Consider the following 230,686-nt stretch of genomic DNA (forward strand, 5'->3'; position numbering starts at 1 on the left):
TCTAAAAACGCAACCTTGCGGGGATTATACATTTTGTTGGCATTGCAGACAATTGTAATTTTTGCTTTGTTGTTTGATCAAAAGTATTGCATGCATTTGAAGTTTTTGAAGCTATCGATTGGATTATCTTGTGTTTCGAATTCTGTCCTGGCTTGAATATTTGGAGGTGTGTTGTTCTTTCTTCCGGGCTGGAGTCGAGGGTTGTTTGCGTCTTTGAATAATTAAGTTTATTGTTAATTGGTAATAGTAAGCTGTTGAGGTCGCTTTGCTTTTTAGTTGTGTGTCAATAAACCAATCCAGATGTTTTAGCTTCCATGTCCAAGGGTTGTTTTTATGCCAGCGTTTGGATATTGCGATTTGAATTATTTTTGCTTGGTTTATTTGCCGTTTGCGTGTGGCTTGTGACCCCTTTAGAACCCCGGCGAGGAATATTTCTATACTATATGGGGCGTTCATGCTACGCCTCCAATATATGACGAAACTACATCCGTACGTCTGTGGCCAAGTTCGTAACTGATTATTTTTCGAGCTTCACGATCTTGGTTTTTTTCCAGGTGAAAGTTATTTTCGGAATTAATTGGGGCTGGACGAAGCGTGATTTGCTTGTAGCGTTCGCATGCATAAGCCGCGCGTAATTCGTGGAAGCCTTTCAAACCATGATATTTAAGAAATTTTCGGGCGGGGCGAACGCAACCCTGCAGAAAGTCTCGGTAGTTTTCATCGGGAGATAAAAGGTTCTTGCTGCCTTGAGGCGAAACACTTTGGGCAAAGGTGAGTGCGTTGAGGATGGAATCATCTACCGCGACCCAGCGAGGGGCCGATGCACCTGAGCGCCCACCTTTTGTTCCGTCCTGGATGTTGATTCTACCAATATGTCTAGCTTCACGTGTCAGGCGTGGTATGTCCGCCAAAATCGCCTCACGCAACCGCATACCGGTAGCTCTAGCCAGCTTGGTTATCGCTGCCGCGCGTAGCTGTCCTGCTTTGCAAAGAACGCTCACGATTTGCTTCACCTGATCGCGGTCTTGGCCTTGAGGTATTTTGGTGCGAACACTGGTGCGCCGTTCGCCTAGCGCTTTGCTTGGACTCGGAACCCTCACACCCTGATCACCGCGAAGCGCTTCTAGTGTTCGGTTGACGCTAGACAATCGGTTTTGCGCGGTCGCGATGGCGAGCGCGCCAAGCTCAACTTGGTTTCGGAGATGGCTGGCGTAGTTCATTAGCGTCTGCCGATCTATCTGTCGAGCATCGTTGAATCCAGGTCCATCGTCTGATCGGCACCATCGCACAAACGCCTGCCAGCGATCACTGTGTGCTTTGACCGTGCCGTAATGCCCGTCGCCAAATAGATCTCGCAATGCCTGCGGCCCGGCATAACTTAGCTGCCGTCCATAGCCAAAATTCCGCCCATCCCGTCTACCGACCAACGCCATGATCAAACTCCTCTCGAAGCCAAACGTTTGAAGTCTTTCCCCACGTCATCCCGCCAAGAATGTTGAGTGTTATCAGGGATCGAGGCCCCTGCGACCTGTGAGGGTTGTCCACTAACGCAGGACTGGCGGCTCCTTACGGCCGGGAGCTTGGGCATCTCATGATCTGGCCTCCTGAACACTTCCGAAGAAGTGGGCGGGTAGAGGCTGCATTGGCTGACGAGACTAATGCCGCGAGATCCTGATTCGGGTGAAGGCAGTGAAGCGATGACCGGGGCATGCCTGACTGTCAGTCAGGTGCAGTCCATTCCCTGGGCTGCGGCACCATCATCGGCATCGCTGTTGCTGGTGACTTCGGTGTTTGTCACGCCGATTGTCACGAGGGGAAATGCCGCAATGCCTTGTACGAGTTGGGCTGCAGCAGCGGTAGGAGCGCCCGTCTCTTTCCGGGAGAAAGAGACGGGCGCAGGTTGGCGCAGTGAAATGGCCAAGCGGAAAGGTTGCTGCAGGGCAGCTGGGTAGGGGGATGTATTTGCCGCAATGGCAACGATCTGAAGTAGGCATCCATCACTCGGTGAGTGACCGTGCGAGCCGCCGGACGCTAATCGCACTTTGGGAGAACCACCACGGTGTGGCGTAGCCTTAAAGGTTCTGGCTACCTGGGTTGCTGTCAACGACAGCGCTTTGCCCGATCCTTTCTACGCCTGTGGATAATTTGGGTCAAGGCTCGAATTTTCAGGAGTTCTGCGGCGGTGGATGAAATGATCCACCGGTGGAAATCTGTGGTTTTCCACAGACAGTTGCGTGGGTTTTAGATTTTTTAAGTGAGGTCCATCCAAACAGGGCGGCTTTGCAGCCCTGTTTGGATGGACCCGCGTGGACAAGCGGATCACTGAGATATAAAGACCGAGCGCTTACTCGGTTGCGCCACGTTTTGCTTTTAGGCGAGTGACGTTCGCGCCGGTCTGGTTCGCGAATTCGTGTGGAGTGACGCGTTTCTGTTGGTTGGCCGAGCTCCACCAGTTCTGTGTACGTTTGCGCTCGTTGTGGATTTGCCGTTCAATCACCTATTCTGATCGCGCGTCTATGCGTCGCAACGAGTTGTTAATGATGGTTTCAGGGGCGGGCTTCAGGAAGTGGAATCGCTTATGAAGAGAAATTGAGTTTACGCCGACCCCGTCGTTCTAGCAGCTTCTGATCTTGGGCTATCATCGCTTCTGTTGGGACCACTGACAGCATCCGGACTTGAGAAATAATATGGATTTAGAACAAGCATTTCACGAGGCAGCTCATGCGGCCGAAGCAGCGGTTACTGCAGCAATGGGGAAATACAAGTCTGGAAATGTTACCGATGAAGATGATCTTACCGGAGTCTTGATCGGCAGGTTAGATTCTGCGTTTGACCAAAGCTATGGCGGTATTAATTGGTCATCATCTATCCTGCGTCATCGCAAAGGAATTGCAGCACAGGAGCGCAGGGTTGGAGCTGATATGCTTATTCATGTCTCTCTGAACACACCCGGCCTTACATACTCAAAAGGAGTTTTGATCCAAGCTAAGCGTGTTGAGCCCAATTCCTTAATGAGTGTAGCTGAGCATAACGAGTTGACGGCTCAATGCGGAAAAATGCTTGCAGTCTCTCCTGCGTCTTTTGTTTTTGACTACGCGAAAACCGGAATGCGGTGCGCTTCAGCAAATAGGATCTTTGGGTCTAATACGCGCGAGTTGCACTCCGCTTGCAATCTGACCCCATATCGGTTCTTTCTAGAACTCTTTAGATGTACGATTGGTGACCAAAAAATAGATTCAGCAATAGTTGATAAATTGAATGTACCTGAGGGAATACATCTAACTGGTACGGTCGAATCACCTCGTCAGCGGAGAAGGATGCAATAGCATTCTGAGTAGCTGGAAGCGACGCAGTCAGTACCCTTGCGCGCAGGATGTGGTGTATAGCGGAAGGGTCTGTGCTTACTCAGTTGCGCCACGTTTTGCTTTGTAGGCGAGTGACGTTCGCTCCGCTCTGGTTCGCGAATTCGTGTGGAGTGACATGCTCTGTCGGTTGGCCTCCAGGTACCGGCTCCACCAGTTCATGATCAGCCTGCGCTCCTCTATGAACTCGGCCTTGTGGATGTAAGCGGCACGGACGTTGTTGCGTTCCTTGTGGCTCATCTGCCTTTCAATGGCGGTCTCGGACCACAGTCCTGACTCGATCAGTGCGCTGCAGGCCATCGAACGAAACCCATGCCCGCAGATATCGGTTTTGGTGTCGTATCCCATCGTCCGAAGCGCGTTGTTCACGGTATTTTCGGACATGGGCTTCCAGGGTTTGGCATCGCCTGCAAACACCAGGTCGAATTTGCCGGTGAGGGCGTGGATCTGTTCAAGCAGGGTCACGGCTTGCGGCGATAAGGGTACAAGATGGATATCCCCTGCCATCTTCGTACCCCTTGTGGAAAAGGGTACTCCCTCCAGCGCTGGCCGAGTGTCTGGGATTTCCCAGGTGCCGCGCTTGAGGTCGAACTCGCTCCAGCGTGCGAAACGCAGCTCGCTGGATCGTACAAACACATGCAGCGACAGCATGACCGTCAGCCGTGTAAGTGTCCGGCCTTTGTAAGTGTCGATCCGTTCCTGTAGTTCAGGCAGTCGCGATAAGGGTAGAGCGGGACGATGTACCACCCGCGGGGCTTTGATCAAGCCTTCGAGGTCGTAAGCAGGGTTTGCAGTGATAAGCCGGAGGCGCTTTGCCTCGCGCATAATGCTCTGTAGGTAGTTTTGTACCCTTAAAGCAACGTCTATCGTTCCGCGCTTCTTGATTGCTTCCAAGGGCTGCATCAGGTCATGGGTGTCTAAGTCGACAATGGCGCTTGCGCCGATCAGCGGGAATACGTGGGTTTTGAGGCGGCTCATCACTGTCTTGGAATGGCCTGGTGCCCACTTGGCCGACATTTCCGTATGCCAGTCGAGCGCAACGCTTTCAAAGGTTCTGCCTTTGATTACGGCTACCGCCTTGGCTTGGTGCTTGGTCTCTATAGGATCAACGCCATCCGCCAGCATTCGCTTGACTTCCAAGCGCTTGCGGCGCGCATCGGCGAGGCCAATGACGGGGTAGTTGCCGAACGAGGTCAGTCCTTCCCGTCCGTCAGGTTTGACGTAACGGAGTCGCCAGCCTTTGCGGCCATTGGGTTGGACTAGGAGGTAGAGGCCATCGCCGTCGAAAAGCTTGTAGGCGCGGTCTGTAGGTTTTGCCAAGCGGCAAGCTGCGTCGGAGAGCGGAGCTGTGGTGCGCGACATAAGGGTACTCCCTTTTATCGAAGTGACCTGTATCCCAAACTCTACCCTTAAAACGGTTGGAATCCACCAGTTTCTGACGGAAACCGATGGAACGCTAAAACGAAAAAACCCGCCAGAAGGCGGGTTTTTCGGGGGTTCTAGAGATTTTGAAAGCCTTCTCTGGAATCTTATATGGTGCCGGCACCAGGAGTCGAACCCGGGACCTACTGATTACAAGTCAGTTGCTCTACCAACTGAGCTATACCGGCGTGTGGGCGACGATTATAGCGATTGGGCCAGTTCTGTAAACCCCTGAATTCTGACTATTTTTGCACGGGGTTTGGCTTGGGCACGGTGCGGCGGAGAAGTCGTTTGTTCAGGGCTCGTCAGGTGCGGTTGTTTTTGCAAGGCGTGGCGTTGGACTTTGGCCTGTCGGCGCGTTCACGAACGGTGGTGTTATCCAGGAACAACAGCGGGTGAAGTTTGTGTCGCGCTGTACACAATTGCTCGCCCATCACCGCCTTGAATTCGTTGGTTATGTCGTTTCGCTCAGGCGCTTATGCACAATGGGAAGGACGAGGCGGTCGGCATCTTGCGATTTTGTGACAGCTTTCTCGTTTGCTCGCAAATGCCTGTTTTCATGGTTTTTTATGCATGTGAACAAAAAATGACCACCCTTCGTTCGGTCAGGAAATCGCGGGTTGCTTGGCGCCGCGTAGATTCCATCAACAGAGTTATCCACAGGCTGTTTCGCTTCAATAACGCTCTGCAAGCACCATCAGGTTTCGTGGGGTCAGGAGCGATTCGCAGAAAGTGCCAAGACGAACGTTGTAGCCTTTTTGCATGAGGAAAAGTGCTCGATCCAGGACCAGCCACAGCTCCAATGGCCGTCGGAAAAGGCCTCGCACCAATTCCAGGTTGCGCACTTCGGCCAGGCGTTGATGGCCGGCCTGTTCTAATGCAGTCCAATCAGGCGAACCGACTGTGGATAAGTCCTTCAAGGCTGCCAGATCGATGCAGTATTGGGCGAAGGATTTTTCCAGCCAGGCGCTTGGTAGCGAAGGGGTAGGCAGGTACTCATCGCATCCTCTGATTTGCCGCTGCAGCAGGTCGAAGCCCAGGCGCCAGGCCATGGAGTGGTCTCGTTGCCGTCGGATGCGAGCACCCGCAGTGACGGTTTCTGTCAGGGGTAGAGCGAGGTCGTCGAGCGATAGCTGTAGGGCGGAGTCTTTGGCGGCGTCGGACAGTGGTTGATAACACTCAGTGCTGATGCGGTTGTAGCAGCACGGTGCGACAGCCAGTTGTGCGCAGCCGGTGGCGCTCGCCAATTGCATCAGCCGCACATGCAGGTCGCCGCAGGCGTGCAAGGCCACCGGTGTGTGTTCGGGGGAGATCGCCAGGGCCGCGCTCGCGGCCAGTACATCCTGTTGCAGATGTGTGGCGGGTAGGTGGTGGCGCTGGCTCAGTTGCTGGCCGCTGGCGACCAGGGCTGGGTCGTATTCCAGGCTCGTCAGTTTTTGCGCATCCTGCAGCAAGCGTCGACCGAGGTGGCCTTTGCCAGCGCACCAGTCCAGCCAGTGGCTGGGTTCGGTGGCGAAGCGCAGGCGGCTGGCGAAGGCTTCGATCTGTTGCCATTTGCGGCCGGGCACGTCGACGTTGAGACGATGACCGGGTGCTCTCAGCTCGGCGGCTGGCAACTCTGCGATTGCACTCAGTTCGCGGGAAATGGTCGCCAGTTCCGGGAAGGGCGCTGGCGCGTCTTCTATGAGCCACGGCTGATGATGGTCGTTTTCCGCCTCCTCCAGTGAACGCTGGCGTAGCCAGTGGGCCAATGCTGGGTAGGCGGTTTCCCAGGGCAGGTGCAGGTGGGTGAAGGGGCGCGGTTTCCACAGCGCCTGGTGCGCCGTGAGGAAAGTATCCAGCGCCGTGAAACGGGCGAGCAACGCTTCGCCCGTCAGCACGTCGCCGTCAGCGTCCTTGGCAGGCATCGACGCGCAACCAGCGCTCCAGCTGTTTGAAGCCTTGCACCAGCAGGAACGCCATCAACAGGTAGAACATGCCGGCCGCGAAGAAGATCTCCACCGGCAGGTAGGTCCGGGCAATGATGGTGCGGGCCATGCCGGTGAGTTCCAGCAGGGTCACGGTACTCGCCAGGGCACTGGCCTTGAGCATCAGGATCACTTCGTTGCTGTAGGCCGGCAGGCCGATGCGCGCGGCGCGGGGCAGCATGATGTAGAACAATGCCTTGGGCCGCGACATGCCCAGGGCCCGTGCGGCTTCGATCTCGCCCTTTGGGATGGCCTGGATCGCGCCGCGCAGGATCTCGGCGATGTAGGCGGCGGTGTGCAGGGTCATGGTGACCGTGGCGCACCAGAACGGATCGCGCAAATACGGCCACAACGCGCTGCTGCGCACGGCATCGAATTGCGCCAGGCCGTAATAGACCAGGAACAGCTGAACCAATAACGGCGTGCCACGGAAAAAGAAGATGTAGGCGTAGGGCAAAGCCCGCACGTACCACAGTCGCGAAGAGCGGGCGATGCCCAGTGGAATCGCCAGCAGCAGGCCAGCAATCACCGCGATGGCCACCAGCTCCAGGGTCAGCGTGGCGCCTTGGGCCAGCTTCGGCAGCCACTTGATGATGACGTCCCAGTTCATTGGGTGCTCCTGGTAAAGCCTCGGGCGGCGCGCTGTTCCAGCAGGTGCATGCCGATCATGGCTAGCACCGTGAGGCCCAGGTACATGAACGCTGCCACCATGTAGAAGAGGAACGGTTGCTTGGACACGGTCACGCCGATTTCCGCGTGGCGCATGATCTCTTCCAGGCCGAGCACCGAGACCAGCGCGGTGTCCTTCATCAGAATCATGAACAGGTTGCCCAGGCCGGGCAGGGCGATGCGCCACATCTGCGGCATGATCAATCGGGTGAAGATCCGCCACTTTGATAGGCCAAGGGCGACGCCCGCCTCACGGTGGCCCTTGGGAATCGCCAGGATCGCGCCGCGAAACACTTCCGTGGCGTAGGCGCCAAAGCACAGGCCCAGGGCAATGACGCCCGCGGCGAAGGCGTCGAGGGTAAGATCGGGGTTGCCGAAATACTCGCCCAGGGCACGCAGCAAGTTGACCGTACCGAAGTAGATCAAAAGCACCCAGAGCAATTCCGGGATGCCGCGAACCAACGTCGAATAGGTGCCGCCCAGCCATTGCAGCGGTTTGTACGGCGAGGTCTTGGCCAAGGCGCCGAGCAGGCCGAGCACCAGCCCCAGGCAGAGGGCCGTCAGCGCCAGTTTGACGGTCATCAGCGCGCCGGCGGCGAGCGCCGGGCCGAATCCGTAGAGATCGATCATCATGGGTAAGAATTCATATCGCGGCAGGCTTTGCTAGGGGCCGGCGCTGCCAGGGTGCATCGCCGGCCAGGCACGTCAGCATCAATAGATGCTGAACGGGAAGTACTTGTCGTTGATCTTTTTATAGGTGCCGTCAGCAATGATTTCCTTGAGGGCGGTGTTCAGCTTGGTGCGCAGTTCATCGTTACCCTTGAGCACCGCGATGCCGATCTTGTCGCCTTCTACCACCGGGTCCCCCTTGAATTCATAACCACGGCCGGCCTCGGTTTTCAGCCAGTCGTAGTTCGCGTATTTGTCCGCCAGGATCGCGTCGACGCGGCCGGAGGTCAGGTCCAGATAGGCATTTTCCTGGGTGTCGTAGAGCTTGGCGGTGATATCGCTGCCCAGTTCGTCTTCCAGCCAGGTACCTGCGAGGGTAGAACGCTGTGCCCCGATGACCTTGCCCTTGAGAGACTCTTTATCGGTTTTGAACTCGACGTTTTTCGGCGCGATGAATTGCAGTTTGTTGGAGTAGTACGGGTCGGTGAAGTCCACCGCTTGCTTGCGTTCTTCGTTGATCGACAGCGAAGAAATCAGGAAGTCGAACTTCTTGGCCATCAGGGCGGGGATGATGCCGTCCCAGTTGGAGGTCACCACTTCGCACTCGACTTTCATCTTGGCGCACAGGGCGTCGCCGATGTCTTTGTCAAAGCCCACGACCTGGCCGCTGGCGTCCTTGTTGTTGAACGGCGGGTAGGCCGCTTCGATGCCCATCTTCAGTTTATCGGCCGCCATGGCGTTGGCCGAGAACACCAGGCTGACGGCTGCGGCCAGCAGGAATTTTTTGTAGATATGCATGTGTACTGCTCCGTTAGCGGTTGCTGGACATGAATTGTTTGCAGCGCGCCGAAAGCGGGTTTTCGAAGACCTGCTGTGGCGATCCTTGCTCCTCGACCAGGCCTTGATGGAGAAACACCACTTCGCTGGAAACCTGACGGGCGAACCCCATTTCGTGGGTCACCAGCAGCATGGTACGACCTTCTTCGGCCAGGGCGCGGATCACACTAAGTACTTCCTGGACCATTTCCGGGTCAAGGGCGGAAGTGGGCTCGTCGAACAGAATCACCTTGGGCTGCATCGCCAGGGTACGGGCGATGGCCGCGCGCTGTTGCTGGCCACCGGACAGCTCGGCCGGGTAGGCGTGGCGCTTGTCGGCGATGCCGACCTTGGCCAGCAGGGCCTCGGCCACCTCGACGGCTTCGGCCTTGCTTTGGCCGAGCACCCGGCGTGGCGCTTCGATGATGTTGTCGAGCACGCTCATGTGTGGCCAGAGATTAAAGTTTTGAAACACAAAACCGATCTCGCTGCGCAGGCGGTTGATCTGTTTGCCGTCGGCGGCCACCAGTTCACCGTTTTTCGCCGCCTTGAGCTTGAGTTCCTCGCCGGCCACCAGAATCTGCCCCTGGTTGGGGTTTTCCAGCAGGTTGATGCAGCGCAGGAACGTGGATTTGCCGGAACCGGAGGAGCCCAGGATCGAGATCACATCGCCGTCGCGGGCGGTCAGCGAGACGCCTTTGAGCACCTCCAGCTGGCCGTAGCGTTTGTGCAGGTTGCGGATTTCAAGCGCGGGCGTGGCCTGGGCCATATGCGGTCCTCATGGTGTGTGCTCCCTTGCTGTTGGCGGCCTTCCTTGGCGAGGCGGCCAAGCTAGCATGCGTCCGAATGGCCGCCAACAGTGCTGCGGGTGGTAAACCGGGGATGTGCGGCAGGTTGTCGCATGGGCGCAGCAGTCTGTCGCGCCTTCAACAACCCAACGGCCGTCTGAATCCTGCTTACCGGTGAAAACCCGGGGAGTCGCGTAAAAAAAGGCGCGATGGTGCCAGCTTTGGACGGGGGTTGGAAGGGTTAATCGGATGAGCGTGTTGCTGTGCTTTGAGGGGGTTCTCGGTTTCCGTTCATCGCCAATAGATCTAAACCTTGGCGTGTAACCACAATCAAAAGAGAACTCATGAGCTGTTTCCAGTACCTGGAGTCCTCGCCATGAAGCATAACCATTACTTTTTGCTGCCCTTCCTTCTGCTCGGCGCGCTGTTGTTACCTATCATGCTCAACGCCACGAGCCTGGCCCCGGTAGACAGCGCCGGCGTGCAGGTCCAGCCGCAACAACAGAACGGCATCAGCTACTTGTCCGGCGGCATTGGCGAGGATGAAGCCCGGGCCATCGGGCAGGCCCAGGGCTACAACCTGCACATGACGTTCGCGATTGGCCCGGAAAACAAATACATCCCGGATGTGCATGTCGTCGTCCAGAACGCAGCGGGGCAAGCGCTGCTGACGCTGGACGAGGCGGGACCGCTGGTTTACGTGCAGTTGCCGCCGGGCAAGTACACCGTAGTGGCGACCCGCAACGGCGAGGCGCGGCGCGACACCGCCGACGTTGGTAGCGGCGCCGCACGCAAGCTGGTGTTCCATTGGAACGGTGACGAATAGCCGGTCGGCTTATTCGCTGATCGGTTCTTCCATCGACTGGCGATAACGGTCCAGCGCCTCGCTGAAGTCCTTGATGAACTCCGGAGTGCTGAGCCAGCGCTGCGCCGTCTCGCGGTCCATCTCGTCGACCCACATGCGGTAATCCACCAGCATGTCGGCCGCCAGGTTGGTGGCTGCCATGCTTTCGTTTTCAGCGTTCTTCAGATCCAGCAAGCCTGGGCGTTCGCTGATCATCACGCTCAGGGACGCGAGCAGCGTGTCGAGCATTTCGCTACGGCTGATGGCCTCGGCTTCGCGCAGTTTGGCAAACAACTCCAACACATAGACCGGTGGTTGTGCGGTGGCGTGGGCCGGGTCGCCGTACATCGGGATGGATTTACGTCCACTCATGCGGATCTGCTTGGCTTTATCTTTGGCGCGCTTGGCACGTTTTTGCTGCTTGTTCGGTGAGGCCATTGGGCTTCGGTTTCCAATTCGTTAGGGGAGGAGCGTGCCCGGCTCAGTCGATTCTCGGCACGGTAAAGCAGAATTCGCTGCCCTGGCCTGGCTGGCTTTCGGCGTACAGTTTACCGCCATGGGCCTGGACAATCCCCTTGGAAATATACAATCCAAGACCGGTGCCATTCGGGTTGCCCTCCTTGGTCGTCCAGTAGCGCTCGAAAACATGAGGCAGCTGCTCTGGCGCAATCCCTTCACCGGTGTCGCGGACGCTGAATACGATCTCGTTACCAACGGACATCGCACTGATGCCCACGGAGCCTTCCTGAGGTGTGAACTTGATGGCATTGCCAATCAAGTTGGACAACACCTGGAACAACCGCTCGGGATCGGCATTGATCTTCAGGTTGGGTTCGGCATGGAAGGACATGTCGATGGCCTTGGCGCTGGCCAGCGGCGTCAGCAGCGAGCATGCGTCTTCGAATATCTGGCTGACGTCCATCGGCTGGGGGGTGATGGTGTAGCGCCCAGCGTCGATGCGCGACGTATCGAGCAGGTCTTCCAACAGTGCGTTCATGCGGCTGGCGGCCTGTTGCATGGTATCGATGGCTGAGGCAATGCGTTTTGAGCTGTGGGAACCGTCAGAGCTGAAAGCCTTTTGCATCATGCCGCAGAGCATGGAAATGACCGTCATGGGGTTGCGCAGGTCATGGGAGACCACGGCCACCAATTCATCGCGAGCCTGCACGGCCTGGCGCTCCTTGAGCACCTGCCGGGCCAGGTCGTTTTCCAGGGCTGAGCGCCGCAGGTCATTGGCCGCGAACAGGTCGCCGTGGGTCCATTTCGTGCTGATGCCGGCCATCTCGACTTTCCAGATCTCGAAGGACGTCCGGGGGCGCAGGCGCAGGCCGGTCTCGCTGTTTTCCAGGTCCAGCGGTTTTTGCGGATCGCCGCTCCATTGGATGGTTTGCTTGACCTCGGGGCGAAACCACAGCACGCCGTTTTCCACAGGCTTGGGCAGGTGGATCGCCAGCACGCCGCTCGCCACGTCTTGATAAGCCTGGGCCGCAGGGAAAACGCTGCTTAGATTGTGATGAGAGAACACCGGCTCGCCGGTCTCCAGAATCCATTTGTGCAGCTCGCGGATCTGCTCCGGTTCCGGGCATTGGCCGTGGCGGTGCAGTTTGTTGTCCTCGAAGATCGCGACGCCGGTGGCGCCGGTCAGGTCCATCAGCCGTTGTGGATCATGGGATAAACCATCAAAGACATTGTCGCTGGACGCTGCCATGACGGTGGCGAGGACCTTGAGGTCTTCAAGCTTGGCGTCACGTTGGCGAGTCAGTTCCAGGGCTTCCATGGCGCTGATCTGCAGCGACAGCACCTGGCCGATGGTCTGGCAGGCCATGCGCATTTCATGGGGGACAAGCAGCGGCTGGCGGTTGCCACAACTGATCAGTCCCCACAAGCGCTCGCCTTCCATCAGTGAGATGCTCATGGACGAGAGCACGCCCATGTTTTTCATGTATTGGCGGTGGATCGGCGAGACGCTGCGCAGGGTGGAAAAACTCAGGTCCAGTGGTGCCTGGGTGTCAGGCCGCAACGGCGGCACCAGGGGCACGGGGGTGTAGTCGGCATTGGGGATGATGCGCAGCCAGTTGGTGCGGTACAGCTCGCGGGCCTGTTCCGGAATGTCCGACGCCGGGAAAAACAGACCTTTATAGAGCTCCATCGAGGGCGCACTGGCCTCGGCGATCACTTGCCCGTGGCCTTCCTCTTCGAAGCGATAGATCAGCACGCGGTCGTAGCCAGTCATGGCTTGGATTTCCCGAACGCTGATTTCGTACAGGGCCTGGAGCGTTTTTGCACTTTGCAGGCGTTGCAGCATGCGGCCCATGTTGGCCTCGCCACTGACGCCTTCGGGGCGGTAGTCGCTCAGGTGCTGCTCCAGTTCGACGATCAGGGCGCCCTGGTAACGATGAATCAACGCGTCAAAGCGCTGCTGGTTCGCGACGATCGCGACGGGCAGGTTGTCGCTTCCCACATCGGCGCGACAGGCGACCAGAATCGCTTCGGCCTGTTCCGGGCCGAACAGTGCATCAAGCGTCTGGCCCAGTAGCCGGTGGGGGTCGTGCCCCATCAACTGCAACACGTTAGCGCTGACCTGGCGGACCACGAAGTCGGGCTCGGACAACATCAACAGCACGCCGTGAGGCTGGATGGCCCCGGGGAAGCGGATCGGTTCGTCTGCGCAGTTGGCCAGCAGTTCTTCGAAGGCTTCCTGGTTTTCCGGGTTCATAACAGTACCTTTTGGCTGTCCAGCCAGCGTTCAAAATGAGTAAACGTCGCTTTGGCGGCGCGTGTGACTTCGAGCGTCTGGGCGTCGCCAAGGTTCCTGTCGTCCAGGTACTGGAGGAAATCTTTCCAGCGTCGGCCGGTGAGCTCGCCATACACATTGAGGAAGGCTGCTCCGCTAGAGGCGTCAAGCCCCAGCTTCTCGGCCACCCTACGCCGCAGGATCTGCCCCCCGAGCGTTGCGCCTTCCAGCACATAGGACACGCCGAGTGCGGCGGCACGGGAGTCGATCAGCGGCAACGCCTGACAGGTGGGCAGCGCTTCGATAGCGGCTTCTTCCAGACCCAGTGCCGTGAGATCCGCCCGCAGCACCGGAAGTTTGATCCGTAGGGATTGGTCCAGCCCGGTCGGCGTCAGTGCAAGTACATGAAGACGTTGTTCCAACGGTTGATAGAAACCGTAGTAGGCCGCCATCAGGCGCCGATACAGATCGAGGTCCAGTTGTTCGGAGAAAAACGGCAGGCGTTTTTCCAAGGCGATGTGCAGTTCAGCGGTTTCGGTCCGCAATGCCTGGATCAGAGAGGGATGTGGTGCGGCTGATGACATGCAGGACAGGGTTCTTTGACTGGAGCGTTGCTGAAAAAAACGCATAAATCTTACATGGGTTTTTGGGTATGCAGTCATCGGGTGTCGGGCCTCATTTCCTCAAGTCGCGCCCGTTCGCGTTCCAGCTCATTACACAGCTCTTCTTCCGAGGGGAGTACCAACTTGTATTGACTGGCGAACAATTGCTCATTGCCCTGCAATACGGAGTAACGCACCACCGATTCATCTTTCTGGGCACACAGAATGATGCCGACGGTGGGTTTGTCATCGGGGCCGCGCTTGAGGTCGTCGTAGAGGCGCACATACATGTCCATCTGCCCGATGTCCTGATGGCTCAGTTCGCCACGCTTGAGGTCGACGATCACAAAACACTTGAGCAGATAGTTGTAAAAGACCAGATCGAGGTAGAAGTCTTTGCTTTCGGTACTGATACGTTGCTGGCGGGCGATGAAGGCGAAGCCCTTGCCCAACTCAAGCAAGAAACCCTGTAGCTGGTCAATCAGGGCTTGCTCCAGCTCCGTTTCCAGAACGGTGCCGGCATTGGGCAGGCCGAGGAACTCCAGCACCACCGGATCCCTGACGATATCCCTGGGACCGAGGTTCAGTTCCTTGAGATTGACGAGGGCCTCCTGCTCCACCGCGGGCCTGTCGCGGCTGGCCAGCAGGCGTTCGTAATAGAAGGTGCCGATCTGGCGTTCGAGGGCGCGGGTGGACCAGTTTTGCGCTGCAGCCTCGTTCATATACCAACGGCGTGCATTTTCATTTTCGACACGGAGTAGCAGGCGATAGTGGGTCCAACTTAATTCGTGACGCAGTGCGTCACACATTGGAAATGCCTGATAAAAAAGTCGCATATAGCGCAGATTAGAAGCATCAAACCCCTTCCCAAACCGCGCCGTCAGCACCTTCGCCAGCGACGGCAGCAGACGTTTTCCATAAGCCGCCCGTTCGGCGCCTCCTTGTTCGAACTCAATGATATGTCGCCCGATCTGCCAGCATGTTTGCACCTGGAGCGTATCGACGGCGCGCAAGACCTTCTGGCGTGCCTGCTGGATCAGTTGGCCGAGTTCACTGATCAGTGGCGCGAGGTGCGGGTCGTCTTGAGGTGAAATTGAAGTCATCGATGTGTCCAGCCATTGAGAGGGGGCGGACCCAAAGCATGCTCCAGGGGAAGTTTTGATGATGCAGGACGGGGCTGATTGGCCTGGAGGAAAAAAAGCTGATTCATGCAGGACGGATTTGACGCCGCCCTATGTCGATTGACCCTGGCTTGTAGGAGCTATCCCAGGAGGTTGTCGTCCAGCGCAAGCGCCTTCACCACAAAAGCGCTTGACGGGATGACGGTCAGATCGAGCCTTGGGCCAGTGCCTGGGACGCGGCCACATAATCCGCCTGGAATTGCTTGCTCTCGACCCAGTCCAGCGCGGTCTGCTCATCGACGCCGGTGGTCATGCGCCGATATTCGATCAGGGCGGTAATGATGAAGTCAGTGGCTTCCTCCTCACCTTCCTGTTCCAACACCAGCGACAGCAGTGGATGTGCCAGGAAGGTTACGCACATGGCTTGCTGGCTGATCTTTTCAGCAGCCTGCATGGCTTGAAACAATTCCGACAAATCTACTGTCTCCAAATCGATGCGCTCATCGTTCGGATCGAGGAAATCGTTCGGCGCAGCGGCGCGTTGAATCCGGTTCTTCTTGGCTTTCGCCTTGGCGCGCTGGTTGCGCTTCTGCTGTTTTTCTGCCGATGACATGGTCAGATTCCTGACATGAAAAATAAGGCCACCTATCCTACAGCTTCATGGCGAGCGCTTCGAATCTCAATCCACCACGAACAAGGTTGCGCCCAGCGAAGTTGATGAGCGATGAGGCTCGGCCTGGTCGGCCACCTGATAGCTCATGCCAGGCTTGAGCACGAACTGTCGCCCGTCCTCCAGCTCAGTGTTCAACTCACCCTTCAGGCAAAACAGAATGTGCCCCTTGATGCACCAGTGATCGGCCAGATACCCCGCCGTGTATTCAACCATCCGTACCCGAATGTTCCCGAACTGCCGGGTGCGCCAATAGGCGGTTCCGGTGACGCCTTTGTGTTCGGTGGGTTCGATGGTTGACCAATCGGTGGTGCCAAAGGGGATGCCGGTGATGTCCATGTCGACTCGTCTGTTGGGGGAGTGGCGATGGACGAATGTAGCCGAGTCGGTGGGGCGGGGGGAAGAAATCGCCGAAAACAGGTGTTTTGACGGTTGTCTTTCTGGTCCTGTATGACGTTCTAAATCCTGTCCTGGAAGTTGGCCTGATGAGCTATCCAGTCATGGATATAGCTCAACACTAGCTGGGCCCCTTCTCGGTTTCTACCAACTCAATAGGACGTTGGCCATCCAAGTAGATGTTCGGTTGTTCCATCCACTTGAATGCCTTGCCGCGATCTCCGCGGATTGGGATAACCAGTTCGAGGACCTGCTGTAGTAAGTCGGGGCGTGCATACCAGGACTCTGGTTTCACCGTTGCTTTTCGTCCGGGGATCACTCGAGGTAGCTGACAGGTGGCAAGTTCTGCGTGGGTGATGTGAGTTCGTACCCAATGAGCCAGTTCGGCTAGCTCGGTATTGGGAATTCGCTCGTGGCTTGTCGTGGGAATAACTAAGCCCACCCGGACGGATGTGTATTGACGAATCATCTGGAGGGCCGGGGCGATATCGGTGTCGTTTGTGACGAAGACAGCGTGATCAATCGCCCCGGCGATCGCGTCGTGATAGGCCTGTAGCGACAGATTCACGTCGCTCTGTTTTTCCTCGACCTTCCAGGCCTGGATTTCTTCGCATTCACGAGGGGCACGATTCGGATGGCTGGCATCGACAACCCTTACCTTCATCCTGTTGACCGCGTAATAGCCCTCCACCAAGTCAATGCGGTCGCCGTATAGCTTGCGTAGGGCAGTATGATAGCGGGCTTGAGATGAAACGGAGTCCGGTGCTCGCGCCACGGTTTCAATGATTTTGGCGGTAAAGAATTTTATCGAGGGGCGATCAAGCAGGGTTGATTGCCTGATGACGTTGTTACTGTCCTTGACCAGCACTGACGGTAAGAGATGCTTTTCAAAAAGTGATAGCAGGTCGAGCCATTTGTAGGCGGTTCCTTTCAGGCAACCGTAGTAGAAGTTGTAGCCGTCGATGTAGATACGGGTGCGCAGAGGTTTGAGCTCGGGCGGTCCCTGCATATCTCATGCTCCAGAAACGAAAAAACCGGCTTGCGCCGGCTTTTTCCCCCTCCAACCAGATGGTCAGGCCACACCGGTCACGAGGGTTAGTTGTTGGGCGCAGTATTACGCAGATTTTGCGTTAAACGCAAATTTGATCACGGTATGGGGGGCCGTTCGGACCAGCGTTGAGGCAGAGCTTAATCGCTCGTCACGCCGCGATCAAAGCAGGAAACGAGCCGCAACACTTATTCCGGGTTGGGCTTTGGGTGGGCTGTCATAGGCGCCAAACAGGGCAAGCAGATAGAGCAACAAATCCCACGCAATAAAAAACCCCGATCAATTTCTTGATCGGGGTTTTCGGTATTTTGGTGCCCAGAGACGGAATCGAACCGCCGACACGGGGATTTTCAATCCCCTGCTCTACCGACTGAGCTATCTGGGCAACGGGGCGCATTAAACGGGTTTTTCAGGGGGTCGTCAAGCACGTTATCAAAAAATATTTAATTATTACCGTCGCTTACGATCCGCCCCGGTGCTGAGCGGCTTATTCGGAGGGCGGCACGTAACCTTCGGCCTTGGCGTATTCTTCGCCGGAAAAGAACTTGTCCATCTCGCCTTGAAGGTATTTGCGGTCTTCGGCGTTCATCATGTTCAGGCGTTTTTCGTTGATCAGCAGGGTCTGGTGTTTTTGCCAGTCGGCCCAGGCCTTGGCCGAGACGTTGTCGTAGATATCCTGGCCTTTGGCGCCCGGGAATGGTGCGCGCTCCAGGCCTTCGAGTGGTTCTTTGTACTTGCGGCACATGATGGTGCGGGTCATGACGACTCTCCTGCGTTCAATACGGCGGCCGCGCGTTCGAGCAAGGTTTTGACCGGGGCGGCAAGGCCCAGGCGCGGCGGGGTGGCGAGGTTATACCAGAGCCAGTCGGCCTCGGCCACGTGATGGCCGGTTTCCCGGACCCGGACCAGCCAGGGTTCGATCGCCAACTGGAAGTGGCTGAAGGTGTGCACCAGGCTTGGCATTTCCTGTTGCTTGCCCAATTCCAGCGAGTGCTGCAACGCCAGATGCTGCAAGTCGTCGAGGTCGTCGAGTTCCGGCAGGCTCCACAGGCCGCCCCACAGGCCGGTGGAGGGGCGACGGTAAAGCAGGATCGCGCCTTCGCGGTTGGCCAGTATCGGCATCAGGGTGCGTTTTTTCGGCACTTCCTTGCGTGGCTTGGGAATCGGGTAACGTGTTTCCAGGCCCAGCATGTGGGCTTCGCAGCCCTTTTTCAGCGGGCAAAGCAGGCAGCTGGGTTTGCTGCGGGTGCAGAGCGTGGCACCCAGGTCCATCATCGCCTGGGTGTAAGCGTTGACCCGGTCCTGGGGTGTGAAGCGCTCGGCAGTGGCCCATAACTGTTTCGCCACCTTGGGCTCACCTGGATAGCCTTCCTGGGCGGTGAAGCGCGCCAGTACGCGCTTGACGTTGCCATCGAGGATCGGCGCCCGCAGGCCCATGCTGATGCTGGCGATGGCGCCAGCGGTGGACAGGCCGATTCCCGGCAGTTCGGTGAGCTTTTCCACGTCGCGGGGGAACTGGCCGTCGTGCTGCTCGACGACGATTTTCGCGGTTTTCTGCAGATTGCGGGCGCGGGTGTAGTAACCCAGCCCGGTCCATAGGTGCAGTACTTCGTCCTCTGGCGCAGCGGCCAAGGCTTCGACCGTAGGCAGCGAGGCCATGAACCGGTCGAAGTAATTGAGCACGGTGCTGACCTGGGTCTGCTGCAACATGATTTCCGAGACCCACACCCGATACGGGGTGATGTCATGTTGCCAGGGCAAGTCGTGGCGCCCGTGGCGGTCGAACCAGTCCAGTACGGCGGTGGAAAACTGCTCGGCTGTCATCGCTTGAACAGTCCCTTGAGCGCGTTTTTCAGTTCGGGACTGACCTTGTCGCCCAGCTTCTCATCGATCTTGTCACCGAGGCGGTCGCCAGCCAGCTTCGCCGCGACCTTGCCCAGCCCCTCGTTGTCCAGTCGGCAGGCCTTGGCGCCCAGCTCCAGGGGGCCGCGGCAGCGCAACGGCCATTCGACGTCGACGTAGCGTTCGTTGACCTGACAGGCCGGGTCAGGCATGTCGCTCTTGTCGCCTTCAACGATGATGCCGACGCGGTAATCCATGCCCAGCACCCGCAGGTCGATATCGCCGTTGCCGTTGACGATCATGCCGGGGATGCGGACTTTCAGGTCCGGGTTGCTGGCCACGCCGTTATGGAAGGTGAGGTTGCCGTTGAGTTGCTGGAACGGTGTGTCCTTACCCCGCGGTTCGCCACTGAGGGTTTCGCGATTCAGGGTGGCGATGGCTTTGCACAGTTGCTGTTCGAGGTTGGCATTGAGCAGCATGCCATCGTTGATGACGAACCCGGCGTTGCCGTTGAGGCTATCGATCAGGGCCTTCTGGCTGTTGCCGCTGGCGGTCACGGCGCTGTTGAGGGTCACCAGGCCTTTGACCGGCGGATTCTTGCCTTGGCTTTCGATGATTTTCTCGGCCGGCACCCGGTTGATGCGGGTTTGCAGGCTCAACTGCGGCGTGGGCTGGCGCACGTCCAGCGTGCCTTTGGCTTCGAAGTTGCCGTTGTAGAGGTCGCCCCGCAGGTTTTCCAGGGTCAGCAGGCCGCCCTGGCCGGTTGCCTTGAGGGCGGCATTCTGGATGGGCAGTTTATCGAGGGTCAGTTGGCCAAAGGTCAAGTCAGCATCGAGGTCCAGCTTGCTCAGGCGCTCCACCGGAAACAGCCGGTCGTTGCTCCAGGCACCCTGGGTCGGGGAACTTGGCAGCGGTGTGCTGCCAGCACCGGCCATGGCGCTGGCTTCGGTGTTGCTGACCTCGGCCTCACGAGCCGCCTTGCTACTGTCGGCTTCGGCGGATTTGGGCGGCAGGTAGCGGTCAACGTTGAACGTGTCGGCTTTGAGCTGCACCCGCAGGGATTGCTTGGCGAAGTCTTCCACGGCGATACGACCGTTAAAGTTGCTGTCGTCGACCTTCAGGTTGATGTCATTGAATTCGGCATTGGTCGGCGTGGCTGCAATGCGGCTGACCAGTTCAACCTTGCTCAGGCTGCCTTCGGCCATGGCCGGCAGTTTCTGGCCGACGCTGTCGACAAAGTTGGCCAGGTCGAACTGGGCGATCGATAGGCCGCCACTCAATTGCGGTGTTTTGTCGAGATCGTTGACCTTCAGTTCACCCAAGGCACGCAGCTGGTTGAGGGACAGTTTGATACCGGTCCATTCGGCGACGTTTGCTGCCTTATCCAGGAACAACTGCCCTTGTGCCGCGAAGTTAAGGCTCTTGCCCTGCAACGGATCACCCGTGGCTTCGCCGGACAGCTTCAGGTCTTCGAACTTGTAGCGCTGCAAGGCGCGTTCGAAGCGTAGCTCGCCAGTGACTTCGGTGCGCACGCGCACGGCCGGCTGGTTGCTGGATAGGAAGGCGGTGAGGGTGACCGGGATGTTGGTGGAGTCGTGGACCGGGCCGGTGCTCAATTGGATGCTTTCAGCGGTGAACTGCTTGCCGGTCTGCTCGTCGGTGTATTCGACCCGGGCGTTGTTCACGGTCAGGCTGTCGATGTCCAGGCGGGTCGGCTGGGCCGGCTTCTCTGCCGGGGTGCTGGCGGGCGGTGCAGGTTGTTCGCCAGGGGCCGGGGCATTCGCCGTCGTCGCAGAGGCGGGCGTCTTGCCGATGTCTTCCCAATTGCCGTGGCCGTTCTTGTCACGATTGAGCCGCAGGTTCAGGCCTTCGACCCGGACGTCGCTCATCTGCACTTCCCGGCGCAGCAACGGTATTACCCGCACCGACAGGCCAAGCATCTGCAGGTCGGCGAAAGGTTGTTTCGGATTGGCCAGCGTGGCGACGCTGGCGTCATGTAATTCCAGACCCAACCATGGAAACAGGCTCCAGCCTATGTCGCCATTGAGGGTCAGCTCAATGTGGGCTTTGTCGCGGGCTATCTGGCGGATCTCTTCCTTGTAGTCGTTGGGATCGAAGAGGTGGGTCAGGGCAAAGCCCAGGGCCACAATGATCAGCAACAGCCCGAGAAGTACCAGACCCAGGATTTTGCCGAACGCTTTCATGGGCGAGTCCTTGTAGGTTGAGTTCAAAATTTAGCCTGGGAGTATAACGCCCTGAATTGGTGGCGCGTTGGGTGATCGTTGTTCGCTCCTTCACTGTTCAGCCAGACAGGCGCTGCCCCTGTGGCGAGGGAGCTTGCTCCCGCTGGGCTGCGAAGCAGCCCCAAACCAGGCGAATCAGTGCGCCTGAACACACCGTGGCGTCGGTTTTTTGGGGGGCTGCGCCCCCAACGGGAGCAAGCTCCCTCGCCACAGGGATTTGTGTTCGGCTTTAACTAGCATTCATCCAGTGGCAATTTCAGTTTGGCCGCCAGCGCTTGGGCTTCCAGATGCCCGGCCGGTGCCAACAGCCGCAGCTCGGCGCCGTTTTCCTCGGCGATTCTGCGCGCCTCACTCACCAGCCGTTCAGCCACACCACGACGGCGGGTAATATTTCGTACGCACAGTTGGGACAAGTGCCAGCCGTTCTGGTGCCGTTGCAGGCGTGCGGCACCGAGTAAACGATCATTGAAGCGGGCTGCGATCAATGAGTCGTCCGCCAGGCAGCCTTGTATCAGTTGTGCTGCATCGCCAAAGGACCCGAACAACCAGGCCGGGGCGTCTCGGTAGATTTTGTGCAGGTCCTGCTGGTCCTGGCCGGTGGCTGCGTTCAGGCGCTCGACAACAATGGGCATACAAATTCCTGAAAAATAAACGGTTCACACCCTACAGAAAGTCTGTAATGGAGCGATAAGACAGATGACACGAAAAAGGTGATATCACTTTGATTCTTCTGTCACGATCAAATGGTAACCTTTGCCTGTTCGTCCGTCCTTTTGCGGCATAAATGTCGCACCAAATGGAGCTTCACCAAAGAATACAGTCATGCCTGCGTGCAATGAAGGCTGACGGTGATGCGTGACTGGCGAACCATTCTAATAACTGGGGGATACACCAATGAGCACGAGCATCACGGCCGGCGGCATCGCCGACCAGCCTGCGTTCCTCTCCAAGGAACGCATCATCGCCAAGCCTGGTTTCAACCGGTGGCTGGTTCCACCGGCCGCACTGGCCATTCACCTGTGCATCGGCATGGCCTACGGCTTCTCGGTGTTCTGGCTGCCACTGTCCAAGGCCTTGGGCGTCACCAAGGCTGTGGCCTGCGCACCGGACATGAGCTTCATTTCTCAAGTCTTTTCGTCCCAATGTGACTGGCCGATCTCGATGCTCGGCTGGATCTACACCCTGTTCTTCATCTTCCTGGGTTGCTCGGCAGCCATCTGGGGCGGCTGGCTGGAACACGCCGGGCCGCGCAAGGCCGGTGTCGTATCCGCCCTGTGCTGGTGTGGCGGCCTGCTGATTTCCGCACTGGGTATCTATACCCACCAGATCTGGCTCATGTGGGTCGGTTCCGGCGTCATCGGCGGTATCGGCCTGGGCTTGGGCTATATCTCCCCGGTGTCGACCCTGATCAAGTGGTTCCCGGACAAGCGTGGCATGGCCACCGGCATGGCGATCATGGGCTTCGGCGGCGGCGCGATGGTAGGTGCTCCGTTGGCGGCAGCGCTGATGAGCCACTTCGCTTCGCCGACGGGCGTGGGCGTATGGCAGAGCTTCCTGGTCATGGCCGCGATCTACTTCGTGTTCATGATCGGTGGCGCCTTGTCGTACCGCGTCCCGCCGACCGGCTGGAAGCCTGAAGGCTGGACCCCGGCACCGAAGAAAGCCGCGAACGCAATGATCACCCATCGCCACGTTCACGTGAGCGTTGCCTGGAAAACCCCGCAATTCCGTCTGGTATGGCTGGTGCTGTGCCTGAACGTATCCGCCGGTATCGGCATCCTGGGCATGGCTTCGCCACTGTTGCAGGAAGTGTTTGGCGGCAAGTTGCTCGGCAACGACCTGCCCTTCGGTCAACTGGACGCTGCGCAACTGGGCCAGATCGCTGCCATCGCAGCCGGCTTCACCGGTCTGTTGAGCCTGTTCAACATCGGCGGACGGTTCTTCTGGGCATCCTTCTCGGATTACCTCGGTCGCAAGAACACCTATTTCGTGTTCTTCGCCCTGGGCGTGGCCTTGTACGCGTTGATTCCGAGCCTCGGTCACCTGGGCAGCGTCGCGCTGTTCGTGGCGGCGTTCTGCATCATCCTGTCGATGTACGGCGGCGGTTTCGCTACTGTGCCGGCCTACCTGGCGGACCTGTTCGGTACGCAGATGGTCGGCGCGATCCACGGTCGTCTGTTGACCGCTTGGGCGGCGGCGGGCGTGTTGGGTCCGGTCCTGGTGAACTACCTGCGTGAGTATCAACTGAGCATCGGCGTTGAACGTGCCGCGGCCTATGACATCACCTTGTACATCCTGGCGGGCCTGCTGGTACTGGGCTTCCTGTGCAACCTGATGGTTCGCCCGGTCGCCGACAAGTACTTCATGACCGACGCCGAACTGGCTGCCGAACAGGCGCTGGGCCATGACAAAGGCGCCGACAGCACCACTTCACTGGAGTGGAAAGCTGCGCCGGGCACCAAGCCGTTGGCGATCGCTGCCTGGCTGGTGGTGGGCATTCCGTTGGCGTGGGGTGTGTGGGTCACCCTGCAGAAGACGGCGGTGTTGTTCCACTAAGACTGTTGTCCTGACCCAGTGGGTCAGGCAACCCTTGTGGGAGCGGGCTTGCTCGCGAAGACGGTTGTCAGCTGACGATGATGTCGACTGATACACCGCTTTCGCGGGCAAGCCCGCTCCCACATTTGTTTTTGGGTGATGGCAAAAATTTGCGCCCATGACTTGTATGGACATGTCTATCGCCGACAGCGTGGGAAACAACCCGTCAGGGATATCACCTCCCGTGTTTCTGTTTGCCGCTCGCGCCCCTATAATGGCTGCCTTTTTCGCCCAATGATTTTGCGGAGCTGGTGATGGCCGAACGTAAGGCGTCTGTCGAGCGCGACACTCTGGAAACCCAGATCAAAGCCTCGATCAACCTGGATGGCACCGGAAAGGCCCGGTTTGATATCGGCGTGCCTTTTCTTGAGCACATGCTGGACCAGATCGCCCGTCACGGGCTGATCGACCTGGACATCGTCAGCAAGGGCGATTTGCATATCGACGACCACCACACGGTGGAAGACGTCGGTATCACCTTGGGACAGGCCTTTACCAAAGCCATCGGCGACAAAAAAGGCATCCGTCGCTACGGCCATGCCTACGTGCCGCTCGATGAGGCGCTGTCGCGCGTGGTCATCGACTTCTCCGGCCGCCCGGGCCTGCAGATGCATGTGCCGTACACCCGCGCCACGGTCGGCGGCTTCGACGTTGATCTGTTCCAGGAATTCTTCCAGGGCTTCGTCAACCACGCCAACGTGACCCTGCACATCGACAACCTGCGCGGGCACAACACCCACCACCAGATCGAAACCGTGTTCAAGGCTTTCGGCCGCGCGCTGCGCATGGCCGTGGAGCTCGATGACCGCATGGCCGGGCAAATGCCTTCCACCAAGGGCGTCCTGTAATGCAGACGGTTGCGGTGATCGATTACGGCATGGGTAACCTGCACTCGGTGGCCAAGGCCCTCGAGCACGTGGGTGCCGGCAAGGTGCTGATTACCAGCGATGCCGATGTGATTCGCGAAGCCGACCGGGTGGTATTCCCCGGCGTCGGCGCGATTCGCGATTGCATGGCCGAGATTCGTCGCCTGGGCTTCGACTCGCTGGTGCATGAAGTCAGTCAGGACCGTCCATTCCTCGGCATTTGCGTGGGCATGCAAGCCTTGCTCGAGCGCAGCGAAGAGAACGACGGCGTCGATTGCATCTCCCTGTTCCCGGGCCAGGTGAAGTTCTTCGGCAAGGGCCTGCACGAAGATGGCGAACACCTGAAAGTCCCGCACATGGGCTGGAATGAAGTGAAGCAGACGGTGGATCACCCGTTGTGGCACAACATCCCGGACCTGGCGCGCTTCTACTTCGTGCACAGCTACTACATCGCGGCCGGCAATGCGCGGCAGGTGGTGGGCAGCGGTCACTATGGCGTCGATTTCGCCGCGGCCCTGGCCGACGGTTCGCGGTTCGCCGTGCAATTCCACCCCGAGAAGAGCCACACCCATGGCCTGCAGTTGCTGCAGAACTTCGCGGCGTGGGACGGTCGCTGGTAATGGCGCGCAAGAAACCGCCGATCCTCACCCTCACGCCTGAGCAGGAGAGTGAAGCGAACCGCAAGATCCAGCGGTTCATGGAGGAGCGTTTCGAGCTGGACCTGGGTTCGTTCGAAGCGGCGGAAATTCTTGACCTGTTTACCCGCGAAATTGCTCCGCACTATTACAACAGGGCGATTTTCGATGTGCAGACGCACCTTAAAGAAAGGTTCGAAAGCATTGAAAGCGACTTGTGGGCTTTAGAAAAGAGCAGCTGAAAGCTTCAAGCGGCAAGCTGCAAGAATGAAACGTGTGCCTGCTTGCAGCTTTTAGCTTGCAGCTTGCAGCTCTTTGACGAAGGAAAAGCATGCTCATTATCCCCGCTATCGATCTCAAGGACGGCGCTTGCGTACGTCTGCGTCAAGGCCGGATGGAAGATTCCACGGTGTTCTCCGATGACCCGGTGAGCATGGCCGCCAAGTGGGTGGAAGGCGGCTGCCGTCGCCTGCATCTGGTTGACCTCAATGGCGCCTTCGAAGGGCAACCGGTCAACGGTGAAGTGGTCACGGCCATCGCCAAGCGCTATCCGAACCTGCCGATCCAGATCGGCGGTGGCATTCGTTCGCTGGAAACCATCGAGCACTACGTCAAGGCTGGCGTTAGCTACGTGATCATTGGCACCAAGGCCGTCAAGGACCCTGGGTTCGTCGCCGAAGCCTGCCGCGCCTTCCCGGGCAAGGTCATCGTTGGCCTGGACGCCAAGGACGGTTTCGTCGCCACCGACGGTTGGGCTGAAGTCAGCACCGTGCAGGTGATCGACCTGGCCAAGCGTTTCGAAGCCGATGGCGTGTCTGCCATCGTCTACACCGACATCGCCAAGGACGGCATGATGCAAGGCTGCAACGTCCCGTTCACCGCCGCCCTGGCCGCCGCCACGAAGATCCCGGTCATCGCCTCCGGCGGTATCCACAACCTGGGCGACATCAAGGCGCTGCTCGACGCGAAGGCGCCAGGCATTATCGGGGCGATCACCGGTCGCGCGATCTACGAAGGCACCCTGGATGTCGCCGAGGCCCAGGCCTTCTGCGACTCCTACAAAGGCTGAGGACTCACCATGGCGCTGGCCAAACGCATCATCCCTTGCCTGGACGTGGACAACGGCCGGGTGGTCAAGGGCGTGAAGTTCGAGAACATCCGTGACGCCGGCGACCCGGTGGAAATCGCCCGTCGCTACGACGAGCAGGGCGCGGACGAGATCACCTTCCTCGACATCACGGCCAGCGTCGACGGCCGCGATACCACGTTGCATACCGTCGAGCGCATGGCCAGCCAGGTGTTCATCCCGCTGACCGTGGGCGGTGGCGTACGCACCGTGCAGGACATCCGCAACCTGCTCAATGCCGGTGCGGACAAGGTGTCCATCAACACCGCGGCGGTGTTCAACCCGGAATTCGTCGGCGAAGCGGCCCAGCATTTCGGCTCGCAGTGCATTGTCGTCGCCATCGATGCGAAGAAAGTTTCCGCCCCGGGGGAAACCCCGCGCTGGGAAATCTTCACCCACGGCGGGCGCAAACCCACGGGCCTCGACGCCGTTGAATGGGCGAAGAAAATGGAAGGCCTGGGGGCCGGTGAAATCCTGCTGACCAGCATGGACCAGGACGGCATGAAAAACGGTTTCGACCTGGGCGTCACCCGCGCCATCAGCGATGCCCTGGGCATCCCGGTCATCGCTTCCGGCGGTGTCGGTAATCTGCAGCATCTGGCCGACGGTATTATCGAAGGCCACGCCAGCGCGGTACTGGCGGCGAGCATTTTCCACTTCGGTGAGTACACCGTTCCGGAAGCCAAGGCCTACATGGCGCATCGCGGTATCTGCATTCGCTGATCGCTGGACACCATGGCGGGCCCAAGGCACTCTTGGGCACACCATGGATTGCGGTAGCCCGACATGCTCAAACGTCTCGTTCTTGCCTTTGCCGGTGCCACGTTACTACTTGCAGGCGCCGCCCGCGCTGCCGATACCTCTCTGGTGTTGCTGACGGAAAATTTCCCGCCGTACAACATGGCGAAGAATGGTAAGAATTTCGCTCAGGACGAAAACATCAATGGCATCGCCGTGGACATCGTTCGTGAGATATTCAAGCGTGCCGATATCTCCTACAGCCTGACGCTGCGTTTCCCTTGGGAGCGAATCTATAAGCTCGCCCTGGAAAATCCTGGTTACGGTGTGTTCGTCATGGCGCGCCTGCCGGAGCGCGAAAAACTCTTCAAATGGGTCGGCCCTATCGGCCCGGACGACTGGATCATGCTCGCCAAGACGGACAGCAAGATCACCCTCGACTCGCTGGAGCAGGCGCGTAAATACCGGATTGGTGCCTACAAGGGCGACGCGATCGCCGAGACGCTGGCTAAGCAGGGGCTGAACCCGATTGTGGTATTGCGCGATCAGGATAACGCCAAGAAGCTGGTCAACGGCCAGATCGACCTGTGGGCCACCGGCGACCCCGCCGGGCGTTACCTGGCGCGTCAGGAAGGGGTGAACGATCTCAAGACCGTATTGCGTTTCAACAGTGCCGAGTTGTACCTGGCGTTGAACAAGGACGTGCCCGACGACGTGGTCGCCCGGCTTCAAGCGGCCCTGGATGAGCTGCGCAAGGAAGGCGCGGTTGACGCGATCATGGCGCGGTATCTCTGACTGCTGGAGCAAACCGGTGGGAGCGAGCTTGTACGCGAAAGCGGTGGGTCAGCTTGCAGAGAGGTTGAATGTGCCGTCGTCATCGCGAGCAAGCTCGCTCCCACAGTGGTTCTGCATCGGGCACAAGATTTTTGTTCACAGCAGATCCCCTGTGGGAGCGAGCTTGCTCGCGATGGCGGCGACGCGGTTACCGCTACCGATAAACCCCATTCTTCCCATGCCCGACCATCGCCTGATTACTGCGCAGGCTGATCATCGACTTGATGTCGATCCATTCGATGCCCTGGGCCTTGAGCCGGGGTAGCTCGCGTTCGAGCACTGCCAGGGTCTGTGGATAGGGATGGCCGATCATCACGGCCGAACCCTGCCGGCGGGCCAGGTCGATGGCGGTCTGGAGTTGATGGGCAATGGCGGCTTCGCTGCGTTCGTCGTCCAGGAACACATCCCGCGACACGCTGGCGAGACCGATTTTCTGCGCTTCGGCGGCGGCGACGGTCTGGGCGCTGGTGCGGCTGTCGACGAAAAACTTGTGGCGCTGCTGCAAGTTCGCCATCAACCACGCCATGGCCTCGGGTTGGGCGGTCATGCGGCTGCCCATGTGGTTGTTGATCCCGCTGGTGTAAGGCACGGCGGCGAAGGCGGCGTCGAGGCGTTTCCCCAGTTCTTCGATAGGCAGGTCCGGATGCCAGGCGAATGGCCCGGTGGCCGGGTCCATGGGCATGTGCAGCATGACCAGCTTGCCGGCGCGATGGGCTTCGCGGGCGAATTCGGCGGCGTGGGGCGTGTCGGGCATGATCGCGGCGGTGACCGGCCCGGGGAGGGCCAGTACCCGGCGATCCCGGGGCAGGTTTTGCCCCAGGTCGTCGATGATCAGGCTCAGGTAAGCCTTGTGCGGTGAAGGAGGCGGTGTGGCGGGCTCAGCAAAGGCGGCGCCCGCCAGGCAACACAACAGACCGAGGATGAAGCGCCGGCCCATCTCAGCGACCGGAGGTGATGTTCAGTCCTTTGAGCAGGCTCAGGGCCTGGGCCAACTGGTAATCGTCATCCTGCGGCATCGGCTTGGCCTTGGCGCCGGAGCCGGTCGGTTTGTCGGCACCGCCGTTGCCATTGCCCAGGTGACCTTGCAGGTCGGCTTCCTTGAAGTACTCGCTGTCCTGCTCGTTGGTGATCTTGGCCTTGCGCACCTCGATGTCCGGGACGATGCCCTGGGCCTGGATGGAGCGACCGTTGGGCGTGTAGTACAGCGCGGTGGTGATCTTCAGGGCGCGGTCGTTGTTCAGCGGCAATACGGTCTGCACCGAGCCCTTGCCGAAACTGGTGGTGCCCATGACCACGCCGCGCTTCTGATCCTGCAGGGCGCCGGCGACGATTTCCGAGGCCGAAGCGCTGCCGCCGTTGATCAGCACCACCAGGGGCACGGCTTCGCTCAGGTCGTTGCCGGTGGCCGAGAAGCGCAGTTCGGAGTTGGCGATACGACCCTTGGTGTAGACAATCAGACCCTTGGTGATGAAGTGGTCCACCACTTCCACCGCCGATTGCAGTACGCCGCCGGGGTTGTTACGCAAGTCCAGGACCAGGCCGTTGAGCTTCTTGCCGTTGTCCTTGCGCATCTTGGCCAGGGCCTTGGCGACTTCTTCGCCGGTCTTGACCTGGAACTGGGTGATGCGGATGTAACCGTAGCCCGATTCCAGCAGTTGGCTCTTCACGCTTTTGACCTGGATGACCGCACGGGTCAGGGTCACGTCGAACGGCGTGCCACCGTCGCGCACCAGGGTCAGGGTGATCTTCTGGCCGATCTTGCCGCGCATCTTGTCGACCGCTTCGGTCATGCTCTGGCCGCGCGTCGGCTGGCCATTGATCTTGACGATGAAGTCGCCGGCCTGGATGCCGGCCTTGGAGGCGGGCGTATCGTCGATGGGCGAGACCACTTTGACGAAACCGTCTTCGCTGCCGACCTCGATGCCCAGGCCGCCGAACTCGCCGCTGGTGCTTTCCTGCAGCTCGGCAAAGTCGTCCGGGCCCAGGTAGGCCGAATGCGGGTCAAGGTTGCTGAGCATGCCCTTGATGGCGTTCTCCAGCAGCATCTTGTCATCCACCGGTTCCACGTAGGCGGCCTTGATCCGGTCCATGACTTCGGCAAAGGTGCGCAGCTCGTCCAACGGCAGCGGGGCCTTGGTGGTAGCGGCCGTGGTGGCTGGCGCCGACGGGGCCGGGTCAGCGGCGAAAACCAGGGGCGCGCCGATCACAAGGGCGATCGTCAGGGCCAGCGAGGTGAGGCGGGACAAATGCAGCATGTCGAACGAACTCCTTAATTGGATGGGCGCGCTTATCCTTGCGCACGACACCATTGGGCCGGGTCACTGGGGCGACCCTGCTGACGAATAGCGAAATACAGTGCTGGCGTATCCTGCCCGCCACTGTTACCGACCGTGGAGATGGACTCGCCGGCCTTGACCACATCCCCCGCCGACTTGAGCAGCGTCTGGTTGTGGCCGTACAGGCTCAAATAACCATTGCCGTGATCCAGGATCACCAGCAGGCCGGCGCCGCGCAGCCAGTCGGCGAATACCACGCGCCCACCATGAACGGCATGCACCTGGCTGCCGGCGGAGGCACTGATCATCACGCCGTCCCACTTGGTGCGGGTGTCGTCGCCACGGGTTTCACCGAAGCGCGCAAGTAATCGACCATTAACCGGCCATGGAAGTTTGCCCCGGGCCGAACCAAAAGCGCCGCCGAAGGTTTCGCCATCACTGGAAACCAGTGCGCCGGGGCTGGATTTCACCGGCTTGCGCGGCGCATCGCCGGAGTCTGCTTCGGCCTGGGCTTCACGCAAACGCTTTTTTTCGGCTTCCTGCTGGGCGATCAGCGCTTTCTGGCGCGCTTCTTCTGCCTCTCGAGCCTGGCGGGCCAGGGTTTCCTCAATGGTTTTCAACACGTTTGCCAGCTCAGCCTGATCCTGCTCGCGGGCCTTGAGCTTGCTGTCGCGGGCTTTCACATCGTCGTTCAGCTTGGCCAGGGCCACCTGGCGCTCCTTGCGAACCTTATCGAGTTCATCGCGCTGGGTGTCGAGGCTGCTTTTCTGCACCAGCAACTGGGCTTGCTGCAATTCGATGTCTTTTTCGACATTGGCCAGTTGGCGCAGGGTTTCGTTGAAGCTCTTGAGTTGTTCCAGGCGGGCCTGGCTCAGGTAATCGTAATAGGTGAGGGTACGAGCGAATTTTTCGGGGTTCTGCTGGTTGAGCAGCAGCTTGAGATATTCCTGGCGGCCGTTCTGATAAGCGGCCCGGGCCTGGATGGCGATCAGCTTTTGCTGTTCAGCGCGCGCGCTCTGGAGTTTTTTTTTCTCTCCATCGAGTCGCTGCAGCTCGGATTCGCTTTTCTTCAGCTCTTTTTGCAGGGCGTCGACCTGTTTCTCCAGCTTGCCCATCTCGGTCTCGGTGCCGCGCAGGTCTTTCTGTACGCTGGATTTCTCTTCCTGCAACTTGCCCAGCAGTTTTTTCAGCTCGGCAATGTCCTGACGCGTGGCGTCCAACTGCTGTTGGGTTTGTGCGCGCTCGTCAGCAAAGGCTGGTTGGAGCAGGCAGGTCAGAGCAAGGGCTATCAGGACGCGAAGCATAGAGGCGGGCGACACCAGGGAAAGGGACGGCCTAGTATGCCCGCCCCACGCTGCAAAAAAAACGCCCATTTGGGGCTGTGTGATAACTGGCCTGAAAAACACCAAGAACCAATGTGGGAGCGGGCTTGCTCGCGAATGCGGCGTGCCAGTCGACAGTTATGTGTCTGATGCACCGCATTCGCGAGCAAGCCCGCTCCCACAGGGGACGTGTTTCGTCAGACCAGGATCGAAGTACCGGTCATTTCCGCCGGCTTCTCCATCCCCAGCAACATCAGCATGGTCGGCGCCACGTCAGCCAGTACACCGCCGTCGCGGACCTTGAAGTCGCGCTTACCGACATAAATGAACGGCACCGGCTCGGTGGTGTGGGCGGTGTGGGCCTGGCCGGTGGATTCGTCTGACATTTGCTCGACGTTGCCATGGTCGGCCGTGATCAACGCTTCGCCGCCGACTTTCTCCAAGGCCTCGACGATGCGGCCCACACAGGTGTCCAGGCATTCCACGGCCTTGACCGCCGCGTCGAACACGCCGCTGTGGCCCACCATGTCGCCGTTGGCGTAGTTGACCACGATCACGTCGTAACGCTGGTTCTCAATGGCCTCGACGATGCGGTCGGTCACTTCCGGCGCGCTCATCTCTGGTTGCAGGTCGTAGGTGGCGACTTTCGGCGAGGGGATCAGGATGCGTTCTTCGCCCGGGAAGGGCTCTTCGCGGCCACCGGAGAAAAAGAACGTCACGTGGGCGTACTTTTCGGTTTCAGCGATGCGCAGTTGGGTCTTGCCGTTTTTCGCCAGGTAGTCGCCCAGCACGTTTTCCAGGCTGCCGGCGGCGAAGGCCGATGGCGCGGGGATGCTGGCCGCGTATTGGGTCAGCATGACGAAGCCGGCCAGTTTTGGCTGGCGGGCACGCTCGAATTCCTTGAAATCGTCTTCGACGAAAACGCGGGTCAGCTCGCGGGCGCGGTCGGCACGGAAGTTCATGAACACCACGGCGTCGCCGTCTTCCACTTTTACCGGCTCGCCGATGGTGGTGGCCTTGACGAACTCGTCGCTTTCGCCGCGTTCATAGGCGGCTTGCAGGCCTTCCTGGGCGGTGGCGGCGTTGAACTCGGCGCTGCCGTCGACGATCAGGTTGTAGGCCTGGGCCACGCGGTCCCAACGGTTGTCGCGGTCCATGGCGTAGTAACGGCCGACAATACTGGCGATACGGCCTTTGCCGAGGGCCTGGAAGGTGGCGTCCAGCAGCTCGATCGACGAGGTGGCGCTTTTGGGCGGCGTGTCGCGGCCATCAAGGAAAGCGTGCAGGTAGATCTTCTCGGCGCCGCGCTTGAAGGCCAGCTCGGCCATGGCAATCAGGTGATCCTGGTGGCTGTGAACGCCACCGTCGGACAGCAGACCCATGAAATGCACGGCCTTGCCGGCGGCCACGGCTTTATCCACGGCGGCGCAGATGGTCGGGTTTTCGAAGAATTCGCCGTCGCGGATCGATTTGGTCACGCGGGTGAAGTCCTGGTACACCACGCGGCCTGCGCCGAGGTTCATGTGGCCGACTTCGGAGTTGCCCATCTGCCCGTCCGGCAGGCCGACGTCCATGCCGCTGCCGGAGATCAGGCCGTTCGGCACGGAGGCCCACAGGCGGTCCAGCACAGGCTTCTTGGCCGCATACACGGCGTTGGATTCGTGGCTGTCACTGTGACCGAAGCCGTCGAGAATCATCAGGACCAAAGGTTTAGGCGTGGTAGTCATGGAATCCACTCGTGGCTGGTTAAAAGAAGACGATGGAAAAGGGACGGGCAGTTTAAAGGTAAGTTCCGACGGCGTCACCGCCGGGCGGGGTTTGGCCGGCCTTGCGTGCTGTGTATACTGGCCGACATTTTAACGCCCTGGAACCTCCTTCGATGGTTGCTCACCTGATTGAATTTGCCACTAACCACTACATTCTCGTCGGTATCTTCGTCGTACTGCTGGCGTTGCTGGTCGCCCATACGATGCAGGGCGGCGGCCGTAGCCTGAGCACTGGCGAGCTGACCGCGCTGGTCAACAAGGATGCCGGCGTGGTGGTGGATATCCGCCCGAGCAAGGATTACGCCGCTGGTCACATTGTCGGGGCGGTGAACATTCCCCAGGACAAACTGATCGCGCGTATCGGCGAACTGGAAAAACACAAGGCCAAGACGCTGATCCTGGTGGACGCCCAAGGCCAGCACGCCGGTACCCTTGCCCGCGAGTTGATGAAGTCCGGTTTCACCGCCGCCAAGCTGTCCGGTGGCGTTTCCAGTTGGAAAGCCGACAATCTGCCGCTGGTGAAGTGAGATGGCCCACGTCGTTGTCTATTCCAGCGATTACTGCCCCTATTGCTCCAGAGCCAAGTTCCTGCTCCAGAACAAAGGTGTGGCTTTCGAAGAGATCAAGGTCGACGGCAAGCCGCAACTGCGCGCCGAAATGACCCAAAAGGCCGGACGTACCTCCGTGCCGCAGATCTGGATCGGCAGCACCCACGTAGGCGGCTGCGATGATCTGTTCGCCCTGGAGCGCGCCGGCAAGCTCGACGCGCTGCTCAAGGCCTGAATTTCCCACTAAAGAACCTGAAAGTAAGAAGGATCTGCGATGACTGACCAACAGAACACAGCTGCCAGCGAAGAAGAAGCCGCACCGCAATTCTCCTTGCAGCGCATTTATGTACGTGACCTGTCCTTCGAAGCCCCGAAAAGCCCGGCGATCTTTCGCCAGCAGTGGGAACCGAGCGTAGGCCTGGACCTGAACACCCGCCAGAAGGCCCTGGAAGACGACTTCCATGAAGTGGTGCTGACCCTGTCGGTGACCGTGAAGAACGGTGACGAAGTGGCATTCATCGCCGAAGTGCAGCAGGCCGGGATCTTCCTGATCAAGAACCTGGATGCCGCTTCGATGAGCCACACCCTGGGCGCGTTTTGCCCAAACATCCTGTTCCCCTACGCCCGCGAAACCCTGGACAGCCTGGTGACCCGCGGTTCGTTCCCGGCCCTGATGCTGGCTCCGGTGAACTTCGATGCGCTGTACGCGCAAGAACTGCAGCGCATGCAGCAAGAAGGCGGCGCGACCGTTCAGTAAGTCGACGCAAACCCTGTGGGAGCGGGCTTGCCCGCGAAAGCGGTGTGTCAGGCGACATTGATGTCAACTGACACTCCCTATTCGCGAGCAAGCCCGCTCCCACATTTGTTATGGGGTGTTATTGGAACCCGTTCTGCCGCCACGCCTCATAAACCGCCACCGCCACGGTGTTGGACAGGTTCAGGCTGCGACAACCTTCGCGCATTGGTAGACGCAGGCGTTGCTCGGCGGGCAGGGCGTCCAGCACCTCGGCTGGCAGGCCTCGGCTTTCCGGACCGAACACAAACGCATCGCCGGCGACGAAACGGGCGTCATGGAACGGCCGCGAACCCTTGGTGGTGAAGGCAAACAAGCGCGGATGCCCGAGGCTTTCCAGACAACTGGCGAGGTCGGCGTGACGCTGCAAGGTGGCATACTCGTGATAGTCGAGGCCGGCACGGCGCAGGCGCTTGTCGTCCATCTCGAAGCCCAGCGGTTCGATCAAATGCAGGTGGCAGCCGCTGTTGGCGCACAGCCTGATGACGTTGCCGGTATTCGGCGGGATTTCCGGTTGAAAAAGGATGACGTGAAACATGCACGGCTCCGCAGATAAAGATGAGCGGCATTCTACGCCGCAAACCGATCAGCGTTCGAAGCTAATGCCTCGGGTGATGGGCTCTTTGGCGATCGTCGGCGTGATGGTCGGGCTGATGATCGGGCGCCTGACCACGCCCGAACCGAGCGAGTTGCAGCAGATCGAGGTGGCCGATGGGGCGTTGGTGGCCTGGTTCAACAACGAACCCAAGTTGCATGGGGAAGTCATCGATGGCTCAGTGGCGCTGTTGTTCGAAGCCGAAGGCCGGGCGCAGAAAGGCCAGCTCAAGCTCAACGGCAAGGATGTGAACTGGCGGGTGCGTTTGAGTGATAAGGGCTTGTTGCTGACGCTGGTGGCGGCGCGTCCGTTGCGGGGGGAGTGGACCGGCAGCGAGGTCGATGACCGCTGGCGGCTGGAGGTCCGTCTCCAGGAGCAATAAAAGAGGGAATCCCCGGCCTGCCTGTACCAAGGTCCCCAAAACGGGAGGGCTTGCGCTGAGCGCACGGCCCTGGTGTAAAGAAGGGAAACCTTGACCTGCCTGTATCAAGGCCCCCAAAACAGTGGGCTCGATGAGCCCGGTATAAAATGGGGAATCCCCGGCCTGCCTGTACCAAGGTCCCCGAAACTGGGTAGTGATCTAGCTATTGCAGGGGGCGTGCCAGTTTTAAATTATTTGTCACAAAAACGCTTTCTGTGACGCAAAAGCCCCGTATTCCGGGGTTTTTGCTTTTTTGTGCGATTTTTTTCGAGTTGGATCGATGGGTTTTGGCGGGTGGGGCATGTGCAATTGCGGTTCGTAGTGCATTGATGCGGTGCATGAAGCCTTTAAAAGCATCGCGAGCAAGCTCGCTCCCACAGTAATTGCGTTTCCCTTGTGGGAGCGAGCTTGCTCGCGATTGGCCCTACAGCTCAGCGAAGAACCAAGGCCTTTCAGCCCTCTTCGCCGTCATCATCATCCCCACCATCGACCTTCATCCCCAACTCCTTGATCTTGCGGGTCAAGGTGTTGCGGCCCCAGCCCAGCAGCACGGCGGCATCGCGGCGGCGGCCGGCGGTGTGTTTGAGGGCGGTTTCGATCATGATCCGCTCGAAACTCGGCACGGCGCTGTCCAGCAGGCTCGACTGGCCACGGGCCAGGGCCTGGTCGGCCCATTGGCGCAGTGCCTGTTCCCAGTTGGTCACGGGCGCCGAATCCTGCGGCAGGCTCAACAGTTCCGGCGGCAGGTCGCTGATGTGCACTTCACGACCCGAAGCCATCACCGTGATCCAGCGACAGGTGTTCTCCAGCTGGCGCACGTTGCCGGGCCACGGCAGGTTCTTGAGGTATTCCTCGGTTTCGCTCTTGAGCAGCTTGGGCTCCACCGCCAGTTCCTGGGCTGCGCGGCTGAGGAAGTGCCGGGCCAGGGTCGGGATGTCTTCGCGACGGTCGGCCATGCGCGGGATATGGATGCGGATCACGTTCAGGCGGTGGAACAAGTCTTCGCGGAATTTGCCCGCGTGAACCAGGGTTTCCAGGTTCTGGTGGGTCGCGGCAATGATGCGCACATCGACCTTGACCGGCGTATGCCCGCCCACGCGATAAAACTCGCCGTCGGCCAGCACGCGCAGCAGGCGGGTCTGGGTGTCGGCCGGCATGTCGCCGATCTCATCGAGGAACAACGTGCCGCCGTCCGCTTGTTCGAAGCGCCCGCGTCGCAGGTTGGCCGCGCCGGTGAACGCACCTTTTTCGTGACCGAACAACTCGGATTCCATCAAGTCCTTGGGAATCGCCGCCATGTTCAGCGCGATGAACGGCGATGCCGCTCGTGGACTGTGGCGATGCAGGGCATGGGCAACCAGTTCTTTACCGGTGCCCGACTCGCCGTTGATCAGCACGGTGATGTTGGAGTGGCTCAAGCGCCCGATGGCGCGAAACACTTCCTGCATCGCCGGCGCTTCGCCGATGATTTCCGGGGTACGGGCCAAGGCCGGCACCTCTTCCATGCCCTGCTGTTCCTGGGCGTGCTGGTTGGCGCGCTTGACCAGCGACACCGCTTCATCGACGTCGAACGGCTTGGGCAGGTATTCGAAGGCGCCGCCCTGGTAGGACGCCACGGCGCTGTCCAGGTCTGAATGGGCGGTCATGATGATCACCGGCAGCCGTGGATGCTGCTCGCGAATCCGCGCCAGCAGGTCCAGGCCGCTGGCGCCGGGCATGCGGATGTCGGAGATGATGACGTCCGGTTGCTGACGCGCCAGGCGACTCATCACCCCGTCGGCGCTGTCGAAGCTCTGGGTGGTCATGCCTTCTTGTTGCAAGGCTTTCTCCAGGACCCAACGGATAGAACGGTCGTCATCGACGATCCACACGGTTTCACTACGGCTCATGTCGATGTGGCTCCTTGTTCCAGTGGCAGGAAGATCGAGAAAGTGGTGTGGCCGGGGTGGCTTTCACACTCGATCAAGCCCTGATGCTGACTGATGATGTTCTGGGTAATGGACAGGCCCAGCCCGGTACCGTCCGGACGACCGCTGACCATGGGAAAGAAGATGGTTTCCTGCAGCTCGGTGGGGATGCCCGGGCCGTTGTCGATGATTTCGATCTTGGTCACCAGGCGATGACGCACGTGGCCGATGGTGAACTGGCGCATGGCGCGGGTGCGCAGGCTGATGCGGCCCAGGCGCAGCTCGTTCTGGCTGCTGATGGCTTGCATCGCGTTGCGCACGATGTTCAGCACGGCCTGGATCATTTGTTCGCGGTCGATCAATACGTCGGGAATGCTTGGGTCGTAGTCGCGCACCAAGGTGATGCAGCCCTGGCTTTCGGCTTCCACGAGGCTGCTGACGCGCTCCAGCACCTCATGGACGTTGCACATCGCCAGGGACGGCAGCTTGTTCGAGCCGAGCATGCGGTCCACCAGGTTTCGCAGGCGGTCAGCTTCCTCGATGATGACGTTGGTGTAGTCCTTGAGGCTTTCTTCCGGCAGCTCGCGGGCGAGTAACTGCGCGGCGCCGCGAATCCCGCCGAGGGGGTTCTTGATCTCGTGGGCCAGGCCGCGCACCAACATCTTGCTGGTTTCCTGCTTGGACAGCTGGGCCTCTTCCTTGGTGATGCGCAGCAGGCGATCACGAGGGTGGACTTCCAGCAGCAGCAAGGTGGCGCCGTTGTTCAGGATCGGGGTGACGGCGTAGTCCACGGTCAGGGTCTGGCCGGTCAGGGCGGTGAGCATCGCTTCGCGCTTGGTGAAGGGATGAGCCTGTTCCACCGCTTGGCGCAAGGAGTTGAGGGCCTCGGCGGATTCAGTAAACAACTCGCTGATGAACTGCCCATGGCTGCGCTGGCCGCTGACGGCCAGGAGCATCTCCGCCGCCGGGTTCATGTACTCGAGGCGCAATTGGGCGTCGAGCAGGATGGTCGCGGTGGTGAGGTTATCGAGTAGCAAGCGGTGTAGTGCGTCGCTAATGGTCATCAGGACCTCTTTTGGAGCGTAGCAAGCACGCGTATGACGCGCCGGTACAAGGAAAATGCAAAAAACAAACCAAGGCTCCGAAAAGAAGCGTTTAGAGCCCTAAAAAGGCTTTATCCGCCCATTTGCGTGGCGTTTTGCCAGTTTTTACGGGTACTTTCGAACCAGAATGGGATGAGGCCTGGGTATCCGTGCAAGCATGCGCACCAATATAGTGCGTCTGCCTGGGCGGTGTTAGAAGAACGGCAGGATGCTGCTTTCTTCTTCTTTGGGTTTGTCGGCGAGGGGGCATTCGGGGCGCTGGCCGTAATCAGCGCTGACACAAGGTTTGACACGGCGTTTCTGCGCCAGGGACATGCGCTGCATATGGAAGGGCTGGTTGGCGGTGCGTTCGACGATGCGGTCTTGCTCATCGAGGATTTCCACCGCCAGATGATGGGTGCCTCGATCAATGTTGCTCAGGGCAAACACCGGGCTTGGCCCCGGTGCGCCCGTGGGTTGGCCGTCGAGCAGCAGGCGGTAGCGGTGGCCTTTTTGCAGCTGGGGTTCGCTGGTGGCGCTGACGATCAGCTCCCCGGCAGTGCTGCGTATCGTGGCGTCTGGTTCGGGGATCAATAGGCGCAGCATTTCGTAATGGAACAGCGGCTCGGACGGCGCTTTGGGCGTTGGCGTCGGGGCAGTACCTGGGGGTGACGGCATCCGGTTGCCGGGTGGCAGCTGCACTTTCTTCGCATTGCCGGGGCGCGGCTGATCGGTGAAGACGCGATTGCCTTGGGCATCGATGTAGGTATAGACCTGCGCCACGCCCGGCAGCGCGACCAGCGAGAGGCTCAGGGCGAGCAGCCAGCGGATCACGGCTGGTGCACCCGTTGCACGGTGAAAGTCACGGTTTCGCTCTGTTGCACGAGATGTTCCCCGTCGATGACTTGCACCGCCAGGCTGTGCTCGCCCCGATCGATGTTCACCAATTGCAGGCGCGGCACGTTGGTCGACTGGCCATAGGGTTGCCCATCCAGCAGCAGCCGGAACAGATGGGGACTTTGCAGGCGCGGTTGAGCCCGAACGCCAACGGTGAACGTGCCGTTATTGGCGCGCAGGGCCTCCTCGGTAGGAATGTCCGTCAATTCCAGCACCTCATAGGCGTTGCGTGGTTCGTCCTTGGCTGCGGGCGCGGGTGCTGTGGGCGCGTTCGGGCTGGCAGGGGGCTGGCGTTCGATGCTGTTGAGCGGCGGCAATTCTACCGTCTGGGCCGGTACGCCTTGGGGCGGCTGGTTGCTGTAGGCGGTATTGCCTTCGGCGTCGGTGTACTTGTAGATCTGGGCAGCGGCAGGCAGCGCCAATAGCAGCAACAACATTGGAAAACTACGACCCATAAAATCGACCGAAAACTAAAAGTGTTGGGTTGCAGCATAGGTCAGGGAGGGTCATTGGCCCAAGTTGTTGCACGCAACGCCTGTGGGAGCGGGCTTGCTCGCGAAAGCGGTGTGTCAGTCACCTGGATGTTGGCTGTACTGGCCCCTTCGCGAGCAAGCCCGCTCCCACATTGGCTCGGTGTCGTTTGTCTCAGACTTTTGGAGCGATACACAGCTCTGCGGTCGCCCGGATCAGGGCAAGCCGGTGCACCGGGTGTTGCTTGTTGCTGTGGGTGGCCTGGGCCAGCCATTGCGGGCACTGCGGGTCGGTGCGGTAGGGGGCGAAGTCGGCCAGTTGCTGCAGCAGGCGCTTTTGCAATCGGTCAAGCTGCGGACGAATCTGTCCCACCAGGTCCGGGCGTGGCAGGTCCGGGGCCTTGCCTTCCAAAGTCCAGTCGGACAAGTTGATGTATTGCACCAGTTTGTTGGCTTCTATCTGGGCGGCGAAAAAAGCTTCCACGGTTTCGCTCGTCAGCTTGTAGGCCGGCGCCTGGGCGACGGCGGCAGCAATGACTTCACGCTCGCGCTGACGGTCTTCTACCGGTTTATGACTGTCCCATTTGCTCAAGGCTACCTGGTCGGCGATGGCCAGGCGTTCGCCAATGGCGTTCAGCAGCGGGGTCAGGGCTTCGGGGGCGGGAGCGGCTTGCGCGGCGGTGGACAGCAGCGCGGCACAGAGGGCAAGGCCAAGTTTGAAGCGCAAAGTCATGGGCAGTCTCGTCTTCTAGGGAGGAACAACGAGCCATCATGCACGCAACCTGTGCCCATAAAAAAGGCCTCCCGAAGGAGGCCTCTCTTTATTCACGCCGCGTGTTGCGACGCTACCGGATCAGCAGCTGTAGTACAGCTCGTATTCCAGTGGGTGTACGAAGGTGCGAACCTTGATTTCTTCTTCGCTTTTCAGTGCGATGTAAGCATCGATGAAGTCATCGCTGAATACGCCGCCCTTGGTCAGGAACGCACGGCCCTTGTCCAACTCTTCCAGGGCTTCTTTCAGGCTGCCGCAAACCTGTGGGATTTCCTTGGCCTCTTCAGGCGGCAGGTCATACAGGTTTTTGTCAGCGGCATCGCCAGGGTGGATCTTGTTCTGGATACCGTCCAGGCCGGCCATCATCAGAGCAGCGAAGGCCAGGTATGGGTTGGCAGCCGGATCCGGGAAGCGAGCTTCGATACGGCGAGCTTTAGGGCTGTTCACGTAAGGAATACGGATCGAGGCGGAACGGTTACGAGCCGAGTAGGCCAGCATGACCGGTGCTTCGAAGCCTGGTACCAGACGCTTGTAGGAGTTGGTCGACGGGTTGGTGAAGCCGTTCAGGGCCTTACCGTGCTTGATGATACCGCCGATGAAGTACAGGGCGGTGTCCGACAGGCCGGCATAGCCTTCGCCTGCGAAGGTGTTCTTGCCGTCTTTGGAGATCGACATGTGAACGTGCATGCCCGAACCGTTATCGCCGTACAGAGGCTTAGGCATGAAGGTCGCGGTACGACCGTATGCATCGGCAACGTTGTGTACGCAGTACTTCAGGGTCTGGACTTCGTCAGCCTTCTTGACCAGCGTGTTGAATTTCACGCCGATTTCGTTCTGGCCGGCAGTCGCCACTTCGTGGTGGTGAACTTCGACGGTCTGGCCCATCTCTTCCAGTGCGTTGCACATGGAGGTACGGATTTCGTGGTCGAAATCGAACGGAGGAACCGGGAAGTACCCGCCTTTGATGCCTGGGCGGTGGCCTTTGTTGCCGCCTTCCACGTCCTGGTCGGACATCCACGAACCTTGTTCGGAGAAGATCTTGAACATGGAGCCGGAGATGTCGGACTTGAATTTGACCGAGTCGAAGATGAAGAACTCAGGCTCCGGACCGAAGAAAGCGGTGTCGCCGATACCGGTGGACTTCAGGTATTCCTCGGCGCGGTGGGCGATGGCGCGTGGGTCGCGGTCATAGCCTTGCATGGTGGACGGTTCGATGATGTCGCAGACCAGGATCAGGGTCGGCTCTTCGGTGAACGGGTCCAGGACGGCGGTTTCGTCGTCCGGCATCAGGATCATGTCGGAGGCTTCGATGCCTTTCCAGCCAGAGATGGAGGAGCCGTCGAACATTTTCCCGATTTCAAAGAATTCGTCGTCCAGCGCATCACGGGCCGGCATGGTCACGTGATGTTGAGTACCTTTGGTGTCAGTGAAGCGCAGATCAATCCACTTGACGTCATGATCTTTGATGAGTTGAACCGACTTCGACATATGTCCTCCGGGTGGCTTCGGGCGGGTAGTGGAGTGCCCTTAGATATGGGTGATGCCGGCGCGAATACTCTGCCATGGCAACCTGCCTCACAAGGGAGCAATTTGCATGCCAGTGCCCCAGCATGGGTTTTTTGCACCAAATCCACGCTTTTAAAGGCCTGAATCGAAGATTGTCAGACAATCATGCACTGCAATGTGGCATTAGATATGAGTAACGACCTGTTTTGGTGCGCACAAAACCATCTGCACATTAACTGGTTAAACCTTGAGCAATTTCCGCTATAATCCGCGCCCCCCTTTTTCGGCTGGCCGTTCGCGCGCTGTTTTCATGAAACTAATCGTAAAAGTCTTCCCCGAGATCACCATCAAGAGCCGCCCGGTACGGATGCGTTTCATCCGCCAGTTGGCCAAGAACATCCGTACCGTGCTCCGAGATCTGGATCCGGTCGTGGTGGTGAACGGCGTGTGGGACAACCTCGAGCTGGAAACCCGCGTCAGCGAACCCAAGGTCCTGAAGGAAATGACCGAGCGCCTGAGCTGCATGCCGGGCATCGCGCATTTCCTGCAGGTCGATGAATATCCGCTGGGGGATTTCGACGACATCCTGGCCAAGTGCAAGCTTCATTATGGCGACGCCCTGGCCGGCAAGATTTTTTCGGTGCGCTGCAAGCGTGCCGGCAAGCACCCGTTCAGTTCGATGGACGTGGAGAAATACGTCGGTAGCCAGTTGCGCCAACAGTGCGGTGCCGCCGGTATTTCGTTGAAAGACCCGCAGGTCGAAGTGCGCATCGAAATTCGCGACCAGCGGCTGTTCGTGATCCACAGCCAGCACAACAGCATCGGTGGTTATCCGCTGGGTTCGCTGGAGCAGACCCTGGTGCTGATGTCCGGTGGCTTCGACTCCACGGTGGCGGCCTACCAGATCATGCGTCGCGGATTGATGAGCCATTTCTGCTTCTTCAACCTCGGCGGGCGCGCCCATGAACTGGGCGTGATGGAAGTGGCGCACTTCATCTGGAAGAAGTACGGCAGCTCCCAACGCGTGTTATTTGTGAGTGTGCCGTTCGAAGAAGTGCTGGGCGAGATTCTCGGCAAAGTCGATAACAGTCATATGGGCGTCATTTTGAAGCGTATGATGTTGCGCGCTGCTTCACGAATTGCCGACCGCCTGCAAATCGACGCGCTGGTGACCGGCGAGGCGATCTCCCAGGTATCGAGCCAGACGTTGCCGAACCTGTCGGTAATCGACTGCGTGACCGAGAAGCTGGTCTTGCGTCCACTGATCGCCAGCCACAAGCAGGACATCATCGACCAGGCCAACGACATCGGCACCGCCGATTTCGCCAAGCACATGCCCGAGTATTGCGGGGTCATCTCGGTGAACCCCAAGACCCATGCCAAGCGCGGGCGCGTGGAGCATGAAGAGAAAGAATTCGACATGGCGATCCTCGAGCGTGCGCTCGAAAACGCCAGGCTGGTGCCGATCGATCGCGTCATCGATGAATTGGGCCAGGACATCCAAATTGAAGAAGTCGGCGAAGCGCTTGCCGGTCAGATCATCATCGACATCCGTCACCCGGACGATGCTGAAGACGACCCGCTGAGCATCGCCGGCATCGAGGTAAAAACGATGCCGTTCTATGCAGTGAACGCGCGTTTCAAGGAACTGGACCCTACTCGCCAGTACCTGCTGTATTGCGACAAAGGCGTGATGAGTCGCCTGCATGCCCACCATTTGCTCAGTGAGGGGCATGCCAATGTGCGCGTTTATCGACCGAGCTAAGTGCCCGGGGCTGTTTGCCTGTGGCCTGCGTCACCGGCCCCCCGACGCCGCCGACAGGCTGTAACGGCTTTGTCGGACTCAACGTAAATCGCTGCCACGACCTGTCAGCACACCGAATCCTCTGATCGAGATACACAAGTGATCGAAAATCTACGCAACATCGCCATCATTGCTCACGTTGACCATGGTAAGACCACCCTGGTAGACAAACTCTTGCGTCAATCCGGCACCCTGGAGCGCAACGAGCTCAACGACGAGCGCGTGATGGACTCCAACGACCAGGAGAAAGAGCGCGGTATTACCATCCTGGCGAAAAACACCGCCATCAACTGGAACGGCTACCACATCAACATCGTGGACACCCCGGGCCACGCCGACTTCGGTGGTGAAGTAGAGCGCGTGATGTCGATGGTCGACTCCGTGCTGCTGCTGGTCGATGCCCAGGACGGCCCTATGCCGCAAACCCGCTTCGTGACCAAGAAGGCTTTCGAAGCCGGCCTGCGTCCGATCGTGGTCATCAACAAGGTTGACCGTCCAGGCGCGCGTCCGGACTGGGTCCTGGACCAGATCTTCGACCTGTTCGACAACCTGGGTGCCACCGAAGAACAGCTGGACTTCAAAGTCGTCTACGCCTCGGCCCTGAACGGTATTGCCGGTCTGGACCACACCGACATGGCCGAAGACATGACCCCGCTGTACCAGTCGATCGTCGACGACGTACCCGCGCCGAAAGTCGACCGTGACGGTCCGTTCCAGATGCAAATCTCGGCCCTGGACTACAACAGCTTCCTGGGTGTGATCGGCGTTGGCCGTATCGCCCGTGGTCGCATCAAGCCGAACACCCCGGTTGTGGCGATCGACGCCGACGGCAAGAAGCGCAACGGTCGTATCCTCAAGCTGATGGGTCACCACGGTCTGCACCGTATCGACGTTGAAGAAGCGGCAGCCGGCGACATCGTCTGCATCAGCGGCTTCGACCAGCTGTTCATCTCCGACACCCTGTGCGACCCGATGAACGTCGAAGCGATGAAGCCGTTGACCGTCGACGAGCCAACCGTTTCCATGACCTTCCAGGTCAACGACTCGCCATTCTGCGGTAAAGAAGGCAAGTTCGTGACCAGCCGTAACATCAAGGAACGCCTGGACAAAGAGCTGCTCTACAACGTGGCCCTGCGCGTTGAAGAAGGCGATTCGGCCGACAAGTTCAAGGTTTCCGGCCGTGGTGAGCTGCACCTTTCGGTTCTGATCGAAACCATGCGTCGCGAAGGCTTCGAAATGGGCGTGGGTCGTCCTGAAGTGATCATCCGTATGGTTGACGGCGTCAAGCACGAACCGTACGAAAACGTGACCATCGACCTGCCGGAAGAATCCCAGGGCGCGATCATGGAGCAAATGGGCCTGCGTAAGGGCGACCTGACCAACATGGTTCCGGATGGCAAGGGCCGTGTGCGCCTTGAGTACAACATCCCGGCCCGTGGCCTGATCGGTTTCCGTAACGAGTTCCTGACCCTGACCTCCGGTGGCGGCATCCTGACTTCGATCTTCGATCGTTACGACGTGATGAAGTCCGGCGACATGTCCGGCCGTCAGAACGGCGTGCTGGTATCGGTTGCGACCGGCAAGGCACTGACCTACTCGCTGGAAACCCTGCAAGCCCGTGGCAAGCTGTTCGTTGAACACGGCCAGGATATCTACGAAGGTCAAATCGTCGGCCTGAACAGCCGCGACAACGACCTGGGTGTGAACCCGACCAAAGGCAAGAAGCTCGACAACATGCGTGCTTCGGGCAAAGACGAAACCATCGCCCTGGTTCCGCCGGTCAAGTTCACCCTGGAGCAGGCGCTGGAGTTCGTGCAAGAAGACGAACTGTGCGAAGTGACGCCGAAGTCCATCCGTCTTCGTAAGAAGATCCTGGGCGAAAGCGAGCGTACCCGCGCTGCCAAGAAAAGCGGTAACTGAGTTTCGACTTAGTTAGTGGCTGAAAAAAACGCCCCTGATTGTGAGATCAGGGGCGTTTTTTTGTGCCTGGGATTTGTGTGTCGCTTGTCAGGGCCTCATCGCGAGCAAGCTCGCTCCCACAGTTGATTTTCGGTGGGTACAGATTTTGTGTCCGGCATGGGGCCACTGTGGGAGCGAGCTTGCTCGCGATGGCGCCGGATCAGGCACCGCTGAACCGGCAGCCGATCAGAATTTGTCCAACGTCCGCGGATTCCGCTCGCGCTCCACTTCCTTGGGCTTGTAGGCACAATACCCCGGCCGTGGCCCAATCCGCGGATGGTTGCGGCAGGTGTCCGGGCGCTTCTCATAAATGGTGCACAGCCGGCTCTTGCGGTCCAGATAAAGGCAATCGTTGTTGCTCATGCGCTGGAGCGTGAAGATTTCCGACTTCTGGTTATAGCGCTCGACGATCCCTTCCTTTTGCAGGCGCTTGGCGATGTTTTTTGGCGGGTCGCCCAGTTCGAACTCATCGACGATGCCGATCCGGATCAGGTCCTTGATCTTGGCCTCCACCGGCAGCGTGCAGCAGCTCGATACGCAGGAACCGCACATCGGGGCGGAGTACTTGGCCCAGGTATCGAGTCGGTCGATCTCCGCGGCGGCGATCAGGTTGGGCTTCATCATCAAGGTTTACCAGCATGCATCAGGGCGCGCGATCATACCGGGACTGGTGAAATTTTGAACGACCATCTGCCGGTTTTTTTTCATCTGCGCTAAAACGCCCGAGGACCGGCACGGCCCCTGCATTCATTCGCTCATCCGGCAATTCTCTGACGACGATTCTCCGTCGCAGGGAAAAACCACCGAACCAGAGCCTGTGCCGTCTGTCAGACCGACTAGGCTCAGACAATTCCATGCTCGTTCGAGGTCTCATCAATGACTCAAGAACCACTTGTTCGCGAAGCCGAAGTCGCTGCTTTTCGCGATGCCGTGTTGACCAAACTCACTTATGCCGTTGGCAAGGACCCGGATCATGCGTTTGATCACGATTGGTTCGAAGCCATTGCCCTTGCCGCCCGCGACCACATGGTCGAACACTGGATGGACCATACGCGGCAGATCTACCGCAAGGGCCAGAAGCGCGTCTATTACCTCTCCCTGGAATTCCTTATCGGTCGCTTGCTCTATGACAGCCTGAGCAACCTGGGCCTGCTGGACACTGCCCGTGAAGCCTTGACCGAACTGGGCGTGGACCTGGAGCGCATCCGTCTGCTCGAGCCCGACGCGGCGCTGGGTAACGGCGGCCTCGGCCGGTTGGCGGCGTGTTTCATGGAAAGCATGTCCACCCTCGGTATCGCCGGCCATGGCTATGGCATTCGTTATGAGCATGGCTTGTTTCGCCAGGCCATCGTTGACGGTTGGCAGCAGGAGCAGACCGAGCACTGGCTGGATTTCGGCAACCCGTGGGAGTTCGAACGGCCAGAGGTGGTTTACCCGATTGGCTTTGGCGGCGGCGTCGAGACCGTGACTGATGATACTGGCAACACCCGGCAAGTCTGGACGCCGGGCGAAACCGTGCGCGCCATCGCCTATGACACGCCGGTGGTGGGTTGGCGCGGTGCCAGCGTCAACACCCTGCGCCTGTGGCGCGCCCGAGCGGTGGAAGACCTGCACCTGGAACGCTTCAATGCCGGCGATCACCTGGGCGCGGTAGCGGAAGTGGCCCGGGCCGAAAGTATTTCCCGCGTGCTCTACCCGGCCGACAGCACCGAAGCCGGCCAGGAACTGCGCCTGCGCCAGGAATATTTCTTCGTCGCCGCCTCGTTGCAGGATTTGCTGCGTCGCCATCGCAACATGCACACCTCGGTGCTGACCTTGGGCGACCATGCGGCGATCCAGCTCAACGACACCCACCCGTCGATCGCCGTGGCGGAGCTAATGCGTCAGCTGGTGGACGTCTACGACGTGGCCTGGGACGCCGCCTGGCAGATTACCCAGGACACGCTGTCCTATACCAACCACACGCTGCTGCCCGAGGCCCTGGAAACCTGGCCGGTAGGGCTGATGGAGCGCATGTTGCCCCGGCACATGCAGATCATTTACCTGATCAACGCCCAGCACATTGATTCGCTGCGGGCCAAGGGCGTGCATGATTTCGACGTGCTGCGCTCGGTTTCGCTGATCGAAGAAGACAACGGGCGGCGGGTGCGCATGGGCAACCTGGCATTCCTCGGGTCCCACAGCGTCAACGGGGTGTCCGGGTTGCACACGCAGCTGATGCGCAGCACGGTGTTCTCCGAGCTGCATAAGCTCTATCCGGACCGGATCAACAACAAGACCAACGGCATTACCTTCCGCCGCTGGCTGTTCCAGGCCAACGCCGAATTGACGTCGATGATGGTCGATGCCCTGGGCCCGAGCGTGCTCGACAATCCCGAGGAGCGCCTGATCGAACTGGAGCCGTTCGCCGACAAACCGGCGTTCCGCAAGCAATTCGCCGAGCAGCGCCTGCACAGCAAGAAGGCCCTGGCGTACCTGATCCACGAACGACTGGGCATCGCGGTGAACCCGGCGGCGATGTTCGACGTGCAGGTCAAGCGGATCCACGAATACAAACGTCAATTGCTCAACCTGATGCACACCGTGGCGCTGTACCAGGCGATCCGCGCCGAACCGGAAGTGGACTGGGTGCCGCGGGTGAAGATCTTCGCCGGCAAGGCCGCCGCCAGCTATCACCAGGCCAAGCTGATCATCAAGCTGACCAACGACATCGCCCGGGTGGTTAACAACGACCCGACCGTGCGTGGCTTGCTCAAAGTGGTGTTCCTGCCCAACTACAACGTCAGCCTGGCCGAAAGCATCATCCCGGCGGCGGACCTGTCGGAACAGATTTCCACGGCCGGTTTCGAAGCGTCGGGCACCAGTAACATGAAATTCGGCCTCAACGGCGCGCTGACCATCGGCACCATGGACGGCGCCAACGTGGAGATGCATGAGCGCGTGGGCGGTGAGCACATGTTCATCTTTGGCCTGACTGCCGAGCAGGTGGAGGCCCGCAAGCAAAACGGCGAATTCAGCGCCGCGCCGGACATCGCTGCGTCCCATCGACTCAATGATGTGTTGCAGGCGATTCGCGGCGGGGTGTTCTCGCCGGATGATCCAATGCGCTATACCGGGCTCGTGGACTCGCTGGTGGACTATGACCGCTTCCTGGTCTGCGCCGACTTCGACTCGTACTGGCATGCCCAGCTCAAGGTCGAGGAGCGCTGGCACGACTCCAAGCAGTGGTGGCGTTCGGCGGTGCTCAACACCGCGCGCATGGGCTGGTTCTCCTCGGACCGGACCATCCGTGAGTACGCCACCGACATCTGGAAAGCCCTGGAGTAGCATTTGCTGTAAGAAATGTGAGCGAAGCCCAACGGTGATTGGGCTTCGTCGATATACTAAGCGTCAGTTTCGCCGGGCTAGGTCGTGGCCAGGCTCAGTCAGTGGGGGCGCCGACAATCCACTGTGGGAGCGGGCTTGCTCGCGAAAGCGATGTATCAGGCAGGAAAGATGTCGCCTGACACACCGCTTTCGCGAGCAAGCCCGCTCCCACAAGGTTTGTGCTGTTCCACCAGACTGATCCAGGAGCCACCTTCCCCGGTCATGCCCGCAACGGGCCGCTTAGGGATATCGACCATGCAATGGATCTTGACGTTGTTGGGCCTGGCACTCGGCTGGGTGGTGGATGAGTCGTTCGCCGATGCGCTGATAGGTGCGTTGGTGGGGCTAGGCATTGCCCAGACGTTTCGCCTGAGTCGCCTTGGGGCTCAGGCCACCAAGCAGCAGAGCCTGTTGCAGGAGGCTCAGCAGGACCTGATCACGCTGCAAGCGCGATTGTCTGTGCTCGAGCGCAGCAGTGCTCCTGCGCCGAGTGATCCGGCGCCCGCGCCGGAAATCGTTGTGGCCCAGGCGCCCGAGCCGAAGCCCGAGGCTCGAACCGAGCCTGAGCTGGTCTGGGAGCTGCCGTCAGACCTTGAACCAATTTCTGCGATGGCTACGCAAGCCAGCCAGCCGTTGCCCGATGAGGTTTGGCGTTCCGCGCCAATTGCCCCGAGAGCGACTGCCCGCAAACCGGCTCCGGCGGAACCGGTGGTTGCTGAACCTGTTGCTCCCCGTGGACCGAATCTGTTCGACCGGGCCTTGCTGGGCGCGCGCAACTGGCTGTTTGGCGGCAACACCGTGCTGCGGGTCGGCGTGGTCTTGTTGTTCCTCGGCCTGGCGTTTCTGCTGCGCTATGCCACTGAAGGCATGGTGGTGCCGATCGAATTGCGTTACGCCGGCGTCGCGGCCAGCGCGTTGGGCCTGCTGGGCCTGGGTTGGTGGCTGCGTCAGCGCAACAACAACTATGCGCTGATGCTGCAAGGCACCGGGATCGCGGTGCTGTACCTGACGGTGTTCGCCGCGATGCGCCTGCATCCGCTGCTCGATTCGAAAGCCGCCCTGGGCTTGCTGGTGGCCGTCACGGTGTTCTCGGCGATCCTGGCGGTGACCCAGAACGCCTTGGGCCTGGCCGCGGCCGCTGCGTTGGGCGGGTTTGCCGCGCCGATCCTGACCTCCACCGGCAGCGGCAACCACGTTGCCCTGTTCAGTTATTTCATCCTGCTCAATGCCGGCATCCTCGCGATTGCCTGGTTCAAGGCCTGGCGCCTGCTCAACCTGATCGGTTTTGTCGGCACCTTCGGCATCGGCTTCGCCTGGGGCCTGCGGTCATATGCGCCGGAACTGCTCTGGAGCACCGAGCCGTTCCTGATTGTCTTCTTCCTCATCTACCTGGCGATAGGCTTGCTGTTCACTCGCCGCAAACTGTTGGAAATGAACGACGCCCCCGAGGACGACAGTCGGGACGCGCTGCTGCGTTGGTCGGCACGCAAGGGCGATTACGTGGACGGCACGATGTTGTTCGCCCCACCGCTGGTGGGCTTCGGCTTGCAGTTCGCGCTGGTGCAGCATCTGGAGTTCGCCGCGGCGTTCAGCGCCCTGGCCCTGGGCATGATCTACATGGGCCTGGCCCGCTTGCTGATGGGCGGCCGCGCGCTGTTGCTGGCCGAAACCTGTCTGGCCCTGGGGGTGATTTTTTCCAGCCTGGCGATTCCCTTGGGGCTCGACGCCCGTTGGACCGCAGCGGCCTGGGCCGTGGAGGGCGCGGGGATCTTCTGGCTGGGTCTGCGTCAGCAACGACCTCTCGCGCGAGCCTTTGCCTTGCTGTTGCAACTGGGTTCGGCGCTGGCGTTCCTCAGCGAATTGCGATCTGGCGAAAGCAGCCTGCTCGACGGCTCACCGTTGGGGGCGTTGATGCTCGGCGGCGCGTTGCTGTTCACCTTTTACCAGTTGCGCAAGGCTGAGCCTGAACACACGGCGGCTTGGGAGCGCCAAGGCCTGCCGGTGCTGGCTGTGCTGGGGTTGAGTTTCCTCTACCTGCTGGCACCGCTGTTTTTATTCACCCACGGCACCGCCATCGCCTGGGCCCTGGCCGGACTGGCGACGCTGTTTGTTGGCCTGCGCCTGCAATCGCGCAGCTTCCTGTTCACCGCGTTCGCGGTGCAACTGCTCGGTGGTGCGCTGTTTCTGTTGCGCCTGCAAGGTGCCGAGGGCGATTCGGCGGCGGTGTTCAGTGCCGGCTGGAGCGGTCTGCTCAGCGCCTCGCTGATCGGCCTGGCATTGATTGGCGGCATGTTGCTGGCGGCGCGCGACGACATGGTGCGCAACGATGTCCGATTGCTGCGCGGGTTGTCGGTGGTGTTGCTGGCGGGGCTGGTGCTGATCAACCTCGCGGTGCTGTTCGTCCTGCCTTGGCAAACCGCGAGCGGTGTATGGGCGGCCAGCGGTCTGTTGATCATCTGGCTGAGCCTGTACCTGAAGCAGCGCGTGAGCTTTGTCTTCGGCCTGCTGCTGCAACTGCTCGGCGGCGCGTCGTTCCTGATGGCGGGGCCAGCGCTGCTGGGGCCGCTCAATGCCGAGGGTCTGCGACCCCTGGCCCATAGTGGTTTCTGGACGCCATTGGTATTGGGGTTTGCAGCGCTGGTGGGCGCATGGCGCCTGCAACGGGCACACGCGGCGCAGGAGCTGGATGTCTTGAGCTTGCAACGCCTGTCTGAGCTGTTGCTGATCTGGGGCGCCGGTTGGTGGGCGCTGGCGTGGGTCAGCGAAGTGTTGCGCTTTGCCCCGGCGAACCTGCAGGGCAGCTTGCTACTGCTGGTTGCGGCGATCAGCGTGGCAGTGTGGACCGTCCTGTCGCTGCGTTTGAAATGGCCGGCACTGGGACTGCTGTGCACCTTGCTGATCCCGGCGGCGGGCTGCGTACTGGTGGCGACGGGGCACAGCCACTATCACCCGGCCGCGAATTTCGGCTGGCTGGCCTGGCTGGCGGTATTTGCCGTGCATTTCCTCTCTCTCAAGCGCCTCGCGCCAGTGCTGCCGGCCCAGGCGCGCAGTACGGCCCACGTACTCGGTTGCTGGTTGCTGATGGCGGTATTGATGCTGGAGTTGCGTTACGGCCTGCTGTTGCTGTCGGAGCAGTACAACGCTTGGCGCTGGCTGGCCTGGGCGATCCTGCCAGGTCTTTATCTGGTGCTGATGGCCACGCCGCGTACCTTGCCATGGCCGGTGTCGGCACAACCACGGGAATATCGTGTCTATGCGGCGGCGCCCATGGCGCTGTTGATGCTCGGTTGGTTCTGGCTGACCAACACCTTCAGTGATGGCAACTCAGAGCCACTGCCTTATGTGCCGTTGCTCAATCCCTTGGAGCTGGGCCTGTTGTTCGCCTTGTTCGGTATCTATGTGTGGGCTCGCAACGCCGTGGAACAATCGACGAACCATTGGAATCGCGTCGGGCACATCGCCCAGTTGATCGCCGGTGTGTCGCTGTTCGCGTTCTTCACCGCCCTGGTGATGCGCACTGCCCACCAGTGGATGGGGGTGCCATACGAGCTGGACGCGCTGCTCGAGTCGATGTTCGTCCAGGCCGGGCTGTCCATCGTCTGGACGCTGATCGCCCTGGGCCTGATGATTGGCGGGCATCTGCGGCACCGGCGTGAAGTGTGGCTGATCGGTGCGGCGTTGATTGCCGTGGTCGTGGCCAAGCTGTTCTTTGTTGAATTGAGTAACCGTGGCGGTTTGGCGCGGATCGTGTCGTTTATCGGCGTGGGCGTATTGCTGCTGGTGGTGGGCTACTTCGCGCCGCTGCCGCCAAAACGTCCGGAAACGGCCGTCGAGGCCGAGCCGCCGATGCCTGTCAGTGAGGGAGTGTCATCTTGAGTCGTACGTTGAGTCGGATCGGGCTGGGAGTGGTCGGGTTGTGGGTGGCATTGTCGGCCACGGCCCAGGAGCAACCGGCGGACTTCACCCATCAGGTGCCATTGTCCTTGAGCGGCGAGGGGCCGTGGTATCGCCTCCCGTTGCCGCTGGACGTCCAGTTGCAAGCGCGGCAGACCGACCTGAGCGATCTGCGGGTCTTCAACGCGGCCGGGCAGCCCCAGGCCTATGCGTTGGTGCGTGAGTCGGCCCAGAGCCGGGAAAACCGCACCCTCACCGACGTGAAGTGGTTCCCGCTGTATAACGCCGCCGACGACAGCGAGCGCGCGCCCAGCGTACGTGTGCAGTCGAACGCCAATGGCACGCTGGTGGAAGTCCAGCCATCGAGTCGGCTCGAAGCGGGGGAAGAGGAGCTGCGCGGTTGGTTGCTGGATGCCAGCGCGATCAAGGCGCCGTTGCAGCAGTTGGTCCTCGACTGGACCAGTGAGCGCGACGGCTTCCAGCGGTTCACCATCGAAGCCAGTGACGACTTGCAGCATTGGCAATCCTGGGGAGAAGGTCAGGTGGCGCGCTTGACCTTTGCCGATGAGCGGGTCGAGCAGCATGAAGTGAGCCTGCCAGGGCAATCGGCGCGCTATCTGCGGTTGCTGTGGGATTCGCCGTCCTCCGCGCCAGTGCTGACCTCGGCCCAGCTGCACAGCGCCAGCCGCGAAAGCCTGCCGCTGCCGCTGGTCTGGTCGCAACCGTTGGCCGGCAGCACCACGAAGGCCGGTGAATACACCTGGCAGTTGCCCATGGGGCTGAACATCGAGCAGGTGCAGGTCGAGCTGAGCCAGGCCAACAGCCTGGCGCCGGTGACCCTGGCCGGGCGCCGTGAAAGCAGCCATCCGTGGCAGCCGATGGGCAGTGGCTTGCTGTATCGCCTGACCCAGAACGGCCAGGATGTGCTGCAAAACCAACTGCAGCTGTCCGGCCAGACCGTCCAGCAATTGAAGCTGACGGTGGACGAGCGTGGCGGCGGCCTGGGCACCGAAGCCCCGGCCCTGCGCTTTGCCGTGCGCCCGACCCAGGTGGTGTTCCTGGCGCGCGGCGAAGGACCTTATAGCCTGGCATTGGGCAGCGCGACGGTGAAAGCCGCCAGCTTGCCATTGAGCACGCTGGTGCCCGATTACAAACCGTCGCGCCTGGCGACGCTGGGCACGGCGACAGTGAACGGCATGGCCACTTCGACACCGGCTGCCGCCGCCGCAACCACGCCGGTCACGGTGGATACCAACTGGAAGAAAATCGGCTTGTGGGCAGTGTTGCTGCTCAGCGTGCTGTTCCTTGCGGCGATGGCGTTCAGCTTGCTGCGCAAGCCGCCGGTCAAGAGTTGAGGTGGTTTCATCGCGAGCAAGCTCGCTCCCACAATAGGCCGCGTTCGTCGAAACAACTCGGTCAACGGTGGGAGCGAGCTTGCTCGCGATTCGGTCTGCCAGCGGCCCAAAACCCACAAGCGACCACCACCCCGTGAACTCAATCCTCCATTCCCCGTCTCATAGGAGGAATTAAGTCCCGACTCGCGCTAAACTGCGCTGGTTTTTCCGCCCCTTATCCTTCGGAGCCGTCCATGTCCCGCGTTACCTTGAGTCGCTATTTGATTGAGCAGACCCGTAGCAACAACACCCCTGCCGATCTGCGCTTTTTGATCGAAGTGGTGGCGCGTGCATGCAAGGAGATCAGCCACGCCGTTTCCAAAGGCGCCCTGGGTGGTGTCCTGGGCAGCATGGGTACCGAAAACGTGCAGGGCGAAGTGCAGAAGAAGCTCGACGTGCTTTCCAACGAAATCCTGCTCGAAGCCAACGAATGGGGCGGTCACCTGGCCGGCATGGCGTCCGAGGAAATGGACAATGCCTATCAGATCCCGGGCAAATACCCCAAGGGTGCCTACCTGCTGGTGTTCGACCCGCTGGACGGTTCGTCGAACATCGATATCAACGCGCCGGTCGGTACCATCTTCTCGGTACTGCGTTGCCCGAACGAATACCTGAGCCAGAACGAAGCCTTGAATGAAAAGGCTTTCCTGCAACCGGGCACCGAGCAGGTCGCCGCCGGTTATGCCATCTACGGTCCTCAGACCATGCTGGTGCTGACCCTGGGCGACGGCGTCAAAGGCTTCACCCTGGATCGCGAGATGGGCAGCTTCGTCCTGACCCACGAAGACATCACCATTCCTGAAACCACCCAGGAATTCGCCATCAACATGTCCAACCAGCGGCACTGGGAAGCCCCGGTTCAACGCTACGTCAACGAATTGCTGGCTGGCGAAGAAGGCCCGCTGAAAAAGAACTACAACATGCGCTGGGTCGCCGCGATGGTGGCCGACGTGCACCGTATCCTGACCCGTGGCGGTCTGTTCATGTACCCGCGCGACAGCCGCGAACCGTCCAAGCCGGGCAAACTGCGCCTGATGTACGAAGCCAATCCGATGTCGTTCCTGGTTGAGCAGGCCGGCGGCGCTTCCACCGACGGTCACCAGCGGATCCTCGACATCCAGCCTGAAGGTCTGCACCAGCGTGTGGCGGTATTCCTCGGTTCCAAGGAAGAAGTCGCCCGCGCCACGGCCTATCACAAGGAATAACCCATGGCCGAGCCCTGGCAGCCTTTGCTCGATTGGTGGTTTGGTTCAGCCGGTACGCCGGACGAAATAGCTGCTGAGAAGGGCAAACTGTGGTTCGGCAAACGCCATGATCGTCAGGCGCACGAGCGCTTCGGCGATCTGGTCGAGCAGGCCCTGGCCGGCGGATTGACCGACTGGGCGCAACGCCCGGAAGGTTGGCTGGCCCTGGTGCTGCTGCTCGATCAACTCCCGCGGATGATCTTTCGCGACACCCCCAAGGCTTTTTCCGGCGACCTGCGTGCCCAAGCGCTCGTGGCCCAAGGCATGGCGGCGGGTTTCGACCGGCAACTCAAACCCATCCAACGCGTCTTCATCTACCTGGTACTCGAGCACTGCGAAAACCTGGCGGTGCAGAACGAGGCCGTGTCGCGGTTCATCGACCTGGTCCGGGAGCAACCGGAGACGGAGCGGGCGGTGTTTGAAGACAATCTGGATTATGCCGAACGGCACCAGAAGATCATTTCGCGGTTTGGACGGTTTCCCCATCGCAATGCGGTGTTGGGGCGCGAGTCCACGGCTGAGGAAATTGAGTTTTTGAACAGGCCTGGGTCGCGATTTTAGCGAAGTTCTAAGAGTCGCTTCGAAGCAAGCGTTTCATTAGCAACGCGGGCAAGCTCTTACGGCTGTCGGCAATGATGTGGATGTAGATCGTTTGGCCTCGCACTTCATAAATGATCCTATTCATTCCTGAAAGGATCTGTCGATATTGACCGAGATTAAGCCTTTCGATTTCTTCCGGGATCGATCCCGCATAAGGCAGTGTTGCTAGATGACGGATCGCTGCTTTCAGACTGGCATAGGTGTTTTGCCATGTTTGAGAAGAAAACCGCTCGATTAGATAAACGCGGAGCTCTTTAAGATCTGTTTCGGCCGATTGAAGGATGACAACCTTTAAGCTCATTGAATGTCAGCCCTGTCCAGCTCAGTGAAGACATCCTCAACATCCCGATAATTACCTTCTTCAATTTCCCGGTTGCCCATAGCCAACAGCTTCAACAGCGCCATGGTGTCTTCTTGCTCTTCAAAACTTTTCACATCCATGACTACGAGCTTGGCTTCACCGTTTTGGGTGATGATCAAAGGCTCCCTGCTCTCTGTGATGGTCTTTACGATTTCAGCAGTGTGGCTTTTCAAATAGCTGATGGGTTTGATTTGTGATGACAGCTTCATGGCGTAAGCCTCGAAAGATTGAATGGACTGAGTTTAGTCTTAATTCAGTCTTGAGTCAGGTGGCACTGACCAAATGTCTATTGGCTTAGGCTGACACACCCCATCGCGAGCAAGCTCGCGATGGGGCCTGTCCAGGCACTAGATCCGGAAGCTACCCACCAACTGCTTCAACCGCGCCGCTTGCTGCTCCAGGTCGGCACAGGCGCGCAAGGTGGCTTGCAGGTTTTCCACGCCTTCCTGGTTCAGCGTGTTGATCTCGGTGATGTCGACGTTGATCGACTCCACCACGGCGGTTTGTTCTTCGGTGGCGGTGGCCACGGATTGGTTCATGCCATCGATTTCACCGATGCGCTGGGTCACGCTGCCCAGGCGTTCGCCGGCCTGGTTGGCGATGCCGACGCTGCTTTCGCTCTGGCGCTGGCTGTCGGTCATGGTCAGCACCGCTTCCCGTGCGCCGACTTGCAGCTCTTCGATCATCTTCTGCACTTGCTGCGCCGAATCCTGGGTGCGGTGGGCCAGGTTGCGCACTTCATCGGCCACCACCGCGAAGCCGCGCCCGGCTTCACCGGCGCGGGCGGCTTCGATGGCGGCGTTGAGGGCGAGTAGGTTGGTCTGCTGGGAAATACTGGTGATCACCTCGAGAATCTGGCCGATGTTCACCGTATTGCTGTTCAGGACTTCAATGTTGCCGCACGAGTCGCTGATCTTGGCCGACAGCTGCTGCATGGCCGCGATGGTTTTATCCACCACGTGCTGACCGTCTTCGGCCAGGCTGCGGGCATCGCTGGAATGCTGCGAGGCGAGGGCGGCGTTCTGGGCGATTTCCTGGGCGGCGGCGCCGAGTTGGTTGATGGCCGCAGCCACGCTGCTGGTGCGCGAAGCCTGCTGGTCGGAGTTGAACATCGACGAGTTGGACGCACTGACCACCCGCAGGGCGACTTCGTTGACCTGGCCGGTGGCCGAGGCCACTTCGCGGATCGAGGTATGGATGCGCTCGACAAACCGGTTGAAGGATGTGCCCAGTGCGCCAAATTCATCCTGGCCGTGGATGACCAGGCGCCGGGTCAGGTCGCCTTCGCCTTCAGCGATGTCGTGCATGGCGCGGCCCATGGTCAGCAGCGGTTGCATCAGCACACGGATGAGCATGCCCAGCAGGGCGATGATGAACACCACGGCAATGGTCATGGCGATCAGCGCCGAGGTACGGAACTCGCTGAGCATCGCCAGGGCGGTGTCTTTGTCGAGCACCAGCGCGACATACCAGTTGGCTCCCGGCACGCCATTGACCTGCGTGAAGGAGATGAATTGGGTTTTGCCGTCGAGCTCCACTTCCTTCATGCCCGGGCTGACTTGCAGCCCGCCGTTGGGGTAGGCCTCGGCCAGGGTCTTGAGTACGCGCTTGCTGTCGGGGTGGATCAGGATCTTGCCGTCGGCGCTGACGATGAACGCGTGGCCGTGGCCGCCGAAGTTCAGCGAGTTGATGATGGCGCTGACGCTCGACAGGTCGATATCCGCACCGGCCACGCCGATCATCTGACCCTGGTGCTGTACCGGCGTGGCGACGGTGATCACCAGTTTGCCCGACGAAGCGGCGATGTAGGGTTCGGTGACGATGGCTTGTTGGGCGCTGTTGGCAGCTTTGTACCAGCCACGGGCGCGCGGGTCGTAGTCGGCGGCGCGATTGCCGGCCGGTACCGAGAACATTACGCCGTCAGTGCCACCGAAATAGCTGAGCTGAAAGTTGCTGGTGTACGCTGGCAGGCCCACGGCGCGTTTGAGGCTGTCGGCTCTACTGCCGTCCACGGCGATCTGTTGGGCCAGCGATTGCAGCAGTTGGGTGCGGCCTTCGACCCACGTCTGAATGTTGCGACTGGTCAGGCTGCCGAGCTCCTGCATGGAGGTTTCCGTGCTGGCGTGCAGGCTTTGGCGTTGACGATAGTCGTTGAACAGGATGAAACAGGCGAATGCAACGGCTACCACGAGCGCAGCAGCCAGCAGGATTTTGTGGCTGAATTTCATGTTTCTGGTCATTAAGAACGCTACCGCACAGGAGCTGGTCAGGAAGGGGTGCCAATGTGCCATAGCGCAGGTCTTCGCGCTGTTCTTTTTATCGGCGTGAAAGCGCCGGGGATCAGGCTGCGCCGGGCTGATCCCGACGAAATGCACGATCGTGTCACAAACTGACTGTTCAACCGATGAAACACCTGCCGGGAGCCCAATAAATACTGGGGTCCTCGGGGAACCAGATAGGGGTTTTCTCTTCTAAGGTTCTGGTTGGCAGCCAGCCAACCCCTTCTGCTCCAGGAGTTACACCATGTCGCTGCGATCTATCGCCTTGTTGTCGTTGTGCGTCTTATTGACTGCATGCAGCAAGGTCAACCAGGAAAACTATTCGAAACTGTCGGCCGGCATGCCCAAGGCCGAAGTCGAGACGTTACTGGGGAAACCGACCGATTGTTCGGGTGCGCTCGGCATGTCCAGTTGCACCTGGGGCGACCAGAAAAGCTTTATCAGCGTGCAGTACGCCGGTGACAAAGTGTTGATGTTTTCCGGCCAAGGCCTGAAGTAAACCGGGGCCAAGTGCCCGCGGGAGAAAAATAATGATGCGGTTATTGTTAGTGCTTTTAGCTGGCCTGGTTTTGGCTGGCTGTGCCACTTCTGGCGAAGATCCGTTGGCGCCCAAGACTGTCGATAGTGTCAACCTCAAGCGTTACCAAGGGACCTGGTACGAGTTGGCCCGCCTGCCCATGTATTTCCAGCGCAACTGTGCGCAATCCGAGGCTCACTACACCCTCAAGCCTGACGGCGATGTGGGTGTGCTCAATCGCTGCCTGACGTCTGACTGGCAGTGGGAAGAAGCCAGGGGCACTGCTACCCCGCAAGTGCCGGGCAAGACCGACAAGCTTTGGGTCGAGTTCGACAACTGGTTTTCGCGGATCGTGCCGGGCGTGGCGAAAGGGCAGTACTGGGTGCTGTACGTCAGCGACGACTACAAGACCGCCATCGTCGGCGACCCGAGCCGTCGCTACATGTGGCTGCTGTCCCGTACACCGACCGTCAATAGCGTGGTGCGTGAAGAACTGCTGAGCAAGGCGCGTCAGCAGGGCTATGACACGACACGGTTGATCTGGCGTGCGTCGGATCGGCAGATGGCCAAGACCTCGGATTGATTGCCTCCCAATAGCCAATGTGGGAGCGGGCTTGCTCGCGAAGACGGACTTGCAGTCAACATCTCTGTTGAATGTGAAGGCCTCTTCGCGAGCAAGCCCGCTCCCACATTTTTTATCCGTGTCAGCCCAGAAGTTCGCGCAATACCTGGGTAAACGCCCGAGCGCTTTCCTCTTCCACGGCATGACGCCCGTCCCGCACAACCCACTGTCCGCCGACCATCACGTCGCGCACCTGACGGTCCCCGCCGGCAAATAACCAGCGGTTGAGGATCCCGTCGCCTTGGGCCGTTGCCAGGTACGGATCGTTGCCATCGAGCACCAGCCAGTCGGCGCGCTTGCCGATCTCGAGGGCGCCGATCGGTTGCCCCAGGGCCTGGGCGCCACCGTCCAGCGCCGCATCGAACAAGGTGCGACCGACCATCGGCTGATCCGTCCGGTACAAGCGGTTGCGCCGTTGATCCCGCAGCCGTTGGCCATATTCCAGCCAGCGTAATTCTTCCACCACGCTCAATGACACATGGCTGTCGGAACCGATGCCCAGGCGTCCACCCTGAGCGAGGAAGTCCACGGCCGGGAAGATACCGTCGCCCAGATTGGCCTCGGTGGTCAGGCACAGGCCGGCAATCGCCCGGCTTTTGGCCATGAGGCTGACTTCGTGGGCGTTGGCGTGGGTGGCGTGGACCAGGCACCAGCGCTGGTCCACCTCGGTATTTTCGTACAACCATTGCAGCGGACGGGCGCCGCTCCAGCTCAGGCAGTCATCCACCTCTTTCTGCTGCTCGGCGATGTGAATGTGCACCGGGCAATCGCGGTCGCTCGCGGCCAGCACCTCTTGGATCTGCCCAGGCGTCACGGCGCGCAAAGAGTGGAAGCACAAACCCAGTGCCTGGACCGGTTGCCCGGCCAGGATCGGCTGCAAGCGTGACTGAAGCTTCAGGTAGTTTTCGGTGCTGTTGATGAAGCGTCGCTGTCCGTCATTGGGTGCCTGGCCGCCAAAACCGGAATGGCTGTAGAGCACCGGCAACAGCGTCAGGCCGATGCCGGCGGCGCTGGCGGCATGGCTGATGCGCAAGGCCAGCTCCGCTGGGTCGGCGTAAGGCGTGCCGTCGGTGTCGTGATGCACATAGTGGAACTCGGCGACCGAGGTGTAACCGGCCTTGAGCATTTCGATGTACAGCTGTCGAGCGATGATGCCGAGTTGATCGGGGCTGATTTTTCCGACGAGACGGTACATCAAGTCGCGCCAGGTCCAGAAGCTGTCGTTGGGATTGCCCGCCACTTCCGCCAATCCGGCCATGGCGCGCTGGAAGGCGTGGGAGTGCAGGTTCGGCATGCCCGGCAGCAGGGGCCCCCTCAACCGTTCGGCGCCGTCTGCGTGAGAATCGGCCTGGACATGAGTCAGGACGCCCTTGGCGTCGACTTCAAGACGTACAGCATTGGCCCATCCACTAGGCAGCAGTGCGCGTTCGGCAAAGAAGGCGGACATGGTTCAACCTCATCGTGCGTAATTTGTATATACATATACAGACGTTTGCCTGGCCGGTAAACTCCGGCAAGCTAGCAACCTTATTCGCAGAACAGGGAACCGCCGTGCCGACTCCGCCTGCCAAACCGCCGCTGGCCGCAAACATGGGTGACAGTCCGGCGCCCTTGTACGCCCGCGTCAAACAGATGATCACCCAGCAGATCGACAGTGGAAACTGGCCGCCGCATTACCGCGTGCCGTCGGAAAGCGAGCTGGTCAGCCAGCTGGGTTTCAGCCGCATGACCATCAACCGCGCCCTGCGGGAAATGACCGCCGACGGCCTGTTGGTGCGTATGCAGGGTGTCGGCACTTTCGTGGCCGAGCCCAAGAGCCAGTCCGCGTTGTTCGAAGTGCATAACATCGCCGACGAAATTGCCTCCCGTGGGCATCGCCACACGTGCCAGGTCATCACCCTGGAAGAAGAGGCCGCCGGTTCCGAGCGCGCCCTGGCCCTGGACATGCGGGAAGGGCAGAAGGTGTTCCACTCGCTGATCGTGCATTTTGAAAACGACATTCCCGTGCAAATCGAAGACCGCTTCGTCAATGCGCTGGTGGCACCTGATTACCTCAAGCAAGACTTCACTTTGCAAACGCCTTACGCCTATCTGAACCAGGTCGCACCGCTGACCGAAGGCGAGCATGTGGTCGAAGCGATCCTTGCCGAGCCGAGCGAATGCAAACTGCTGCAGATCGAACGGGGCGAGCCGTGCCTGTTGATCCGCCGCCGGACCTGGTCCGGCCGCCAGCCAGTGACCGCCGCGCGGCTGATTCACCCCGGTTCCCGTCATCGTCTGGAAGGTCGGTTTCATAAATGAGTGACTTGAAGGTTTTACGCGCTGCGGATTACCCACGCATGCCGTGGAAAAACGGCGGCGGCAGCACCGAAGAAATCACCCGCGATGCGGGTACCGGCCTGGAAGGTTTCGGCTGGCGTCTGTCGATCGCCGATATCGCTGAGTCGGGTGGCTTTTCCACGTTCGCCGGTTACGAACGAGTCATCAGCGTCTTGCAGGGTGACGGCATGAGCCTGAGCGTCGATGGCCAGGTCACGCGGCCTCTGCATCCGCTGGACCCCTTTGCGTTCAGCGGCGAGAGCCATGTGTTTTGCACGTTGCTGGGTGGACCGATTCGTGACTTTAACCTGATCTATGCGCCGCAACGTTACCGGGCGCGGTTGCAGTGGTTGGGCGGCCAGCAGCGGTTTTTCAGTGACGCGGAAACGGTGCTGGTGTTCAGTGCCGCCCCGGGACTGGCTATCAAGATTGGTGAGTCCGCTGTGGACTTGGGTCTCTACGACTGTTTGCAACTGAGCGGTAACACCGGGTTGGTGGATGTCTCCACTCACGGTCAATGCTGCGTGATTGAGCTGACGCCCCATTGATTTCCGGCTAACACACTCTCGTGGCGAGGGAGCTTGCTCCCGCTCGGGTGCGCAGCGCCCGTGGTTTTTTGGGGCCGCTGCGCAGCCCAGCGGGAGCAAGCTCCCTCGCCACAAAAAGCCTTGTCCTCGCTGTTTCCTCTTTGCGCACCAATTTGTTACCGAATGCCCCAGCGTGGCGCAATACCATGCTTCTGTGACCCTCCGATTGCCCTCTCGAAAACCCTCTTAAAAAATTTCATGCCGCTCAGCAGCCCTGAAATCACAAGGCTTTCAGCCAATTCCCCAACCGTTTCTGAACGCCACCTCCAACAACTTGGCCGCTTGATTGCATATGCTTGTACATACAAGTAAAGACGTATGCGTATGAGTCACCGATCTTCTACGCAACGTTCGCTAAATCGCTGCCCACCGCCCGGGCTGGTCTGGATTGATCGCTGAGGAGTTTTTGCTGTGACCGACGCTACCCGCAAACCCGAAAAATACCGTGATGTTGTCATTCGCGCCCCACGCGGTAACACGCTGACCGCCAAGAGCTGGCTGACTGAAGCACCGCTGCGCATGTTGATGAACAACCTTGATCCGGAAGTGGCCGAGAACCCCAAGGAACTGGTGGTCTACGGTGGCATCGGCCGTGCGGCGCGTAACTGGGAGTGCTACGACAAGATCGTCGAAAGCCTGACCAACCTGAATGACGACGAGACCCTGCTGGTGCAATCCGGCAAGCCGGTCGGCGTGTTCAAGACCCACACCAACGCTCCGCGCGTACTGATCGCCAACTCCAACCTGGTACCGCACTGGGCCACCTGGGAACACTTCAACGAGCTGGATGCCAAGGGCCTGGCCATGTACGGCCAGATGACCGCCGGCAGCTGGATCTACATCGGCAGCCAGGGCATCGTCCAGGGCACCTACGAAACCTTCGTCGAAGCCGGTCGCCAGCACTACGACAACAATCTCAAGGGCCGTTGGGTCCTGACCGCCGGTCTCGGCGGCATGGGTGGCGCCCAGCCGCTGGCCGCCACCCTGGCCGGTGCCTGCTCGCTGAACATCGAGTGCCAGCAGGTGAGCATCGATTTCCGTCTCAAGACCCGCTACGTCGACGAGCAGGCCACCGACCTGGACGACGCCCTGGCCCGTATCGAAAAATACACCGCCGAAGGCAAGGCCATTTCCATCGCCCTGTGTGGGAACGCCGCTGAAATCCTGCCGGAAATGGTTCGTCGTGGTGTGCGCCCGGACATGGTCACCGACCAGACCAGTGCCCACGACCCGCTCAACGGTTACCTGCCGGCCGGCTGGACCTGGGACGAATACCGTGCCCGCGCCAAGACCGAACCGGCTGCCGTGGTGAAGGCCGCCAAGCAATCGATGGCTGTCCACGTCAAAGCCATGCTGGCCTTCCAGAAAATGGGCGTGCCGACCTTCGACTACGGCAACAACATCCGCCAGATGGCCCAGGAAGAGGGCGTCGAAAATGCCTTCGACTTCCCAGGCTTCGTCCCGGCCTACATCCGTCCGCTGTTCTGCCGCGGCATCGGTCCGTTCCGCTGGGCCGCGCTGTCCGGCGATCCCCAGGACATCTACAAGACCGACGCCAAGGTCAAGGAACTGATCCCCGACGACGCCCACCTGCACAACTGGCTGGACATGGCCCGCGAGCGCATCAGCTTCCAGGGTCTGCCGGCGCGGATCTGCTGGGTCGGCCTGGGCCAGCGCGCCAAGCTGGGCCTGGCCTTCAACGAAATGGTGCGCAGCGGCGAATTGTCGGCGCCTATCGTCATCGGTCGCGACCACCTGGACTCCGGTTCCGTGGCCAGCCCCAACCGTGAAACCGAATCCATGCAGGACGGCTCCGATGCAGTCTCTGACTGGCCGCTGCTCAACGCCTTGCTCAACACCGCCAGCGGCGCGACCTGGGTGTCGCTGCACCACGGTGGCGGCGTCGGCATGGGCTTCTCCCAGCATTCGGGCATGGTGATTGTCTGTGACGGTACCGACGAAGCGGCCGAGCGCATTGCTCGTGTGCTGCACAACGACCCGGGTACTGGCGTGATGCGCCATGCCGATGCCGGTTACCAGATCGCCATCGATTGCGCGAAAGAGCAGGGGCTGAATCTGCCGATGATCACTGGCAAATAACCCGAATTCCCCGGTGGGAGCGGGCTTGCTCGCGAAGGCGGTTTTACATCCGACACATGTGTTGAATGACACACCGCATTCGCGAGCAAGCCCGCTCCCACAGGGGGCTGTTCCACCATAGAGCCCCAAAACAATCCACAGAGGTTGAACCATGGCTGTCACCCGCACACGTGCAAGCAGCAAGCCGTTGATCGAGAAACGTTCGATCGACTACATCCCGGAAGCGGAGAGACACGGCCGATTGTTGAGCCAGTTCACCCTCTGGATGGGGGCCAACCTGCAAATCACTGCCATTGTCACCGGTGCCTTGGCGGTGGTGCTGGGCGGTGATGTGTTCTGGTCGTTGATCGGGTTGCTGATCGGCCAACTGCTCGGCGGTGGCGTCATGGCGTTGCATGCCGCACAAGGACCCAAGCTTGGCCTGCCGCAGATGATCTCCAGCCGGGTGCAGTTTGGTGTGTATGGCGCGGCCATCCCGATCGTGCTGGTGTGCCTGATGTACCTGGGTTTCACCGCAACGGGAACGGTGCTTTCCGGCCAGGCGCTGGGCCAGTTGTTTGGCGTCAGCGACAGTGTCGGCATTCTCATTTTCGCCAGTGTCATCGTGCTGGTCACGGTGCTCGGGTATCGAGTGATTCACTTCATTGGCCGTGTCGCCAGCATCATTGGTGTCATTGCCTTCGTTTACCTGTTCGCCCGCCTGATCAGCCAGACGGACGTTGGCGCACTCCTGCAAATCCGCCATTTCAGCTGGAGCAGCTTCCTGCTGGCGGTGTCGCTCGCGGCCTCCTGGCAGATCGCCTTCGGCCCCTACGTGGCTGACTATTCGCGTTACCTGCCGAGCAAGACGTCCTCGGTGAAAACTTTTTTTGCCGCAGGCGCAGGTTCAGTCATCGGCGCACAGGTGGCGATGATCCTCGGCGTGTTTGCCGCCGCCTCGGCCAACGGGCAGTTCGCCGGCCACGAAGTGGCCTACATCGTTGGCCTGGGTGGTACCGGCGCCACCGCTGCGCTGCTGTACTTCAGCATCGCGTTCGGCAAGGTCACCATTTCCACGCTGAACTCCTACGGCAGCTTCATGTGCATTGCCACCATCATCAGCGGTTTCCGTGGCCACCTGAACGTAACGCGCTTGCAGCGTCTGGTCTTTGTGCTGGTCATCGTCGGCGCCGCGACCCTGATCGCGCTGCTCGGCCAGCACTCGTTCCTAGGTGCGTTCAAGTCTTTCATCTTGTTCTTGCTAGCGTTCTTTACGCCTTGGAGCGCGATCAACCTGGTGGACTACTACTGCATCACTCGCGAGCGCTACGACGTGCCGGCACTGGCCGACCCGAACGGTCGCTATGGGCGCTGGAACGCCCTCGGTATCAGCGTCTATGTAGTAGGCGTACTGGTTCAATTGCCGTTCATCGCCACCAAGTTCTATACCGGTCCGCTGGTGGAGGCGATGGGGGGTGTGGATATTTCCTGGATCATCGGCCTGGTGGTTCCGGCGGCGCTGTATTACCTCGCCGCCAGGAAGTGGCACAGCGCAGTACCCGATCAATTGATCCTGCCGATCGAGCAGGACGCGGTTGACGCACAACCGAGCAGGGCGGGCCGCATTCAAGCGGTCTGATGGGACGTTGACAGGGCTGGATGCCTCTTGACTGCCGTAAGCCAATCCAACTGATTAGGAGCGTCACATAATGAAGTCGAACAAGACCCTGCTGACCACATTGCTTTCCATGGGCCTGCTGGCCAGCGCCGGCGCTACGCAAGCGGCGGGTTGGTGCGAGTCGGGCAAACCGGTGAAGTTCGCCGGCCTGAACTGGGAAAGCGCCATGCTGCTGACCGACGTCCTGCAAGTGGTGCTGGAAAAAGGCTACGACTGCAAAACCGATAGCCTGCCAGGCAACTCCATCACCATGGAGAATGCCCTGAGCAGCAACGACATCCAGGTGTTTGCCGAAGAGTGGGTCGGCCGCAGTGAAGTCTGGAACAAGGCCGAGAAGGCCGGCAAAGTGGTTGGCGTCGGCGCCCCGGTCGTGGGCGCCATCGAAGGCTGGTACGTGCCGCGCTACGTGATTGAAGGCGACGCCAAGCGCAAGCTTGAAGCCAAGGCGCCGGGCCTGAAGAACATCGCCGACCTGGGCCAGTACGCCGCCGTGTTCAAGGATCAGGAGGAACCGTCCAAGGGCCGTTTCTACAACTGCCCAGCCGGCTGGACCTGCGAGCTGGACAACAGCGAAATGCTGAAAAGCTATGGCCTGGAAAAAACCTACACTAACTTCCGTCCAGGCACCGGCCCGGCCCTGGATGCGGCGGTGCTGTCGAGCTACAAGCGTGGCGAGCCGATCCTGTTCTACTACTGGTCGCCAACGCCGCTGATGGGCCAGGTGGACCTGGTGAAACTGGAAGAGAAACCTGGCGTGGATAAAAGCGTGAGCATCAAGGTCGGCCTGTCCAAGACCTTCCACGACGAAGCTCCAGAGCTGGTGGCGGTACTGGAAAAGGTCAATCTGCCGATCGATATCCTGAACCAGAACCTCGGGCGCATGGCCAAGGAGCGGATCGAGTCGCCGAAACTGGCGAAGATCTTCTTGAAGGAACATCCTGAAGTCTGGCACGCCTGGGTCAGTGCAGACGCTGCCAAGAAAATCGACGCGGCTCTGTAGGTCGAATCTTTCCCGGCCAACCGTGGGGCTGGCCGGGACGTTCACCGCATCCACTTGATCGAGAGTCTCTTATGTTTCCCGAAAGCTTTACCTTCTCCATCGCCGATTGGGTCAACGGTTGGGTCGACTCCCTGGTGACCAACTATGGCGATGTGTTCCGGCACATCTCCGACACCCTGCTGTGGGCCATCGTCAACCTCGAAGGCCTGCTGCGCATGGCGCCTTGGTGGCTGATGCTGGCCATCGTCGGCGGTATTGCCTGGCACGCCACCCGCAAGGTCGTGGCCACGGCAGTCATCGTCGGCCTGTTGTTCCTGGTGGGTGCGGTAGGCCTGTGGGACAAACTGATGCAGACCCTCGCGCTGATGCTGGTGGCGACGCTGATCTCGGTGTTGATCGGCATTCCCCTGGGCATCCTCTCGGCGCGCAGCAATCGCCTGCGTTCGGTGCTGATGCCATTGCTGGACATCATGCAGACCATGCCGAGCTTCGTGTACCTGATTCCGGTGTTGATGTTGTTCGGCCTGGGTAAGGTCCCGGCGATTTTCGCCACGGTGATCTACGCCGCGCCGCCGTTGATTCGCTTGACCGACCTGGGGATTCGCCAGGTCGACGGCGAAGTGATGGAAGCCATCAACGCCTTCGGCGCCAACCGCTGGCAGCAGCTGTTCGGCGTGCAATTGCCCCTGGCCCTGCCGAGCATCATGGCCGGGATCAACCAGACCACCATGATGGCCCTGTCGATGGTGGTCATCGCCTCGATGATCGGCGCCCGTGGCCTGGGCGAAGACGTACTGGTGGGCATCCAGACCCTCAACGTCGGACGTGGCCTGGAGGCCGGGCTGGCCATCGTGATTCTCGCCGTGGTCATCGACCGCATTACCCAGGCCTATGGTCGTCCTCGGCATGAGGTGAGCAAATGAACAACGCAGCCATCAGCAAGATCGAAGTCAAGAACGTCTTCAAGATTTTCGGCAATCGCTCCAAGGAAGCCCTTGCGCTGATCCACCAGAACAAGACCAAGGACCAGGTGCTGGCTGAAACCGGTTGTGTGGTTGGTGTGAACGATCTGTCGTTGAGCATCGGCACTGGCGAGATCTTCGTGATCATGGGCCTGTCCGGTTCCGGCAAATCCACTCTGGTGCGCCACTTCAACCGGCTGATCGACCCCACCAGCGGCGCGATCCTGGTGGACGGCGAAGACATCCTGCAACTGGACATGGACGCCCTGCGCGAATTTCGCCGGCACAAGATCAGCATGGTGTTCCAGAGCTTCGGCCTGCTGCCCCACAAGAGCGTGCTGGACAACGTCGCCTATGGCTTGAAAGTGCGCGGCGAGAGCAAAGAAGTGTGCGCCGAGCGGGCGCTGCACTGGATCAATACCGTGGGCCTGAAGGGCTACGAGAACAAATACCCGCACCAGCTCTCCGGCGGCATGCGCCAGCGCGTGGGCCTGGCCCGGGCCTTGGCGGCGGACACCGACATCATCCTGATGGACGAAGCCTTCAGCGCCCTCGACCCACTGATCCGCGCGGAAATGCAGGACCAGTTGCTGGAGCTGCAAAAGACCCTGCACAAGACCATCGTCTTCATCACCCACGACCTCGACGAGGCCGTGCGCATTGGCAACCGCATCGCGATCCTCAAGGATGGCAAGCTGATCCAGGTCGGCACGCCCCGGGAGATCCTGCACTCGCCGGCGGATGAGTATGTCGATCGGTTTGTGCAGCGGCGAGCGGCGGTGGTGTGAGGCTGTGGTGGGCGTGCTTTTGTGGCGAGGGAGCTTGCTCCCGCTGGGTGGCGCAGCCGCCCCACAAATCTTGTGAGCGCTGCGCACTCAAGCGGGAGCAAGCTCCCTCGCCACAAGGGCTATGCCTTGAGCCAGATGTGCTGCTGAGATGAATTTTCCATGAGGTTGAGGATGTCCCAGGCTAAAAAAATCGTAATCGCCGACACCCCCCTGCGTTGGCAGGACGTGGTCGCCGTCGCTCGTTTCGGCGCTGTGCTTGAGCTATCGGCCCAAGCCTGGGCGCGGATCGACAATGCCCAGGCCATCGTCCAGCGTATCGTCGAAAGCGGTGAGCGCGCCTATGGCGTCAACACCGGCCTGGGGGCCTTGTGCAATGTCTCGCTCAAGGACGAACAACTCAGCCAACTGTCACGCAACACCCTGCTCAGCCATGCCTGTGGCGTCGGCGCGCCGCTGACCGATGAACAGACCCGGGCGATTCTCTGCGCCGCCATCCTCAACTACAGCCAGGGCAAATCCGGCATCCATCGTCGGGTGGTCGAGGCGTTGCTCGCGCTGCTCAACCAGGGCATCACACCGCAAGTGCCGTCCCAGGGTTCGGTGGGTTACCTGACCCACATGGCCCACATCAGTATCGCGCTGCTGGGCGTCGGCCAGGTCAGCTATCGCGGGCAAATCATGCCGGCGCAACAGGCCCTGGCTGCCGAAGGCTTGCAACCGGTGCAGTTGGGCGCCAAGGACGGTTTGTGCCTGGTCAACGGCACCCCATGCATGACCGGCCTCAGCTGCCTGGCCCTGGCCGATGCGACGCGCCTGGTGCAATGGGCCGACGTAATAGGCGCCATGAGCTTCGAGGCCCAGCGCGGGCAGATTGCCGCGTTCGATGCCGAGATCATCGCCCTCAAGCCGCACCCAGGCATGCAACAGGTCGGGATCAACTTGCGGGCCGTGCTCGACGGTAGCGAAGTCATCGCCTCGAGCCTGGGCATTCGTACCCAGGATGCCTTGAGCATCCGCTCGATCCCCCAGGTGCACGGTGCTGCTCGCGATCAGTTGGCGCACGCACGGCAACAGATCGAAACCGAGCTCAACGCCGCCACCGATAACCCGCTGTTGCTCGGCACGCCTGAAAGTTTCCGGGTGATGTCCCAGGCCAATCCCCACGGCCAGTCAGTGGCGATGGCGGCGGACCTGCTGGCGATTGCCATGGCCGAGATTGGCTCCATCGCCGAACGCCGCCTCGACCGCCTGATCAACCCCCACGTCAGCGGCCTGCCGGCGTTCCTGGTGGCCAATCCCGGCGTGAACTCGGGAATGATGATCGTGCAATACGTGGCGGCGTCGCTGTGTGCGGAAAATCGCCAACTGGCGCAACCGGCGGTGCTCGACAACTTCGTCACCTCGGGCCTGCAAGAAGATCATTTGAGCATGGGCACCAATGCTGCCTTGAAGCTGCACAGGGCGCTGGAAAACTGCACGCAGATCCTGGCCATCGAATACCTGCTGGCGGCCCAGGCTTTTGAATTTCTCAAGGCGCAGCGCTTCGGCGCCGGCACCGATGTCGCCTGGAAACTGCTGCGCGAGCGCGTTCCGGCCTATGACCAGGACCGCTGGTTGGCGCCGGATATCGCCAGCGCCGCCGCGCTGCTCAAAGATCCCTTTGTGCTGCACGATGCTTTACCAAATTTGAATTGATCAAAAAACCGACAGCGTGCCAAGGCACCTATTGCCCATAAAGCATCGCTCAAAAAGCGAAGGTGACGGATAACGGAACATTCCGGAGCGATTGGCGGGTGAATAAAAACACTCTCAAAAGGAGCATGAAATGACAGCTTTGAACTTGATCCCCGGCCAACTGAGCCTGGCTCAATTACGTGAGATCTATCAGCAACCGGTGACCTTGAGTCTCGACGCCAGTGCCTCGGCGCAGATCGAGGCCAGTGTGGCCTGCGTGGAGCAGATCCTCGCCGAGAACCGCACCGCCTACGGCATCAACACCGGTTTCGGCTTGCTGGCCTCGACCCGCATCGCCAGTGAAGACCTGGAAAACCTGCAGCGTTCCCTGGTGCTGTCCCATGCCGCGGGCGTGGGTGAGCCGATCAGCGATGCACTGGTCCGACTGGTCATGGTGCTCAAGGTCAACAGCCTGAGCCGGGGTTTTTCCGGCATCCGTCGGCAGGTGATCGATGCGCTGATTGCGCTGATCAATGCCGAGGTCTATCCGCATATTCCGCTTAAAGGTTCGGTCGGTGCTTCCGGCGACTTGGCCCCGCTGGCCCACATGTCCCTGGTGCTGCTGGGCGAAGGCAAGGCGCGCTATAAAGGCGAATGGCTGCCTGCCGTCGATGCCCTGAAAGTGGCCGGCCTTGCGCCGCTGACCCTGGCGGCGAAAGAAGGCTTGGCGCTGCTCAACGGCACCCAGGTGTCCACCGCGTTTGCCCTTCGTGGCCTGTTCGAAGGTGAAGACCTGTTCGCCGCCGCCCTGTCCCTGGGCAGCCTGACGGTGGAAGCGGTGCTCGGTTCGCGCTCGCCGTTCGACGCGCGCATCCATGCCGCTCGCGGCCAGAAAGGCCAGATTGATGCCGCCGCTGCTTACCGCGATCTGCTGGGCGAGCGCAGCGAAGTGTCTGATTCGCACCAGAACTGCGACAAGGTCCAGGACCCGTATTCCCTGCGCTGCCAACCGCAAGTCATGGGCGCCTGCCTGACCCAGTTCCGCCAGGCCGCCGAGGTGCTGGTGATCGAAGCCAACGCCGTGTCGGACAACCCGTTGGTGTTCGCCGCCGAGGGCGACGTGATTTCCGGCGGCAACTTCCACGCCGAACCGGTGGCCATGGCCGCCGACAACATGGCCTTGGCGATTGCCGAAATCGGCTCCCTGAGCGAGCGGCGGATTTCGTTGATGATGGACAAGCACATGTCGCAACTGCCGCCGTTCCTGGTGGCCAATGGAGGAGTGAATTCCGGCTTCATGATTGCCCAGGTCACCGCTGCCGCCCTGGCCAGCGAAAACAAGGCACTGTCCCATCCGCATTCGGTGGACAGCCTGCCGACCTCGGCCAACCAGGAAGACCACGTCTCCATGGCCCCGGCCGCTGGCAAGCGTTTGTGGGAAATGGCCGAGAACACCCGTGGGATCCTGGCGGTGGAATGGCTGGCGGCGTGTCAGGGGTTGGACCTGCGGGGCGGTTTGAAGACCTCCGCGAAACTGGAACAGGCGCGAGCCCTTTTGCGTGCAGACGTACCGTTTTATGAGAAGGACCGGTTCTTTGCGCCGGACATCAATGCGGCCAGTGAGTTGTTGGCCAGCCGTTGCCTGAATGAACTGATCACGGCGAAGTTGTTGCCGAGCCTGTAAGGGCCTCATCGCGAGCAAGCTCGCTCCCACAGGGGTAGGGGTTGAACATTCATTTGGGGTACACCCTGACCCTTGTGGGAGCGAGCTTGCTCGCGATTCGATTTTGAACGCGACGAGGAAACCGGGATGAAAACCCTCTGGCAAAACTGCCACGCCGCCACCATGGCCCAGGGCGTCTACTCGATCATCGAAGACGCCGCCATCGTCACCCAGGGCGAGCACATTCAATGGATCGGCCCGCGTGCCCAACTGCCGGCCGGTGACTACCCGGCGGTCAACGACCTCAAGGGCGCCTGGGTCACCCCGGGGCTGATCGACTGCCACACCCACACGGTGTTCGGCGGCAACCGCAGCGGTGAATTCGAGCAGCGCCTGCAAGGCGTCAGCTACGCCGAGATCGCCGCGGCCGGCGGCGGCATCGCCAGCACCGTGCGCGCCACCCGGGCCGCCAGCGAAGACGAGCTGTTCGCCAGCGCCGCCAAGCGCCTGAAAAGCCTGATGCACGACGGTGTGACCACAGTAGAAATCAAGTCCGGCTATGGCCTCGACCTGGTGAGCGAGCGCAAGATCCTGCGGGTTATCCGCCGTCTCGGCGCCGAGTTGCCGGTCAGCGTGCGCAGCACCTGCCTGGCGGCCCACGCCTTGCCACCGGAATACAAAGATCGCGCCGATGACTACATCGAACATATCTGCGCCGAGATGCTGCCGGCCCTGGCGGCCGAAGGGCTGGTGGACGCGGTAGATGCCTTTTGCGAATACCTGGCGTTTTCCCCGGCGCAGGTCGAGCGGGTGTTTATCTGCGCGCAACAACTGGGGCTGCCGGTGAAGCTGCATGCCGAGCAATTGTCGTCGCTGCACGGCTCAAGCCTGGCAGCCCGTTATCAGGCGTTGTCGGCCGATCACCTGGAATTCATGACCGAGGACGACGCCAAGGCCATGGCTGAATCCGGCACCGTGGCCGTGTTGCTGCCGGGGGCCTTTTATTTCCTGCGGGAAACCCAGCTGCCGCCCATGGACGCCCTGCGCAAGCACGGCGTGAAGATCGCCGTGGCCAGCGACCTCAACCCCGGGACTTCGCCGGCGTTGTCGTTGCGCCTGATGTTGAACATGGCCTGCACCTGTTTCCGGATGACGCCCGAAGAAGCCTTGGCCGGGACGACGATTCATGCGGCCCAGGCCTTGGGCATGGCGCAAACCCACGGTTCGCTGGAGGTCGGCAAGGTGGCGGATTTTGTTGCCTGGCACATCGACCGCCCGGCCGACCTGGCGTACTGGCTCGGTGGCGATCTGGAAAAACGCGTCGTGCGTCACGGCGTTGAAATCGATTGAGGAGAACGGTTGTGGAGAAGGTTCTGAATTTCAAGCAAGGGCGCGTGCCGCTGTTGATCAGCATGCCCCACGCCGGCCTGCGCCTGACCCCGGCGGTGCAGGCCGGGCTGATCCCCGAGGCGCAAAGCCTGCCAGACACCGATTGGCACATTCCCAGGCTCTACGAGTTCGCCGCTGAACTGGGCGCCAGCACCCTGGCCGCTGAGTATTCACGGTTTGTCATCGACCTGAACCGTCCCTCTGACGACAAGCCGATGTACGTCGGCGCCACCACCGGTTTGTACCCGGCGACGCTGTTCGATGGCGTGCCGTTGTTTCGCCAAGGGTTGGAGCCGTCGGCTGAGGAGCGGGCGACTTACCTGCAACAGGTCTGGATGCCGTATCACCAAACGCTGCAACAGGAACTGGCGCGGCTCAAGGCCGAGTTCGGCTATGCCTTGCTGTTCGATGCCCACTCGATTCGCTCGGTGATCCCGCACCTGTTCGACGGCAAGCTGCCGGACTTCAACCTCGGCACCTTCAACGGCGCCAGTTGCGACCCGACGCTGGCCAGCCAGCTCGAAGCCATCTGCGCCCGCCATGATGAATTCACCCATGTGCTCAACGGGCGGTTCAAGGGCGGACACATCACCCGGCACTATGGCAACCCGGCCGAAGACATCCACGCGGTGCAGCTGGAGCTGTGCCAGAGCACCTACATGGAAGAGTTCGAACCGTTCAACTACCGCGCCGACCTGGCGGAGCCGACCCAGGTGGTGCTCAAGCAATTGCTGGAAGGCTTGTTGGCGTGGGGGCGGAAGACCTACAAAAAATAAACGGTGCGCGTACCTCTGTGGCGAGGGGATTTATCCCCGCTGGACTGCGCAGCAGTCCCAAAAACCTGAAGGCACCTTGTAGAGCCGGTGTAGATCATCCATTTTTTGGGGCCGCTTCGCGGCCCAGCGGGGATAAATCCCCTCGCCACAGGATTGTGTTTGTCCTGGAGCCTCGTACGAGATCTGTCGCCACCGTGCAAAACCGAGTCGCCACAGGTCACCTTCACCCCCTCGGCGCTGCGTAATGTCTCGGACACGGTGCACAAAGACACCGGCCCACAATAATCCGCTGCCGCACGAGACCCTCCCGATGAAAAGACTGTTCAAACGCTGTCTGTCGACCCTCTGCGGTACCGTCATTTTGAGCACCGGGGCGATGGCGGCCGAGCCGGCATCCTGCCAGACCGTGCGCATGGGCGTGGTCAACTGGACCGACGTGATCGCCACCAGCGGCATGGCCGATGTATTGCTCACGGGCCTGGGCTACGACAGCAAACAGACCAGCGCCGTGCAGCAGATCATCTTCGCCGGCATCCGCGACAAGCGCCTCGACATTTTCCTGGGCTACTGGAAACCGGCGATGGACAAGAACATCGCCCCATTCCTGGCCGCCAACCAAGTGAAGGTGCTGGACAAGCCGAGCCTGGCCGACGCCCAGGCCACCCTGGCGGTACCCGACTACGTGGCGGCGGCAGGGCTCAAGACCTTTGCCGACATCGCCCGGTTCAGGGACCAACTGGGCGGCAAGATTTATGGCATCGAGCCGGGCAGTGGAGCCAACACCACCATCAAGACCATGATCGAAACCAATCACTTCGGCCTCAAGGACTTCAAGCTGATCGAATCCGGTGAGGCGGGCATGCTGGCTGCGGTGCAGCGAGCGGTCAATCGCAAGGAGTTCGTGGTGTTCGTTGGCTGGACTCCGCACCCGATGAACATCAACATGAACATCGCCTACCTGACCGGCAGCGAAGACGTCTACGGCCCGAACGAAGGCGCCGCGACCGTTTCCACGGTGACCGCGCCGGACTACGCCCAGCGGTGCCCGAACGTGAATCGGCTGTTGGAAAACCTGACCTTCACCGCCGCCCAGGAAAGCCAGTTGATGGTGCCGATCATGGAGCGCAAGACACCCCAGGAGGTCGCCCGGCAATGGCTGCGTGATCATCCCGAGGATCTTCAGCGTTGGCTGGCCGGCGTGACCAGTTTTGATGGCAAGGATGGCGTGGCGGCGGTGCAGGCCAGTCTCAAGAACTGAGGCAATTTTCTGGCCACTGATAACCCCTGTGGCGAGGGAGCTTGCTCCCGCTGGGTGGCGAAGCCGCCCCAAGAATCTTGTGAGCGCTGCGCGCTCAAGCGGGAGCAAGCTCCCTCGCCACAAAGCCTCCGAGCCACATCTTGGCGATCTACGGCAAACCACGATGACCTACCCAATCTCCCAGGCAATGTCAGCCTTCATCGACAAAACCCTGAGCTTCAACAGCCCAGACGAGAGCCTCACCGGCTTGCGCCAGGCCTACAGCCAAATGTGCCGGGCGTTCACCCCACCGTGCCCGGAGGCGTTGCAGGTCGAGGATTTCGAGCTGGCCGGCGTGGTCGTGCGGGCTTATCACCCTCGGATCGAGCCACCCTGCGAAGGCTGGCCGTGCGTGCTCTACCTGCACGGAGGCGGTTGGGTGGTGGGGGACCTGGACTCCCATGACTTCATCTGCATGGAGCTGGCTTCCACCCTCGACGCGCTGGTGGTGGCGGTGGATTATCGGCTGGCCCCGGAGTATCCGTTTCCGGCGGGCTTCGACGATTGCTTGGCGGTGTGGCTCCATCTGGCGTCCGCCCCTTTTGTTATCGACCCTCACCGCCGGTTGGTGGTCGGCGACAGCGCCGGGGGTAACCTCGCCGCTGCGTTATGCCTGGCTTTGCGCGATGCCGGGCAGCCGTTGCCCCAGGCCCAGGTGCTGATTTATCCCGCCCTCGGTGGTCCTGTGGATTTGCCCTCGCGACACGAATGTGCCGACGCGCCACTGCTGAGCAGCCGCGACCTGGACGACTATCACCGGCTTTACCTGGGCGGCGCTCCTGCGTCGCCCTACGCCATGCCGCTGCTCGCCGATGACCTGAACGGCTTGCCGCCAGCGCTGGTCATCGTGGCGCAATGGGACCCGCTGCGCGACGACGGTGTCCTCTACAGCGAGCGGTTGAACGCCGCAGGCGTGGACGCTGTGCTGTATATAGGCGGAGGATTGGTTCACGGCTGTTTGCGGGGCCGGGGCCAGGTGCCAGAGGTCGATCAGATGTATCGCGCACTGTTGGCATACCTCACTGACACGCTTTGACTGCGCAGGGGACATGCTCATTAAGGTAATTCGGGTTTATGATGCCGGACGGCAGACTAAATAGATGTCCCTACAGGGATGACTCGACCCCTTACGGAGCGCTCAATGCAGACTTTGTACCCGCAGATCAAACCCCATGCCCGGCACGATCTGGCTGTCGATGACACCCACACGCTCTATGTCGATGAAAGCGGTTCCCCCGAAGGCCTGCCAGTGGTGTTCATCCACGGCGGCCCGGGTGCGGGTTGCGATGCGCAGAGCCGTCGCTACTTCGATCCGAACCTCTATCGCATCGTCACCTTCGATCAGCGCGGCTGCGGTCGTTCTACCCCCCATGCCAGCCTTGAGAACAACACCACCTGGGATCTGGTCGAAGACCTGGAGCGCATCCGTAAGCACCTGGGCATCGAAAAGTGGGTGCTGTTTGGCGGCTCCTGGGGCTCGACCCTGGCCCTGGCCTACGCCCAGACCCATCCGGAACGGGTACACGGCCTGATTCTGCGTGGGATCTTTCTCTGCCGTCCGCAGGAAATCGAGTGGTTCTATCAGGCTGGCGCCAGTCGCCTGTTCCCCGATTACTGGCAGGACTACATCGCCCCCATTCCCTTGGACGAACGCGACGACCTGCTGAGCGCCTTCCACAAGCGCCTCACCGGGAACGACCAGATCGCCCAGATGCACGCGGCCAAGGCCTGGTCCACCTGGGAAGGTCGCACCGCGACCCTGCGTCCGAACCCGCTGGTGGTCGATCGCTTCTCCGAGCCGCAGCGGGCGCTGTCGATTGCCCGGATCGAATGCCACTATTTCACTAACAACGCCTTCCTCGAGCCGAACCAGCTGATTCGCGACATGGGCAAGATCGCCCATTTGCCGGGTGTCATCGTGCACGGCCGCTACGACGTGATCTGCCCGCTGGACAATGCCTGGGAACTGCATCAGAACTGGCCCAATAGTGAATTGCAGGTGATCCGCGACGCCGGTCACGCCGCGTCTGAGCCGGGTATCACCGACGCCCTGGTGCGCGCCGCTGCGCAAATGGCCCGGCGCTTGCTTGATTTGCCGCCCGAAGAAGCATGAAGGGTTTGTTGCAACGAGTTCGCGGCGCCCGGGTCGAAGTAGCAGGAGAAGTCGTCGGTGCCGTGGACCAGGGCTTGCTGGTGCTGGTGGCTGTCGAGCCCGAGGATACCCGGGCCAGCGCCGACAAACTCCTGCATAAGCTGCTTAACTATCGGGTGTTCAGCGATGCCGAGGGCAAGATGAACCTGTCCTTGGCTGACGTCGGTGGCGGTTTGCTGCTGGTTTCACAGTTCACCCTGGCGGCGGACACCAAAAGCGGTTTGCGCCCGAGCTTTTCGACGGCCGCGCCGCCGATCCTGGGAGAAGAGTTGTTCAACTATTTGGTTAGCCAAGCGAAACAGGTGCATGGCACTGTGGCATCAGGTAGATTCGGCGCCGACATGCAGGTGCATCTGGTCAACGACGGCCCGGTAACCTTCTTGTTACAGGTCTGAAAGCGTTTGAAACATCTTTTCGGGTCTGTTTCGAGGCTAAACAGAGAGTTTTCTCGATAAATACTTCGCTGTCCCTGATGCGTTGTCACGCGGCCTACTAGATAATCGCGCGCTACGGGGGATCAGCGTTCGCTGGTCCATTTGACTTAGGTAGAGACTTGTCCTGGTCCGTTTGGGGAATCATTTTCTCCCACCGGAGTCGGAACAATGCTCGCCAACTTGGCAAGAGTGGTCGGCAGGGTCGGTTTTTCAATGCCGATACCGTGCAGATACTTTATCTGGCCGTTGGTTTTTTGATCTGTTTTCGGCGAGGGTTGCTCGTGATTGTTAGTCCCTGTAATGCACAAAAAATGTCTGCCAAACGGTTTAGAAACGCTCTGGTAGCGGGCTCGGCCCTGTTGTGCCTGTTCGGTGCGGGCCAACTGTGGGCATTCAGCCTGGATGATGTATCGGCGAAAGCTCAAGAACTGGCTGGGCAAAAATTTGAAGCCCCGCGCAGCAATCTGCCGAACGAATTCCGCGAAATGAAATTCGCTGACTATCAAAAAATTCGTTTCCGTACCGAAAAAGCCGAATGGGCCGACCAGAAGACACCGTTCAGGCTGTCCTTCTACCACCAGGGCATGCATTTCGACACCCCGGTGAAAATCAACGAAATCACCGCGACCACCGTCGAAGAGATCAAGTACGACCCGTCGCGCTTCGATTTCGGTGACGTGAAGTTCGATCCCAAGGCCACCGAGCAGTTGGGCTACGCGGGCTTTCGCGTGTTGTACCCGATCAACAAGGCCGACAAGCAAGACGAAATCATGACCATGCTGGGCGCGAGCTACTTCCGCGTCATCGGCAAGGGTCAGACTTACGGCTTGTCCGCCCGCGGCATGGCCATCGACACCGCATTGCCATCCGGTGAGGAATTCCCGCGTTTTCGCGAGTTCTGGATCCAACGCCCGAAACCGACCGACAAGCACCTGGTGATCTTCGCCCTGCTGGATTCGCCACGGGCCACCGGCGCCTATCGCCTGACCCTGCGTCCGGGCACCGATACCATCGTTGACGTGAAATCGCGCATGTTCCTGCGTGATCGCGTGACCAAGCTGGGCGTTGCCCCGCTGACCAGCATGTTCCTGTTTGGCGCCAACCAGCCGTCCAAAGTGCTGAACTACCGTCGCGAATTGCACGATTCCAGTGGCCTGTCGATCCATGCCGGCAACGGCGAGTGGATCTGGCGCCCGCTGAACAACCCGAAACACCTGGCTGTGAGCAACTTCTCGGTAGAAAACCCACGTGGTTTCGGCCTGCTGCAACGTGGTCGTGACTTCAGCCACTACGAAGACCTGGACGACCGTTACGAAAAACGTCCAAGCGCCTGGATCGAACCGAAAGGCGATTGGGGCAAGGGCTCTGTCGATCTGGTGGAGATTCCGACCGCCGACGAAACCAACGACAACATCGTAGCGTTCTGGAGCCCGGAAAAACTGCCGGAGCCAGGCCAGCCGCTGGACTTCGCCTACCGTCTGCACTGGACCCTCGACGAAGCCAACCTGCATTCGCCGGATAGCGCCTGGGTCAAGCAGACCCTGCGTTCCACCGGTGACGTGAAGCAATCCAACCTGATCCGTCAACCGGACGGCAGCGTGGCTTACCTGGTGGATTTCGAAGGTCCTTCCCTGCAAGCCCTGCCGGAAAGCGCTGATGTGCGCAGCCAGGTGAGCGTCGGCGACAACGCCGAGATCGTCGAGAACAGTGTGCGCTACAACCCCGAAACCAAGGGCTGGCGCCTGACGCTGCGGATGAAGATCAAAGACCCGAGCAAGGCGACCGAGATGCGCGCCGCCCTGGTCCGGCCGCTGGTTCCGGTCGAGGAACCTGCTACGTCGCATTCGGTGACCACCCTGGCCAAGGCCGACAAGATCGCCAAGCAGCAGAACGAGAGAGAGAAAGAAAAAGAGCAAGGAACCGAGACGGAAAAAGAAGCCAAGGCCGTCAAGGCAGCGTCCGCCGCCGCCGTTGAAGCCTCCTCAACCCCGCAGGAACCGGAACAGACTGAGCAAGTCCTGACCGAGACCTGGAGCTATCAGTTGCCTGCCGATGAGTAATACTTCAGTACAGCCAGAGTCTCTTAGCGAGTATCTGGCACATTTGCCCATGACCGACGAGCAGCGCGCCGAGCTGGCGGGTTGCACGTCTTTCAGCGAATTGCACCAACGCCTGTCGTCTTCGACCTTCGACGCACCCACCGAGGCGGCGCAAGCCTCGGTGGGCCGTCGCCTGACCCTGAGCACCGCCGAGGAGCTCCAGGATGCCGAGATGCTGGCGGTCGATGCCAGCGGCCGTGTGTGCCTGAAGGCTACACCGCCGATTCGTCGGACCAAGGTCGTGCCGGAACCGTGGCGCACTAACATCCTGGTGCGCGGTTGGCGGCGGTTGACAGGCCGGACCAACCCGCCGAAGCCACCCAAGGATGAGCGTGTGCTGCCGCATGCGCGCTGGCGTACCGTGGGGTCGACCCGCCGCTACATCCTGCTGATATTGATGCTCGGCCAGACCATCGTCGCCGGCTGGTACATGAAAGGCATCATGCCGTACCAGGGCTGGTCGTTCGTGGACCTGGAAGAAGTCCTGCACCAACCGCTGTTGCAGACTGCTACGCAAGTGCTGCCCTATGCGCTGCAAACCAGCATCCTGATCCTGTTCGGGATCCTGTTCTGCTGGGTGTCGGCGGGTTTCTGGACGGCGCTGATGGGCTTTCTCGAATTGCTCACCGGCCACGACAAATACCGTATCTCCGGTGCCAGTGCCGGCAACGAGCCGATCCCCAAGGAAGCCCGTACCGCCCTGGTGATGCCGATCTGTAACGAAGACGTGCCGCGGGTATTTGCCGGTTTGCGTGCGACCTTCGAGTCGGTGGCCGCCACCGGTGACCTGGATCGTTTCGACTTCTTCGTGCTCAGCGACAGTAACGAAACCGATATATGCGTGGCCGAACAGCAGGCCTGGCTGGATGTCTGCCGAGAAGCCGGGGGCTTCGGCAAGATCTTCTATCGCCGCCGTCGCCGTCGCGTGAAACGCAAGAGCGGTAACCTCGACGACTTCTGCCGCCGTTGGGGCAGCGAGTACAAGTACATGGTCGTGCTCGACGCCGACAGCGTCATGAGCGGCACGTGCCTGACCAGCCTGGTACGCCTGATGGAAGCCACGCCGGACGCGGGCATCATCCAGACCGCGCCACGTGCCTCGGGCATGGACACGCTGTATGCCCGCATGCAGCAGTTCGCCACGCGAGTGTACGGTCCGTTGTTCACCGCCGGCCTGCACTTCTGGCAGTTGGGTGAATCCCACTACTGGGGCCACAACGCGATCATCCGCATGAAGCCATTCATCGAGCACTGCGCCCTGGCGCCGCTGCCGGGGAAAGGCGCGTTCGCCGGTGCCATCCTGTCCCATGACTTCGTCGAAGCCGCGCTGATGCGCCGTGCCGGCTGGGGCGTGTGGATTGCCTATGACCTGCCGGGCAGCTACGAAGAACTGCCGCCGAACCTGCTGGACGAACTCAAGCGTGATCGTCGCTGGTGCCACGGCAACCTGATGAACTTCCGGCTGTTCCTGGTCAAGGGCATGCACCCGGTGCATCGTGCGGTGTTCCTGACCGGCGTGATGTCCTACCTGTCGGCGCCCCTGTGGTTCTTCTTCCTGGTGCTGTCCACTGCACTGCTGGCGGTGAACACGCTGATGGAGCCACAGTACTTCCTCGAACCGCGTCAGCTTTATCCGTTGTGGCCACAATGGCACCCGGAAAAAGCCATCGCCCTGTTCTCGACCACCGTGGTGCTGCTGTTCCTGCCCAAGTTGTTGAGCATCGTGCTGATCTGGGCCAAGGGTGCGAAGGAGTTCGGTGGCAAGTTCAAGGTAACGCTGTCGATGCTGCTGGAGATGCTGTTCTCCATGCTGCTGGCGCCGGTGCGGATGATTTTCCACACCCGTTTCGTGCTCGCCGCATTCCTGGGCTGGGCAGCGACCTGGAATTCGCCACAGCGTGACGACGACTCAACGCCATGGAGCGAAGCGGTCAAGCGCCACGGTCCGCAGACCTTGCTGGGCTTCTTCTGGGCCCTGTTGGTGATCTGGCTGAACCCGAGCTTCCTGTGGTGGCTGGTGCCGATCGTCGGCTCGTTGATGTTGTCGATCCCGGTGTCGGTGATTTCCAGCCGCGTGGGCCTGGGCTTGAAGTCCCGTGATGAAAGCCTGTTCCTGATCCCTGAGGAATACGCACCGCCACAGGAACTGGTGTCGACGGACCAGTACACCCATGAAAACCGTTGGCACGCGCTGAACGACGGCTTCATCCGGGCGGTGGTCGATCCACAACAGAACGCCTTGGCCTATGCGCTGGCGACCTCGCGTCACGGCCAGGCCGAGCCGATTGAATGGCTGCGGGTCGAGCGCGTGCGTCATGCCCTGAAGGCGGGCCCGTCCGGGCTCAGCAACAGCGAGCGTCTGGCGCTGTTGAGCGATCCGGTGGCCCTGTCCCGCTTGCATGAGCAGGTCTGGAGCGAGGCTCATCCTGAGTGGCTGGCGGCGTGGCGGGAATCGGTCGAGGCCGATCCTCATGCACCGTTGCTACCGCTTCAGCCGTTGAGCGCACAGCCTCAAGTGGCCTGATACACAAAAAGCCCCGCTTCTGAAAGGAAGCGGGGCTTTTTGTTGGGCGCTGTTTCAGTATGTGAACACGATCTGTGGCGAGGGAGCTTGCTCCCGCTGGGTGGCGTAGCCGCCCTCGCTTTTTGGGCGTCCGCTGCGCGGCCGAGCGGGAGCAAGCTCCCTCGCCACAGTTTTGTGGTGCGGTCAGGGTTGTGTGTTGACGTTGTCCAGTGCCCGATTTGCCAGCAATCCACTCAGTTCGATCAGTTGCTGGATGCCAAGGGCGACATGGCGTCGTGAGCCTTCCAGGTCGAATGCCAGGTCGCTGACCATGGCGTCGGCTGAAGCCAGGGTTTCGCTGAGGTTGGCCAACAGGCTTTCGGTGTCGATGCCGTCGACGATGGTGAAGAGCTGGCCCGGCTGTTTGTTCTCGGGGTTGGTCTGTTTGGGCTTCAGGTAGTAGTCGAGCGCGCGGTCGGTGGCTTCCTGGAGTTTCTTGGGGTCGGTTTCGGGTTCTGGTGGGTTGGGTGTGGCCTTGAACATGGTTGACGCTCCTTGATTGATGGAGCCGCCAGACATCGCTGCTAAACGAAAAGGGTGGCGACTGTGCGCGGGTTAGCAGACCAGGAATCAAGGAACCCGGCGCACCGAAGTGCCCCACGCACAGCCGCCATAAGCGGACCTGCGTGCCTTGATATTGTGCCGAGCTGCTAAACCCGATCGCTGAACTGACAGCGACCTGCAAACGTTAGAGCCCAGGGCCAAGGCGCACAAGCCGGCGGATTCTGGCGTAGTTGTAGGCAATGGCGCAAGGTTGTGTAGCCCTGTGCTGAAGGGCAGATTTCGTGTGTATATCCGTTATTTAGGTAACGGCTACTTATGGTTCCGCTCTTACAGCGGCTCACTTTTGAGAAGCGCAAAAGTAAGCAAAACGCTTTAGCCCCACCACTCGGCACCTCGCCTAGGCTCGGTGTGCCCTCACTCCGGCATTGCTCCGTGGGCCCGCTGCGAAGGGCCATCCATGGCCCAGCGCAGCTATCCCGGCATCCATGCCGGGATGCCCACTCCACAATGCCTGCGTTCGGCCAGCGTGGTTAACGGGGCGCCGAGATCAACGTCCACCGCGAGGCGGCCTAGTAGCCGACCTGGTTCTTGGTGGGACCGCGTTTCCCCTGTGGGAGCGGGCTTGCCCGCGAAGGCGGCCTGATAGCCGGCCTGTCCCTTGCGGGTGTACCCCAATCCAACGGTGGGAGCGGGCTTGCCCGCGAAGGCGGCCTAGTAGCCGGCCTGTCTCTTGCGGGTGTACCCCAATCCAACTGTGGGAGCGGGCTTGCCCGCGAAGGCGGCCTAGTAGCCGGCCTGTCTCTTGCGGGTGTACCCCGATCCAACGGTGGGAGCGGGCTTGCCCGCGAAGGCGGCCTAGTAGCCGACCTGTCTCTTGCGGGTGTACCCCGATCCAACGGTGGGAGCGGGCTTGCCCGCGAAGGCGGCCTAGTGTCCGGCCTGTCTCTTGCGGGGGGTACCCCAATCCAACTGTGGGAGCGGGCTTGCCCACGAAGGCGGCCTAGTAGCCGACCTGTCTCTTGCGGGTGTACCCCGATCCAACTGTGGGAGCGGGCTTGCCCGCGAAGGCGGCCTAGTAGCCGGCCTGTCTCTTGCGGGTGTACCCCAATCCAACTGTGGGAGCGGGCTTGCCCACGAAGGCGGCCTAGTAGCCGACCTGTCTCTTGCGGGTGTACCCCGATCCAACTGTGGGAGCGGGCTTGCCCGCGAAGGCGGCCTAGTGTCCGGCCTGTCTCTTGCGGGTGTACCCGATCCCACTGTGGGAGCGGGCTTGCCCGCGAAGGCGGTGGTTCAGTCACATAGATGTTGGGCTTGCCGGCCTCATCGCGAGCAAGCTCGCTCCCACAGGGGGGCTGTGTTGGACATGAATTTTGTTTTCACTGGAGGTTGAATGTGGGAGCAAGCTCGTTCGCGATGGCGGTGTGTCAGTTTGCGATGATGTTGGATGTGCCGGCCTCTTCGCGAGCAAGCCCGCTCCCACAGGAGGAATGCGGTCCCCATCAAGAACCAGGTCGGCTACTAGGCCGCCTTGCGGTGGACTTTGATCTCGGGCGCCCCGTTAACCACGATGGCCGAACGCAGGCATTGCGCAGTGGGCATCCCGGCATGGATGCCGGGATAGCCGCGCTGGGCCATGGATGGCCCTTCGCGGCGGCCCACGGAGCAATGCCGGAGTGAGGACATGCCGAGCCTAGGCGAGGCACCGAGTGGTGGGGCAAAAGCGCTTTGGTTACTTTCGCGCTTTTCGAAAGTGAGCCGCTGTAAGAGCGGAACCGTCAGCAGCCGTTACCTAAATAACGGATATACACACAAAAACCATCAAACCCTAAACCGCCCCACCAACCCCTGCAAATGCCCCCCCAACCGCGCCAGTTCAGCACTGGAAGCAGCCGTTTCCTCACTGGACGACGCCGTCTGCTCCGACACATCACGCACATTCAACACGCTACGATTGATCTCCTCAGCCACCGAGCTCTGCTGCTCGGCCGCGGCGGCGATCTGTTGGTTCATCGACTGGATCGCCGAGACGGTGCGAGTGATGTTTTCCAGTGAACCACCCGCACGGCGGGTCAGTTGCACGCTGTTGTCGGTCAGGTTGCGGCTGTTGTCCAGGGTGGTCGCGACTTGCTCGGTGCCTGATTGCAGGCCGAGGATCAGCTCCTCGATCTCCTCGGTGGATTTTTGGGTGCGCTGGGCCAGGCTGCGGACCTCGTCGGCCACCACCGCGAAACCACGTCCGGCTTCGCCCGCACGGGCCGCTTCAATGGCGGCGTTAAGCGCCAGCAGGTTGGTTTGCTGGGCCACGGACTTGATCACGTCCAGCACGCTGCCAATCTTGTCGCTTTCGCGTTTCAGGTCGCCCATCGCTGCGGTGGAGTTACCCACCTCGAGGGCCAGACGTTCGATTTGGGCGATGGCTTCGCCGACCACTTTTTCACCTTCGCGAGCCTGCTGGTCAGCCGCGACGGCTGCTTCGGAAGCTTCCTCGGCATTGCGCGCGACTTCCTGCACCGTGGCGGTCATTTCATGCATGGCTGTGGCGACCTGGTCGGTTTCCACTTTCTGGCTGTTGACCCCGGCGCTGGTCTGTACGGTCACGGCCGAGAGCTGTTCGGCAGCGCTGGCGATCTGCGTGACGCCTTCGCTGATGCCGCCGATCAATTCCCGCAGGCCCACGGTCATGCTCTGCATGGCGCGTTGTAGCTGGCCCAGCTCGTCGCGGCGGTCGGAGCTGAGATTGTGGGTCAAGTCGCCCGCCGCCACGCGCTCGGCGATCTTGAGAGTCTGGCCCAAGGGGCCAACGATTTGCCGGGTGATGAGCAGGGCGGCGATTACACCGAACAAGAGCGCCAGCGCAGCAGCCGAGACCAGGAATATCTTGGCTTCGGCGGCGTCATGGTCGCGCACGGCGGTCTGGGAGACGGTCAGCTTTTGGCTGGTATCTATCAATACGTCGCCTTGCTCTGCCATGCGCTTGAGTGCTGCGGCGTTGTCAATCTGGGAGTCGCGGAACTGGCTGACCGCTGCGCGATAGGTATTGATCGAGTCGTTGGCCTGTTGCAGGTTGGCGGCATGTTCCTCGGGCAACTGATCCGGCAAGCGTGCGAGCAGTTTGAGGACATTGTCGATGGCCTCAAGGGCCGGTTGCTGGGCTTCGCTCTTGCCGCTGTAGGTGTAGCCGCGCACTTGATAGCGCGCTTGCTGGATCGCCTTGCTCAGGGTCACGATACTGTTGAACTGGGCGACGCTATCGCCTTGCAACAACGATTTCTCTACTTCAGCGACGCGGGCCACCGCATTGTCTGCACTGGCACCGAGCTTGCTGCGAGCATCTTCTCGGCTGGTGGTCGCGCGGGTCATCTCGGCGAAGGCGTTTTTGTACTCGGCAACGGCGGCCAATTGTTTATCGATCAGTGCGACATCGGTCGGTTGCTCGATCAGTTGGCGGGAGGTCTTCAGCCCGGCTTCGAGTTTGGCAATCAGGTCGTTGACTTGCTGCGGGCCTTTTTCGCCCCGCGAGGTGTCGTAGTCCATGCGTGCCAGGCGCAAGTCCTTGGTCAAATCGTTCAGGCTGGCAATGAAACCCAGCTTGTCGCCACGGCTGATCACGTTACCCAAGCCGCTCCAGCCGGTGAAGGCGATTATCACGGTCAGGAACAGCACCAGGCCGAAGCCGAAACCCAGTTTTCGATTGACGCTTACATTGCCTAGCCATCGGAACATGCTGTTACTCCCTGCAGCGCTGAATTTATTTGCTGGGAGCTATATCGACCGGTTGGAAGGGATCTGTAGAGAATAGGAGTCAGTCGCTTCTCATGGCGAGAGCGTTTGCTTGTGCTTGGCCGCGGAGCCTTTGCCAGCCCGAGTGCTGCAGGTGGCCGCTTCGCGCCCAAGCGGGAGCAAGCTCCCTCGTCACGGGGTTCTGACGTTAGACCTTGAAGCGACCTACCAGCGTCTGCAAATGAACCCCCAATCGCGCCAGTTCAGCACTGGAGGCGGCAGTTTCTTCGCTGGAGGCGGCGGTTTGCTCGGAGACATCGCGCACGTTCACGACGCTGCGGTTGATCTCCTCGGCCACGGCGCTTTGCTGCTCGGCCGCGGCGGCGATCTGTTGGTTCATCGACTGGATCGCCGAGACGGTGCGGGTGATGTTTTCCAGTGAGCCACCGGCGCGGCGGGTCAGTTCAACGCTGCTGTCGGTCAGGTTGCGGCTGTTGTCCAGGGTGGTCGCGACTTGCTCGGTGCCTGATTGCAGACCGAGGATCAGTTCCTCGATCTCCTCGGTGGATTTTTGGGTGCGCTGGGCCAGGCTGCGGACCTCGTCGGCCACCACCGCAAACCCACGCCCGGCTTCACCGGCCCGGGCCGCTTCGATGGCGGCGTTGAGGGCCAGCAGGTTGGTTTGCTGGGCCACGGATTTGATCACATCCAGCACGCTGCCGATTTTGTCGCTCTCGCGCTTGAGATGGCCCATGGCTTCGGTGGAGTTGCCCACTTCTTTGGAAAGACGTTCGATCTGGGCGATGGCTTCGCCGACCACTTTTTCGCCTTCGCGAGCCTGCTGGTCAGCGGCGACTGCGGCTTCGGAAGCTTCCTCGGCGTTACGCGCCACTTCCTGCACCGTGGCGGTCATTTCGTGCATGGCGGTGGCGACCTGGTCGGTCTCCACTTTCTGGCTGTTGACCCCGGCGCTGGTCTGCTCGGTGACGGCCGAGAGCTGTTCGGCGGCGCTGGCGATTTGCGTGACGCCTTCGCCGATACCACTGATCAGTTGCCGCAGGCTGATCACCATCCGCTGCAGGCTGCCTTGCAATTGGCCCATGTCGTCACGGCGGGTGACCACCAGGTTATAACTCAGGTCACCGGAGGCGACACGCTCGAGGGCGACCAGGGTCTGTTGCAGGGGAACCACGATCTGCCGGGTAATGATCCATGCGGCAAGCAGGCCAAACGCCAGCGCCAGGACGGTGACGATGATCAGCGTTTCTTTCGCTTGGACCGTCTCCTCGTTGCGTTTCTCAATCTGCGAGGCCGTCAGGTTACTGTTCAGCTCACTCAGGCGGGTGTCTTGCTCGACCATTCTCTTGAGGGCTGAGGCGCTGGCGACCTGCGATTCGCGGAACTGGCTGACGGCCGCGCGGTAGGCCTTCATCGATTCGGTGGCTTGTTGCAGGTTGCTGGTGTGTTGTTCCGGCAGTTTGGCCGGCAGGCTTTCAAGGTTTTTCAAGACGTTATCGATGGCATCCAGCGCCGGTTGCTCGGCATCGGCCTTGCCACTGTAGGTGTAGCCGCGGACTTGGTAGCGTGCTTGCTGGAGCAGTTTGCTCAGCTCGACCACGCTGTTGAATTGCGGGACGCTGTCGCCTTGGCGCAAGGCATTTTCGATGTCTGTCACCTTGGCCACGGCGTTGTCGGCGTTGGCGCCAAGCTTGGATCGGGCGCCTTCGCGGCTCTGCGTCGCTTGGGTCAGGTCGGCAAAGGCGCGCTTGTATTCACCGAGATTAGCCAGTTGCTGATTGAGCAATTCCTGGTCTGCCGGTCGCACAAATCGTTGGAGGGCAGCTTGTATGCTCTCCTGAAGCTTGCCCATGAACTCGTTGACGGCTGTCGGCCCTTGTTCGCCGCGCCGCATCTCATACTCGAGACTGGCGACTCGCAAATCCTTGGCCAACTCATTGAGACTGGCGATGGCCGCCTGTTTGTCAGCGCGGCTGATCACACTGCTCAGGCTGTTCCAGCCGGCGTAGGTGCTCAGGAGGGTCATGAGCAGGACCAGGCCAAAACCAAAGCCCAATTTGCGATTGACGCTTACGTTTCCCAGCTTATCGGTTAGCCAACTGAACATGCTGATACTCCCTCGAACCTTTTATAGGTCTTATGAAAAGAGTATCGACCATGTCACGCAGATCTGTAGAAATTAGGTGGGCATCTTGTCTGGCGAGAGGGCTTGCTTCTGGGCGGTTGCGAATGGGTCGCAAGTCCGTCCGCCACCGGTGGCCGCTGCGCGTCCAAGCGGGAGCAAGCTCCCTCGCCACGGGGGGCTGTGCTCGCCGCTTTTTTCGGCGTTCAGACCTTGAAGCGGCCCACCAGCGTCTGCAAATGAACCCCCAATCGCGCCAGTTCGGCGCTGGAGGCGGCGGTTTCTTCGCTGGAGGCGGCAGTCTGTTCGGACACATCGCGAACATTCAGCACGCTGCGGTTGATCTCTTCGGCCACGGCGCTCTGTTGCTCGGCTGCGGCGGCGATCTGTTGGTTCATCGACTGGATCGCCGAGACGGTGCGGGTGATGTTTTCCAGTGAGCCACCGGCACGGCGGGTCAGCTCGACGCTGCTGTCGGTCAGGCTGCGACTGTTGTCCAGGCTGGTCGCGACCTGTTCGGTGCCGGTCTGCAAGCCGAGGACCAGTTGCTCGATCTCTTCGGTGGACTTCTGGGTGCGCTGGGCCAGGCTGCGAACCTCGTCGGCCACCACCGCGAAACCACGCCCGGCTTCACCGGCCCGGGCTGCCTCGATGGCCGCGTTGAGGGCCAGCAGGTTGGTTTGCTGGGCCACGGACTTGATCACGTCCAGTACGCTGCCGATCTTGTCGCTCTCGCGTTTGAGGTGGCCCATGGCTTCGGTGGAATTGCCCACCGCGTTGGACAGGCGCTCGATCTGGGCGATGGCTTCGCCGACCACTTTTTCGCCTTCCCGAGCCTGTTGGTCCGCAGCGGTAGTGGCTTCGCTCGCTTGCTCGGCATTGCGCGCTACTTCCTGCACCGTGGCGGTCATTTCGTGCATGGCGGTGGCGACCTGGTCGGTCTCCACTTTCTGGCTGTTGACCCCGGCGCTGGTCTGCTCGGTGACGGCCGAGAGCTGTTCGGCGGCGCTGGCGATTTGCGTGACGCTGTCACTGATGCCGCCGATCAATTGCCGCAGGCCGACGGTCATGCTCTGCATGGCTCGTTGCAGTTGGCCCAGTTCGTCGCGGCGCTCGGAGCTGAGGTTGTGGGTCAGGTCGCCTGCCGCCACGCGCTCGGCGACCTTGAGGGTCTGCTCCAGCGGGTTGACGATCTGCCGGGTGATCGCCACTGCGGCAATCACGCCGAAGAGGAAGGCCAGCGCGGCGGCCGATGCCAGCAAAATCTTGGCATCGCTGGCTTCATGGTCGCGCACGATGGTCTGGGACTGGGTGAGATTTTTGCTGGCTTCGCGTAGCACCACCCCTAAGTCGGACATGCGCTTGACCGCGGCAGCGCTTGCGGTCTGGGCATCACGGAACTGGCCGAGCACTGCACGATAAGTCTTGAACGCTTCGTTGGCCTCCCGCAGGTTGGCGGCGTGTTCGTCTGGTAGTTGGGCCGGCAGGCTGGCGAGGGTTTTCAATGCGTTATCGATGGCATCCAGGGCAGGTTGTTCGGCGTCGGCCTGGCCGCTGTAGGTATAGCCGCGAACCTGATAGCGGGCTTGCTGGATGGCCTTGCTGAGGCTGACCACGCTGTCAAATTGAGCGACGTCGGCGCTTTGCCGCATGGCGTTTTCAACGTTGGCGACACGGGCTACGGCGTTATCGGCATTGGCGCCCAGTTTGCTGCGTGCATCCTCGCGACTGGCCATCGCGCGGGTCAAATCGGCGAAGGCAACCTTGTAGTCGGCGATAGCCCCCAGTTGTTTGTCGAGGAGCGCCATGTCGGCTGGCTGCTCGATCGATTGGCGGGCGGTTTGTAGCCCAGGCTCCAATTTTCCGAGCAGATCGTTGATTTCCCCTGGGCCCTTTTCACCGCGGGTCGAAAAATAATCCATGCGCGCGGTACGCAGGTCCTTGGTCTGGTCGTTCAGGCTGGCAATGAGCCCGAGCATGTCTCCGTGGGCAATCACGCGGCCCAGGCCGATCCATCCGGTGAAAGCGATCATCAAGGTTAAGAACAGCACCAGGCCGAAACCGAAGCCAAGTTTGCGATTAACGCCTACGTTACCTAGCCATTGGAACATGCTGATACTCCCTTGAAGGGCGGAACTGCTTTGTCTAAAGCCTATCGGCCCATAAAGGGGGAACAGGAGAAATGAGTTAGATGCGTTTGGAATACCGTGGCAAACCAAAGGCTCAGAACAGTCGTGCGAGCAGCGCCGTAACCGCGGTCTCGACCCGCAGGATTCGCTCGCCCAGTTGAACCGGTTGCAGGCCGGCCTTGCCCAGCAGGTCGATCTCGTAGGGAATCCAACCGCCTTCGGGCCCGATGGCCAAGGTCACCGGCTCTGTTAACGCTCGCGGGCAGGGCGGGTGGTTGCCAGGGTGGCCGACCAGTCCGAGGGTGCCGTTCGTGATGGCCGGCAGGCGGTCCTCGACGAAGGGTTTGAAGCGTTTTTCGATGATGATGTCTGGCAGCACGCTGTCCCGGGCTTGTTCCAGGCCCAGGATCAATTGCTCGCGAATCGCCTCGGGCTCCAGGAACGGCGTCTGCCAGAAGCTCTTTTCCACGCGATAACTGTTGACCAGCACCACCCGCGGCACGCCCATGGTGGCGATGGTCTGGAACACTCGGCGAAGCATTTTCGGGCGAGGCAGGGCCAGCACCAGGGTGAGCGGCAGTTTGGCCGGTGGTGGCTGGTCGAGGGTCACCTGCAGTTCGGCCTCGCGGGCTTCCAGGCGCAGTACCTGGGCGGTGCCCATCAAGCCGCCGATGCGCCCGACCCGCAGGCTGTCGCCGACGGCGCTGCGGTGGACTTCCTGCATGTGAGTCAACCGGCGATCACTCAGGACCACCCGGTCAGGCCCAATGAAATCGGCCTCTTCGAGCAGCAGCAGGTTCACGCTTGGGTCGCTGGCGGCTGGTCGTTGTGGTCGTCGACGGGCTGTTCCTCGGGCTCTTCTTCCCTGCGCTTGCGTACGAGGGCGCCGAACAGGATGCCGATTTCGAACAGCAGCCACATCGGCACGGCCAGCAGGGTCTGGGAGAAGATGTCCGGCGGGGTCAGGATCATGCCGACCACGAAGCAGCCGATGATCACGTAGGGGCGGATTTTCTTCAGGTACGCCACGTCAACCACGCCGATCCACACCAGCAATACCACGGCCACCGGGATTTCGAACGCCACGCCGAAGGCGAAGAACAGCGTCATGACGAAGTCCAGGTAACTGGTGATGTCGGTCATCATCTCAACACCCGCCGGAGTGGCGGCGGCGAAGAACTTGAAGATCAGCGGGAACACGAAGAAATAGGCGAAGGCCATGCCGGTGTAGAACAGCAGGATGCTCGACACCAGCAGCGGCACGGCGATGCGTTTTTCATGCTTGTACAGGCCCGGTGCTATGAAACCCCAGATCTGGTGCAGGATCACCGGGATCGCGAGGAACAGCGAGACCATCATCGTCAGCTTCAGTGGCGTCAGGAACGGCGACGACACGTCGGTGGCGATCATCGTTGCCCCTACCGGCAGGTACTGGCGCAGCGGCGTGGAGACGAAGGTGTAGATCTGCTGGGTGAAGGAAAACAGCCCGGCGAAGATGATGAAGACCGCCGCGACGCAACGCAGCAGGCGCGTGCGCAACTCGGTGAGGTGCGATACCAGCGGCATCGGCTGGTCGTTTTCAGGGAGATCGCTCATGGGGCTCGCGGCGGCAATGTAGGGTCGTTGGGCGCAGGGGCTGCGGGGGACGTTGCATCAGCCACCGTCGGTGTCACGGGCGTCGGCTCGGCCACCGGCACCGCGCCATCCACCGGTGCCTGGGGCGCTACCGTCGGCTCGACCGCAGGTTGGACTGGCGTCGGCTCCTGCTGGGTCGGCGTGAAGATTTTCCGCGCTTCCTGCTCCAGGGACAGAATGTGTTCGTTGTGCAGTTGCCGACGGATGTCGTCGGCACCGATTTCACGTTCAACTTCCTGTTTGATCGCATTGAAGCTGCGCTTCAGTCGCCCGATCCAGAGACCGGCGGTGCGCGCAGCACCCGGCAGACGCTCGGGGCCCAATACCAGCAGGGCGACGAGGCCGACGAGCAGCAGTTCAGTGAAGCTGATCCCAAACATTAGTCAGTGCTCACGAGTCTTTGCGGGCGGGCTCTTCGACTTTCTGGGCCTGCACGTCGATGGTGTGCGGCGCATTCACAGGCTGGGCGGCCTGGGGGTGTACCGGTTGGGTCGGCTGCGCCGGTTGGGCGGGAGCTGCCGTTGGATCGGCCGGTTTTTCGTCATCGTTCATGGCCTTGCGAAAGCCCTTGATCGACTCGCCGACATCGGTGCCGAGGTTTTTCAGCTTCTTGGTCCCGAACACCAGCACGACGACTACCAGAATGACGATCCAGTGTTTCCAGTCAAAAATACCCATGTGGCTATTCCTCTTAACAGTTGATCAAGCGGACGGACGCGAGGCTTTCTCGACGTGCCCGGACAGACCGAAACGACGGTCCAGTTCATCCAGTACAGCCTGCGGGTGCTGCCCCAGTTGGGCAAGCATGACCAGGCTGTGGAACCACAGGTCGGCGGTCTCGTAGATCACGTCGCTGCAGTCGCCGCTGATGGCGGCATCCTTGGCGGCGATGATGGTTTCGACCGACTCTTCGCCGACTTTTTCCAGAATCTTGTTCAAGCCCTTGTGGTACAGGCTGGCGACATAAGAGCTGTCGGCCGCAGCGCCTTTGCGCTCTTCCAGCACCTGGGCCAGGCGGGTCAGGGTGTCACTCATGGGTATGTCCTGAATAAATGGCATGCGGGTCCTTGAGCACCGGGTCGACGGTTTTCCAGTCGCCGTTCTCGAAGACGCGATAGAAGCAGCTTTGACGGCCGGTGTGGCAGGCAATTTCACCGACCTGCTCGACCATCAGGATGATGACGTCGCCGTCGCAATCCAGGCGCATCTCATGCAGGTGCTGCACATGCCCGGACTCTTCACCCTTGCGCCACAACTTGCCACGGGAACGTGACCAATAGATGGCTCGGTTCTCGGCGGCGGTCAGGGCCAGCGCTTCGCGGTTCATCCAGGCCATCATCAGCACGCGCCCGGTCTTGTGATCCTGGGCGATGGCCGGCACCAGGCCGTCAGCGTCCCATTTGATCTCGTCCTGCCAGTTTTTCATCTTGAGTCCTGACGGTAGCGGCAAGCTTTAAGCTTCAAGCTGCAAGTAAAAGCAATTCTGTATCGTGCTTGCGTTGATAGGTTCAACCCATGAACTTGAGGCTTGCAGCTTATCGCTTGTGGCTGATTCCTGCTATCGACGTACGACCAGATACAAGCCGACGACCACCATGATACCGGCTGGCCAGTGACCCAGTTGGCTCAACGGCCCACCGGTCGCCAGCACTGCGCCGCCACCCAGGTGAGCTGCGCCCAGCAGGCGCAGCAACCAGTCGTCCTTGCGCTGTTTCCACGGTGGCGCCGGGTCGTGGGCGTGGGGTTGGGACATGCGTTCGAGCAGGTCGCGGGTCATGTTGGCCAGGTGCGGGATCTGCTCGAACTGGCTCTGCACGTTGCCCAGCAAGGTTCGCGGGCTGACGCGCTCGCGCATCCAGCGCTCGAGGAACGGCTGGGCGGTGTTCCACAGGTCCAGGTCCGGGTACAGCTGGCGACCAAGGCCTTCGATGTTCAACAGGGTCTTCTGCAACAGCACCAGCTGTGGCTGGACTTCCATGTTGAAGCGCCGCGCGGTCTGGAACAGGCGCATCAGCACCTGACCAAAGGAAATATCTTTTAACGGTTTTTCGAAGATCGGTTCGCACACGGTACGGATCGCTGCTTCGAATTCGTTGAGCTTGGTTTCGGCCGGTACCCAGCCCGAGTCGATGTGCAGCTGTGCCACGCGACGGTAGTCACGCTTGAAGAAAGCGAACAGGTTGCGGGCCAGGTAATCCTGGTCTTCCGGGGTCAGGCTGCCGACGATGCCGCAGTCGATGGCAATGTACTGCGGGCTCCACGGCTGCACGGTGCTGACGAAGATGTTGCCGGGGTGCATGTCGGCGTGGAAGAAACTGTCGCGAAACACCTGGGTGAAGAAAATTTCCACGCCGCGCTCGGCCAGCAGCTTCATGTCGGTGCGTTGGTCGGCCAAGGTCGCCAGGTCGGTCACCTGAATGCCGTAGATGCGCTCCATCACCAACACTTTCGGGCGGCACCAGTCCCAATAGACTTGCGGCACATAGAGCAGTGGCGAGCCTTCGAAGTTGCGGCGCAGTTGGCTGGCGTTGGCGGCTTCGCGCAGCAGGTCGAGTTCGTCGTAGATGGTTTTTTCGTAGTCCTGGACCACGTCCACCGGATGCAACAGCCGCGCATCGGCCGACAGCCGCTCGGCGGCGCGGGCGAGGATGAACAGCCACGCCAGGTCCTGGGCAATGATCGGCTTGAGGCCCGGACGGATGACCTTGACCACCACTTCTTCGCCGCTCTTGAGCTGTGCCGCGTGAACCTGGGCCACGGAGGCCGAGGCCAGGGGCTCGACGTCGAAACGGCTGAAGACCTCGCTGATCTTCTTGCCCAGTTGTTCCTCGATCAGGGCCACCGACAGCTTGGAATCGAACGGCGGCACGCGGTCTTGCAGCCGCATCAGTTCATCGGCGATGTCTTCGGGCAACAGGTCGCGACGGGTCGAGAGGATCTGCCCGAACTTGATGAAGATCGGCCCCAGGTCTTGCAGGGCCAGGCGCAGGCGTGCACCGCGACTCAGCTCCAGTGTTCGACGGGGAAACCAGCGCCACGGCAACACGAAGCGCAGTGCCAGGAGAAACCAGGGCAGCGGCAGGGCGAACAGCAGGTCATCGAGGCGGTAACGGATCACGACGCGCTGGATGCGCAACAAACGGCGGACGGCAAGCAGCTTCATGCGTTATCGCTTGGTTTCAAGGGATCGGGAAAGGCGCTCGAAACGCGCCTCGAGACGTTCCAGGTCAAGCTTGATCTGGTCCAGTTCATTGAAGCGGGCTTCGGCTTCGCGTTGGCCTACGAGAGTACGCGATTCTTCAGCCAGGTATTCACTCAGATTCTGTCCCAGGCTGGCGAACCCCTGGCGGTACCAGCGGGTACGGCTGCGCAGGTGGCCGCTGAGCAATTGGGTGGCCACCGGGCCGAGCCAGCGGGACACTTCATACTCCCAGTCCAGCTCCAGGTCCTGGAGAATCGCCGCCAGCTCCAGCAGCACGCCGCTGTCGCCGTCGAGCTCCACGCCGGGACCGTGCAGCACCGCGGTCTTGTCCTTGCTCAGGGCCAGGCTCAGCAGGCTCGATGCCGGGGCGCGCAGCGTGCAGTCCGCCTCGGCTTCCCAGTGCGCGGCGAGCATCAGGCCTTCGTCGCTGGGCAGGATGAACAGCTGCAACGCTGGGCTGCGGCAGTCCACGGCAATGACCTTGCCGCTCAAGTGCGCCAGGCGCGCAAGCGCGGTGCTGTCCAGGCGCAGTACCCGGTTGATACCGAGTTCGACGCTGGCGAGCAGGCCGGTGAGCAGCATCAGGGTTTGATACCGCGGTGCAGGGCGACGATGCCTGCGGTCATGTTGTGGTAGGTCACGCGGTCGAAACCGGCGTCCACCATCATCGACTTGAGGGTTTCCTGGTTCGGGTGCATGCGGATCGATTCGGCCAGGTAGCGATAGCTTTCCGAGTCGTTGGTGATCAGCTTGCCCATCAGCGGCATGAAGGCAAACGAGTAAGCGTCGTAGGCCTTGGACATCAGCGCGTTGGTCGGCTTGGAGAACTCCAGCACCAGCAGGCGGCCACCGGGCTTGAGCACCCGCAGCATCGAGCGCAGGGCGTCTTCCTTGTGGGTGACGTTGCGCAGGCCGAAGGCGATGGTCACGCAGTCGAAATGGTTGTCGGGGAACGGCAGCTTCTCGGCGTCGGCCTGGACGAACTCGACGTTGCCGGCCACGCCCAGGTCCAGCAGGCGGTCGCGACCGACCTTGAGCATGGACTCGTTGATGTCGGCGAGCACCACCTGGCCGGTCGGCCCGACGATGTGGGAAAACTTCTTGGTCAGGTCGCCCGTACCGCCGGCGATGTCCAGCACGCGATTGCCGCTGCGTACGCCCGACAGCTCGATCGCGAAACGCTTCCAGAGACGGTGCATGCCGCCCGAGAGCAGGTCGTTCATCAAGTCGTATTTGGCGGCCACCGAGTGGAAAACCTCAGCGACTTTTTCCGCCTTCTGGCTTTCCGGCACGTTCTTGAAGCCGAAGTGAGTGGTGGGTTCGGCATCGCTGCCTTTGCGCTGATCAGTCATATCGCTGTCACCAAAAAAGAATGCGGGACATTCTAATCCCGGTGGAGGGCTTTGTCTTGGCAAGGCTGCAGGTAAGATGGACCATCGCCGGGACGTTTTGACGCAGCCAGGGTCTGAAACGTTCAGGCAAGTCCCGATAAAACAGGAGTCACCCGATGGCCCGTATAACAGTTGAGCGTGCCCATGGCCTGGGCAAGGAAGCGGCACGAGAGAAAGCCGACAAGCTGGCGCAGAAGTTGTCCGACAGCTATGGACTGGAGCCGCAGTGGGAGGGCGACACCCTGAAACTCAAGCGCTCCGGGGTCAAGGGCGAAGTGCTTGTGGGCGAGGACTCGATCCGCGTCGATGTGGAACTGGGCATGTTGATGTCGGCCATGAGCGGCACGATCAAGGCGGAAATTGAAAAGGCGTTGGATAAAGCGTTGGCTTGATTGAACGAAAGGGTGGGGTGGAACACATCCAAGTTCACCACCTACTCCTGTGGGAGCGGGCTTGCTCGCGAAGGCGGTGGATCAGTCGACATCAATAGTGAATGGTCCATCGCATTCGCGAGCAAGCCCGCTCCCACATGAAGTCATCGCCTTCAGTGTTTGTGTCAGTTGTTAGGGTGCCCTTTCTAATTATTGTCACTACTTTGTGCCTGAGCCCGTCCGTGTACGGGCAGTTCCTCAAACCTGTTTTCGAGTGAGGTGCACCATGGCCAAAGTTATTTTGAAGAAAAAAAACGACGTTGAATCTTCCACGCTCAGCGACGTGAAAACGTACGCGCGCAAGATCTGGCTGGCTGGCCTGGGCGCCTACACCAAGGTTGGCCAGGAAGGCAGCGAGTACTTCCAGGAGTTGGTAAAGGCCGGCGAAGTTATTGAAACCAAAGGCAAAAAGACTATTGCTGGAAAACTTGAAGCGGCCAACAGTGAATTGATTGAAGCCAAGACGGACGTCAACACTTTCAAGGCCCGGGTTGAAGTACAACTCGATAAAGTCGAGAAGGTATTTGATGCCCGCGTTGCAAGTGCCTTGAATCGTATCGGCATTCCGTCTAAACATGACGTTGAGACACTCTCTGCTAAGCTCGATGAGCTGACGGCATTGCTCGAACGTGTCGCGCGTAAACATTAAGGAGAACGGGATGGCTGGTAAAAAAATCACTGAAAAAGAAGGCAGCTCGTGGGCCGGGAAGATTGAAAAGTACTCCCGCAAAATCTGGCTTGCTGGTTTAGGCGTGTACTCGAAGATCGACACTGACGGCAGCAAACTCTTCGAGTCCCTGGTTAAGGACGGCGAAAAGGCCGAAAAACTCACCAAGACGGCGGTTGGCAAACAAGTCGATGCCGCCAAGGACTCTGCCGAGTCCGCCAAGTCGCGAATCGGCGGCGTTAAGGATCGTGCGCTGGGCAAGTGGGACGAGCTGGAAGGGGCATTCGACAAGCGCCTGAACAGTGCAATCTCGCGCCTGGGCGTGCCGAGCCGCAATGAAGTGAAGGCGCTGCACAGTAAGGTCGACACCCTGACCAAGCAGATCGAAAAACTCACTGGGGCGAAAGTCGCACCGGTGGCTAGCAAGACTGCAGCGGCCAAGCCGGCCACTAAAACGGCAGCCAAGCCACTGGTCAAGGCAGCGGCAAAAACCGTCGCCAAGCCCGCGGCAAAAGCGGCGGCCAAGCCCGCGGCTAAAACGGCGGCCAAGCCCGCGGCTAAAACGGCTGCAGCCAAACCTGCCACCAAGGCAGCGGCCAAACCGGTAGCGGCCAAACCCGCGGCTAAAACCGTCGCTAAAACGGCGGCAGCCAAACCTGCTGCGGCCAAACCTGCTGCGAAACCTGCCGCCAAGCCTGCGGTAAAAGCGGCGGCCAAACCCGCGGCGGCGAAGAAGCCTGCCGTAAAAAAACCGGCCGCGCCAAAAGCAGCCGCACCCAAGGCACCGACCGCGGCCGCCAAACCGGCTACCCCGACGAGCACAGCGAACTCCGCCTCGGCTCCGACTCCGGTGGCCACCCCGACTACCGCGCCGGCTCCATCGACGCCTACCACCCAGTCCTGATACAGCAGGACACGCAAAAACGCCCGGCCTGAGAAGGTCGGGCGTTTTTGTTTGACGGGTATTTCAATACACCACTGAACCCATTGTGGGAGCGGGCTTGCTCGCGAATGCGGTGGGTCATTCAATAGTGATGTTGACTGACTCACCGCATTCGCGAGCAAGCCCGCTCCCACAGGTCGTCAGTCGTGTTCTTCCAGATACCGCAACGCCAATTGCTCAGTCGCCGCCTTGGTCGCCGGCGGCAAATGCGGGGCCACCAGCATCATGACCTGATAGACCACCAACCGAACCTCGCCCTCGCGATCGAGGATCCGCTGATAGTCCAGCGAAAACAGCAAGGTCATGGTGATCTGCTCGACCAACTGCCCCAGCGCCTGGGTGTCGCTGACCAGCATGCCCTGGGCCTTGAGCTGCGCCAGCAGTGACGCCAGGGTGCGCTTCAGGGCGTTGAGCAACTGGCGGATGCCCTTGGCCAGTTTTGGCAGGCGCCCGGCCAGGTTCGACAGGTCCTGGAACAGGAACCGGTACTGCGCCAGGCGTTCGACGATCAGGTGCAGGAACAGCCAGTAGTCTTCAGGCGCCAGTTGCACATCGGGTGGTGGGTCCAGCAGTGGTGCCAGTTCGACCTGGAAACGCTCGAACAACCCCAGGATCAGGGGTTCCTTGCCATGAAAGTGGTAGTAGAGGTTGCCGGGGCTGATGCCCATTTCGTTGGCAACTTCCATGGTGGAAACATTCGGCTCGCCCTTTTCATTGAACAGCTGCAGGGCACATTCGAGGATGCGGTCGCGGGTCTTCATCCGGTCTTCTTAGTGATGGAGTCGTGCCACGGCCACCAACCCGGCCGTGGAGTGAGGCATTCAGCGCACGCGCACATAGGTTCCCGGGGCCGCTTCCTGGGGTGGATAGTTCGCGTTGCCCAGGGTCATCAGGGTTTCATGCTGGGCCCCGGAGCGCGCCTGGATCCAGGCCAGCCATTGGGTCCACCAACTGCCGTCGACGTGCTTGGCGTCGTAGTACCAGGCCCGAGGGTCGCCGGTCAGTTTCGGGTTTTCGACGTAATTGGCCTTCGGGTTGCTCGGCGGGTTGAGGATGCTCTGGACATGCCCGCTGTTGGACAGCACGAAGCGCCGTTCGCCACCCAGCAGCAGCGTCGAGCGATACACCGCATCCCAGGGCGTGATGTGATCGTTGATGCCGGCCACGCTGAAGCTGTCTACCGTGACTTTCTGCAGGTCTATCGGTGTGCCGCACACCTCCAGGCCGCCGACGTGGGTCAGGGGATTGTGCTTGAAGAAATCCAGCAGGTCGCCGTGGAGGGCCGCCGGCAGCCGGGTGGTGTCGTTGTTCCAGTAGAGGATGTCGAAGGCCGGCGGCTCTTTGCCCAGCAGGTAGTTATTGATGAAGTAAGTCCAGATCAGGTCGTTGGGCCGCATCCAGGCGAACACCCGGGCCAGGTCGCGGCCATCGAGGATGCCTTTCTGGTAGGAACGACGCTTGGCGGCTTCGAGGGTCTGTTCGTCAATGAACAACGTGGCCTGGCTGTCGATCTGGCTATCGAGCAGGCTCACCACGTACGTAGCGCTCGCCACCCGGCGCAGCTGCCGCTTGGCTTGCAGATGGCCTTGCAGGGCAGCGATGGTCATGCCGCCGGCGCAGGCGCCCATCAGGTTGACCTCGCGGGCGCCGGTGATCGCCCGGCACACGTTCATGGCTTCTTCCGCCGCCTGGACGTAGCTGGACAGGCCCCATTCGCGGTGACGCACATCGGGATTGCGCCAGCTGATGATGAACACCTGCAAGCCGTTTTTCAGGGCGTATTGGACGAAGCTGTTGGAGGGGCTCAGGTCGAAGATGTAGAACTTGTTGATCTGCGGCGGCACGATCAGCAGCGGCTTGGCGTATTGCTTTTCGCTCATGGACTTGTACTGGATCAGTTCCAGCATCTCATTGCGAAACACCACCGCGCCGGGGGTGGTGGCCAGGGTCTTGCCGACTTCGAAGGCATGGGGCGTGGTTTGTCGCGGCAAGCCGTCGTTGTGCAGCAGGTCGTCCACCAGGTGACTGATGCCACGCACCAGGCTGCTGCCGCCGGAGTTGAACAGCTCCTTGATCGCCAGGGGATTGAGCAAGGTATTGGAGGGCGATACGGCGTCGTTGAGCAGCGCGAAGGCGAAATGCGCGCGGGCCTGGTCGTCCGGGCTCATGTCGCTTTCGTCGATCCAGCTCCTGACCTGTTTCTGCCAGCTCAGGTACGCCTGCAGGCTCCGCCGGTAGAACGGATTGAGCTGCCAGGTGGGATCGGCAAAACGCGGGTCCTTGGGGTTGGCGGGGTGCAGGGTTTCGCCGAGCAACACACGGCCCAACTGGCTGCCCAGTCGCAACGCATGCCGGGCACTGTGCACCGGGTTGCGCAAACCGTGGGCGGCCACGCTGCGCAAAGTAGACAGCAGGTCCCTGCCACGCAAGCCGGTGATCGCACTTTGTGCATTGATGAAGCTGGCAGGGACGGGCATGGAGCCCTTCGCCGGTTTGTCGCGCATGAGTCAACTCCTTCGTCATCAGGCTAAAAACAAACACACCGAACCAGACAACATAGTCGCTGTTTCGGGTTGCTGCGCGTTCCGGCGTCCTGCCAGGCGCTATGGGCGGTGTCAGCCACCCCCCAGTGGCGCGGGATGCGGGTGCATGACCGCGCGCTGACGTTCTTCCTCCAGAAATTTCATGATGATCGGCGCCACGGCCTCGGCCCGCGTAATCAGGAACAGATGGCCGTCATCGATGATGTGCAACTGGGCGTTGGGAATGCGCCAGGCCAGCATGCGCATGTTGATCAGTGGAATCAGCGGGTCATCGTCGCCAGCCAGCACCAGCGTGGGCTGGTGGATCTTGTGCAGCCAGTGGATGCTGGTCCAGCCGAGACCGGCAAACAGTTGCCAGTAATAACCGAGCTTGCCCGCCGAACGAACCTTGGCCGCATGACTGGCCGCCAGGCTCGGGTCGCGGCGGAACGAGCCGCCGTAGATCAGCGGGGCGATGCGCATCACATGGGACGGCTGAACGTAGCGCCGGGGGCTTGCCATCATCCACAGCACTTTCGGTTTGCCCGGCACCATCACCGCCCCGGCGGCGGTGGCTGCCAGCACCAGTTTCTTGCAGCGCTCAGGGTAGTCATAGGCGAACTGTTGGGCCAGGGCGCCACCCCAGGACACGCCAATCACGTTGACCTGCCCATAGTCGAGGTAATCGAGCATGCGCGCGGTGAGTTTTGCCAGGCCAGGAAAACGATACGGCCGGTTGGGCGTCGACGAACCGCCGACACCGGGCACATCGAAGGCGATGACTTCCAGGTCCGGGTCCAAGGCCTCGATGAACGGGAATACCAGCTCCAGGTTGGCGCCGATGCCGTTGAAAATCAGCAAGGGCGTCAAGTGAGGCTTGCCGGGACGTACCGCGGTGCGCAAGGTCTGGCCATCCAGATCGACGGTACGGAAGATGTACGGTTGCGGCATGCTTCAAGCCCTGTGGGTTGGGTCGCTGTCTTTCATTTTTCCCGGATCCCTTGTGGGAGCGAGCTTGCTCGCGATGACGGCGGTACATCCAACATCAATGTCGGCTGACACACTGTCATCGCGAGCAAGCTCGCTCCCACATGGGGTCTGCTGTGAACATGGGTTTTATGTTCGCCAGCGCTGTGGGCATTGCATTCAGTGTCGGCTGGCGGGATGTATTCGTGAGCAAGCCCACCCCCGCAGCAGACGAGTTGCATCCCTTACCGCTCATGCACATAAGTACCGGGCGCCGCCTCGCCGGCCGGATAGGCCTTGTTGCCCAGGACGGTCGGGGCTTTTTTCAGTTTGCCCGAACGTTCGGCCTGCCAGGCTTGCCAATGCAGCCACCAGGAGTCGGTGTGCTTGGTGGAGTTTTCCTGCCAGTCCTCAGCCTTGGCCGGCATGTCGTCACTGGTCATGTAGCGCGACTTGGGATTGCCCGGCGGGTTGAGGATGCTCTGGATGTGACCGCTGCTCGACAGTACGAATTCCACTTTCCCACCGAACAGTTGCGCTGACTTGTAGCAGGACTTCCACGGGGTGATGTGGTCGTTGGTGCCGGCCAGGGAAAAAATGTCGGCGGTAACCTGCTTGAGGTCGATCGGCGTGCCGCACACTTCCAGTGCATTGGGCCGGATCAACGGGTTGTTTTTGAACATCTCGATGAGATCGCCGTGGAACGCCGCCGGAAGCCGAGTGGTGTCGTTGTTCCAGAACAGGATGTCGAACACCGGCGGCTCGTTGCCCAGCAGGTAGTTATTGACCCAGTAGTTCCAGATCAGGTCGTTGGGGCGCATCCAGGCGAAGACCTTGGCCATGTCGCGGCCTTCGAGCACACCGGCCTGGTAGGAATGGCGCTTGGCCGCTTCCAGGGTCTGCTCGTCGACGAACAGCGCGACGTCGGTGTCCAGGGTGGTGTCGAGCACGCTGACCAGCAGGGTCAGGGCATTGACCTTTTTCTCACCGAGGGCGGCGTAGTGACCCAGCAGCGCGGTGCAGGTGATGCCGCCTGAGCAGGCGCCCAGCATGTTCACGTCTTTGCTACCGGTGATGGCCGTGACCACGTCCACCGCTTCCTTGAGCGCCTCGATGTAGGTCGACAGGCCCCACTCACGCTGTTCCTTGGTGGGGTTGCGCCAGCTGACGATGAAGGTCTGCACATTGCTGCGCAGGCAGAAGCGCGCCAGGCTCTTGTCCGGGCTGAGGTCGAAGACGTAGAACTTGTTGATCTGTGGCGGTACCACCAGCAGCGGTCGCTCGTGGACCTGTTCGGTGATGGGGCGGTACTGGATCAGTTCCAGCACGTCGTTGCGAAACACCACGGCGCCTTCGGTCACGCCCAGGCTCTTGCCGACCTCGAAGGCGCCCATGTCGACCTGGCTGGGCATACCGCCGTTGTGCACCAGATCCTTGGCCAAGTGGGACAGGCCGTCCAGCAGGCTCTTGCCGCCGGTTTCGAAGAAGCGCTTGACCGCTGCGGGGTTGGCCGCCGAGTTGGTCGGGGCCATGGCTTCGGTCATCAGGTTGATCACGAAATGCCCGCGGCTGATGTCCTGGGGCGAGAGGCTGCTGTCGTCAATCCAGGCGTGCAGCTCCTTGCGCCACGCCAGGTAGGTTTGCAGATAACGTTTGTAGAGCGGGTTCTGGCTCCACGCCGGGTCGGCGAAGCGACGGTCATCGCTTGAAGGTTGCAGCGCGGATTTGCCGAACAGGACGTTCTTGAGTTCCAAGCCGAAATGGGTGACGTGCTTGACGCTGTGCAGCGGTTGTTTGATGGCCTGGGTCAGCACCATTCGGGCAGAGGCCAGCAGATCTTTTCTGCGCAAGCCGACGACAGGATTCAACCCCAGGGTATTTTCCGAGGCCTGGTACTTCAGGTCATCGTTGTTCTTGTTGCTCATCTACGACGCTCCATTGTCCTTCAGACGAGTACCCGGGCCGTGCCGTAAAGCCACACAGCATTGCCAGGTACGCTGCTCGGGTGACCGTTAATTCCGCATCGAGGCCAATGAGGAAACTTGTGCAAGGAACTCGCAGGTTCCTTTGCAGGGAACTTGCCAGCTCCATTGGTTACCCGAGTTTAATTTTTTTCGCAAGCAGGCCAGTCATTGACGTTGCCGCGCGGGCATTCAAACAGATGAGTCTAGAAAAATCGCCCTAAAGCGCCAGCCCTTGAGTTAGAGCATCAGCTTGACGACGGACTCGCTCGGGTCGCGGGTTTTTCCGGCGGCCTTGAGTTCAGCAAGATAATCGTTCCACAAGTCTTCCTGGCGCACCGCCAACTGGTAGAGATAGTCCCAGGTGAACAGTCCGCTGTCGTGGCCGTCGTCGAAGGTCAGTTTCAGTGCGTACTGGCCGGCCGGCTCGACCTTGCTCAGGCCGACGTTGAGCTTGCCGTATTGCAGGATGGGTTTGCCGTGGCCCTGGACCTCGGCGGAAGGCGAATGCACCCGCAGGAATTCGGCGGGCAGGTGATACTCCTCGTCTGGCGCGTATTTGAGCGTCAGGGTCTTGGAGGCTTTGTGCAGGTTGATGGCGGTGGGGAGTTTGGTCATGGCAGATCGTCCGTTTCGTGACGCCTTGCATGAGCGATCCGTGGCGAGGGAGCTTGCTCCCGCTGGAGGGCGAAGCCCTCCCAAAAGACTCCCGATAATCCGCCGGATAAGCGGCGGCGTCGGGTTTTTGGGGCCGCTTCGCGACCCAGCGGGAGCAAGCTCCCTCGCCACAGGAGCCCGCTCACACAGCGTGTGACCTACAGGATATACCGCGACAGGTCTTCGTTTTGCGCCAATTCACCCAGGTGGCTGTTGACGTACTCGGCGTCGATGAGGATCGGCGCTTCGTTGTGGGCGCTGGCCAGGTCGCCGGCGCTGAAGGACACTTCCTCGAGCAGGCGTTCGAGCAGCGTGTGCAGGCGACGGGCACCGATGTTCTCGGTCTTCTCGTTGACCTGCCAGGCGATCTGCGCCAGGCGCTTGATGCCTTCGGGCGTGAACTCGATGTTCAGGCCTTCGGTCTTGAGCAGCGCGCAATACTGTTCGGTCAAGGAGGCATGGGGTTCGCTCAGGATGCGTTCGAAGTCTTCCGGCGTCAGGGCCTTGAGCTCGACACGAATCGGCAGGCGACCTTGCAGCTCTGGCACCAGGTCACTCGGCTTGCTCAGGTGGAACGCACCGGAGGCAATGAACAGGATGTGGTCGGTCTTGACCATGCCCAGCTTGGTGTTGACGGTGCAGCCTTCGATCAGCGGCAGCAGGTCGCGTTGCACACCTTCGCGGGACACATCGGCGCCGCCGACATTGCCGCGCTTGGCGACCTTGTCGATTTCGTCGATGAATACGATGCCGTGCTGCTCGACCGCTTCCAGGGCCTTGGCCTTCAGTTCTTCTTCGTTGACCAGGCGACTGGCTTCTTCATCGCGGACCAGTTTCAGCGCTTCCTTGACCTTGAGCTTGCGGTTCTTGCGCTTGCCCTTGCCCATGTTGGCGAACAGGCTCTGCAACTGGTTGGTCATTTCTTCCATGCCCGGCGGCGCGGAAATGTCGACGCCGGCGACTTCAGCCACTTCGATCTCGATTTCCTTGTCGTCCAACTGGCCTTCGCGCAGGCGCTTGCGGAACAGCTGGCGGGTGTTGGAATCCTGGGTCGCGGCGGACTCAGCGTTGAAACCCATGCGCGCCGGCGGCAGCAGGGCGTCGAGGATGCGCTCTTCGGCGGCGTCTTCGGCGCGGTGGCGAACCTTGGTGATTTCCTGTTCGCGCAGCAGCTTGATGGCGGCGTCGGCCAGGTCACGGATGATCGACTCGACGTCGCGGCCGACATAGCCGACTTCGGTGAACTTGGTGGCTTCGACCTTGATGAACGGTGCGTTGGCGAGTTTGGCCAGGCGCCGGGCGATCTCGGTTTTACCGACACCGGTCGGGCCGATCATCAGGATGTTCTTAGGGGTCACTTCGACGCGCAGCTCTTCGGGCAGCTGCATCCGACGCCAGCGGTTACGCAGGGCGATGGCGACGGCGCGCTTGGCATCGTCCTGGCCGATGATATGGCGGTTGAGTTCGTGGACGATTTCGCGGGGAGTCATGGACATGGTAATTGACGGTCCTCGAGCAGGAATGAGCCGTGGCGCTGGGCCGGAACAGACTTATTCGTCCTGCTCCTCAATGGTCTGGGTGTGGTTGGTGAAGACACAGATGTCGCCGGCAATGCCCAAGGCAGTCTCGACGATCTCGCGGGCCGACAGGTCAGTCTTTTTCAGCAGGGCGCTGGCTGCAGCCTGGGCATAGGCACCGCCGGAACCCATGGCGATCAGGCCATCCTCGGGCTCAACGACGTCACCGTTGCCGGTGATGATCAGCGAGGCGTCCTTGTTGGCGACCGCGAGCATGGCTTCGAGGCGGCTCAGGGAACGGTCGGTGCGCCATTCCTTGGCCAATTCCACGGCGGCACGCACCAGGTGGCCCTGATGTTTCTCAAGCTGGCCTTCGAAACGCTCGAACAGGGTAAAGGCGTCGGCAGTGGCCCCGGCGAACCCGGCGATGACCTCGCCGTGATACAGGCGGCGGACTTTCTTCGCGTTGCCTTTCATCACGGTGTTGCCCAGTGAAACCTGGCCGTCGCCGCCCATGACGACTTTGCCATGACGGCGGACTGAAACGATGGTGGTCAAGGGAGAGTCTCCACGCAGCGGGGCGAAAATGCCCGGATGGAACTCATATGGGGGTGGCGCGGGTTTTTTCAACTGTGGGGTGCGGGAGGGGATGAGTGGTGCCCCGGGGTTGTCGATCAGGTTTGCGGAAAAGGCATTCACTGTGGCGAGGGAGCTTGCTCCCGCTGGAGCGCGTAGCGGTCCCAAGCTGTTGGGGCTGCTGCGCAGCCCAGCGGGAGCAAGCTCCCTCGCCACAAAAGCCCCACAGCCACGAGTGTCCTTGACGAGATCAGCGGTTCTGGCGTTGTTGTAACAACAGGTTGCTGAAACCGCTGCCGGCCAATTGTTTCTGTGCCTTGGTCAGCTCTTCGCGGTTACTGAACGGGCCGACCAGGACGCGGTACCAGGTTTCGTCCTTCACGGTCCCGGACTCCACCGCCACGGACTGGCCCAGCAGAATGATCTGTGCCCGCACTTTGTCAGCGTCGGCTTCCTTGCGGAACGAGCCGGCCTGGAGGAAGAACTTGGTCACTGGCGCGGCTTTCTGCACAGGCGGTGCCGGTGGCGGTGTGATGCCGGCCAGCGCGGCCTGGGCGCGGGCGGTGTCGATCTTCGCCGCTTCGGCCGGGGTCACTGGCGTGGTCGGCACTTGCGGTGTCGGCAGGGTTTTCTCCGGCACGGCATCGGGCGGCACGATGACTTCCGATTCCGGCAACAGGGTGTAGAAGTCGTACTTCGGCTTCACCGGCTGCGTCGGGCTTGGCGGGGTCTTGTTGGCCTCGGCGATGCGCGTGGCCTTCTGCTGCTCTTGCCGGACGCGCTTGACGTCATCGCCCTGGCCCGGGTCCAGCTTCATCAGAAACACGATGAAAGCGCCGACGGTCAGGCCGATGGCCATCCACAACCAGCCCGGAATCGGCTTCTTGGCCGGGGCCTGGTAACGACTGGCGCCGCGTTTGGGTGCAGGTTTTTTCTTGGCGGCCAACTTACATGCGCTCCAGGGTTTCCAGGCCCAGCAATTCCAAGCCTTGCTTGAGCGTACGTCCGGTCAGCGCGGCGAGGCGCAGGCGGCTCTGCATTTGCTCTGGGGTTTGTGCGTTGAGGATCGGGCAGTTCTCGTAGAAGCTGGAAAACAGGCCGGCCACATCGTACAGGTAAGCGCACAGGGTATGTGGCGTGCCCTTGTCGGCGACGTTGTTCAGCACTTCGCCGAACTGCGCCAGTTTCGCCGCCAGCTCCTGTTCTTGAGCGGCTTCAAGCACGATCTGGCCGTCCACTTCGTTGAAGCCCTTGCCGAGTTTGCGGAACACCCCGGCGACACGGGTGTAGGCGTACAGCAGGTAGGGCGCGGTGTTGCCTTCGAAGTTGAGCATCAGGTCGAAGTTGAAGCTGTAGTCGCTGGTGCGGTGCTTGGACAGGTCGGCGTATTTCACCGCGTCGATGCCCACCACCTTGGCGATGTTGCGCAGTTCGTCCTCGGCCAGGTCCGGGTTCTTGCCCTTGACCAGGGTGTAGGCGCGGTCCTGGGCTTCGGTCAGCAGGTCGATCAGTTTCACCGTGCCGCCATCGCGGGTCTTGAACGGACGGCCGTCGGCGCCGTTCATGGTGCCGAAGCCCATGTGTTCCATTTCCATCGGACGGGTCACGAAACCGGCCTGGCGTGCCACTTCGAACACTTGCTGGAAGTGCAGGGCCTGGCGTTGGTCGACGAAGTACAGGACCCGATCGGCCTTGAGCACGTTGTTGCGGTAGCGCACGGCTGCCAGGTCGGTGGTGGCGTAGAGGTAGCCGCCGTCGGCCTTGACGATGATTACTGGAAGCGGCTCGCCGTCGGCGGTCTTGAACTGGTCGAGGAACACGCACTGGGCGCCGTTGCTTTCCACCAGCATGCCCTTGGCCTTGAGGTCGTTGACCACGTTGATCAGGTCATCGTTGTAGGCGCTTTCACCCATCACGTCGGCCATGGTCAATTTGACGTTCAGCAGCTCGTAGATTTTCTGGCAGTGGGACAGGGAGATGTCCTTGAACTTGCTCCACAGCGCCAGGCACTCGGCATCGCCGGCCTGCAGCTTGACCACCAGGCCGCGGGCGCGGTCGGCGAACTCGGGCGACTCGTCGAAGCGTTGCTTGGCGGCACGGTAGAAGTTCTCCAGGTCCGACAGTTCGTCGCTGGTGATCGGGTTTTCCTGCAGGTAGGCCATCAGCATGCCGAACTGGGTGCCCCAGTCGCCGACGTGGTTCTGGCGGATCACGGTGTCGCCGAGAAACTCCAGGACCCGGGCCACGCCGTCGCCGATGATGGTCGAGCGCAGGTGGCCGACGTGCATCTCCTTGGCGAGGTTGGGGGCCGAGAGGTCAACCACGGTGCGCTGCACCGGGCCGGCCTTGCGCACGCCGATGTGGGCGTCGGCCAGGGCCGCGTCCAGGCGCGAGGCCAGGGCCTGGGTGTTCTGGAAGAAATTGATGAAGCCGGGGCCGGCGATGTCAGCCTTGCTGACGTTCTCGTCGGCCGGCAGCGCGGCGATGATTTTCTCCGCCAGGTCCCGCGGTTTCATGCCGGCCGGCTTGGCGAGCATCATCGCGATGTTGCTGGCGAAGTCGCCGTGGGTCTTGTCGCGGGTGTTTTCGACCTGAATCGCCGGCGACAGGCCTTCTGGCAGCACACCTTCAGTGACGAGTTGGGCGATGGCTTGCTGGATGAGCTGGCGAATGGTGTCTTTCATGGTCTTCTCTTTCAACCGCAGGCGCGGCGGCGCTTCGATGCGCTGGTGGAAAAACTGGGCATTATCCGTGGCCCGGACGAGCTTGCCAACTGTAGCGGGTCGGTTGGGGCTGTGGGGTGATTATTCTGGGTGGCCTGGATGTATGCGATCCACCTGTGGGAGCGGGCTTGCTCGCGATAGCGGTGGGTCAGTGACGGTGATGTCGGCTGTGCCGTCGCAATCGCGAGCAAGCTCGCTCCCACAGGGGCCGGCTTGTGGTCCATTCAATACAAATCCACCGGATCCACATCCAGCGACCAGCGCACCGCTCGCCCACTGGGCATCTGTTCCAGAACCAGCAGCCAGGCGCTCAGCAGTCGATGCAGCGGCGCCCGGGCATTGGCCTGTAATAAAAGCTGTGCCCGATAACGCCCGGCCCGCCGTTCCATCGGAGCCGGTACCGGGCCCAAGAGTTCGATTCCGGTGAGGTTCTGCTGCGCGAGCAAACGTTCGGCCTCGCTGCAGGCCTCGTCGAGGAACGCTTCGGCCTGTCCGGGCTTATGGGCTTCAGCCCGCAGCAGCGCCAGGTGGGCAAATGGCGGCAGGCCGGCGCTGCGACGTTCGCTCAAGGCCTGTTCGGCGAAGGCAAAGTAGCCTTGCTCCGTGAGTTGTATCAGCAGCGGGTGATCCGCCAGGTGCGTCTGGATGATGACTTTGCCCGGTTCCTCGGCTCGTCCGGCCCGGCCCGCGACCTGGACGATCAACTGCGCCATGCGCTCGCTGGCGCGGAAGTCGCCGGAGAACAGTCCGCCGTCGGCGTCCAGGATCGACACCAGCGTGACTCGGGGGAAGTGATGTCCTTTGGCGAGCATCTGCGTGCCTACCAGGATGCACGGCTGGCCTTTTTGAATCGTCGCGAACAACTGGTTCATCGCGTCCTTGCGCGACGTGCTGTCACGATCCACCCGCAGCACCGGATAGTCCGGAAACAGGATGCCCAGCCGCTCTTCAGCGCGTTCGGTGCCTGCGCCGACGGGGCGCAAGTCCACTTTGCCGCACTGCGGACAGTGCCTTGGCACGCGTTCTACGTGGCCGCAATGGTGGCAGCGCAGCTCGCCGTGGCGTTGATGCACGGTCATCCGCGCATCGCAGCGTTCACAGCCGGACATCCAGCCGCAGTCGTGACACAGCAGGGTCGGGGCGAAACCACGGCGGTTGAGGAACACCAGGACCTGTTGCCCGGCAGCCAGGGTCTGGCCGATGGCTTGCTGCATCGGTCCGGAAATACCGCTGTCCAGCGGGCGGCTTTTTACATCCAGGCGCAGGAAGCGCGGTTGCTTGGCGCCGCCGGCCCGCTCGTTCAGGCGCAGCAGGCCGTAACGACCGGTGTAGGCGTTGTGCAGGCTTTCCAGGGACGGCGTCGCCGAACCGAGCACAATGGGAATGTTTTCCTGGCGGGCGCGCACCAGCGCCAGGTCGCGGGCGTGGTAACGCAGGCCTTCCTGCTGTTTATAGGAGCCGTCGTGTTCTTCGTCGATGATGATCAGGCCAGGGTTTTTCATCGGCGTGAACAGGGCCGAGCGGGTGCCGATGATGATATCGGCCTCGCCGTCCCGGGCGGCGAGCCAGGCTTCCAGGCGTTCGCGGTCGTTGACTGCCGAGTGCACCAGGGCGATCCGCGCGTTGAAACGTTGTTCGAAGCGCGCCAGGGTTTGTGGACCGAGGTTGATTTCCGGGATCAGCACCAGGGCTTGCTTGCCGGCCTCCAGCGTCTGGCGGATCAGTTGCAGATAGACTTCGGTCTTGCCACTGCCGGTGACGCCCGCCAGCAGAAACGCGTGATAGCTATCGAGCCCTGCACGAATCGCCTCGCAAGCGGCACGCTGTTCGGCGTTGAGCGGCAGTTCCGGCTGGGCCAGCCAATGTTCATGGCGGGCGCCAGGGGCGTGCCGGCGGACTTCCACCTGGACCAGGTCCTTGGCCAGCAACAGGTCGAGGCTGTCCTTGCTGAGCATCAGTTTGCTCAGCACCTGATGGGCCACACCGTGGGGATGCTGGGCCAAGGTCGCCAAGGCCTCACGCTGGCGCGGGGCCCGGGCAATGCGCGGATCGTCCAGCGAGGCGCCCGGTGTCACCGACCAGAACCGTTCCTGGCGTGCCTCGGCCGGTTCGCCCTGGCGCAGCAGCACCGGCAGCGCCCAGCTCAGGGTGTCGCCGAGACTGTGTTGGTAGTACTGGGAGGTCCATAGGCACAGCTTGAACAGCGATGCAGGCAGCGGTGGCGTGGCATCGAGCAGGGCCAGGGCCGGTTTGAGTTTGTCGACCGGGACCTCGCTGTGGTCGGTGATTTCCACCAGGATCCCGATCATTTCCCGCCGGCCGAACGGCACCCGCAGACGCATGCCCGGCTGCAACTGGGCGCGCAAGACCCCGGCCGGGGCGCGGTAGTCGAACAGGCGGCGCAGGGGCGAAGGCAGGGCGAGGCGCAGAATGGCGTTGGGCACGCGGGGGGATCTCGATAGGCGGACAAGTTCGCAAGGCTGAGCACGATTTTATGTGGGAGCAAGCTTGCTCGCGAAAGCGGCGGCACAGCCAACATCACCGCAACTGACCCACCGCTATCGCGAGCAAGCTCGCTCCCACAGGGATTGTGCTTGAGGGCGCGAGCCTAGCAGACGGTTGGTATAAGCGACAGCTTGCGCGAATGACGATGTCTGGTAGAATCCGCGGCCTAATTACGTGCGGTATTCAACAATAGTGTTGGATGGCGGCACGCTAGCCTGAGGAAAACAGCATGAAAACCGATATCCATCCGGAATACCCAGAAATTGCCGTGACTTGCAGCTGCGGCAACAAGTTCGAAACGCGTTCGACCTACGGCAAAGCCCTGGCGATCGACGTTTGCAACGAATGCCACCCGTTCTACACCGGTAAGCAAAAGACTCTGGATACCGGCGGCCGCGTTCAGAAGTTCGCCGATCGTTTCGGTGCTTTCGGCAAAGCTGCTCCAAAAGCCTGAGGCTGATCATTTTGGATGGTCGTCTCGACTGCTCCAGACTGATAAAGAAGGCGTCCCTTGCGGGCGCCTTTTTTGTGTCTGCGATTTGGCTCACGGGCGCCCAGGCCTTTTGCCCGGCACCCACGGGCCTACCCCAAGTGAAAGTCCAGCGGGTGGTCGACGGCGACACCCTGCGCCTGGCCGATGGTCGCAGCGTGCGCATGATCGGCCTCAACAGCCCTGAGCTGGGACGGCAGGGGCGTTCCGACGAACCCTTCGCTGTTGCGGCTCGCCGGCGGCTCGAAGCGCTGGTGGCCACCGGTGACGGGCGTGTGGGGTTGGTGCTCGGCAAGGAAGGCAAAGACCGCTACGGTCGCACCTTGGCCCATGTCTACAGCGCCGATGGCACGAATCTCGAAGCGAAATTGCTCGCCGAGGGCTTGGGTTTTCACGTGGCGGTGGCGCCGAATGTCGATCTGGCGGACTGCCAGGCTGCCGCCGAACGCCAGGCGCGTGAAGCGGGCCTCGGATTGTGGAAGCGTTCGCCCGTGCTCGATACACGGCAAATCAAGACACCAGGCTTCGCCGTGCTCAGCGGGCGAGTGAGCGAAGTCAGGCGTAATCGTGGTGGCGTTTGGCTCGAGCTTCAGGATTCGGTTGTATTACGCGTTGCACCCAATTTTCTGGGACGTTTTGATAGGGCTGCGCTTGAGCATCTCAAGGGTCGGCAGATTGAAGCGCGTGGCTGGGTGGTCGATCGTTCGCGGCGTGAAGGGCTCAAGCCAGGACAGGCCCGCTGGTTGCTGCCGTTGACCGATCCCGCCATGTTGAGCGTGATCTCTCAATAAAAAATTGTAGACATTTTCTCGCTTGATTGTATGCATGTGGCCCTTGTGTTTCGTGGCTCTTGGCCCAAAGTCGTAGGGCAGGGCGCTTGACAGCAGTGACTGGTCAGTCTTGTGGGGACTTTGCGAGGCGCGTATCCTCGGCGGTCCGTCTGTCCAACACAGTAAAAAGCGGAATGCCCACATGTCTGATCTGAAAACTGCCGCTCTCGAATATCACGCTAATCCTCGTCCAGGGAAGCTGAGTGTCGAGCTCACCAAGGCCACCGCTACTGCTCGCGACTTGTCGCTGGCCTACAGCCCCGGCGTAGCCGAACCAGTGCGCGAAATCGCTCGCGACCCTGAACTGGCCTACAAATACACCGGTAAAGGCAACCTGGTTGCAGTCATTTCCGATGGCACCGCGATTCTCGGCCTGGGTAACCTCGGCCCATTGGCTTCCAAGCCGGTCATGGAAGGCAAGGGTGTGCTGTTCAAGCGCTTCGCCGGTATCGACGTGTTCGACATCGAAGTCGACGCCGAAAGCCCGCAAGCCTTCATCGACACCGTCAAGCGCATCTCCATCACCTTCGGCGGCATCAACCTGGAAGACATCAAGGCGCCTGAGTGCTTCGAGATCGAGCGCGCCCTGATCGAACAGTGCGACATTCCGGTATTCCATGATGACCAGCACGGCACCGCCATCGTCACCGCGGCCGGCATGATCAACGCCCTGGAAATCGCTGGCAAAACCCTGCCTGAAGCCAAGATCGTCTGCCTGGGTGCCGGCGCTGCCGCCATCTCGTGCATGAAGTTGCTGGTGAGCATGGGCGCCAAGATCGAAAACATCTTCATGGTTGACCGTACCGGCGTGATCCACTCCGGCCGTGACGACCTGAACCAGTACAAGGCCGTGTTTGCCCACACAACCGACAAGCGCTCCCTGGCGGACGCCCTGGACGGTGCCGATGTATTCGTCGGCCTGTCGGGTCCGAACCTGCTGAGCCCGGAAAACCTGCTGCGCATGGCGCCGAACCCGATCGTGTTCGCCTGCTCGAACCCGGACCCGGAAATCGCCCCGGAACTGGCTCACGCCACCCGCAACGATGTGATCATGGCCACCGGTCGTTCGGACTACCCGAACCAGGTCAACAACGTACTGGGCTTCCCGTTCATCTTCCGTGGTGCCCTGGACGTTCGCGCCAAGCGCATCAACGAAGAAATGAAAGTCGCGGCCGCCAACGCCCTGCGCGAACTGGCCAAGCTGCCGGTGCCTCAGGAAGTGTGCGACGCCTACGGCGGCATCAAGCTGGAATTCGGTCGTGAGTACATCATTCCGAAACCAATGGACGCCCGCCTGATCACCCTGATCTCCGACGCCGTGGCCAAGGCCGCGATCGAGACGGGCGTGGCCACCCTGCCGTACCCGAAGAACTACCCGCTCAAGAGCGTGGATGACGTGTTCAACGGCTAAACCGTTGTAGCGTTTCAAAAAAAGCCCCGGCTCCTGCGAGCCGGGGCTTTTTTGTGTCACAAATCCCTCTGTGGGAGCGAGCTCGCGAAGACGTCAGCCCAGGCAACCCAAAAACTATGGCGAGCAAGCTTGTTCCCGTAGGCCTATAGGAAGATCGCATCTGCACGCCAAGCACGATGTCACGTGTTCGATGACTGATGGATATGGCTGCTACCAGTATTCTGGAAGGATTACACGGAGTTCTGGAAATGGAGTTTTTTTGTATCTCCCTAAAAGTCTGATCTGGGTTCTGTGCATGAATTGACGAGTCGGTTGAAGTCTATAGCCATAAAAGCCCCATATGCTTTTTGAAAATACAAAACGCCCGATGCGGTGCATTGGGCGTTTTGGAGCTAAGACAGGTATAAACCTATGTCACCCCATATGGACAGTTAACCATCCGGAGACTCTGTCCCAATATGAAATTTCATCTGTTGCAGGGCCAGCGGTGCCGCTTCCGGTATACGTGTCATCAATGTCCCTGGGGCTTTTTATATTGTCGATCCAAACAGTTTTAAGCGTGTCATAATTGGCACTTTTCAGTGTAAGTGTTTTTGCTTCGAAATTTACTCCTTTTAACCAGCCTTGGTCCATGCCCGAAAGTCCCGCGTTAGAATGGGTATAGCTGATACGTAGGTATGTGTCTGGGGGGATGTTTTTGATTCGTGCAACGACTTCGTCATTCATGATCAGATCCTGCGAATGTCTTGATGAGGTTCGATTGTGATTGACGAAATAAGCGACGAGTACTGTCGAGACTGACAGTTTTTTATAATTTTTTAATAGGTTTTTTATAGCGTTTTAAGTTTGGCTCATTAATCGACTCTCCCTTGCCACAAGGGGGGATTGGGGGTCAAGCGTTGGCCTGAGAGACCTGGGGTGAATTGAAGCAAGCTCCCCGCAGCGATAGTGCGGCTCAAAAAAGCCCCACACTTCTTGCGAAGGCGGGGCTTTCAAGATTGTCGCTGATCAGAACAAATCGATCGGCGCCGCTTCGTCCGCCGGCAGCGGGCTGCCTGGCGCAACGCCGTTGCCCAGCTCGTTGACCGATGGCGGGGTGTCTTCGCTCTTGAACAGTTCGAAGTACGCACCCGGGGTGCCTGGGGTGGCCGCACGACCGCTGATTGGGTCGACACGCAGGCTGAGGATGCCTTCCGGTTCCGGCTGGGTGTGAGGTGGCTTGTCCTTGAGGGCGGCGCCCATGTAGGTCATCCAGATCGGCAACGCCACGGTGCCACCGAACTCGCGGCGCCCCAGGCTTTCGGGTTGGTCGAAGCCGGTCCAGACGGTGGTCACGTAATCGGCGTTGTAGCCCGAGAACCAGGCGTCCTTGGATTCGTTGGTGGTGCCGGTCTTGCCTGCCAGGTCGGTTCGGCCCAGGGCCAGGGCGCGGCGGCCGGTGCCGAGCTTGATCACGTCCTCCAGCATGCTGTTGAGAATGTAGGTGGTACGGCCGTCGACAATGCGCTCGGCAATGGCCGGTGCTTGCGGTACCCCAGGGGCCGTCGTGGCTTCGCCCGGTGTCGCATTGACCGTGAAGGTCTCGGTGGACGGTGCGGCGACACCGTCGCTGGCCTGCTCGCCCGTGGGCACGCGTGGTGGGTTGGCGACGAACAGCGTCTCGCCGTTGCGGCTTTCGATCTTGTCGATGATGTACGGGGTGATCTTGTAGCCGCCGTTGGCGAACGTGCTCCAGCCCGTGGCGATTTCCATCGGCGTCAGGGTCGCGGTGCCCAGGGCCAGGGACAGATTGCGCGGCAGGTCCTGCTTGTTGAAGCCGAACTTGCTGATGTAATCGATGGTGCGGTCCACGCCCAGGGCCTGGAGCAGGCGGATCGACACCAGGTTGCGGGACTTGTACAGCGCTTCGCGCAGGCGGATCGGGCCCAGGAAGGTGTTGGTGTCGTTCTTCGGACGCCAGACCTTGTCCAGGTATTCATCGACGAACACGATCGGGGCATCGTTCACCAGGCTGGCGGCGGTGTAGCCGTTGTCCAGGGCGGCGCTGTAGACGAATGGCTTGAAACTCGAACCCGGCTGGCGCTTGGCCTGCAGTGCCCGGTTGTAATTGCTCTGCTCGAAGGCGAAGCCGCCCACCAACGAACGGATCGCTCCGTTCTGGGGATCGAGGGACACCAGCGCGCCTTGGGCGGCGGGGATCTGGCTGAACTTGAGGGTGTTATCCGCCTGGCGCTGTACCCGGATCAGGTCGCCCACCTGGGCTACGTCCGACGGCTGGCGGGGGTTGTTACCCATGCTGTTGGTATTGAGGAACGGGCGGGCCCATTTCATGGTGTCCCAGGCCACGTGTTCTTCCAGCTCGCCGTTGCGGGTCAGGACCTTGATGCCATCCTTGTCCACCGACGTGACAATCGCCGGCTCCAGGCTGCTGATGGTGCGCTGTTTGGTCAGCTCCAGGGCCCAGGCTTCCTTGGTCTTGCCCGGCAGGCGCGATTCAGGGCCGCGATAGCCGTGGCGCTGATCGTAGGTCATCAGGCCCTCGTGCAGGGCGGTGTTGGCCATTTCCTGCAAGTTGCTCGGCACCGTGGTGGTCACGCGGAAACCTTCGGTGTAGGCGTCGCTGCCATAACGCCCGACCATCTCGGCACGGGCCATCTCGGCGATGTACGGGGCGTTCACTTCCGGGGTCGGCACGTGGTAGCTGGCGTTCAACGGTTCATTGATCGCGGCGGTGTAGTCGGCCTCGGTGATCTTGCCGAGCTTGTACATGCGCCCCAGGATCCAGTCGCGACGCTCCTTGCTGCGGGTCGGGTTGGCCAACGGGTTGAAGCGCGACGGTGCCTTGGGCAGGCCGGCGATCATCGCCATCTGCGCCAGGCTCACATCACGGATCGACTTGCCGTAGTAAACCTGCGCCGCCGCCTCGATGCCGTAGGCGCGGTTGCCCAGGTAAATCTTGTTCACGTACAGCTCGAGGATTTCATCCTTGGTCAGCTGTCGCTCGATCTGCAGGGCCAGGAGGATCTCCGTGGTCTTGCGCGAGAAGCTGCGCTCACTGGTCAGGAAGAAGTTCTTGGCCACCTGCATGGTGATGGTGCTGCCACCTGACTGGATGTGGCCGCTCTTGACCAACTGGCTGGCAGCGCGCATCAGGCTGCCCGGATCGACGCCGTAGTGATTGGCGAAGTTGTCGTCTTCAGCACTGAGTAACGCATTGATGAAATTGGGGGGAATGTCGGCGAAACGGATCGGCGTGCGGCGCATTTCGCCAAATTCGGCGATTAGCTTGTTGTCGCTGCTGTACACCCGCAAAGGAATCTGCAACTGAATACTTCTCAGCGCCTCCACGGACGGCAATCCCGGACTAAGGTAAAGAAACGCACCGCTCAGACCCAAGAGCAGTCCGCAGAAAACGGCGACGATGGACCATCCGAAAAATTTCAGCAGACGAATCAAGGCTTTTGGATATCCAGGCAAAGAATGAAAAAGGCGCCAGGTGCAGGGAAGGACCCGTGCGAGCAACAAAGCGAAAAAAAACGCTGGGCATTATAAGCATTTTTTTTCGTCGAAAACGCCATCCGGACGTCCGTCGGGCCGGGGTGATTGAACGCAATGCATATTAGAGAGTCCGTAACTCACGGATAGTCATAGGGAATTGGTAGTGCTACGACTCTTCAATAAAAAAGCCCATACGCTTCTGGGGATAGACATCAGCTCCACCTCGGTGAAGCTGCTTGAGTTGAGCCGCCAGGGTGACCGATACCGCGTCGAGTCCTACGCGGTCGAACCGTTGCCGGCCAACGCCGTGATCGAAAAGAACATCGCCGAGCTCGAAGGGGTGGGCCAGGCATTGTCTCGGGTGCTCGCCAAGGCCAAGACCGCCTCGCGTAGCGTGGCAGTGGCGGTGGCGGGGTCGGCGGTGATCACCAAGATCATCGAGATGGACGCCGGGATGTCCGATGACGACATGGAAAACCAGCTCAAGATCGAGGCCGATCAGTACATTCCTTATCCGCTGGATGAGGTGGCCATCGATTTTGAAGTGCTGGGCGTGTCACCGCGCAGCGCCGAGCGGGTCGAGGTGCTGTTGGCGGCCTGTCGCAAGGAAAACGTCGAGGTTCGCGAGGCTGCGCTGGCGCTGGCCGGGCTGACAGCCCGGGTGGTCGACGTGGAAGCCTACGCGCTGGAGCGCGCCTTTGGTCTGCTCGCCACGCAACTGGCGGCGTCCCAGGAACGGCTGACCGTGGCGGTCATCGACATCGGCGCCACCATGACCACCCTCAGCGTGCTGCACAACGGGCGGATCATCTATACCCGCGAGCAATTGTTCGGCGGCCGCCAGCTCACCGAGGAAATCCAGCGCCGCTATGGCCTGACGCCCGAGCAGGCCGGCCAGGCAAAAAGGCAGGGTGGCCTGCCGGACGATTATCTCAGTGAGGTGCTGCAACCCTTTCGCGAGGCCCTGGTGCAGCAAGTTTCGCGGTCCTTGCAGTTTTTCTTCGCTTCGGGCCAGTACAGCGCGGTGGACCACATTTTGTTGGCCGGAGGCACGGCGTCGGTCGCCGGCCTGGATCGGCTGATCGAGCAACGCCTGGGCACACCGACCCAGGTCGCCAACCCGTTTACCAACATGGCCCTGAGCAGCAAGGTCAATGCCGGTGCCCTGGCCAGTGACGCGCCAGCGCTGATGATTGCCTGCGGGCTGGCCCTCAGGAGTTTCGACTGATGGCGCGGATCAACCTGCTGCCCTGGCGTGAAGAGCTGCGCGAAGAGCGCCGCAAACGCTTTCTGCTGGCATTGGTGGGGGCGCTGGTCGGCGCGGTGGGCCTGACGTTGGTCGCGATCCGGTACGTCGACAGTGCCATCGACCACCAAGTGGCGCGCAACAGTTATCTCTCCGAGCAGATTGCCGTGCTGGACGAGCGCATCAAGCAGATCAGCGAACTGAAAGCCCGTCGCCAGCAACTGCTGGAGCGCATGCGCATCATCCAGGACCTGCAGGGTAACCGGCCGGTCAGCGGGCGTATTTTCGACCAGCTGGCGCGGACCCTGCCGGACGGGGTGTATTTCACCGAAGTGAAGATGGAGGACCGGACTCTCTTCATCAAGGGTGCCGCGGAATCGAACAATCGTGTCTCGGACCTCATGCGCAACCTGGACGCATCTGACCTGTTCGATGCGCCCAGCCTGACGGAGGTCAAGGCCACCACCGCCGGTCAGCTCGATCAGGCCAACGTTTTCCAGTTGACGGTCCGCCAGACCCGCACCGTCGATGGGGAGGACGCCCAATGAAGCCAGGGGAGTGGTTCGACGCGCTGCGCAAGATCGACATCAGTGACCTGGACACCAATAACATCGGTGCCTGGCCGGCCCCCATCAAGTGGCTGGCCGGCGTCCTGCTGGTGGTCCTGGTGCTGGGGCTGGGCTATAACTTTGCCTTGAGCGACCTGGAGAACCAGTTGCAGCAAGTGCGCGAGGAAGAAAACACCCTCAAGGCGCAATTCGCAGGCAAGGCCCACATGGCCGCGAACCTGGAACGGTACACCGAGCAGATGAAGCAGATGGAAACATCCTTCGGTGTGCTGTTGCGCCAACTGCCCAGTGACACCGAGGTTCCGGGCCTGCTGGAAGACATTACCCGCACCGGCCTGGGCAGCGGCCTGGAGTTCGAGGAAATCAAACTGCTGCCGGAAGCTACCCAGCCGTTCTACATCGAGCTGCCGATCCAGATTACCGTGACCGGTGACTACCATGACCTGGCGACGTTCGTCAGCGGTGTGGCCGGGTTGCCTCGGATCGTCACGCTGCACGATTTCGAGATCGCGCCGATGGAGCCTGAGGCCGGCACGAAGCTGCGCATGAGCATCCAGGCCAAGACCTACCGGTACAACGAGCAGGAGGCGCAACCATGAAGCCGGTTTGCCGCATGTGCCTGCTGGCAGGACTGGTCGCGTTGGCCGGCTGCAACAATAACAACGGTTTCGACGACCTGGACGCCTACATGAATGAAGTCCGCCTGCGCCCACCGGGAAAGATCGAGCCTACGCCGACGTTCAAGCCCTCCGAAACCTTCACTTACAGCGCCGCCAACCTGCGCAGCCCATTCTCCCGGCAGGTCCGGGTGGATCAGACCGAGCGGCAGAAGGGCTCGCGCAACGTCCGGCCCGACCCCAACCGGGCTAAGCAGTATCTGGAGGGCTTCAACATCGAGCAGTTTGAAATGGTGGGTACGATCTCCAACGTCAGCGGCTCCTTTGCGCTTCTGCGCGGCGCAGGCGGAGTGCATCGGCTCAAGGTCGGTGACTACCTGGGGCGCAACGACGGGCGAATATTCTCCATCAGCGCCACTCAGGTCGATGTGATCGAAATTGTTCCTGATGGCGAGGGTGCCTGGCTGGAACGACCCCGGACCATTCCTTTGAAAGAGCACTCAATAGTGGAACCTCAACAATGAACAGGTTTTTGTCAGCCTTCGGTATTTCGCTATGGATAGCGCTGTTGTCGCCGATGGTTCACGCGGCCAGTCTGAAGACGCTGGATGTCGCGGCGTTGCCGGGTGACCGCGTCGAGTTGAAGCTCACCTTCGACGGGCCGCCGCCCACGCCCCGGGGCTACACCACCGATCAACCGGCCCGGATCGCACTGGATCTGCCCGGCGTGACCAATCAACTGACCAGCAAGAGCCGCGACCTGGGGGGCGGCAATGCGCGCAGCGCCACAGTGGTCGAGGCGGGCGACCGCACGCGGTTGATCATCGGCCTTAACCAATTGGCGCCGTATAACACCCGGGTCGAGGGTAATAACCTGTTCGTGATGGTTGGCAAGGGCGCCGTAGTGCCCAAGGCCACTGCCCAGGCTGCGCGCCCGGCGGTTGCCAGCGCCGCGCCTGCCAGGGTCAATGCATCGGTGGGCAAGGCTATCCGTGGCGTGGATTTCCAGCGCGGGACCCAGGGTGAAGGCAATGTGGTGATCGATCTGTCGGACCCTTCCATCGCCCCGGACATCCAGGAACGCGAAGGCAAGATCATCCTCAATTTCGCCAGGACCCAGTTGCCCGAACCGCTGCGGGTGCGCCTGGACGTCAAGGACTTCGCCACCCCGGTGCAATTCGTCAATGCCAGTGCGGGTAGCGACCGAGCGACGATCAGCATCGAGCCGAGCGGCACCTTCGATTACTCGACCTACCAGACCGACAACAAGCTGACCGTCAGCGTCCGGCCCATGACCGTCGAGGATCTGCAGAAACGCAATACCGATCGCGCCGCCTACAGCGGTGAAAAACTGTCCCTGAACTTCCAGGACATCGAGGTGCGTTCGGTCCTGCAACTGATCGCCGACTTCACCAACCTGAACCTGGTGGCCAGCGACACCGTGCAGGGTGGCATCACCCTACGCTTGCAGAACGTGCCTTGGGATCAGGCGCTGGACCTCGTGCTGAAGACCAAAGGGTTGGACAAACGCAAGGTTGGCAACGTGCTGCTGGTCGCCCCGGCCGATGAAATTGCCGCGCGCGAGCGCCAGGAGCTGGAGTCCCAGAAGCAGATTGCCGACCTGGCGCCGTTGCGGCGTGAGTTGTTGCAGGTCAACTACGCGAAGGCGGCGGACATCGCCAAGCTGTTCCAGTCGGTGACCAGTGCCGAAGCGAAAGCCGATGAGCGCGGCACGATCACGGTGGATGAGCGAACCAACAACATCATTGCCTACCAGACCCAGGACCGGCTCGACGAGCTGCGCCGGATCGTGGCGCAGCTGGATATTCCAGTGCGCCAGGTGATGATCGAGGCGCGGATCGTCGAGGCCAACGTCGATTACGACAAGAGCCTGGGTGTGCGCTGGGGCGGTTCGATACAAAACAAGGGCAACTGGAACTCCTCGGGGGTGACCAGCGGCACCTCCACGACCATTGGCACGCCGGGCAGCACCAGCACCAACCAGCCGTTCGTCGATCTGGGCGCGTCGGGCAATACTTCCGGGATCGGTATCGCGTTCATTACTGACAACGTCTTGCTGGACCTGGAGCTGACGGCCATGGAGAAAACCGGCAACGGCGAGATCGTCTCCCAGCCCAAGGTCGTGACCTCCGACAAGGAGACGGCAAAGATCCTCAAGGGCACGGAGATTCCTTATCAGGAAGCCAGCTCCAGCGGTGCCACGTCGGTGTCGTTCAAGGAGGCCTCGCTGTCGCTGGAAGTGACCCCGCAGATCACCCCGGACAATCGCATCATCATGGAGGTCAAGGTCACCAAGGATGAGCCGGACTACCTGAACAAAGTGCAGGAAGTGCCACCGATCAAGAAAAACGAAGTCAACGCCAAGGTCCTGGTCAACGATGGCGAGACCATTGTGATTGGCGGGGTTTTCTCAAATACTCAGAGCAAGGTTGTAGATAAGGTGCCATTTCTTGGCGATGTGCCGTATCTTGGCCGCCTTTTCCGGCGTGATGTGGTTTCGGAGACAAAATCCGAGCTGCTGGTGTTCCTCACTCCGCGTATCATGAACAACCAGGCGATTGCTGTGAGTCGTTGATTCTGTGCGAAATTTGATTCTTGTTGGGCCGATGGGCGCTGGAAAAAGCACCATCGGCCGTTTGCTGGCCAAAGAGCTGCGCCTGCCATTCAAAGATTCCGACAAGGAAATTGAATTGCGCACGGGCGCCAATATCCCATGGATTTTCGACAAGGAAGGCGAGCCGGGCTTTCGTGACCGTGAGCAGGCGATGATCGCCGAGCTGTGCGCGTTCGATGGCGTGGTGCTGGCCACTGGCGGCGGCGCGGTCATGCGCGAAGCCAATCGTCGGGCGCTGCATGCCGGCGGACGAGTGGTCTACCTGCACGCCTCCGTCGAACAGCAGGTCGGTCGCACCGCCCGGGATCGCAACCGACCGCTGTTGCGTACCGCCGACCCGGCCAAGACCCTGCGGGACCTGCTGGAGCTGCGTGATCCCCTATACCGGGAGATCGCCGATCTGGTGGTAGAGACCGACGAACGGCCGCCGCGGATGGTGGTGCTGGACATTCTCGAACGCCTGCAGCAACTGCCTCCCCGTTAATGCGCTTCGCGAAATGCGCTATCCTCGACGTCCCGTCGGACCCCGCCTGGGGCGTGGCGGATAGCCATCCAATGGCGTCATGGCAAGCATTCGGGACCTGTGGCGAGGGGATTTATCCCCGTTGGGCTACCTTCGTTAATTACAGGCAGGACGCCTGATTCCATCTTCACTGTGGGGACACATGCAGACACTTAAGGTCGACCTGGGCGAGCGCAGCTACCCGATTCACATTGGCGAAGGTTTGCTGGACCAGCCGGAATTGCTGGCGCCGCATATTGCCGGGCGGCAAGTGGCGATCATCTCCAACGAAACCGTCGCACCTCTGTATCTGGAACGCCTGAGTCGCAGCCTGTCGGCCTTCTCGGTCATTTCCGTGGTGTTGCCCGATGGTGAAGCCTTCAAGAATTGGGAAACCCTGCAGCTTATTTTCGACGGCCTGCTGACCGCGCGGCATGATCGCCGCACCACGGTGGTCGCCTTGGGCGGTGGGGTGATCGGCGACATGGCCGGTTTTGCCGCAGCCTGCTACCAGCGCGGCGTTGACTTCATCCAGATCCCCACCACGCTGCTGTCGCAGGTCGATTCGTCGGTGGGCGGCAAGACCGGGATCAACCATCCGTTGGGCAAGAACATGGTCGGCGCCTTCTACCAGCCCAATGTGGTACTGATCGACACCGCCACCCTCAATACCCTGCCGGCTCGCGAACTGTCTGCCGGGCTGGCGGAAGTCATCAAGTACGGGCTGATCTGCGACGAGCCGTTCCTGGGGTGGCTGGAAGAAAACGTCGACCGCCTGCGGGCGCTTGATCAAGTGGCCCTGACCTACGCCATCGAACGCTCCTGCGCCGCCAAGGCCGCCGTGGTGGGGGCCGATGAGCGTGAATCGGGCGTGCGTGCCACGCTCAACCTGGGCCACACCTTTGGCCATGCCATCGAAACCCACATGGGCTATGGTGTCTGGCTGCATGGCGAGGCCGTTGCGGCCGGTACGGTCATGGCCCTGGAGATGTCTGCACGCCTGGGCTGGATCAGCGAACAGGAGCGCGATCGCGGTATTCGGCTGTTCCAGCGCGCCGGGCTGCCGGTGGTTCCGCCTGAAGAAATGACCGAGGCGGATTTTCTTGAACACATGGCAATCGACAAAAAAGTGATCGACGGTCGTCTGCGTCTGGTGCTGCTGCGCCACATGGGCGAAGCGGTGGTGACCGACGATTATCCGAAAGAAGTTCTACAGGCCACGCTGGGAGCGGACTACCGCGCCCTGGCTCAGCTTAAAGGTTAATAAGATTCCGATGACTAGTTTGCATGCCGACGAGGCTTTCCTCGGCCATTTCCAGTTGAGTCATGACCCTTTCGCTCCGCGGGTCCCAGGCTTCAAATTCTTCCCTGCCCAGCGCAAACCCGTGCTGGGCCAGTTGCATCACCTGGCCCGCTACAGTCAGTTGCTACTGGTGGTCACCGGTCCTCAAGGCAGCGGCAAGACCTTGCTGCGCCAGGCCCTGGTGGCCAGCACCAACAAACAGTCGGTGCAAAGCGTGGTGGTATCGGCCCGCGGTGCCGGCGATGCCGCCGGTGTACTGCGTCAGGTGGCCCAGGCGCTGAATGTCGCCCAGGCCGAAATCGGTGCGATTCTCGATCAGATCGTGCAACTGGCACTGACCGGGCAGGAAGTCTATTTGCTCGTGGACGATGCCGAGCAACTCGACGAGTCGGCCTTGGAAGCCTTGCTGGCCTTGGCTGCCGGAGCGCCGGAAGGTCGCCCCCATGTGTTCCTCTTCGGCGAGTCGTCGCTGATTGCCGATCTGGATCAGTTGAGCCTTGAGGAAGAGCGCTTCCACGTCATCGAGCTGGCGCCCTATACCGAAGAGGAAACCCGTGAATACCTGGCCCAGCGTCTTGAGGGCGCAGGACAGGGTATCGAACTTTTTACCGCCGATCAGATCTCTGAGATTCACGAAAGCTCCGACGGCTGGCCTGGGAACATCAACCAGGTTGCCCGCGATGCTCTGATCGAAGTCATGATTGCCAGCCGCTCAGCGGTGAAGCGTCCAAGTATGGGGTTCAACATGCCGAAGAAACACGTATTGGCGATTTCCGCCGTGGTCGTGGTTGCTGTCGCCGCCGCCTGGCTGATGCCGGGTCGCAACAAGGCACCCACCACGGGCGCACCTGCCAACGAACAGGCGCAATTGCCCCTGGGTCAGGGCACGCCGCAACCCAATGGTGGTGCGCCGGCCGTGGAATTTGCCGGTAACAACACCCAGCCGATGCCGCTGCCGCTGGTCGGCCAGTCCCAGCCGGTCATGCGCGGTCCCTTGGCCGAGGCCGCGGGTGGCATCACCGAAGGCGACGACGGTGCAGCGCCACCGATCGACGACAGCAGCGACACGCCACCGACCGTGACCACCACTTCCCCGCCTACGGGTGTGCCGGCCGGTCCGGCACCGACGCCTGCTCCGGCTGGCAAACCGACTCCGGCTCCGGCGCCTACGCAGCTGGCTACCGCCAAGCCTGCCCCGGCTCCAGCGCCGACGACAAAACCTGCGCCAGCACCAGCGCCAACAGCGGCCAAGCCGGCCGCCCCGGCCAAAGCCACGGGCGGTAACTGGTATGCCGGCCAGGCGCCTGGCAACTATGTGGTGCAAATCCTCGGCACCAGCTCCGAAGCCGCTGCGCAGAGCTTCGTCAAGGAGCAGGGTGGCGAGTACCGTTACTTCAAGAAAGTGCTCAACGGCAAGCCGTTGTATGTCATCACCTACGGCAGCTTCGCCAATCGTGATGCAGCTGTTTCCGCCATCAAGGCCTTGCCAGCGAAGGTTCAGGCTGGTAAACCTTGGCCTCGCACTGTCGCCAGCGTCCAACAGGAACTGGCAGCAACTCGCTGAAGATTCGGCGGCCTTACCCAGGCCGCCTCTCCCAGCAACCTCAAAATTTCCGCAAGGGCGAGCGACCTTTCAGGCCGCGCGCCTTGTGGTGTCTGCGTCACGGTAGCGTTTGAGTCGTAGCGGTCGAACCCAAAAAAGTTTTGACTAGCACAGCATATAGCTTTAAACCTTTCACAAATGCGACATGGATTTACGACAGTTCGTCGTCAAATTTGTGAGCCTCTGTGTCGGTGTGTACAATGACCTCCCTTTTGCCCCCGCAAAGCTGGCGTACGTTCGGCGCGGCATGCAACTGGTTGAATTGAAAAGAAATTTGCCTCGATTAGAGGCAGCCTGGTGAGAAAGTGTCTATGAAAGCAGGTCTGTACCAACCAGATGAATTCAAGGATAACTGCGGTTTCGGCCTGATAGCCCATATGCAGGGCGAGCCCAGTCATACCCTTTTGCAAACGGCCATTGAGGCCCTGACCTGCATGACCCACCGTGGTGGGATCAACGCCGACGGCAAGACCGGTGACGGTTGTGGCTTGCTGATTCAAAAGCCCGACGAGTTCCTGCGTGCCGTTGCCCAGGAAACGTTTGGCGTGACCCTGCCCAAGCAGTACGCCGTGGGCATGGTGTTTTTCAACCAGGATCCGGTGAAGGCTGAGGCGGCTCGCGAAAACATGAATCGCGAGATCCTGGCCGCCGGCCTGCAGCTGGTCGGCTGGCGCAAAGTGCCGATCGACACCAGCGTCCTCGGTCGCCTGGCGCTCGAGCGCCTGCCGCAGATCGAACAGGTGTTCATTGCCGGCGACGGCCTGAGCGACCAGGACATGTCGATCAAGCTGTTCAGTTCCCGTCGTCGTTCGTCCGTGGCCAATGCCGCCGACACCGATCACTACATCTGCAGCTTTTCCCACAAGACCATCATTTATAAAGGCCTGATGATGCCGGCGGACCTCACCGCCTTCTATCCGGACCTGAGCGACGTGCGCCTGAAAACCGCGATCTGCGTGTTCCACCAGCGCTTCTCCACCAACACCTTGCCGAAATGGCCGCTGGCCCAGCCATTCCGCTTCCTCGCCCACAACGGCGAGATCAACACCATCACCGGCAACCGCAACTGGGCCGTGGCCCGTCGCACCAAGTTCGCCAACGACCTGATGCCCGATCTCGAAGAACTCGGCCCGCTGGTCAACCGCGTGGGCTCGGACTCCTCGAGCATGGACAACATGCTGGAACTGATGGTGACCGGTGGTATCGACCTGTTCCGTGGCGTGCGCATGCTGGTGCCGCCGGCGTGGCAGAACGTCGAGACCATGGACCCGGACCTGCGGGCCTTCTACGAATACAACTCCATGCACATGGAGCCGTGGGACGGCCCGGCCGGTATCGTCATGACCGACGGTCGCTACGCCGTGTGCCTGCTGGACCGTAACGGTCTGCGTCCGGCGCGTTGGGTCACCACCACCAACGGTTTCATCACCCTGGCTTCGGAAATCGGCGTCTGGAACTACCAGCCTGAAGACGTCATCGCCAAGGGTCGCGTAGGCCCGGGCCAGATCTTTGCCGTGGACACCGAAACCGGCCAGATCCTCGACACCGACGCCATCGACAACCGTCTCAAGTCCCGTCATCCGTACAAGCAATGGCTGCGCAAGAATGCCCTGCGCATCCAGGCGACCATGGAAGATAACGACCACGGTTCGGCGTTCTACGACGTCGACCAGCTCAAGCAGTACATGAAGATGTACCAGGTGACGTTCGAGGAGCGTGACCAGGTCCTGCGTCCGCTGGGCGAGCAGGGCTACGAAGCGGTCGGCTCCATGGGCGACGACACACCGATGGCCGTGCTGTCGCAGCGCGTGCGCACGCCGTACGACTACTTCCGCCAGCAATTCGCCCAGGTGACCAACCCACCGATCGACCCGCTGCGTGAAGCGATCGTGATGTCCCTGGAAATCTGCCTGGGCGCCGAGCGCAACATTTTCCAGGAGTCGCCGGAGCACGCCTCGCGGGTGATCCTCAGTTCGCCGGTCATTTCCCCGGCCAAGTGGCGCTCGCTGACCAACCTCGACCGCCCAGGCTTCGCGCGCCAGGTCATCGACCTGAACTACGACGAAAGCGTCGGCCTGGAAGCGGCGATCCGCAACGTCGCCGATCAGGCTGAAGAAGCCGCGCGCGCCGGGCGTACCCAGATCGTGCTGACCGACCGCCACATCGCGCCGGGCAAGCTGCCGATCCACGCCTCGCTGGCCACCGGTGCGGTGCACCATCGCCTGACCGAAAAAGGCCTGCGCTGCGATTCCAACATCCTGGTGGAAACCGCCACTGCCCGCGATCCGCACCACTTCGCGGTGTTGATCGGTTTCGGTGCCTCGGCGGTGTATCCGTTCCTGGCCTACGAAGTACTGGGTGACCTGATCCGTACCGGTGAAGTGCTGGGCGACCTCTATGAGGTGTTCAAGAACTATCGCAAGGGCATCACCAAGGGCTTGCTCAAGATCCTGTCGAAGATGGGTATCTCGACTATCGCGTCGTACCGTGGCGCGCAACTGTTCGAGGCCATTGGCCTGTCCGAAGAAGTCTGCGAGCTGAGCTTCCGTGGCGTGCCGAGCCGCATCAAGGGTGCGCGTTTCGTCGACATCGAGGCCGAGCAGAAGGCACTGGCCGCCGAAGCCTGGAGCCCGCGCAAGCCGATCCAGCAGGGTGGCCTGCTGAAGTTCGTCCACGGCGGCGAATACCACGCCTACAACCCGGATGTGGTCAACACCTTGCAGGCGGCCGTGCAGCAGGGCGACTACAGCAAGTTCAAGGAATACACCTCGCTGGTGGACAACCGTCCGGTGTCGATGATCCGCGACCTGCTCAAGGTCAAGACCCTGGACACGCCGCTGGACATCAACGATGTGGAGCCGCTGGAATCGGTGCTCAAGCGCTTCGATTCGGCCGGTATTTCCCTCGGTGCCTTGTCCCCGGAAGCCCACGAAGCCCTGGCCGAAGCCATGAACCGCCTCGGCGCGCGTTCCAACTCCGGTGAAGGCGGCGAAGACCCGGCGCGCTACGGCACCATCAAGAGTTCGAAAATCAAGCAGGTGGCCACCGGTCGCTTCGGTGTGACGCCGGAATACCTGGTCAACGCTGAAGTGCTGCAGATCAAGGTCGCCCAAGGTGCCAAGCCCGGTGAAGGCGGCCAGTTGCCCGGTGGCAAGGTCAACGGCCTGATCGCCAAGCTGCGTTATGCGGTGCCCGGCGTGACCCTGATCTCGCCGCCGCCGCACCACGACATCTACTCGATCGAAGACTTGTCGCAACTGATCTTCGACCTCAAGCAGGTGAACCCCAAGGCGCTGGTCTCGGTGAAGCTGGTGGCGGAAGCCGGCGTCGGCACCATCGCGGCCGGCGTGGCCAAGGCCTATGCCGACCTGATCACCATCTCCGGCTACGACGGCGGCACCGGCGCATCGCCGCTGACCTCGATCAAGTACGCCGGCGCGCCGTGGGAACTGGGCCTGGCCGAAACCCACCAGACCCTGCGCGGCAACGACTTGCGCGGCAAGGTCCGGGTGCAGACCGACGGTGGCTTGAAAACCGGCCTGGACGTGATCAAGGCGGCCATCCTCGGCGCCGAGAGCTTCGGCTTCGGCACCGCGCCGATGATCGCCCTGGGCTGCAAATACCTGCGCATCTGCCACCTGAACAACTGCGCCACCGGCGTGGCGACCCAGAACGAGAAGCTGCGCAAGGACCACTACATCGGTACCGTCGACATGGTGGTGAATTTCTTCACCTACGTGGCCGAGGAGACCCGTGAGTGGCTGGCGAAGCTGGGCGTTCGTTCGCTCGAAGAGCTGATCGGCCGTACCGACCTGCTGGAAGTGCTCGAAGGCCAGACCGCCAAGCAGCAGCATCTGGACCTGACCCCGTTGCTGGGCAGCGATCACATTCCGGCCGACAAGCCACAGTTCTGCCAGGTAGAGCGCAACCCGCCGTTCGACAAGGGTGAGCTGGCCGAGAAGATGGTCGACATGGCCGCTTCGGCGATCAATGACCTGAGCGGTGCCGAATTCGACCTGGATATCTGCAACTGCGACCGTTCCATCGGCGCACGGATCTCCGGCGAAATCGCGCGCAAGCACGGCAACCAGGGCATGGCCAAGGCGCCGGTCACCTTCCGTTTCAAGGGCACCGCAGGCCAGAGCTTCGGCGTCTGGAACGCCGGCGGCCTGAACATGTACCTGGAAGGCGACGCCAACGACTACGTGGGCAAGGGCATGACCGGTGGCAAACTGGTCATCGTTCCGCCCAAGGGCAGCGTCTACAAGACCCAGGACAGTGCCATCATCGGCAACACCTGCCTCTACGGCGCCACGGGCGGCAAGCTGTTCGCCGCCGGCACCGCGGGCGAGCGTTTCGCCGTGCGTAACTCCGGGGCCCACACTGTAGTGGAAGGCACCGGTGATCACTGCTGCGAGTACATGACCGGTGGTTTCGTCTGTGTCTTGGGCAAGACCGGTTATAACTTCGGCTCTGGCATGACCGGCGGTTTCGCCTACGTGCTCGACCAGGACAACACCTTCGTTGACCGGGTCAACCACGAACTGGTGGAAATCCAACGGATCAGCGGTGAGGCGATGGAAGCCTACCGCAGCCACCTGCAACGCGTGCTGGACGAATACGTCGAGGAAACCAACAGCGAGTGGGGTCGTAACCTCGCCGAAAACCTCGATGACTACCTGCGTCGTTTCTGGCTGGTCAAGCCGAAGGCTGCCAACCTGAAATCGTTGCTTTCCAGCACTCGTGCCAACCCGCAGTGATATGCGCCTGAAGAGTTTGATGAGGTTTTAACAATGGCTGAACGTCTGAATAACGACTTCCAGTTCATCGATGTCGGGCGCAAGGATCCGAAGAAGAAACTGTTGCGTCAACGCAAGAAAGAGTTCGTGGAAATCTACGAGCCTTTCAAACCCCAGCAGTCGGCCGACCAGGCCCACCGCTGCCTGGGGTGCGGTAACCCGTATTGCGAATGGAAGTGCCCGGTGCACAACTTCATTCCCAACTGGCTGAAACTGGTGGCCGAGGGCAACATCCTCCAGGCCGCCGAATTGTCCCACCAGACCAACACCCTGCCGGAAGTCTGCGGTCGGGTGTGCCCGCAGGATCGCCTCTGCGAAGGTGCGTGCACCCTCAACGACGGTTTTGGCGCGGTGACCATCGGTTCGGTGGAGAAGTACATCACCGACACCGCGTTCGCCATGGGCTGGCGCCCGGACATGTCCAAGGTCAAGCCGACCGGCAAGCGCGTGGCGATCATCGGTGCCGGCCCGGCGGGCCTGGGCTGTGCCGACGTGCTGGTGCGCGGCGGCGTGACCCCGGTGGTGTTCGACAAGAACCCGGAAATCGGCGGCCTGCTGACGTTCGGCATCCCCGAGTTCAAGCTGGAAAAGACCGTGCTGAGCAATCGTCGCGAAGTCTTCACTGGCATGGGCATCGAGTTCCGCCTGAACACTGAAGTGGGCAAGGACGTGACCATGGAGCAACTGCTCGAAGAGTACGATGCGGTCTTCATGGGCATGGGCACCTACACCTACATGAAAGGTGGCTTTGCCGGTGAGGACCTGCCGGGCGTCTACGATGCCCTGGACTTCCTGATCGCCAACGTCAACCGCAACCTGGGCTTTGAAAAGTCGCCGGAAGATTTCGTCGACATGAAAGGCAAGAAGGTCGTGGTGCTCGGCGGCGGCGACACGGCGATGGACTGCAACCGCACCTCGATCCGCCAGGGCGCCAAGTCGGTGACCTGCGCCTACCGTCGTGACGAAGCCAACATGCCCGGCTCGCGCAAAGAGGTGAAGAACGCCAAGGAAGAAGGCGTGAAATTCCTCTACAACCGCCAGCCGATCGCCATTGTCGGTGAAGACAAGGTCGAAGGCGTGAAGGTGGTCGAGACCCGTCTCGGCGAGCCGGACGCCCGTGGCCGTCGCAGCCCCGAGCCGATCCCCGGTTCCGAAGAGATCATCCCGGCCGACGCCGTGGTCATCGCCTTCGGCTTCCGCCCAAGCCCGGCGCCGTGGTTCGAGCAGTTCAGCATCCAGACCGACAGCCAGGGCCGCGTCGTGGCCCCGGAACAAGGCCAGTACAAGCACCAGACCAGCAACCCGAAGATCTTCGCCGGTGGCGACATGGTCCGTGGTTCCGACCTGGTGGTGACGGCGATCTTCGAAGGCCGCAATGCGGCGGAAGGGATTCTGGATTACCTGCAAGTCTGACTCGGTCCCGAGCTGAAATGCAGTAAAAATGTGGGAGCGGGCTTGCTCGCGAAAGCGGTAGATCAGGTGATAAATATGTCGCCTGACACACCGCTTTCGCGAGCAAGCCCGCTCCCACAGTCGTTTTGTAGTGTCAGGGAGATTGTGCTGCACCGCGACAAATTGCCCCGATAGATAAAAGGCACGGCTCTTGCCGTGCCTTTTGCCTCGCGCTCTGAGAAAATGCCCGCACTTTTTTTCCGGATGCCGACATGACTGCCCTGAAGAACGACCGTTTCCTTCGCGCCCTGCTCAAGCAACCCGTAGACGTCACCCCCGTGTGGATGATGCGTCAGGCCGGTCGCTACCTGCCGGAGTACCGCGCCAGTCGCGCCAAGGCCGGTGACTTCATGAGCCTGTGCATGAACCCCCAGTTCGCCTGCGAAGTCACGATGCAGCCGCTGGACCGTTATCCGCAGTTGGACGCGGCGATCCTGTTCTCCGACATCCTCACCATTCCCGACGCCATGGGGCAGGGCTTGTACTTCGAGACCGGCGAAGGTCCGCGCTTCAAGAAAGTCGTCAGCACCCTGGCCGACATCGAGGCCCTGCCGATTCCCGATCCGCAAAAGGACCTGGGCTACGTCATGGACGCGGTCAGTACCATTCGCCGTGAACTCAATGGTCGCGTGCCGCTGATCGGTTTCTCCGGCAGCCCGTGGACCCTGGCCACCTACATGGTCGAAGGCGGTTCGTCGAAAGACTTCCGCAAGACCAAGGCGATGCTCTACGACAATCCGCAAGCCATGCACCTGTTGCTGGACAAGCTGGCACAGTCGGTGACGTCCTACCTCAACGGTCAGATCCTCGCCGGCGCGCAAGCGGTACAGATCTTCGACACCTGGGGCGGAAACCTATCGGCGGCGGCGTATCAGGAGTTCTCCCTGGCCTATATGCGCAAGATCGTCAGCGGCCTGATCCGCGAGCACGAAGGTCGTAAAGTGCCGGTGATCCTGTTCACCAAGAACGGCGGCCTGTGGCTGGAAAGCATCGCTGATGTGGGCGCCGACGCCCTGGGCCTGGACTGGACCTGCGACATCGGCAACGCCCGCGAGCGCGTCGGTCATAAAGTCGCCTTGCAAGGCAACATGGACCCGACCGTGCTTTACGCCAAGCCTGAGGCCATCCGTGCTGAAGTCGGGCGCATCCTCGCCAGCTACGGCAGCGGCAGTGGCCATGTGTTCAACCTCGGCCATGGCATCACCCCGGAAGTCGACCCAGAACACGCCGGGGCCTTCCTGCGCGCGGTGCATGAGTTGTCGGCGCAATATCACCTCTGATTACCGTGTGATTACCCAGCCTGTCCTGCCCTGTGCCGGACAGGCTTTTTATTGCCTGTCGTTTATCTCCGCCACGTAAACCGGTCAGTTGTTTAGTCGGGTGTAGCTGTTTGTTTTTGTTTGATAGCTGTTTCTACTTGTAAGAAGTTTCTTTTGGCATGTAAGAAAAATAGATTCAGAGATCGTTCCTTCTATTTTGAGAGATTTTTCCTACATAGAGAAAGTTCAAGTTTCTATAAGGTTTCGGCGCTTGTGAGGGCTGGCGCTGAACGATCCAGTGCGCCTTGCAAGATGACGGTAAAACATCTTTCAATCTCGATGGATAGTCTGGAACTTATATGAAAAACAACTTTAACAAGAGCGGTGTATTAGCGGGGTGTGCATCGTCATTAGTTCTGTTGTCGGCCGTGCTGACTTCCCAGGGTGTATTCGCCCATGGATACCTTGAAGTACCACCTTCGCGCGCTTTTTTGTGCCAGATAGGTGAAAACAAGAATTGCGGGGGCGCGCAATACGAGCCCCAGAGCACCGGAGAAACGTTCAAGGGCTTCCCGAATGGAGCAGGCGGCGCCCCGCAGCAAGGCCCAATCGACGGCAAGATCGCCAGCGGTGGTAACTCGCTGTTTTCCGCTCTGGATGCGCAGTCGGCAACGCGTTGGCAGCTGACTGAAATCCGGGATCGCGACATCGCCTTCCAATGGAAATACATCGCCCCGCATCCGGCGACCAGACACGAATACTTCATTACCCGCGACGATTGGAAGCCGAACGAGCCGCTCAAGCGTGCATCGTTCGATAGCGCACCGTTCTGTACGATCGATGGCGGTCATCAACTTCCAGTCAGTGGTGCCAAGCACAATTGTGTGATTCCCGATGGCAAGACAGGCCATCACGTCATCCTGGCGGTCTGGACGGTGGGTGACACCGACGCCGCGTTCTATAACCCAGCGGATGTAAACATCCTCGTCGAAGCCGCATTGCCGGGTGGCTGGTCGCCGGTGGGCAGCATCGCGCCATCGACCCAGTTGCTGGTGGGCGACAAAGTCAAGGCACGGGCGTTTTCTGCTTCCGGCGAGAACGCCGAGTACAGCGTGCAAATCAGCATCGACAACGCTGAAGAAGGCAAACCTGAAAACTGGTCGTTCAAACTGGCCGACGCCATCAACAAAGCCCATCCCTTGATTCGTGCCGGTATCCGTGATGACGAGGGCAATATCACGCCGATCAAGGGCACCAACAAGCTGTACGCCCAGAAAGAAAGTGGCGTGACCCGCTACGAAGTGCAACTGGACATGCTGGAAGACGCCGCCGCCAGCATGAAGATCTCTTCCCTGCAGCCAGAGTACGTGCTCGACAAAGGTCGGGTCAGCCTGACGTTCACTGCGCAGACCAACCGCAAGATGAATCTCGAAGCCACGTTGTTCGATGAGAAGAACAAGCCGGTCGGCGTCGAGACCCAATCCGTGGCTGAAGGCAGCACCGGCCTGAACATGGACGTGCGCAGTGCGCCAGGTGTCCACACCCTGACGCTGGTGGGCACCACCGAAGACGGGCGCACCACTCGCCAGGATACCCAGGAAGTCACCCTGACCGGTGAAGGCGCGGGCATCGAATACGACTTCGTGTTCCCTGAAGGCATCAGCGGCTACACCGCCGGTACGAAAGTGCTGCAGCCCAAGACCGATGAAGTCTTCCAGTGCAAGCCATTCCCAGCGTCCGGCTACTGCAAGCAGTACAGCCCGACCGCGAACGGGTTTGAACCAGGTATCGGTGCCTCCTGGCAAAGCGCCTGGGACAAGTTGTAAGTCCTGACAGGCACGGCTTCAGGCGGCTCGCAGGGGTTGTCTGAAGCCTTCAAGCGAGGGTGCGGTGATGCATTCCAATTGTTCCCGGCGTTGCATGTCATTCGCAGAGCCTCCGGGCGCGATTATTCAGCGAGGGCAAACGTGAGTGTTTCTTTTTGGGCTGGCGGCAACCTGCCGAAGGCATTGCTGGTGCTCATGCCGCTGCTGTACGGGCTATTCCTGGCCGGACAGGAGTGGCGTTTTCGCCAGGCATTGGAGCTTGATGTGCCGGTGGTGGCTGACGCAACGGTCGTTCCGGTTCGCCACCTGCCCAACGTGCAGGCGGTGGCGAGCGTGCTCGGCCTGGTGCCTGCAGGTGCCCACGCACCCAGCGCCGAACCGATGACGTTGCAAGCCAGTTTTGTCGCAGGCCAAGGCTTGTCGCGGGCATTGCTGGCTGACGCCGCCGGCCCGCGCATCTACCAGGTGGGTGAGCGTTTACCCGGTGGCAGCGTGCTGCGCCGGGTCGAGGCCAGCCATGTGACGTTGTGGCGCAACGGGCGTGAAGAGCGCCTGGCCCTGCTGCCAGAGGCCAAGCCCTTGCTGCGTCGGCTGGGCCCCGAAGACGCGCGCCATGCCACGGTTCATTCCTCGCAATATCTACGCCCGGTGGCCGGGCAACCAGAGTGATCGAATTCATGAACAGCTTTATCCGAGGCCGTGTATTGCGCGTCCTGTTCGGCCTTGCCGTGGTTGGCCCACTGACGCTCCACGGTTCGCTGCGGGCCGAGGAAGCCCAGTGGCAACTGGCGATGAACAATGCGGAACTGCGCGACGTGGTCGAGGAGTTCTCGGCGATTCTGGGCAAGACCGTGGTGCTTGATCCCCGCGTGTCGGGGCGTATTACCGTCATGTCCCGCGAAGCACTGGACCGTGAAGGCGTGCGTCGGTTGTTCTATTCGGTGCTCGATGCACACAACTTCACGGTGATCGACGAAGGCGAGCGGATCCTGATCACCCCGGTCAGCGATGCCAAGACGCGCGCCGGTAACGATGCCAGAAGCGCCACGCCGTCGCAGTTCGTTACCCGGGTCCTCGATCTGCAATCGAGCATTGCCGCCGATGTCGCCGGACTGGTGCGGCCCTTGGTGTCGGCCAATGGTTACGTCGGCCCCTCGATATCGTCCAACGCTGTGGTGGTCACCGACACCGCCGCCAATGTGCAGCGCATCGCCGGGGTGGTGCAGCAGTTGGATTCGGGGCGTAACCGCAATCATGTGGTGGTGCGATTGCGCCATGCCCAGGCCGGTGATATTGCGCCGCTCATGGAAGCCTCCGGTGGCAAGCGCGAGGGTGATACGGCAGGTCTGGTGATCGCTGACGCCCGGAGCAATCGCCTGGTGATCATCGGCGCACCGGCAGTGCGTCAACGCCTGGTGGATCTGGCCCGGACCCTCGACGTTCCGGCCGTCGCTTCCCAGGACAACGCGCGGGTCATCCGCCTGCGCTACAGCGATGCCAAGCAACTGGCCGAGGTGCTGGAAAGTGTCGGGCAGGATAAAAAAACCACACCGGCCCTCGCCGGACTGCGAGACAGCGCGCCCGCCAGCGCCTTCATGATCAAGGCCGATGAAAGCCAGAATGCCCTGGTGCTGATCGCCGAACCGGCCCAGGTGCGCACCATCGAAAACATCGTGCGTGAATTGGACCAACCCCGCGCCCAAGTGCTTATCCATGCAGCCATCGTCGAGATTTCCGGCGACATCGCCGAAGCGGTGGGGGTGCAGTGGGGCCTCAACCGCGGCAGCGCCAAGGGCTTCATCAATTTTCCGGGAACCGACGTCCCGGTCATCGGCGCAATGGACCTCAATAAACTGGATAAATCCACGGAAGGCGCGATCCTGCGGCTGGGTGGCGATCGCTTCAGTGCACTGGTCTCGGCGCTGGCGAGCAATACCCGCAGCAATCTGCTTTCCACCCCCAGCCTGCTGACCCTGGATAACCAGGAAGCGGAAATCATCGTGGGCAAGAACGTCCCGTTCAAGACCGGTTCCTACGCCACCAACAGCAACGGTGCGGACAATCCGTTCACCACCGTTGAGCGCAAGGACGTCGGCATCAGCCTCAAGGTCAAGCCCTACATCAACGAAGGCTCCACCTTGCGCCTCGAGGTCCAGCAGGAAGTCTCGGACATCGCGCCGTCCGTCCGTGGCGTGGACTCTTCGGACCTGATCACCAATAAACGTGCCTTGAAGAGCACGATCCTGGCGGACGACGGCGAGATCATCGTGATCGGCGGCCTGATCCGCGACAGTGTCCAGACCCAGGAAAGCGGGGTGCCGCTGTTGCGCAGTATTCCGTACCTCGGCGCACTGTTTCGCTGGACCCGCGACACCCAGACCAAAAGCAACCTGATGGTGTTCCTGCGCCCGACCATCGTGCGCAGCAACGAAGACCTGGCCGATGTGAGTCGCCAGCGCTACGACGCGCTTCGTGAGCTGAGCAAACCGGGCTCGCGGAAAAACAATTCGTTGTTGTTGCCCCGGGATGCCCGGCAGTTGTTCGAGTCGTCCACGCAGGCGCCGACGACCGACCCGCTTGAACCGCAAACGGGTGACTTGTGAGTGACTCGCAAACCCTGCTGCCCTTTGGTTTCGCCAGGCGTTTCGGTGTGCTGCTGGACGGCGAGGGCCCGACCTTGAGCCTGGTGATGCGCCGCGATACGCCGCTGACCGTGGTGGCGGAAGTCCAGCGTTTGTGCGGCCGGGAATGGCCGATTCAAGTCCTGGAAACGGCGCCGTTTGCCGCGCGCCTGGCCAGTGTCTATCGCCAGGGCCAGCGCGCCGCCGAACAGGTGGCCCAAGGCCTGGATGAGGAACTGGACCTGCTCAGCCTGGCCGACCAGGTGCCGCAGACAACCGACCTGCTGGAGCAACAGGGCGATGCGCCGATCATCCGGCTGATCAATGCCCTGCTCAGCGAAGCGGTTCGCGAGCACGCTTCGGACGTGCATCTGGAAACTTTCGAGCACGCTCTGTCGGTACGCATGCGCATCGACGGTCAGTTGCAGGAAATGCTGCGTCCGCGCCGGGAGTTGGCGAGCCTGTTGGTGTCGCGCATCAAGGTCATGGCCCGCCTGGACATCGCCGAAAGACGCGTGCCCCAGGACGGGCGAATGGCGTTGCGCCTGGCCGGGCACGAAGTCGATGTGCGGGTCTCGACCCTGCCTTCGGCCCACGGCGAGCGCGTGGTGTTGCGCCTGCTCGACAAGCAGGCCGGGCGCCTGGATCTGCAGCGCCTGGGCCTGCCCGACGACACCCTGGCCGGCTTGCGCCACTTGCTCGGCAAACCCCACGGCATCGTGTTGGTGACCGGTCCCACGGGGTCGGGCAAAACCACCAGCCTGTACGCGGCGCTGAGCAGCATCAACGACCAGAGTCGCAACATCCTCACCGTCGAAGACCCCATCGAATATCACCTGCCGGGCATCGGCCAGATGCCGGTCAATCCAAAAGTCGACATGACCTTTGCCCGTGGCTTGCGGGCGATTTTGCGCCAGGACCCGGATGTGGTGATGGTCGGTGAAATACGCGATCGCGAGACCGCCGAAATCGCGGTCCAGGCCTCCCTGACCGGGCATTTGGTGCTCTCGACCTTGCACACCAACAGTGCCGTCGGCGCCGTCACGCGGTTGGTGGACATGGGCGTGGATGCCTATCTGCTGGCCTCGTCCCTGGCCGGCATCGTGGCCCAGCGCTTGCTGCGGGCCTTGTGTCCATCCTGCAAGACGCCTTACGTGGCCGATGCCGCCACCTGCCGGCGCCTTGGGCTAGAAGCCGGCGCCGCACCGCGGTTGTTCAAGGCTCAGGGTTGCGATCAATGCCAGAAGGGTTATCGCGGGCGCTTCGGCATTTATGAGCTGGTGAGTATCAGCGCCGCGTTGTCGCAGCTGATTCATCAGGGCGCCACCGAGCAGGCGTTGGCCATTGAGGCGCGCAAGACGTCTCGCAGCCTGTTTCAGGACGGACGCCAGCGAGTGCTGGAAGGCCTGACCAGTGTCGATGAACTGCTGCGCGTCGCCCGGGAGGATTAGCGCCATGCCGACCTTCGACTATCGGGCCGAAGATGCCCAAGGCCGCCGCTGTAAGGGCCGGGTGGAAGCTGACAGCGCTCGTCATGGGCGGCAGCTGCTGCGCGAGCGTGGCTTGCTGCCCAGCGAGCTGCGCGAAGCCGGGGAGCCGAGAACCCTGGGGCCTCGGCATGCCGGGGGGCGTTTGAGTCCGGCGGATCTGGCGTTGTTGACCTTGCAGCTTTCTACCTTGATCCAGGCCGGTCTGCCCCTCGAGGAAGCGTTGGCTGCCGTGGCGCAACAGAGCCAGAAACGGCGTGTCGCCCACCTGCTCTCGGCGGTACGAAGCCGGGTGATGGAAGGGCACGCCCTGGCGACGGCTCTTAGGGCCTTTCCCCAGGCGTTTCCCGAGCTGTTCTGCGCCACGGTCGCGGCCGGCGAACAATCCGGGCACTTGGGCCAGGTGTTGGAGCAACTGGCGAGCTACACCCAGGCGCGCCAGGCGTCGCGCCAGCGCATTCAACTGGCGTTGGTGTATCCGCTGATCCTGATGCTGGCCTGCGTCGCGATCGTCGCTTTCCTGTTGGGCTACGTGGTGCCGGATGTGGTGAGGATTTTCGTCGACAGCGGCCAACCGTTGCCGTGGCTGACCCAGGCGCTGATCGCGGTGAGCGATGGGTTGCGCCGCTATGGTCTGCTGCTGGCCGGTACGCTGGCCGGGTTGCTCGGGCTGTGGCGCTGGGGCCTGCGCCAACCGATGTGGCGCCTGCGCTGGCATCGTCTGTTGCTCAGGTTGCCGCTGGTGGGCGAGGTATTGCGGGCAATGGAAGCGGCCCGGTTCGCCAGCACCCTGGCGATCCTGAGCAAAAGCGCCGTGCCTTTGGTGGAGGCCTTGCACATTGCAGCGCAGGTGATCGGCAACCTGACGATCCGCGCCCGCATGGCCGACGTCGCCCGTTCGGTCCGCGAGGGCGGGACCCTGACCCGTGGCCTGGAGCAGGGCGGTGACATCCCGCCCTTGATGCTGCACATGATCGCCAGCGGCGAGCGGGCCGGCGAACTCGACAGCATGCTGGCCCGAGCCGCCGAACAACAGGAGGCCAGCCTCGCGGCGCGCATCACGTTGGTGGTGAGCCTTTTCGAACCGGCCATGTTGGTACTGATGGGCGGCATCGTGCTGCTGATCGTCATGGCCATCCTGCTTCCTATTTTGAGCCTCAACCAATTGGTGAATTGACCCATGACATTTCAAAACAACCGACCTCAACGCGGCTTTACCCTGATCGAGATCATGGTGGTAGTGGTCATCATCGGTGTCCTTGGCGCCATCGTGGTGCCGCAGTTCATGAGCCGGCCCGATCAAGCCAAGGTCACGGCCGCCCGTACCGATATCCAGGCGATTGCCACGGCCTTGGAAATGTATCGCCTCGACAATGCGCATTACCCTTCGACCCAGCAAGGCCTGGAAGCGCTGAGCAAGCGTCCGTCCGGCACGCCCGCGGCAAGGAACTGGAACCCCCAGGGTTATTTGAAAGCCCTGCCGATCGACCCTTGGGGCACGCCTTATCAGTTTCTCAACCCTGGTCTCAAATCGCTCGACGGCAGCTATGACCTGTACTCGCTGGGCGCCGATGGCGTGCCGGGCGGTGACGGGTTCGCTGCCGACATCGGCAACTGGGCGGAGTGAACATGGGGCGTCATAGTCGAGGTTTCACCTTGTTGGAACTGATGGTCGTCATCGTATTGATCGGGGCACTGCTGGGCATGGTCAGCCTTGCCATCGGCCCGAGCCCGGCGCGCGAAGCCCGACAGCAAGCCCAGGATTTCATCCGGGTGGTGCAGCAATTGCGTGAGCGGGCGGTGTTGGATGGGCAGGAATACGGTGTGCGCATACAGCCTCGTGGTTATCAGGCGGTGCGACTGGAGACTCGGGGCTGGACCGCGGTGTCGGCGTTACACCGGCTGCCTGAAACGCTGACGCTTGGACTGGAGCAAGACGGCCAGCGCCTGACCCTCGATGAGGCTCAAGGCTCCCCCCAGTTGCTGATGCTCAGCAGTGATGAGATCAGTCCGTTCCGGTTATTCATCAAGGTCGCTGGCCAGACTGTTTCTCAGGTATTGAGTGATGGTCTCGCCCAGCCGCTGATCGATGAGTGACGCGCGCAGGCTGGCCGCCGACTGCCAGGGATTAACGCTGCTGGAGGTCATGATCGCGCTGGCGATTTTCGCGACGTTGGCGGCCGCGGTGCTGTCGGCCAGCCAGTTCGTACTCACGCAAAGCGTCGGGCTTGAGGAGCGTCTGTTCGGCGCCTGGCTGGCTGACAATCAACTGAGTGAACTGCGTTTGCAAGCCGTTAAGTCGCTCGGTCAACAGCGAATGTCCCGACGCATGGATCAGCGTGACTGGGTCCTGCAACAACAAGTCACCCCGGCCCGTGACCCGCATCTACTCCAGGTCGAGATCCAGGTCAGTCGTGCCGATGGCTCGTCTGTCGTGCATCGCACCACCGGCTGGGTCCGCCAGCGTCATGAATAAGCAGTCGGGCTTCACCTTGTTGGAGTTGGTTATCGCCATCGCCATTTTCGCCCTGCTCGGCCTGGCCGGTTGGCGTCTGTTCGACGGCGTCGTGCGTACCCAGCAGGGCGCGGGCCAGCATGAGCGTGAAATCAGGGCCCTGCAGCGCGCCGTGGGGGTGATCGAACGGGATGTATGGCAGGCCGTTGCCGGCAGTGTTGTGCTCGCGCCGGGACATCTGCAATTGCAGCGTAGCCATTGGCGCAACCCGTTGGATCAGCCGCGCAGCGAACGGCAAACCGTGAGCTATCGACTCGAGGGTGCCGTGTTGTGGCGCGACAGTCACGGTGAAGGGGCGGTTATCGTGCAACGGCAGAAACTGCTCGAGGATGTACGCAGCCTGAGCTGGCGAGCGTTCGACCCGAAACGCGGCTGGCACATCGAAACAGCGGGCGACAGCGCGCCGCTGGCGTTGGAGTGGGTCGTTTCTGCGGGGCGTTTCGAGCAGATCCGTCGCGTGCTGCTGTTGCCTGGGGCGTTGCCATGAAACGACAACGCGGCGTGGCGCTGATCAGCGTGTTGTTAGTCCTGAGCCTGGCGCTGTTGCTCACTGGCGGGATGCTGCGCAGTCATCGGCTGCTATTGCAGAGCAGCGCGCAGCAGCTGCAGCAAGTCCAGTTGCGCCAGTTAGGGCTGGCCGGTGAAGCGTGGGCGCTGGGGGTATTGGAAGGCAGCGCAATCACACCGTCCGGGCCGGTTGACCTGAGCCAGGACTGGGCCCGGCTCGAGCCTGCATTCGCCGTGGAAGATGCCGAGCTTCACATCGATATCGAGGACCTCTCCGGGCGTCTCAACCTCAATGCGTTGCTGGCCCAGGGCCAAATCGATCAGGTGACCCTCGGCCGTTGGGCGCGATTGCTGGCGTTGCTCGACTTACCGGAGTTGTCGTTTCCCCAGGTCGGGCCGGTGCAGGAGCTGAGTCAACTGCGCCTGTTGTCGGGCATGGACAGCCAGACCCTGCGACGCCTGGAGCCCTGGGTGATGGTGTTGCCCAAAGAGGCCCGGCTGAACATCAATACCGCACCGCTACTCTTGTTGATGACCCTGGACGGCATGGAGGACGGGCCGGCCAAGGCGCTGGTCAACCAGCGGCCCAACAAACCATACGCCAGTGTGCAGGCATTCACCGGCGACCCCTTGTTGTCCGGATTGGGCCTCAGCAGTCATGGCCTGGGCGTGAGCAGCCGCTGGTTTCGCATCAGTGTGAGGGTGGCTCGCGCGGGCAGTCGTCTGCGCCTGGCCTCGGATATTGAGTTCGACCCTGTTACCGGACGCTGGACTGTTCGTCAGCGTCGTTTTTTACCGATCAGCCCCAGTGAGCGCCCTTGATGAAAACCTGGCTTTACCTGACGGCCGAAGGCTTGGCTGCCCCCGGCGCCAATTGGCCGTGTTGTGTGTGGTCGCCAACGGGCGAACGACGCGGCCTGCCGTTGCATGAAGCCGCCCATGCGTTGAGCGGGCGAGCCGTCACCGTGCTGTTGCCGATGGAAATGTGCAGCTGGTTTCGCAGCGATCCCTGGCCCTCGCGACGCCAGCCCCGACCCCAGGCCCTCGCATTCGCCATCGAAGAGCAACTGAGTGAGAACCTGGAGGTATTGCACATCGGTATCGGCGTTCGGGACCGCCAGCATCGCTATCCGATGATGGTCGTTGAGCGAACCAGGTTCCAGGCGTTGCTGGCGCTGCTCGCCGAGCAAGGCATTGATGCACGTGCGATGCATGTCGATGCCGATCTGGTGCCCGACGACAATGCTTTTGGCGTGCGCTGGTTCGGTCGCTGGCTGTTGGGCGGCGCGTTGTCGGCGCGGGTGTCGTTGTCGGCCCGGGGCTTGGCAACGCTCAAGCCTGGCTTGCCTGAAGACATGCACTGGTTGGACGAGGAGCGTGATCGCCAAGGCATCGATGAGTGGCTGTTGAGCGCTGGCGGACATCCCATCGACCTGTTGCAGGGGGAATTCCGTCGACGCCGCCAGCCTTTGCCATGGCGCGGCGCGGCGGCGGTTGCGTTGGGGGTGTTGCTGCTCACCTGGGCTTTCAGCGAAGCCCGTGTGCGCTTTCTTGAAAACGAAACCCGGCGTTTGTATGCCCAAAGCGAGCAGCGATTCAGGTCGCTGTATCCCGAGCAAAGCAGGATCGTCGACCTGTCGGCGCAATTCCAGGCGTTGCAGAGTCGGCGCGGGCAGGGCCGGGATACCCAGGTCGCTCGTCTGGCGCGCCTGACGGAGCAGGTCATTGGCGCCAGCAACGTCGAGGTGCAGCGCATCGATTTTCGTGAAAACGAAGGCTGGAAGATCCAGCTGACGGCCAACAGTTTCGTCGAGCTTGAACAACTGCGTGAGCGCGGGCAACAGAACGGACTGCCTGTCACCCTGGGCAGCGCCAGCAAACAGAACAATCGAGTGCAGGCCACTCTCACGCTGGAGAACGGTTGATGAATATCCATGGATGGCAGGGTCTGAAACGCGCCTGGGAAAAAAAGTCAGGCCGTGAGCAAGGGCTGTTGCTGGGGCTGGCCGGGCTGGTGCTGGTGATCGTGGGTTACCTCTCGATCTGGCAACCTACCCGGCAACGGCTTGAGGTCGCCGAGCGACAGTATCGCCAACAGGCCGAACTGAGCGCGCGGATCCAGCGTGCCGAGCCCGGTCGCGACACGGGTGTTGCTACGCGCCCCTTGTCGGTGCAGGTCAACGACAGCGCGACAGTGGCGGGGTTGGACATCACCGAAATGGAGGTGGACGGCGATTCGTTGCGACTGCTCGTCAGCGGCGATGCCAACCCGCTGCTCCATTGGCTGGAGCAACATGAACGGGAGGGTGCGGTATTGCAGTCGCTGACGCTGGAAGCGCGTAATGGGCTGTTGGACGCGCGGGTGGTGTTGGGACGGATCGACTAGGACTCGCCACAGGCCGGCTAAACCTGAACATTCCCCGGCAACAACGGCAATTTCGCCAATTTCACCGCCACGCACAACGCCACCACCAACAACCCACCGATGAACAGACCGACCCCGTTCCAGCCACCCAGGTGCCAGGCCACGCCACCCGCTGTACCGGCGACACTCGATCCGGCGTAATAGCTGAACAGATAAAGCGACGACGCCTGGCCCTTGGCCTGGAGGGCACGACGGCCAATCCAGCTGCTGGCGACCGAGTGGGCGCCGAAGAAGCCGAAAGTGAACACCAGCATGCCCAGCACGACCAGCCACAGCGGCGTGGCCATGGTCAGCATGAGGCCGGCCAGCATCAGGGCGATGGTCGCCCAGAGCATTTTGCGGCGGCCGAGTTTGTCCGCCAGTGCGCCGACTTTCGCCGAGCTGTAGATGCCCGACAGGTACACCACCGACAGCAGGCCGACAAAGGCCTGGTCCAAGTGATAAGGCTGGGCCAGCAGGCGGTAGCCGATGTAGTTGAACAGCGTCACGAACGCACCCATCAAGACGAAGGCTTCGAGAAACAGCAGCGGTAATCCGGCATCGCGAAAGTGCAGGGTGAAACCGTCCAGCAGGCTGCGCGGATGCAGTGAACGGGGCCGGAAGTTGCGCGACTCGGGGAGAATCCTCCAGAACACCGCCGCCGCGATCAAGGCCAGGCCACCAATCACCAGCATCGCGGTGTGCCAGCTGACAAAGTCGATCAGTACTCCAGTGATCAGGCGTCCGCACATGCCGCCGATGGCATTGCCGGCGATGTACAGCCCCATCGCCAGGCCAATGTGCTTGGGATGGATTTCTTCACTCAGGTAGGTCATCGCCACCGCTGCCAACCCGCTCAATGACAGCCCCACCAAGGCGCGTAGCAGCAGCACGCCGTGCCAGGTCGGCATCATGGCACTGGCGATCGTGCACACCGATGCGGCGAACAGCGCCGCGACCATCACTGGCTTGCGGCCGATGCGGTCGGAAATCGGGCCGGTGATCAACAGACCGATGGCGAGCAGACCGGTCGCCACCGACAGGATCAGACTGCTCTGCGCCGCATTGATGGAAAACTCCGTGGACAACAGCGGCATCATCGGTTGCACGCAATACAGCAGGGCGAACGTCGCAAAACCGCCGCTGAACAGCGCCAGCACCGTGCGCATGAACATGGGCGTGCCTTTTTCGATGTAGATGTCTTTCAGTTCGGCGACGACCTCATCTTGCACACGAGGTGGGATTTCATGGGCCAGTGGAGCAACAGCAGTTTTCACGATGGACCTCGAAGGAGCACGGCCAGGCAGGCAATGAAAAAAGCATATAGCCCGCTAATGTTTCTATCCAATATATTGTTCGACCTGTTTAAGACGTTTTACGACCTATTGGATTGCCCATGGAATTGCGCCACCTGCGTTACTTCATCGCCGTTGCCGAAGAACTGCATTTCGGCCGCGCCGCCCTGGCCCTGGGTATCTCCCAGCCGCCCCTGAGCCAGCAGATCCAGGCGCTGGAGCAAGAGATCGGCGCGCGTTTGTTCGAGCGCACCAATCGTCGGGTCGAACTGAGCGAGGCCGGGCGACTGTTCCTCGAAGAGGCGCGACGGGTGCTGGCCCAGGTCGACAAGGCGGCTGATGTGGCCCGCCGCGCCCAACTGGGTGAACTGGGTGAGCTGAAAATCGGCTTCACCTCTTCGGCACCGTTCAACTCCACCATTCCCCAGGCGATCTTCTCGTTCCGCCAACGCTTTCCCGCCGTGCACCTGAACCTGCGGGAAATGAGCAGTACCCAGGTGGCCGACGCACTGCTGGACGAAACGATCGAGGTGGGCATCATGCGGCCGTTGCCACTGCACGACTCCTTGAGGGAAATCGAACTCAGCCGCGAACCGCTGGTGGCCGTGCTCAGCGCCAAGCATCCATTGGCCCAGGCCAACGAAGAAGGCCTGTTTCTCTCGGCGTTGGCCCAGGAACCGTTCGTGTTCTTCCCGCGCAGCTACGGCAGCGGCCTCTACGCGCAACTCCTGAGCCTGGCCCGCGACGCCGGCTTCAGCCCGCACTTCGCCCAGGAAGCCGGCGAAGCCATGACCATTATCGGCCTGGTGGCGGCAGGTCTGGGTGTCTCGGTACTGCCAGCGTCCTACCAGCGCATGCGTATCGATGGCGTGGTCTATCGGCCGCTGCTCGATCCGGCGGCGGTCTCGGCGGTGTGGCTGGTGCAGCGCAAGGATCAGCGGTCGCCGATGGCGAAGGGGTTTGTGGAGTTGTTGACTGAAAATATAGACACCCACAGGTCGGCGTGATGAATAAAAACTTGCCTATATGTGAAGGGGCGCCGCAAGGCTAATGCTGTTCATTCGAAAACAATGATGAATCTGTGGCGAGGGAGCTTGCTCCCGCTCGGCTGCGAAGCAGTCGTCAACCGGCGGGTACGGTGTGTCTGATGCTCCGCATTTGGCGGGTTTTGGGACCACTTCCCGGCCCAGCGGGAGCAACCTCCCTCACCACGGGTGTATCGATTGCCTTAGGTGAACAGCATTTCACCGAAAAGCGCCCTTGTTCGTTGCTACACGCAAATCTGCTGGCGCACCCGGCGGCCGACCAAAGGCCGGTGGTGGCCGAAAAACTTGCCCGCTGGAAACTATGCGAAGTATTCATCTGTTGTAGAGCTGATTTTCCCTGAGCGAGCCGGCCTTGCTATCCGCCTATGGCGCCAGGGCGTTGTTTAGAAAGTATGTAACCGGCGCGCAGCCTGCATAAAAGCTCAATGGGCTATCGCCTGATAGCCCAATTATCCATTCGTGCGTTGTGCCTATAAATCCAGTTTTGTCTTCAGGCTGTTCATGATTTCCGCCCGGTTTTCAAGGTAATGGCTCAGGCCCTTTGCGCGCAGATGACAGGCGGCGCAGTCACCGCAGCCACTGCCCTTGATGCCGTTGTAGCACGTCAGTGTCTGTTGATCGATGAACTCCAACCGCCCGTGATAATCGGCCAGCGCCCAGGTTTGGGCTTTATTCAGCCACATCAAGGGCGTCTCGATTCGCAAGGGATAGTCCATGCCCAGTTCAATGGCGTTGTTCAGCGCCTTCACAAACGCATCGCGGCAATCCGGATAGCCCGAGAAGTCGGTTTCACACACACCGGTGATAAGCGTTTTCGCACCCACCTGATACGCATAAATAGACGCCAGGGTCAAAAACAGAATATTGCGCCCAGGCACGAAGGTGCTGGGCAGGCCATCTCCGTCGCTGTTGGCCGCGGGCACTGGAATGTTGTCGCGGGTGAGGCTGCTGATGGCCAGTTCGTTGAGCAGGGTGGTGTCCAGTATTTTATGAACGGTCACGCCAAGGGCATTGCAGAGTTGTTGTGCCACTTCGATTTCTTGACGATGGCGCTGGCCGTAGTCGAACGTGATGCAATGAACTTCGTCGTACCGGGGTAAGGCGTGAATCAGGCAGGTGGTTGAATCCTGGCCACCGCTGAAAACGATGACTGCCTTTTTTGTCATTTCATTCATCTTGGACCTGTCCCAATAGGTGCTGAAGGAGTGACCCTAGCCCGAAGTTCAACACCTGGTTGTGGGAAGTTTCCGAATTTACGTGCTCCGCTTTCTCTATTTGAGTTTTCAGTCGCAAGTGAATCCGCTTGAAGATCGCTGCCACGGCGGGTGCCGCACACCCGGAATCCTCGCCAGTTGGAATTGTCCGTGTGCGGCGGCGCTTGCCGTGGCAGGCGGTACTTACCTCGACCCTTTATTTTTCACTTAGCCCTCCCACACCGTCGCAGGTTTATTGGCGTGGTAATCATAAAAGCCCTGGAGTACCCAGGTGTCGCCCTTGCGTTCGAACGCGGCGCGCCATGCGCCTCTGCCGCTGCCGGGGGATAGCTGGGCCATGTCGTACCAGTAATATTTGTTGATGCGTTTTGTCGTGGCCCTGCCCGCTCGAATGTCATCCATGATTTCGTTGATCTTGGCTCGGGCCGCTTCGGGAAAGTTGTCATAGGACATCTGTGTTTCAGCCAGAGTACTGAGACTCACCGTAAACTTGTCTATTGCGGTTGATGCTTCCGCCAGTACTGGTGGAGTGCTGGTGGTAGGTGATTTGCCAGGGACCTTCTTCGTCGGCACCTGGGTCACGACCTCGATATCAAACGTGTCGTAGTTCGAGAGATTTTTCGTGAAGTTAGTAATGTCCTCTCCGGTGACCAGTAGTGTCTTTCGCTGCGACTTGCCCTTGTTGGCAATGACGTAAGGAATCTTGTTGTTGCGGATTTCCGTCAGGAGCCCGGGTTTGTGTCTTTTTTTCATCTCGTCCCGGAACGCGCCGAGCTTTTTCTTTTTGTACTCCGCGAAGTTTGCAGGGTTTGTTTTATAGTTTTCCCTGGCAGCCGCTACCTCGGGACCTTCTCCTGAAAACAGGACACCCAGGTCCTCCCAGACACGCTTTTCCGCAACTTCGACCACCTCATGAATATCGTTCTGGATTTTGGTCATGGCGGCTTTTTTCTTTCCCTGTTCAGGGATGATGGTGATGAATAATGCGCCGGTGAGGTTGTCTGGCAAGGAGGACATCATCATCTTGAAGTTGCCTTCGCTGTCGAAAAGCTCCTTCTTGAGCGGCAGGGTCATGTCGAATATTTTTATTTTTTGAGCGGAGGTGAGCTGGATCCCTCTTGCCTGTGAGTCGATGTCTCGGGTGCAGTAGTCGACGGCCTGCCATACGTTGAATTTGTACAGCAGGCTTTCGTGGGGCTTTTTATGTTGCGCCTGGTTGTGGAGTCCTTTGTTTATCTGATTTATTCGTAAGCGGTAAGCGTCTATGTCGTGTACGGCGATGTCATTCATGCTCTCGCGCAGGATGCGCTCGGCCAGCTCTTCAGGCATCGAGTGGATGACCTTCTTTACCGTATTCACCACTTCCCGGGAAGGCCAGTGGTGGTCGACGAGAACACCCTCTACCAATGTGCTATAGGTTTTCTGTTGCGGGGTTTCCGGGGTCCGACTGAATAGACTCTGTATGTTTCCGCCACCGCGCAGCCGTTGTGGTTCTTCGATCTGCCACCGACCATTTTTCCAAGTCACTGTCAGCTGATGAGTACGGTTGTTTGGCGTATAGATAATCCGCTCGCCTGCTTGTATCGCGGTTTTGCAGTAATCATTCCTCAGCTTCAAATAACCTTGCCCGCCCGTGTCTCTGTACAGGTTACGACCCTCGGGGATCAGCCCTTTGCCGTCAAAGCCTTTCAGAAGGAACGGTCCCAGCTCCGGATCAGGCATGCGGGGCAGGGAAGACAGTTCCGGGCGGGTCTTGTCCCGGCGCCGTGTCGCGCGGGCCATGATCAAGTCCTGCCCAGCCTCTGCCATGACCTCGCCCAGCCCACTGATGAAATCACGGGTCCACTGGCTGAAGCTGCCGCCTTCGTCTTGTATTGCCGACACCCCGGCGCCCCCGGCCATCACCGGCAGGATCGCACGTCCCAGCACGCCGCCCAGGCGGCCCGCGTAGAACATGGCCATTGCGCCCGCCAGCAACGTGACGCCGTTCCTGCGCCCCTCCTGGGCCGCTGCGCTGTCGCGCTCGGCGTTTGTCACCGTCAGCGCATCAGCCGTCTTGAGCGCGTGGGTGATCTGCGTTTCGTGCAAGGCTTTGAGCAGGTTGCCTTTGACCGCCGGGGACGCGACTTTTGAGGCGAAATCGTCCTTAACGCGATGCTTTATCCACGAGAAGGTGGGTTGCGTGACTTTCTTGATTTTCTCGTCGAGCGTCAGGTTGTCCGACGCCGGCACCAGGCTGGCAAGTTGATCGGCCTGTTCCATCAGAGGCAATTGTGAAATCAGCCAACGGGTCATTTCCAGTGTGGCGGTGAGCGTCTGCACCAAGGCTGATTCCAGCTCCCGGGTGCTGCCGGCGTCTACGTCCCTGAAGACTTTGCCGTCCGGCGCCCCTGGCGTGTACAGCGTCAGTGAGGGCCGGCTGGTGAATGTCTTCACCCCAAATACCAGCATCTCTTTCAACACGCTGTCGCCCCACTGAATCTGTCGAACCACCACCTCATGCCCGTTGACCTTGCTGCGCCCCTCGGGCGCTGGACTGCCCAGCGCTGCCAGCACCAGGTTCAGGCCGGTGTTGTCCTTGTCGTGGGTAAAGTCACCGGAGATATGGGCCGCCCACGCCTGCGCGCGCATTTGTTTCCCTTTCAAGGACATCCATTCGGCCTGATGCTTCCGGGCGGCGAGCTGCAACGCGGCCGGGAGCCGGGAACCCACGTTTGCCCGCTCAATGACTTCGACTATTTGCGCGAAGCTCAACGGCCCCTCGACGGTCGTGTGAGCCGCATTGCGTTCGTCCGGCGTCAGGTTGGACATCGCCCATTCCGTCAGGGAGCGGCGGTCATCAACTATCGCCTTCACCTGGCCCAGCGCGACCCCGGAGCCAAACGGCGACTCGCCTGTCGGGGCGTGCGGGTCGATGAGCTGCTTGCGGATACTCAGGGACACCTGGTCCGGGTCGACCGGGGGGTATCTGTCCTTGATGAATCCGGCCAGCAATGTGCGCGTGCGGTCTTGGAGTGCTTCAAGGGTGGCCAGTGTCACCGGGTCCGGCGGTGGAGGCGTATCCAGCATAGTGATCTGCAGGTCTTGCACCGCCCTCCACCAGGCCACGCGATCATTGCCGGTGACGTGCGGGTTGCCGCGCAGCCAGTCGTCGAGTCTTTTCTGATACAGCCGTAACGTGCGCTCGTCCATGGCGCCGGCCAGGTCCAGCCTGTCCCTGACACCCGTCGCGGCATCCAGCCTGGCTATCCAGGCGCTGATCTCTTCGCCTTCTCCCGGCCCGTTCAGCAACGCGTCGCTCACGGCTGTTTTCTGCGCCGTTCGCAGATCCGTGACCAGGCGAGCGAGGAAGTCCTCGGCCATGGGGGTGGTATTCACCTCCTCCCAGACGTTATCCGCATCTTCAATCAGACTGGTCTTGAGTGCGTCCAGGCTTGCGTACATTTGCAGTGGATTACCCGGGCTGTAGAGGATCGCGCTTCCGGGATTGTCGGTATTGTCATGCTGTGTCAGCGCAACCGCGCCCGGCATCGGCACACTGGACCACCACCCTTCGGGGGTGACACTCAGGCTATAGACCCCGGGCCGGACACTTTCCGCCATCTTGGCCCGAGACGCGGCATCCAGTGCCGACAGCGCATGCTCCGTCAGCGCTTTGTGCATCGGCAGACCCAGGATTGCGTCCAGCCGATGGAGGTCTGCTTGCGCCTTGAGTTGCCTGCCGAATTCATGAGCCAGCCAGTCGTCAATGCTGCGGTCCGGGCTGAAATCGGACGGTTTGTCCCAGAACTTATCCAGAGCCTCTGTCAGCAGTTGTTCATACGACACCGGTATGAGGCTGATCAGTCGTTTGATTGCTTCCTTTGCGTCACGGCTATTCAAGGTGGCCGGCATATCCGTGACGTTTTCCTGATCGGTGACGACGTTGATGCTGGCCAGATCGATGAAGAATTCCCGCGCATTTACCTTACCGGCGACGGCGCGCCAGAAAAGTGTATTGAGGGGAACTGTCTCGAGCACTGTCCGTTTAACCGTCGATGCATCGGTTGTGTGGGCAGGTTGAGGAATGCGTTCGTCGTGCAGCCGGCACACGAGTATTTCTTTTACGGTCACCTTGTCCGCCATCGCGGGGAAGCTTTTTCTGAACCAGTAATCCAAGTGCCGTGTAGCCACCTTCGAAGGGCGTGGAAGGGTGTCGTTCAGGCGGATCATCTGCTGCTGCGAGGCCTTGAGTTGGCTTATCAGCAGGGCGCTAGCGGTTTGTAAAGGGTTGTTCTCCAGCATGTTCTCTTCCTGAGAAAATTTTCGGAAGGGATAACCTATTGAAGAAGCGCGAAGAGGGGGCGGTATATAGATACCGCATGTAGCGGCACCGGGCGATGTACACAAGTTGTGAAGACATGATCTATGTGGGGGCCGCGCTTGCTCATGATGGCCGATAGCTGCTCATGCTTCAGCGCGGACCTCCAGAAGCGGAACGCGGAGCGTCCCTGGCGGCGTTCCCACGCGGGAGCGTGGGAACGATCAAAATGGCTGCGCAGCCCAGTGGGAGCGCCACCGGGCCTCTTTAGCGCTTTATTGCACCTTCGCCAAATCCCCTTTCAACGCAACGCCCGCCATGATCGCGCCGGCGTGGCATTCGTAGGTGGTCGGATCCTTGCGTTCGTTGCTCTTGTAGAAGCTGACGATGTTGGTGACCGCATTGGCGCCGGCGTTCTTGGCGGCCTGGTGCAAGCTGATCAGTGCCGATTGCAGCACCCATTCGCAGGCCACTTCATCGGATTTGTTGAAGGCATTGGTTTTCTTGTTGGTCACGGCACCCGGGCTGACGACGGTGACGTTGCCAGCCGGTTTGTTGCCAGCCAGGTAGAACTTCACGCTGCCGTCGATTTTGCCGGTGCGGATGGCTTCGGCGACGACTTTGTCAAACGGCAGGAACAGCGCGGTATCGCGAGCCTGGCTGATGGCTGGCAGGGTGCTGAGCAAGAGAGCGGCGGTTACGGCGATTTTCTTCAACGACATCATGAGTCTCCTTGACGAGGGGTAACGGGCATTTGAACCGGTTCAGTGCCAGCGGCGGAAGATCAGCGAGGTGTTGACCCCACCAAAGGCGAAGTTGTTGTTCATCACGTATTCGTTGCTCATCGGCCTGAACTCATTGCGCAGGTAATCGAGCTTGCCGCATTGGGGATCAACCTCGTCGAGGTTGAAGGTGTGCACGTAGAGGTCGCGGTTCAGCATTTCGATGCTGAACCAGGATTCCAACGCGCCACAGGCGCCCAGGGTATGGCCAAGAAAGCTCTTTTGCGAGCTGATGGGCATGTGCTCGCCGAACAGGCTGCTGGTGGCCAGGGTTTCGGCGATGTCGCCTTGTTCGGTGGCGGTGCCGTGGCCGTTGACGTAGCCGATGGCGGCAGGCTCGAGGCCGGCATCTTCCAGGGCCAGTTCCATGGCCCGGCGCATGGTGCTCAGTTCGGGACGGGTGGCGTGCTGGCCGTCGGCGTTGCTGCCAAAACCGACGATTTCGGCATGGATATGCGCGCCGCGCGCCAACGCATGTTCCAGCTCTTCGAGTACCAACATGCCGGCGCCTTCGCCGATCACCAGCCCATCGCGGTCCTTGTCGTAGGGGCGCGGGCTGGTTTGCGGGGCGTCGTTTTTCAGGCTGGTGGCGTAGAGCGCATCGAAGACCATCGCTTCGGTCGGGCACAGCTCTTCGGCGCCACCGGCCAGCATCAGCGGCAGGCGCCCGAACTTGATTGCCTCGTAGGCATAGCCGATGCCATGGCTGCCGCTGGTGCAGGCGCTGGAGGTGGGAATCAGGCGCCCGGTCAGCCCGAAGAAGATGCTGATGTTGGCCGCCGTGGTGTGGGGCATCATCCGCACATAGGAGTTGGCGTTCAGCCCTTCGGCCACGCTGTTGAGCAGCATGTTGCCAAAGGCCTTGATCTCATCGGTGCTGCCGGTGGACGAACCGCAGGACACGCCCATGCGCCCGTCCTTGATCGACTCGTCGCCCAGCAGGCCGGCGTCGGCCAGGGCTTGTTCCGCCGCGCCCACCGCCAGGCGCGAGACCCGGCCCATGCTGCGCAGTTGCTTGCGCGTCCAGTGAGCCGGGACCTGGAAGTCGTCGATGGGGCCTGCCAGGCGCGTGTTCAGTTCGGTGAAGCGGTCCCATTCGTCCATGCGCCGGATGCCGCTGCGGTTGGCGGCGAAGTTGGCGGCGATGGTGTCCCAGTCGCTGCCGATGGAGGTGATACCGGCCATGCCGGTGACGACGACGCGCTTCATCAGCACAGGCCTCCATTGACGGCCAGCACCTGTCGGGTGATGTAGCCCGCTTCGGCGGACATCAGGAAATTCACCGCGCCAGCCACCTCTTCTGGGGTGCCCATGCGCTGGGCGGGGATCATTTTCATCAGTTCTTCCACGGGCACGTTTTCATCGAGCATGGCGGTGTCGATCAGGCCAGGCGCGACGCAATTGACGGTGATCTTGCGCTTGCCCAACTCAATTGCCAACGCCTTGGCCGCGCCGATCAAGCCGGCCTTCGACGCACTGTAGTTGACTTGGCCGCGGTTGCCGATCAGCCCGGAAACCGAGGTGATGCAGACGATTCGCCCGGCGGCGCGACGACGAATCATCGGCATCATCACCGGGTGCAGCACGTTGTAGAAACCGTCGAGGTTGGTGCGCATCACCGTGTCCCAGTCGTCCTCGCTCAGCGCCGGGAAGGCGCCGTCGCGGGTCAGGCCGGCGTTGAGCACCACGCCGTAATAGGCGCCGTGGGTGTCGACATCGGCTTCAAGGATGGCTTTGCAGGCGGCGCGGTCGGACACGTCGAATTGCAGCACCCGGGCATTGCGACCCAGGGCCTGGATTTGGGCCTGCACGGCTTCGGCCTCGGCGTGGCCGCTGCGGCAATGCAGCACGATGTCGTGCCCGGCCTGGGCCAGGCGCAGGGCGATAGCGCGGCCGATGCCACGGCTGGAGCCGGTGACCAGTACGGATTCAGTCATGGCGGGGTTCCTGTTGCAGACGGTTCATGAAGGTAATGGGCGCCCTTGGGCGGACGGAACACGTTCAGCCGGGCCATGGCATGGATGCCAGGGGCGTGGATGTGGCATTCGAACACGCCCATGCCGTTGTCGTCTTCCAGGGAGCGCACACCGTGGATGGTCAGCTCGGCACCGACTGGGAAATACTCGACGTTGCATTCGAACTTGCGGGTGCCGAGCAGGAAACCCAGCTCCACGGCATCGCCGCGTCGGCGGGCATGGCAACCGGCAAATGCTGCAACGCTCTGGGCCATCAACTCGATGCCAACCCAGGCCGGCAGCGCGCCGTCGTCGCGGTTGAACAAACCGCCAGGCTTGACCGTGGTGCAGGTATGGATCTGCTCGTCATCGAAGGCCAGGATCCGGTCGATCAGAATCATGTCGCCGGCATGGGGCAGCAGTTCGGCGAGTGGCCAGTCAATCATGGGGCGTCTCCGATAATCAGGCTGACGTTGTTGCCGCCGAAGGCGAACGAATTGCTCATCAGGCGGCGCGGCGATGTCGGGTTCAGGCGGGTGCTGGCGTTTACCCAGTCCAGCGCTGGCAGTTCAGGGTCGGCCTGGCCGTCCCAGACATGCGGTGGCAGACGCTGGTCGGGATTTTCGGCGCTCAGGCTCAACCAGCAGAACGCTGCTTCCAGCGCCCCGGCTGCCCCAAGGGTATGGCCGGTCATGGGCTTGGTGGACGAACAGGGCACCCCTGTCGGAAACAGCCCGGCCACTGCCTGGCTTTCCATGGCGTCATTGTGTTGCGTGGCGGTGCCGTGCAGGTTCAGGTAGTCGATCTGGCGGGCCTCGATGCCTGCGCAGTGCAAGGCTTTTTCCATCGCTTGGCGGGCGCCGCGACCACTGGGTTCAGGGGCGGAAATATGGTGGGCATCGGAGCTGGCGCCGTCGCCCAGCAAGGCAATACGAGTGCCGTCACCTGGCGTCTTGCTCATGAGAAACAGCACCGCCGCTTCACCAATATTGATGCCGCTGCGGTTCGCTGAAAACGGATTGCAGCGTTCGCTGGAGACCGCTTCCAGGGCGGAAAAACCATTGAGAGTCAGTTTGCACAGACTGTCCACTCCGCCACAGAGCACGGCATCGCACAGGCCCAGGTCCAGCAGGCGTCGGGCGCTCATCAAGGCGCGGGCGCTGGATGTGCAGGCGGTGGAAATCACATAGGAGGGACCGCTCAGGTCGAGCCAGTCGGACAGAAAGTTGGCCGGCGCGCTGAGCTCCTGTTGCTGGTAGTCGTAGCCGTCGGGGAAGCGCTGCTCGCGCAGGTAATGGGCAATGCCACTGCTCGCCTCATCGATGCCCGAGGTGCTGGTACCGAGCACGATGCCAATACGGGCGCGGCCGTAGGTGTGGATTGCCTGATCGATCTCGGTGCGGATCTGCAACCCGGCTTCCAGCAGCAGCTGATTATTGCGGCTGCGCTGTGCCACCAACGCTTCGGGGATAGGCGCGAGTTCACCGGACACCGAGGCCACCGGTAATGCACGCTCAGCCACCCAACCAGCCTCGACACGCACGCCGCCGCAGTCGCCGGCAAACAGATTGCGCGCAACTGTATGTTTGTCGCGGCCCAGGGCGCAGATCACCCCGAGGGCATTCAAATAGGCGGTCATGGGGCGCTCTCGGTCAACGGTGTGATGCGGTAGTGCGGGCCTTGGGGCAGGCTCAGTTGAAAGTCCAGCGGTCGCTCGTAGCGCACCTGCCAGCGGGCATCGAGGGTTCGCTGCCCATCCTGGTGTCGGGCGGCCGGATAGTTGCCCGGCAGTTCGCCTTCGGGTGTGAGGGCAAACAACAGCGCAGCGAACAATTCCCGGGCCTCGGCATTGGGCGGCAGCAGTCCATCGGCCTGCCAATGGCCATCGATCAGGCGTTGGCGGGCCACCGGAATGCCCAGCGGGTCCATCATCGACCACCGGATACCGGCGTCTTCACGTTGGATGACCAACAGCCAATCCAGCCGTTGACCGGCCAGTTGTCGCTCGATGTGCAACTGCAATGGCAGCACCAGGGTTGGCGTGCGCTCGGGCAACGGCGCGTGGCTGGCGCAGGCACTGAGCAGCAACAGGCAGCCAAAAAGCAGGGCGCGCATCATTCGATGACCCCTTCGACGGGCTTGCGGGCCACCACATTGACCAGGGTTTCCTCCCGTTCGCCGAACGGCTTGGCGCGGCGCAAGCCAAAGCGTTCCAGCAAGCCGAAATCCTTGGAGCGGCTCCACCACAGGTACGGATAGGAGACGTTGCGGGCCTCGAACTCGAACCCCTGGCTGCGGATCATTTCCAAGTACTGGGCAGCACTTTTTTGCACGTGCATCGGATGACGGAACAGCCAGCGGATCACCCAGGTATCGATGTAGGCCTCGGTGGATTCGGCGAACATCAGGTAACCGCCGGGCTTGAGCACGCGATAGAACTCGGCGAGGGCTTTTTCCTGCTCCACCAGATGATGGAAGGTCTGGTGGCAGAACAACAGGTCGACACTGGCATCCGGCACCGCCAGCGTCGCGCAGTCGCTGCCGATCAATTCCACGGTCATGCCTTGGCGCGCGGCTTCCTCCTGGCTCAGGTCCAGGCTATGGGGGTCGGCGTCCACCCCGATCAGGCGTTGCGGCGCGAACACCTGGCGCAGGTACTGGAACGACTTGCCCTGGCCGCAACCGGCGTCCAGCAGCACCGGGTTGGCCGGCAGCGGGGCGCTGAACAGGCTGCGCAGGTCATTGATCGCCACCCGCAGCACATGGTGCTGCCAGGTGTGGCTGCGCAGGAACCAGAAGCCGAAGCGCGTCTCTTCGACGTAGTTGTCGCTCAGGTAGCTCATTGTACTTCACTCATGGTGCGGGGCTCGCACAGATTTCCGAGAGCATGCGCAGGCGCCGTTTCGGTTCGCTGACAAACGGGTTGCGCTGATCCCAGGCGTAACCGGCCAGGATCGAGCTGATCATGCGGCGGATGTCGTCCGAGCCTTCGGTGTAGAAAATCACGTCCTGGAAGGTGCCGGCGTACCAGCCCTCGACGTAGCAGCGGAAGGTATCGACGCCGCGCTTGAGTGGCTCGGCGAATTCGCTTTGCCAATCCACGCTTTCGCCTTGCAACTGACGATGCAGCACACCGGCGGCCATGCTCGCCGAGCGCATGGCAATGGTCACGCCGGAAGAGAACACCGGGTCGAGGAATTCGGCAGCGTTGCCCAGCAGGGCAAAGCCCGGGCCATGCAGGGTCTTGACGTTGGCCGAGTAGCCACCGATGGTCCGCGCCGGAGTGTCCCACACGGCATTCTTCAACACGTCGGCCAGGCTTGGGGTTTCGGCGATGAAACCGCGCAGGCACGCGTCGAGGTCGTCGGTACGTTCCGCGAAATGTTCCGCTGCCGCGACCACGCCCACGGAGCAGCGCCCGCCACTGAACGGAATGGTCCAGAACCACACGTCGCGTTTGCTCGGGTGGGTGGTGATCAGGATTTTTTCCCGGTCGAAGGTCGGCGCGTCGATGCGATCTTCAATATGGGTAAACACCGCTTGGCGTACCGGGAAATTCGACGGTGCCTCAAGGTCCAGCAGGCGCGGCAGGACCCGGCCGTAGCCGCTGGCGTCGAGCACGAAATCGGCCTCGACCCGGTACTCGCTGCCGTCTTCGCGCTGCACGCCCAGTTGTGGTTTGGCGAGGCTGAAATCGGCGCTGGTTATGGCTTGGCCATAACGAATCTCCACGCCTTGCAGCGCGGCCTGGTCGGCCAGCAATTTATCGAAGTCGGCGCGTTGCACCTGGAAAGTCGTGGGCTTGCCGTTGCTGAAGGTATCGCCGAAATCGAAGGCGCTGTAGCGCTCGCCCCAGGCGAACGCCGCACCGTTCTTGCGTTGGAACCCGGCGGCATTCACTGCGTCGAGCATGCCGGCTTCTTCGACGAAGTCCAGGCAATGGGACAACAGGCTCTCGCCGATGGAGAACCGGGGGAAGTGCTGGCGTTCAATGACCAGCACATCGTGGCCCTTGCGCTTGAGCAGCGCGGCCGCGATGGCGCCCGAGGGACCCGCGCCGATGATGACGACCTGGCGACATTCCATTTCAACTCTTGGCACTTGAGCTCCTGGCCGGGACGGCAAACGAGGGAATACGGTGGAAACCGGCCACGGCCGGCAGCAATGTGGCGATCAGGCCCATCAGCATCAGCGTGAAGTACAACGCCGGGCTGATGAGCTGTTGTTGCAAGAGCAGGTTGAGGAACACGATTTCACTCAAGCCGCGGATGTTCAGCAAGACACTTTCGCGCCAGCGACTGGCACCGGCAAAGGGTGTATCGGCCCATCCCAGCCCCAGCCAGTTGCCCAGCAGTTTGCTGGCGATCGGCAATAGCAGCAACGCCCCTATCTGTAGCCAATCGAGGTTGTTCATGGCGCTGTGGACGTTGATTTGCACTATGCCGAAGGTGAGGATCAGCGGGATCGCCAGGTAGGTCTGCAAACCTTGCATCCAGCTCGCATTGAGCGGCAACACCAACGGCACCTTGAGCGCGGCCATGCACAGCAGATAACCAATGCCGACAATCAGTGCGTTGAGCCGATAGTGTTCGGCCACCACCAGCAGGGCAAAAAAGATCCCGCTGTGCAACAGCGGTTGGCGCAGGCCAAACAGTCGCAACAGCAGCGGCATACAGGCACCGGCCAACGGCAGTAACAAACTGTTCAGGTGCAGGCTGCCCTGGGCCAGGCCGAACAGGCTCCAGCACATCAGGTCGATCAGAATCGCGGTTTGCACCAGGCGCCGGGTGGCGGCGGGTGGGTAGTCGATGTGGCGCAGGTACAGGTACAGCACCGGTATCGCGGTAATTGCAAACAGCAGCCCCACCGCCAGGGAACTGATCCAGGGCTGGGGCGGCAGCAACCAGAGCGCGGTGGCCAGACCGCAGGCGAACGGAATGCCGAAGCTCGGCAGGGCGATCTTCACGCTCTGGCGGTCCAGGCGCAGGTCAATCACGTCGCTGAGGATGTGTCCCAGCAATAGCGCGAACGCGAGGCTGTAGAGATTCTTCAGCCACACCGGCGACACCAGTTGCGCGCCGCTGAGGGACCAGCCGGGCTCGATCCAGAAGTACATCAGCAGGGGCAAGCCGAACGTCGCCAGCAGCAATTGGCTGACAATCGGAATCAGCCCGAAGCGACGGCCGATGCGCGTTGCGGCCGCGAATAGCCCCAGGGCCATGAGCCAGAACACCAGGATCATCATTGGGCTGGCTCCGCAACGGCAGCCGCGTGGGCCTGATGCCCGGCCCACGGCGCCAGCATAAAGCTGAACGCCAGCCCCAGGCTTACCGCCAGGCCGAAATTACTCACCGCCGGTGTGCTGGAAAGCGCCAGCAGGCCGAACGACAGCCAGGTGGTGACCGCCGCCAGGAAGGTGCCCAGCAGACTCACCGCCGCGCCACCGATTTGCTCACGCATCAGGATCGCGTAGTCGACGCCGATGGCCGTTACCAACAACAGGCCGAACAGGCTGAACAGCGTCAACGGTTGTCCCAGCCAGCCGAGGCTCGCCAGGCTGCACAGTGCGGCCAGCAACGGCAGGGCAACGATGCGCAAGGCGCCGCCGACGCCGAACGGCCAGATCAACACCAGCACGATCAGCACGCAGGAAGCCAATTTCAACTCGGCGGCGCTGATCTGCGTGGCGGCGAAGACCCGGTTCAGGTCTCCCAGGCGATCCACCAGTTGCACACCGGGCAAGTCCACGGCCTGCACCCGCAGCAACGCGGCATCGTTCAGGCCTTGCAGGCTGACGACTGCCGCTACGCCTTGCGCCGTCTGTCCGAGCCAGAGCGTGCGGTACGGCTCGGCCAGCGGGCCGGTCAGCGCGGCATCGATGTCGGTCACGGGCAGGGCCTGCAATTGCGCGAGCTCCGCTTGCAGCGTGGCGAGCGGTACGCCCAGATCCAGCAGCGGTTGCCAGAAGTCCGGTAGCCGGGCCAGGGCCTCACGGACTTTTTGCTGTTCAGCGGGCGGACTGACCAATTGGTTCAGCGACAGGTAACCCTGGAGTTTTTCCAGGCCGATCAATTGCTCCAGCCGTTCGTTGAGGGCGGTCTGGCGCTCCAGCAACTGTGGCTGATCATCGGCGCGAATCAGGAAAAACTGGCTGGTGGGTTGGAAACCGGTGATGCGGGCGATATCGCGGGCTTCGTCGGTCAGGTGCTGGGGCGTACCGATCCATTGGCGGATGTCGTTTTTCGTGGTCAGTTGCCACAGACCACCCGCGCAGAATGTCAGCAGCAGCGCCAGCAGGACCGGTGTGCGCACCCGCGCCAGCAGGGCTTGGCGGGCCTTGAGCAGGTACTCGCAGAGCCGCAGCGGCCATTGGGCCGGACGTAGCTCAACACCCTTGAGCAGCGCCGGCAGCAGGCAGACCGCGCTCAGGTAGGCGCCGACCAGGCCAGCGGCGGAAAATATCGCGATCTGGGTCAGGGCCGGGAACGGTGTCCAGGCCAGGGCCAGGTAACCGATGCAGGTGGTCGCCAGGCTCAGGCTCAGCCCCGGCAGGGTCAGGCGCAAGGCCGGCCAGCTGCGCCACGGCTTGAGGCTCCAGCTTTTGGACAGATAGTGCAGCGGGTAATCCACGGCCACGCCGATCAGGCTGGAGCCGAGCACCAGGGTCATGACGTGCATGCGCCCAAACAGCGCCACGCAAGCCACCGCCCCAAACAGCATGCCCACCAGTACCGGTACGAACGCCAGCCACACCCGAAAACGGCGGAAGGCCAGCAACAGCAGCAACAGAATGCCGAGTGTCGCACCACCGCCGACCCAGGTGATTTCCCGCGATGCCTGCTGCTGGCCGCTGGCGGCGTACAGCAGGCCGCTGGCCGCCAGTAGTTGGGCTTGGCCCTGGCCGACCTGATCACGGCTGTGCTGCAGCAACTCGGCCACTTTCAGCGGCAGGTCCATGTCGAAAGCGTTGCCATGGGTACGGGCCCGCAGCATCACCCAATGTTTGCCATCGGCTTCGGCGATCAGCGCACCGCTGCCCACGTCCAGTTGGATCGCGCCACGTTGAGGTTGGCTGTTCTGGATGCGTCCGGTCAGGCCCAGCCAGTCGTCCTGGCTCGGCACCAGGCTGAAGCCAGTGAACGGGTCGAACAGCGCCTGCCCCCGTTGTTGGATGAACGCCTGGGGCTGGTCGATCAATTGCTGCCGGTCGGGTGCCGAGAGCATCGCCAGCCGTCCGTTCAGCAATTGCGTGCGCAACGCCGGTAGGTCGGCCTGCAACGTCCATTGGACCTTGTCGAACAGACCGCTGGCTTGCCATTGCTCGCCCAGGGTTTGCGCCAGGGCGATGGCTTGTTGGCGATCCGCATGACCGACCAGCACCAGCACCTCGCGATTGAGCGGTTCCTGCATGCGCTGCTCGGCGACGAGCTCCAGGGCGTCGGGAGAAGTGCCCGGCACCAACTCCATGAGATTGGCCGACAGCGGCGCACCGTTGCGCCATTGCCAACCGGCGAGCGCCAGCACTGCCAGTAGCAGGATCAGGAACAGCCGTGGCAGCATCCGTTCACTCGGCAAAATCATGTTGCTCCGCTTCGCTCAAGGGTTGCGCGCGGGTAGCGTCCTGCATGCGCAGCACCGTGCTGTCGCCCTGGGTTTCCAGCAATTCGATGCGTTGCACCAGTTCACCGCCGTCGATGTTGATCTGGTTGAAGACCTGTTTGAGCAGCACCGAGCGTGGGGTCAGGGTGAGTTTCCACTGCTGCGGCTCACCCGACAGGCTCAGTTCGAAATCCCGTTGCAGGCCACTGCTGTCGCCCTGCAAAACCGCCAGGAACAGCCGGTTCTGCTCGGCACCGGCGCTCTTGTTCGGCAGCATCTGCCAGGCATTGCCATCCCGTCGGGCGATGCCTTGGGGGGTGATGCGGTAGTCCTGTTGCAATGGGGTTTGCAGCAGCCACAGCAGGCCGTGATTCTTCGCCAGCACGAAACGGCCCTTGCTGGTGAGGGGCTGGGGCAGGGCGCGCAGGTGTTTTTCCTGGATGAACTGCCCGTGGATCACATCAGGGCGGGCCAGTTGCTCGCTCAACTGTTGCAAATCGAACGCTTGGGCCAGGGGCGACAGGCAGCACAGCAGCAGCCAGGCGGACAGGCGTTTCATGGCAGCATCCTTTCGACGGCGTCGACAAACACCCGGGGCGAGGCCAGCAGCATTTCACGGCTGGCCATGTCCACGGCCACCTGCACGGAGCTGGCCCGGGTCAGGCGTTCGCCGGTCGCTGTGTCGCTGATCAGGTAGTTGATCTTCAGTCGGTTTTCCCATTCCACCAGGCTGGCGCGCACGGTCAGGGTCTGGCCGAACACGGCGCTGCGCACGTAGCGCAGTTGCAGGTCGATGACCGGCCACGCATGGCCGGACTCAAGCATGTCGTTGTAGTTGTGGCCGATCAGGTCGAGCAAGGCGCAGCGGGCCACTTCCAGGTATTTGACGTAATGGCCGTGCCAGACCACGTTCATCGAATCGACGTCGAAAAACGGCACCACGATCTGTGTGTCGACGTGCAGCATTCCCTTACTGCGCATGCAGCCTCCAGTGTTGTTCGGCGATGCGTTGCAGGCACAGGCGCAGTTCGCCTTCCAGGGCCCGGTCTTCGATGACTGGCGCGAAGTCTTCGGCCAGTTGCGCATGCATGGCGGCCAGGGCCGGCGGCAGTGGTCGCGCGTCTTCGGCCCGGCTGCGCAGCCACACGCCCTGGTTGGCGGCCAGCAGCGTCGCGGCGGCCACTTGCTCGGTCAGCTCCAGCACGCGGATGGCATCCCGGGCGGCGATGGTGCCCATGCTCACCTTGTCCTGGTTGTGGCACTCGGTGGAGCGCGAGAACACGCTGGCCGGCATGGTGTTTTTCAAGGCTTCGGCGGTCCAGGCGCTGGTGCCGATCTGCACGGCCTTGAAGCCATGGTTGAGCATCGCTCGCTCGGCGCTGGCGCCGGACAGGTTGCTCGGCAGGCCATGGTTGTAGCGCTCGTCCACCAGCAGCGCGAGTTGCCGATCCAGCAGGTCGGCGACGTTGGCCACCAGATTCTTCAGGCTGTCCATGGCGAAGGCGATATGCCCACCGTAGAAATGCCCGCCGTGCAGCACGCGTTCGGCTTCGGCATCGATGATCGGGTTGTCGTTGGCGCTGTTGAGTTCGATTTCGATGAACGAGCGCAGCCAGTTCAGGCTGTCGGCCAATACGCCGAGCACGTGAGGCGCGCAGCGCAAGGAGTAGCGATCCTGCAGGCGATGCAGCGGGGCGGTCGGCGCGTCGATTGCCAGGTCTTTGCGCAGCCACGCGGCGACTTGCATCTGGCCAGGGTGTGGCTTGGCGGCGAACAGGCGCTCATCGAAGTGTTCCGGGTTGCCTTGCAGTGCGACGACGTTCAGCGCGGTGATGCGGGTCGCCAGTTGCAGCAGGTAATCGGCGCGGGCGAAGGCCAGGCAGGCCAGGCCGGTCATCACAGCGGTGCCGTTCATCAGCGCCAGGGCTTCTTTGGGGCGCAGCACCAACGGCGTCCAGCCCAGCTCGCGGTGCACGTCGGCGGCCAGGCGGCGCTCGCCTCGGAACATCACTTCCCGTTCGCCGGACAGCGTGGCCGCCACGTAGGACAGCGGCGTCAGGTCACCGCTGGCGCCTACCGAGCCTTCTTCCGGGATCAGCGGCAGGATGTCGTGTTCAAGAAACGCCTGCAGGCGCTCCAGCAATTCCACCCGCACCCCGGACACGCCGTGGCACAGCGACTGCAAACGCGCCGCCAGCACTGCGCGCGTGGCCTGGGCGTCCAACAGTTTGCCCAGGCCGCAGCCGTGGAACGTGTACAAGTGGCGCGGCAGGGCCTCGACGTGGTGCAACGGCACGGCCACCACGCAGGAGTCGCCATAGCCGGTGGTCACGCCGTAGATCACGCCTTCCTTGTCCAGCAAAGAGTCGAGGAATTGCGCACCCTTGGCGATGCGCTGGCGGAACGCCGGGTCATCCTGCAATTGCGTCGGCGCCTGACGGTTGGCCAGGGCCAACACATCTTCGATGCGCAAAGGGCGTTCGCCGAAGGTTACCGGCTCAAGAGTGGGCATCGTCATCGGTCTTCCAGAAAGGGTAAAAGTTGAACCACTGTTGTGGGCCCTGGAGGCAGTAATGCGCCAGGCGCTCGGCGTAAAGGCCGGCCCAATGGGCGATAACCTGCTGGCGGTCGTTGCGTTTCCACACCACGGCATCGGTGAAAGGCTCGAGGGTGACTCGATAGCGCCCCTCGTGCTTGAGGCACATCAAAAGGTTGACCGGGCATTTCAACAGGCCGGCCAGCAGCCAGGGCCCTTGGGGGAACGCGGCCCGGTGGCCCATGAAATCCACGGTCACGCTACGGCCGCCGTGCAGCGGCACGCGGTCGCCGGCAATCGCCAGCCACTCGCCGCGCTCCAGGCGCTCGCTCAGCTGCAGCATGATCACCGGGTCCAGTTCGCTGACCTGGATCAGCCGCAGGTGCGTGGCGCCGGCTTCACCCAGCAAACGATTGAACTGCTCGGCATGCTTGGTGTGCACCAGCACGTTCATGGTCACTTTCTCGCCCAGCTCGGCCAGGGCCCGGCACATCTCCAGGTTGCCCAGGTGTGCGCCCACCAGCATCTGCCCACGGGTATCGCGTAAATGATTGCGCAGCAGTGCCGGGTCGACGATTTCGATCTGCTCGATGCTCAGCTTGCCGTTCCAGACGTCGAGCTTGTCGAGCAGGGAATCGGCAAAGGCCATGAACTGCCCGAACACCCGTCGATGGGTCGGACGCAGCTCGGGGCGGTCGCTCCAGTCGGCCAGGCGCTGCTGGTATTGCCAGGCGGCCTGCCGGGCGGCACGACCGAAAACGAAGAAATACAGGACGATGCCATACAGCAGCGGGCTCAGTAAGCGGCGGCCCAGCACCTTGGCGGCGAGCGCCGTGAACTTCATCAGCCAGAAGCTGCCGCGCTCCTGGCGGTCGGCCCAGTGTTGTTTGTCTGCCTGAAGGCTCATGCCCGCCACCGTCGCCAGAGAATCAAGGGAGAGCGCACCAGCATGCCGAAGAACAGCCGGGTGTGCATGCTGGAGATCAGCACGTTGTCGTGGAACAGACGAAAGTGCGAGACCCCGTCCTGGGGGTAATGAACCCGGGTGTGCAACCAGTGCATCGGCTGATTGCGCCAGGCCAGGCGCACGAGGATGTCCGAATCGAAATCCATGCGCTTGCCAATATTGGCCGAGTCGATCAGTGCCAGGGTCGGCGGCAGGGGATAGACCCGGAAGCCGCACATGGAATCGCGGATCTGTAGGGACAGGCTGTTGATCCAGACCATGACGTGGGTCAGGTAGCGCGCATAGAGACGGCCTTTCGGCACGCTGGCGTCGTAGTGCGGATAACCACAGATCACCGCGTCCGGGTGGGCACGGGATTGCTCGATGAAGGTGTTTACGTCGCCAAGGTCGTGCTGGCCATCGGCGTCCACCTGCAAGGCGTGGCTGAAGCCCAGGCGCGAAGCCTCCCGCAAACCGGTCATCACCGCGCCGCCCTTGCCCTGGTTGACCGCCAGCCTGACCAGATGAACTTGCTCGCCCTCGGCCAGCCGCTCCAGCACAGCCGCGCAGGCCGGGCTGCTGGCGTCATCCACCAGCACACAGGGCAGGCCGTTGGCGAGCAGTGTCTGGACCACCGCCGAGATGGCGGTTTCGTGGTTGTAGACCGGAATGACGGCGCAGGGGTTATGCATGCGGCATGTCTCGGTGGCTAAGGTGCATTTTGTGGAGAGGGAGCTTGCTTCCGCTCGAGTGCGAAACACTCGCTCTTGAAAAACCAAGGGCTGCTTCGCAGCCCAGCGGGAGCAAGCTCCCTCGCCACAGGAGGACGGTGTAAGCATTAATCATTAGCCATCCCCCAACACAATCCGCCCACTGGAGCAGGCCGCCGTAGCGTTGCGGTAGGCAAAGTACAATTTGCCGCGCTCGCGGTCGAAGCGCAGGTGCAACTGGATATGATCGCCGGGGCGGACCAGTTGCTGGAATTTCAGTACTTCCATGCCGATGAACCGAGGCGGCAAGTCCAGCAGTTGTCGGCCCAGGTCCATGGCCCAGTCGACCTGTACCACGCCGGGCAGTACCGGCGCGGTGGGAAAGTGGCCGCTGAAGTAGGCCAGGTCCGGCGGCACGACCAGTTGCAGGTTCCATTCGCCGTCGGTTTCGACGTGTTCCAGGACTTCCGGGGCTTTGGGGCGCGGCGCCATCAGCAAGGCTTCGACTTCGGCCTGGGGCAACTTGCCCTGGGCGTTGAGCGGCAACTGCCGCAGCCAGCGCCAACGTCGAGGCAAGGCCAAGGTTTCGCAGTGCTCGCTCAGGTGCCGGCGCAAGCCCTCGGTGATGGCGCGCCGGCCCTGGTTGCGCAGGGCGCGCAGGCCGGTTTCGCTGAGCACCAGCAGTGCGCCGAGGGAGGCGCGATTCTCCTGCACCACCCCCAGCCGCGCTTCGCTGACCCAGTCGTGGGCTATCAACGCCTGTTCCAGCATCGGCAAGGAAATGCGTTTTTCTTCGAGCTTGACGATACGGTCCAGCCGCCCGAGCAGCTCAAAGCGTCCGTCCTCGGCGATCCGCGCCGCGTCGGCGGTGTGTTCGACATGACCGGTGGGCAAATAGGGCGAAGCGATGAGCAAGGCGCCGTCGCTATCCTGGCTCAGCTCGACGCCGGCAAAGGGCTGCCACAGTCCACCCCCCTGGCGCCAGGCGATACCGCCGGTTTCCGAGCTGCCGAAAATTTCCGTCGGCCATTGCCCCAGGCGTTGCTGCAGGCTTTGGGCGGCCTCGGCCGGCAAGGCACCACCTGAGGAAAACACCCGGCGCACGCCGCTCAAGGCCGGCCAGTCGAGGTTATCGCCCATGCGTTTGAGCAACGCCGGGCTGGCGACCCAGGCGAAGGCCGGGTGCTCGCGGCTGGCGCGTTGCAGGTCTTCCGGGAAGGCCAGCTGCCGCCGCACGAACGCCCGCCCGGCGCACAAGGGCCAGAGCACCCGGAACAGCAGGCCGTAGATGTGCTGGGTGGCGACGCTGCCGATCATGCAGGCCGGGCCCAGGTCTGCGCCCCACAATTGCTCCAGGGCGTGGACTTCATTACTCAACTGTCGCAGGGTTTTTTCGATGCGCTTGGGCTCGCCGCTGGAGCCGGAAGTGCACAGGCTCAGCCGGCACTGGTCGAGGTCCAGTTCGGCAGGGCTCAGTGGGGCCTGCCGCAAGTCGCCAAGGTGAGTGTCATCAGGCTGGTCGGTCAGCCACAGTTCGACGTCCGCCGCCCAGCGCTGGCGGGTCTGCGCTTGCAGATCAGCCGGCAGCAACACGCTGGCCCCAGCGCGCCAGGCGCCCAGCAGCGCCACTGCCAACTCGGCCGCATCTTCCAGATGCACGGCCACGCGTCGCACGCCTCGGGCCTGCAGCCCGGCGGCCAGGCGCAACGCTTCGTCCTGCAACTGCGAGTGATCCAGCGCCGGATCGACGGTAACCGCACGCTCCGGTTGTGCCCCGAGCAACATCTGCTCAAGTGTTATCCAATTCATGGGCGGCCTCTTACCCGTTGTCGTATGAGCCATTCAATGGCAAACAGCAGCCCCATCAATCCGTAGGAAATCAGGCCGGTGTACAACATCCACCAACTCAGCGGCGCCCAGAGGGTCAGGACGGCGGCGAGTAAACCGTTACACAGGAAAAACACACTCCAGGCCACCGTGACCTGGCGGGTATACACCACCGCTTTGGCCGGCAGCTGCGGTTCGCGCAGACGGGCCAGGCGTTCGACCATCGGCGGGCCATACTTCAGGCTCAGGGCGAACAACCCGAGCATGAAGGCGCTGATCAGCACCGGATACCAACGCAGCAGGAGAGGGCTGTCGAACAGCGCGAGCAATACACAAAACACAATCGCCGTGGCCGCCATCCAGCGGCTGCCGGCCCCACCCTTGCCGAGCAATGCCCGGGCCAGCCACAGGCTACCCAGCAGCAGCCCGAACTGCCACGGGGCAAAATGCTCCATGCCGAAATACACCGCAAAGGGGTACAGCAGGCCTGCCAGCAGCAGGCCGAGGCCAATCAGCCGGCTCATGCGGCCGGTTGGACCAGTCGATAGACCGCCTCGACCACGTCATTGACGGTGCGCACCGACTTGAATTCTTCGGCAGCGATTTTCTTGCCAGTCTGGCGCTTGATGTGATCGATCAGGTCGACCGCGTCGATGCTGTCGATTTCCAGATCCTGGTACAGGTTCGATTCCAGTGTTACGCGCTCAGGCTCCAGTTCGAAAAGCTCGACCAGAGCATCGCGCAGGGTGTTGAAAATGTCGTCACGAGTTTGCATGGTCTGGTCTCAGGCTACGCTTTTTGCAGTGACGAAGGCCGCAAGGCTTGCCACATTGCTGAAGTGGTTACGGGTGTCCTTGGCGTCGGCATCGATCTTGATGCCGTACTCCTTCTGGATCGCCAGGCCAAGTTCCAGGGCATCCACCGAGTCCAGGCCCAGGCCTTCGCCGAACAGGGTCTGGTGGTCGCCGATGTCGTCGATGCTGATGTCCTCAAGGCCCAGGGCGTCGATGATCAGCTTTTTGATGTCACGGTGCAGATCGCTCATCTTCGGCGAGCTCCTTGATGAAATAGTGGTGCAGAAAATCGTTGAGCCTGCGCGAGGCCTGTGGCGGTGGGCCGAGCGCGGCGAAGGCCTGTGGATCTATATCGGCCCCCACGCGAAAACTGAAGTGCACGCGGCGTTGGGGGATGCGATACCAGGGTTCGGCCTTGGTCAGGGTAGTGGGGCGGACCTTGATGGTGACGGGGGTGAGGATTTTCGCACCGCGCAGGGCGATGGCCGCTGCGCCCCGATGAAAGGCCGGCGCATGGCCTGGTTGGGTGCGCGTCCCTTCGGGGAACACGATCAGGCTCTGACCGTCTTGCAGGGCATCGCTGGCGGCGTCGAGCATGTCCATGCTGCCGTCGTTACTAATGTATTGGGTCGAGCGCAGCGGCCCTCGGGTAAAGGGGTTATCCCACAGGCTTTGCTTGACCACGCAGTTGGCGTCGGGCACTAGCCCGATCAGGAACACCACGTCGATCAGCGACGGGTGGTTGGCGATGATCATCTGCCCGGGCCGACCGAGTTTTTCGGCGCCATCGATTTGATAAGTGAGCACGCCGGTGCGGGCCATGAACCGGATAAAGAACCAGAACAACCGTCCGACCGTGCGACGGGCCCGTTGTCGGTGGGCATGGGCATCGCCGGGCAGCCAGGCCAGTAACGGAAACACCAGCAACCGCAGACACAGCCCGCCCAGCCCGAACAGGGCGAAGCTTGCGGCGGTCGCGAGCAGGCGCCAGTAATAGGCGTCGCGATATTTACCGGTCACCGGCTGTGTTGCCAGGTCCATACACGATTCTTCCAGGCATGTTGGCAGGTGCTCTTGTTGTCCAGCAGCGTACGTAACAAATCCAGGGCATGGGGCCAGTCGCTGCCCGGCATTTGACCGGCCTGGGCAGCCAGGTCCAATCGCCAGTCGTCGCCAGGGGTCAGCAGCAGGCCCACCGCATAGGGAAACGGTACGTCGTTGACCCAGGGGGCATACACCTGGGGTGGCTGTTCTTCGGTGATCACCAGCAGCACGGCCGGTGCGCCTTCGTTCAACAGCGCGGCGGCTTCCAGCACGCCATGTTCCAGCCCGTCACCCGTGGCGGCCAGGGCGGTCATCTCGCTGGTTTCGCCGCGCATGATCGACCACAGGCCGATCACCGCGTTGTGCACCGACAGGCTGAACTGGGTGGGCGACAAAGGTTGGTCGGCCGCCAGGTCCTTGAGAATCTCGAAAGTGCGCGGGGTTTCGCCGTGGCGGGAAATAAAGACCAACGGTAGGTTGGGACGCCCCTCGGCCAGCGGCCAGCCGACACTGAAGGCCATCCGCGCCAGACGGCTGAGGCGCCGACGCTGCATGGCTGGCAGAAACGATACGTCAGGGGCGGCATCGCTGGCGGCTAGCACGACCGGCTGTCGGCTCCACGCCTGCCAATCGTCCACGCTTTCGAGCCCCGGGGCCCACGCGCGCCATTGGGCGATATTGAAATTGATCACAAAATTCATCCCACCCCTGCGGGCTTTTATTGTCACGGTTCAGTGGTTTGATCCGCGTCCATCCCTGCATGGCCTTGAGACCCAAGTGGCGCGCATTATCCCGGTGCGGCTGGCTTGTAGCAAATATTGGTTACATTTTGCTCAAACGAAATATGCTCGTTGGTCCGCTCAACATCGGCCCGGGATCATTATCGCGATCGTGACGAGCCTGTCTGTCGGTTGTTTCCGTCATTTTTCAGGCAAATTGACGCCTCATCGAATGAAAAAGCCACAGGCGCTGTGGTCCATCTGCACGGAAGGTAGCGAAGCAGTGTCGTGGCCTACTACACTCGGGAATCTTTGATACACGGAGGTTTTGACATGCGGCGTGTGGTGTTCAATCAGAAGGGGGGGTGGGCAAGTCCAGCATCGCCTGTAATCTGGCGGCGGTCAGCGCCAGCGAGGGTTATCGCACGCTGTTGGTGGACCTGGATGCCCAGGCCAACTCCACTCAATACCTGACGGGCCTGACCGGCGATGACATTCCCATGGGCATTGCCGAATTCTTCAAGCAAACCCTGTCGTCCGGGCCGTTCTCGAAAAAGAACAAGGTGGATATCTACGAAACGCCGTTCGACAACCTGCATGTCATCACCGCCACCGCAGAGCTGACGGATTTGCAGCCCAAGCTTGAGGCAAAACACAAGATCAACAAGCTGCGCAAGCTGCTCGAAGAGTTGGAGGAGGATTACGACCGGATTTACCTGGACACCCCGCCGTCTCTGAACTTCTATGCGGTTTCAGCGTTGATTGCCGCCGACCGGGTGCTGATCCCCTTCGATTGCGACAGCTTCTCCCGTCAGGCGCTGTATGGTTTGCTGGCGGAAATCGAAGAGCTCAAGGACGACCATAACGAAGGCCTGGAAGTCGAAGGCATCGTGGTCAACCAGTTCCAGGCCCGCGCCAGCCTGCCACAACAGATTCTTGATGAACTGATTGCCGAAGGCCTGCCGGTATTGCCGGTGTACCTGAGCAGTTCGGTGCGGATGCGTGAATCCCACCAGGCAAGCCTGCCGCTGATCCACTTGGACCCGCGGCACAAGCTGACCCAGCAGTTCGTGGAGTTGCATGGATTGCTGGAAAGCTGAGGACGGCCCTTTGCGATCAGCTGATTTTGCTGAGGTAAGGTGGCAAGTCTTGCTCCGGCACGACCGACAGCACCTTGAGGCGTTGCAGCATGCGTTGCCGGGCGCGGTGCAAATGCTCCTTGAGGTTCAGCGCGGCGGCGTCGAAGGCCCCGTGTAATAGCAGTTCCAGAATCAGGCGGTGCTCGGCCAGCATGGCGGGGTCCGCGCCGATTCCCAGCAGTCGGGAAAAAATCCGGCTGATGATCATCGGGCTCTGGGCCTGGCGAATCAGTGCTGCCATTTTGCGATTCTGCAGGCCGCTGAGGCAGTGCTGGTGCAGGTCTTCCTCGATACGCTGGATCGTCTCTTCCGGGCAATGCTCAGCCTGTTGCGCCTGGGTCACCCGTTCCAGCATGGCTTGCAGTTGCTCACGGCTCAGCCCAGGCGCGCTTTGACGTAGCGCCTCGGGCTCCAGGCAGGCGCGCAATTCATAATCTTCGGTGACTTCACGGGCGGTGAGCGGGCCGGCCAGCCATTGTGAATAGGGCTCTTTTTCCAGCAGGCCCCGATCCCTCAGGCGCATCAAGGCTTCTCGCACCACGGCCCGGCTCACGCCGTAATGCTCGGCGGCGGCTTGTTCATCGAGGCGGTAGTGGCCGAAGGTAATGCAGGTCAGCAGCGCGCTGCCGATTTCCTCGTGGATCCGCTCCCCCAGTGGCCGCGTGTCCACCAGTTCTTCGCCGCTCGCCAGGCCCAGGTGGGCATGGCTCAAGGGCAGGCGTAGCGGCTCGATATCCAGGCCCAGGGGGTTGATCAAGTACCCACGCCCGTCAAAACGACGGATCAACCGCTCTTCGTGCAACAGATCCAGCGCCTTGCGCACCGGCACACGGCTGGTGCCGAACAGCTCGGCCAGCGGCGCTTCCAGTAAGACCAAACCTTGCAGCGCGGTGCCCTCGGTGATTGCGTCACGCAATACCTGATGAATCATCGCGTAGCGCGACGCGGTGCGTGGGTCTTGGGCTGGCGCTGCTTTCATCGATTCCTCTGGGCGTGTCGGTGATGGCGGGATTCTCTCACAGTGTCCTGTGTCACTGAGGGTCACATTGGCGCGCCCTTTCGTGGGGCCCGCTCCATCAAAGCGTTACTTTTCTGCACCTAAATGTATCTTTTATAAAAATATACATTAGCTAAGCATCCCATCCAGGTTTTGACCAGCACCAGGCTCATCCACCGCATGGACGCCGCTCTAAGCCGGTGATTCCAGGCCGTTGGCAGATAGAAGGAGGCGACGAGTATTCAGCGACGCCAGAATAGCTGGCATGGAATCTGCTCCGTATAAATGTATATTTTAATAATTGATACGTTTTCGGATGCCCTTGCCCATGAATTCATTTTCCTCGCCCGATGCCATCGCGCTTGCCGAAGCCTTCGCCTCGGGGCGTACCGACCCGGTCCAAGTGCTGGAGCAAGCGCTGGAGCAAGCCGCGCGTGCCGAACATGTGTTCGTGTCGCTGACCGAAGCCCGGGCCCGGCGCGAAGCGCAGGCCTCGGCGGCGCGCTGGCGTGCCGGGCAACCGCTGAGTGGCTTCGATGGCGTGCCGCTGGCTTGGAAGGACCTGTTCGACGTGGCCGGCAGTGTCACCACCGCGGCAGCGGCGGTGCGTCGGGATGCACCGCCCGCGCTGTTGGACGCCGCCAGTGTCAGTCTGCTTAGCCGAGCGGGCATGGTCTGCCTGGGCAAGACCAACCTCAGCGAGTTCGCCTATTCAGGGCTCGGCCTCAACCCGCACTTTGGCACGCCGGTCAACCCGTACAGCGATGCGCAGCCACGCATCCCCGGCGGCTCCTCCAGCGGTTCGGCGGTGGCGGTCGCGGCGGGCATCGTGCCGATCGCCATGGGCACCGATACCGCCGGTTCGATCCGCGTCCCGGCGGCTTTCAACGCTCTGGTGGGGTTTCGCGCCAGCTCCCGTCGTTACAGTCGCGACGGGGTGTTTCCCCTGGCCCACAGCATCGACAGCGTCGGCCCGTTGACTCGTAGCGTGCGTGACGCCTGGATGATCGACGAACTGCTTCAGGGGCGCGATCCACGACAAACGCCACCGGTGCGCAGCCTGGCCGGGCAGCGTTTCTGGGTCGAGCAAGCGGTGCTGGAGGATGCCCGTGTCGAGGCTGCGGTGCAGGCCAATGTGCAGGCCGGTATCCAGGCGTTGCGCACGGCCGGGGCGCTGGTGGAAATTCGGCCATTGCCCGCTTTCCAGGCCAGCCTCGCGCTGATCCGCGACCACGGCTGGCTGGGGGCGGCCGAAGCATTCGCCTTGCATGAGGCTCTGCTCGACAGCGCCGATGCCGAACGCCTCGACCCGCGGGTACGCCGACGGCTCGAAGCGGCGCGGCCCATGACCGCCAGCCAGGTGCTCAAACTCTACGACGCCCGATCGACCTTGCAGCGCCAACTCGTCGAGGAGCTCGACGGCGCGGTGCTGATCACGCCGACCGTGGCCCACGTCGCCCCGCCGTTGGCGCCTTTGGAAACCGACGACGAACTGTTTATCCGCACCAATCTCGCCACCCTGAGGCTGACGATGCCCGGCAGCTTGCTCGACATGCCCGGCGTCAACCTGCCCAGCGGCCGTGACCGCCAGGGGCTGCCCACTGGCCTGCTGCTTAGCGTGCCCCAAGGCGAGGATGCCCGGCTCTTGCGGGTCGCGCGCTCGGTCGAGGCGACGCTGACCAATTCCTGATTGATGTTTAAACAACCACCACAACCGGAGGCCGATCATGGCTAAAGATATTCTTTGTGCATTTGGGGTCGATGTAGACGCCGTGGCGGGCTGGCTCGGCTCCTATGGCGGTGAAGATTCGCCCGACGATATTTCCCGGGGCCTGTTTGCCGGTGAAATCGGCGCGCCGCGGCTGCTCAAACTGTTCGAGCGCTACGGCCTGCGCACTACCTGGTTTATTCCCGGGCATTCCCTGGAGACCTTTCCCGAGCAGATGAAAGCCGTGGCCGACGCGGGCCACGAGATCGGTGTGCACGGCTATAGCCACGAAAACCCCATCGCAATGACCCCGCAACAGGAAGAAGCGGTGCTCGACAAGTCCATCGAGTTGATTACCCAGGTGACCGGCAAGCGGCCTACCGGCTACGTCGCACCCTGGTGGGAATTCAGCAAAGTGACCAACGAGCTGCTGCTCAAGAAAGGCATCAAGTACGACCACAGCCTGATGCACAACGACTTCCATCCCTACTACGTTCGCGTTGGCGACAGCTGGACCAAGATCGACTACAGCCAACACCCGGACACCTGGATGAAGCCGCTGGTGCGTGGCCAGGAAACCGACTTGGTGGAGGTCCCGGCGAACTGGTACCTCGACGATTTGCCACCGATGATGTTCATCAAGAAGTCGCCCAACAGCCACGGTTTCGTCAATCCACGGCACCTCGAGGAGATGTGGCGCGATCAGTTCGACTGGGTCTATCGCGAACACGAGCATGCCGTGTTCACCATGACCATCCACCCCGACGTCTCCGGGCGTCCCCAGGTGCTGCTGATGCTGGAGCGCCTGATCGAACACATTCAGGGCCATGCCGGCGTGCGCTTCGTCACGTTCGATGAAATTGCCGATGACTTCATTCGTCGCAACCCCCGCAGCCGCTGAGCCGGCATTTAATCGAGGCGTGTTCTCATGTCCATCTACAACAAACTCGACCTGACTGGTTGGAAACCCGAGCAATTGACTCCGGCTCAGGTGCGCTTCGCCACCTGGATCGCTTTTTTTGCCTGGGTGTTTGCGGTCTACGACTTCATTCTGTTCGGCACGTTGTTGCCGGAAATCGGCCGGCACTTCAATTGGAGCGAAGTCGAGCAGGCCGAAATCGCCACCTGGGTGGCGGTCGGCACGGCGGTGGTGGCGTTGGCCATTGGTCCCCTGGTGGACCGCCTGGGCCGGCGCATGGGGATCATCTTCACTGTCAGCGGCGCAGCGATCTGTTCGGCACTGACGGCCATCGGCGGTGCCTGGGGCAAGTCGCCGTTGATCCTGATCCGTTCTCTGGGCGGGTTGGGTTATGCGGAGGAGACCGTCAATGCCACCTATCTGAGCGAGCTTTACGCCGCCTCCGATGACCCGAGACTGGCCAAACGACGTGGTTTCATCTACAGCCTGGTGCAGGGTGGCTGGCCGGTGGGCGCGCTGACCGCCGCCGGGTTGACCGCCGTGCTGCTGCCGACCATCGGCTGGCAGGGCTGTTTTATCTTTGCGGCGATCCCGGCCATCGTCATTGCGATCATGGCGCGCAAGCTCAAGGAAAGCCCGCAGTTCCAGATCCACCAGCGCATCGGCCAGTTGCGCAAGAGCGGCGCGGTTGCCGATGCCCAAGCGGTGGCGTCCACCTACGGCGTCGATTACGAGGAACACAGCAAGGCCGGCCTCGCGGCGGCCTTTCGCGGCACATCGCGACGCGCGACGCTGGTGATCGGCGCGGCGATCCTGCTCAACTGGGCGGCGATCCAGGTGTTCAGCGTGCTCGGCACCACGGTGATCGTCAGCGTGCACCATATCTCCTTCGAAAACTCGTTGATCATCCTGGTGCTCTCCAACCTGGTGGGCTACTGCGGTTACCTGAGCCATGGCTGGATGGGCGACAAGATTGGCCGGCGCAATGTCATCGCGTTGGGCTGGATGCTGGGTGGGCTGTCGTTTGCCGGCATGCTCTACGGTCCGAGCAACCTGCCGATGGTGGTCGGCCTTTACAGTCTGGGCCTGTTCTTCCTGATCGGGCCCTATTCGGCGGCGCTGTTTTTCATCGGTGAGAGTTTCCCCACCAGCATCCGCGCCACGGGCGGCGCGATTATCCATGCCATGGGGCCGATCGGCGCGGTGCTGGCCGGGTTCGGTGCCACCCAGGTGTTGTCGGCGGGGGGCAACTGGCAGACCTCGGCGCTGTACTTCGGCGCGCTGCCTTGTTTCCTCTCCGGTGCGCTGATGTTCGCGGCGCGCCACGTCCGTCCGGAAACCGTGAAGTAAGGAGGCCCCTCATGACCCGTAGAGTTGCATTGATTACCGGTGCCGCCAGCGGCATCGGCCAGGCCCTTGCCGTGGCGTATGCCCGCCACGGTGTGGCCGTGGCCGCAGGCTACTTGCCGGCGGCCCCCCACGACCCGCAAGACACCCGCCAACAGATCGAGGCGTTGGGTGGCGAATGCCTGATGCTGCCACTGGACGTGACCGACACTCGCTCGGTGGATAACCTGGCCGAGCAGGCGTTCAGCACCTTCGGGCGTCTCGATTACGCGGTGGCCAACGCTGGCCTGCTGCGCCGCGCGCCCCTGTTGGAAATGAACGACGAGGCCTGGAACGCCATGCTCGATGTCGATCTGACCGGGGTGATGCGCACCTTCCGCGCCAGCGTTCGCTACATGACCGAAGGCGGTGCGTTGGTGGCGATTTCTTCGATCGCCGGCGGTGTGTATGGCTGGCAGGACCACTCTCATTACGCCGCGGCCAAGGCCGGTGTGCCGGGCCTATGCCGTTCTCTGGCGGTCGAGTTGGCCGGGCAGGGCATTCGCTGCAATGCGGTGATCCCGGGCCTGATCGAGACGCCGCAGTCATTGGACAGTAAAAACTCCCTCGGGCCCGAAGGCCTGGCCAAGGCGGCCCGGGCGATTCCGCTAGGGCGAGTCGGCCGCGCCGATGAGGTGGCGTCGCTGGTGCGGTTCTTGACCAGCGACGAGTCCAGCTACCTGACGGGCCAGAGCATCATCATTGATGGCGGCCTGACCGTGCGTTGGCCGGATTGAAGTCGGGCGTCACAGTTGTGTTTTCAATGGATGGCCGTCCATGTTTGCCTTGGATCTGGAGGATTTTCCCATGCAACAACTGTTCAACCGCCGCGCCGTGATCACCGGCGCCGGCAGCGGCATCGGTGCTGCCATCGCGCGGGCTTATGCCGCGCAAGGCGCGCGCCTGGTGCTGGCCGATCGCGATGCAGAACGCTTGTCCACCACCGCAAAGGACTGTCGCGCGCTGGCGGTCGAGGTGTACGAGTGCGTGGCCGATGTCGGCACGCTCGAAGGGGCCCAGGCTGGGGTCGATGCGTGCGTCGAGCACTTTGGCGGTATCGATATTCTGGTCAACAACGCCGGTATGCTGACCCAGGCGCGCTGCACCGAGCTGAGCATCGACATGTGGAACGACATGCTCCGGGTCGACTTGACCAGCGTGTTCATCGCCAGTCAGCGAGCCTTGCCCCACATGCTGGCGCAGCGCTGGGGACGGATCATCAACGTCGCCTCGCAATTGGGCATCAAAGGCGGGGCCGAACTCAGTCACTACGCGGCGGCCAAGGCTGGGGTGATCGGTTTTACCAAGTCACTGGCCTTGGAAGTGGCCGCCGACAATGTGTTGGTCAACGCCATCGCCCCCGGGCCGATCGAAACACCGCTGGTGGCCGGCATCAGCGAAAGCTGGAAACAGGCCAAGTCCGCCGAGCTGCCGTTGCGACGCTTCGGCCTGGCCACGGAAGTGGCGCCCACCGCCGTACTGCTGGCCAGTGACCCGGGAGGCAACCTGTTCGTGGGGCAAACCCTGGGACCGAACGCTGGCGACGTCATGCCATGAAGGAGTGCTGAAGCATGTGTGGCTTGTGTGGTTTGCTGGGCGAGGACGTGCATTGGAGTGATCCGCTGGGTGATGAACTGCCCCGGCGTCGTGAGCGGTTGCGCCGGATTTCGGCGATTAACCGCGTGTTGGCGCCGTTACGGCTCAAGGTCGAGGATTTTCAGGGCACGGCGTATCTGCTGCTGGGCGCCACCGGGCGGCAGGAACTGGCCAGCGGGCTCGACCAGTTGTGGAGCCTGGTCGAGTCGATGACGGGCCGTGCGGCGGACCCTCTCGATCCAGCCCTGCTCCAGTCTTTGGAACAAGCCTCATGAGCATTGCCCTGAACGTCATCACCGGTTTTCTCGGCAGCGGCAAGACCACCTTGCTCAACCGTCTGCTGCAAGACGAAAGCCTCGGTGACACCGCGTTGTTGATCAATGAATTCGGCGATATCGGCATCGATCACTTGTTGGTCCAGGAAGTGGCGCCGGACACCGTGTTGTTGCCCAGTGGATGCGTCTGCTGTTCCATCCGCGGCGAGTTGAAAGACGCGTTGCTCGATCTGCTGGTGCGGCGTGACCGAGGCGAAATCCCGGCTTTTCGACGGGTGATCCTGGAGACGACCGGGCTGGCCGATCCGGCGCCGATCCTGGCGACACTCAACAACGACGTGCAATTGCGCGGACGCTTCCATATTGGCTTGGTGGTGACGCTGGTAGATGCCTGTCACGCCGAACTGCAGGCGCGCATTCACCCGGAGTGGCTGGCCCAGGTTGCCGCCGCGGACCGCCTGCTGTTGAGCAAGACCGACCAGGCCGCTGCGCCGGCTGTCAGCGAGTTGCGCCGACGGCTGCAAGCGCTGAACCCGGGGGCACCGCTGCTCGACACCCACGAAGTGCTCAGTGGCGATCAATTATTGTTGGGCGAAGGTCTGCACGGCGCGGCGCCTGAAGTCGAGGTGGCCCGTTGGCAATTGCATCGTCCGCTGGGCCAGGTCACTCAGCATGGTCAGGCCCAGGTTTGCTGCCTGACCTTCGATCAGCCGCTGGACTGGATCGGCTTCGGGGTCTGGTTGTCGATGCTGCTAAGATGCCACGGCGAACGCATTCTTCGCGTCAAGGGATTGCTCAACGTGAACAGCCTCCAGGCCCCAGTCGTCATCCATGGCGTGCAGCATTGCCTGCACGCGCCGGTACACCTGCCCCGCTGGCCCAGTGCCGAGCGCCAATCGCGCTTGGTATTTATCGTCAGGGGCCTGGACCCGGAGCGGTTGCGGCATTCGTTCGATGTCTTTGCTCGTTGCTTCGCACCGGCGGCTGAGGTGAGTGCCTGATGACCAGCGGCACGCCCATCACGTTGCGGGTACTTGGCACCTCCGTCACGCTCCTAGAATCCCTGCGGGTCCGAGCCGAACAGGACCTTGGCATTCGCCTGGTCTATCAGGTCCACAGTGTCGAGCAGGCCCAGCGCATTGCGGTGATGCAACCGGACAGCTACGACCTGTACGACCAGTGGTTTCACAACGTTGATTTCGTCTGGCCGGCCAGAGCGATCCAGCCCATCGACACCCGGCGCATCGCTTTGTGGCATGAGATCAACGACCTGCCCAAGCGCGGCCGGTTGTCCGCCGCGGATCGCCCGGTCAGCGGCAGCGTGCCCAATGAGCGCCTGTACGTGCAACATGACGGCAGCCTGGGCAGCACCGTCAGCGACTACATCAGCATGTTGCCGTTGACCCACAACGCCGACAGTTTTGCCTACCGCCCGGAACGCTTGCCGATGGGATTTTCCCGTGACAACGAGAGTTGGGGCTGGCTGCTCGATCCGGCCTGGAGCGGTCGCACGGCGCTGCAAAGCGACGCGGCGATTGGCGCCATCGATGCGGCGCTGGCGATACAGGGCAAGGGCTTGGCGTCGTTCAAGGACATCGGCAATCTCAGCATCGAAGAGATCGACAGCCTGGCCGACGTCTTGGTGCGCAAACAGCGCGAAGGCCATTTCGCGGCGTTCTGGTCAGATGACGAACAGGCGGCGCAACTGATGCTCAGCCCGACCATCGACATCGAGAGCCTCTGGTCCCCGACGCTCATGCGCCTGCATCGGGCCGGGATCAAGTACCGCCTTGCCGTGCCCCGTGAGGGTTATCGCGCTTGGTTCGGTGGGCTTTCCGTGTCACGCCATGCCCGGGGAGCGGTGCTGGATGCCGCCTATGCGTTTCTTAATTGGTGGCTCTCGGGATGGCCTGGCGCGGTCATGGCGCGCCAGGGTTATTACATCAGCAACCCGCCCCGCAGCCGCGATCATTTGAGCGATGCCGAATGGGACTATTGGTACGCCGGCAAACCGGCCCGTGAAGTGTTGCCGGGCAGCGATGGCGAACCGCTGATCGACATCGGCGAAATTCGCGACGGCGGTTCGTATGAGCAACGCATGGGCCATATCGCCGTGTGGAACTCGGTGATGGACGAGCACAATTACCTGGTGCGCCGTTGGGGGGATTTTCTGCGGGCGGCCAACAAAGGTCGCTGAACATCAAATGCCCTGGCTGCGCAACCAGCTCATGAGTTGCGGTAACGGCAATGCACCGCTCTGGCGCGCCACTTCCCGGCCGTCCTTGAACAGAATCAGGCTGGGAATCGAGCGGATCCCCAACTGCGCCGACAGCTGCTGGTTGGCCTCGCTGTCGAGCTTGGCCAACCGGCATTTGCCCGTCAGTTGCGCGGCGGCCTGTTCGAACACCGGTGCGAAGGACTTGCACGGCCCACACCAATCGGCCCACACATCCACCAGCAATGGCAGGTCACCCTTGATCTGGCTGGCGTAGTCGCCTTGCTTGAGTTCGAACGGTTTGCTCAATAACACCTGGGCTTTGCAGCGCCCGCACTTGGGCTGGTCGCCCAGGCGTTCGGCGGGGATGCGGTTGAGCCCGTTGCAATGGGGGCAGGGGATCAGCATCGGGTCGGTCTCCAGGAAAGTCGTTGGCATCATTGAACACTATATACAGATCACCGAAAACTCATGTGGGAGCGGGCTTGCTCGCGAAGGCGATGCATCAGACACATAGATGTCGACTGATACACCGCCTTCGCGAGCAAGCCCGCTCCCACATTTTGAACGATGTCGCTGTTATTTAGCGTTGGTCAGCGTGTTGTAGCTGGTCATCAGGTTGCGATAGTCCGGGATGTGGTTGGAGAACAAGGTCGCCAGCCCTTCCACATCGTTGCGCCAGTCGCGGTGCAGCTCACAGGCCAGGCCGAACCAGGTCATCAATTGCGCGCCCGAGGAAGACATACGGTCCCAGGCCGATTGACGGGTCAGTTCGTTGAACGTGCCGGAAGCATCGGTGACCACGAACACGTCGAAACCTTCGGCCAGGGCCGACAGGGCCGGGAAGGCCACGCAGACTTCGGTGACCACACCGGCGATGATCAGTTGTTTCTTGCCGGTGGCCTTGATCGCCTTGACGAAGTCTTCGTTGTCCCAGGCGTTGATCTGGCCAGGACGAGCGATGTACGGCGCGTCCGGGAACAGGGTCTTGAGTTCCGGCATCAGCGGGCCGTTGGGACCGGTTTCGAAGCTGGTGGTGAGGATAGTCGGCAGCTGGAAGTACTTCGCCAGGTCGGCCAGGGCCAGCACGTTGTTCTTGAAGCGGTCCGGGTCGATGTCGCGGACCAGGGAGAGCAGGCCGGCCTGGTGGTCAACCAGCAGAACGGCGGCGTTATCTTTGTCGAGACGGTTGTAGGAAGTGGTCATGGCGTAGTCCTCGTTAAGTTTGGTTGCCGAAGGTCGGCGTGGTTAAGGTTTTCAATGTCGGTGTAGCGATTGATCGTTGACTCATCCGGTCGAAGCGCCCGGCTTCAATCCGTGTTGCGTTTCGATGGGTGTAGATTAAAACTGGCACCTTTGATGCGCTAGACTGCGAAAATTAGCCTTAGCGTTCTATTTGGAGAACGATCATCGAAGACCTCAACACGCTTTACTATTTCACCCAGGTGGTCGAGCACCGTGGGTTCGCCGCTGCGGGCCGCGCGCTGGACATGCCCAAGTCGAAGCTCAGCCGACGCATAGCCCAACTGGAGGAGCGTCTCGGGGTGCGGCTACTCCACCGCACCAGTCGCCATTGCACGCTGACGGAGATCGGCCAGGCCTATTACCAGCGCTGCCTGGCGATGCGGGTGGAGGCCGAGAGCGCGGCCGAAGTGATCGAGCGCAACCGTTCCGAACCCCAGGGGCTGGTGCGCATCAGCTGTCCGACGGCGCTGCTCAACAGTTGGGTCGGGCCGATGCTGACCCGCTACATGCTCAAGTACCCGCGGGTGGAGTTGTTCATCGAAAGCACTAACCGTCGGGTCGACCTGATCCATGAAGGTTTTGATATCGCCTTGAGGGTGCGCTTTCCACCGTTGGAAAACACCGACATGGTCATGAAGGTGCTGAGCAACAGTACCCAGTGCCTGGTGGGTAGCCCGGATTATCTCGAGCGCTTGTCTTCACCCGCCTCCCCGGCGGACCTCAACGGTTTGCCCAGCGTGCATTGGGGCGCGGCGCAGCGCGAATACCAGTGGGAATTGTTCGGCCCCGACGGCACCCGCGCACTCATCCGCCATGAGCCGCGCATGGTCACCGACGACCTGCTGGCCCTGCGTCACGCGGTGCTGGCCGGCATCGGCGTCGCCCACTTGCCCACCGTGGTGGTGCGTGAAGACATCGCGGCTGGCCGGCTGGTGGAGCTGGTACCGGGCTGGACGCCCAAGTGCGGGATCGTCCATGCGATCTTTGCCTCACGGCGCGGGTTGCTGCCGTCGGTGCGTGCGCTGATTGATTTTCTGGCCGAGGAATTCAGCCACAGCGACATGGCGTAGGGGCCGGGTCCGTTGGGTTTTTGTCTGTGGCGAAGGGGCAGCCACCCAGGCTGCCATTCATCAGATGCGTTGCACTGAATGCGCGCCAGGCCCTCAAAAAAACCACAACGCACCTGTTCGCAACCCGGAGGTCCCATGAGCAATCCTCAAGACCCAACCCTCTCCAAAACATCGGACAACCCCAATGACGACGGCTTCGTCCTGGGCACTGCCGGTCGTGACGAAGACCCCAACGCCGCCCCGGCCTACGCCATCGATCGCCGCTACGATCGAGATGAACTGACCCCTGAAGACACCCGCGGCATGCCTGGTTATCCCGAGAAAAAGACCCCGGATAAACCGGCCGACAAGGACGATGCCGAAGCCGAGCCTGGGATCGAGACGCCCGAGCAGGGGAACGATAAGGTGGGGTGAGCTGGGCTCACATCCGTTCACATTTTTTACCGAGGCCTGAAGCCTTGAGCCCGCCTTACTGAACATGGCATGAGCCAGAGCGACTTGCCGGGCGTTGGTACCCAGTCGGTGGTATCGGAGGTATTGAGCGGTAAGCGTCAGCTCAATTTGAGGCAGATCCGCTGGTTGGCCGAGCGCTTCGGTGTATCGGTGGAAACCTTCATTTGATGGTTCGGTGTAGCGCTGTGAAATACCGACCTGCTTTTGTGGCGAGGGAGCTTGCTCCCGCTCGGCGGCGTAGCCGTCGTAAAGCCGGTTGACGCGGTCTGTCTGGAAGACCGCGCCAGTCCATCCTGGGGCGGCTGCGCCGCCCAGCGGGAGCAAGCTCCCTCGCCACAGGGTTAACCATGCCCCGAACAGTTATGTATTGGGCGGGCGGTTTATTTCAGTCGTGGCGCCTCGTTACGACGAGCAACTGATCTCCAGGTGCTTGCCCCACTCCGGCGGACGTTGCGCGTAGCTGTCCATGCCCGGTTGCTCTTCGAAAGGCTTGCTCAACACGGTGTGCAGGCGGCGCACTTCGTCGTAGTCGCCTGACTCGGCGGCGTCGATGGCTTTTTGCGCCAGGTAGTTGCGTAGCACGTACAGCGGGTTGACGGCGTGCATGCGGGTACGGCGTTGGTCTTGATCAACGGGGCCTTCGCGATTGACGCGGGCAACATACAGTTCGCCCCAGGCGTCGAAGCCCTTGAGGTCGACGAAGTCATCGCGCAGGGTGGTCACGGCTTGCTCGGGCGCCTGGTCGCCCAGTCGGCGGAAGAACAGGCTGTAGTCGACGCCGCTGTTCTGCATCAATTGCAGCAAGCGCTCCACCAGTTTCTGGTCGTCTTCTTCGGCGCTTGTCAGGCCGAGGCGGCGGCGCATCAGGTCCAGGTAATGGGCCTGGTAAAGCGGCAAGTACAACCCCAGGGTTTCGCGCAGGGCTTCGACGCTGATGAAGGGCGTCAAGGCCTGGGCCAGGGCGCTGAGGTTCCACTGGCCGATGGGCACTTGGTTGCTGAACGAGTAACGGCCCTGGTCATCGGAGTGGTTGCAGATGAAGTTGGCGTCGAAGTCGTCGAGGAAGGCGAACGGCCCGAAGTCGAAAGTGATGCCCAGGATCGACATGTTGTCGGTGTTCATCACGCCGTGGCAGAAACCGTAGGCCTGCCATTTGGCAATCAGCTCGGCGTTGCGCTCGACGATTTCGCGGAACATCGCCAGGTACGGCTCCGGCTGCTCGCGGCACTCGGCAAAGTGCAGGTTCAACACATGCTCGGCGAGGGCCGCTTGCAGCTCGGGTTTCTTGGTGTAGTAGAAATATTCGAAATGGCCGAAGCGCACATGGCTGGGCGCCAGGCGCAGGACCATCGCGGCGCGCTCCTGTTTTTCGCGCCACACCGGGGTGTCCGAACCGATCACGCACAAGGCACGGGTGGTGGGGATGCCCAGGGCATGCAGGGCTTCGGACGCGAGAAATTCACGGATCGAGGAACGCAGCACCGCGCGCCCGTCGCCCATCCGTGAGAACGGCGTCTGGCCGGCACCCTTGAGGTGCAGGTCCCAGTGCTGCCCAGCCTGGTTGTACACTTCGCCCAGCAACAATCCACGGCCATCCCCCAATTGCGGGTTGTAGTGGCCGAACTGATGCCCCGAATACACCATCGCCCTTGGTTCGGTTTCGGCCCACAACTTATGGCCGCCAAAGATCTCGGCAAACAGCGGTGCCTCGGCTTCGGCCGGGTCCAGATCGAGCAATGCCATGGCCGTCGGGCTGGCGACCACCAGGCGTGGATTGTCGATGGGCTCGGGGAGCACATGGGTCGATAACCCGTCGCCCAGCCGGGCGAAGCGATTATCGAAGGTCAGGGTTTCCAGCGTTTTCATGGCCGTCTCCGGCGCGACGCCCTCAGGCAGCGCGCATCAGTCGAGTGTGCCTTGCGGCGGTTCGGGCACCGGCTTGATGCTGGCAACAGCCGAAGGCACGGGCGTGATGGTCTTTTTATCAGGCTCGGCGGGGACCAGTTTGTACTCCTGACCCTGCATATTCTTCAGATAGATTTCCATCTGCCGGAAGGAGATGTTGATGTGCTCCTTCTTGAACTCACGGTTGATGAAGCGGTTGATCTCGTCCAGCACCGGATTGCGGTCACCAAGGTCGCGTACGTGCATGCGCAACTCATGGTCGAGGGTACTTTCACCGAAGTTCAGGAAGTACACGATCGGTTCCGGTTCCTTCAGCACCCGTGGGTTCTCGCGGGCCGCCTTGAGCAGCAACTCACGCACCAGATCCAGGTCCGAACCGTAGTCCACGCCCAGCTTCAGGGTTACCCGGGTGACGGTGTCGGTCAACGACCAGTTGATCAGTTGCCCGGTGATGAAGGTTTTGTTTGGGACGATGATGTCCTTGCGGTCGAAGTCGGTGATGGTGGTCGCGCGAATGCGGATCTTGCTGACCGTGCCCGACAGGTTGCCGATGGTGATGGTGTCGCCGATCCGCACCGGACGCTCGAACAGGATCATGATCCCGGAGATGAAGTTGGCGAAGATCTCCTGCATGCCGAAGCCAAGGCCCACCGACAGCGCGGCCACCAGCCATTGCAGTTTGTCCCAGCTCACGCCGAGGGTGGACAGGGTGGTGACGAAACCAAAGCCGGCGATCACATAGGACAGCAGTGTCGTGGTGGCATAGGCACTGCCCTGGGCCAGGTTCAGTTTCGACAGTACGAACACTTCCAGCAGGCCCGGCAGGTTGCGGGCCAGGGCGAAGGTGATGCCGATGATGATCAGCGCACCGAGCATGTCGCCGATGCTGATGGGCACCATGCTCATGTTGGCGCCAGTGCCGCTGGTGTATTCGTAGAGGGTGATGTTGTCCAGGTACGAGAACACGCTGATCAGGTCCGACCAGACCCAATACAGCGCGGCGATGAAGCCGCCCAGCAAGGCCAGGCGGATCAGGCGCAGGGACTGTTCGTTGACCTTTTCGATATCCAGCGTCGGTTCCTCGATCACCGCTTCGCCGTCGCCGGCCTCCTTGGCCGCCTGACGCTTGGCCAGGGCACGCTGGTAGGCCAGGCGCCGCGCCGCGACCGACAGGCCACGGACAAAGGTGGCCTCGATCACCAGCCAGAACATCAGCAGGTACAGGGTGTTGATCAGCCGGTCGCTGAGCTTCAGCGCGGTGTAGTAGTAGCCGAAGCACACCGCCACGAACAGCGCGATAGGCAACGCGGTGAACAGCACCCCGACGGCCTTGCGAAACAGCGACGTGTTCCGGTGCGTCGGGCTGCTCAGCAGCAGGCGACTGAGCAGCCAGGCCATCAGGGCGTAGCAGGTCAGGACCACCGGCATGCCGAGCACGTCGTCGGCCAGGGCCGAGGGTTGCAATTCAGCCACCGCCACCACGGCCACCAGCGCCAGTACCACCAACCCGAGCCGACGGATCCAGCCCCGGAGGAATTCGACCTGGGGTTTCTCCCAGCGGAAATGCAACTCGGCGACACCGCCGGGGGCCAGCACTCGATAGGCCGTGTAGAACACTAGCCAGGCCTGGCCGATCTGCAGCAGCGCCGCGCCGAGGTTGGCGTTTTGGCCGCGTGCGTCGATCTGCAAGGCATAGCCGCACAGCGCCAGTGCCAACGCTACCGGCATCGCCAGCAGGATATTGATCAGGATCGCCTGGGGCGTGTGCCACTGGCTGTCGCGCTTGAAGTGCCCCACGTCCTGGTGAACCTTGTTCAGCCGGGCATAAAGACTGTTGCGTCGCCACAGCAGCGCACCGATCAGCAACGCCAAGGGCAGGAACAGCAGCGGTCGTTGGGTCAGGCCATCGGCCAGTTCAGTGAGGCTCGAGGTCCAGGGCAGTGAATCGACTTGTTTTTCCAGGCGGGTCGGCACGCCACGCATCCACTCGAAATCCAGCGGTTTGTTGCTGGGGATCCAGAACATCTGTTCTTCGAGGGTCGACCGCAGGTTCTGGGCGGTGCTGAGCAGCTGCTTCTGGTTGAGTTGCAAGGTGATGGATTCGTTGAGCACCGCGCTCAATTCGCGGTTCAGGCGTTCCAGCAGGTCGACGCGGGTCAGTGCCAGTTCCAGCAAGGTCTTGCGCAGTTGCGGCGTAACCTGCTCCGACGGCTGGGTGGCCAGCAGGTTGTCGACATAAGCGCTCGGGTTGTTCAGCAATTCGCGCTGTTGGCTGACTTCGAACTGGTACAGGCGGATGTCAGCGATCTGGTCGGCCAGGTTCTGGTCCAGCTTCAGGCGCGGCAGGGTCTGGCGCTGTTTGTAGAGAATCTTGGAGAGCAGCAGGCTGCCCTTGAGCACGCTGATCTGCTCGTCCAGGGCCGCGTCGGTCTGGGTGACGTTGTCCAGCAGTTGCTTGGTCTGCAAGTTCTGCTGGGTCACCTCGTTGAGGCGGTCGGTGCTTTTGAGCAGGTAGTCGGAGAGCTTCAGGTTGGCCGCGCTTTCGGTCGCCAGCAAGCTGCTGCCACCGGCCTTCTGGGCTTCGATGGATTGCTGGGTCACCGTCTCCTGGGACTGGGCCAGGCGCTTCTGGTTGATCAGGTTTTGCAGGTCCTGGATTTCCTGCTCCATGCGGGCGATTTTTTCCATCAGCAAGTCATGCTGACCATTGCCCAGGTCCTGCAGTTGGCTGTTGCCGGCCAGTTCCTGGCGGCGTAGCGGAATCAGCGCGTTGAGTGCCAGCAGCTCGGCATTGAGCTGGTCGCGCTGCTCGGCGCTCAGGGTCTTGCCGGCGTCCCGACCGGCCTTGAGCGTGGCGTTGATCTGCTGGATGCGGGTCTGGCTGTTGGAGATTTCGGCCTGGGCCCGCTCTGGCCGGGTCTGGGCGGTGATGATCAGGCTGTTGGCGTCCGCCAGGGCTTTTTGCAGGTCGCCCTGCTGGGTGGAGCGTTCCGTCAGCATCTGTTCGAGCTGGGGAATCGGCAGGTTGGCGTAGCGTTGCGCCACCGGCACCACCGTGGTGCCCTTGAGCCGCGCCAGTTCGCGCTGATTTTCGATGTTCTGCTTGGGGGCGGTTGCCAATTGCTGCTTGAGGGCGAGCAGCTTCTGTTCGTAATCGGCCTTGTTGTTGAGCTGGGTCAGGGTGTTTTGCAGCACCGCTTGCAAGGCCTTCTGCTCGGCTTCCGGCAGTTTGCGGTCGGCGATCTTGTCCAGGCTGGCCTCTACCGAGGCGCTGGTCAGCGCTTCAGCGGCTTGCAGCGTGCAGATGGAAAGACTCAGGCCCAGCAGGGCGATGGTGAAAAAGGAGCGCAGGGTAGGCATAGAGACCGGTCAAGCAAGTGAGAGTGGGAGCAGTTTAGAGGAACAAGCCGGGACCCGGGCGACTTCCTTCGGGGAATCTGACGCCCACTTTGCCGATCTTGTTCCCGTCCATGACCGCGACGGTCCACAGGGTGTTGTTCCATTCCACCTGGTCACCGACCACGGGTGCGCCGCCCACTTTCTGAGCGATGAAACGACCCAGGGACATGTCCGGGTCGATGCCGCCCAGTTGCAATCCGTACAGGGCGGCAACCGCGGCCAGCTGGGCGTCTCCTTCGAGTACGAAGTCGCCGAAGAAGCGCAAATCCAGGCCGCGTTGCGGCGCCTGGCTGAACAGTTTTCCAAGGGCCGGCAGGTCATGTTCATGGCCGATAACACACAGCAAATCATCGACTTCCAGCACCGTACTACCCGACGGATGGAGCAGTTGCTGGCCACGAAACAGTGCAGCGATACGCGTGCCATCGGGCATTTTCAGGTCCCGCAGGGGCGAGCCGATGCACCATTTTTCCGCGCCCAGGCGATAGATGAACAGCTCCCACTCGCTGGTGACATGGACTTCCAGCGCCGCCCGGGAAATCGGCAAGGGCTCCGGCGGGACGGTCACGTGCAGCAATTTGGCGACCCACGGCAGGCTTGTGCCCTGCACCAGCAACGACACCAGCACGATAAAGAACGCCAGGTTGAAGTAGAGCTGGGCGTGGGGCAGCCCGGCCATCAACGGGAACACCGCCAGGATGATCGGCACCGCGCCGCGCAGGCCGACCCAGGAAATGAATGCTTTCTCGCGACCATGGAACGCCTTGAACGGCAGCAGGCCCACCATGACCGACAGGGGCCGTGCAAACAGAATCATCCACAGCGCCAGGCCCAGGGCGGGCAGGGCGATCGGCAGCAGGTCATGGGGCGTGACCAGCAGCCCCAGCACCAGGAACATGCCGATCTGGGCCAGCCAGGCCATGCCATCGAGCATGTGCAGAATACCGTGGCGGCTGCGCACCGGGCGGTTGCCGATCACCAGGCCGCACAGGTAAACCGCGAGGAAACCGCTGCCGTGCAGGGCGTTGGTCAGGGCGAACACGGCCAGGCCGCCGCTGATGACGAGGATCGGGTAGAGGCCGTTGGCCAGATTGATGCGATTGACCAGTTGCAGCATCAGCCAGCCACCGCCCAGGCCGATCACCGCGCCGATGCCGAACTCGCGCACCAGATGTCCCAACAGGCTCCAGTGCAAGCCGGTTTCACCACTGGCAAGCATGCCGATCAGGGTGACGGTGAGGAACACCGCCATCGGGTCGTTGCTGCCGGACTCGATCTCAAGGGTGGCGCTGACCCGCTCGTTCAGGCCCTTGCCGCCCAGCAGCGAGAACACCGCCGCGGCATCGGTCGAGCCGACGATGGCGCCGATCAGCAGGCCCTGGATCAGGTTCAGATTGAACAGCCAGGCCGCCGCCAGCCCGGTCAGCCCGGTGGTGATCAACACGCCGACCGTCGCCAGCGACAACGCCGGCCACAGCGCCACGCGAAAACTCGACACCCGCGTGCGCAAGCCGCCGTCCAGCAGGATGACGGCCAAGGCGAGGTTGCCGACCAGATAAGCCGTGGCGTAGTTATCGAAAAGAATACCGGCGCCGTCGACACCGGCCACCATGCCCACGGCCAGGATGATCACCAGGATCGGGATGCCCAGGCGGGACGAAAGAGAACTGACCAGAATGCTCGCACCTACCAGCAACGCGCCGATCAAGAACAGGCTGTTGATGGTCGTCGCAGTCAAAGGCAGTTACTCCGGGAAAACTGAAGGGCGGGCACAGACTGACCATGCAGTCTGCGTGCCAGCGATTCTAACCTGTTGAAATGTGATGCTGTCAAAAAAGGTTGGGGATTGGGGTACAAGCGCGGCAGCAATACCGTGGCGAGGGAGCTTGCTCCCGCTCGGCTGCGAAGCAGTCGTCGCTTTTGAGATCCTGGGGCCGCTTCGCAGCCCAGCGGGAGCAAGCTCCCTCGCCACAAAAGCTGGAGGGTTGATCGCTCACGGTCTGTGGACGATCAACCGTTACGCGAATTAAAGGCTGAACCGCCCAACCATGCTGTTCAAATCCACGGCCAGGCGCGACAGTTCGGCGCTGGCGGCGCTGGTCTGGTTGGCGCCGGTGGCCGATTGCACCGACAGGTCGCGGATGTTCACCAGGTTGCGGTCCACTTCACGGGCCACCTGGGCCTGTTCTTCGGCGGCGCTGGCGATCACCAGGTTGCGTTCGTTGATCTCGACAATGGCTGTGTTGATGGTGTCCAGGGACATGCCTGCGCCGCGGGCGATGTTCAGGGTCGACTCGGCGCGCTCGGTGCTGTTGCGCATCGAGTCCACGGCGTGTTCGGTGCCGCTCTGGATGCTGCCGATCATGCGTTCGATCTCGCTGGTCGACTGCTGGGTGCGATGGGCCAGGGCGCGCACTTCATCCGCCACCACGGCAAAACCACGACCAGCCTCACCGGCACGGGCGGCTTCGATGGCGGCGTTCAGGGCCAGCAGGTTGGTCTGGTCGGCCAGGCCACGGATCACGTCCAGCACCTTGCCGATGTCACGGGACTCATTGGCCAGGTTGCCGATCAACGCTGCGGTGCCCTGCACATCGGCGCTCATGCGTTCGATGGCGCTGACGGTTTCCTGCACCAGGTCCCGGCCGTCGCCAGCCGACGTGGTGGCGTTTTTCGAGGCTTCGGAGGTGCTGACCGCGTTGCGCGCCACTTCTTCCACGGCGCTGGTCATTTCGTTGACTGCAGTGGCAGCCTGTTCGATTTCGTTGTTCTGTTGGGTCAAGCCACGGGCGCTTTCGTCGGTGACGCTGTTCAGCTCTTCGGCGGCGGAGGCCAGTTGTGTGGCCGAGCCGGAGATCCGCTGCAGGGTGTCGCGCAGTTTTTCCTGCATGGTCGACATCGCTCGCAGCAGGCGACCGGCTTCGTCGCTGCCATCCACGGTGATCGGCCGAGTCAGGTTGCCCTTGGCGATTTCTTCGGCAGCGTCCAGGGCGTTGGCAATCGGCTTGGTGATGCTGTTGGTCAGCAGCCAGGCGAACAGCAGGGTCAGGCCGGTGGCGATGACCAGCAGGGTGACCACCCAGTTGAAGGCGCTTGAATATTGTTGAGCAGCACTCTGATTGAGGGCCTCGGCTTGTTGGTTGTTGATCTCCACCAGGCGGCCGATCGCGGCATTGATGGCATCTGAGTTGCTCAGCAGTTCAGTATTGAGCAACGCCCGCAGTTCCTCGACCTGATTGTTGCGCGACAGGGTTTTCATGCGCTCTTCGAGCTGACGGTACTGCCCGAGCAGCTGCACATACTGTTCGTAGGCGGCCCGTTCGTCCGGCGCGCTGATGAGCTTTTCGTAGGCGGTCTGGGCTGCGCGGATCTGCTGGCTGCGTTGATCGAACAGATCGTAGGTTTTCTGCTGGATGTCCGGTTCGCGGTTGACCAGCAGGCGATAGGACAAGACCCGCAGGCGCAGGGTGAGTTGGGTGAACTCATCCAGGGCCTTGATACTGGGCACGCTGTTCTGGGCGATGCTTTCGCCGGACCCGCGGATTTTGCTCATCTGGGTCAGGGCAAACACCCCAAGGGCCAGCATCAGGGCGCCGATCAGGGCAAACCCCAGGAACGCCCGCGGCGCGATATTCATATTACGTAGGGACATGGAAAGTACCGGAAGAAAGCGCGTCCGTGCGGAACTGTGACGGGTGTTCATGACTTATCGGTCCTACGACTAAAGTCTTGAGGGCGCTGCGTGGTTTTGTCGCAGGGTAGCGGCCATGGCGCGACGAAGGGTCGGAACCAGATTCCCTATAGGCAGTCTCTACAGCTCATCGGCGAAGCACCGCTGCCGGTAAATCGTGGCATCGGCGGTGACTTTTCTTTATCGTACGCGCCCCTTGAAAAAGCCTGGAAATCAATATGTTGGAAACATCCCTCAGCCAGCTGGAGCAACTGGTCAATGACCTGGTGCAACAGAATCGTCACCTCACCAGCCTGAACGAAACCCTGAGCACGGAGCTTGCCAAGGCCAAGGATGAAAACGAAAGCCTGCAACTGAGCCTGATGGAACAGGAAGAACTGCACGGCACCACCGCCGCCCGCATCCAGGCCCTGATCGAGCGCGCCAGCGCCGGTCCTGTCAGCGCATGAAGCACGGCGCCGATGGGGTGACAGTCATCTCGATCCTGGGAGAGGACTATTCGATCAAGGCGCCGGCCGGGCAGGAACAGGCCCTGCTGGACGCTGCGTCGATGCTCAAGGCCGCCCTGGCCGACACCAAGAGGAAATACCCGACGCTGATCGGTGATCGCCTGCTGGTGCTGGCGGCCATGAATCTGTGTTCGCAGCAGATGGAAATGCAGAAGCAACATCAAGCGGAACTCGACCGTTATCAAGAGCAAGTCAGCGCCACGGTCGAGGTGATTGCCAAGACGATCCAGCAGGCGTGAAGTCTTTTAGGACCCAGGGTTGGCGGTGATCTAATTGTGGGAGCGGGCTTGCTCGCGAAGGCGGTATATCAGTCAGAATTGATTTGTCTGATCCGCCGCTTTCGCGAGCAAGCCCGCTCCCACAGGATATTTCTGTGGACACGGAGTTGTGTTCACTGCCGATCAAATGTGGGAGCGAGCTTGCTCGCGATTGGTTTTCAGCCGCACCGCAAGACCCGCCTCAGAACCACTCATCCCGCATCCCCAGGCACGTATCATCTCCCGCCTCAAGAATCGCCAGTTCATGGTGACAGCCCGGCACTTCCCAGGTCAGAAAGTACCGCGCCGCTTGCAGCTTGCCTTTATAGAAATCGCTGTCCGCCGCATGCCCCTTGGCCAAGCCTTCCTCGGCACGAATCGCCTGTTCCAGCCAGCGCCAGCCAATCACCATGTGACCGAACACCTTCAGGTACAACGCTGAGTTGGCGAGGCTGCTATTGACCTTGCCTTGGGCCAGGTCCGTCAGCAGGCCGAGGGTGACCGTCTGCAGGCGCGCCACCAAGGCTTCCAGTGGCTCACGCAAGGGCGTCAGTGATTCGTGCGCCTGGGCGCGTTCGGTGGTGTCGGCCACCAGGCGAATCAGTTGCTTGAGCCCGGCGCCGGCGTTTTGCGCCAGTTTGCGCCCCAGCAGGTCCAGGGACTGGATGCCATGGGTGCCTTCATGGATCGGGTTCAGGCGGTTATCGCGGTAATACTGCTCCACCGGGTATTCGCGGGTGTAGCCGTGGCCGCCAAGAATCTGGATCGCCAGTTCATTGGCCTTCAGGCAAAACTCCGATGGCCAGGATTTGACGATGGGGGTCAGCAAATCCAGCAGCTCTTGGGCGCGCCTGCGCTCGACTTCGTTTTCAAGGGTGGTGGTGTCGTCGAACAGCCGTGCCGCGTACAAGCCCAGGTCAAACGAACCTTCAACGTAGGCCTTCTGGGTCAGCAGCATGCGGCGCACGTCGGCGTGCTGGATGATCGCCACCGGAGCGGTAGTCGGGTCCTTGCTGTCAGGCACCCGGCCCTGTGGGCGTTCGCGGGCGTATTCAAGGGAATACAGATAGCCGGCGTAGCCCAGCATCACCGCGCCCATGCCGACGCCGATTCGCGCTTCGTTCATCATCTGGAACATGTAGCTCAAGCCGTGGTGCGGTTTGCCTACGAGGTAACCGACACAGTCGCCATTGTCACCGAAGTTCAGCGCCGTGGAGGTGGTGCCGCGCCAGCCCATCTTGTGGAACAGCCCGGCCAGCAGCACGTCGTTGCGCGGGCCGAGGCTGCCGTCGTCGTTAACCAGGAACTTGGGCACGATAAACAGCGAAATACCCTTCACCCCCGGCGGCGCGTCCGGCAATTTCGCCAGGACCATGTGCACGATGTTTTCCGACAGCGGATGATCGCCACCGGAGATGAAGATCTTGTTGCCCTTGACTCGATAGCTGCCGTCGGACGCCGGCTCCGCACGGGTACGAATGTCTGCCAGCGACGAACCTGCGTGGGGCTCGGTCAGGGCCATGGTGCCAAAGAAGCGACCGTCGATCATCGGTTGCAGGAAGCGTTGCTTCTGCTCCTCGCTGCCGAAGCTTTCGATCAGGTTCGCCGCGCCCATGGTCAGGAACGGATAAGAAGTGGAAGCGGCGTTGGCCGACTGGAAGTGGGCGAAGCAGGCCTGGGACAGCAACGTTGGCAGCTGCATGCCGCCCGCGTCGAAGCTGCGCGCAGCGTTGAGGAAACCCGCCTCGAGAAACGCATCCACCGCCGGCTTCACTTCCGGAATCAGAATCGCCTGGCCGTTCTCGTAGCGCGGTTCGTTTTCATCGTTCTTGCGGTTGTGCGGCGCGAAATATTTCTCGGCGATGTTGCGGGCCGTCGCGAGGGCTGCGTCGAAGGTTTCGCGATTATGTTCGGCGAACCGCTCGCGCTGGGTCAGGCCCTCGGCATCGAGGACTTCATACAGCTCGAAAGCCAGATTGCGGGAACTGAGCAACGTCTCGGACATGGCGGCCTACCTTTTTTTGGAATGGGCCGAGTCTAGGTGCGGGAATAGAGGTTGAACAGGATGATTGATGGCAGTGATGGAGGGGCGAGGGCACCACTAATCAAATGTGGGAGCGGGCTTGCTCGCGAAAGCGGTGGGTCAGGCAAATCAATTGCGACTGATACACCGCTTTCGCGAGCAAGCCCGCTCCCACAGGGATTGGATTGCCAGGCACCCATTGCAGGTGCCTGGTCTACAGCGGGTTTAGCCGATGGTCATCAGGCTGGCGTTACCCCCCGCCGCAGCGGTGTTGACGCTCAAGGCCCGCTCGATCACCAAACGCTCCAACGCAATGTTGGTCTCGCCCTGGGACAAACCATGCACCCCGACGATGGCGCCGGCACGCTTGGCCACTTGCTGGCAAACGCTGCGCAGTTGGTCCGAATCACCGTGATGCAGGACCGCATCGAACAGCACCTCGTCCTTGGCCCAGTCGGTAACCCGCTGGATGCGTGCCTGAATCTCTTTCGGCAAGCGCGTGAACAAGGCCTTGCTGGTGTCGGTTTCCGGCCACACGGCCGAGCCGCCTACCGCCAGTACGGCCGCCAGTTGCGTCAGCAGGTCGCCTTCCACGTCCGCCAGGCACAGCACGTGCTCGCGGGGCAGGATGGCGTAGCTGTTGCGTTCACCGGTCGGGCCGGTCAACTGGCGGGTAATGCCGCTTTGCGATTGGCCGGCGAACTGCACGCACAGGGCGCTCAGTTCAGCGAGCTTCTGGCTGTCGGCCCAGGCTTGCAGGGCGGTGAGCGGTTTGCTCATGGCGTCGCGCAAACGCAGGTCCGGCGCGGTGAGGGCATCGCCACGCACGAAGGATTGCTGGATCGCATCGGTAGGACGTGTCGACAGCAGGCGGTACAGGTACAGCGGACCGCCGGCCTTGGGACCGGTGCCCGACAGGCCTTCGCCACCGAATGGCTGCACACCGACCACGGCACCGACAATGTTGCGGTTCACGTAGACGTTACCGGCATGGACGTTGTCGACCACTTTGGCGATGGTCTCGTCGATGCGAGTGTGTACGCCCAAGGTCAGGCCATAGCCGGAAGCGTTGATCTGGCTGATCAACTGATCCAGTTCCTTGCGCTTGTAGCGCACTACGTGCAGCACCGGACCGAAAATCTCGCGTTGCAGCTCGTCGAAGCTTTCCAGCTCGATCAGGGTCGGCATCACATAGGTGCCGCGCTTGCACTCGTCGCTGTCGGCGATTGCCATCTGGTACACGGTGCGACCTTTGTCGCGCATGGCCTGGATGTGTTTCTCGATGCCAGCCTTGGCTTCGGCATCGATCACCGGGCCGATGTCTACCGACAGACGCTCAGGGTTGCCGAGACGTGCTTCAGCCATGGCGCCCTTGAGCATTTCGATGACACGGTCGGCGGAATCTTCCTGCAAGCACAGTACCCGCAAGGCCGAGCAACGCTGGCCAGCGCTGTCGAACGCTGAAGACACCACGTCGATGACCACTTGTTCGGTCAGCGCCGAAGAATCGACGATCATCGCGTTCTGGCCGCCGGTTTCGGCGATCAGCGGGATCGGACGACCCTGGTTGTCCAGGCGACCGGCGATGTTGCGCTGCAACAGGCGAGCGACTTCGGTGGAGCCGGTGAACATCACGCCCTTGACCCGATCGTCGCCGACCAGGCGGGCGCCAACGGTTTCGCCACGGCCCGGCAGCAGTTGTAGCACGCCTTCCGGAATGCCGGCTTCGAGCATCAGGCGCACCGCCTGGGCGGCCACCAATGGCGTCTGCTCGGCGGGCTTGGCCAGCACCGGGTTACCGGCGGCCAGGGCGGCGGCCACTTGGCCACTGAAAATCGCCAGTGGGAAGTTCCACGGGCTGATGCAGACCACCGGACCCAGTGGGCGGTGGGCGTCGTTGGTGAAATCGTTGCGAGCCTGCACCGCGTAGTAGCGCAGGAAATCCACGGCTTCACGCACTTCGGCGATGGCGTTGGCGAAGGTCTTGCCAGCTTCACGGGCCAGCAGGCCCATCAGTGGCTGAATCTCGCCTTCCATCAAATCGGCAGCGCGTTCCAGGATCGCGGCGCGCTCGGCCGGCGGCGTGGCCTGCCAGATCGGTGCCGCATTGAGGGCACACTGGATGGCATTGTCGACGTCGGTGATCGTGGCTTCCTGCACATGGCCAACCACGTCACGCAGATCGGACGGGTTTAAAACCTGCGCTGGTGTTTCTTCGCTGGCGGCGCAACCGAGCATCGGCACGGCTTTCCAGTCGTTATGCGCGGTGGCCAGCAGGGCGCAGGACAGCGAAGCCAGGCGATGTTCGTTGGCCAGGTCGATGCCGGCGGAGTTGGCGCGTTCGCTGCCATACAGGTCACGCGGCAGCGGGATACGCGGGTGCGGCAAGCCGAAGCCGCCTTCCAGCGTCGCCATCTGCTCGATGCTGGCCACTGGATCGGCCACCAGCTCCTGGATGGAAATGGATTGATCGGCGATGCGGTTGACGAACGAGGTGTTCGCGCCGTTTTCCAGCAGACGACGCACCAGGTAAGCCAGCAGTGTCTCGTGGGTGCCAACCGGGGCGTACACGCGGCACGGACGGTTCAGCTTGCCTTCGGAAACCTTGCCGACAACCTGTTCGTACAGCGGCTCGCCCATGCCGTGCAGGCACTGGAATTCATACTGCCCCGGGTAATAGTTCTGACCGGCGATGTGATAAATGGCCGCCAGGGTATGGGCGTTGTGCGTGGCAAATTGCGGGTAGATGACTTCCGGCACCGACAACAGTTTGCGCGCGCAGGCAATGTAGGACACATCGGTGTACACCTTGCGGGTATAGACCGGATAGCCTTCCAGGCCTTCGACCTGGGCGCGTTTGATTTCGCTGTCCCAGTAGGCGCCTTTTACCAGGCGGATCATCAGGCGATGACGGCTGCGGCGCGCCAGGTCGATGACGTAGTCGATCACGTATGGGCAACGCTTCTGGTACGCCTGGATCACGAAACCGATGCCGTTCCAGCCGGTCAGTTGCGGCTCGAAGCACAGGCGCTCGAGCAGATCCAGCGACAGCTCGAGGCGGTCGGCTTCTTCGGCGTCAATGTTCAGGCCGATGTCGTATTGCTTGGCCAGCAGGGTCAGCGACAGCAGGCGTGGGTACAGCTCTTCCATCACGCGCTCGTACTGGGCGCGGCTGTAACGCGGGTGCAGCGCCGAGAGCTTGATGGAAATGCCCGGGCCTTCATAAATCCCACGACCATGGGACGCTTTGCCGATCGAATGGATGGCTTGCTCGTACGAGGCCAGGTACTTCTGGGCATCATGTTCGGTGAGGGCGGCTTCACCGAGCATGTCGTAGGAATAGCGGAAGCCCTTGGCTTCGAACTTACTGGCGTTGGCCAGGGCTTCGGCGATGGTTTCACCTGTGACGAACTGCTCGCCCATCAGGCGCATGGCCATGTCGACGCCCTTGCGGATCATCGGCTCGCCGCTCTTGCCGATGATGCGGCTCAGGGAGGAGGTCAGGCCTGCTTCATTATGGGTGGCGACCAGTTTTCCGGTCAGCAGCAAGCCCCAAGTGGCGGCGTTGACGAACAGCGACGGGCTGTTGCCCAAGTGTGGATGCCAGTTACCGGTGCTGATCTTGTCGCGGATCAGCGCATCGCGGGTGCCCTTGTCCGGGATGCGCAGCAGCGCTTCGGCCAGGCACATCAGCGCCACGCCTTCCTGGGACGACAGGGAGAATTCCTGCAACAGCCCCTGGACAATACCGGCACGGCCACCGGCACTCTTCTGGTTACGCAGCTTTTCAGCAATCGAAGCGGCCAGCTTGTTGGTGGCTTCGGCCATTTCGGCGGGCAGGCGGGCCTGCTCGATCAGCATCGGCACCACTTCCGGCTCCGGGCGACGGTAAGCGGCGGTTATGGAGGCGCGCAGGACCGATTGCGGCAGGATGCTCTCGGCAAATTCCAGGAAGCATTGGTGGGCGTGGTCGACCTGGATGTCGCCGGCGTCATCGCTGTCGGCGCGGATCGCACCGTTCAGCTCGGTCAGGGTTGCACCACCCTCGAGTTTTTCCAGGTAATTGAAAATTGCCTGTTTGATCAGCCAGTGAGGCGTGCGATCAATCGAGGTTGCGGCCGCCTTGAGGCGTTCGCGGGTTGGGTCATCGAGTTTGACCCCAAGGGTGGTGGTAGCCATATTTTTATCCTCATGTTTACCACGTATCGCGTGGCATCAGCTGGCGGCAAGATTAGCTGCGAGCTGATCGGGGTGCAACCGGGTGCAACCCTTTTTTTGTCGAAATAATGAGCAGCTCATCAGGAAATAAAATGCGCTGGTGCAATCGTGCATCGCCTTAGTGCTTTGGCTTCTAGCTAAACTGTGCGACTGCACTAAAAGGGAGCAAAAAACACAGTTTTTGCGATAAAACCGATCAGGTGCAACTGATTCGACCGAAACTGGTTGCACCTTATTTCATTTCTTGAATAGCATTCGCGCCAAGGTGCAACCGGTTCGAAACCGAGGGGCATCGGCTGATGGCTTTCCTGGGGAAACATCAGTCATAAATTCGCGGGACTGCCAATCGTCGCTACAACATCTATGTTGTCGGCGCTTTCAACTGCCACCGCTACATAAAAACAAAGCCAGGGCGTAACTCATGAGTGTTAGCAATCCCACCTTGATCACCTTCGTGATCTATATCGCAGCCATGGTCCTGATCGGGCTGATGGCTTATCGCTCCACCAATAACCTTTCCGATTACATCCTGGGCGGTCGTAGCCTGGGCAGTGTCGTGACCGCACTGTCTGCCGGTGCCTCCGACATGAGCGGTTGGTTGTTGATGGGTTTGCCGGGTGCCATCTACATGTCCGGCCTGTCGGAAAGCTGGATCGCCATCGGCCTGATCGTCGGTGCCTACCTGAACTGGCTGTTCGTGGCCGGTCGCCTGCGGGTGCAGACCGAGCACAACGGCGACGCACTGACGCTGCCGGATTACTTCTCCAGCCGTTTCGAAGATAAGAGCGGCGTGCTGCGGATCATCTCTGCGGTGGTAATCCTGGTGTTCTTCACCATCTACTGTGCATCCGGCATCGTGGCCGGTGCCCGACTGTTCGAAAGCACCTTCGGCATGTCCTACGAGACGGCGCTGTGGGCCGGTGCCGCGGCGACCATTGCCTACACCTTCGTCGGTGGTTTCCTGGCCGTGAGCTGGACCGACACCGTACAGGCGACCCTGATGATCTTCGCGTTGATTCTCACGCCGATCATCGTGCTGCTGGCCACTGGCGGCGTGGACACCACGTTCCTGGCCATCGAAGCGAAAGACCCTACTTCGTTCGATATGCTGAAGAACACCACCTTCATCGGCGTCATCTCGCTGATGGGTTGGGGCCTGGGCTATTTCGGCCAACCGCATATCCTGGCGCGCTTCATGGCGGCCGATTCGGTCAAGTCCATCGCCAACGCCCGTCGCATCTCCATGACCTGGATGATCCTGTGCCTGGGCGGCACCGTTGCCGTTGGCTTCTTCGGTATCGCTTACTTCTCGGCGCACCCTGACGTGGCCGGTCCTGTGATCGATAACCCTGAGCGCGTGTTCATCGAGCTGGCAAAGCTGCTGTTCAATCCGTGGATTGCCGGAGTGCTGCTGTCGGCCATCCTGGCGGCGGTGATGAGTACCTTGAGCTGCCAGTTGCTGGTGTGTTCCAGCGCCTTGACCGAAGACTTCTACAAAACCTTCCTGCGCAAGAGCGCTTCCCAGCTGGAACTGGTCTGGGTCGGCCGCGCCATGGTGCTGCTGGTGGCGTTGATCGCCATCGCCCTGGCTGCCAACCCGAATAACCGTGTACTGGGCCTGGTGAGCTACGCCTGGGCCGGTTTCGGTGCCGCCTTCGGTCCAGTTGTCCTGATCTCCGTGATCTGGAAAAACATGACCCGCAACGGCGCATTGGCCGGCATCCTGGTGGGTGCGATCACCGTGATCGTCTGGAAACACTTCGAACTGCTGGGCCTGTACGAAATCATCCCAGGCTTTATCTTCGCCAGCCTGGCTATCTACTTCGTCAGCAAGATGGGCTCGCCTACCGCCGGTATGCTGCAGCGCTTCGAAGCGGCCGAAAAAGATTTTCGTCTGAACCAGTAAGGCTTTCAGCGAGGCTTGGATGGCTCGCTTGAAGGTTTGACTGAAAAGAACGGCCCGTCTCCCATGGAGGCGGGCCGTTTTTTATGGGTCAGTCCTGGGTAACGTCGGGTTGGTTGAGGAAGATCAGCACACCCAGGATCGCCATGTAGAACCTGAACGCGGCATCCTGGCCGTTCCAGATTTCTGACTGCCACATCAGAAACCATTCGCCGCCGACGACCATGAAGCCGAAAAACCAGACGAAGAAACCCACCGTCAAACCGGCGATGGCCCATCCCTTGGCGCGTGCGAATACTACACCCTCGGCCTTGCGTGCCTGCCACAGCTTCAGCGCGCCGTAGCCCAGCAGCGCTGCCGTGATCGCTTCACCGAGGATGATCAGCCAATAGGCACCGTGCCACATCCAGGGTTGATCGATGGCGCGATAGCGGGCGGCATTGTCGGGGAAGGTGGTATCCATACTCAGCACGTGCTGGACGAAATTGAAGTTGGAGCTGTAGTCCGTGATGTTGTTGAACACGGTCAGGAAGGCGAATGCGGCGAGTGCCAGGGTCATTGCAATCTTTGCGTAGCGAATGGTCATGCGTGCGTCCTTTGCTTTTTATAACAGGTAAAAAACGTTATCACGCCAACTTGCAGCCCGAGTCCTGTTGCGTTGTAAGAAGTGGCTGATTCATTCGTGCGACGGTTTCTGTAGGTCACGATGCAAGGAATGTCTGTCGGAAAGTGCCATACGTTTTGCAGCTTTTAGCTCTGTTTGCGTAAGGCAAATCTGTTTTTTCTGAGCGTCGATCAACTTTCCGTATGGCTGATGCAGAATCGCCCGCCTTTCATTCCGCAGAGGACATCGGATGTTCGCGCCTGCCAACCAACCGCGTTTCACGCTGACGCTCGACAGCGGGCCGAACGGGCTCGAGGTGCTTGAGTTCAAGGGCCAGGAAGCCATCAGCCAGCCCTATCGCTTTGACTTGGAGCTGGTCAGCGAACGCCCCGACCTGGCATTGGAGGAGCTCCTGCATTGTCAGGCCTATCTGGGGTTCGATGCGTCGGGCCGTGGCATACATGGCCAGGTCTACAGCGTGGCCCAGGGTGATTCGGGCAAGCGCCTGACCCGTTACCAGATCAGCCTGGTGCCACGCCTGGCTTACCTGCGTCATCGCATCAACCAGCGGATTTTCCAGCATCTGAGCGTGCCTTCGATCATCACCAGGGTCTTGAAGGACCATGGCATCCAGAGCGACGCGTTCCAGTTCAGCCTCGGCGGGCAATACCCCGAGCGTGAATACTGCGTGCAGTACGGTGAGAGCGATCTGGCCTTCATCGAGCGGCTTTGCGCCGAGGTCGGCATCCATTACCACTTCAGGCACAGCCCTGACGGTCACCTGTTGGTGTTTGGTGACGACCAAACGGTGTTTCCCCGTTTACCTCAGTCAACGATATACCTACCGGGCAGCGGCATGGTCGCCGATGAGCCGGCGATCAAGCGCTTGGCGGTGCGGCTCCAGGCCCGGACCAACGCGGTGACGTTGCGCGACTACGATTTCCGCAAACCCAGCCTGCTGTTGCAAACCAGCCTCGATAATCAGCAGCAACCGGTGCTGGAGGACTATCGCTTCCCCGGCCAGTTTTCCGATCGTGAACAGGGTCGCTACCTGAGCCAGCGCGCCCTCGAGCGCCATGGTGCCGATTACCGGCTGGCGGAGGGGCGCAGTGATCAAGCAGCCCTCGTCAGTGGGCATTTCATGCAAATCCATGGACATCCTCGAGCGCAGTGGAATGACCTGTGGCTGCTCACGGAGGTCAGCCACCATGGCCGCCAGCCGCAAGTGCTGGAAGAAACGGCCGGCGACAATCCGGATGAGTTCCAGGGGTACAGCAATACTTTTCTGGCCACCCCGTGGGACGTTTTCTTCCGTCCTCCCCTGCGTCACGAAAAGCCGCCGGCCCACGGTTATCAGCCGGCGGTGGTGACCGGGCCCGTCGACAGCGAGATCCATTGCGACGAATTCGGACGGGTCAAGGTGCAACTGATCTGGGATCGCGACGGCCAACGAAACGAGCATTCCAGTTGCTGGCTGCGGGTGGCCTCCGGTTGGGCTCACGACCGTTACGGCGGTGTGATGATTCCTCGGGTCGGCATGGAAGTACTGGTGGGTTTCATCGATGGCGACGTGGACAAGCCTCTGGTGGTGGGTTGCCTGCCGAACGGCGCCAACCCGGTGCCGCTGGATCTGCCGGCGGACAAGACCCGCAGCATATTGCGCAGTCAGAGCAGCCCCGGCGGAGGGGGTTACAACGAGTTGCGCATCGAGGATCGCAAGGGCGCCGAGGAGATCTATCTGCGCGCGCAGCGCAACTGGACCCAGCACGTGCTGCACGACCAGCGGTTGCAGGTCGATCATGAACGCAGCGTCGTCGTCACCGGCACGGCGCGGCACGAGCTCAAGGCTGATGAACAGCGCCTCACCCACGGGCGGCGCCAGGCCGAAGTCAGGCAGGACGACCACTTGGTGGTGACCGGCGAGCGGCATATCCGAGTGACCAGCCAGGCCCTCAGCGCAAGCCAGCATTTTCACGTTCGCGCGGGGCAGCAAGTGGTCCTGGACGGCGGCATCAGTGCGACCATTCAGGCCGGCGGGCATTGGATCAACATTGGTGCGGGAGGGATTTTCAGCAGCGTGCCCATTGAGGTCGGTGGTGCGCCGATGGCCGCTATGAGCGCGACGCCAATATTGCCCGTCCTGACCGAAAAGCGCGTCGCCGCGATGGCTGCTCCACTTTCTCTCGCACAAATCCTCAGCCTGCAAGGCCAAGCGCCGTTTTGCGAGGAGTGTGAGCGTTGCAAGCATGGCGTCTGCGCGGTGCCGCCGGCCTTTGGCAAATTTGTTGATGTCCCGGAGCGTCCATGAGCACTGGCCAATCTCCGCACGCCTGGCTGGAGCAACACCCCTTGCAGGCAGGCGAGCAGCTTTTCGTTGTCTTCAGCAGCGCGTGTGCCGCCGCGCCGTTGACGGCCTGGAGGCGCTCGATGACGTTGGCGCCTAGCCCGATTTGGGCCGATACGCCTTACGCCGAGTGGGAATCGGTCATGCCCTATGTCGGCGCAGTCGCCATAGACAGTGAGTTCCTTGACTGGGTGGCGGCCACCGACTCGCTCGATTGGGGTTGGCTGGCGGTGTCTTCTGTTGGCCAGGAAACCCTTGCCGAGCATCTGCGTGGGCTTACACAGGTTCTGTTGCCCGGAGGCAAGTCGGTATTTTTCCGCTTTTGGGATGGGCGGTTCGTGTGGCCCATCCTGCAGTCCGGCGAGGTGGATGCGGGGCAGTTGCTGCCCGTTGTCAGTCGTTGTCTGATTAACGGCCAATCGCTTGAAATCGTGGGAAACGTCCAGCGATCGGTTCGGGCTTTTCCCTGGTGGGAGGTTCCTCCTCCATTGCTGGATGAATTGGCCGAAACATCGACGGATTGTCTGCTGAACAACCTGTTCAAGTGGCTGAGCGAGGAGCATCCGCACCTGTTCGAGCAGGCCGACGAGAGCATTTTGCGCTGCAAGATCGCGCACTTCCTTGAAATGCCTGGGTCGGCTCGTGCGTCAAAAGCGCAATTGCAGGCGTACTTGAGGCAAGAGCTGGGCTGATGTCAGCGGACCTTCACGCGGCGCGTCCGCTCGGCTGCGAACCCCTGACGTTCGACGCGCTTCAAGGTAAACTCGTCGCCCTTCGCAGGAGCCGCCATGAATTATCGTCACGCCTTCCACGCCGGCAATCACGCCGACGTGTTCAAACACCTGACCTTGACCCGCCTCATCGCGCTGATGTCGCGCAAGGAACAGCCCTTCGCCTACCTCGATACCCATGCGGGCATCGGGCTGTACGACTTGCAGGGCGACCAGGCCAATCGTACCGGTGAATACCTGGAAGGCATTGCGCGGTTGTGGGGCCAGGATGATCTGCCGCCGCTGACCGCCGATTACATGAAGGTGCTGCACGAGATGAACCCGGATGGGCAACTGCGCTACTACCCGGGTTCACCGGAGCTGGCGCGGCGTCTGACCCGGCCGCAGGATCGGGTGTTGCTCAACGAAAAACACCCCGAAGACGGCGTGCTGCTCAAGGACAACATGAAAGGCGACCGTCGCGTGACCGTGCACCTGGGTGAAGGCTGGCACGTGCCCCGGGCGCTGCTGCCAGTGGCCGAGAAACGTGGCTTGATGCTGATCGATCCGCCGTTCGAACAGCTCGATGAGATGCAGCGTTGCGCTGCCTCCCTCAAGGACGCCATTGGCCGGATGCGCCAGACGGTGGCCGCGATCTGGTACCCGGTGAAGGACCAGCGGATGCTGCGCCGGTTCTACCAGGACCTGGCCGGCACGGGGGCGCCGAAATTGTTGCGGGTGGAACTGCTGGTGCATCCGCTGGCCACGCCCAACAGCCTGAACGGCTCCGGCCTGGCGATTGCCAATCCGCCGTGGGGGCTGGAAGAGGAACTGCGTGAGTTGCTGCCCTGGCTGTCGAAAAAACTGGGGCAGACCCAGGGTGGCTGGCAGATGGACTGGTTGATCGCTGAGTGATGTTTTGCTGGCGTCCGCAAGGGCGCTATCGCGAGCAAGCTCGCTCCCACATTGGTCTTGGGGGGCAACAACATTTGTGTATGCCACCGGACCTGTGGGAGCGAGCTTGCTCGCGATGACGGCGGCACATTCAACATCACCGCCCCAGGCACACCGCTATCGCGAACAGGTTTTTAGTCAGATCGGGCACGTCACGCCGGTTCCGCCAATCCCGCAATAGCCTTCCGGGTTCTTCGCCAGGTATTGTTGGTGATAGGCTTCGGCGAAGTAGAACGTCGGTGCTTCTTCGATTTCGGTGGTGATGGCGCCTTTGCCGGCCTTGGTCAACTCAGCCTGGAAGACTTGCTCGCTGTGTTTGGCCGCCGCCAGTTGGGCCGGGTTGGTGGCATAGATCACCGAACGGTACTGGGTGCCGATGTCGTTCCCCTGGCGCATGCCCTGGGTCGGGTTATGCAGTTCCCAGAACATCTTCAGAAGCTGTTCGTAGCTGACTTTCGCGGGCTCGTAGACCACCAGCACCACTTCGCTGTGGCCGGTAAGGCCCGAGCAGACTTCTTCGTACGTCGGGTTCGGCGTGAAACCACCGGCGTAACCCACCGCTGTACTGACCACGCCTTCGCGCTGCCAGAACTTGCGTTCCGCGCCCCAGAAGCAGCCGAGGCCGAAGATCGCGAAATCCACGTCCATGGCAAACGGGCCCAGCAGCGGCGCGTCGAGGACGAAGTGTTTGTCCGGCACGGTCATCGGGGATTCGCGGCCAGGCAGAGCTTGTTCTTGAGTAGGGAGCACGTTTTTGTTCACCAGAATTTCCGAGCGCAAGACCATCATCAGTCCTCTCAGTCAGATTGAGTTGAGCGAATAAGACCGTCAGTGTGCCTTAGAAAAGCAGGTGCAAGCTATAAGTTGCAAGTGGCTGGCCACCGCTTGGCGCTTGAAGGGGCTGCCGTCAGGTGAGCGGCCCGCGCGGGTAACGCGTGAGCTTCTCGATCAGCTCCGCGCCGGGGATCGGACGGTCGAACAGGTAGCCCTGGCCGACATCGCAGCGGTGACGGCGCAGGAACGCCAGCTGCTGGGCGGTTTCGATGCCTTCGGCCACGACCTTGAGTTTCAGGTTGTGGGCCATGGCGATCACCGCGGAGGTGATTTCCATGTCGTCCTGGTTGTCCGGGATCTCGTGGATGAAGCTGCGATCGATCTTGATGATGTCGATCGGGAATTTTTTCAGGTAGCTCAGCGATGAGTAACCGGTGCCGAAGTCGTCCATGGCCAGGGTCAGGCCCAGGCGCTTGAGCTGGTCGAGCTGCAAGTGGGTGTCTTCGGTGGCTTCCAGCAGCAGGCCTTCGGTCAGTTCCAGCTCCAGCAGGCGGGCCGGCAGCTGTTCCTCCTTGAGGATGCTGGCGATGGAAGCGACCAGGTCCGGGTCGGAGAACTGCTTGGGCGACAGGTTGATCGCCACTTGCAGGTTGCCCAGGCCGGCGGCGGTCAATTGCTTGCTCATGCGGCAGGCCTGGCGGGCGATCCATTTGCCGATGGGAATGATCAGGCCGGTTTCTTCGGCCACGCTGATGAACTGATCCGGGCGGATCATGCCCTTTTCGGGATGGTTCCAGCGCAGCAGCGCTTCCATGCCCAGCAAACGGCCGCTGCGCAGGCACAACTTGGGCTGGTAGAACACGTCCAGTTCATTCTGGGTCAGGGCGCGGCGCAGGTTGTTTTCCACAAACAGCTTGTAGCTGGCCTCGGCGTTCAGCGCCTCGGTGAAGACCTGGACCTGGTGCTTGCCGTTGGCCTTGGCCTTGTGCAGGGCGAGCCCGGCGTTGCGCATCAGGGTCTGCGGATCGCGGCCGTGCAGCGGCGCGCAGGCCAGGCCCACGGAGCCGGTCACGCTGATCAGCTGGTTATCGACGAACATCGGTTTGTCGAGCGTCATCAGCAACTGACTGGCGACCTGTTGCCCGGCCTCCAGGTCGGTGTCGTCCAGCAGCACGGCGAATTCATTACTGGCGAACCGCGCCAGGCTACCGCTGGGGCTCAGGCTGTTGCGCAGGCGCCGGGCCAGGCTGATCAGCAGTTTGTCGCCGGTCTGGTGGCCGAGGCTGTCGTTGATACGCTTGAAGTTGTCGATGTCCACCAGCAGCAGGCTGATGGGCGAGTTGCTGTCCCGGGCGAAGCGTTCATCGAGGTTGCGGATGAACGCCGGACGGTTGCCCAGGTTGGTCAGGTTGTCGGTGTAGGCCAGGCGCTCGATGCGCTGCTGGGCCAGCTTGGTCTGGGTAATGTCTTCGTAGATGCCGATGTAGTGGGTCAGTTCGCGGTTGTCGCCGTAGACCTTGGAAATCGACAACTGGCCCCAGTAGGGTTCCAGGTTTTTGCGTCGGCTTTTGAATTCGCCTTGCCAGCTGTTGCTCTGGGCCAGCGCCGAGGGCGCGTCGAACAGCAATTCGCTGAGGTTCTCCAGGGCCGGCAGCTCTGACAGGCGCTGGCCGTGCACTTCTTCGGTGGAGTATTGGGTGATGGCGGTGAAGCTCGGGTTGACGTACTCCACCACGCCATCGCAATTGACCAGCAGGAACGCGTTGGCGCTCTGCTCCACGGCGCGCTGGAACAGGTGCAGGGCGCTGGTGGCGGTGCGTCGGTTGTGGTTGTTGATGACCTGGGCGAACTGGTCGGCCAGTTCACCGGCAAAGGCGATTTCGTCCGATTGCCAGGCGCGGGTGGCGCCCACCTGTTCCAGGCACAGTACGCCGACCACCTGACCGTCGATACGAATGCTGGCGTCGAGGATGGCGTTGACGTTGCGGGCGCGCAGGTTCTCGGCCATTTCCCGGGTGCGCGGGTCGCGCATCGCATTGTGGGCGTCGATGGCACGGCAAGTCTGCAACGCTTCCATGTAATCAGGAAATTCGTTGGCGTCGATCGCATCCGGCAGAAAGTATTCCTGGGTGATGCGATTGAAGGCCGAAATCGGCACCAGCTTGCCATCTGCCAGATCCCAGATACTGGCGCAGTCGATCTGGTAGATATCGCAGGCGCTGCGGGTGATGAGTTCGGCGGCTTCGTGCAGCGAATTGCTGGCGCTGTAGCGCTGACGGCTCAGCAGCAGAATCAGGTCTTGTTGAGCGCGTACCCGGTCCAGATGCTGGAGCTGCTCTTGCTGGGCCCGCTGGTTCAATTCCAGGGCGATTTGCAGGCGCGAGTTCTGGGTTTCCAGATCCAGGGCCGGTATCGACGGTTCGCTTTGCAGCAAGCTGTCCACCACCAGCAGGAAACCGCGCAGTAGATGGCGATTGTGCTGCTTGTAGGCTTCACCCGTTTCCAACAGGTTCATGGGCCCCTTGGTGGTATGGAGCGTATAGCGGATCTGGTAATGGGAGGACTGGGCCAGTTGCTGCTGGATGGCGTCATGCAGTTGATAGCGTGCCTCGGGCTCCATCAGGCTGGCATAGGGCGCGCTGACCAGTGAGCACAGCTCTACTGCCGGCAGGCCGAAGTAACGTTCGCAATTGGGGTCGAGGAACAATAGCGCCCAGCTCGCTTCATTCAGCCGTTCGAAACGCAGCATGCCGAGCCGCGAGGGCACCGGTAACTGCGTCACTACCTCGGCCGCCATACGGCTGGCGGCATCGGGTTGGCTTTTCATGAGGAAACTCGCTTCGAAAATGCTGATCGCGCCGGGCTTACGCCCTTGTAATTACGGATTGCCGCAAGGTTGCATCATTGCGGCACTGGCTGACAAGAGAGATGAAGGCCAAGTGCTATAAACCTTTTATCGGCCGGCAGGGGGATTTCTGCAGTTGCCAGCCGATCAGAGGGCACGGGTGGTTATACCACCCGTCAGCGCAACGGGATATCGACGGCTTGCAATGGGGTGCCGGCACGGTCGTAAAAGGTGACCTGAACGCTCTGCGCCGTGACATGCAGGCGGGCGAAGTTGTCCTGGCTGACCACTTTGCTGGTCAGTGCATAGTGATATTCAGCGTTTTCCGTCTGGGCCATGGGTTGGTCGAAAATAAAATCCGCGGCTTTTGCAAAAGGCAGCAGTTTGCTGTTGTAGAACGGCGAGGCAACCACGGTGTTGACTTCAAAATCAGGATCCTGGTTGTGACGCAGACAGCTGGTCATGGAGCCGTGAATGTCACCGGACACGAAAATCACGTTCTTGATCCCATGGCGGCGAATGGTTTCCAGCAAACGCAGGCGTTGTTTCGGGAAGGCCTGCCAAGCGTCACCGTCGTTACGTTTGCTGTCAGGGAAGAACATGACGCTGGTAACGATGAATTTGACCCGGGCAGGGCTGTTGACGAGCCATTCGAGCAGGGATTGTTCCTGTTTCTCATCCAGGATGCGCCGATCCTCCGCCGCCAGGTTGCGTTGCGTCCGGCTGTCGGTGACGAACCATTCGATATCGCCGTGGGCAAATAGATACCAGTACCGCTTTAGCGATTTATTTAATGTTCCGCTGCTTGAAAGTTCATGGGCAGGTCCATGGCTTGCCTGATAAAGCGCGTAAGCGTTCATGGCGTTTGCATACAGGATTTCATCGTTGCCGGTTTTATTGGCCGGCCAGTTATCCTCGACTTCATGGTCGTCGAGGATCATGTAGGTTGGTATCCCGGACATTAACTTTCTGATATGCGGCTGGGAAAAAGCAGTGCGGTACTTAAATAGAATGTCCTTATAGTTTCGGTCCGGAGCGACAGCGTTCAAGTCATCGAGATAAACCTGGTCGCCGGTCATCACGACAGCGCTGATCGGCGGCTCGGCCTGTTCCACAATGCGATTGATGCCGGCGAACGTACGGTCCCCGAGCCCGGGTAGTAACGGGACGCCACGAGTGATCCGCAGATAACGGCAAGAGCCCACGATGTAAGCGTGTGGTGTGCCGGGTGTACTGGCCGGTGTGCGCAAGCAGTAGGTTTTCCTGGGCCATTGCAGCGGCAGCTCCTGAATGGTTTCCACGGTATGGGTCGGGCTCAAGGGGCTGAACCAGCCTGCCTGATATTCATAGGCGGTGTCGGGTTGAAGGTTTTTCAAGACGATGACATCGGACATGTCGCGGTAGGCCTTCAATTGAACAAAATGTCCTTTCGGCCAGGCTGTATCACCCTGGCGCCGATGGCGAATACCGGCGAATACCAAGTTGTTATCGTAATCGCCCCGCAGGAATATACGTGCGTGATCCGTTGTTGTATGGCCGACAATGGGGCCAACGGTAGGTTTTAACATATTCGAATCCATTCGAAATTCAGATTTTTTAGAAAGTTCAGGTGCAAGTCGTTAGTTGGCTCGACGGTCTGATGCTAAAGCGCGGCGCATAATAAATAACGATCGGGGAGGGGGCGGAAGTTGTGGGTAATGACCACTAGAGGACGTAGTCTTTTATACGGGGGGAGGTAGGAAGGTTAGTGGCCTGTTCATAACGTCGACGTTTACTTCAGGCAAAAAAAAGCCCCGCCAAACGGACGGGGTTGAGGTACGAGCGTGGCGCTCGGAAAACAGTGCTCCGAATGGCCCTTCGCGAGGAAGGGCCGTCCGGTGTTACAGCAGGATGGTGCGGATGTCGCCCAGCAGGTCGCTCAGACGCTTGGTGAAGCGTGCGGCGGCGGCGCCGTTGATTACACGGTGATCGTAGGACAGCGACAGCGGCAGCATCAGCTTCGGCTGGAAGGCTTTGCCGTCCCAGACCGGCTGGATGGTGGCCTTGGAAACACCCAGGATCGCCACTTCCGGCGCGTTGACGATCGGCGTGAAGCCGGTGCCGCCAATGTGACCGAGGCTGGAGATGGTGAAGCAGGCGCCCTGCATGTCGTCGGCAGTGAGCTTCTTGTTCCGGGCCTTTTCGGCCAGGGCAGCAGCTTCGGCAGCCAGTTGCAGCAGGCTCTTCTGGTCGACGTTGCGGATGACCGGTACCAGCAGGCCTTCCGGGGTGTCGACGGCAAAGCCGATGTGCACGTATTTCTTGCGGATCACAGCCTTGCCGCTTGGGGCCAGGGAGCTGTTGAAGTCCGGCAGTTCCTTGAGCAGGTGCGCACAGGCCTTGAGCAACAGCGGCAGTACGGTCAGCTTCACGCCGGCCTTTTCTGCCACGGCTTTCTGCGCTACACGGAAGGCTTCCAGCTCGGTGATGTCAGCCTGGTCGAACTGAGTCACGTGGGGAATGTTCAGCCAGCTGCGATGCAGGCTCGACGCGCCGATTTGCATCAGGCGAGTCATCGCCACTTCTTCGGTTTCGCCGAAGCGGCTGAAGTCCACCGCCGGAATCGGCGGGATACCCGCGCCGCCGGTGGCGCCTTCGGCCGGTGCGTTCTTGGCCTTCTGCATCATGGCCTTGACGTAGGCCTGCACGTCTTCCTTCAGCACGCGACCGTGCGGGCCGCTCGGGCCGACGGCCGACAGCTCGACGCCGAATTCACGGGCCAGCTGACGCACCGCAGGACCAGCGTGCACCTTGGCACCGCTAGGCGCAGGCGCGGCGGCAGGGGCGGGCGCTGCTTCGGCCTTGGCGGCAGGCGCGGCGGCAGCCGGAGCCGGAGCCGATTCGGTCTTGGCAGCTGGTGCAGCGGCCTGGGCTGGCGCGGCAGGTGCGGCGGCACCGGCTACTTTCAGCTTCAGGATCAGGTCACCGGTACCCACTTCGTCTTCCAGCTTGATCTCGACGCTTTCCACCACACCGGCGGCTGGCGACGGGATTTCCATGCTGGCCTTGTCGGATTCCAGGGTGATCAGCGACTGGTCGGCTTCGACGGTGTCGCCGACCTTGACCAGTACTTCGATGATCTTGGCCTTGCCCGACGAACCGATGTCCGGAACATGAATGTCCTGGACCGTGGCAGCAGCTGGCGCGGCAGATGGGGCGGGAGCGGCCTCGGCAGCGGGAGCCGCGGCAGGCTTTTCAGCCGCCGCCGGAGCCGCTGCAGGTGCGGCCGCCTCAGGCGCCGCAGCGGCGCCCTCGACTTCCAGCTCCAGCAGTTCGTCGCCTTCTTTCAGACGATCACCCAGCTTCACTTTCAGGCTCTTGATGATACCGGCCTTCGGCGCAGGCACTTCCATGCTGGCCTTGTCCGATTCAAGCGTCAGGATGCTCTGGTCGGCTTCGATACGGTCGCCGACCTTCACAAACAGTTCAATTACTTCACCTTCACCGCTGCCGATGTCAGGTACGCGAATGAGTTCGCTCACGAAAATTCTCCTCAGCAGTCCAGTGGGTTGCGTTTTTCTGGATCGATGCCGAACTTGGCGATGGCTTCGGCCACCACTTTAGGTTCGATATCGCCACGGTCAGCCAGGGCTTCCAGGGCTGCCAACACAACGAACTTACGGTCGACTTCGAAGAAGTGACGCAGCTTCTTGCGGCTGTCGCTACGGCCGAAACCGTCGGTGCCTAGCACCTTGAACTCCTTGGAAGGAACCCACTGGCGGATCTGCTCGGCGAACAGCTTCATGTAGTCGGTAGAGGCGATGACCGGACCCTTACGGCCGTTCAGGCACTCTTCGACGTAGCTCAGCTTAGGCTTCTGGCCCGGGTGCAGACGGTTGCTGCGCTCCACGGCCAGGCCGTCGCGACGCAGTTCGTTGAAGCTGGTGACGCTCCAGACGTCGGCGCCGACGTTGAACTCTTCACGCAGGATCTTCGCGGCTTCACGCACTTCGCGCAGGATGGTGCCGGAGCCCATCAGCTGGACGTGGTGCGCCGCTTCGCGGGTGTCTTCCTCGAGCAGGTACATGCCCTTGACAATGCCCGCTTCCACGCCGGCCGGCATGGCTGGCTGCTGGTAGGACTCGTTCATCACGGTGATGTAGTAGAAGACGTCCTGTTGCTCTTCGGTCATCTTCTTCATGCCGTCCTGGATGATCACCGCCAGCTCGTAGCCGTAGGTTGGATCATAGGTGCGGCAGTTCGGGATGGTCCCGGCCAGCATGTGGCTGTGGCCGTCTTCGTGCTGCAGGCCTTCACCGTTCAGCGTGGTCCGGCCGGCGGTACCGCCGATCAGGAAGCCACGGGTACGGCTGTCGCCGGCGGCCCAGGCCAGGTCGCCGATACGCTGGAAGCCGAACATCGAGTAGAAGATGTAGAACGGCAGCATCGGCTGGTTGTGGCTGGAGTACGAAGTACCGGCGGCAATGAAGGAGCTCATGGCGCCCGCTTCGTTGATGCCTTCTTCGAGGATCTGGCCCTTCTTGTCTTCGCGGTAGAACATCACCTGGTCTTTATCGACTGGCTCGTAGAGCTGGCCGACGGACGAGTAGATGCCCAACTGACGGAACATGCCTTCCATACCGAAGGTACGGGCTTCGTCCGGGATGATCGGGACGATGCGTTGGCCGACTTCCTTGTCCTTGACCAGCTGCGCGAGGATCCGCACGAAGGCCATGGTGGTGGAAATTTCACGGTCGCCCGAGCCGTCGAGGATCGCCTTGAGGGTCTCGAGTGGCGGCGTCGGGAGGCTGAAGCTCTTGGCGCGGCGCTGCGGTACGAAACCGCCCAGTGCGGCACGCCGCTCGGCCAGGTAACGGGCTTCGGCGCTGCCTTCTTCGGGCTTGAAGAACGGCAGGTTTTCCAGCTCGCTGTCCTTGACCGGAATGTCGAAGCGATCGCGGAACAGCTTCAGGCTGTCGACATCGACCTTCTTGGTGTTGTGCGCGGTGTTCTTCGCTTCGCCGGCACCGGTGCCATAACCCTTGATGGTCTTGGCCAGGATGACGGTCGGCTGCTCTTTGTGATTGACCGCTTGGTGGTACGCCGCGTAGACCTTGTACGGGTCGTGGCCGCCACGGTTGAGTTTCCAGATCTCGTCGTCGGACAGGTCGGCAACCATCGCCTTGAGTTCAGGCGAGTTGAAGAAGTGCTCGCGAACGAACGCACCGTCCTTGGCCTTGTAGTTCTGGTATTCGCCGTCGATGACTTCGTCCATGCGGCGCTGCAGGATGCCGTCGACGTCTTTTGCCAGCAGTGGGTCCCAGAAACGGCCCCAGATAACTTTGTTGACGTTCCACTGGGCACCACGGAACACGCCTTCGAGTTCCTGGATGATCTTGGCGTTGCCGCGAACCGGGCCGTCGAGGCGCTGCAGGTTGCAGTTGATGACGAAGATCAGGTTGTCCAGTTTCTCGCGGCCGGCCAGGGAAATAGCGCCCAGGGATTCCGGCTCGTCGCACTCGCCGTCGCCCATGAAGCACCAGACTTTCTGCTTGCCGGCCGGGATGAAGCCGCGGGCTTCCAGGTACTTCATGAAACGCGCCTGGTAGATCGCCTGGATCGGGCCCAGACCCATGGAAACGGTCGGGAACTGCCAGAAATCAGGCATCAGCCAAGGGTGCGGGTACGAGGACAGGCCGTTGCCGTCCACTTCCTGGCGGAAGTTGTTCATCTGGTCTTCGGAAATGCGGCCTTCCATGAACGCACGGGCGTAGACGCCTGGCGATGCGTGACCCTGGAAGTAGATCAGGTCGCCGCCGTGTTCGTCGGTCGGGGCCTGGAAGAAGTAGTTGAAGCCGATGTCATACAGCGTCGCGCTGGAGGCGAAGCTGGAGATGTGACCGCCCAGGTCAGAATCCTTCAGGTTGGTACGCATGACCATGGCCAACGCGTTCCAACGGACCAACGAGCGAATACGGCGTTCCATGAACAGGTCGCCAGGCATGCGTGCTTCGTGGGTCACAGGGATCGTGTTGCGGTACGGCGTAGTGATGGCGTAGGGCAGTTGCGAACCGCTGCGAGTTGCGAGTTCGCCCATACGGGTCATCAGATAATGAGCACGGTCTTCGCCTTCTTTGTCGAGAACCGATTCCAGGGCGTCCAGCCATTCCTGGGTTTCGACGGGATCGAGGTCTTGCATGGCTTGCTCCAGGGCGGAAAGGCTACCAGAATCGGTTGCCTGAGTTTGCGACTGGCCTTGTGGGCAGACGATATAAATTCTTGGATTGCCGAAGGGTTGTTTCGGCGGCGTGTAGTTTTACTACAAATCGTCGGCCGTTTCAGCCTTTCGAATGTATAGACGAGTAGTAAAACTACACATGAGCGACTCGTGGCCCCTCGTTTCGTTGTGAGAATAATCGTTACTGTTGGTCTTTTGCTAACTCGAACAGGTAAAAACTTGATGCAGGCTGCCAATAAAATCAGATTTTCAGCTATTTATCATCTTTGTTCGACAGTCGATCAGGTAGTGTCTTTTGAAAAAACACTACATCCAGTCCTTTCCCGCGCCGACCAAGGATAGACCATGAGCCTGCCCACGCTTGCCCCAATACCGGAAACGGTACCGGCCATTCTCCAGTCATTGGTCAGCCGTGCCGAGCAGTCGTTCCGTGCGGCGGTCGCCTCACTGGACGACGACCACGGGTTGTCCGCCTGGACGCCTGGACGCTGGGATGAGTTCAAGCGCATTGCCGCGGCCAGTGATTTTGTCGTCGAGCAGAGTGTCCGCGACCCGTCGATGCTGCTGGAGCTGGTGCGCAGTGGCGAGCTGGATCGCAGCTACGGTCCCGGTGAAATGTGCGCGCAGATCGGCGGCGCCGTGCAGGCCGCCGAGACCGAGGATGAGCTGGGACGCGTCCTGCGCCGCCAGCGCACCCGCCAGCAGGTGCGAATCATTTGGCGCGACCTGACACGCCAGGCCGATCTGGTCCAGACCTGTCGCGACCTCTCGGACATGGCCGACACCTGCATCGACCAAGCCTACCAGTGGCTCTACCAGCGCCTCATTCAGCAGTTCGGCACGCCGACTGGCCGGCGCAGCGGCGAGGCGCAGCACATGGTCATCCTGGGCATGGGCAAGCTCGGTGCGGTGGAGCTGAACCTTTCGTCGGACATCGACCTGATTTTTGCCTACCCCGAGGGCGGCGAAACCGTCGGTGCGAAGCGCCCACTGGATAACCAGGAGTTTTTCATTCGCGTTGGCCAGCGCCTGATCAAGGCCCTGGACCCGATGACCGTCGACGGTTTCGTGTTCCGCGTCGACATGCGCCTGCGCCCCTACGGTTCGGCGGGTGCGCTGGTGCTGAGCTTCAACGCTTTGGAGCAGTATTACCAGGACCAGGGCCGCGACTGGGAACGCTACGCCATGATCAAGGCGCGAGTGGTGGCGGGTGACCAGGTGGCCGGCGCGCAATTGCTCGACATGCTGCGTCCGTTCGTTTATCGCCGTTACCTGGATTTTTCTGCCATCGAAGCGCTGCGCACCATGAAGCAACTGATCCAGCAGGAAGTGCGGCGCAAGGGCATGGCCGACAACATCAAACTGGGCTCGGGTGGTATTCGCGAGGTGGAGTTCATTGCCCAGGCGTTCCAACTGATCCACGGCGGGCGCGACTTGAGCTTGCAGCAGCGGCCACTGCTCAAAGTGCTGGGCACCCTGGAAGGCCAGGGCTATCTGCCGGCCAAGGTGGTCGACGAGTTGCGCCAGGGCTACGAATTCCTGCGCTACACCGAACATGCGATCCAGGCGATTGCCGACCGTCAGACCCAGATGCTGCCCGACAGCCCGCAGGATCAGGCGCGCATTGCGTTCATGCTGGGTTTTGCCGACTGGCCGGCCTTCCATGAACAATTGATGTACTGGCGCGGACGGGTTGCCTGGCATTTCGGCCAGGTCATCGCTGACCCGGATGAAGACGAGGGTGGCGAAAGCGAAGTGGTGGTGGGTGGCGAATGGTTGCCGTTGTGGGAGGACAGCCAGGATGAAGAGGCGGCGTGTCGTCAGTTGCAGGACGGTGGCTTCGTCGATGCGCCCAAAGCCCTCAAGACCCTGGCGGCCCTGCGTGGCAGCCCGCAATTGCGCGCCATGCAGCGCCTGGGACGTGAGCGCCTGGATGCGTTCATTCCGCGCTTGCTGGCCCAGGCGGTGGAACATGCCAATCCCGACCTGGTGCTGGAGCGAGTGTTGCCACTGGTAGAAGCGGTGGCTCGCCGTTCGGCTTACCTGGTGCTGCTGACCGAAAACCCCGGCGCCCTGCGGCGTTTATTGACGCTGTGTGCGGCCAGTCCGTGGATCGCTGAGCAGATCACGCGTTTTCCGCTGTTGCTCGATGAATTGCTCAATGAGGGCCGCCTGTTCAAGCCGCCCCTGGCGCCGGAACTGGCGGCTGAGTTGCGTGAGCGCCTGACGCGTATCCCCGAGGACGACCTCGAACAGCAGATGGAGGCGCTGCGGCATTTCAAACTGGCGCACCGCCTGCGGGTGGCGGCCTCGGAAATCGCCGGCAGCTTGCCGCTGATGAAAGTCAGCGATTACCTGACCTGGCTGGCCGAGGCCATCCTCGAACAGGTGCTGGCCCTGGCCTGGCGCCAGACGGTGGCCAAGCATGGCGTGCCGCTGCGTACCGACGGCAGCCTGTGCGATCCGGGCTTCATTATTGTCGGTTATGGGAAAGTCGGCGGCCTGGAATTGGGGCATGGTTCCGACCTGGACCTGGTGTTCATCCACGATGGCGACCCCCAGGCGGAAACCGATGGGCCGAAACCTATCGACGGCGCGCAGTTTTTCACCCGGCTCGGCCAGCGGATCATCCACTTGCTGACTGCCCAGACCAACTCCGGGCAATTGTATGAAGTGGACATGCGCCTGCGGCCGTCCGGGGCGTCGGGGTTGCTGGTCAGTTCCCTTGGGGCGTTTGCCCGTTATCAGGAGAACGAGGCCTGGACCTGGGAGCATCAGGCGTTGGTGCGGGCCCGGGTACTGGTGGGCAGTCAGGATGTGGGCCAGGCGTTCGAGAAAGTCCGCGCCCAGGTGCTGGGGCGCCAGCGTGATTTGCCAACGCTGCGCCAGGAGGTCAGCGAAATGCGCGCCAAGATGCGCGATAACCTGGGCAGCAAGGCCACCGCCGCCGGCACCGCGCCAAATGCCTTCGAGGCCACGGCGCCCTTCGACCTCAAGCAGGATGCCGGAGGTATCGTCGATATTGAATTTATGGTGCAATACGCGGCCCTGGCGTGGTCCGAGGAACATCCGTCGCTGCTGCGCTACACCGATAACATCCGCATCCTGGAAGGGTTGCAGGAGGTCGGGCTGATGCCGGCAGAAGACGCCACCCTGTTGCGCGAGGCTTATAAAGCCTACCGCTCCGCCGCTCACCGTCAGGCCTTGCAGAAAGATGCCGGGGTGATTGCAGGCGACCAGTTCGTGGATGAGCGCAGGCAAGTGCTGCGGATCTGGCGAGAGCTGGGGCTGAGCTGAAGCTTTAAATGTGGGAGCGGGCTTGCTCGCGAAGGCGCAGTGTCAGGCGACATTGATGTTGAATGGGCTGGTCTCTTCGCGAGCAAGCTCGCTTCCACAGTGGATTTGTGGTGCTGCACGGTACTTGAAACCTATGCAGGACCCTTGTGGGAGCGGGCTTGCTCGCGAAGGCGCAGTGTCAGGCGACATTGATGTTGAATGTACTGGCCTTATCGCGAGCAAGCTCGCTCCCACAGTGGATTGGTGGTGCTGCACGGTACTTGAAACCTATGCAGAACCCTTGTGGGAGCGAGCTTGCTCGCGATAGCGGAATGTCAGGTGACATTGATGTTGAATGTACTGGCCTCATTGCGAGCAAGCTCGCTCCCACAGTTGTAGATTGAAGGCAGCAGGTAACGACCTAAGCCACAGTGATTCTCGAGGCGGGGAGGCGTAGGCCTCCCCGTATCGTTTTTGGAAACCACATGAATATTCTGATCGTTGGGCCCAGCTGGGTCGGTGACATGGTGATGGCGCAGACACTGTTCCAGTGCCTGAAACAGCGCTATCCACAGTGCGAAATCGACGTCCTGGCTCCAGAGTGGAGCCGGCCGATCCTTGAACGCATGCCCGAGGTGCGCAAGGCCTTGAGCTTCCCGCTCGGCCACGGCGCGCTGGAGCTGGCAACCCGTCGGCGCATTGGTAAATCCCTGGCCGGTCAGTATGACCAGGCGATCCTGCTGCCCAATTCCTTGAAGTCGGCGCTGGTGCCGTTCTTCGCCGGTATCCCCAAGCGCACCGGCTGGCGTGGCGAGTTTCGCTACGGCCTGCTCAACGACGTGCGCACGTTGGACAAGGACCGTTATCCGCTGATGATCGAGCGCTTCATGGCCCTGGCCTACGAGCCGGGTGTCGAGTTGCCCAAGCCGTATCCGCGCCCGAACCTGCAGATCGATCCGGTCACCCGTGAAGCGGCGCTGGCCAAGTTCGGCCTGAGTCTGGATCGTCCGGTGCTGGCCCTGTGTCCGGGCGCAGAGTTTGGTGAGTCCAAGCGCTGGCCGGCGGAGCATTACGCACAGGTCGCCGAGGCAAAGATTCGCGACGGCTGGCAAGTCTGGCTGTTCGGTTCGAAAAACGATCACTCGGTGGGCGAAGACATCCGCTCGCGGCTGATCCCGGGCCTTCGGGAAGAGTCGGTGAACCTCAGCGGCGATACGTCCCTGGCCGAGGCCATCGACCTGCTGTCCTGCGCCGATTCGGTGGTGTCCAATGACTCCGGCCTGATGCACGTGGCCGCCGCCTTGAACCGCCCATTGGTGGCGGTCTACGGCTCCACGTCGCCGGGCTTCACGCCGCCGCTGGCCGACAAGGTCGAGGTCGTGCGCCTGGGCATCGAGTGCAGCCCATGCTTCGACCGCACCTGCCGCTTCGGTCATTACAACTGCCTGCGCCAGCTCATGCCGCCGTCGGTGAACGAAGCCTTGGACCGTTTGCAGGGCACACCCGTGGAGGTTCAGTAACTTGCGGGTATTGCTGATCAAGACCTCTTCGCTGGGGGATGTGATCCACACCCTGCCCGCGCTGACCGACGCGGCGCGGGCGATTCCTGGCATTAAATTCGATTGGGTCGTGGAAGAAGGCTTCGCCGAAATTCCCACCTGGCACCCGGCCGTGGGCAAGGTTATCCCGGTGGCAATACGGCGCTGGCGCAAGAACCTCTGGCAAACCATCAAGAGCGGCGAGTGGCGACGCTTCAAGCAAAGCGTGCGCGCGCAAAAGTACGACCTGGTCATTGATGCCCAGGGCCTGCTGAAAAGTGCCTGGTTGACCCGTTACGTCAAGGCCCCGGTTGCCGGTCTGGATAAGGATTCGGCCCGGGAGCCCTTGGCCGCGCGTTTCTATTCCCGGCGCCTGGCGGTGGCCCGTAGTCAGCACGCGGTCGAGCGCGTGCGTCAGTTGTTCGCCCTGGCGCTGGGCTATGACCTGCCGCAAACCCAGGGAAGCTATGGCCTCGACATCGACCGACTGGTGGAATTGCCACGCCCTTATCCCTACGTGGTGTTCCTGCATGGCACGACCTGGGAGTCCAAGCACTGGCCCGAACTCTATTGGCGCCAGCTCACCGAGCGCATGGGACAGTTCGGCGTGGTGGTAAAACTGCCGTGGGGCAGCCCGGCCGAGAAGGCTCGGGCCGAACGCATCGCCAGCGGGTTGCGCAATGCCCTGGTGCTGCCGAAGCTGAATCTGAGGGGAATGGGCAAGATACTCGCCGGCGCCCAGGCCTGCGTAGCCGTGGACACGGGTCTCGGTCACCTGGCCGCGGCCTTGGACGTGCCGACAATTTCACTGCTCGGTCCGACGAATCCGGTGCTGACGGGGGCCTACGGCAAAGGCCAGATCCACCTCGCCAGCGATTTCCCCTGTGCGCCCTGCATGCAAAAGCAGTGCACTTACCCGCCGACCGCCGAAGATGCCCGTCGGTTTGACCTGAAACGCGAGCAGCCCCTGTGCTTCACGCGTCTGAACCCCGAGCGTGTTGCCAGCCACCTGAGCACGTTATTGGCTGAGGAGCCGCGCTGATGCAATTGGCTTTTGTCCTTTACAAGTATTTTCCCTTCGGCGGCCTGCAGCGTGATTTCATGCGCATCGCCCTGGAGTGCCAGCAACGCGGTCACCAGATCCGTGTCTACACGCTGATCTGGGAAGGTGACATTCCGCCAGGCTTCGAAGTGCTGGTGGCGCCGGTCAAGGCGCTGTTCAACCATCGCCGCAACGAGAAACTCAGCGCGTGGATGGAAGCTGACCTGGCCAAGCGCCCGGTGGATCGCTTGATCGGCTTCAACAAAATGCCCGGCCTGGACGTGTACTACGCCGCCGACGGCTGCTTCGAAGACAAGGCACAGAACCTGCGCAATTCGTTGTATCGGCGTTGGGGCCGCTACCGGCATTTCGCCGAGTACGAGCGGGCGGTGTTCGCCAAGGACGCCAAGACTGACGTGCTGATGATCTCCGAAGTCCAGCAGCCGCTGTTCATCAAGCACTACGGCACGCCGCTGGAGCGCTTCCACCTGCTGCCGCCCGGCATCGCCCAGGACCGTCGTCGGCCCGCCGATGCCGACCAGATCCGCGCCGCGTTCCGGGCCGAATTCGAGCTGGCTGATGACGATCTACTGCTGGTGCAGATCGGTTCCGGCTTCAAGACCAAGGGCGTGGATCGCAGCCTCAAGGCTTTGGCCGCGCTGCCTGGCGAGTTGAGAAAACGCACCCGGCTATTTGTAATCGGCCAGGACGACCCCAAAGTATTCCAATTGCAGAGCGCCACGCTGGGGCTCGGTGACAACGTGCGGTTCCTCAAGGGGCGCAGCGATATCCCGCGTTTCCTACTGGGGGCCGACTTGTTGATCCATCCGGCCTACAACGAGAACACTGGCACTGTGCTGCTCGAGGCGCTGGTGGCCGGGTTGCCGGTGCTGGTCAGCGCGGTGTGCGGGTACGCCCATTACATCGCCGAGGCCGACAGCGGCCTGGTGCTCGACGAACCGTTCGAACAGGCACAGCTCACCGAGTACCTGGGTCGCATGTTGAGCGACGCCGATGCACGGGCGGCCTGGAGCCGCAACGGTCTGGCCTTCGCCGAGACGGCCGACCTCTACAGCATGCCGCAGCACGCGGCCGATGTGATATTGGCGGAGCACGCACAATGAAGTTGATGCTGGCCGAACCGTTCAAGAGCCTTTGGGTCGGGCGCGATGCGTTCGCCGAAGTCGAAGCGCTCAAGGGCGAGGTCTATCGCGAACTGGAAGCCCGGCGCACCTTGCGCACGGAAGTGGACGGCCGCGGTTTTTTCGTGAAGATCCATCGCGGCATCGGTTGGGGCGAAATCTTCAAGAACCTGCTCACCGCCAAGTTGCCGGTACTCGGCGCGGGACAGGAATGGAAGGCCATCCAGCGCTTGCAGGAAGTCGGCGTGCCCACCATGACGGCTGTCGCATACGGTGAAAAGGGCAGCAATCCGGCGGACCAGCACTCGTTCATTGTCACCGAAGAGCTGGCGCCGACCGTCAGCCTCGAAGACTTCAGCATCGATTGGGTCAAGCAACCACCACCGCCGGCGCTCAAGCATGCCTTGATCGCCGAAGTCGCCCGTATGACTGGCATGATGCACCGTGCCGGCGTCAACCATCGTGACTGCTACATCTGCCACTTTTTGCTGCACACCGACAAGCCGGTGACGCCTGGGGATTTCAAGCTCTCGGTGATCGACCTGCACCGCGCCCAGACCCGCCCGGCCATCACCACTCGCTGGCGCAACAAGGACCTGGCGGCGTTGTATTTCTCGGCGCTGGACATTGGCCTGACCCGTCGCGACAAGCTGCGTTTCCTCAAGGGTTATTTCCAGCAGCCGCTGCGCCGGATTCTCGCCGAAGAGGCTTCGTTGCTGAGCTGGCTCGAAGGCAAGGCCAACAAACTGTATGCCCGCAAACAGCGGTACGGGGATGCGCTCTGATGTCGGGTTGGACGCTGGAACCGGCCTACGCTGAGCTGGCGCAAGATTTCGGCAGTCTCGAAGCCGTGTTCGCCCTCAAGGGCGAGCGTCTGACGCGCGACCCGCTCTCAGAGGTGATCCGGGTGCAGCGCAATGGCGTGAATTATTACGTCAAGCGCTACGTCGGCGCCGGCAAGGGCTTGCGGCGCTACCTGGGCAAGCCGCGGGTCAAGTCCGAATGGCAGAACCTCAAGCGCTTCGCCAAATGGGGTATTCCCACGGCTGAAATCGTTGCCTGGGGCCTGGAGCGAAACGGCGCCGCCTATGCCCGTGGCGCGATGATCACCCGCGAGCTGCCTCACACCGAAGACCTCTCGGCCCTGGCTGATCGCCATGATTCAAGGCTGGCGGACCGGGCCTGGGTCGACGGAGTGAGCCGGCAACTGGCCGGTTACACCCGGACCATGCACGACCATCGCTTCACCCATAACGATCTGAAGTGGCGCAACCTGCTGATCGATGACCAGTCGAAGCTGTTCCTGATCGACTGCCCGAACGGTGATTTCTGGCGCGGTTTCTGGCTCAAGTACCGCATCACCAAAGACCTGGCGTGCCTGGACAAAGTGGCCAAGTACCACCTGTCGGCCACTCAACGCCTGCGTTTTTACCTGCAATACCGCCAGCGCGACCGGCTCGATGCGTGCGACAAGAAACGCATCCGTCACGTGGTGAGATTTTTCGAGGGGCGTGAATGACTGATTTTCTGGCCGCTGAAGACCGGGCGTTGCTGCAACGTCATGGCCTGGACAGCTTCGAGGCCCTTTGGGCGCGGCAATTGGACGCGGTGGATGAGCCCAATACCTTGGGCGACGGCTGGAGCAGCGTGTTTCGGCTGGAGCTGGAAGGGCAGGGTTATTACCTCAAGCGCCAGAGTAATTACCTGACCCGAACCTGGTCCCACCCTTTGGGTGAGCCGAGTTTTTCCCGGGAGTTTCGCAACATCAGTCGTTACCGTCAGTTGGGGATTCCGGCCCTGCAAGCGGTGTTCTATGGTCAGCGCAAGGTGGATGGCGAGGTGCGGGCGATCCTGCTGACTCGTGCCCTGGATGGCTGGGATGACCTGGATTCACTCTTGCAGCGCTGGCCGACCCTGACGGCGGCGCAGCGCACCACCGTCCTGAACGCCTGTGGCCAGTTGGCGCGGCGCCTGCATTCCAAGCATCAGGTGCACGGTTGCTTCTATCCCAAGCACATCTTTCTGCAAGCCACCGACGGCGGCTATCAGGCGCAATTGATCGACCTGGAAAAGACTCGGCCGTTGCTGTTCGGCCAACGCGATCGGATCAAGGACCTGGAGCCTTTGCTGCGCCGCGCCTCGATCTGGAGTCACGACGATGTGCGCCAATTGCTGTCCTCCTACCTGGATCAACCACTCGAAAGTGGTCTGGTCGACAGCTGGATGAACCGCCTGACCGCCCGGCGCAGCCATAAGGAAGCCCGTTGATGCATTTGTCCGAATTGAAGAACGTCGGCCGCAACCCCAGCCTGCCCTTGAGCCTGGAACTGGCCGATGCCGCCGGCCCGGCGCAATTGCAGCTGCTTTCGCTGTTGCGGGTGTTGCCGGGGCAGCGTTACGTCGGTGCGGGCATCTGGCGCGGGCGGCCGGTGTTGGCCAAATTGTTGGTGGGCAGCAAGGCCGCCCGGCATTTTCAGCGGGAACTGCAAGGCGTGCGCCTGCTGGCGGACCAAGGCCTGACCACGCCGCTGTTGCTGGCTGATGGCCTGAAAGAAGGTGAAGGTGGCTGGTTGTTGTTCGAGTTGCTCGAGGGCGCCGAGAGCCTGGGTGATGCCTGGAAACAGGTCGAGCCTCTGCCATTGCTGGCCGACGAGCAAACCGCGGTGCTGGCCGAAGCCCTGGGTGCCATCGCGCAATTGCATGGCAAAGGCCTGTGGCAAGAAGACCTGCACCTGGACAATCTGCTGCGCCACGCCGGCAAGCTCTACTTGATCGACGGCGCCGGCATTCGCGTCGAAACCCCGGGCCAGCCGTTGTCACGGCAAAAGGTATTGGAGAACCTGGGTGTGTTTTTCGCCCAGTTGCCCAAAGCCCTTGAGCCGTTCAATGAGGAACTGTTGGTGTACTACCTGTTGGGCAACGCTGAACACGCTTTGCCCATGGAGGCGCTGCAAAAACAGATCGACAAGGTCCACGCCTGGCGCCTGAAGGACTTCCTGGAAAAGGTTGGGCGCGAGTGCAGCCTGTTCAGCGTGCAGCGCGGGGCGTTCGGCTTGCGGGCGATCCGGCGTGATGAGGAGGCGGCCATGACGCCGGTGCTGGAACAGGCGGATGCCTTGCTTGAGCGGGGGCACCTGTACAAGACCGGTGGCGCGGCGAGCGTCGGTAAAGTTGAAGTGGACGGCCGTCCCCTGGTGATAAAGCGCTACAACATCAAGAATTTCGCCCACTGGCTCAAGCGCTTCTGGCGCCCGAGCCGTGCCTGGCATTCCTGGCGCGAAGGCCATCGCCTGGCCTTCCTCGGCATCGCCACGCCCAAGCCGCTGGCATTGCTGGAAAAGCGTTTCCTGTGGCTGCGTCGCGGTGCGTACCTGGTGACCGAATACCTGCCTGGGCCCGACATCATCGAGCGCTTCGGCCCCTATGTGGAAAACGGTGACGCTCCCGAGCCCGAATTGCTGGCGCTGGACCGGCTGTTCGCCGACCTGATCCGCGAGCGCATCAGCCACGGCGACCTCAAGGGCCACAACCTGTTCTGGCAGCACGACCGCTGGGCGCTGATCGACCTGGACTCCATGTGCCAGCACCGCACCCACGCCAGCTACGCCCCGGCCTACGCCCGGGATCGCGCGCGGTTCATGCGCAATTGGCCTGAGGACAGTGCGTTGTATCGGGTGATTGATCAGCGGGTGCCCAAAACAGTCGATAGCGCTTGAGCCCTGCTGTAAGGGCAACCGATGAACCCGTGGCGAGGGAGCTTGCTCCCGCTGGGCTGCGCAGCAGCCCCAAAGCCATTCAACACGGTGCACGAGTAAAAAACCGTTGGCAGGTTTACGACTGCTGCGCAGTCGAACGGGAGCAAGCTCCCTCGCCACAGGACCGTGTTTGGCTCCCAATAAAGCCACTTGCCGCTTGTCGCTAGAGGCTTAAGGCCGCTTTTAAGCTATAATCCCGCCCTTT

Annotated in this window: 192 protein-coding genes, 2 tRNA genes and 6 pseudogenes (1 of these 200 cut by a window edge); 95 read left to right on the forward strand and 105 right to left on the reverse strand. The window is 61.3% G+C overall.

The annotated features are described in order from the left end of the window. The 3 genes from CD58_RS01455 to CD58_RS28885 all read right to left on the reverse strand — a co-directional run. Positions 1 to 32 carry the start of a hypothetical protein gene (locus CD58_RS01455; protein ID WP_080712487.1) on the reverse strand. 1,423 nt of this gene lie to the left of the window's left edge, so the window shows 32 of its 1,455 coding nt (coding positions 1–32); the start codon lies at positions 30 to 32; the stop codon falls past the left edge of the window. Positions 33 to 123: 91 nt separating this feature from the next. Continuing rightward, positions 124 to 456, reverse strand: coding sequence for a hypothetical protein (locus CD58_RS28880; RefSeq protein ID WP_200868901.1), 333 nt, complete (start codon positions 454 to 456; stop codon positions 124 to 126). Beyond that, positions 453 to 1,433 (reverse strand): integrase domain-containing protein, encoded by a 981-nt coding sequence (locus CD58_RS28885; RefSeq protein ID WP_080712488.1) that lies wholly within the window; start codon positions 1,431 to 1,433, stop codon positions 453 to 455. The genes CD58_RS28880 and CD58_RS28885 overlap by 4 nt, the downstream gene beginning before the upstream one ends. Before the next feature lie 1,254 nt (positions 1,434 to 2,687). Here CD58_RS28885 and CD58_RS28895 point away from each other — a divergent pair. Continuing rightward, on the forward strand, positions 2,688 to 3,326 hold the full coding sequence (locus CD58_RS28895; RefSeq protein WP_080712489.1) for a hypothetical protein: 639 nt from the start codon (positions 2,688 to 2,690) through the stop codon (positions 3,324 to 3,326). A 79-nt stretch (positions 3,327 to 3,405) separates the two neighbouring features. On the opposite strand, the pseudogene CD58_RS01460 reads toward CD58_RS28895, so the two are convergent. The 7 genes and pseudogenes from CD58_RS01460 to CD58_RS01490 all read right to left on the reverse strand — a co-directional run bounded on the left by CD58_RS01460 (position 3,406) and on the right by CD58_RS01490 (position 9,674). Next, positions 3,406 to 4,724, reverse strand: a pseudogene (locus CD58_RS01460) (tyrosine-type recombinase/integrase). A 172-nt stretch (positions 4,725 to 4,896) separates the two neighbouring features. Next, a tRNA-Thr gene (locus tag CD58_RS01465) sits at positions 4,897 to 4,972 on the reverse strand. A gap of 486 nt (positions 4,973 to 5,458) precedes the next feature. Beyond that, on the reverse strand, positions 5,459 to 6,691 hold the full coding sequence (locus CD58_RS01470) for a methyltransferase (protein WP_025211324.1): 1,233 nt from the start codon (positions 6,689 to 6,691) through the stop codon (positions 5,459 to 5,461). Then, complete coding sequence (locus tag CD58_RS01475) at positions 6,672 to 7,361, reverse strand: ABC transporter permease (RefSeq protein WP_025211325.1); 690 nt, start codon at positions 7,359 to 7,361, stop codon at positions 6,672 to 6,674. Before CD58_RS01475 ends, CD58_RS01470 begins: the two co-directional genes overlap by 20 nt. Beyond that, positions 7,358 to 8,053 (reverse strand): ABC transporter permease, encoded by a 696-nt coding sequence (locus CD58_RS01480; RefSeq protein WP_025211326.1) that lies wholly within the window; start codon positions 8,051 to 8,053, stop codon positions 7,358 to 7,360. Before CD58_RS01480 ends, CD58_RS01475 begins: the two co-directional genes overlap by 4 nt. 78 nt (positions 8,054 to 8,131) lie before the next feature. Next, on the reverse strand, positions 8,132 to 8,887 hold the full coding sequence (locus CD58_RS01485; protein ID WP_025211327.1) for an ABC transporter substrate-binding protein: 756 nt from the start codon (positions 8,885 to 8,887) through the stop codon (positions 8,132 to 8,134). 13 nt (positions 8,888 to 8,900) lie between these two features. Then, positions 8,901 to 9,674, reverse strand: a complete 774-nt coding sequence (locus CD58_RS01490) for an ABC transporter ATP-binding protein (RefSeq protein ID WP_014336086.1) — start codon at positions 9,672 to 9,674, stop codon at positions 8,901 to 8,903. A gap of 395 nt (positions 9,675 to 10,069) precedes the next feature. Between CD58_RS01490 and CD58_RS01495 the strand changes: the two genes are divergently transcribed. Beyond that, positions 10,070 to 10,519, forward strand: a complete 450-nt coding sequence (locus CD58_RS01495) for a hypothetical protein (RefSeq protein ID WP_025211328.1) — start codon at positions 10,070 to 10,072, stop codon at positions 10,517 to 10,519. A gap of 9 nt (positions 10,520 to 10,528) precedes the next feature. Here the strand turns inward: CD58_RS01495 and CD58_RS01500 are convergent, their stop codons facing one another. The 12 genes from CD58_RS01500 to panM form a co-directional block, all read right to left on the reverse strand. After that, complete coding sequence (locus CD58_RS01500; RefSeq protein WP_025211329.1) at positions 10,529 to 10,975, reverse strand: hypothetical protein; 447 nt, start codon at positions 10,973 to 10,975, stop codon at positions 10,529 to 10,531. A 43-nt stretch (positions 10,976 to 11,018) separates the two neighbouring features. Next, positions 11,019 to 13,253 (reverse strand): ATP-binding protein, encoded by a 2,235-nt coding sequence (locus tag CD58_RS01505; RefSeq protein WP_025211330.1) that lies wholly within the window; start codon positions 13,251 to 13,253, stop codon positions 11,019 to 11,021. Continuing rightward, positions 13,250 to 13,855, reverse strand: a complete 606-nt coding sequence (locus CD58_RS01510) for a biliverdin-producing heme oxygenase (RefSeq protein WP_025211331.1) — start codon at positions 13,853 to 13,855, stop codon at positions 13,250 to 13,252. Before CD58_RS01510 ends, CD58_RS01505 begins: the two co-directional genes overlap by 4 nt. A 74-nt stretch (positions 13,856 to 13,929) precedes the next feature. Continuing rightward, complete coding sequence (locus tag CD58_RS01515) at positions 13,930 to 14,976, reverse strand: PDDEXK nuclease domain-containing protein (RefSeq protein ID WP_025211332.1); 1,047 nt, start codon at positions 14,974 to 14,976, stop codon at positions 13,930 to 13,932. Between the two features lie 223 nt (positions 14,977 to 15,199). Continuing rightward, positions 15,200 to 15,607, reverse strand: coding sequence for a hypothetical protein (locus tag CD58_RS01520; protein ID WP_025211333.1), 408 nt, complete (start codon positions 15,605 to 15,607; stop codon positions 15,200 to 15,202). Positions 15,608 to 15,673: 66 nt separating this feature from the next. Next, a complete protein-coding gene (locus tag CD58_RS01525) occupies positions 15,674 to 16,003 on the reverse strand; it encodes a DHCW motif cupin fold protein (protein ID WP_025211334.1) in 330 nt (109 codons plus the stop codon). A gap of 178 nt (positions 16,004 to 16,181) precedes the next feature. Further along, positions 16,182 to 17,069, reverse strand: a complete 888-nt coding sequence (locus CD58_RS01530; protein WP_419178817.1) for a 6-hydroxy-3-succinoylpyridine hydroxylase — start codon at positions 17,067 to 17,069, stop codon at positions 16,182 to 16,184. Between the two features lie 348 nt (positions 17,070 to 17,417). Continuing rightward, positions 17,418 to 17,493, reverse strand: a tRNA-Phe gene (locus CD58_RS01535). Positions 17,494 to 17,595: 102 nt separating this feature from the next. Then, positions 17,596 to 17,868 carry an oxidative damage protection protein gene (locus CD58_RS01540; RefSeq protein WP_025211335.1) on the reverse strand — a complete coding sequence of 91 codons (273 nt, stop codon included), beginning with the start codon at positions 17,866 to 17,868 and terminating at the stop codon, positions 17,596 to 17,598. Next, complete coding sequence (gene mutY / locus CD58_RS01545) at positions 17,865 to 18,932, reverse strand: A/G-specific adenine glycosylase (RefSeq protein ID WP_025211336.1); 1,068 nt, start codon at positions 18,930 to 18,932, stop codon at positions 17,865 to 17,867. The genes CD58_RS01540 and mutY overlap by 4 nt, the downstream gene beginning before the upstream one ends. Next, positions 18,929 to 21,154, reverse strand: a complete 2,226-nt coding sequence (locus tag CD58_RS01550; RefSeq protein WP_025211337.1) for an AsmA family protein — start codon at positions 21,152 to 21,154, stop codon at positions 18,929 to 18,931. The genes mutY and CD58_RS01550 overlap by 4 nt, the downstream gene beginning before the upstream one ends. A gap of 272 nt (positions 21,155 to 21,426) precedes the next feature. Then, positions 21,427 to 21,825: an aspartate 1-decarboxylase autocleavage activator PanM gene (gene panM, locus CD58_RS01555; RefSeq protein ID WP_025211338.1), complete on the reverse strand. Its 399-nt coding sequence runs from the start codon at positions 21,823 to 21,825 to the stop codon at positions 21,427 to 21,429. Between the two features lie 262 nt (positions 21,826 to 22,087). On the opposite strand from panM, the gene CD58_RS01560 reads away from it, so the two are divergent. From CD58_RS01560 to CD58_RS01590, 7 genes are all read left to right on the forward strand, one after another. After that, positions 22,088 to 23,749: an OFA family MFS transporter gene (locus tag CD58_RS01560; RefSeq protein WP_025211339.1), complete on the forward strand. Its 1,662-nt coding sequence runs from the start codon at positions 22,088 to 22,090 to the stop codon at positions 23,747 to 23,749. 293 nt (positions 23,750 to 24,042) lie between these two features. Beyond that, entirely contained in the window at positions 24,043 to 24,636 is a 594-nt protein-coding gene (gene hisB / locus CD58_RS01565) for an imidazoleglycerol-phosphate dehydratase HisB (RefSeq protein ID WP_003186751.1), read from the forward strand. Further along, complete coding sequence (hisH, locus tag CD58_RS01570) at positions 24,636 to 25,274, forward strand: imidazole glycerol phosphate synthase subunit HisH (RefSeq protein WP_025211340.1); 639 nt, start codon at positions 24,636 to 24,638, stop codon at positions 25,272 to 25,274. The genes hisB and hisH overlap by 1 nt, the downstream gene beginning before the upstream one ends. Beyond that, positions 25,274 to 25,531 (forward strand): DUF2164 domain-containing protein, encoded by a 258-nt coding sequence (locus CD58_RS01575; RefSeq protein WP_038436384.1) that lies wholly within the window; start codon positions 25,274 to 25,276, stop codon positions 25,529 to 25,531. Before hisH ends, CD58_RS01575 begins: the two co-directional genes overlap by 1 nt. Before the next feature lie 89 nt (positions 25,532 to 25,620). After that, entirely contained in the window at positions 25,621 to 26,358 is a 738-nt protein-coding gene (gene hisA, locus CD58_RS01580; protein ID WP_025211342.1) for a 1-(5-phosphoribosyl)-5-[(5-phosphoribosylamino)methylideneamino]imidazole-4-carboxamide isomerase, read from the forward strand. Positions 26,359 to 26,367: 9 nt separating this feature from the next. Further along, positions 26,368 to 27,138, forward strand: coding sequence for an imidazole glycerol phosphate synthase subunit HisF (hisF, locus tag CD58_RS01585; RefSeq protein ID WP_025211343.1), 771 nt, complete (start codon positions 26,368 to 26,370; stop codon positions 27,136 to 27,138). A 63-nt stretch (positions 27,139 to 27,201) separates the two neighbouring features. After that, on the forward strand, positions 27,202 to 27,948 hold the full coding sequence (locus tag CD58_RS01590) for a substrate-binding periplasmic protein (RefSeq protein WP_025211344.1): 747 nt from the start codon (positions 27,202 to 27,204) through the stop codon (positions 27,946 to 27,948). Between the two features lie 193 nt (positions 27,949 to 28,141). Here CD58_RS01590 and CD58_RS01595 read toward each other — a convergent pair whose 3' ends face one another. The 4 genes from CD58_RS01595 to gpmI form a co-directional block, all read right to left on the reverse strand. Then, positions 28,142 to 28,924 (reverse strand): divergent polysaccharide deacetylase family protein, encoded by a 783-nt coding sequence (locus CD58_RS01595; RefSeq protein WP_025211345.1) that lies wholly within the window; start codon positions 28,922 to 28,924, stop codon positions 28,142 to 28,144. Between the two features lies 1 nt (position 28,925). Then, the gene (locus CD58_RS01600; protein WP_025211346.1) at positions 28,926 to 30,242 is read right to left on the reverse strand and encodes a S41 family peptidase; all 1,317 of its coding nucleotides are present in this window, start codon (positions 30,240 to 30,242) and stop codon (positions 28,926 to 28,928) included. 32 nt (positions 30,243 to 30,274) lie between these two features. Next, a complete protein-coding gene (locus tag CD58_RS01605) occupies positions 30,275 to 31,567 on the reverse strand; it encodes a murein hydrolase activator EnvC family protein (RefSeq protein ID WP_025211347.1) in 1,293 nt (430 codons plus the stop codon). Positions 31,568 to 31,782: 215 nt separating this feature from the next. After that, positions 31,783 to 33,312 (reverse strand): 2,3-bisphosphoglycerate-independent phosphoglycerate mutase, encoded by a 1,530-nt coding sequence (gpmI, locus tag CD58_RS01610; protein ID WP_025211348.1) that lies wholly within the window; start codon positions 33,310 to 33,312, stop codon positions 31,783 to 31,785. Between the two features lie 152 nt (positions 33,313 to 33,464). Here gpmI and CD58_RS01615 point away from each other — a divergent pair, with 152 nt between their 5' ends. From CD58_RS01615 to secB, 3 genes are read left to right on the forward strand one after another with little or no spacing between them, the layout of a single operon-like run. Continuing rightward, complete coding sequence (locus CD58_RS01615) at positions 33,465 to 33,878, forward strand: rhodanese-like domain-containing protein (RefSeq protein ID WP_025211349.1); 414 nt, start codon at positions 33,465 to 33,467, stop codon at positions 33,876 to 33,878. A 1-nt stretch (position 33,879) separates the two neighbouring features. After that, positions 33,880 to 34,134 (forward strand): glutaredoxin 3, encoded by a 255-nt coding sequence (grxC, locus tag CD58_RS01620; RefSeq protein WP_025211350.1) that lies wholly within the window; start codon positions 33,880 to 33,882, stop codon positions 34,132 to 34,134. Between the two features lie 39 nt (positions 34,135 to 34,173). Further along, positions 34,174 to 34,656: a protein-export chaperone SecB gene (gene secB, locus CD58_RS01625; RefSeq protein WP_024618249.1), complete on the forward strand. Its 483-nt coding sequence runs from the start codon at positions 34,174 to 34,176 to the stop codon at positions 34,654 to 34,656. A 118-nt stretch (positions 34,657 to 34,774) separates the two neighbouring features. Here the strand turns inward: secB and trmL are convergent, their stop codons facing one another. Beyond that, entirely contained in the window at positions 34,775 to 35,230 is a 456-nt protein-coding gene (gene trmL, locus CD58_RS01630) for a tRNA (uridine(34)/cytosine(34)/5-carboxymethylaminomethyluridine(34)-2'-O)-methyltransferase TrmL (RefSeq protein WP_025211351.1), read from the reverse strand. Here trmL and CD58_RS01635 point away from each other — a divergent pair. Further along, a complete protein-coding gene (locus CD58_RS01635; protein WP_025211352.1) occupies positions 35,229 to 35,669 on the forward strand; it encodes a hypothetical protein in 441 nt (146 codons plus the stop codon). The genes trmL and CD58_RS01635 overlap by 2 nt on opposite strands. Positions 35,670 to 36,160: 491 nt before the next feature. On the opposite strand, the gene ntrC is transcribed toward CD58_RS01635, so the two are convergent. The 6 genes from ntrC to glnA form a co-directional block, all read right to left on the reverse strand. Then, positions 36,161 to 37,597 carry a nitrogen regulation protein NR(I) gene (ntrC, locus tag CD58_RS01640; RefSeq protein ID WP_025211353.1) on the reverse strand — a complete coding sequence of 479 codons (1,437 nt, stop codon included), beginning with the start codon at positions 37,595 to 37,597 and terminating at the stop codon, positions 36,161 to 36,163. Continuing rightward, positions 37,594 to 38,679, reverse strand: coding sequence for a nitrogen regulation protein NR(II) (gene glnL, locus CD58_RS01645; RefSeq protein WP_025211354.1), 1,086 nt, complete (start codon positions 38,677 to 38,679; stop codon positions 37,594 to 37,596). Before glnL ends, ntrC begins: the two co-directional genes overlap by 4 nt. A gap of 231 nt (positions 38,680 to 38,910) precedes the next feature. Continuing rightward, entirely contained in the window at positions 38,911 to 39,531 is a 621-nt protein-coding gene (locus CD58_RS01650) for a DUF4124 domain-containing protein (RefSeq protein WP_025211355.1), read from the reverse strand. Then, on the reverse strand, positions 39,528 to 40,049 hold the full coding sequence (locus tag CD58_RS01655) for a DUF4124 domain-containing protein (protein ID WP_025211356.1): 522 nt from the start codon (positions 40,047 to 40,049) through the stop codon (positions 39,528 to 39,530). Before CD58_RS01655 ends, CD58_RS01650 begins: the two co-directional genes overlap by 4 nt. Before the next feature lie 190 nt (positions 40,050 to 40,239). Next, positions 40,240 to 40,797: a chorismate mutase gene (locus CD58_RS01660; protein WP_025211357.1), complete on the reverse strand. Its 558-nt coding sequence runs from the start codon at positions 40,795 to 40,797 to the stop codon at positions 40,240 to 40,242. A gap of 120 nt (positions 40,798 to 40,917) precedes the next feature. After that, complete coding sequence (gene glnA, locus CD58_RS01665; RefSeq protein WP_014336114.1) at positions 40,918 to 42,324, reverse strand: type I glutamate--ammonia ligase; 1,407 nt, start codon at positions 42,322 to 42,324, stop codon at positions 40,918 to 40,920. Positions 42,325 to 42,652: 328 nt separating this feature from the next. On the opposite strand from glnA, the gene thiI reads away from it, so the two are divergent. Both thiI and typA read left to right on the forward strand, forming a co-directional pair. After that, positions 42,653 to 44,107 (forward strand): tRNA uracil 4-sulfurtransferase ThiI, encoded by a 1,455-nt coding sequence (thiI, locus tag CD58_RS01670; protein WP_025211358.1) that lies wholly within the window; start codon positions 42,653 to 42,655, stop codon positions 44,105 to 44,107. Positions 44,108 to 44,245: 138 nt separating this feature from the next. Beyond that, entirely contained in the window at positions 44,246 to 46,066 is a 1,821-nt protein-coding gene (typA, locus tag CD58_RS01675; RefSeq protein WP_025211359.1) for a translational GTPase TypA, read from the forward strand. A 225-nt stretch (positions 46,067 to 46,291) separates the two neighbouring features. Here the strand turns inward: typA and CD58_RS01680 are convergent, their stop codons facing one another. After that, entirely contained in the window at positions 46,292 to 46,729 is a 438-nt protein-coding gene (locus CD58_RS01680; RefSeq protein WP_025211360.1) for a YkgJ family cysteine cluster protein, read from the reverse strand. Between the two features lie 252 nt (positions 46,730 to 46,981). Between CD58_RS01680 and CD58_RS01685 the strand changes: the two genes are divergently transcribed. From CD58_RS01685 to CD58_RS01705, 5 genes are all read left to right on the forward strand, one after another. Next, positions 46,982 to 49,432: a glycogen/starch/alpha-glucan phosphorylase gene (locus tag CD58_RS01685; protein WP_025211361.1), complete on the forward strand. Its 2,451-nt coding sequence runs from the start codon at positions 46,982 to 46,984 to the stop codon at positions 49,430 to 49,432. Positions 49,433 to 49,726: 294 nt separating this feature from the next. Next, positions 49,727 to 53,347, forward strand: coding sequence for a DUF2339 domain-containing protein (locus CD58_RS01690; protein ID WP_025211362.1), 3,621 nt, complete (start codon positions 49,727 to 49,729; stop codon positions 53,345 to 53,347). Further along, positions 53,344 to 54,720, forward strand: coding sequence for a DUF3999 domain-containing protein (locus tag CD58_RS01695; protein WP_025211363.1), 1,377 nt, complete (start codon positions 53,344 to 53,346; stop codon positions 54,718 to 54,720). The genes CD58_RS01690 and CD58_RS01695 overlap by 4 nt, the downstream gene beginning before the upstream one ends. 233 nt (positions 54,721 to 54,953) lie before the next feature. Next, positions 54,954 to 55,964: a class 1 fructose-bisphosphatase gene (locus tag CD58_RS01700; RefSeq protein WP_025211364.1), complete on the forward strand. Its 1,011-nt coding sequence runs from the start codon at positions 54,954 to 54,956 to the stop codon at positions 55,962 to 55,964. Between the two features lie 3 nt (positions 55,965 to 55,967). Next, the gene (locus tag CD58_RS01705; protein ID WP_025211365.1) at positions 55,968 to 56,564 is read left to right on the forward strand and encodes a DUF924 family protein; all 597 of its coding nucleotides are present in this window, start codon (positions 55,968 to 55,970) and stop codon (positions 56,562 to 56,564) included. Positions 56,565 to 56,571: 7 nt separating this feature from the next. On the opposite strand, the gene CD58_RS01710 is transcribed toward CD58_RS01705, so the two are convergent. The 3 genes from CD58_RS01710 to CD58_RS01720 all read right to left on the reverse strand — a co-directional run bounded on the left by CD58_RS01710 (position 56,572) and on the right by CD58_RS01720 (position 59,204). Beyond that, complete coding sequence (locus CD58_RS01710; protein WP_025211366.1) at positions 56,572 to 56,904, reverse strand: type II toxin-antitoxin system RelE/ParE family toxin; 333 nt, start codon at positions 56,902 to 56,904, stop codon at positions 56,572 to 56,574. After that, on the reverse strand, positions 56,901 to 57,173 hold the full coding sequence (locus tag CD58_RS01715; RefSeq protein ID WP_025211367.1) for a type II toxin-antitoxin system Phd/YefM family antitoxin: 273 nt from the start codon (positions 57,171 to 57,173) through the stop codon (positions 56,901 to 56,903). The genes CD58_RS01710 and CD58_RS01715 overlap by 4 nt, the downstream gene beginning before the upstream one ends. Positions 57,174 to 57,311: 138 nt before the next feature. Further along, entirely contained in the window at positions 57,312 to 59,204 is a 1,893-nt protein-coding gene (locus CD58_RS01720) for a methyl-accepting chemotaxis protein (protein ID WP_025211368.1), read from the reverse strand. A gap of 283 nt (positions 59,205 to 59,487) precedes the next feature. Between CD58_RS01720 and CD58_RS01725 the strand changes: the two genes are divergently transcribed. Together CD58_RS01725 and CD58_RS01730 are read left to right on the forward strand one after the other, a co-directional pair. Beyond that, positions 59,488 to 59,742 (forward strand): hypothetical protein, encoded by a 255-nt coding sequence (locus CD58_RS01725; RefSeq protein ID WP_025211369.1) that lies wholly within the window; start codon positions 59,488 to 59,490, stop codon positions 59,740 to 59,742. A 31-nt stretch (positions 59,743 to 59,773) separates the two neighbouring features. Further along, positions 59,774 to 60,343 carry a lipocalin family protein gene (locus CD58_RS01730; RefSeq protein ID WP_025211370.1) on the forward strand — a complete coding sequence of 190 codons (570 nt, stop codon included), beginning with the start codon at positions 59,774 to 59,776 and terminating at the stop codon, positions 60,341 to 60,343. 121 nt (positions 60,344 to 60,464) lie between these two features. On the opposite strand, the gene CD58_RS01735 is transcribed toward CD58_RS01730, so the two are convergent. Next, entirely contained in the window at positions 60,465 to 61,829 is a 1,365-nt protein-coding gene (locus tag CD58_RS01735) for a formimidoylglutamate deiminase (protein ID WP_025211371.1), read from the reverse strand. A 143-nt stretch (positions 61,830 to 61,972) separates the two neighbouring features. Between CD58_RS01735 and hutC the strand changes: the two genes are divergently transcribed. The 17 genes from hutC (at position 61,973) to mdoH (ending at position 83,803) form a co-directional block, all read left to right on the forward strand. Beyond that, positions 61,973 to 62,683, forward strand: a complete 711-nt coding sequence (gene hutC / locus CD58_RS01740; protein WP_185046008.1) for a histidine utilization repressor — start codon at positions 61,973 to 61,975, stop codon at positions 62,681 to 62,683. Further along, positions 62,680 to 63,249 (forward strand): HutD family protein, encoded by a 570-nt coding sequence (locus CD58_RS01745; RefSeq protein WP_025211373.1) that lies wholly within the window; start codon positions 62,680 to 62,682, stop codon positions 63,247 to 63,249. The genes hutC and CD58_RS01745 overlap by 4 nt, the downstream gene beginning before the upstream one ends. 450 nt (positions 63,250 to 63,699) lie before the next feature. Continuing rightward, positions 63,700 to 65,388, forward strand: a complete 1,689-nt coding sequence (gene hutU / locus CD58_RS01750) for a urocanate hydratase (RefSeq protein WP_025211374.1) — start codon at positions 63,700 to 63,702, stop codon at positions 65,386 to 65,388. A 151-nt stretch (positions 65,389 to 65,539) separates the two neighbouring features. Continuing rightward, on the forward strand, positions 65,540 to 67,006 hold the full coding sequence (locus CD58_RS01755; RefSeq protein ID WP_025211375.1) for a purine-cytosine permease family protein: 1,467 nt from the start codon (positions 65,540 to 65,542) through the stop codon (positions 67,004 to 67,006). Between the two features lie 70 nt (positions 67,007 to 67,076). After that, positions 67,077 to 68,045, forward strand: a complete 969-nt coding sequence (locus tag CD58_RS01760) for an ABC transporter substrate-binding protein (RefSeq protein WP_025211376.1) — start codon at positions 67,077 to 67,079, stop codon at positions 68,043 to 68,045. A 71-nt stretch (positions 68,046 to 68,116) separates the two neighbouring features. Continuing rightward, positions 68,117 to 68,968: an ABC transporter permease gene (locus CD58_RS01765; RefSeq protein ID WP_003196893.1), complete on the forward strand. Its 852-nt coding sequence runs from the start codon at positions 68,117 to 68,119 to the stop codon at positions 68,966 to 68,968. Beyond that, a complete protein-coding gene (locus CD58_RS01770) occupies positions 68,965 to 69,795 on the forward strand; it encodes a quaternary amine ABC transporter ATP-binding protein (RefSeq protein WP_049866938.1) in 831 nt (276 codons plus the stop codon). Before CD58_RS01765 ends, CD58_RS01770 begins: the two co-directional genes overlap by 4 nt. Before the next feature lie 171 nt (positions 69,796 to 69,966). Further along, positions 69,967 to 71,490 carry a histidine ammonia-lyase gene (gene hutH, locus CD58_RS01775; protein ID WP_025211377.1) on the forward strand — a complete coding sequence of 508 codons (1,524 nt, stop codon included), beginning with the start codon at positions 69,967 to 69,969 and terminating at the stop codon, positions 71,488 to 71,490. A 130-nt stretch (positions 71,491 to 71,620) separates the two neighbouring features. Further along, positions 71,621 to 73,153 carry a histidine ammonia-lyase gene (hutH, locus tag CD58_RS01780; protein WP_025211378.1) on the forward strand — a complete coding sequence of 511 codons (1,533 nt, stop codon included), beginning with the start codon at positions 71,621 to 71,623 and terminating at the stop codon, positions 73,151 to 73,153. A 126-nt stretch (positions 73,154 to 73,279) separates the two neighbouring features. Further along, positions 73,280 to 74,482 (forward strand): imidazolonepropionase, encoded by a 1,203-nt coding sequence (gene hutI, locus CD58_RS01785; protein WP_025211379.1) that lies wholly within the window; start codon positions 73,280 to 73,282, stop codon positions 74,480 to 74,482. 11 nt (positions 74,483 to 74,493) lie between these two features. Then, a complete protein-coding gene (hutG, locus tag CD58_RS01790; RefSeq protein ID WP_025211380.1) occupies positions 74,494 to 75,297 on the forward strand; it encodes an N-formylglutamate deformylase in 804 nt (267 codons plus the stop codon). Between the two features lie 310 nt (positions 75,298 to 75,607). Beyond that, a complete protein-coding gene (locus CD58_RS01795) occupies positions 75,608 to 76,555 on the forward strand; it encodes a choline ABC transporter substrate-binding protein (protein WP_025211381.1) in 948 nt (315 codons plus the stop codon). A 163-nt stretch (positions 76,556 to 76,718) separates the two neighbouring features. Next, positions 76,719 to 77,630, forward strand: coding sequence for an alpha/beta hydrolase (locus CD58_RS01800; RefSeq protein WP_025211382.1), 912 nt, complete (start codon positions 76,719 to 76,721; stop codon positions 77,628 to 77,630). A 105-nt stretch (positions 77,631 to 77,735) separates the two neighbouring features. After that, on the forward strand, positions 77,736 to 78,707 hold the full coding sequence (pip, locus tag CD58_RS01805; protein ID WP_003196909.1) for a prolyl aminopeptidase: 972 nt from the start codon (positions 77,736 to 77,738) through the stop codon (positions 78,705 to 78,707). Next, positions 78,704 to 79,141 carry a D-aminoacyl-tRNA deacylase gene (dtd, locus tag CD58_RS01810; protein ID WP_025211383.1) on the forward strand — a complete coding sequence of 146 codons (438 nt, stop codon included), beginning with the start codon at positions 78,704 to 78,706 and terminating at the stop codon, positions 79,139 to 79,141. The genes pip and dtd overlap by 4 nt, the downstream gene beginning before the upstream one ends. A 350-nt stretch (positions 79,142 to 79,491) precedes the next feature. Next, positions 79,492 to 81,240, forward strand: a complete 1,749-nt coding sequence (locus tag CD58_RS01815) for a glucan biosynthesis protein G (protein WP_419178818.1) — start codon at positions 79,492 to 79,494, stop codon at positions 81,238 to 81,240. Next, positions 81,233 to 83,803 carry a glucans biosynthesis glucosyltransferase MdoH gene (gene mdoH, locus CD58_RS01820; RefSeq protein WP_025211385.1) on the forward strand — a complete coding sequence of 857 codons (2,571 nt, stop codon included), beginning with the start codon at positions 81,233 to 81,235 and terminating at the stop codon, positions 83,801 to 83,803. The genes CD58_RS01815 and mdoH overlap by 8 nt, the downstream gene beginning before the upstream one ends. A gap of 183 nt (positions 83,804 to 83,986) precedes the next feature. Here mdoH and CD58_RS01825 read toward each other — a convergent pair whose 3' ends face one another. From CD58_RS01825 to ubiE, 15 genes and pseudogenes are all read right to left on the reverse strand, one after another. Continuing rightward, complete coding sequence (locus CD58_RS01825; RefSeq protein ID WP_025211386.1) at positions 83,987 to 84,325, reverse strand: DUF6124 family protein; 339 nt, start codon at positions 84,323 to 84,325, stop codon at positions 83,987 to 83,989. A 1,539-nt stretch (positions 84,326 to 85,864) separates the two neighbouring features. Then, entirely contained in the window at positions 85,865 to 86,029 is a 165-nt protein-coding gene (locus CD58_RS31100; RefSeq protein WP_158482149.1) for a hypothetical protein, read from the reverse strand. A 135-nt stretch (positions 86,030 to 86,164) separates the two neighbouring features. Beyond that, the gene (locus tag CD58_RS01835) at positions 86,165 to 88,069 is read right to left on the reverse strand and encodes a HAMP domain-containing methyl-accepting chemotaxis protein (protein WP_025211388.1); all 1,905 of its coding nucleotides are present in this window, start codon (positions 88,067 to 88,069) and stop codon (positions 86,165 to 86,167) included. A 205-nt stretch (positions 88,070 to 88,274) separates the two neighbouring features. Next, complete coding sequence (locus CD58_RS31730; protein WP_419178851.1) at positions 88,275 to 89,138, reverse strand: methyl-accepting chemotaxis protein; 864 nt, start codon at positions 89,136 to 89,138, stop codon at positions 88,275 to 88,277. Further along, a pseudogene (locus tag CD58_RS31735) lies at positions 89,130 to 90,191 on the reverse strand (methyl-accepting chemotaxis protein); the annotation flags it as partial. The gene CD58_RS31730 and the pseudogene CD58_RS31735, both read right to left, overlap by 9 nt. 221 nt (positions 90,192 to 90,412) lie before the next feature. Further along, positions 90,413 to 92,317, reverse strand: coding sequence for a methyl-accepting chemotaxis protein (locus CD58_RS01845; RefSeq protein WP_025211390.1), 1,905 nt, complete (start codon positions 92,315 to 92,317; stop codon positions 90,413 to 90,415). Positions 92,318 to 92,429: 112 nt separating this feature from the next. Then, complete coding sequence (locus CD58_RS01850; protein ID WP_025211391.1) at positions 92,430 to 93,137, reverse strand: 16S rRNA (uracil(1498)-N(3))-methyltransferase; 708 nt, start codon at positions 93,135 to 93,137, stop codon at positions 92,430 to 92,432. Continuing rightward, entirely contained in the window at positions 93,134 to 93,931 is a 798-nt protein-coding gene (gene tatC / locus CD58_RS01855) for a twin-arginine translocase subunit TatC (protein ID WP_025211392.1), read from the reverse strand. Before tatC ends, CD58_RS01850 begins: the two co-directional genes overlap by 4 nt. Next, entirely contained in the window at positions 93,928 to 94,350 is a 423-nt protein-coding gene (gene tatB / locus CD58_RS01860; RefSeq protein ID WP_025211393.1) for a Sec-independent protein translocase protein TatB, read from the reverse strand. Before tatB ends, tatC begins: the two co-directional genes overlap by 4 nt. 10 nt (positions 94,351 to 94,360) lie before the next feature. After that, positions 94,361 to 94,648 carry a twin-arginine translocase TatA/TatE family subunit gene (locus CD58_RS01865; protein WP_025211394.1) on the reverse strand — a complete coding sequence of 96 codons (288 nt, stop codon included), beginning with the start codon at positions 94,646 to 94,648 and terminating at the stop codon, positions 94,361 to 94,363. A 24-nt stretch (positions 94,649 to 94,672) separates the two neighbouring features. Continuing rightward, positions 94,673 to 95,005, reverse strand: coding sequence for a phosphoribosyl-ATP diphosphatase (locus CD58_RS01870; protein ID WP_003186671.1), 333 nt, complete (start codon positions 95,003 to 95,005; stop codon positions 94,673 to 94,675). Further along, complete coding sequence (gene hisI, locus CD58_RS01875; RefSeq protein WP_003196931.1) at positions 94,998 to 95,396, reverse strand: phosphoribosyl-AMP cyclohydrolase; 399 nt, start codon at positions 95,394 to 95,396, stop codon at positions 94,998 to 95,000. The genes CD58_RS01870 and hisI overlap by 8 nt, the downstream gene beginning before the upstream one ends. A gap of 132 nt (positions 95,397 to 95,528) precedes the next feature. Continuing rightward, on the reverse strand, positions 95,529 to 97,133 hold the full coding sequence (gene ubiB / locus CD58_RS01880) for a ubiquinone biosynthesis regulatory protein kinase UbiB (protein ID WP_025211395.1): 1,605 nt from the start codon (positions 97,131 to 97,133) through the stop codon (positions 95,529 to 95,531). Then, a pseudogene (locus tag CD58_RS01885) lies at positions 97,130 to 97,754 on the reverse strand (ubiquinone biosynthesis accessory factor UbiJ). Before CD58_RS01885 ends, ubiB begins: the two are co-directional and overlap by 4 nt. Beyond that, the gene (gene ubiE, locus CD58_RS01890; RefSeq protein WP_003186661.1) at positions 97,754 to 98,524 is read right to left on the reverse strand and encodes a bifunctional demethylmenaquinone methyltransferase/2-methoxy-6-polyprenyl-1,4-benzoquinol methylase UbiE; all 771 of its coding nucleotides are present in this window, start codon (positions 98,522 to 98,524) and stop codon (positions 97,754 to 97,756) included. Before ubiE ends, CD58_RS01885 begins: the two are co-directional and overlap by 1 nt. A gap of 155 nt (positions 98,525 to 98,679) precedes the next feature. Between ubiE and CD58_RS01895 the strand changes: the two genes are divergently transcribed. The 3 genes from CD58_RS01895 (at position 98,680) to CD58_RS01905 (ending at position 100,565) form a co-directional block, all read left to right on the forward strand. After that, positions 98,680 to 98,955, forward strand: a complete 276-nt coding sequence (locus tag CD58_RS01895) for a polyhydroxyalkanoic acid system family protein (protein WP_025211396.1) — start codon at positions 98,680 to 98,682, stop codon at positions 98,953 to 98,955. A 265-nt stretch (positions 98,956 to 99,220) separates the two neighbouring features. Next, on the forward strand, positions 99,221 to 99,643 hold the full coding sequence (locus tag CD58_RS01900; RefSeq protein ID WP_025211397.1) for a phasin family protein: 423 nt from the start codon (positions 99,221 to 99,223) through the stop codon (positions 99,641 to 99,643). A 10-nt stretch (positions 99,644 to 99,653) separates the two neighbouring features. Then, entirely contained in the window at positions 99,654 to 100,565 is a 912-nt protein-coding gene (locus CD58_RS01905) for a phasin family protein (protein WP_025211398.1), read from the forward strand. Between the two features lie 179 nt (positions 100,566 to 100,744). On the opposite strand, the gene CD58_RS01910 is transcribed toward CD58_RS01905, so the two are convergent. From CD58_RS01910 to CD58_RS01955, 10 genes are all read right to left on the reverse strand, one after another. Next, positions 100,745 to 101,365, reverse strand: coding sequence for a TetR/AcrR family transcriptional regulator (locus tag CD58_RS01910; RefSeq protein WP_025211399.1), 621 nt, complete (start codon positions 101,363 to 101,365; stop codon positions 100,745 to 100,747). Between the two features lie 60 nt (positions 101,366 to 101,425). After that, a complete protein-coding gene (phaC, locus tag CD58_RS01915) occupies positions 101,426 to 103,108 on the reverse strand; it encodes a class II poly(R)-hydroxyalkanoic acid synthase (RefSeq protein ID WP_025211400.1) in 1,683 nt (560 codons plus the stop codon). 111 nt (positions 103,109 to 103,219) lie between these two features. Continuing rightward, entirely contained in the window at positions 103,220 to 104,077 is an 858-nt protein-coding gene (phaZ, locus tag CD58_RS01920) for a poly(3-hydroxyalkanoate) depolymerase (RefSeq protein ID WP_025211401.1), read from the reverse strand. A gap of 260 nt (positions 104,078 to 104,337) precedes the next feature. After that, positions 104,338 to 106,017, reverse strand: a complete 1,680-nt coding sequence (phaC, locus tag CD58_RS01925; RefSeq protein WP_025211402.1) for a class II poly(R)-hydroxyalkanoic acid synthase — start codon at positions 106,015 to 106,017, stop codon at positions 104,338 to 104,340. Between the two features lie 276 nt (positions 106,018 to 106,293). Continuing rightward, positions 106,294 to 106,671 (reverse strand): gamma-butyrobetaine hydroxylase-like domain-containing protein, encoded by a 378-nt coding sequence (locus tag CD58_RS01930; protein WP_025211403.1) that lies wholly within the window; start codon positions 106,669 to 106,671, stop codon positions 106,294 to 106,296. Positions 106,672 to 106,868: 197 nt separating this feature from the next. Beyond that, positions 106,869 to 108,206 (reverse strand): ATP-dependent protease ATPase subunit HslU, encoded by a 1,338-nt coding sequence (gene hslU / locus CD58_RS01935; RefSeq protein WP_025211404.1) that lies wholly within the window; start codon positions 108,204 to 108,206, stop codon positions 106,869 to 106,871. A gap of 54 nt (positions 108,207 to 108,260) precedes the next feature. Further along, positions 108,261 to 108,785 carry an ATP-dependent protease subunit HslV gene (hslV, locus tag CD58_RS01940; protein ID WP_025211405.1) on the reverse strand — a complete coding sequence of 175 codons (525 nt, stop codon included), beginning with the start codon at positions 108,783 to 108,785 and terminating at the stop codon, positions 108,261 to 108,263. A gap of 268 nt (positions 108,786 to 109,053) precedes the next feature. Beyond that, positions 109,054 to 109,749: an SPOR domain-containing protein gene (locus CD58_RS01945; RefSeq protein ID WP_025211406.1), complete on the reverse strand. Its 696-nt coding sequence runs from the start codon at positions 109,747 to 109,749 to the stop codon at positions 109,054 to 109,056. Between the two features lies 1 nt (position 109,750). Next, a complete protein-coding gene (gene argS, locus CD58_RS01950; protein ID WP_025211407.1) occupies positions 109,751 to 111,487 on the reverse strand; it encodes an arginine--tRNA ligase in 1,737 nt (578 codons plus the stop codon). A gap of 263 nt (positions 111,488 to 111,750) precedes the next feature. Continuing rightward, complete coding sequence (locus CD58_RS01955; protein ID WP_025211408.1) at positions 111,751 to 113,970, reverse strand: primosomal protein N'; 2,220 nt, start codon at positions 113,968 to 113,970, stop codon at positions 111,751 to 111,753. A gap of 290 nt (positions 113,971 to 114,260) precedes the next feature. Here CD58_RS01955 and rpmE point away from each other — a divergent pair, with 290 nt between their 5' ends. The 3 genes from rpmE to CD58_RS01970 all read left to right on the forward strand — a co-directional run bounded on the left by rpmE (position 114,261) and on the right by CD58_RS01970 (position 116,762). Continuing rightward, positions 114,261 to 114,485: a 50S ribosomal protein L31 gene (gene rpmE, locus CD58_RS01960; protein ID WP_025211409.1), complete on the forward strand. Its 225-nt coding sequence runs from the start codon at positions 114,261 to 114,263 to the stop codon at positions 114,483 to 114,485. 11 nt (positions 114,486 to 114,496) lie between these two features. Continuing rightward, positions 114,497 to 115,312 (forward strand): thermonuclease family protein, encoded by an 816-nt coding sequence (locus CD58_RS01965; protein WP_038436386.1) that lies wholly within the window; start codon positions 114,497 to 114,499, stop codon positions 115,310 to 115,312. Between the two features lie 181 nt (positions 115,313 to 115,493). Then, positions 115,494 to 116,762 carry a malic enzyme-like NAD(P)-binding protein gene (locus CD58_RS01970; protein ID WP_025211411.1) on the forward strand — a complete coding sequence of 423 codons (1,269 nt, stop codon included), beginning with the start codon at positions 115,494 to 115,496 and terminating at the stop codon, positions 116,760 to 116,762. A gap of 414 nt (positions 116,763 to 117,176) precedes the next feature. On the opposite strand, the gene CD58_RS29815 is transcribed toward CD58_RS01970, so the two are convergent. Together CD58_RS29815 and CD58_RS01975 are read right to left on the reverse strand one after the other, a co-directional pair. Next, the gene (locus CD58_RS29815; RefSeq protein WP_144238500.1) at positions 117,177 to 117,488 is read right to left on the reverse strand and encodes a hypothetical protein; all 312 of its coding nucleotides are present in this window, start codon (positions 117,486 to 117,488) and stop codon (positions 117,177 to 117,179) included. Between the two features lie 282 nt (positions 117,489 to 117,770). Continuing rightward, positions 117,771 to 120,215: a penicillin-binding protein 1A gene (locus CD58_RS01975; protein WP_419178852.1), complete on the reverse strand. Its 2,445-nt coding sequence runs from the start codon at positions 120,213 to 120,215 to the stop codon at positions 117,771 to 117,773. A 208-nt stretch (positions 120,216 to 120,423) separates the two neighbouring features. Here CD58_RS01975 and CD58_RS01980 point away from each other — a divergent pair, with 208 nt between their 5' ends. The 23 genes from CD58_RS01980 to gspM all read left to right on the forward strand — a co-directional run bounded on the left by CD58_RS01980 (position 120,424) and on the right by gspM (position 147,587). Then, positions 120,424 to 121,488, forward strand: coding sequence for a pilus assembly protein PilM (locus CD58_RS01980; RefSeq protein ID WP_025211413.1), 1,065 nt, complete (start codon positions 120,424 to 120,426; stop codon positions 121,486 to 121,488). Next, positions 121,488 to 122,054 (forward strand): PilN domain-containing protein, encoded by a 567-nt coding sequence (locus CD58_RS01985; RefSeq protein WP_025211414.1) that lies wholly within the window; start codon positions 121,488 to 121,490, stop codon positions 122,052 to 122,054. Before CD58_RS01980 ends, CD58_RS01985 begins: the two co-directional genes overlap by 1 nt. Continuing rightward, entirely contained in the window at positions 122,051 to 122,674 is a 624-nt protein-coding gene (gene pilO / locus CD58_RS01990; RefSeq protein WP_025211415.1) for a type 4a pilus biogenesis protein PilO, read from the forward strand. Before CD58_RS01985 ends, pilO begins: the two co-directional genes overlap by 4 nt. Continuing rightward, a complete protein-coding gene (locus tag CD58_RS01995) occupies positions 122,671 to 123,216 on the forward strand; it encodes a pilus assembly protein PilP (protein ID WP_025211416.1) in 546 nt (181 codons plus the stop codon). The genes pilO and CD58_RS01995 overlap by 4 nt, the downstream gene beginning before the upstream one ends. Further along, positions 123,213 to 125,288, forward strand: a complete 2,076-nt coding sequence (gene pilQ, locus CD58_RS02000) for a type IV pilus secretin PilQ (RefSeq protein WP_025211417.1) — start codon at positions 123,213 to 123,215, stop codon at positions 125,286 to 125,288. The genes CD58_RS01995 and pilQ overlap by 4 nt, the downstream gene beginning before the upstream one ends. A gap of 4 nt (positions 125,289 to 125,292) precedes the next feature. After that, positions 125,293 to 125,811 (forward strand): shikimate kinase AroK, encoded by a 519-nt coding sequence (gene aroK, locus CD58_RS02005; RefSeq protein ID WP_024779904.1) that lies wholly within the window; start codon positions 125,293 to 125,295, stop codon positions 125,809 to 125,811. Positions 125,812 to 125,992: 181 nt separating this feature from the next. Beyond that, a complete protein-coding gene (aroB, locus tag CD58_RS02010; protein ID WP_025211418.1) occupies positions 125,993 to 127,093 on the forward strand; it encodes a 3-dehydroquinate synthase in 1,101 nt (366 codons plus the stop codon). Between the two features lie 10 nt (positions 127,094 to 127,103). Continuing rightward, a complete protein-coding gene (locus CD58_RS02015) occupies positions 127,104 to 128,696 on the forward strand; it encodes an AAA family ATPase (protein ID WP_025211419.1) in 1,593 nt (530 codons plus the stop codon). A gap of 350 nt (positions 128,697 to 129,046) precedes the next feature. After that, the gene (gltB, locus tag CD58_RS02020) at positions 129,047 to 133,495 is read left to right on the forward strand and encodes a glutamate synthase large subunit (protein ID WP_025211420.1); all 4,449 of its coding nucleotides are present in this window, start codon (positions 129,047 to 129,049) and stop codon (positions 133,493 to 133,495) included. 33 nt (positions 133,496 to 133,528) lie between these two features. After that, a complete protein-coding gene (locus CD58_RS02025; RefSeq protein ID WP_003196992.1) occupies positions 133,529 to 134,947 on the forward strand; it encodes an FAD-dependent oxidoreductase in 1,419 nt (472 codons plus the stop codon). A gap of 251 nt (positions 134,948 to 135,198) precedes the next feature. Further along, positions 135,199 to 136,266, forward strand: a complete 1,068-nt coding sequence (gene hemE, locus CD58_RS02030; RefSeq protein ID WP_025211421.1) for a uroporphyrinogen decarboxylase — start codon at positions 135,199 to 135,201, stop codon at positions 136,264 to 136,266. A 338-nt stretch (positions 136,267 to 136,604) separates the two neighbouring features. Continuing rightward, complete coding sequence (gbpA, locus tag CD58_RS02035) at positions 136,605 to 138,071, forward strand: N-acetylglucosamine-binding protein GbpA (RefSeq protein WP_025211422.1); 1,467 nt, start codon at positions 136,605 to 136,607, stop codon at positions 138,069 to 138,071. A 141-nt stretch (positions 138,072 to 138,212) separates the two neighbouring features. Continuing rightward, complete coding sequence (locus tag CD58_RS02040) at positions 138,213 to 138,740, forward strand: type II secretion system protein N (RefSeq protein ID WP_025211423.1); 528 nt, start codon at positions 138,213 to 138,215, stop codon at positions 138,738 to 138,740. 8 nt (positions 138,741 to 138,748) lie between these two features. Continuing rightward, positions 138,749 to 140,674 carry a type II secretion system secretin GspD gene (gene gspD / locus CD58_RS02045; protein ID WP_025211424.1) on the forward strand — a complete coding sequence of 642 codons (1,926 nt, stop codon included), beginning with the start codon at positions 138,749 to 138,751 and terminating at the stop codon, positions 140,672 to 140,674. Continuing rightward, a complete protein-coding gene (gene gspE / locus CD58_RS02050; protein WP_025211425.1) occupies positions 140,671 to 142,143 on the forward strand; it encodes a type II secretion system ATPase GspE in 1,473 nt (490 codons plus the stop codon). Before gspD ends, gspE begins: the two co-directional genes overlap by 4 nt. A gap of 4 nt (positions 142,144 to 142,147) precedes the next feature. Continuing rightward, positions 142,148 to 143,356, forward strand: a complete 1,209-nt coding sequence (gspF, locus tag CD58_RS02055) for a type II secretion system inner membrane protein GspF (RefSeq protein WP_025211426.1) — start codon at positions 142,148 to 142,150, stop codon at positions 143,354 to 143,356. 3 nt (positions 143,357 to 143,359) lie between these two features. Further along, positions 143,360 to 143,806, forward strand: a complete 447-nt coding sequence (gspG, locus tag CD58_RS02060; protein WP_025211427.1) for a type II secretion system major pseudopilin GspG — start codon at positions 143,360 to 143,362, stop codon at positions 143,804 to 143,806. Positions 143,807 to 143,808: 2 nt separating this feature from the next. Then, positions 143,809 to 144,276: a type II secretion system minor pseudopilin GspH gene (gene gspH / locus CD58_RS02065; RefSeq protein WP_025211428.1), complete on the forward strand. Its 468-nt coding sequence runs from the start codon at positions 143,809 to 143,811 to the stop codon at positions 144,274 to 144,276. After that, positions 144,269 to 144,655: a type II secretion system minor pseudopilin GspI gene (gene gspI, locus CD58_RS02070; protein WP_025211429.1), complete on the forward strand. Its 387-nt coding sequence runs from the start codon at positions 144,269 to 144,271 to the stop codon at positions 144,653 to 144,655. The genes gspH and gspI overlap by 8 nt, the downstream gene beginning before the upstream one ends. Continuing rightward, positions 144,648 to 145,181, forward strand: a complete 534-nt coding sequence (locus tag CD58_RS02075; protein WP_025211430.1) for a type II secretion system protein GspJ — start codon at positions 144,648 to 144,650, stop codon at positions 145,179 to 145,181. The genes gspI and CD58_RS02075 overlap by 8 nt, the downstream gene beginning before the upstream one ends. Continuing rightward, a complete protein-coding gene (locus CD58_RS02080; protein WP_025211431.1) occupies positions 145,178 to 146,023 on the forward strand; it encodes a type II secretion system protein GspK in 846 nt (281 codons plus the stop codon). The genes CD58_RS02075 and CD58_RS02080 overlap by 4 nt, the downstream gene beginning before the upstream one ends. Beyond that, on the forward strand, positions 146,023 to 147,126 hold the full coding sequence (gene gspL / locus CD58_RS02085; RefSeq protein WP_025211432.1) for a type II secretion system protein GspL: 1,104 nt from the start codon (positions 146,023 to 146,025) through the stop codon (positions 147,124 to 147,126). The genes CD58_RS02080 and gspL overlap by 1 nt, the downstream gene beginning before the upstream one ends. Then, on the forward strand, positions 147,126 to 147,587 hold the full coding sequence (gene gspM, locus CD58_RS02090) for a type II secretion system protein GspM (protein WP_038436387.1): 462 nt from the start codon (positions 147,126 to 147,128) through the stop codon (positions 147,585 to 147,587). The genes gspL and gspM overlap by 1 nt, the downstream gene beginning before the upstream one ends. A 17-nt stretch (positions 147,588 to 147,604) precedes the next feature. Here gspM and CD58_RS02095 read toward each other — a convergent pair whose 3' ends face one another. Beyond that, positions 147,605 to 148,861 (reverse strand): MFS transporter, encoded by a 1,257-nt coding sequence (locus CD58_RS02095; RefSeq protein ID WP_419178853.1) that lies wholly within the window; start codon positions 148,859 to 148,861, stop codon positions 147,605 to 147,607. Between the two features lie 140 nt (positions 148,862 to 149,001). On the opposite strand from CD58_RS02095, the gene CD58_RS02100 reads away from it, so the two are divergent. After that, positions 149,002 to 149,907: a LysR family transcriptional regulator gene (locus CD58_RS02100; RefSeq protein ID WP_025211435.1), complete on the forward strand. Its 906-nt coding sequence runs from the start codon at positions 149,002 to 149,004 to the stop codon at positions 149,905 to 149,907. A 509-nt stretch (positions 149,908 to 150,416) separates the two neighbouring features. Here the strand turns inward: CD58_RS02100 and queC are convergent. The 23 genes from queC to CD58_RS02215 form a co-directional block, all read right to left on the reverse strand. Then, positions 150,417 to 151,112 (reverse strand): 7-cyano-7-deazaguanine synthase QueC, encoded by a 696-nt coding sequence (gene queC, locus CD58_RS02105; protein WP_025211436.1) that lies wholly within the window; start codon positions 151,110 to 151,112, stop codon positions 150,417 to 150,419. 255 nt (positions 151,113 to 151,367) lie between these two features. Then, positions 151,368 to 155,444 carry a dermonecrotic toxin domain-containing protein gene (locus CD58_RS02110; RefSeq protein WP_025211437.1) on the reverse strand — a complete coding sequence of 1,359 codons (4,077 nt, stop codon included), beginning with the start codon at positions 155,442 to 155,444 and terminating at the stop codon, positions 151,368 to 151,370. A 291-nt stretch (positions 155,445 to 155,735) separates the two neighbouring features. Beyond that, complete coding sequence (locus tag CD58_RS02115; RefSeq protein ID WP_025211438.1) at positions 155,736 to 156,182, reverse strand: excinuclease; 447 nt, start codon at positions 156,180 to 156,182, stop codon at positions 155,736 to 155,738. Positions 156,183 to 156,224: 42 nt separating this feature from the next. Further along, positions 156,225 to 157,451, reverse strand: coding sequence for a beta-ketoacyl-ACP synthase (locus CD58_RS02120; RefSeq protein WP_025211439.1), 1,227 nt, complete (start codon positions 157,449 to 157,451; stop codon positions 156,225 to 156,227). Then, complete coding sequence (gene fabG / locus CD58_RS02125) at positions 157,451 to 158,179, reverse strand: 3-oxoacyl-ACP reductase FabG (RefSeq protein ID WP_025211440.1); 729 nt, start codon at positions 158,177 to 158,179, stop codon at positions 157,451 to 157,453. Before fabG ends, CD58_RS02120 begins: the two co-directional genes overlap by 1 nt. Then, positions 158,176 to 158,643 carry a hotdog family protein gene (locus CD58_RS02130; RefSeq protein ID WP_025211441.1) on the reverse strand — a complete coding sequence of 156 codons (468 nt, stop codon included), beginning with the start codon at positions 158,641 to 158,643 and terminating at the stop codon, positions 158,176 to 158,178. The genes fabG and CD58_RS02130 overlap by 4 nt, the downstream gene beginning before the upstream one ends. Continuing rightward, complete coding sequence (locus CD58_RS02135; RefSeq protein WP_025211442.1) at positions 158,640 to 159,836, reverse strand: beta-ketoacyl-[acyl-carrier-protein] synthase family protein; 1,197 nt, start codon at positions 159,834 to 159,836, stop codon at positions 158,640 to 158,642. The genes CD58_RS02130 and CD58_RS02135 overlap by 4 nt, the downstream gene beginning before the upstream one ends. Further along, positions 159,833 to 160,315, reverse strand: coding sequence for a hypothetical protein (locus CD58_RS02140; RefSeq protein ID WP_025211443.1), 483 nt, complete (start codon positions 160,313 to 160,315; stop codon positions 159,833 to 159,835). The genes CD58_RS02135 and CD58_RS02140 overlap by 4 nt, the downstream gene beginning before the upstream one ends. After that, positions 160,312 to 161,040 carry a class I SAM-dependent methyltransferase gene (locus CD58_RS02145; RefSeq protein WP_025211444.1) on the reverse strand — a complete coding sequence of 243 codons (729 nt, stop codon included), beginning with the start codon at positions 161,038 to 161,040 and terminating at the stop codon, positions 160,312 to 160,314. The genes CD58_RS02140 and CD58_RS02145 overlap by 4 nt, the downstream gene beginning before the upstream one ends. A 10-nt stretch (positions 161,041 to 161,050) precedes the next feature. Further along, positions 161,051 to 162,298, reverse strand: coding sequence for an NAD(P)/FAD-dependent oxidoreductase (locus CD58_RS02150; protein WP_025211445.1), 1,248 nt, complete (start codon positions 162,296 to 162,298; stop codon positions 161,051 to 161,053). Then, positions 162,285 to 163,442 carry a hypothetical protein gene (locus CD58_RS02155; RefSeq protein WP_025211446.1) on the reverse strand — a complete coding sequence of 386 codons (1,158 nt, stop codon included), beginning with the start codon at positions 163,440 to 163,442 and terminating at the stop codon, positions 162,285 to 162,287. The genes CD58_RS02150 and CD58_RS02155 overlap by 14 nt, the downstream gene beginning before the upstream one ends. After that, positions 163,439 to 165,778, reverse strand: a complete 2,340-nt coding sequence (locus CD58_RS02160; RefSeq protein WP_025211447.1) for an MMPL family transporter — start codon at positions 165,776 to 165,778, stop codon at positions 163,439 to 163,441. The genes CD58_RS02155 and CD58_RS02160 overlap by 4 nt, the downstream gene beginning before the upstream one ends. Then, positions 165,762 to 166,355 carry a LolA family protein gene (locus CD58_RS02165; protein WP_025211448.1) on the reverse strand — a complete coding sequence of 198 codons (594 nt, stop codon included), beginning with the start codon at positions 166,353 to 166,355 and terminating at the stop codon, positions 165,762 to 165,764. The genes CD58_RS02160 and CD58_RS02165 overlap by 17 nt, the downstream gene beginning before the upstream one ends. Then, the gene (locus tag CD58_RS02170) at positions 166,352 to 166,777 is read right to left on the reverse strand and encodes an acyl-CoA thioesterase (protein ID WP_025211449.1); all 426 of its coding nucleotides are present in this window, start codon (positions 166,775 to 166,777) and stop codon (positions 166,352 to 166,354) included. Before CD58_RS02170 ends, CD58_RS02165 begins: the two co-directional genes overlap by 4 nt. Further along, complete coding sequence (locus CD58_RS02175) at positions 166,767 to 168,314, reverse strand: HAL/PAL/TAL family ammonia-lyase (protein WP_025211450.1); 1,548 nt, start codon at positions 168,312 to 168,314, stop codon at positions 166,767 to 166,769. The genes CD58_RS02170 and CD58_RS02175 overlap by 11 nt, the downstream gene beginning before the upstream one ends. Beyond that, positions 168,295 to 169,239 (reverse strand): glycosyl transferase, encoded by a 945-nt coding sequence (locus tag CD58_RS02180; RefSeq protein ID WP_025211451.1) that lies wholly within the window; start codon positions 169,237 to 169,239, stop codon positions 168,295 to 168,297. The genes CD58_RS02175 and CD58_RS02180 overlap by 20 nt, the downstream gene beginning before the upstream one ends. Continuing rightward, positions 169,236 to 169,970: a glycosyltransferase family 2 protein gene (locus CD58_RS02185; RefSeq protein WP_025211452.1), complete on the reverse strand. Its 735-nt coding sequence runs from the start codon at positions 169,968 to 169,970 to the stop codon at positions 169,236 to 169,238. The genes CD58_RS02180 and CD58_RS02185 overlap by 4 nt, the downstream gene beginning before the upstream one ends. Positions 169,971 to 170,123: 153 nt before the next feature. Beyond that, positions 170,124 to 171,797 carry an acyl-CoA synthetase family protein gene (locus tag CD58_RS02190; RefSeq protein ID WP_025211453.1) on the reverse strand — a complete coding sequence of 558 codons (1,674 nt, stop codon included), beginning with the start codon at positions 171,795 to 171,797 and terminating at the stop codon, positions 170,124 to 170,126. Next, the gene (locus CD58_RS02195) at positions 171,794 to 172,339 is read right to left on the reverse strand and encodes a membrane protein (protein WP_025211454.1); all 546 of its coding nucleotides are present in this window, start codon (positions 172,337 to 172,339) and stop codon (positions 171,794 to 171,796) included. Before CD58_RS02195 ends, CD58_RS02190 begins: the two co-directional genes overlap by 4 nt. Beyond that, complete coding sequence (locus CD58_RS02200; RefSeq protein WP_025211455.1) at positions 172,336 to 172,590, reverse strand: acyl carrier protein; 255 nt, start codon at positions 172,588 to 172,590, stop codon at positions 172,336 to 172,338. The genes CD58_RS02195 and CD58_RS02200 overlap by 4 nt, the downstream gene beginning before the upstream one ends. Positions 172,591 to 172,599: 9 nt before the next feature. After that, on the reverse strand, positions 172,600 to 172,860 hold the full coding sequence (locus tag CD58_RS02205; protein ID WP_025211456.1) for a phosphopantetheine-binding protein: 261 nt from the start codon (positions 172,858 to 172,860) through the stop codon (positions 172,600 to 172,602). Continuing rightward, positions 172,841 to 173,650, reverse strand: coding sequence for a lysophospholipid acyltransferase family protein (locus CD58_RS02210; protein ID WP_025211457.1), 810 nt, complete (start codon positions 173,648 to 173,650; stop codon positions 172,841 to 172,843). The genes CD58_RS02205 and CD58_RS02210 overlap by 20 nt, the downstream gene beginning before the upstream one ends. Then, positions 173,626 to 174,354 carry a beta-ketoacyl synthase chain length factor gene (locus tag CD58_RS02215; protein WP_038436388.1) on the reverse strand — a complete coding sequence of 243 codons (729 nt, stop codon included), beginning with the start codon at positions 174,352 to 174,354 and terminating at the stop codon, positions 173,626 to 173,628. Before CD58_RS02215 ends, CD58_RS02210 begins: the two co-directional genes overlap by 25 nt. A 351-nt stretch (positions 174,355 to 174,705) precedes the next feature. Between CD58_RS02215 and CD58_RS02220 the strand changes: the two are divergent. Further along, positions 174,706 to 175,472, forward strand: a pseudogene (locus CD58_RS02220) (ParA family protein). A 16-nt stretch (positions 175,473 to 175,488) separates the two neighbouring features. Here CD58_RS02220 and CD58_RS02225 read toward each other — a convergent pair. Then, positions 175,489 to 176,490: a GntR family transcriptional regulator gene (locus CD58_RS02225; protein ID WP_025211459.1), complete on the reverse strand. Its 1,002-nt coding sequence runs from the start codon at positions 176,488 to 176,490 to the stop codon at positions 175,489 to 175,491. A gap of 346 nt (positions 176,491 to 176,836) precedes the next feature. Between CD58_RS02225 and CD58_RS02230 the strand changes: the two genes are divergently transcribed. The 8 genes from CD58_RS02230 (at position 176,837) to CD58_RS02265 (ending at position 184,589) form a co-directional block, all read left to right on the forward strand. Further along, positions 176,837 to 178,198, forward strand: coding sequence for an amidase (locus CD58_RS02230; protein ID WP_235195289.1), 1,362 nt, complete (start codon positions 176,837 to 176,839; stop codon positions 178,196 to 178,198). Between the two features lie 37 nt (positions 178,199 to 178,235). Beyond that, positions 178,236 to 179,117 (forward strand): polysaccharide deacetylase family protein, encoded by an 882-nt coding sequence (locus CD58_RS02235; protein ID WP_025211461.1) that lies wholly within the window; start codon positions 178,236 to 178,238, stop codon positions 179,115 to 179,117. A gap of 27 nt (positions 179,118 to 179,144) precedes the next feature. Then, on the forward strand, positions 179,145 to 180,485 hold the full coding sequence (locus tag CD58_RS02240; protein WP_025211462.1) for an MFS transporter: 1,341 nt from the start codon (positions 179,145 to 179,147) through the stop codon (positions 180,483 to 180,485). An 11-nt stretch (positions 180,486 to 180,496) separates the two neighbouring features. Next, a complete protein-coding gene (locus CD58_RS02245; RefSeq protein ID WP_025211463.1) occupies positions 180,497 to 181,258 on the forward strand; it encodes an SDR family NAD(P)-dependent oxidoreductase in 762 nt (253 codons plus the stop codon). 70 nt (positions 181,259 to 181,328) lie between these two features. After that, on the forward strand, positions 181,329 to 182,078 hold the full coding sequence (locus CD58_RS02250) for an SDR family NAD(P)-dependent oxidoreductase (RefSeq protein ID WP_025211464.1): 750 nt from the start codon (positions 181,329 to 181,331) through the stop codon (positions 182,076 to 182,078). 14 nt (positions 182,079 to 182,092) lie between these two features. Next, entirely contained in the window at positions 182,093 to 182,392 is a 300-nt protein-coding gene (locus CD58_RS02255) for a hypothetical protein (protein WP_025211465.1), read from the forward strand. Further along, positions 182,389 to 183,393 carry a CobW family GTP-binding protein gene (locus tag CD58_RS02260; RefSeq protein WP_025211466.1) on the forward strand — a complete coding sequence of 335 codons (1,005 nt, stop codon included), beginning with the start codon at positions 182,389 to 182,391 and terminating at the stop codon, positions 183,391 to 183,393. Before CD58_RS02255 ends, CD58_RS02260 begins: the two co-directional genes overlap by 4 nt. Then, positions 183,393 to 184,589 carry an ABC transporter substrate-binding protein gene (locus tag CD58_RS02265; protein ID WP_038436389.1) on the forward strand — a complete coding sequence of 399 codons (1,197 nt, stop codon included), beginning with the start codon at positions 183,393 to 183,395 and terminating at the stop codon, positions 184,587 to 184,589. Before CD58_RS02260 ends, CD58_RS02265 begins: the two co-directional genes overlap by 1 nt. A 3-nt stretch (positions 184,590 to 184,592) precedes the next feature. Here CD58_RS02265 and trxC read toward each other — a convergent pair whose 3' ends face one another. Continuing rightward, positions 184,593 to 185,015 carry a thioredoxin TrxC gene (gene trxC, locus CD58_RS02270; protein ID WP_025211468.1) on the reverse strand — a complete coding sequence of 141 codons (423 nt, stop codon included), beginning with the start codon at positions 185,013 to 185,015 and terminating at the stop codon, positions 184,593 to 184,595. 171 nt (positions 185,016 to 185,186) lie between these two features. Continuing rightward, positions 185,187 to 185,813, reverse strand: a complete 627-nt coding sequence (gene ycaC / locus CD58_RS02275) for an isochorismate family cysteine hydrolase YcaC (RefSeq protein WP_025211469.1) — start codon at positions 185,811 to 185,813, stop codon at positions 185,187 to 185,189. 203 nt (positions 185,814 to 186,016) lie between these two features. Between ycaC and CD58_RS02280 the strand changes: the two genes are divergently transcribed. From CD58_RS02280 to CD58_RS29820, 3 genes and pseudogenes are all read left to right on the forward strand, one after another. Further along, positions 186,017 to 186,922, forward strand: coding sequence for a LysR family transcriptional regulator (locus tag CD58_RS02280; RefSeq protein ID WP_200868916.1), 906 nt, complete (start codon positions 186,017 to 186,019; stop codon positions 186,920 to 186,922). A gap of 135 nt (positions 186,923 to 187,057) precedes the next feature. After that, positions 187,058 to 187,336, forward strand: coding sequence for a hypothetical protein (locus tag CD58_RS02285; RefSeq protein WP_025211471.1), 279 nt, complete (start codon positions 187,058 to 187,060; stop codon positions 187,334 to 187,336). A 54-nt stretch (positions 187,337 to 187,390) separates the two neighbouring features. Continuing rightward, a pseudogene (locus tag CD58_RS29820) lies at positions 187,391 to 187,543 on the forward strand (transcriptional regulator); the annotation flags it as partial. Positions 187,544 to 187,777: 234 nt separating this feature from the next. Here the strand turns inward: CD58_RS29820 and selO are convergent. From selO to CD58_RS31745, 5 genes and pseudogenes are all read right to left on the reverse strand, one after another. Then, complete coding sequence (selO, locus tag CD58_RS02295) at positions 187,778 to 189,241, reverse strand: protein adenylyltransferase SelO (RefSeq protein WP_025211472.1); 1,464 nt, start codon at positions 189,239 to 189,241, stop codon at positions 187,778 to 187,780. A gap of 36 nt (positions 189,242 to 189,277) precedes the next feature. Further along, positions 189,278 to 192,640 carry a mechanosensitive channel MscK gene (mscK, locus tag CD58_RS02300; protein ID WP_025211473.1) on the reverse strand — a complete coding sequence of 1,121 codons (3,363 nt, stop codon included), beginning with the start codon at positions 192,638 to 192,640 and terminating at the stop codon, positions 189,278 to 189,280. 34 nt (positions 192,641 to 192,674) lie between these two features. Then, entirely contained in the window at positions 192,675 to 194,417 is a 1,743-nt protein-coding gene (locus CD58_RS02305; protein ID WP_025211474.1) for a potassium/proton antiporter, read from the reverse strand. A gap of 288 nt (positions 194,418 to 194,705) precedes the next feature. Then, positions 194,706 to 195,578 carry a methyl-accepting chemotaxis protein gene (locus tag CD58_RS31740; RefSeq protein ID WP_409201645.1) on the reverse strand — a complete coding sequence of 291 codons (873 nt, stop codon included), beginning with the start codon at positions 195,576 to 195,578 and terminating at the stop codon, positions 194,706 to 194,708. A 30-nt stretch (positions 195,579 to 195,608) separates the two neighbouring features. Then, positions 195,609 to 196,382, reverse strand: a pseudogene (locus CD58_RS31745) (MCP four helix bundle domain-containing protein); the annotation flags it as partial. A 206-nt stretch (positions 196,383 to 196,588) separates the two neighbouring features. Between CD58_RS31745 and CD58_RS02315 the strand changes: the two are divergent. Together CD58_RS02315 and CD58_RS02320 are read left to right on the forward strand one after the other, a co-directional pair. Then, positions 196,589 to 196,819, forward strand: a complete 231-nt coding sequence (locus tag CD58_RS02315) for a hypothetical protein (protein WP_025211476.1) — start codon at positions 196,589 to 196,591, stop codon at positions 196,817 to 196,819. Further along, complete coding sequence (locus CD58_RS02320; protein ID WP_025211477.1) at positions 196,816 to 197,118, forward strand: cell division protein ZapA; 303 nt, start codon at positions 196,816 to 196,818, stop codon at positions 197,116 to 197,118. The genes CD58_RS02315 and CD58_RS02320 overlap by 4 nt, the downstream gene beginning before the upstream one ends. Positions 197,119 to 197,338: 220 nt before the next feature. Here CD58_RS02320 and CD58_RS02325 read toward each other — a convergent pair whose 3' ends face one another. Next, entirely contained in the window at positions 197,339 to 199,141 is a 1,803-nt protein-coding gene (locus tag CD58_RS02325; RefSeq protein ID WP_025211478.1) for an acyl-CoA dehydrogenase, read from the reverse strand. Between the two features lie 243 nt (positions 199,142 to 199,384). Beyond that, complete coding sequence (putA, locus tag CD58_RS02330) at positions 199,385 to 203,338, reverse strand: trifunctional transcriptional regulator/proline dehydrogenase/L-glutamate gamma-semialdehyde dehydrogenase (protein WP_025211479.1); 3,954 nt, start codon at positions 203,336 to 203,338, stop codon at positions 199,385 to 199,387. Positions 203,339 to 203,798: 460 nt separating this feature from the next. Here putA and putP point away from each other — a divergent pair, with 460 nt between their 5' ends. Further along, entirely contained in the window at positions 203,799 to 205,283 is a 1,485-nt protein-coding gene (gene putP, locus CD58_RS02335; protein WP_025211480.1) for a sodium/proline symporter PutP, read from the forward strand. Between the two features lie 88 nt (positions 205,284 to 205,371). On the opposite strand, the gene CD58_RS02340 is transcribed toward putP, so the two are convergent. Further along, a complete protein-coding gene (locus tag CD58_RS02340; RefSeq protein ID WP_025211481.1) occupies positions 205,372 to 205,866 on the reverse strand; it encodes a DUF2165 family protein in 495 nt (164 codons plus the stop codon). Between the two features lie 268 nt (positions 205,867 to 206,134). Here CD58_RS02340 and CD58_RS02345 point away from each other — a divergent pair, with 268 nt between their 5' ends. The 3 genes from CD58_RS02345 (at position 206,135) to CD58_RS02355 (ending at position 209,853) form a co-directional block, all read left to right on the forward strand. Beyond that, on the forward strand, positions 206,135 to 208,192 hold the full coding sequence (locus CD58_RS02345) for a type VI secretion system tip protein VgrG (protein WP_025211482.1): 2,058 nt from the start codon (positions 206,135 to 206,137) through the stop codon (positions 208,190 to 208,192). Then, a complete protein-coding gene (locus CD58_RS02350; protein WP_025211483.1) occupies positions 208,189 to 208,920 on the forward strand; it encodes a DUF4123 domain-containing protein in 732 nt (243 codons plus the stop codon). The genes CD58_RS02345 and CD58_RS02350 overlap by 4 nt, the downstream gene beginning before the upstream one ends. Positions 208,921 to 209,016: 96 nt before the next feature. Next, on the forward strand, positions 209,017 to 209,853 hold the full coding sequence (locus CD58_RS02355; RefSeq protein WP_025211484.1) for a 23S rRNA (adenine(2030)-N(6))-methyltransferase RlmJ: 837 nt from the start codon (positions 209,017 to 209,019) through the stop codon (positions 209,851 to 209,853). Between the two features lie 177 nt (positions 209,854 to 210,030). On the opposite strand, the gene msrA is transcribed toward CD58_RS02355, so the two are convergent. The 5 genes from msrA to aceE form a co-directional block, all read right to left on the reverse strand. Next, positions 210,031 to 210,678: a peptide-methionine (S)-S-oxide reductase MsrA gene (msrA, locus tag CD58_RS02360; RefSeq protein WP_025211485.1), complete on the reverse strand. Its 648-nt coding sequence runs from the start codon at positions 210,676 to 210,678 to the stop codon at positions 210,031 to 210,033. Positions 210,679 to 210,799: 121 nt separating this feature from the next. Further along, the gene (locus CD58_RS02365) at positions 210,800 to 213,493 is read right to left on the reverse strand and encodes a putative bifunctional diguanylate cyclase/phosphodiesterase (RefSeq protein WP_025211486.1); all 2,694 of its coding nucleotides are present in this window, start codon (positions 213,491 to 213,493) and stop codon (positions 210,800 to 210,802) included. 194 nt (positions 213,494 to 213,687) lie between these two features. After that, entirely contained in the window at positions 213,688 to 215,079 is a 1,392-nt protein-coding gene (locus tag CD58_RS02370) for an alkaline phosphatase D family protein (RefSeq protein ID WP_025211487.1), read from the reverse strand. Between the two features lie 312 nt (positions 215,080 to 215,391). Next, entirely contained in the window at positions 215,392 to 217,032 is a 1,641-nt protein-coding gene (gene aceF, locus CD58_RS02375) for a dihydrolipoyllysine-residue acetyltransferase (protein WP_025211488.1), read from the reverse strand. A gap of 11 nt (positions 217,033 to 217,043) precedes the next feature. After that, positions 217,044 to 219,689 carry a pyruvate dehydrogenase (acetyl-transferring), homodimeric type gene (gene aceE / locus CD58_RS02380; protein ID WP_025211489.1) on the reverse strand — a complete coding sequence of 882 codons (2,646 nt, stop codon included), beginning with the start codon at positions 219,687 to 219,689 and terminating at the stop codon, positions 217,044 to 217,046. 384 nt (positions 219,690 to 220,073) lie between these two features. Here aceE and glnE point away from each other — a divergent pair, with 384 nt between their 5' ends. The 8 genes from glnE to CD58_RS02420 all read left to right on the forward strand — a co-directional run bounded on the left by glnE (position 220,074) and on the right by CD58_RS02420 (position 230,442). Then, positions 220,074 to 223,025, forward strand: a complete 2,952-nt coding sequence (gene glnE, locus CD58_RS02385; RefSeq protein ID WP_025211490.1) for a bifunctional [glutamate--ammonia ligase]-adenylyl-L-tyrosine phosphorylase/[glutamate--ammonia-ligase] adenylyltransferase — start codon at positions 220,074 to 220,076, stop codon at positions 223,023 to 223,025. Between the two features lie 464 nt (positions 223,026 to 223,489). Then, positions 223,490 to 224,524 (forward strand): lipopolysaccharide heptosyltransferase II, encoded by a 1,035-nt coding sequence (waaF, locus tag CD58_RS02390; protein ID WP_025211491.1) that lies wholly within the window; start codon positions 223,490 to 223,492, stop codon positions 224,522 to 224,524. Position 224,525: 1 nt separating this feature from the next. Then, positions 224,526 to 225,584, forward strand: a complete 1,059-nt coding sequence (waaC, locus tag CD58_RS02395; RefSeq protein ID WP_025211492.1) for a lipopolysaccharide heptosyltransferase I — start codon at positions 224,526 to 224,528, stop codon at positions 225,582 to 225,584. Continuing rightward, positions 225,584 to 226,708: a glycosyltransferase family 4 protein gene (locus tag CD58_RS02400; RefSeq protein ID WP_025211493.1), complete on the forward strand. Its 1,125-nt coding sequence runs from the start codon at positions 225,584 to 225,586 to the stop codon at positions 226,706 to 226,708. The genes waaC and CD58_RS02400 overlap by 1 nt, the downstream gene beginning before the upstream one ends. Next, positions 226,705 to 227,511, forward strand: a complete 807-nt coding sequence (rfaP, locus tag CD58_RS02405) for a lipopolysaccharide core heptose(I) kinase RfaP (RefSeq protein ID WP_025211494.1) — start codon at positions 226,705 to 226,707, stop codon at positions 227,509 to 227,511. Before CD58_RS02400 ends, rfaP begins: the two co-directional genes overlap by 4 nt. Further along, a complete protein-coding gene (locus tag CD58_RS02410; protein ID WP_025211495.1) occupies positions 227,511 to 228,245 on the forward strand; it encodes a lipopolysaccharide kinase InaA family protein in 735 nt (244 codons plus the stop codon). Before rfaP ends, CD58_RS02410 begins: the two co-directional genes overlap by 1 nt. Further along, positions 228,242 to 228,994 carry a lipopolysaccharide kinase InaA family protein gene (locus tag CD58_RS02415; protein WP_025211496.1) on the forward strand — a complete coding sequence of 251 codons (753 nt, stop codon included), beginning with the start codon at positions 228,242 to 228,244 and terminating at the stop codon, positions 228,992 to 228,994. The genes CD58_RS02410 and CD58_RS02415 overlap by 4 nt, the downstream gene beginning before the upstream one ends. Further along, positions 228,994 to 230,442: a lipopolysaccharide kinase InaA family protein gene (locus CD58_RS02420; protein WP_038436390.1), complete on the forward strand. Its 1,449-nt coding sequence runs from the start codon at positions 228,994 to 228,996 to the stop codon at positions 230,440 to 230,442. The genes CD58_RS02415 and CD58_RS02420 overlap by 1 nt, the downstream gene beginning before the upstream one ends. Positions 230,443 to 230,686 lie beyond the last annotated feature (244 nt).

Source organism: Pseudomonas brassicacearum (genome assembly GCF_000585995.1).
Taxonomy (GTDB): Bacteria; Pseudomonadota; Gammaproteobacteria; order Pseudomonadales; family Pseudomonadaceae; genus Aquipseudomonas; species Aquipseudomonas brassicacearum_A.

Coding starts and splice junctions, on each gene's coding strand:
- CD58_RS28880 (WP_200868901.1), bottom strand. CDS start 456: ATGAACGCCCCATATAGTATAGAAATATTCCTCGCCGGGGTTCTAAAG.
- CD58_RS28885 (WP_080712488.1), bottom strand. CDS start 1,433: ATGGCGTTGGTCGGTAGACGGGATGGGCGGAATTTTGGCTATGGACGG.
- CD58_RS28895 (WP_080712489.1), top strand. CDS start 2,688: ATGGATTTAGAACAAGCATTTCACGAGGCAGCTCATGCGGCCGAAGCA.
- CD58_RS01470 (WP_025211324.1), bottom strand. CDS start 6,691: ATGCCTGCCAAGGACGCTGACGGCGACGTGCTGACGGGCGAAGCGTTG.
- CD58_RS01475 (WP_025211325.1), bottom strand. CDS start 7,361: ATGAACTGGGACGTCATCATCAAGTGGCTGCCGAAGCTGGCCCAAGGC.
- CD58_RS01480 (WP_025211326.1), bottom strand. CDS start 8,053: ATGATGATCGATCTCTACGGATTCGGCCCGGCGCTCGCCGCCGGCGCG.
- CD58_RS01485 (WP_025211327.1), bottom strand. CDS start 8,887: ATGCATATCTACAAAAAATTCCTGCTGGCCGCAGCCGTCAGCCTGGTG.
- CD58_RS01490 (WP_014336086.1), bottom strand. CDS start 9,674: ATGGCCCAGGCCACGCCCGCGCTTGAAATCCGCAACCTGCACAAACGC.
- CD58_RS01495 (WP_025211328.1), top strand. CDS start 10,070: ATGAAGCATAACCATTACTTTTTGCTGCCCTTCCTTCTGCTCGGCGCG.
- CD58_RS01500 (WP_025211329.1), bottom strand. CDS start 10,975: ATGGCCTCACCGAACAAGCAGCAAAAACGTGCCAAGCGCGCCAAAGAT.
- CD58_RS01505 (WP_025211330.1), bottom strand. CDS start 13,253: ATGAACCCGGAAAACCAGGAAGCCTTCGAAGAACTGCTGGCCAACTGC.
- CD58_RS01510 (WP_025211331.1), bottom strand. CDS start 13,855: ATGTCATCAGCCGCACCACATCCCTCTCTGATCCAGGCATTGCGGACC.
- CD58_RS01515 (WP_025211332.1), bottom strand. CDS start 14,976: ATGACTTCAATTTCACCTCAAGACGACCCGCACCTCGCGCCACTGATC.
- CD58_RS01520 (WP_025211333.1), bottom strand. CDS start 15,607: ATGTCATCGGCAGAAAAACAGCAGAAGCGCAACCAGCGCGCCAAGGCG.
- CD58_RS01525 (WP_025211334.1), bottom strand. CDS start 16,003: ATGGACATCACCGGCATCCCCTTTGGCACCACCGATTGGTCAACCATC.
- CD58_RS01530 (WP_419178817.1), bottom strand. CDS start 17,069: ATGCAGGGACCGCCCGAGCTCAAACCTCTGCGCACCCGTATCTACATC.
- CD58_RS01540 (WP_025211335.1), bottom strand. CDS start 17,868: ATGACCCGCACCATCATGTGCCGCAAGTACAAAGAACCACTCGAAGGC.
- mutY (WP_025211336.1), bottom strand. CDS start 18,932: ATGACAGCCGAGCAGTTTTCCACCGCCGTACTGGACTGGTTCGACCGC.
- CD58_RS01550 (WP_025211337.1), bottom strand. CDS start 21,154: ATGAAAGCGTTCGGCAAAATCCTGGGTCTGGTACTTCTCGGGCTGTTG.
- panM (WP_025211338.1), bottom strand. CDS start 21,825: ATGCCCATTGTTGTCGAGCGCCTGAACGCAGCCACCGGCCAGGACCAG.
- CD58_RS01560 (WP_025211339.1), top strand. CDS start 22,088: ATGAGCACGAGCATCACGGCCGGCGGCATCGCCGACCAGCCTGCGTTC.
- hisB (WP_003186751.1), top strand. CDS start 24,043: ATGGCCGAACGTAAGGCGTCTGTCGAGCGCGACACTCTGGAAACCCAG.
- hisH (WP_025211340.1), top strand. CDS start 24,636: ATGCAGACGGTTGCGGTGATCGATTACGGCATGGGTAACCTGCACTCG.
- CD58_RS01575 (WP_038436384.1), top strand. CDS start 25,274: ATGGCGCGCAAGAAACCGCCGATCCTCACCCTCACGCCTGAGCAGGAG.
- hisA (WP_025211342.1), top strand. CDS start 25,621: ATGCTCATTATCCCCGCTATCGATCTCAAGGACGGCGCTTGCGTACGT.
- hisF (WP_025211343.1), top strand. CDS start 26,368: ATGGCGCTGGCCAAACGCATCATCCCTTGCCTGGACGTGGACAACGGC.
- CD58_RS01590 (WP_025211344.1), top strand. CDS start 27,202: ATGCTCAAACGTCTCGTTCTTGCCTTTGCCGGTGCCACGTTACTACTT.
- CD58_RS01595 (WP_025211345.1), bottom strand. CDS start 28,924: ATGGGCCGGCGCTTCATCCTCGGTCTGTTGTGTTGCCTGGCGGGCGCC.
- CD58_RS01600 (WP_025211346.1), bottom strand. CDS start 30,242: ATGCTGCATTTGTCCCGCCTCACCTCGCTGGCCCTGACGATCGCCCTT.
- CD58_RS01605 (WP_025211347.1), bottom strand. CDS start 31,567: ATGCTTCGCGTCCTGATAGCCCTTGCTCTGACCTGCCTGCTCCAACCA.
- gpmI (WP_025211348.1), bottom strand. CDS start 33,312: ATGACTACCACGCCTAAACCTTTGGTCCTGATGATTCTCGACGGCTTC.
- CD58_RS01615 (WP_025211349.1), top strand. CDS start 33,465: ATGGTTGCTCACCTGATTGAATTTGCCACTAACCACTACATTCTCGTC.
- grxC (WP_025211350.1), top strand. CDS start 33,880: ATGGCCCACGTCGTTGTCTATTCCAGCGATTACTGCCCCTATTGCTCC.
- secB (WP_024618249.1), top strand. CDS start 34,174: ATGACTGACCAACAGAACACAGCTGCCAGCGAAGAAGAAGCCGCACCG.
- CD58_RS01635 (WP_025211352.1), top strand. CDS start 35,229: ATGCACGGCTCCGCAGATAAAGATGAGCGGCATTCTACGCCGCAAACC.
- trmL (WP_025211351.1), bottom strand. CDS start 35,230: ATGTTTCACGTCATCCTTTTTCAACCGGAAATCCCGCCGAATACCGGC.
- ntrC (WP_025211353.1), bottom strand. CDS start 37,597: ATGAGCCGTAGTGAAACCGTGTGGATCGTCGATGACGACCGTTCTATC.
- glnL (WP_025211354.1), bottom strand. CDS start 38,679: ATGACCATTAGCGACGCACTACACCGCTTGCTACTCGATAACCTCACC.
- CD58_RS01655 (WP_025211356.1), bottom strand. CDS start 40,049: ATGGGTCGTAGTTTTCCAATGTTGTTGCTGCTATTGGCGCTGCCTGCC.
- CD58_RS01660 (WP_025211357.1), bottom strand. CDS start 40,797: ATGACTTTGCGCTTCAAACTTGGCCTTGCCCTCTGTGCCGCGCTGCTG.
- glnA (WP_014336114.1), bottom strand. CDS start 42,324: ATGTCGAAGTCGGTTCAACTCATCAAAGATCATGACGTCAAGTGGATT.
- thiI (WP_025211358.1), top strand. CDS start 42,653: ATGAAACTAATCGTAAAAGTCTTCCCCGAGATCACCATCAAGAGCCGC.
- CD58_RS01680 (WP_025211360.1), bottom strand. CDS start 46,729: ATGATGAAGCCCAACCTGATCGCCGCCGCGGAGATCGACCGACTCGAT.
- CD58_RS01685 (WP_025211361.1), top strand. CDS start 46,982: ATGACTCAAGAACCACTTGTTCGCGAAGCCGAAGTCGCTGCTTTTCGC.
- CD58_RS01690 (WP_025211362.1), top strand. CDS start 49,727: ATGCAATGGATCTTGACGTTGTTGGGCCTGGCACTCGGCTGGGTGGTG.
- CD58_RS01700 (WP_025211364.1), top strand. CDS start 54,954: ATGTCCCGCGTTACCTTGAGTCGCTATTTGATTGAGCAGACCCGTAGC.
- CD58_RS01705 (WP_025211365.1), top strand. CDS start 55,968: ATGGCCGAGCCCTGGCAGCCTTTGCTCGATTGGTGGTTTGGTTCAGCC.
- CD58_RS01710 (WP_025211366.1), bottom strand. CDS start 56,904: ATGAGCTTAAAGGTTGTCATCCTTCAATCGGCCGAAACAGATCTTAAA.
- CD58_RS01715 (WP_025211367.1), bottom strand. CDS start 57,173: ATGAAGCTGTCATCACAAATCAAACCCATCAGCTATTTGAAAAGCCAC.
- CD58_RS01720 (WP_025211368.1), bottom strand. CDS start 59,204: ATGACCAGAAACATGAAATTCAGCCACAAAATCCTGCTGGCTGCTGCG.
- CD58_RS01725 (WP_025211369.1), top strand. CDS start 59,488: ATGTCGCTGCGATCTATCGCCTTGTTGTCGTTGTGCGTCTTATTGACT.
- CD58_RS01730 (WP_025211370.1), top strand. CDS start 59,774: ATGATGCGGTTATTGTTAGTGCTTTTAGCTGGCCTGGTTTTGGCTGGC.
- CD58_RS01735 (WP_025211371.1), bottom strand. CDS start 61,829: ATGTCCGCCTTCTTTGCCGAACGCGCACTGCTGCCTAGTGGATGGGCC.
- hutC (WP_185046008.1), top strand. CDS start 61,973: ATGGGTGACAGTCCGGCGCCCTTGTACGCCCGCGTCAAACAGATGATC.
- CD58_RS01745 (WP_025211373.1), top strand. CDS start 62,680: ATGAGTGACTTGAAGGTTTTACGCGCTGCGGATTACCCACGCATGCCG.
- CD58_RS01755 (WP_025211375.1), top strand. CDS start 65,540: ATGGCTGTCACCCGCACACGTGCAAGCAGCAAGCCGTTGATCGAGAAA.
- CD58_RS01760 (WP_025211376.1), top strand. CDS start 67,077: ATGAAGTCGAACAAGACCCTGCTGACCACATTGCTTTCCATGGGCCTG.
- CD58_RS01765 (WP_003196893.1), top strand. CDS start 68,117: ATGTTTCCCGAAAGCTTTACCTTCTCCATCGCCGATTGGGTCAACGGT.
- CD58_RS01770 (WP_049866938.1), top strand. CDS start 68,965: ATGAACAACGCAGCCATCAGCAAGATCGAAGTCAAGAACGTCTTCAAG.
- hutH (WP_025211377.1), top strand. CDS start 69,967: ATGTCCCAGGCTAAAAAAATCGTAATCGCCGACACCCCCCTGCGTTGG.
- hutH (WP_025211378.1), top strand. CDS start 71,621: ATGACAGCTTTGAACTTGATCCCCGGCCAACTGAGCCTGGCTCAATTA.
- hutI (WP_025211379.1), top strand. CDS start 73,280: ATGAAAACCCTCTGGCAAAACTGCCACGCCGCCACCATGGCCCAGGGC.
- CD58_RS01795 (WP_025211381.1), top strand. CDS start 75,608: ATGAAAAGACTGTTCAAACGCTGTCTGTCGACCCTCTGCGGTACCGTC.
- CD58_RS01800 (WP_025211382.1), top strand. CDS start 76,719: ATGACCTACCCAATCTCCCAGGCAATGTCAGCCTTCATCGACAAAACC.
- pip (WP_003196909.1), top strand. CDS start 77,736: ATGCAGACTTTGTACCCGCAGATCAAACCCCATGCCCGGCACGATCTG.
- dtd (WP_025211383.1), top strand. CDS start 78,704: ATGAAGGGTTTGTTGCAACGAGTTCGCGGCGCCCGGGTCGAAGTAGCA.
- CD58_RS01815 (WP_419178818.1), top strand. CDS start 79,492: ATGTCTGCCAAACGGTTTAGAAACGCTCTGGTAGCGGGCTCGGCCCTG.
- mdoH (WP_025211385.1), top strand. CDS start 81,233: ATGAGTAATACTTCAGTACAGCCAGAGTCTCTTAGCGAGTATCTGGCA.
- CD58_RS01825 (WP_025211386.1), bottom strand. CDS start 84,325: ATGTTCAAGGCCACACCCAACCCACCAGAACCCGAAACCGACCCCAAG.
- CD58_RS31100 (WP_158482149.1), bottom strand. CDS start 86,029: ATGTCCTCACTCCGGCATTGCTCCGTGGGCCGCCGCGAAGGGCCATCC.
- CD58_RS01835 (WP_025211388.1), bottom strand. CDS start 88,069: ATGTTCCGATGGCTAGGCAATGTAAGCGTCAATCGAAAACTGGGTTTC.
- CD58_RS31730 (WP_419178851.1), bottom strand. CDS start 89,138: ATGGTGATCAGCCTGCGGCAACTGATCAGTGGTATCGGCGAAGGCGTC.
- CD58_RS01845 (WP_025211390.1), bottom strand. CDS start 92,317: ATGTTCCAATGGCTAGGTAACGTAGGCGTTAATCGCAAACTTGGCTTC.
- tatC (WP_025211392.1), bottom strand. CDS start 93,931: ATGAGCGATCTCCCTGAAAACGACCAGCCGATGCCGCTGGTATCGCAC.
- tatB (WP_025211393.1), bottom strand. CDS start 94,350: ATGTTTGGGATCAGCTTCACTGAACTGCTGCTCGTCGGCCTCGTCGCC.
- CD58_RS01865 (WP_025211394.1), bottom strand. CDS start 94,648: ATGGGTATTTTTGACTGGAAACACTGGATCGTCATTCTGGTAGTCGTC.
- CD58_RS01870 (WP_003186671.1), bottom strand. CDS start 95,005: ATGAGTGACACCCTGACCCGCCTGGCCCAGGTGCTGGAAGAGCGCAAA.
- hisI (WP_003196931.1), bottom strand. CDS start 95,396: ATGAAAAACTGGCAGGACGAGATCAAATGGGACGCTGACGGCCTGGTG.
- ubiB (WP_025211395.1), bottom strand. CDS start 97,133: ATGAAGCTGCTTGCCGTCCGCCGTTTGTTGCGCATCCAGCGCGTCGTG.
- ubiE (WP_003186661.1), bottom strand. CDS start 98,524: ATGACTGATCAGCGCAAAGGCAGCGATGCCGAACCCACCACTCACTTC.
- CD58_RS01895 (WP_025211396.1), top strand. CDS start 98,680: ATGGCCCGTATAACAGTTGAGCGTGCCCATGGCCTGGGCAAGGAAGCG.
- CD58_RS01900 (WP_025211397.1), top strand. CDS start 99,221: ATGGCCAAAGTTATTTTGAAGAAAAAAAACGACGTTGAATCTTCCACG.
- CD58_RS01905 (WP_025211398.1), top strand. CDS start 99,654: ATGGCTGGTAAAAAAATCACTGAAAAAGAAGGCAGCTCGTGGGCCGGG.
- CD58_RS01910 (WP_025211399.1), bottom strand. CDS start 101,365: ATGAAGACCCGCGACCGCATCCTCGAATGTGCCCTGCAGCTGTTCAAT.
- phaC (WP_025211400.1), bottom strand. CDS start 103,108: ATGCGCGACAAACCGGCGAAGGGCTCCATGCCCGTCCCTGCCAGCTTC.
- phaZ (WP_025211401.1), bottom strand. CDS start 104,077: ATGCCGCAACCGTACATCTTCCGTACCGTCGATCTGGATGGCCAGACC.
- phaC (WP_025211402.1), bottom strand. CDS start 106,017: ATGAGCAACAAGAACAACGATGACCTGAAGTACCAGGCCTCGGAAAAT.
- CD58_RS01930 (WP_025211403.1), bottom strand. CDS start 106,671: ATGACCAAACTCCCCACCGCCATCAACCTGCACAAAGCCTCCAAGACC.
- hslU (WP_025211404.1), bottom strand. CDS start 108,206: ATGTCCATGACTCCCCGCGAAATCGTCCACGAACTCAACCGCCATATC.
- argS (WP_025211407.1), bottom strand. CDS start 111,487: ATGAAAGACACCATTCGCCAGCTCATCCAGCAAGCCATCGCCCAACTC.
- rpmE (WP_025211409.1), top strand. CDS start 114,261: ATGAAAACCGATATCCATCCGGAATACCCAGAAATTGCCGTGACTTGC.
- CD58_RS01970 (WP_025211411.1), top strand. CDS start 115,494: ATGTCTGATCTGAAAACTGCCGCTCTCGAATATCACGCTAATCCTCGT.
- CD58_RS29815 (WP_144238500.1), bottom strand. CDS start 117,488: ATGAATGACGAAGTCGTTGCACGAATCAAAAACATCCCCCCAGACACA.
- CD58_RS01985 (WP_025211414.1), top strand. CDS start 121,488: ATGGCGCGGATCAACCTGCTGCCCTGGCGTGAAGAGCTGCGCGAAGAG.
- pilO (WP_025211415.1), top strand. CDS start 122,051: ATGAAGCCAGGGGAGTGGTTCGACGCGCTGCGCAAGATCGACATCAGT.
- CD58_RS01995 (WP_025211416.1), top strand. CDS start 122,671: ATGAAGCCGGTTTGCCGCATGTGCCTGCTGGCAGGACTGGTCGCGTTG.
- pilQ (WP_025211417.1), top strand. CDS start 123,213: ATGAACAGGTTTTTGTCAGCCTTCGGTATTTCGCTATGGATAGCGCTG.
- aroB (WP_025211418.1), top strand. CDS start 125,993: ATGCAGACACTTAAGGTCGACCTGGGCGAGCGCAGCTACCCGATTCAC.
- CD58_RS02015 (WP_025211419.1), top strand. CDS start 127,104: ATGACTAGTTTGCATGCCGACGAGGCTTTCCTCGGCCATTTCCAGTTG.
- gltB (WP_025211420.1), top strand. CDS start 129,047: ATGAAAGCAGGTCTGTACCAACCAGATGAATTCAAGGATAACTGCGGT.
- CD58_RS02025 (WP_003196992.1), top strand. CDS start 133,529: ATGGCTGAACGTCTGAATAACGACTTCCAGTTCATCGATGTCGGGCGC.
- hemE (WP_025211421.1), top strand. CDS start 135,199: ATGACTGCCCTGAAGAACGACCGTTTCCTTCGCGCCCTGCTCAAGCAA.
- gbpA (WP_025211422.1), top strand. CDS start 136,605: ATGAAAAACAACTTTAACAAGAGCGGTGTATTAGCGGGGTGTGCATCG.
- gspD (WP_025211424.1), top strand. CDS start 138,749: ATGAACAGCTTTATCCGAGGCCGTGTATTGCGCGTCCTGTTCGGCCTT.
- gspF (WP_025211426.1), top strand. CDS start 142,148: ATGCCGACCTTCGACTATCGGGCCGAAGATGCCCAAGGCCGCCGCTGT.
- gspG (WP_025211427.1), top strand. CDS start 143,360: ATGACATTTCAAAACAACCGACCTCAACGCGGCTTTACCCTGATCGAG.
- gspH (WP_025211428.1), top strand. CDS start 143,809: ATGGGGCGTCATAGTCGAGGTTTCACCTTGTTGGAACTGATGGTCGTC.
- gspI (WP_025211429.1), top strand. CDS start 144,269: ATGAGTGACGCGCGCAGGCTGGCCGCCGACTGCCAGGGATTAACGCTG.
- CD58_RS02075 (WP_025211430.1), top strand. CDS start 144,648: ATGAATAAGCAGTCGGGCTTCACCTTGTTGGAGTTGGTTATCGCCATC.
- CD58_RS02080 (WP_025211431.1), top strand. CDS start 145,178: ATGAAACGACAACGCGGCGTGGCGCTGATCAGCGTGTTGTTAGTCCTG.
- gspL (WP_025211432.1), top strand. CDS start 146,023: ATGAAAACCTGGCTTTACCTGACGGCCGAAGGCTTGGCTGCCCCCGGC.
- gspM (WP_038436387.1), top strand. CDS start 147,126: ATGAATATCCATGGATGGCAGGGTCTGAAACGCGCCTGGGAAAAAAAG.
- CD58_RS02100 (WP_025211435.1), top strand. CDS start 149,002: ATGGAATTGCGCCACCTGCGTTACTTCATCGCCGTTGCCGAAGAACTG.
- queC (WP_025211436.1), bottom strand. CDS start 151,112: ATGACAAAAAAGGCAGTCATCGTTTTCAGCGGTGGCCAGGATTCAACC.
- CD58_RS02110 (WP_025211437.1), bottom strand. CDS start 155,444: ATGCTGGAGAACAACCCTTTACAAACCGCTAGCGCCCTGCTGATAAGC.
- CD58_RS02115 (WP_025211438.1), bottom strand. CDS start 156,182: ATGTCGTTGAAGAAAATCGCCGTAACCGCCGCTCTCTTGCTCAGCACC.
- CD58_RS02120 (WP_025211439.1), bottom strand. CDS start 157,451: ATGAAGCGCGTCGTCGTCACCGGCATGGCCGGTATCACCTCCATCGGC.
- fabG (WP_025211440.1), bottom strand. CDS start 158,179: ATGACTGAATCCGTACTGGTCACCGGCTCCAGCCGTGGCATCGGCCGC.
- CD58_RS02130 (WP_025211441.1), bottom strand. CDS start 158,643: ATGATTGACTGGCCACTCGCCGAACTGCTGCCCCATGCCGGCGACATG.
- CD58_RS02135 (WP_025211442.1), bottom strand. CDS start 159,836: ATGACCGCCTATTTGAATGCCCTCGGGGTGATCTGCGCCCTGGGCCGC.
- CD58_RS02140 (WP_025211443.1), bottom strand. CDS start 160,315: ATGATGCGCGCCCTGCTTTTTGGCTGCCTGTTGCTGCTCAGTGCCTGC.
- CD58_RS02145 (WP_025211444.1), bottom strand. CDS start 161,040: ATGAGCTACCTGAGCGACAACTACGTCGAAGAGACGCGCTTCGGCTTC.
- CD58_RS02155 (WP_025211446.1), bottom strand. CDS start 163,442: ATGATGATCCTGGTGTTCTGGCTCATGGCCCTGGGGCTATTCGCGGCC.
- CD58_RS02160 (WP_025211447.1), bottom strand. CDS start 165,778: ATGATTTTGCCGAGTGAACGGATGCTGCCACGGCTGTTCCTGATCCTG.
- CD58_RS02165 (WP_025211448.1), bottom strand. CDS start 166,355: ATGAAACGCCTGTCCGCCTGGCTGCTGCTGTGCTGCCTGTCGCCCCTG.
- CD58_RS02170 (WP_025211449.1), bottom strand. CDS start 166,777: ATGCGCAGTAAGGGAATGCTGCACGTCGACACACAGATCGTGGTGCCG.
- CD58_RS02175 (WP_025211450.1), bottom strand. CDS start 168,314: ATGACGATGCCCACTCTTGAGCCGGTAACCTTCGGCGAACGCCCTTTG.
- CD58_RS02180 (WP_025211451.1), bottom strand. CDS start 169,239: ATGAGCCTTCAGGCAGACAAACAACACTGGGCCGACCGCCAGGAGCGC.
- CD58_RS02185 (WP_025211452.1), bottom strand. CDS start 169,970: ATGCATAACCCCTGCGCCGTCATTCCGGTCTACAACCACGAAACCGCC.
- CD58_RS02190 (WP_025211453.1), bottom strand. CDS start 171,797: ATGAATTGGATAACACTTGAGCAGATGTTGCTCGGGGCACAACCGGAG.
- CD58_RS02195 (WP_025211454.1), bottom strand. CDS start 172,339: ATGAGCCGGCTGATTGGCCTCGGCCTGCTGCTGGCAGGCCTGCTGTAC.
- CD58_RS02200 (WP_025211455.1), bottom strand. CDS start 172,590: ATGCAAACTCGTGACGACATTTTCAACACCCTGCGCGATGCTCTGGTC.
- CD58_RS02205 (WP_025211456.1), bottom strand. CDS start 172,860: ATGAGCGATCTGCACCGTGACATCAAAAAGCTGATCATCGACGCCCTG.
- CD58_RS02210 (WP_025211457.1), bottom strand. CDS start 173,650: ATGGACCTGGCAACACAGCCGGTGACCGGTAAATATCGCGACGCCTAT.
- CD58_RS02215 (WP_038436388.1), bottom strand. CDS start 174,354: ATGAATTTTGTGATCAATTTCAATATCGCCCAATGGCGCGCGTGGGCC.
- CD58_RS02225 (WP_025211459.1), bottom strand. CDS start 176,490: ATGAAAGCAGCGCCAGCCCAAGACCCACGCACCGCGTCGCGCTACGCG.
- CD58_RS02230 (WP_235195289.1), top strand. CDS start 176,837: ATGAATTCATTTTCCTCGCCCGATGCCATCGCGCTTGCCGAAGCCTTC.
- CD58_RS02235 (WP_025211461.1), top strand. CDS start 178,236: ATGGCTAAAGATATTCTTTGTGCATTTGGGGTCGATGTAGACGCCGTG.
- CD58_RS02240 (WP_025211462.1), top strand. CDS start 179,145: ATGTCCATCTACAACAAACTCGACCTGACTGGTTGGAAACCCGAGCAA.
- CD58_RS02245 (WP_025211463.1), top strand. CDS start 180,497: ATGACCCGTAGAGTTGCATTGATTACCGGTGCCGCCAGCGGCATCGGC.
- CD58_RS02250 (WP_025211464.1), top strand. CDS start 181,329: ATGCAACAACTGTTCAACCGCCGCGCCGTGATCACCGGCGCCGGCAGC.
- CD58_RS02255 (WP_025211465.1), top strand. CDS start 182,093: ATGTGTGGCTTGTGTGGTTTGCTGGGCGAGGACGTGCATTGGAGTGAT.
- CD58_RS02260 (WP_025211466.1), top strand. CDS start 182,389: ATGAGCATTGCCCTGAACGTCATCACCGGTTTTCTCGGCAGCGGCAAG.
- CD58_RS02265 (WP_038436389.1), top strand. CDS start 183,393: ATGACCAGCGGCACGCCCATCACGTTGCGGGTACTTGGCACCTCCGTC.
- trxC (WP_025211468.1), bottom strand. CDS start 185,015: ATGCTGATCCCCTGCCCCCATTGCAACGGGCTCAACCGCATCCCCGCC.
- ycaC (WP_025211469.1), bottom strand. CDS start 185,813: ATGACCACTTCCTACAACCGTCTCGACAAAGATAACGCCGCCGTTCTG.
- CD58_RS02285 (WP_025211471.1), top strand. CDS start 187,058: ATGAGCAATCCTCAAGACCCAACCCTCTCCAAAACATCGGACAACCCC.
- selO (WP_025211472.1), bottom strand. CDS start 189,241: ATGAAAACGCTGGAAACCCTGACCTTCGATAATCGCTTCGCCCGGCTG.
- mscK (WP_025211473.1), bottom strand. CDS start 192,640: ATGCCTACCCTGCGCTCCTTTTTCACCATCGCCCTGCTGGGCCTGAGT.
- CD58_RS31740 (WP_409201645.1), bottom strand. CDS start 195,578: ATGTCGACCATGCAGGAAAAACTGCGCGACACCCTGCAGCGGATCTCC.
- CD58_RS02315 (WP_025211476.1), top strand. CDS start 196,589: ATGTTGGAAACATCCCTCAGCCAGCTGGAGCAACTGGTCAATGACCTG.
- CD58_RS02320 (WP_025211477.1), top strand. CDS start 196,816: ATGAAGCACGGCGCCGATGGGGTGACAGTCATCTCGATCCTGGGAGAG.
- CD58_RS02325 (WP_025211478.1), bottom strand. CDS start 199,141: ATGTCCGAGACGTTGCTCAGTTCCCGCAATCTGGCTTTCGAGCTGTAT.
- putA (WP_025211479.1), bottom strand. CDS start 203,338: ATGGCTACCACCACCCTTGGGGTCAAACTCGATGACCCAACCCGCGAA.
- putP (WP_025211480.1), top strand. CDS start 203,799: ATGAGTGTTAGCAATCCCACCTTGATCACCTTCGTGATCTATATCGCA.
- CD58_RS02340 (WP_025211481.1), bottom strand. CDS start 205,866: ATGACCATTCGCTACGCAAAGATTGCAATGACCCTGGCACTCGCCGCA.
- CD58_RS02345 (WP_025211482.1), top strand. CDS start 206,135: ATGTTCGCGCCTGCCAACCAACCGCGTTTCACGCTGACGCTCGACAGC.
- CD58_RS02350 (WP_025211483.1), top strand. CDS start 208,189: ATGAGCACTGGCCAATCTCCGCACGCCTGGCTGGAGCAACACCCCTTG.
- CD58_RS02355 (WP_025211484.1), top strand. CDS start 209,017: ATGAATTATCGTCACGCCTTCCACGCCGGCAATCACGCCGACGTGTTC.
- msrA (WP_025211485.1), bottom strand. CDS start 210,678: ATGGTCTTGCGCTCGGAAATTCTGGTGAACAAAAACGTGCTCCCTACT.
- CD58_RS02365 (WP_025211486.1), bottom strand. CDS start 213,493: ATGAAAAGCCAACCCGATGCCGCCAGCCGTATGGCGGCCGAGGTAGTG.
- CD58_RS02370 (WP_025211487.1), bottom strand. CDS start 215,079: ATGTTAAAACCTACCGTTGGCCCCATTGTCGGCCATACAACAACGGAT.
- aceE (WP_025211489.1), bottom strand. CDS start 219,689: ATGCAAGACCTCGATCCCGTCGAAACCCAGGAATGGCTGGACGCCCTG.
- glnE (WP_025211490.1), top strand. CDS start 220,074: ATGAGCCTGCCCACGCTTGCCCCAATACCGGAAACGGTACCGGCCATT.
- waaF (WP_025211491.1), top strand. CDS start 223,490: ATGAATATTCTGATCGTTGGGCCCAGCTGGGTCGGTGACATGGTGATG.
- CD58_RS02400 (WP_025211493.1), top strand. CDS start 225,584: ATGCAATTGGCTTTTGTCCTTTACAAGTATTTTCCCTTCGGCGGCCTG.
- rfaP (WP_025211494.1), top strand. CDS start 226,705: ATGAAGTTGATGCTGGCCGAACCGTTCAAGAGCCTTTGGGTCGGGCGC.
- CD58_RS02410 (WP_025211495.1), top strand. CDS start 227,511: ATGTCGGGTTGGACGCTGGAACCGGCCTACGCTGAGCTGGCGCAAGAT.
- CD58_RS02415 (WP_025211496.1), top strand. CDS start 228,242: ATGACTGATTTTCTGGCCGCTGAAGACCGGGCGTTGCTGCAACGTCAT.
- CD58_RS02420 (WP_038436390.1), top strand. CDS start 228,994: ATGCATTTGTCCGAATTGAAGAACGTCGGCCGCAACCCCAGCCTGCCC.